The 228,414-nt window shown below is 70.6% G+C and carries 202 protein-coding genes, 2 tRNA genes, 5 pseudogenes and 1 riboswitch (2 of these 210 cut by a window edge); of the genes and pseudogenes, 129 read left to right on the top strand and 80 right to left on the bottom strand.

The window, feature by feature from the left end:
- A protein-coding gene (locus ACF08M_RS11695; protein WP_392185048.1) for a catalase family protein crosses the window boundary here: on the top strand, nt 1-1,047 show its 3' portion. The gene continues 99 nt to the left of window position 1, outside the view; the window shows 1,047 of its 1,146 coding nt (coding positions 100-1,146); its start codon lies beyond the left edge, outside the window; the stop codon is at nt 1,045-1,047.
- 104 nt (nt 1,048-1,151) lie between these two features.
- Here ACF08M_RS11695 and ACF08M_RS11690 read toward each other — a convergent pair whose 3' ends face one another.
- Nucleotides 1,152-1,724: a hypothetical protein gene (locus tag ACF08M_RS11690; protein WP_392185047.1), complete on the bottom strand. Its 573-nt coding sequence runs from the start codon at nt 1,722-1,724 to the stop codon at nt 1,152-1,154.
- 87 nt (nt 1,725-1,811) lie between these two features.
- On the opposite strand from ACF08M_RS11690, the gene ppk2 reads away from it, so the two are divergent.
- On the top strand, nt 1,812-2,633 hold the full coding sequence (ppk2, locus tag ACF08M_RS11685; RefSeq protein ID WP_392185046.1) for a polyphosphate kinase 2: 822 nt from the start codon (nt 1,812-1,814) through the stop codon (nt 2,631-2,633).
- A gap of 20 nt (nt 2,634-2,653) precedes the next feature.
- Here the strand turns inward: ppk2 and ACF08M_RS11680 are convergent, their stop codons facing one another.
- Nucleotides 2,654-3,529 (bottom strand): universal stress protein, encoded by an 876-nt coding sequence (locus ACF08M_RS11680; protein ID WP_392185045.1) that lies wholly within the window; start codon nt 3,527-3,529, stop codon nt 2,654-2,656.
- 299 nt (nt 3,530-3,828) lie between these two features.
- Here ACF08M_RS11680 and ACF08M_RS11675 point away from each other — a divergent pair, with 299 nt between their 5' ends.
- The 5 genes and pseudogenes from ACF08M_RS11675 to ACF08M_RS11655 all read left to right on the top strand — a co-directional run.
- Nucleotides 3,829-5,175: a nicotinate phosphoribosyltransferase gene (locus tag ACF08M_RS11675; protein WP_392185044.1), complete on the top strand. Its 1,347-nt coding sequence runs from the start codon at nt 3,829-3,831 to the stop codon at nt 5,173-5,175.
- 180 nt (nt 5,176-5,355) lie between these two features.
- A complete protein-coding gene (locus ACF08M_RS11670) occupies nt 5,356-5,817 on the top strand; it encodes a cyclic nucleotide-binding domain-containing protein (RefSeq protein ID WP_392185043.1) in 462 nt (153 codons plus the stop codon).
- A gap of 81 nt (nt 5,818-5,898) precedes the next feature.
- Nucleotides 5,899-6,477 carry a CBS domain-containing protein gene (locus ACF08M_RS11665; protein WP_392185042.1) on the top strand — a complete coding sequence of 193 codons (579 nt, stop codon included), beginning with the start codon at nt 5,899-5,901 and terminating at the stop codon, nt 6,475-6,477.
- A 103-nt stretch (nt 6,478-6,580) separates the two neighbouring features.
- Entirely contained in the window at nt 6,581-7,633 is a 1,053-nt protein-coding gene (locus ACF08M_RS11660; protein WP_392185041.1) for a hypothetical protein, read from the top strand.
- Nucleotides 7,634-8,022: 389 nt separating this feature from the next.
- Nucleotides 8,023-8,241 (top strand): annotated as a pseudogene (locus ACF08M_RS11655) (helix-turn-helix domain-containing protein); the annotation flags it as partial.
- A gap of 57 nt (nt 8,242-8,298) precedes the next feature.
- On the opposite strand, the gene ACF08M_RS11650 reads toward ACF08M_RS11655, so the two are convergent.
- Complete coding sequence (locus tag ACF08M_RS11650) at nt 8,299-9,576, bottom strand: M6 family metalloprotease domain-containing protein (protein ID WP_392185040.1); 1,278 nt, start codon at nt 9,574-9,576, stop codon at nt 8,299-8,301.
- Between the two features lie 311 nt (nt 9,577-9,887).
- Between ACF08M_RS11650 and ACF08M_RS11645 the strand changes: the two genes are divergently transcribed.
- Both ACF08M_RS11645 and ACF08M_RS11640 read left to right on the top strand, forming a co-directional pair.
- Nucleotides 9,888-10,550 (top strand): TetR/AcrR family transcriptional regulator, encoded by a 663-nt coding sequence (locus tag ACF08M_RS11645; RefSeq protein ID WP_392185071.1) that lies wholly within the window; start codon nt 9,888-9,890, stop codon nt 10,548-10,550.
- 208 nt (nt 10,551-10,758) lie between these two features.
- Nucleotides 10,759-12,291, top strand: coding sequence for an MFS transporter (locus tag ACF08M_RS11640; protein WP_392185039.1), 1,533 nt, complete (start codon nt 10,759-10,761; stop codon nt 12,289-12,291).
- A gap of 142 nt (nt 12,292-12,433) precedes the next feature.
- Here ACF08M_RS11640 and ACF08M_RS11635 read toward each other — a convergent pair whose 3' ends face one another.
- On the bottom strand, nt 12,434-12,946 hold the full coding sequence (locus tag ACF08M_RS11635; protein ID WP_392185038.1) for a MarR family winged helix-turn-helix transcriptional regulator: 513 nt from the start codon (nt 12,944-12,946) through the stop codon (nt 12,434-12,436).
- 136 nt (nt 12,947-13,082) lie between these two features.
- Here ACF08M_RS11635 and ACF08M_RS11630 point away from each other — a divergent pair, with 136 nt between their 5' ends.
- The gene (locus ACF08M_RS11630) at nt 13,083-13,868 is read left to right on the top strand and encodes a dioxygenase (protein WP_392185037.1); all 786 of its coding nucleotides are present in this window, start codon (nt 13,083-13,085) and stop codon (nt 13,866-13,868) included.
- Nucleotides 13,869-14,029: 161 nt separating this feature from the next.
- On the opposite strand, the gene ACF08M_RS11625 is transcribed toward ACF08M_RS11630, so the two are convergent.
- Nucleotides 14,030-15,097: a questin oxidase family protein gene (locus ACF08M_RS11625; protein WP_392185070.1), complete on the bottom strand. Its 1,068-nt coding sequence runs from the start codon at nt 15,095-15,097 to the stop codon at nt 14,030-14,032.
- A gap of 654 nt (nt 15,098-15,751) precedes the next feature.
- Here ACF08M_RS11625 and ACF08M_RS11620 point away from each other — a divergent pair.
- Nucleotides 15,752-16,750 (top strand): RNA polymerase sigma factor RpoD/SigA, encoded by a 999-nt coding sequence (locus ACF08M_RS11620; protein ID WP_093895672.1) that lies wholly within the window; start codon nt 15,752-15,754, stop codon nt 16,748-16,750.
- A gap of 158 nt (nt 16,751-16,908) precedes the next feature.
- On the opposite strand, the gene ACF08M_RS11615 is transcribed toward ACF08M_RS11620, so the two are convergent.
- Nucleotides 16,909-17,871, bottom strand: coding sequence for a helix-turn-helix transcriptional regulator (locus ACF08M_RS11615; RefSeq protein ID WP_392185036.1), 963 nt, complete (start codon nt 17,869-17,871; stop codon nt 16,909-16,911).
- Nucleotides 17,872-17,982: 111 nt separating this feature from the next.
- Here ACF08M_RS11615 and ACF08M_RS11610 point away from each other — a divergent pair, with 111 nt between their 5' ends.
- Nucleotides 17,983-19,587 (top strand): MFS transporter, encoded by a 1,605-nt coding sequence (locus ACF08M_RS11610; RefSeq protein WP_392185035.1) that lies wholly within the window; start codon nt 17,983-17,985, stop codon nt 19,585-19,587.
- A 231-nt stretch (nt 19,588-19,818) separates the two neighbouring features.
- Here ACF08M_RS11610 and ACF08M_RS11605 read toward each other — a convergent pair whose 3' ends face one another.
- From ACF08M_RS11605 to ACF08M_RS11595, 3 genes are all read right to left on the bottom strand, one after another.
- Nucleotides 19,819-20,589 carry a DUF6227 family protein gene (locus ACF08M_RS11605; protein ID WP_392185034.1) on the bottom strand — a complete coding sequence of 257 codons (771 nt, stop codon included), beginning with the start codon at nt 20,587-20,589 and terminating at the stop codon, nt 19,819-19,821.
- Nucleotides 20,590-20,723: 134 nt separating this feature from the next.
- Nucleotides 20,724-21,857, bottom strand: a complete 1,134-nt coding sequence (locus ACF08M_RS11600; protein WP_392185069.1) for a P1 family peptidase — start codon at nt 21,855-21,857, stop codon at nt 20,724-20,726.
- A 169-nt stretch (nt 21,858-22,026) separates the two neighbouring features.
- The gene (locus ACF08M_RS11595) at nt 22,027-23,184 is read right to left on the bottom strand and encodes a low temperature requirement protein A (protein WP_392185033.1); all 1,158 of its coding nucleotides are present in this window, start codon (nt 23,182-23,184) and stop codon (nt 22,027-22,029) included.
- 215 nt (nt 23,185-23,399) lie between these two features.
- On the opposite strand from ACF08M_RS11595, the gene ACF08M_RS11590 reads away from it, so the two are divergent.
- From ACF08M_RS11590 to ACF08M_RS11565, 6 genes are all read left to right on the top strand, one after another.
- A complete protein-coding gene (locus ACF08M_RS11590) occupies nt 23,400-24,551 on the top strand; it encodes an MFS transporter (RefSeq protein ID WP_392185032.1) in 1,152 nt (383 codons plus the stop codon).
- A complete protein-coding gene (locus ACF08M_RS11585; RefSeq protein WP_392185031.1) occupies nt 24,548-26,872 on the top strand; it encodes a molybdopterin oxidoreductase family protein in 2,325 nt (774 codons plus the stop codon). The genes ACF08M_RS11590 and ACF08M_RS11585 overlap by 4 nt, the downstream gene beginning before the upstream one ends.
- Nucleotides 26,873-26,877: 5 nt before the next feature.
- Nucleotides 26,878-27,480, top strand: coding sequence for a 4Fe-4S dicluster domain-containing protein (locus tag ACF08M_RS11580; protein ID WP_392185030.1), 603 nt, complete (start codon nt 26,878-26,880; stop codon nt 27,478-27,480).
- Nucleotides 27,477-28,268 carry a Rieske (2Fe-2S) protein gene (locus ACF08M_RS11575; protein WP_392185029.1) on the top strand — a complete coding sequence of 264 codons (792 nt, stop codon included), beginning with the start codon at nt 27,477-27,479 and terminating at the stop codon, nt 28,266-28,268. Before ACF08M_RS11580 ends, ACF08M_RS11575 begins: the two co-directional genes overlap by 4 nt.
- Entirely contained in the window at nt 28,265-28,663 is a 399-nt protein-coding gene (locus ACF08M_RS11570; protein WP_392185028.1) for a hypothetical protein, read from the top strand. The genes ACF08M_RS11575 and ACF08M_RS11570 overlap by 4 nt, the downstream gene beginning before the upstream one ends.
- A gap of 75 nt (nt 28,664-28,738) precedes the next feature.
- The gene (locus tag ACF08M_RS11565) at nt 28,739-28,948 is read left to right on the top strand and encodes a hypothetical protein (RefSeq protein WP_392185027.1); all 210 of its coding nucleotides are present in this window, start codon (nt 28,739-28,741) and stop codon (nt 28,946-28,948) included.
- 221 nt (nt 28,949-29,169) lie between these two features.
- On the opposite strand, the gene ACF08M_RS11560 is transcribed toward ACF08M_RS11565, so the two are convergent.
- The 5 genes from ACF08M_RS11560 to ACF08M_RS11540 form a co-directional block, all read right to left on the bottom strand.
- Nucleotides 29,170-29,619, bottom strand: a complete 450-nt coding sequence (locus ACF08M_RS11560) for a hypothetical protein (protein WP_392185026.1) — start codon at nt 29,617-29,619, stop codon at nt 29,170-29,172.
- Nucleotides 29,620-30,035: 416 nt separating this feature from the next.
- Nucleotides 30,036-30,869 (bottom strand): S-methyl-5'-thioadenosine phosphorylase, encoded by an 834-nt coding sequence (locus tag ACF08M_RS11555; protein WP_392185025.1) that lies wholly within the window; start codon nt 30,867-30,869, stop codon nt 30,036-30,038.
- Nucleotides 30,870-30,950: 81 nt separating this feature from the next.
- Nucleotides 30,951-31,313 carry an FmdB family zinc ribbon protein gene (locus ACF08M_RS11550; RefSeq protein WP_392185024.1) on the bottom strand — a complete coding sequence of 121 codons (363 nt, stop codon included), beginning with the start codon at nt 31,311-31,313 and terminating at the stop codon, nt 30,951-30,953.
- Between the two features lie 66 nt (nt 31,314-31,379).
- A complete protein-coding gene (locus tag ACF08M_RS11545; protein ID WP_392185023.1) occupies nt 31,380-32,663 on the bottom strand; it encodes an MFS transporter in 1,284 nt (427 codons plus the stop codon).
- A 417-nt stretch (nt 32,664-33,080) separates the two neighbouring features.
- Nucleotides 33,081-34,619 (bottom strand): potassium/proton antiporter, encoded by a 1,539-nt coding sequence (locus ACF08M_RS11540; protein ID WP_392185022.1) that lies wholly within the window; start codon nt 34,617-34,619, stop codon nt 33,081-33,083.
- Between the two features lie 289 nt (nt 34,620-34,908).
- On the opposite strand from ACF08M_RS11540, the gene ACF08M_RS11535 reads away from it, so the two are divergent.
- Nucleotides 34,909-37,662, top strand: a complete 2,754-nt coding sequence (locus ACF08M_RS11535) for a penicillin acylase family protein (RefSeq protein ID WP_392185021.1) — start codon at nt 34,909-34,911, stop codon at nt 37,660-37,662.
- On the opposite strand, the gene ACF08M_RS11530 is transcribed toward ACF08M_RS11535, so the two are convergent.
- Nucleotides 37,652-38,239 (bottom strand): 5-formyltetrahydrofolate cyclo-ligase, encoded by a 588-nt coding sequence (locus ACF08M_RS11530; RefSeq protein WP_392185020.1) that lies wholly within the window; start codon nt 38,237-38,239, stop codon nt 37,652-37,654. The two genes, ACF08M_RS11535 and ACF08M_RS11530, sit on opposite strands and share 11 nt — an antisense overlap.
- A gap of 104 nt (nt 38,240-38,343) precedes the next feature.
- Between ACF08M_RS11530 and galU the strand changes: the two genes are divergently transcribed.
- The 7 genes from galU to ACF08M_RS11495 all read left to right on the top strand — a co-directional run bounded on the left by galU (nt 38,344) and on the right by ACF08M_RS11495 (nt 43,803).
- Nucleotides 38,344-39,246, top strand: coding sequence for a UTP--glucose-1-phosphate uridylyltransferase GalU (gene galU / locus ACF08M_RS11525; protein WP_392185019.1), 903 nt, complete (start codon nt 38,344-38,346; stop codon nt 39,244-39,246).
- 4 nt (nt 39,247-39,250) lie between these two features.
- Nucleotides 39,251-40,561 (top strand): gephyrin-like molybdotransferase Glp, encoded by a 1,311-nt coding sequence (glp, locus tag ACF08M_RS11520; RefSeq protein ID WP_392185018.1) that lies wholly within the window; start codon nt 39,251-39,253, stop codon nt 40,559-40,561.
- 123 nt (nt 40,562-40,684) lie between these two features.
- Complete coding sequence (moaC, locus tag ACF08M_RS11515) at nt 40,685-41,185, top strand: cyclic pyranopterin monophosphate synthase MoaC (RefSeq protein ID WP_392185017.1); 501 nt, start codon at nt 40,685-40,687, stop codon at nt 41,183-41,185.
- Entirely contained in the window at nt 41,182-41,724 is a 543-nt protein-coding gene (locus tag ACF08M_RS11510) for a molybdenum cofactor biosynthesis protein B (RefSeq protein ID WP_392185016.1), read from the top strand. The genes moaC and ACF08M_RS11510 overlap by 4 nt, the downstream gene beginning before the upstream one ends.
- A 17-nt stretch (nt 41,725-41,741) precedes the next feature.
- A complete protein-coding gene (locus tag ACF08M_RS11505) occupies nt 41,742-42,353 on the top strand; it encodes a GNAT family N-acetyltransferase (protein WP_392185015.1) in 612 nt (203 codons plus the stop codon).
- A 158-nt stretch (nt 42,354-42,511) separates the two neighbouring features.
- Nucleotides 42,512-43,642: a gephyrin-like molybdotransferase receptor GlpR gene (gene glpR / locus ACF08M_RS11500; RefSeq protein WP_392185014.1), complete on the top strand. Its 1,131-nt coding sequence runs from the start codon at nt 42,512-42,514 to the stop codon at nt 43,640-43,642.
- Between the two features lie 87 nt (nt 43,643-43,729).
- A tRNA-Ala gene (locus ACF08M_RS11495) sits at nt 43,730-43,803 on the top strand.
- Nucleotides 43,804-43,906: 103 nt separating this feature from the next.
- Here the strand turns inward: ACF08M_RS11495 and ACF08M_RS11490 are convergent.
- On the bottom strand, nt 43,907-44,179 hold the full coding sequence (locus ACF08M_RS11490) for a hypothetical protein (RefSeq protein WP_392185013.1): 273 nt from the start codon (nt 44,177-44,179) through the stop codon (nt 43,907-43,909).
- Nucleotides 44,180-44,354: 175 nt separating this feature from the next.
- Here ACF08M_RS11490 and ACF08M_RS11485 point away from each other — a divergent pair, with 175 nt between their 5' ends.
- Entirely contained in the window at nt 44,355-44,984 is a 630-nt protein-coding gene (locus ACF08M_RS11485; RefSeq protein ID WP_392185012.1) for a helix-turn-helix domain-containing protein, read from the top strand.
- A 258-nt stretch (nt 44,985-45,242) separates the two neighbouring features.
- On the opposite strand, the gene ACF08M_RS11480 is transcribed toward ACF08M_RS11485, so the two are convergent.
- Nucleotides 45,243-45,725 carry a GNAT family N-acetyltransferase gene (locus ACF08M_RS11480; RefSeq protein ID WP_392185011.1) on the bottom strand — a complete coding sequence of 161 codons (483 nt, stop codon included), beginning with the start codon at nt 45,723-45,725 and terminating at the stop codon, nt 45,243-45,245.
- Between the two features lie 50 nt (nt 45,726-45,775).
- Between ACF08M_RS11480 and ACF08M_RS11475 the strand changes: the two genes are divergently transcribed.
- Nucleotides 45,776-46,591: an exodeoxyribonuclease III gene (locus tag ACF08M_RS11475; RefSeq protein WP_392185010.1), complete on the top strand. Its 816-nt coding sequence runs from the start codon at nt 45,776-45,778 to the stop codon at nt 46,589-46,591.
- 34 nt (nt 46,592-46,625) lie between these two features.
- Here the strand turns inward: ACF08M_RS11475 and ACF08M_RS11470 are convergent, their stop codons facing one another.
- On the bottom strand, nt 46,626-47,294 hold the full coding sequence (locus tag ACF08M_RS11470; protein ID WP_392185068.1) for a MerR family transcriptional regulator: 669 nt from the start codon (nt 47,292-47,294) through the stop codon (nt 46,626-46,628).
- 168 nt (nt 47,295-47,462) lie between these two features.
- On the opposite strand from ACF08M_RS11470, the gene ACF08M_RS11465 reads away from it, so the two are divergent.
- The 4 genes from ACF08M_RS11465 to ACF08M_RS11450 all read left to right on the top strand — a co-directional run bounded on the left by ACF08M_RS11465 (nt 47,463) and on the right by ACF08M_RS11450 (nt 51,162).
- Nucleotides 47,463-49,001 (top strand): flavin-containing monooxygenase, encoded by a 1,539-nt coding sequence (locus ACF08M_RS11465; protein WP_392185009.1) that lies wholly within the window; start codon nt 47,463-47,465, stop codon nt 48,999-49,001.
- Nucleotides 48,998-49,972, top strand: a complete 975-nt coding sequence (locus ACF08M_RS11460) for an alpha/beta fold hydrolase (RefSeq protein WP_392185008.1) — start codon at nt 48,998-49,000, stop codon at nt 49,970-49,972. Before ACF08M_RS11465 ends, ACF08M_RS11460 begins: the two co-directional genes overlap by 4 nt.
- Entirely contained in the window at nt 49,969-50,862 is an 894-nt protein-coding gene (locus ACF08M_RS11455; protein WP_392185007.1) for an SDR family oxidoreductase, read from the top strand. The genes ACF08M_RS11460 and ACF08M_RS11455 overlap by 4 nt, the downstream gene beginning before the upstream one ends.
- 84 nt (nt 50,863-50,946) lie before the next feature.
- Entirely contained in the window at nt 50,947-51,162 is a 216-nt protein-coding gene (locus tag ACF08M_RS11450; protein ID WP_392185006.1) for a hypothetical protein, read from the top strand.
- Nucleotides 51,163-51,344: 182 nt separating this feature from the next.
- On the opposite strand, the gene ACF08M_RS11445 is transcribed toward ACF08M_RS11450, so the two are convergent.
- On the bottom strand, nt 51,345-52,376 hold the full coding sequence (locus ACF08M_RS11445) for a threonine/serine dehydratase (RefSeq protein ID WP_392185005.1): 1,032 nt from the start codon (nt 52,374-52,376) through the stop codon (nt 51,345-51,347).
- A 440-nt stretch (nt 52,377-52,816) separates the two neighbouring features.
- Between ACF08M_RS11445 and ACF08M_RS11440 the strand changes: the two genes are divergently transcribed.
- Nucleotides 52,817-53,263 (top strand): peptidoglycan-binding domain-containing protein, encoded by a 447-nt coding sequence (locus ACF08M_RS11440; protein WP_392185004.1) that lies wholly within the window; start codon nt 52,817-52,819, stop codon nt 53,261-53,263.
- Between the two features lie 243 nt (nt 53,264-53,506).
- Here ACF08M_RS11440 and ACF08M_RS11435 read toward each other — a convergent pair whose 3' ends face one another.
- The 3 genes from ACF08M_RS11435 to ACF08M_RS11425 form a co-directional block, all read right to left on the bottom strand.
- Complete coding sequence (locus ACF08M_RS11435) at nt 53,507-54,301, bottom strand: helix-turn-helix domain-containing protein (protein WP_392185003.1); 795 nt, start codon at nt 54,299-54,301, stop codon at nt 53,507-53,509.
- Complete coding sequence (locus tag ACF08M_RS11430) at nt 54,298-55,125, bottom strand: helix-turn-helix domain-containing protein (RefSeq protein WP_392185002.1); 828 nt, start codon at nt 55,123-55,125, stop codon at nt 54,298-54,300. Before ACF08M_RS11430 ends, ACF08M_RS11435 begins: the two co-directional genes overlap by 4 nt.
- Before the next feature lie 296 nt (nt 55,126-55,421).
- Complete coding sequence (locus ACF08M_RS11425) at nt 55,422-56,615, bottom strand: helix-turn-helix domain-containing protein (RefSeq protein ID WP_392185001.1); 1,194 nt, start codon at nt 56,613-56,615, stop codon at nt 55,422-55,424.
- Between the two features lie 124 nt (nt 56,616-56,739).
- Here ACF08M_RS11425 and ACF08M_RS11420 point away from each other — a divergent pair, with 124 nt between their 5' ends.
- The 5 genes from ACF08M_RS11420 (at nt 56,740) to ACF08M_RS11400 (ending at nt 65,000) form a co-directional block, all read left to right on the top strand.
- The gene (locus ACF08M_RS11420; RefSeq protein WP_392185000.1) at nt 56,740-57,348 is read left to right on the top strand and encodes a toll/interleukin-1 receptor domain-containing protein; all 609 of its coding nucleotides are present in this window, start codon (nt 56,740-56,742) and stop codon (nt 57,346-57,348) included.
- A 10-nt stretch (nt 57,349-57,358) separates the two neighbouring features.
- Complete coding sequence (locus tag ACF08M_RS11415) at nt 57,359-59,584, top strand: PQQ-binding-like beta-propeller repeat protein (RefSeq protein ID WP_392184999.1); 2,226 nt, start codon at nt 57,359-57,361, stop codon at nt 59,582-59,584.
- A 16-nt stretch (nt 59,585-59,600) separates the two neighbouring features.
- Nucleotides 59,601-60,032: a hypothetical protein gene (locus ACF08M_RS11410; protein ID WP_392184998.1), complete on the top strand. Its 432-nt coding sequence runs from the start codon at nt 59,601-59,603 to the stop codon at nt 60,030-60,032.
- On the top strand, nt 60,029-63,922 hold the full coding sequence (locus ACF08M_RS11405; RefSeq protein ID WP_392184997.1) for an AAA family ATPase: 3,894 nt from the start codon (nt 60,029-60,031) through the stop codon (nt 63,920-63,922). Before ACF08M_RS11410 ends, ACF08M_RS11405 begins: the two co-directional genes overlap by 4 nt.
- A 355-nt stretch (nt 63,923-64,277) precedes the next feature.
- Nucleotides 64,278-65,000, top strand: coding sequence for an alpha/beta hydrolase (locus ACF08M_RS11400; protein WP_392184996.1), 723 nt, complete (start codon nt 64,278-64,280; stop codon nt 64,998-65,000).
- Nucleotides 65,001-65,010: 10 nt separating this feature from the next.
- On the opposite strand, the gene ACF08M_RS11395 is transcribed toward ACF08M_RS11400, so the two are convergent.
- Entirely contained in the window at nt 65,011-65,259 is a 249-nt protein-coding gene (locus ACF08M_RS11395; protein WP_392184995.1) for a hypothetical protein, read from the bottom strand.
- A 326-nt stretch (nt 65,260-65,585) separates the two neighbouring features.
- Here ACF08M_RS11395 and ACF08M_RS11390 point away from each other — a divergent pair, with 326 nt between their 5' ends.
- On the top strand, nt 65,586-66,386 hold the full coding sequence (locus ACF08M_RS11390; protein ID WP_392184994.1) for a hypothetical protein: 801 nt from the start codon (nt 65,586-65,588) through the stop codon (nt 66,384-66,386).
- Nucleotides 66,387-66,507: 121 nt separating this feature from the next.
- Here the strand turns inward: ACF08M_RS11390 and ACF08M_RS11385 are convergent, their stop codons facing one another.
- From ACF08M_RS11385 to ACF08M_RS11370, 4 genes are all read right to left on the bottom strand, one after another.
- Entirely contained in the window at nt 66,508-67,155 is a 648-nt protein-coding gene (locus tag ACF08M_RS11385) for a hypothetical protein (protein WP_392184993.1), read from the bottom strand.
- Nucleotides 67,156-67,294: 139 nt separating this feature from the next.
- On the bottom strand, nt 67,295-67,840 hold the full coding sequence (locus ACF08M_RS11380; RefSeq protein WP_392184992.1) for an MOSC domain-containing protein: 546 nt from the start codon (nt 67,838-67,840) through the stop codon (nt 67,295-67,297).
- Nucleotides 67,841-67,900: 60 nt separating this feature from the next.
- Complete coding sequence (locus tag ACF08M_RS11375) at nt 67,901-68,173, bottom strand: DUF397 domain-containing protein (protein WP_392184991.1); 273 nt, start codon at nt 68,171-68,173, stop codon at nt 67,901-67,903.
- Complete coding sequence (locus tag ACF08M_RS11370; RefSeq protein ID WP_392184990.1) at nt 68,154-69,005, bottom strand: helix-turn-helix domain-containing protein; 852 nt, start codon at nt 69,003-69,005, stop codon at nt 68,154-68,156. Before ACF08M_RS11370 ends, ACF08M_RS11375 begins: the two co-directional genes overlap by 20 nt.
- Nucleotides 69,006-69,122: 117 nt before the next feature.
- Here ACF08M_RS11370 and ACF08M_RS11365 point away from each other — a divergent pair, with 117 nt between their 5' ends.
- A complete protein-coding gene (locus ACF08M_RS11365; protein ID WP_392184989.1) occupies nt 69,123-69,347 on the top strand; it encodes a hypothetical protein in 225 nt (74 codons plus the stop codon).
- Nucleotides 69,344-69,772: an ATP-binding protein gene (locus ACF08M_RS11360; RefSeq protein ID WP_392184988.1), complete on the top strand. Its 429-nt coding sequence runs from the start codon at nt 69,344-69,346 to the stop codon at nt 69,770-69,772. The genes ACF08M_RS11365 and ACF08M_RS11360 overlap by 4 nt, the downstream gene beginning before the upstream one ends.
- Before the next feature lie 118 nt (nt 69,773-69,890).
- On the opposite strand, the gene ACF08M_RS11355 is transcribed toward ACF08M_RS11360, so the two are convergent.
- The 4 genes from ACF08M_RS11355 to ACF08M_RS11340 form a co-directional block, all read right to left on the bottom strand.
- A complete protein-coding gene (locus tag ACF08M_RS11355) occupies nt 69,891-70,487 on the bottom strand; it encodes a TlpA family protein disulfide reductase (RefSeq protein WP_392184987.1) in 597 nt (198 codons plus the stop codon).
- Nucleotides 70,488-71,390: 903 nt separating this feature from the next.
- Complete coding sequence (locus ACF08M_RS11350; protein WP_392184986.1) at nt 71,391-72,320, bottom strand: RNA polymerase sigma-70 factor; 930 nt, start codon at nt 72,318-72,320, stop codon at nt 71,391-71,393.
- Nucleotides 72,321-72,363: 43 nt separating this feature from the next.
- Nucleotides 72,364-73,521 carry an NAD(P)/FAD-dependent oxidoreductase gene (locus tag ACF08M_RS11345; RefSeq protein WP_392184985.1) on the bottom strand — a complete coding sequence of 386 codons (1,158 nt, stop codon included), beginning with the start codon at nt 73,519-73,521 and terminating at the stop codon, nt 72,364-72,366.
- A gap of 168 nt (nt 73,522-73,689) precedes the next feature.
- Complete coding sequence (locus tag ACF08M_RS11340) at nt 73,690-77,031, bottom strand: S41 family peptidase (protein ID WP_392184984.1); 3,342 nt, start codon at nt 77,029-77,031, stop codon at nt 73,690-73,692.
- Nucleotides 77,032-77,239: 208 nt separating this feature from the next.
- Here ACF08M_RS11340 and ACF08M_RS11335 point away from each other — a divergent pair, with 208 nt between their 5' ends.
- Both ACF08M_RS11335 and ACF08M_RS11330 read left to right on the top strand, forming a co-directional pair.
- Nucleotides 77,240-77,812, top strand: a complete 573-nt coding sequence (locus ACF08M_RS11335; protein ID WP_392184983.1) for a TetR/AcrR family transcriptional regulator — start codon at nt 77,240-77,242, stop codon at nt 77,810-77,812.
- 121 nt (nt 77,813-77,933) lie between these two features.
- Nucleotides 77,934-80,177 (top strand): MMPL family transporter, encoded by a 2,244-nt coding sequence (locus ACF08M_RS11330; protein ID WP_392184982.1) that lies wholly within the window; start codon nt 77,934-77,936, stop codon nt 80,175-80,177.
- Nucleotides 80,178-80,452: 275 nt separating this feature from the next.
- On the opposite strand, the gene ACF08M_RS11325 is transcribed toward ACF08M_RS11330, so the two are convergent.
- Complete coding sequence (locus tag ACF08M_RS11325) at nt 80,453-80,818, bottom strand: SsgA family sporulation/cell division regulator (RefSeq protein WP_392184981.1); 366 nt, start codon at nt 80,816-80,818, stop codon at nt 80,453-80,455.
- Nucleotides 80,819-81,000: 182 nt separating this feature from the next.
- Between ACF08M_RS11325 and ACF08M_RS11320 the strand changes: the two genes are divergently transcribed.
- The 5 genes from ACF08M_RS11320 (at nt 81,001) to ACF08M_RS11300 (ending at nt 85,730) form a co-directional block, all read left to right on the top strand.
- On the top strand, nt 81,001-82,059 hold the full coding sequence (locus tag ACF08M_RS11320; protein WP_392184980.1) for an energy-coupling factor ABC transporter permease: 1,059 nt from the start codon (nt 81,001-81,003) through the stop codon (nt 82,057-82,059).
- Nucleotide 82,060: 1 nt separating this feature from the next.
- Nucleotides 82,061-82,822: a cobalt ECF transporter T component CbiQ gene (cbiQ, locus tag ACF08M_RS11315; RefSeq protein WP_392184979.1), complete on the top strand. Its 762-nt coding sequence runs from the start codon at nt 82,061-82,063 to the stop codon at nt 82,820-82,822.
- A complete protein-coding gene (locus ACF08M_RS11310; RefSeq protein ID WP_392184978.1) occupies nt 82,819-83,589 on the top strand; it encodes an energy-coupling factor ABC transporter ATP-binding protein in 771 nt (256 codons plus the stop codon). The genes cbiQ and ACF08M_RS11310 overlap by 4 nt, the downstream gene beginning before the upstream one ends.
- Nucleotides 83,590-83,757: 168 nt before the next feature.
- Nucleotides 83,758-84,921 (top strand): serine hydrolase domain-containing protein, encoded by a 1,164-nt coding sequence (locus ACF08M_RS11305; protein WP_392185067.1) that lies wholly within the window; start codon nt 83,758-83,760, stop codon nt 84,919-84,921.
- The gene (locus ACF08M_RS11300; protein WP_392184977.1) at nt 84,918-85,730 is read left to right on the top strand and encodes an SDR family NAD(P)-dependent oxidoreductase; all 813 of its coding nucleotides are present in this window, start codon (nt 84,918-84,920) and stop codon (nt 85,728-85,730) included. Before ACF08M_RS11305 ends, ACF08M_RS11300 begins: the two co-directional genes overlap by 4 nt.
- Before the next feature lie 32 nt (nt 85,731-85,762).
- Here ACF08M_RS11300 and ACF08M_RS11295 read toward each other — a convergent pair whose 3' ends face one another.
- Nucleotides 85,763-86,755, bottom strand: coding sequence for an Lrp/AsnC family transcriptional regulator (locus tag ACF08M_RS11295; protein WP_392184976.1), 993 nt, complete (start codon nt 86,753-86,755; stop codon nt 85,763-85,765).
- Nucleotides 86,756-87,045: 290 nt separating this feature from the next.
- Here ACF08M_RS11295 and ACF08M_RS11290 point away from each other — a divergent pair, with 290 nt between their 5' ends.
- Entirely contained in the window at nt 87,046-88,602 is a 1,557-nt protein-coding gene (locus tag ACF08M_RS11290; protein ID WP_392185066.1) for an MFS transporter, read from the top strand.
- Between the two features lie 89 nt (nt 88,603-88,691).
- Here ACF08M_RS11290 and ACF08M_RS11285 read toward each other — a convergent pair whose 3' ends face one another.
- Together ACF08M_RS11285 and ACF08M_RS11280 are read right to left on the bottom strand one after the other, a co-directional pair.
- Nucleotides 88,692-88,898 carry a DUF397 domain-containing protein gene (locus tag ACF08M_RS11285; protein WP_392184975.1) on the bottom strand — a complete coding sequence of 69 codons (207 nt, stop codon included), beginning with the start codon at nt 88,896-88,898 and terminating at the stop codon, nt 88,692-88,694.
- 12 nt (nt 88,899-88,910) lie between these two features.
- The gene (locus ACF08M_RS11280; RefSeq protein ID WP_392184974.1) at nt 88,911-89,756 is read right to left on the bottom strand and encodes a Scr1 family TA system antitoxin-like transcriptional regulator; all 846 of its coding nucleotides are present in this window, start codon (nt 89,754-89,756) and stop codon (nt 88,911-88,913) included.
- Nucleotides 89,757-89,827: 71 nt separating this feature from the next.
- Between ACF08M_RS11280 and ACF08M_RS11275 the strand changes: the two genes are divergently transcribed.
- The 4 genes from ACF08M_RS11275 to ACF08M_RS11260 all read left to right on the top strand — a co-directional run bounded on the left by ACF08M_RS11275 (nt 89,828) and on the right by ACF08M_RS11260 (nt 91,484).
- Nucleotides 89,828-90,091: a hypothetical protein gene (locus tag ACF08M_RS11275; RefSeq protein ID WP_392184973.1), complete on the top strand. Its 264-nt coding sequence runs from the start codon at nt 89,828-89,830 to the stop codon at nt 90,089-90,091.
- Between the two features lie 83 nt (nt 90,092-90,174).
- A complete protein-coding gene (locus ACF08M_RS11270; protein ID WP_392184972.1) occupies nt 90,175-90,612 on the top strand; it encodes a hypothetical protein in 438 nt (145 codons plus the stop codon).
- A 150-nt stretch (nt 90,613-90,762) separates the two neighbouring features.
- Nucleotides 90,763-91,077, top strand: coding sequence for an ArsR/SmtB family transcription factor (locus ACF08M_RS11265; RefSeq protein ID WP_392184971.1), 315 nt, complete (start codon nt 90,763-90,765; stop codon nt 91,075-91,077).
- Nucleotides 91,074-91,484, top strand: a complete 411-nt coding sequence (locus tag ACF08M_RS11260; RefSeq protein ID WP_392184970.1) for an SRPBCC domain-containing protein — start codon at nt 91,074-91,076, stop codon at nt 91,482-91,484. The genes ACF08M_RS11265 and ACF08M_RS11260 overlap by 4 nt, the downstream gene beginning before the upstream one ends.
- 197 nt (nt 91,485-91,681) lie before the next feature.
- Here the strand turns inward: ACF08M_RS11260 and ACF08M_RS11255 are convergent, their stop codons facing one another.
- The 3 genes from ACF08M_RS11255 to ACF08M_RS11245 all read right to left on the bottom strand — a co-directional run bounded on the left by ACF08M_RS11255 (nt 91,682) and on the right by ACF08M_RS11245 (nt 94,771).
- Nucleotides 91,682-92,533, bottom strand: coding sequence for an EamA family transporter (locus tag ACF08M_RS11255; RefSeq protein WP_392184969.1), 852 nt, complete (start codon nt 92,531-92,533; stop codon nt 91,682-91,684).
- The gene (locus ACF08M_RS11250; protein ID WP_392184968.1) at nt 92,530-93,027 is read right to left on the bottom strand and encodes a YbaK/EbsC family protein; all 498 of its coding nucleotides are present in this window, start codon (nt 93,025-93,027) and stop codon (nt 92,530-92,532) included. Before ACF08M_RS11250 ends, ACF08M_RS11255 begins: the two co-directional genes overlap by 4 nt.
- A 106-nt stretch (nt 93,028-93,133) precedes the next feature.
- The gene (locus ACF08M_RS11245) at nt 93,134-94,771 is read right to left on the bottom strand and encodes a penicillin-binding transpeptidase domain-containing protein (protein WP_392185065.1); all 1,638 of its coding nucleotides are present in this window, start codon (nt 94,769-94,771) and stop codon (nt 93,134-93,136) included.
- A gap of 577 nt (nt 94,772-95,348) precedes the next feature.
- Here ACF08M_RS11245 and ACF08M_RS11240 point away from each other — a divergent pair.
- The gene (locus ACF08M_RS11240) at nt 95,349-96,836 is read left to right on the top strand and encodes an alpha/beta hydrolase (protein ID WP_392184967.1); all 1,488 of its coding nucleotides are present in this window, start codon (nt 95,349-95,351) and stop codon (nt 96,834-96,836) included.
- A 187-nt stretch (nt 96,837-97,023) separates the two neighbouring features.
- Here the strand turns inward: ACF08M_RS11240 and ACF08M_RS11235 are convergent, their stop codons facing one another.
- Entirely contained in the window at nt 97,024-98,790 is a 1,767-nt protein-coding gene (locus tag ACF08M_RS11235) for a dolichyl-phosphate-mannose--protein mannosyltransferase (RefSeq protein ID WP_392184966.1), read from the bottom strand.
- Between the two features lie 53 nt (nt 98,791-98,843).
- Here ACF08M_RS11235 and rsmI point away from each other — a divergent pair, with 53 nt between their 5' ends.
- The 14 genes from rsmI to ACF08M_RS11165 all read left to right on the top strand — a co-directional run bounded on the left by rsmI (nt 98,844) and on the right by ACF08M_RS11165 (nt 117,628).
- Nucleotides 98,844-99,740 (top strand): 16S rRNA (cytidine(1402)-2'-O)-methyltransferase, encoded by an 897-nt coding sequence (rsmI, locus tag ACF08M_RS11230; RefSeq protein WP_392184965.1) that lies wholly within the window; start codon nt 98,844-98,846, stop codon nt 99,738-99,740.
- 159 nt (nt 99,741-99,899) lie between these two features.
- The gene (locus ACF08M_RS11225; RefSeq protein WP_392184964.1) at nt 99,900-100,283 is read left to right on the top strand and encodes a hypothetical protein; all 384 of its coding nucleotides are present in this window, start codon (nt 99,900-99,902) and stop codon (nt 100,281-100,283) included.
- 136 nt (nt 100,284-100,419) lie between these two features.
- Nucleotides 100,420-101,304: a TatD family hydrolase gene (locus ACF08M_RS11220; protein ID WP_392184963.1), complete on the top strand. Its 885-nt coding sequence runs from the start codon at nt 100,420-100,422 to the stop codon at nt 101,302-101,304.
- 304 nt (nt 101,305-101,608) lie between these two features.
- Nucleotides 101,609-102,544 carry a 16S rRNA (adenine(1518)-N(6)/adenine(1519)-N(6))-dimethyltransferase RsmA gene (gene rsmA / locus ACF08M_RS11215; RefSeq protein ID WP_392184962.1) on the top strand — a complete coding sequence of 312 codons (936 nt, stop codon included), beginning with the start codon at nt 101,609-101,611 and terminating at the stop codon, nt 102,542-102,544.
- A complete protein-coding gene (locus ACF08M_RS11210; protein WP_392184961.1) occupies nt 102,541-103,434 on the top strand; it encodes a 4-(cytidine 5'-diphospho)-2-C-methyl-D-erythritol kinase in 894 nt (297 codons plus the stop codon). The genes rsmA and ACF08M_RS11210 overlap by 4 nt, the downstream gene beginning before the upstream one ends.
- 198 nt (nt 103,435-103,632) lie before the next feature.
- Nucleotides 103,633-105,450, top strand: a complete 1,818-nt coding sequence (locus tag ACF08M_RS11205; RefSeq protein ID WP_392184960.1) for an ABC-F family ATP-binding cassette domain-containing protein — start codon at nt 103,633-103,635, stop codon at nt 105,448-105,450.
- Between the two features lie 403 nt (nt 105,451-105,853).
- Nucleotides 105,854-107,488 carry a PQQ-binding-like beta-propeller repeat protein gene (locus tag ACF08M_RS11200; RefSeq protein WP_392184959.1) on the top strand — a complete coding sequence of 545 codons (1,635 nt, stop codon included), beginning with the start codon at nt 105,854-105,856 and terminating at the stop codon, nt 107,486-107,488.
- Nucleotides 107,489-107,888: 400 nt separating this feature from the next.
- Nucleotides 107,889-109,787 (top strand): PQQ-binding-like beta-propeller repeat protein, encoded by a 1,899-nt coding sequence (locus tag ACF08M_RS11195; protein ID WP_392184958.1) that lies wholly within the window; start codon nt 107,889-107,891, stop codon nt 109,785-109,787.
- A 130-nt stretch (nt 109,788-109,917) separates the two neighbouring features.
- Nucleotides 109,918-111,918 (top strand): PQQ-binding-like beta-propeller repeat protein, encoded by a 2,001-nt coding sequence (locus ACF08M_RS11190; RefSeq protein ID WP_392184957.1) that lies wholly within the window; start codon nt 109,918-109,920, stop codon nt 111,916-111,918.
- Between the two features lie 215 nt (nt 111,919-112,133).
- On the top strand, nt 112,134-112,853 hold the full coding sequence (locus ACF08M_RS11185) for a LuxR C-terminal-related transcriptional regulator (protein WP_392184956.1): 720 nt from the start codon (nt 112,134-112,136) through the stop codon (nt 112,851-112,853).
- A 494-nt stretch (nt 112,854-113,347) separates the two neighbouring features.
- Nucleotides 113,348-114,391 (top strand): galactose-1-phosphate uridylyltransferase, encoded by a 1,044-nt coding sequence (gene galT / locus ACF08M_RS11180; protein WP_392184955.1) that lies wholly within the window; start codon nt 113,348-113,350, stop codon nt 114,389-114,391.
- On the top strand, nt 114,388-115,368 hold the full coding sequence (gene galE / locus ACF08M_RS11175) for a UDP-glucose 4-epimerase GalE (protein WP_392184954.1): 981 nt from the start codon (nt 114,388-114,390) through the stop codon (nt 115,366-115,368). Before galT ends, galE begins: the two co-directional genes overlap by 4 nt.
- Nucleotides 115,365-116,531, top strand: coding sequence for a galactokinase (gene galK / locus ACF08M_RS11170; RefSeq protein ID WP_392184953.1), 1,167 nt, complete (start codon nt 115,365-115,367; stop codon nt 116,529-116,531). The genes galE and galK overlap by 4 nt, the downstream gene beginning before the upstream one ends.
- A gap of 314 nt (nt 116,532-116,845) precedes the next feature.
- On the top strand, nt 116,846-117,628 hold the full coding sequence (locus ACF08M_RS11165; RefSeq protein ID WP_392184952.1) for a LuxR C-terminal-related transcriptional regulator: 783 nt from the start codon (nt 116,846-116,848) through the stop codon (nt 117,626-117,628).
- 256 nt (nt 117,629-117,884) lie between these two features.
- On the opposite strand, the gene ACF08M_RS11160 is transcribed toward ACF08M_RS11165, so the two are convergent.
- Nucleotides 117,885-118,418, bottom strand: coding sequence for a helix-turn-helix domain-containing protein (locus tag ACF08M_RS11160; RefSeq protein WP_392185064.1), 534 nt, complete (start codon nt 118,416-118,418; stop codon nt 117,885-117,887).
- A 189-nt stretch (nt 118,419-118,607) separates the two neighbouring features.
- Here ACF08M_RS11160 and ACF08M_RS11155 point away from each other — a divergent pair, with 189 nt between their 5' ends.
- The 5 genes from ACF08M_RS11155 to ACF08M_RS11135 are packed head-to-tail and all read left to right on the top strand — an operon-like array spanning nt 118,608 to nt 124,024.
- On the top strand, nt 118,608-120,065 hold the full coding sequence (locus ACF08M_RS11155; protein ID WP_392184951.1) for a Na+/H+ antiporter NhaC family protein: 1,458 nt from the start codon (nt 118,608-118,610) through the stop codon (nt 120,063-120,065).
- A gap of 48 nt (nt 120,066-120,113) precedes the next feature.
- Nucleotides 120,114-121,052: a dihydrodipicolinate synthase family protein gene (locus ACF08M_RS11150; protein WP_392184950.1), complete on the top strand. Its 939-nt coding sequence runs from the start codon at nt 120,114-120,116 to the stop codon at nt 121,050-121,052.
- Nucleotides 121,045-122,247, top strand: coding sequence for an NAD(P)/FAD-dependent oxidoreductase (locus ACF08M_RS11145; RefSeq protein ID WP_392184949.1), 1,203 nt, complete (start codon nt 121,045-121,047; stop codon nt 122,245-122,247). The genes ACF08M_RS11150 and ACF08M_RS11145 overlap by 8 nt, the downstream gene beginning before the upstream one ends.
- Nucleotides 122,244-122,534 carry a 2Fe-2S iron-sulfur cluster-binding protein gene (locus ACF08M_RS11140; protein ID WP_392184948.1) on the top strand — a complete coding sequence of 97 codons (291 nt, stop codon included), beginning with the start codon at nt 122,244-122,246 and terminating at the stop codon, nt 122,532-122,534. The genes ACF08M_RS11145 and ACF08M_RS11140 overlap by 4 nt, the downstream gene beginning before the upstream one ends.
- Nucleotides 122,534-124,024 carry an FAD-dependent oxidoreductase gene (locus ACF08M_RS11135; RefSeq protein WP_392184947.1) on the top strand — a complete coding sequence of 497 codons (1,491 nt, stop codon included), beginning with the start codon at nt 122,534-122,536 and terminating at the stop codon, nt 124,022-124,024. The genes ACF08M_RS11140 and ACF08M_RS11135 overlap by 1 nt, the downstream gene beginning before the upstream one ends.
- Here the strand turns inward: ACF08M_RS11135 and ACF08M_RS11130 are convergent.
- Nucleotides 123,986-124,480 carry a MarR family winged helix-turn-helix transcriptional regulator gene (locus tag ACF08M_RS11130; RefSeq protein WP_392184946.1) on the bottom strand — a complete coding sequence of 165 codons (495 nt, stop codon included), beginning with the start codon at nt 124,478-124,480 and terminating at the stop codon, nt 123,986-123,988. The two genes, ACF08M_RS11135 and ACF08M_RS11130, sit on opposite strands and share 39 nt — an antisense overlap.
- A gap of 87 nt (nt 124,481-124,567) precedes the next feature.
- Here ACF08M_RS11130 and ACF08M_RS11125 point away from each other — a divergent pair, with 87 nt between their 5' ends.
- The gene (locus ACF08M_RS11125) at nt 124,568-125,368 is read left to right on the top strand and encodes a trans-aconitate 2-methyltransferase (RefSeq protein ID WP_392184945.1); all 801 of its coding nucleotides are present in this window, start codon (nt 124,568-124,570) and stop codon (nt 125,366-125,368) included.
- 12 nt (nt 125,369-125,380) lie between these two features.
- Here ACF08M_RS11125 and ACF08M_RS11120 read toward each other — a convergent pair whose 3' ends face one another.
- The 3 genes from ACF08M_RS11120 to ACF08M_RS11110 form a co-directional block, all read right to left on the bottom strand.
- Nucleotides 125,381-125,983, bottom strand: coding sequence for a Uma2 family endonuclease (locus tag ACF08M_RS11120; protein WP_392185063.1), 603 nt, complete (start codon nt 125,981-125,983; stop codon nt 125,381-125,383).
- A 91-nt stretch (nt 125,984-126,074) separates the two neighbouring features.
- Nucleotides 126,075-126,761 (bottom strand): TetR/AcrR family transcriptional regulator, encoded by a 687-nt coding sequence (locus ACF08M_RS11115; protein ID WP_392184944.1) that lies wholly within the window; start codon nt 126,759-126,761, stop codon nt 126,075-126,077.
- Complete coding sequence (locus ACF08M_RS11110; RefSeq protein WP_392184943.1) at nt 126,758-127,759, bottom strand: acyl-CoA desaturase; 1,002 nt, start codon at nt 127,757-127,759, stop codon at nt 126,758-126,760. The genes ACF08M_RS11115 and ACF08M_RS11110 overlap by 4 nt, the downstream gene beginning before the upstream one ends.
- A 337-nt stretch (nt 127,760-128,096) precedes the next feature.
- Between ACF08M_RS11110 and ppc the strand changes: the two genes are divergently transcribed.
- Nucleotides 128,097-130,826, top strand: a complete 2,730-nt coding sequence (ppc, locus tag ACF08M_RS11105; RefSeq protein ID WP_392184942.1) for a phosphoenolpyruvate carboxylase — start codon at nt 128,097-128,099, stop codon at nt 130,824-130,826.
- Between the two features lie 27 nt (nt 130,827-130,853).
- On the opposite strand, the gene ACF08M_RS11100 is transcribed toward ppc, so the two are convergent.
- The 6 genes and pseudogenes from ACF08M_RS11100 to ACF08M_RS11075 all read right to left on the bottom strand — a co-directional run bounded on the left by ACF08M_RS11100 (nt 130,854) and on the right by ACF08M_RS11075 (nt 136,460).
- Nucleotides 130,854-131,324, bottom strand: a complete 471-nt coding sequence (locus ACF08M_RS11100) for a hypothetical protein (protein ID WP_392184941.1) — start codon at nt 131,322-131,324, stop codon at nt 130,854-130,856.
- 123 nt (nt 131,325-131,447) lie between these two features.
- On the bottom strand, nt 131,448-132,041 hold the full coding sequence (gene pth / locus ACF08M_RS11095) for an aminoacyl-tRNA hydrolase (protein ID WP_392184940.1): 594 nt from the start codon (nt 132,039-132,041) through the stop codon (nt 131,448-131,450).
- Nucleotides 132,042-132,165: 124 nt separating this feature from the next.
- Nucleotides 132,166-132,747 (bottom strand): 50S ribosomal protein L25/general stress protein Ctc, encoded by a 582-nt coding sequence (locus ACF08M_RS11090; RefSeq protein ID WP_392184939.1) that lies wholly within the window; start codon nt 132,745-132,747, stop codon nt 132,166-132,168.
- A 182-nt stretch (nt 132,748-132,929) separates the two neighbouring features.
- Nucleotides 132,930-133,904, bottom strand: a complete 975-nt coding sequence (locus ACF08M_RS11085) for a ribose-phosphate diphosphokinase (protein ID WP_383858069.1) — start codon at nt 133,902-133,904, stop codon at nt 132,930-132,932.
- Nucleotides 133,905-134,024: 120 nt separating this feature from the next.
- Nucleotides 134,025-135,473, bottom strand: a complete 1,449-nt coding sequence (glmU, locus tag ACF08M_RS11080) for a bifunctional UDP-N-acetylglucosamine diphosphorylase/glucosamine-1-phosphate N-acetyltransferase GlmU (RefSeq protein WP_392184938.1) — start codon at nt 135,471-135,473, stop codon at nt 134,025-134,027.
- A gap of 215 nt (nt 135,474-135,688) precedes the next feature.
- A pseudogene (locus ACF08M_RS11075) lies at nt 135,689-136,460 on the bottom strand (hypothetical protein).
- Between the two features lie 155 nt (nt 136,461-136,615).
- Between ACF08M_RS11075 and ACF08M_RS11070 the strand changes: the two are divergent.
- Nucleotides 136,616-137,929 carry a sensor histidine kinase gene (locus ACF08M_RS11070; protein ID WP_392184937.1) on the top strand — a complete coding sequence of 438 codons (1,314 nt, stop codon included), beginning with the start codon at nt 136,616-136,618 and terminating at the stop codon, nt 137,927-137,929.
- 102 nt (nt 137,930-138,031) lie between these two features.
- On the opposite strand, the gene ACF08M_RS11065 is transcribed toward ACF08M_RS11070, so the two are convergent.
- Entirely contained in the window at nt 138,032-138,565 is a 534-nt protein-coding gene (locus tag ACF08M_RS11065) for an SUKH-3 domain-containing protein (protein WP_392184936.1), read from the bottom strand.
- 10 nt (nt 138,566-138,575) lie between these two features.
- Nucleotides 138,576-139,100 carry a YwqJ-related putative deaminase gene (locus ACF08M_RS11060; protein ID WP_392184935.1) on the bottom strand — a complete coding sequence of 175 codons (525 nt, stop codon included), beginning with the start codon at nt 139,098-139,100 and terminating at the stop codon, nt 138,576-138,578.
- Nucleotides 139,101-139,401: 301 nt separating this feature from the next.
- Between ACF08M_RS11060 and ACF08M_RS11055 the strand changes: the two genes are divergently transcribed.
- The 4 genes from ACF08M_RS11055 (at nt 139,402) to cutA (ending at nt 144,662) form a co-directional block, all read left to right on the top strand.
- Complete coding sequence (locus tag ACF08M_RS11055; RefSeq protein WP_392184934.1) at nt 139,402-140,379, top strand: SMI1/KNR4 family protein; 978 nt, start codon at nt 139,402-139,404, stop codon at nt 140,377-140,379.
- Between the two features lie 5 nt (nt 140,380-140,384).
- Nucleotides 140,385-143,090: an SUKH-4 family immunity protein gene (locus tag ACF08M_RS11050; protein ID WP_392184933.1), complete on the top strand. Its 2,706-nt coding sequence runs from the start codon at nt 140,385-140,387 to the stop codon at nt 143,088-143,090.
- Between the two features lie 181 nt (nt 143,091-143,271).
- The gene (locus tag ACF08M_RS11045; protein WP_392184932.1) at nt 143,272-144,171 is read left to right on the top strand and encodes a cellulose-binding protein; all 900 of its coding nucleotides are present in this window, start codon (nt 143,272-143,274) and stop codon (nt 144,169-144,171) included.
- 167 nt (nt 144,172-144,338) lie between these two features.
- Nucleotides 144,339-144,662: a divalent-cation tolerance protein CutA gene (gene cutA, locus ACF08M_RS11040; RefSeq protein WP_392184931.1), complete on the top strand. Its 324-nt coding sequence runs from the start codon at nt 144,339-144,341 to the stop codon at nt 144,660-144,662.
- A gap of 70 nt (nt 144,663-144,732) precedes the next feature.
- Here the strand turns inward: cutA and ACF08M_RS11035 are convergent, their stop codons facing one another.
- Nucleotides 144,733-145,974 (bottom strand): helix-turn-helix transcriptional regulator, encoded by a 1,242-nt coding sequence (locus ACF08M_RS11035; RefSeq protein WP_392184930.1) that lies wholly within the window; start codon nt 145,972-145,974, stop codon nt 144,733-144,735.
- A 504-nt stretch (nt 145,975-146,478) separates the two neighbouring features.
- Here ACF08M_RS11035 and fxlA point away from each other — a divergent pair.
- From fxlA to fxlM, 4 genes are all read left to right on the top strand, one after another.
- Nucleotides 146,479-146,652 carry an FxLD family lanthipeptide gene (fxlA, locus tag ACF08M_RS11030; RefSeq protein ID WP_392184929.1) on the top strand — a complete coding sequence of 58 codons (174 nt, stop codon included), beginning with the start codon at nt 146,479-146,481 and terminating at the stop codon, nt 146,650-146,652.
- 73 nt (nt 146,653-146,725) lie between these two features.
- Nucleotides 146,726-149,737: a lantibiotic dehydratase gene (locus ACF08M_RS11025; protein ID WP_392184928.1), complete on the top strand. Its 3,012-nt coding sequence runs from the start codon at nt 146,726-146,728 to the stop codon at nt 149,735-149,737.
- Nucleotides 149,734-150,885 carry a lanthionine synthetase C family protein gene (locus ACF08M_RS11020; RefSeq protein ID WP_392184927.1) on the top strand — a complete coding sequence of 384 codons (1,152 nt, stop codon included), beginning with the start codon at nt 149,734-149,736 and terminating at the stop codon, nt 150,883-150,885. Before ACF08M_RS11025 ends, ACF08M_RS11020 begins: the two co-directional genes overlap by 4 nt.
- Before the next feature lie 14 nt (nt 150,886-150,899).
- A complete protein-coding gene (gene fxlM, locus ACF08M_RS11015; RefSeq protein WP_392184926.1) occupies nt 150,900-152,102 on the top strand; it encodes a methyltransferase, FxLD system in 1,203 nt (400 codons plus the stop codon).
- Between the two features lie 94 nt (nt 152,103-152,196).
- Here the strand turns inward: fxlM and ACF08M_RS11010 are convergent, their stop codons facing one another.
- Entirely contained in the window at nt 152,197-152,337 is a 141-nt protein-coding gene (locus ACF08M_RS11010) for a DUF397 domain-containing protein (RefSeq protein ID WP_392184925.1), read from the bottom strand.
- Here ACF08M_RS11010 and ACF08M_RS11005 point away from each other — a divergent pair.
- The gene (locus ACF08M_RS11005; RefSeq protein WP_392184924.1) at nt 152,274-152,552 is read left to right on the top strand and encodes a type I restriction enzyme endonuclease domain-containing protein; all 279 of its coding nucleotides are present in this window, start codon (nt 152,274-152,276) and stop codon (nt 152,550-152,552) included. The genes ACF08M_RS11010 and ACF08M_RS11005 overlap by 64 nt on opposite strands.
- Before the next feature lie 64 nt (nt 152,553-152,616).
- On the opposite strand, the gene ACF08M_RS11000 is transcribed toward ACF08M_RS11005, so the two are convergent.
- Nucleotides 152,617-152,838, bottom strand: a complete 222-nt coding sequence (locus ACF08M_RS11000; RefSeq protein ID WP_392184923.1) for a hypothetical protein — start codon at nt 152,836-152,838, stop codon at nt 152,617-152,619.
- 37 nt (nt 152,839-152,875) lie between these two features.
- Here ACF08M_RS11000 and ACF08M_RS10995 point away from each other — a divergent pair.
- The 7 genes and pseudogenes from ACF08M_RS10995 to ACF08M_RS10965 all read left to right on the top strand — a co-directional run.
- Nucleotides 152,876-153,010 (top strand): annotated as a pseudogene (locus ACF08M_RS10995) (SUKH-4 family immunity protein); the annotation flags it as partial.
- A 119-nt stretch (nt 153,011-153,129) separates the two neighbouring features.
- A pseudogene (locus ACF08M_RS10990) lies at nt 153,130-153,593 on the top strand (cellulose-binding protein); the annotation flags it as partial.
- 293 nt (nt 153,594-153,886) lie between these two features.
- Nucleotides 153,887-155,335: a serine/threonine-protein kinase gene (locus ACF08M_RS10985; protein WP_392184922.1), complete on the top strand. Its 1,449-nt coding sequence runs from the start codon at nt 153,887-153,889 to the stop codon at nt 155,333-155,335.
- A complete protein-coding gene (locus ACF08M_RS10980) occupies nt 155,299-155,661 on the top strand; it encodes an RICIN domain-containing protein (protein WP_392185062.1) in 363 nt (120 codons plus the stop codon). Before ACF08M_RS10985 ends, ACF08M_RS10980 begins: the two co-directional genes overlap by 37 nt.
- A gap of 502 nt (nt 155,662-156,163) precedes the next feature.
- Nucleotides 156,164-157,144, top strand: a pseudogene (locus ACF08M_RS10975) (MarR family transcriptional regulator).
- A gap of 386 nt (nt 157,145-157,530) precedes the next feature.
- Nucleotides 157,531-158,367 carry a helix-turn-helix domain-containing protein gene (locus ACF08M_RS10970; protein WP_392184921.1) on the top strand — a complete coding sequence of 279 codons (837 nt, stop codon included), beginning with the start codon at nt 157,531-157,533 and terminating at the stop codon, nt 158,365-158,367.
- Nucleotides 158,364-158,573 (top strand): DUF397 domain-containing protein, encoded by a 210-nt coding sequence (locus tag ACF08M_RS10965; protein WP_383719203.1) that lies wholly within the window; start codon nt 158,364-158,366, stop codon nt 158,571-158,573. Before ACF08M_RS10970 ends, ACF08M_RS10965 begins: the two co-directional genes overlap by 4 nt.
- A 150-nt stretch (nt 158,574-158,723) precedes the next feature.
- Here ACF08M_RS10965 and ACF08M_RS10960 read toward each other — a convergent pair whose 3' ends face one another.
- The 3 genes from ACF08M_RS10960 to ACF08M_RS10950 form a co-directional block, all read right to left on the bottom strand.
- The gene (locus ACF08M_RS10960; protein ID WP_392184920.1) at nt 158,724-160,340 is read right to left on the bottom strand and encodes a cation acetate symporter; all 1,617 of its coding nucleotides are present in this window, start codon (nt 160,338-160,340) and stop codon (nt 158,724-158,726) included.
- A complete protein-coding gene (locus ACF08M_RS10955) occupies nt 160,337-160,801 on the bottom strand; it encodes a DUF485 domain-containing protein (protein WP_392184919.1) in 465 nt (154 codons plus the stop codon). The genes ACF08M_RS10960 and ACF08M_RS10955 overlap by 4 nt, the downstream gene beginning before the upstream one ends.
- 358 nt (nt 160,802-161,159) lie before the next feature.
- Nucleotides 161,160-162,785, bottom strand: coding sequence for an MFS transporter (locus tag ACF08M_RS10950; protein WP_392184918.1), 1,626 nt, complete (start codon nt 162,783-162,785; stop codon nt 161,160-161,162).
- A 26-nt stretch (nt 162,786-162,811) separates the two neighbouring features.
- Here ACF08M_RS10950 and ACF08M_RS10945 point away from each other — a divergent pair, with 26 nt between their 5' ends.
- Both ACF08M_RS10945 and mfd read left to right on the top strand, forming a co-directional pair.
- Entirely contained in the window at nt 162,812-163,354 is a 543-nt protein-coding gene (locus ACF08M_RS10945; protein ID WP_392184917.1) for a hypothetical protein, read from the top strand.
- Nucleotides 163,351-166,881 (top strand): transcription-repair coupling factor, encoded by a 3,531-nt coding sequence (mfd, locus tag ACF08M_RS10940; RefSeq protein ID WP_392184916.1) that lies wholly within the window; start codon nt 163,351-163,353, stop codon nt 166,879-166,881. The genes ACF08M_RS10945 and mfd overlap by 4 nt, the downstream gene beginning before the upstream one ends.
- A 55-nt stretch (nt 166,882-166,936) precedes the next feature.
- Here the strand turns inward: mfd and ACF08M_RS10935 are convergent, their stop codons facing one another.
- A complete protein-coding gene (locus ACF08M_RS10935) occupies nt 166,937-167,338 on the bottom strand; it encodes an ATP-binding protein (protein ID WP_392184915.1) in 402 nt (133 codons plus the stop codon).
- Nucleotides 167,339-167,491: 153 nt separating this feature from the next.
- Between ACF08M_RS10935 and ACF08M_RS10930 the strand changes: the two genes are divergently transcribed.
- Both ACF08M_RS10930 and ACF08M_RS10925 read left to right on the top strand, forming a co-directional pair.
- The gene (locus ACF08M_RS10930) at nt 167,492-168,034 is read left to right on the top strand and encodes a GntR family transcriptional regulator (protein ID WP_392184914.1); all 543 of its coding nucleotides are present in this window, start codon (nt 167,492-167,494) and stop codon (nt 168,032-168,034) included.
- Nucleotides 168,031-168,810 (top strand): GntR family transcriptional regulator, encoded by a 780-nt coding sequence (locus tag ACF08M_RS10925; RefSeq protein WP_392184913.1) that lies wholly within the window; start codon nt 168,031-168,033, stop codon nt 168,808-168,810. Before ACF08M_RS10930 ends, ACF08M_RS10925 begins: the two co-directional genes overlap by 4 nt.
- 46 nt (nt 168,811-168,856) lie before the next feature.
- Here the strand turns inward: ACF08M_RS10925 and ACF08M_RS10920 are convergent, their stop codons facing one another.
- The 3 genes from ACF08M_RS10920 to ACF08M_RS10910 form a co-directional block, all read right to left on the bottom strand.
- Nucleotides 168,857-169,453 carry a DinB family protein gene (locus ACF08M_RS10920; protein WP_392184912.1) on the bottom strand — a complete coding sequence of 199 codons (597 nt, stop codon included), beginning with the start codon at nt 169,451-169,453 and terminating at the stop codon, nt 168,857-168,859.
- A gap of 84 nt (nt 169,454-169,537) precedes the next feature.
- On the bottom strand, nt 169,538-169,999 hold the full coding sequence (locus ACF08M_RS10915; protein ID WP_392184911.1) for an NUDIX hydrolase: 462 nt from the start codon (nt 169,997-169,999) through the stop codon (nt 169,538-169,540).
- A 256-nt stretch (nt 170,000-170,255) separates the two neighbouring features.
- Nucleotides 170,256-171,914 (bottom strand): alpha/beta hydrolase, encoded by a 1,659-nt coding sequence (locus ACF08M_RS10910; protein WP_392184910.1) that lies wholly within the window; start codon nt 171,912-171,914, stop codon nt 170,256-170,258.
- A 323-nt stretch (nt 171,915-172,237) separates the two neighbouring features.
- Here ACF08M_RS10910 and ACF08M_RS10905 point away from each other — a divergent pair, with 323 nt between their 5' ends.
- Nucleotides 172,238-173,020 carry an HNH endonuclease family protein gene (locus ACF08M_RS10905; RefSeq protein ID WP_392184909.1) on the top strand — a complete coding sequence of 261 codons (783 nt, stop codon included), beginning with the start codon at nt 172,238-172,240 and terminating at the stop codon, nt 173,018-173,020.
- A 153-nt stretch (nt 173,021-173,173) separates the two neighbouring features.
- Here ACF08M_RS10905 and ACF08M_RS10900 read toward each other — a convergent pair whose 3' ends face one another.
- Entirely contained in the window at nt 173,174-173,917 is a 744-nt protein-coding gene (locus ACF08M_RS10900; protein WP_392184908.1) for a hypothetical protein, read from the bottom strand.
- An 84-nt stretch (nt 173,918-174,001) separates the two neighbouring features.
- Nucleotides 174,002-174,154, bottom strand: a complete 153-nt coding sequence (locus tag ACF08M_RS10895; protein WP_392184907.1) for a hypothetical protein — start codon at nt 174,152-174,154, stop codon at nt 174,002-174,004.
- A gap of 260 nt (nt 174,155-174,414) precedes the next feature.
- On the opposite strand from ACF08M_RS10895, the gene ACF08M_RS10890 reads away from it, so the two are divergent.
- The 3 genes from ACF08M_RS10890 to ACF08M_RS10880 all read left to right on the top strand — a co-directional run bounded on the left by ACF08M_RS10890 (nt 174,415) and on the right by ACF08M_RS10880 (nt 178,916).
- Nucleotides 174,415-176,583, top strand: coding sequence for an N-6 DNA methylase (locus tag ACF08M_RS10890; RefSeq protein ID WP_392184906.1), 2,169 nt, complete (start codon nt 174,415-174,417; stop codon nt 176,581-176,583).
- A gap of 120 nt (nt 176,584-176,703) precedes the next feature.
- Nucleotides 176,704-177,354 (top strand): hypothetical protein, encoded by a 651-nt coding sequence (locus ACF08M_RS10885; protein WP_392184905.1) that lies wholly within the window; start codon nt 176,704-176,706, stop codon nt 177,352-177,354.
- A complete protein-coding gene (locus ACF08M_RS10880; RefSeq protein WP_392184904.1) occupies nt 177,351-178,916 on the top strand; it encodes a protein kinase in 1,566 nt (521 codons plus the stop codon). Before ACF08M_RS10885 ends, ACF08M_RS10880 begins: the two co-directional genes overlap by 4 nt.
- Before the next feature lie 244 nt (nt 178,917-179,160).
- On the opposite strand, the gene ACF08M_RS10875 is transcribed toward ACF08M_RS10880, so the two are convergent.
- Nucleotides 179,161-181,671, bottom strand: coding sequence for a YfhO family protein (locus ACF08M_RS10875; RefSeq protein ID WP_392184903.1), 2,511 nt, complete (start codon nt 181,669-181,671; stop codon nt 179,161-179,163).
- Nucleotides 181,672-181,794: 123 nt separating this feature from the next.
- Here ACF08M_RS10875 and ACF08M_RS10870 point away from each other — a divergent pair, with 123 nt between their 5' ends.
- The 11 genes from ACF08M_RS10870 (at nt 181,795) to ACF08M_RS10820 (ending at nt 192,653) form a co-directional block, all read left to right on the top strand.
- Nucleotides 181,795-182,760, top strand: a complete 966-nt coding sequence (locus ACF08M_RS10870) for a glycosyltransferase family 2 protein (protein ID WP_392184902.1) — start codon at nt 181,795-181,797, stop codon at nt 182,758-182,760.
- Nucleotides 182,757-183,158, top strand: a complete 402-nt coding sequence (locus tag ACF08M_RS10865; protein WP_392184901.1) for a GtrA family protein — start codon at nt 182,757-182,759, stop codon at nt 183,156-183,158. Before ACF08M_RS10870 ends, ACF08M_RS10865 begins: the two co-directional genes overlap by 4 nt.
- A 202-nt stretch (nt 183,159-183,360) precedes the next feature.
- Nucleotides 183,361-184,017 carry a SurA N-terminal domain-containing protein gene (locus tag ACF08M_RS10860; protein ID WP_392184900.1) on the top strand — a complete coding sequence of 219 codons (657 nt, stop codon included), beginning with the start codon at nt 183,361-183,363 and terminating at the stop codon, nt 184,015-184,017.
- A 75-nt stretch (nt 184,018-184,092) separates the two neighbouring features.
- The gene (locus tag ACF08M_RS10855; protein WP_392184899.1) at nt 184,093-185,067 is read left to right on the top strand and encodes a nucleoside triphosphate pyrophosphohydrolase; all 975 of its coding nucleotides are present in this window, start codon (nt 184,093-184,095) and stop codon (nt 185,065-185,067) included.
- A gap of 9 nt (nt 185,068-185,076) precedes the next feature.
- Complete coding sequence (locus ACF08M_RS10850) at nt 185,077-186,471, top strand: cytochrome P450 (protein ID WP_392184898.1); 1,395 nt, start codon at nt 185,077-185,079, stop codon at nt 186,469-186,471.
- A 105-nt stretch (nt 186,472-186,576) separates the two neighbouring features.
- Nucleotides 186,577-187,563 carry a transglycosylase family protein gene (locus tag ACF08M_RS10845; RefSeq protein WP_392184897.1) on the top strand — a complete coding sequence of 329 codons (987 nt, stop codon included), beginning with the start codon at nt 186,577-186,579 and terminating at the stop codon, nt 187,561-187,563.
- 301 nt (nt 187,564-187,864) lie between these two features.
- Nucleotides 187,865-188,036: riboswitch (cyclic di-AMP (ydaO/yuaA leader) on the top strand.
- A 3-nt stretch (nt 188,037-188,039) separates the two neighbouring features.
- A complete protein-coding gene (locus tag ACF08M_RS10840; protein ID WP_392184896.1) occupies nt 188,040-188,792 on the top strand; it encodes a transglycosylase family protein in 753 nt (250 codons plus the stop codon).
- Between the two features lie 275 nt (nt 188,793-189,067).
- Nucleotides 189,068-190,414: a phosphopyruvate hydratase gene (gene eno / locus ACF08M_RS10835; protein ID WP_392184895.1), complete on the top strand. Its 1,347-nt coding sequence runs from the start codon at nt 189,068-189,070 to the stop codon at nt 190,412-190,414.
- A 121-nt stretch (nt 190,415-190,535) separates the two neighbouring features.
- A complete protein-coding gene (locus ACF08M_RS10830; RefSeq protein ID WP_392184894.1) occupies nt 190,536-191,006 on the top strand; it encodes a septum formation initiator family protein in 471 nt (156 codons plus the stop codon).
- A 59-nt stretch (nt 191,007-191,065) separates the two neighbouring features.
- The gene (locus tag ACF08M_RS10825; protein ID WP_392184893.1) at nt 191,066-191,608 is read left to right on the top strand and encodes a DUF501 domain-containing protein; all 543 of its coding nucleotides are present in this window, start codon (nt 191,066-191,068) and stop codon (nt 191,606-191,608) included.
- A gap of 91 nt (nt 191,609-191,699) precedes the next feature.
- Nucleotides 191,700-192,653: an exopolyphosphatase gene (locus ACF08M_RS10820; protein WP_392184892.1), complete on the top strand. Its 954-nt coding sequence runs from the start codon at nt 191,700-191,702 to the stop codon at nt 192,651-192,653.
- A gap of 91 nt (nt 192,654-192,744) precedes the next feature.
- Here the strand turns inward: ACF08M_RS10820 and ACF08M_RS10815 are convergent, their stop codons facing one another.
- A complete protein-coding gene (locus ACF08M_RS10815) occupies nt 192,745-193,014 on the bottom strand; it encodes a type II toxin-antitoxin system RelE/ParE family toxin (protein WP_392184891.1) in 270 nt (89 codons plus the stop codon).
- Nucleotides 193,011-193,283: a type II toxin-antitoxin system Phd/YefM family antitoxin gene (locus ACF08M_RS10810; RefSeq protein WP_392184890.1), complete on the bottom strand. Its 273-nt coding sequence runs from the start codon at nt 193,281-193,283 to the stop codon at nt 193,011-193,013. Before ACF08M_RS10810 ends, ACF08M_RS10815 begins: the two co-directional genes overlap by 4 nt.
- A 593-nt stretch (nt 193,284-193,876) precedes the next feature.
- On the opposite strand from ACF08M_RS10810, the gene ACF08M_RS10805 reads away from it, so the two are divergent.
- Nucleotides 193,877-195,259: an NAD(P)/FAD-dependent oxidoreductase gene (locus ACF08M_RS10805; RefSeq protein WP_392184889.1), complete on the top strand. Its 1,383-nt coding sequence runs from the start codon at nt 193,877-193,879 to the stop codon at nt 195,257-195,259.
- Between the two features lie 326 nt (nt 195,260-195,585).
- Nucleotides 195,586-196,890: a class I SAM-dependent methyltransferase gene (locus ACF08M_RS10800; protein ID WP_392184888.1), complete on the top strand. Its 1,305-nt coding sequence runs from the start codon at nt 195,586-195,588 to the stop codon at nt 196,888-196,890.
- Between the two features lie 102 nt (nt 196,891-196,992).
- Here ACF08M_RS10800 and ACF08M_RS10795 read toward each other — a convergent pair whose 3' ends face one another.
- Together ACF08M_RS10795 and ACF08M_RS10790 are read right to left on the bottom strand one after the other, a co-directional pair.
- Nucleotides 196,993-199,518, bottom strand: coding sequence for an ABC transporter permease (locus ACF08M_RS10795; RefSeq protein WP_392184887.1), 2,526 nt, complete (start codon nt 199,516-199,518; stop codon nt 196,993-196,995).
- 55 nt (nt 199,519-199,573) lie between these two features.
- The gene (locus ACF08M_RS10790) at nt 199,574-200,344 is read right to left on the bottom strand and encodes an ABC transporter ATP-binding protein (protein ID WP_392184886.1); all 771 of its coding nucleotides are present in this window, start codon (nt 200,342-200,344) and stop codon (nt 199,574-199,576) included.
- Between the two features lie 620 nt (nt 200,345-200,964).
- Here ACF08M_RS10790 and ACF08M_RS10785 point away from each other — a divergent pair.
- The 3 genes from ACF08M_RS10785 (at nt 200,965) to ACF08M_RS10775 (ending at nt 202,714) form a co-directional block, all read left to right on the top strand.
- Nucleotides 200,965-201,050: transfer RNA gene (locus ACF08M_RS10785), tRNA-Leu, on the top strand.
- A 205-nt stretch (nt 201,051-201,255) separates the two neighbouring features.
- Nucleotides 201,256-202,143 carry a Bax inhibitor-1/YccA family protein gene (locus tag ACF08M_RS10780; RefSeq protein WP_392184885.1) on the top strand — a complete coding sequence of 296 codons (888 nt, stop codon included), beginning with the start codon at nt 201,256-201,258 and terminating at the stop codon, nt 202,141-202,143.
- 253 nt (nt 202,144-202,396) lie between these two features.
- On the top strand, nt 202,397-202,714 hold the full coding sequence (locus ACF08M_RS10775) for a hypothetical protein (protein ID WP_392184884.1): 318 nt from the start codon (nt 202,397-202,399) through the stop codon (nt 202,712-202,714).
- 73 nt (nt 202,715-202,787) lie between these two features.
- Here ACF08M_RS10775 and ACF08M_RS10770 read toward each other — a convergent pair whose 3' ends face one another.
- The 3 genes from ACF08M_RS10770 to ACF08M_RS10760 all read right to left on the bottom strand — a co-directional run bounded on the left by ACF08M_RS10770 (nt 202,788) and on the right by ACF08M_RS10760 (nt 206,588).
- Nucleotides 202,788-203,618, bottom strand: coding sequence for a hypothetical protein (locus ACF08M_RS10770; RefSeq protein ID WP_392185061.1), 831 nt, complete (start codon nt 203,616-203,618; stop codon nt 202,788-202,790).
- Nucleotides 203,619-204,067: 449 nt separating this feature from the next.
- Nucleotides 204,068-205,288 (bottom strand): acetyl-CoA C-acetyltransferase, encoded by a 1,221-nt coding sequence (locus ACF08M_RS10765; RefSeq protein WP_392184883.1) that lies wholly within the window; start codon nt 205,286-205,288, stop codon nt 204,068-204,070.
- 130 nt (nt 205,289-205,418) lie between these two features.
- Nucleotides 205,419-206,588, bottom strand: a complete 1,170-nt coding sequence (locus tag ACF08M_RS10760; protein ID WP_392185060.1) for an SGNH/GDSL hydrolase family protein — start codon at nt 206,586-206,588, stop codon at nt 205,419-205,421.
- Between the two features lie 155 nt (nt 206,589-206,743).
- Between ACF08M_RS10760 and ACF08M_RS10755 the strand changes: the two genes are divergently transcribed.
- Nucleotides 206,744-208,150, top strand: coding sequence for a cystathionine beta-synthase (locus ACF08M_RS10755; RefSeq protein WP_392184882.1), 1,407 nt, complete (start codon nt 206,744-206,746; stop codon nt 208,148-208,150).
- Nucleotides 208,151-208,622: 472 nt separating this feature from the next.
- Here ACF08M_RS10755 and ACF08M_RS10750 read toward each other — a convergent pair whose 3' ends face one another.
- Both ACF08M_RS10750 and ACF08M_RS10745 read right to left on the bottom strand, forming a co-directional pair.
- Nucleotides 208,623-209,042: a hypothetical protein gene (locus ACF08M_RS10750; protein ID WP_392184881.1), complete on the bottom strand. Its 420-nt coding sequence runs from the start codon at nt 209,040-209,042 to the stop codon at nt 208,623-208,625.
- 87 nt (nt 209,043-209,129) lie between these two features.
- Nucleotides 209,130-210,575 carry a purine-cytosine permease family protein gene (locus ACF08M_RS10745; RefSeq protein WP_392184880.1) on the bottom strand — a complete coding sequence of 482 codons (1,446 nt, stop codon included), beginning with the start codon at nt 210,573-210,575 and terminating at the stop codon, nt 209,130-209,132.
- A gap of 424 nt (nt 210,576-210,999) precedes the next feature.
- On the opposite strand from ACF08M_RS10745, the gene ACF08M_RS10740 reads away from it, so the two are divergent.
- Together ACF08M_RS10740 and ACF08M_RS10735 are read left to right on the top strand one after the other, a co-directional pair.
- Nucleotides 211,000-211,851, top strand: a complete 852-nt coding sequence (locus tag ACF08M_RS10740) for a MurR/RpiR family transcriptional regulator (RefSeq protein WP_392184879.1) — start codon at nt 211,000-211,002, stop codon at nt 211,849-211,851.
- A gap of 170 nt (nt 211,852-212,021) precedes the next feature.
- The gene (locus ACF08M_RS10735) at nt 212,022-212,558 is read left to right on the top strand and encodes a hypothetical protein (protein WP_392185059.1); all 537 of its coding nucleotides are present in this window, start codon (nt 212,022-212,024) and stop codon (nt 212,556-212,558) included.
- A gap of 10 nt (nt 212,559-212,568) precedes the next feature.
- Here ACF08M_RS10735 and ACF08M_RS10730 read toward each other — a convergent pair whose 3' ends face one another.
- The 4 genes from ACF08M_RS10730 to ACF08M_RS10715 all read right to left on the bottom strand — a co-directional run bounded on the left by ACF08M_RS10730 (nt 212,569) and on the right by ACF08M_RS10715 (nt 214,714).
- Nucleotides 212,569-212,943, bottom strand: a complete 375-nt coding sequence (locus ACF08M_RS10730; protein WP_392184878.1) for a hypothetical protein — start codon at nt 212,941-212,943, stop codon at nt 212,569-212,571.
- A gap of 69 nt (nt 212,944-213,012) precedes the next feature.
- Nucleotides 213,013-213,477, bottom strand: a complete 465-nt coding sequence (locus ACF08M_RS10725) for a roadblock/LC7 domain-containing protein (RefSeq protein ID WP_392184877.1) — start codon at nt 213,475-213,477, stop codon at nt 213,013-213,015.
- 38 nt (nt 213,478-213,515) lie between these two features.
- Nucleotides 213,516-214,295, bottom strand: a complete 780-nt coding sequence (locus ACF08M_RS10720; RefSeq protein ID WP_392184876.1) for a transcriptional regulator — start codon at nt 214,293-214,295, stop codon at nt 213,516-213,518.
- The gene (locus ACF08M_RS10715) at nt 214,292-214,714 is read right to left on the bottom strand and encodes a hypothetical protein (protein ID WP_392184875.1); all 423 of its coding nucleotides are present in this window, start codon (nt 214,712-214,714) and stop codon (nt 214,292-214,294) included. The genes ACF08M_RS10720 and ACF08M_RS10715 overlap by 4 nt, the downstream gene beginning before the upstream one ends.
- A gap of 260 nt (nt 214,715-214,974) precedes the next feature.
- Between ACF08M_RS10715 and hutU the strand changes: the two genes are divergently transcribed.
- The 4 genes from hutU (at nt 214,975) to hutI (ending at nt 220,570) form a co-directional block, all read left to right on the top strand.
- Nucleotides 214,975-216,636, top strand: coding sequence for a urocanate hydratase (gene hutU / locus ACF08M_RS10710; protein WP_392184874.1), 1,662 nt, complete (start codon nt 214,975-214,977; stop codon nt 216,634-216,636).
- Between the two features lie 35 nt (nt 216,637-216,671).
- On the top strand, nt 216,672-217,880 hold the full coding sequence (locus ACF08M_RS10705; RefSeq protein ID WP_392185058.1) for an allantoate amidohydrolase: 1,209 nt from the start codon (nt 216,672-216,674) through the stop codon (nt 217,878-217,880).
- On the top strand, nt 217,871-219,256 hold the full coding sequence (locus tag ACF08M_RS10700) for a formimidoylglutamate deiminase (protein ID WP_392184873.1): 1,386 nt from the start codon (nt 217,871-217,873) through the stop codon (nt 219,254-219,256). Before ACF08M_RS10705 ends, ACF08M_RS10700 begins: the two co-directional genes overlap by 10 nt.
- Before the next feature lie 141 nt (nt 219,257-219,397).
- Nucleotides 219,398-220,570, top strand: a complete 1,173-nt coding sequence (gene hutI / locus ACF08M_RS10695) for an imidazolonepropionase (RefSeq protein ID WP_392184872.1) — start codon at nt 219,398-219,400, stop codon at nt 220,568-220,570.
- 144 nt (nt 220,571-220,714) lie between these two features.
- Here hutI and ACF08M_RS10690 read toward each other — a convergent pair whose 3' ends face one another.
- Nucleotides 220,715-221,737 carry an RNA polymerase sigma factor SigF gene (locus tag ACF08M_RS10690; RefSeq protein WP_392185057.1) on the bottom strand — a complete coding sequence of 341 codons (1,023 nt, stop codon included), beginning with the start codon at nt 221,735-221,737 and terminating at the stop codon, nt 220,715-220,717.
- Between the two features lie 294 nt (nt 221,738-222,031).
- Here ACF08M_RS10690 and ACF08M_RS10685 point away from each other — a divergent pair, with 294 nt between their 5' ends.
- The 6 genes from ACF08M_RS10685 to ACF08M_RS10660 all read left to right on the top strand — a co-directional run bounded on the left by ACF08M_RS10685 (nt 222,032) and on the right by ACF08M_RS10660 (nt 227,668).
- Entirely contained in the window at nt 222,032-222,400 is a 369-nt protein-coding gene (locus ACF08M_RS10685) for an STAS domain-containing protein (protein ID WP_362207226.1), read from the top strand.
- A gap of 210 nt (nt 222,401-222,610) precedes the next feature.
- Nucleotides 222,611-223,126 (top strand): ATP-binding protein, encoded by a 516-nt coding sequence (locus ACF08M_RS10680; RefSeq protein WP_392184871.1) that lies wholly within the window; start codon nt 222,611-222,613, stop codon nt 223,124-223,126.
- 203 nt (nt 223,127-223,329) lie between these two features.
- On the top strand, nt 223,330-223,998 hold the full coding sequence (locus ACF08M_RS10675; RefSeq protein WP_392184870.1) for a peptidase: 669 nt from the start codon (nt 223,330-223,332) through the stop codon (nt 223,996-223,998).
- Nucleotides 223,999-224,094: 96 nt separating this feature from the next.
- Nucleotides 224,095-225,108, top strand: coding sequence for a hypothetical protein (locus tag ACF08M_RS10670; protein ID WP_392184869.1), 1,014 nt, complete (start codon nt 224,095-224,097; stop codon nt 225,106-225,108).
- Nucleotides 225,105-226,280 carry a hypothetical protein gene (locus ACF08M_RS10665; RefSeq protein WP_392184868.1) on the top strand — a complete coding sequence of 392 codons (1,176 nt, stop codon included), beginning with the start codon at nt 225,105-225,107 and terminating at the stop codon, nt 226,278-226,280. The genes ACF08M_RS10670 and ACF08M_RS10665 overlap by 4 nt, the downstream gene beginning before the upstream one ends.
- A gap of 35 nt (nt 226,281-226,315) precedes the next feature.
- Nucleotides 226,316-227,668 (top strand): hypothetical protein, encoded by a 1,353-nt coding sequence (locus ACF08M_RS10660; protein WP_392185056.1) that lies wholly within the window; start codon nt 226,316-226,318, stop codon nt 227,666-227,668.
- A gap of 88 nt (nt 227,669-227,756) precedes the next feature.
- Here ACF08M_RS10660 and ACF08M_RS10655 read toward each other — a convergent pair whose 3' ends face one another.
- A protein-coding gene (locus ACF08M_RS10655) for an oligopeptide:H+ symporter (protein WP_392184867.1) crosses the window boundary here: on the bottom strand, nt 227,757-228,414 show its 3' end. It continues 833 nt past the right edge of the window; the window shows 658 of its 1,491 coding nt (coding positions 834-1,491); the start codon falls outside the window, past its right edge — the gene reads right to left on this strand; the stop codon is at nt 227,757-227,759.

The raw sequence follows: 228,414 nt of genomic DNA, 5'->3' as shown, positions 1-228,414 counted from the left end.
ATCGCCGACTCCGTCGAAGCCGGTGGCACCGGCCGGGCCCTGCGCGACGCCCATGCCAAGGGCTACGGGCTGGTCCGAGGGGAAGTGGAGATCCTGGACGGGCTACCCCCCGAGTACGCCCAGGGCATCTACGCGACCCCGGGAACCCACGATGCGCTCATCCGCTTCTCCAACGGCTCGCCTCACGCTGGAGCAGACGCACGACTGGGCGCCGCTACCGGACTGGCATTGAAGATGTTCGACATCCCCGGCCCGACCCTGTTGGAAGACGAACCGGACACGGGCACGTTCGACTACGCCAACATCAACGGACCGGTCTTCTTCTGCAACACAGTCGAGCACTACCTGTTCATCCAGGAATTGTTCCTGAACGCGTCGGCCTACTTCTCCCAAGGCCGCCCCGGAGCCCGTCGTTTCTTCACCGACTTCGTGACCGGAAAGGGAACCCTGGACCAGGACAACTGGGCGTGGGACGAGTTCCTGGCCCTCCTACGCCTGTCAAAGATCTCCCCGAAAAACGTACTGCTGTCGAGCTACTGGACGATGGGCGCGGTCCGGCACGGGGACTACATCGCCAAGGTACGCATCACCCCCGACCCTGACTTCGCCGCCGCGGTGGTCCGGCGCGACATCGATCCGACCTCGGCGGCGGAAGTCTTCCGGCCGGCCCTGCAAGCCGAGCTGCAGGAGCGGCCCTACACCTACGACATCCAGGTCCAGCTCTCTACCGACCTGGAGCGCATGCCGGTGGAGGACACGACCGTGGAATGGCCCGAGCAGCTCTCGCCGGCCGTCACCGTGGCGAAGCTGCGGCTGCCGCAGCAGGACATCTCCGGCCCGGAAAACCTGGAGAAGATGGACGCACTGTCCTTCACACCCTGGCGGGTCACCACCGAGCACACACCCCTGGGCAACATCATGCGGGCCCGCAAGGAGGTCTACCGGCGGTCCTCCATCGCGCGTCACAAGCTCAACCAACAGCCCCGCACAGAGCCCCGCAGTGCCGACGAAGTACTCGGCCCGGCCCGACGAAACCGACCGACATGACCCTCTCGATCGCTCCGAGCCGAGGTACAACTGCTCGCAGTGCAGAGACCACCTGGCAGAAGCCTGTCTGGCTGCTGGCCACACTGTGGTGGTGCCCCAGCGTTTCACTGCGTCGGATCCGATCGTGGAGGCCTTGGCCGATCTGACCGCTTCTCGTTTGGCTGCCCGGCTGCCGGCCGACGTCTCCGACCCCGAGACGCCGCCGGGCGCCGCCCAAGTCGCTGGCTGTGGTGCCGGGGGTCGAGTTGGGGCAAGGCGAGCAGCGCGTGCTCGGCGTCGTCGGCAACCAGGCTGCCGATGACGGGGAGGCCCGGGTGGCGTGCCTGGAGCTCTGCCTGCGTGTTGTGCACGATCCGCCTCGCCCAGTAGTTCTGGTCCATCCCGGCGGGAATGCGGGTCGGTTCCGGGCCGTTGCTGGCCTCGGCCAGCGACTCGATCAGCTGGGCCCGGCCGTCCACGTCGGCCTGCCAGGGCCCGAAGCGCGTCGCAACGGTCCGCAGAACCGACCGGAGCCATGCCCTCATCGTGAGGCATCCGGCCGAGGTCGCAATCCTGACCTGAGCGTTCACATACGCGAGCGCGGCAGTGGCAGCGGGGCGATCCGCGTGTGGCCGTAACGTGTGGCCGGGATTGGCCGGCGAGATGGCGAATCCGATCCGCTCGCCGACCTGCCCCATCGATCGTGTCGTTCCGGATCCGCGCAACGAGGCCCGTCCGGCCCTGACGCTTGACTTCGGGCATGGTCTTCTCCGTAACGTCATCCCATGCCAGAGGAGAAAGGTTCGGGCGGGCCCGGAAGGCTGCCACGCTCGCTGTACGAGCCCGAGCTGTACCGGCTCCAGACCGAGCTCGTGAAGCTCCAGGAGTGGGTGCGGGCCGAGGGCGCACGGCTTGTTGTGGTGTTCGAGGGACGTGACGCGGCGGGCAAGGGCAGCACGATCAAGCGCGTCACCGAGCTCCTCAATCCCCGGGTAGCACGTATCGTCGCACTGCCGCGGCCCACTGAGCGCGAGCGTGGTCAGTGGTATTTCCAGCGCTACGCCGAGCATCTGCCTGCCGCAGGTGAAGTGGTCCTGCTCGACCGGAGCTGGTACAACCGCGCGGGTGTCGAGCGCGTCATGGGTTTTTGCACCATGGAGGAGCACCAACGGTTTCTTCGACAGTGCCCGATCTTCGAGCGGATGCTGGTGGAGGACGGCATCCTGTTGCGCAAGTACTGGTTCTCGGTGAGTGACGCGGTGCAGGAGCAGCGATTCCGGCGCCGGCTGCAGGATCCAACCCGCCGATGGAAGCTCTCGCCGCTGGACCTGGAATCGATCAGCCGGTGGGAGGCCTATTCGCGGGCGAAGGACGAGATGTTTGTCCATACGGACATCTCGGAAGCTCCCTGGTACGTGGTCGAGAGCGACGACAAGCGCCGGGCACGGCTGAACATGATCGCCCATCTGCTGTCGACCGTGCCGTACGAGGAGGTCGCTCCGCCCGTGATCGAACTGCCTCCGCGCCCGCCGGCCACCGGATACCAACGTCCGCCCAGGGACCTTCAGACGTACGTCCCCGACCATGCGTCAGCACTGAGCGGGTGAGGCAGGCACATCGCGTACGGTCACGTCGCCAGAGGTATGACAGCCACCGGACAGTCGGCGTGGTGAAGCAGGGTGCGAGCGACCCGGCCGAGGTGGGGGCCGAGGTGACCGCGGCGCCGGTGCGCTCCGACGATGATCAGATCCGCAGCGGCCGATCGCAGGGCCAGCACCTTTGCGGCCGTTCCCTCGACTGCCGCCGAGTGCAGCCGGACCGTCGGGTGAGCGCGTACGGAGTCAGCCACCGCGTGGTCGATCACAGTGGCCGCACGTTCCTTCCAGTAGAGGTGCGGCTCACCGGCAGTGCGGGGGTGATCGGTGTGATTGCGCGGCGGGCTGCGCCAGGCATGTACGGCGTCCAGGACACAGTCCCTTGCTTCGGCCTCACGGAAGGCGAACCGGATCACCACTGATTCTCCCTCCGGTTCCTCGACACCGACGAGGATGCGCCCGTGCGTGCCTTCGATACCGGCCCTGTCGCCGCGCACGACGATGACGGGGCAAGGGTGCGACGCGGCCACGGCGAGGCTGACGGAGCCGAGCAGAAGTCCGGTGACCCCTCCGCGGCCTCGTTCCCCGGTGATCAGCGCCCCTGCATTGTGCCCCTCGCGCAGGAGGGCGGTCACCGCGTCTCCGGGCAGTACCTGGGCCGTGACGTCGACGGCCGGATGACGGCGGCGGGCGCGCTCAGCGGCAGTTTCGACGATGCTTTCGGCGAGCGCCCGCTCTGAAGGGCGACCGAGACTGAGCGCCGGGGCAGCACCCACGCGGAGATCCCCCTCGGACGCGTACACCACTCGTAGCGGCAGCCCGTGCAGGGCTGCCTCGTCGACGGCCCAGTCGACCGCCCGCAGGTTTGCCTGCGATCCGTCCACACCCAAGACCAGGGGGAGTCTCATCGTCCCCACCGCCTTCCACTGGGCCAGGTAAGAGGCCCCTCTTCTCACAGTTGCACCGGAGCAGGCCATTCGTCAGGACCGGTTCGGTCCTGACGCGGAACGGTCGGCCCCCTCCGTGGCCTGGCCGGCCCCGCACGCACGACGTGTTCTTCAGCCGCGACAGGAAGCGGCTCGGCGTTGGGCTGGCCCACGTCGAGAGGAAGGCCGATAGTGGAGGAGCAGCGTGGTGAGGCGGGACCGCGCGGGGCCGGGAGGCAACGCCGGCAGGAGTGACTGCGGCGGGGAGGAAGGTGCCGTCGATGTCTGACGCCACGAGTACCGACCTCTACGAGGTCACGATGGCTCAGTCGTATCTGCGCGAGGGTATGACCGGTTCGGCGACGTTCAGTCTGTTCGTACGCGATCTGCCACCGGACCGGGGCTTTCTTGTCTGTGCCGGGCTGGAGCCGGTCCTCGACTTCCTCTCCTCCTATCGTGTGGACGCAGATGACGTGGACGTCTTCGCCACTGTCATGGGACGACGGCCCGAGGATCTGGCCCCACTGCTCGGCCTGGAATTCAGCGGCGAGGTGCGGGCAGTGCCCGAAGGACGCATCGTGCTGGCCGGAGAACCTCTGCTGGAAATCACCGCGCCTCTCCCGCAGGCCCAGCTCGTCGAAACCTATGTACTCAACCAGCTCAGCCACCAGACCGCCGTCGCCTCCAAATGTGCCCGGTGTGTGCTGGCCGCCGACGGCCACTCCGTCGTGGACTTCTCCCTGCGCCGCACTCATGGCATCGAAGCCGGACACCAGGCCGCCCGGCTGGGTGCCATGGTCGGCTTCGCCGGAACCAGCAATGTGGCGGCCGCCTACTCCGAGAGCCTGCCCGCAGTAGGCACGATGGCCCATTCGTACATCGAGGCGTTCGGCGCCGAGGAAGACGCGTTCCGGGCCTTCGCCCGGTCCCATCCGGGCCCGGTGACATTCCTCGTGGACACTTACGACACCGTGGCAGGCGTGGCTACGGCAGCGCGCGTACTGCGCGATCTGGGACTCGGCCCGGGGTGCGCCGTCCGGCTGGACAGCGGTGATCTGGGAGCCCTGGCCGTACAGGCGCGGACCGTCCTCGATGCCGCGGGCCTTCAGGAGACACAGATTGTGGTGAGCGGTGGTCTCGACGAGTTCGCAGTGGACGGTCTGGTCCGTTCCAAAGCGCCCATTGACACGTACGCGGTCGGCACCAGAATCGGCGTCTGCGCGGATGCCCCCTACCTGGATTCCGCGTACAAGCTGGTCGAGTACGACGGCCGGGCCGTGATGAAACTGTCATCGGCCAAGGTGACCGCACCGGGACGCAAGCAGGTGTTCCGAAGGCCGGAACACGCGGATCTCATAGCTCTCGTCGACGAACCCCCGCCCTCGGACGGCACCCCGCTGCTGGAGTCGGTCATGCGGGAAGGGCGACGTGTTTCGGAACGCACGAAGCTGGACATGGCCCGGCAGCGGTTTGTCACCGACCTTGCGGCGCTGCCGGCCGGGGCCCGCGCCATACGCGCGCCCACCGCGCCAAGGGCGGAACCCTCGGAATGCCTCACTTCACTCGCCGCAGATGTCCGCCGGCGCATCGAGCAGAATCTGCTGGGGCACACACGCGGGGCTCTCTGATCCGATCTCGCAACAGGACGCAGGAGAAGCCTCTGCCGACGGAACCGGCACGTGCTGTGAGATCTCAGAATTTTCTCCGGCCCAGGGCCGGACGGGACCGCGACAGGGGCCGGTAGACCCATGTCCGTGAGCCGGCTGTCCGGCGATGCTGAGATCGGAGGCTACCGAGGAGGTCCACCGATGAGCGCTTCTCCCACTCGTATCACCACAGCCCTGCCTGCCCCATACCGCGCCCGTCTGATGCAGATCGGGAAGGAGGTCAATTTCGACGAGGGAACCCGTCTCTTCCACGAAGGAGACCGTGCGGACCGCTTCTGGATCCTGCGCTCGGGCACCGTCACCCTGGATGTCCCCGTACCGGGAAGCTCACCGGCCGCGATCGAGAACCTCGGGTCCGGTGAACTGGTGGGCTGGTCCTGGCTGTTCGAGCCCTACGTCTGGCACCTCGGAGCCGAGGCGATGACGCCTGTCCGTACCCATGAGTTCGACGCAGCGACGGTACGGATGATGATGGACGCGGATCCCGCCTTCGGCTCGGCCGTCGGGCACTGGGTCGGGCAGGTGCTCGCCCGCCGGTTGCAGGCCGCCCGGATCCGTCTGCTCGATCTCTACGCCCCTCACGGCAGTGGCGGCTTCGTGTGACGTATGCCGCCATGCCGCCATCCGAGAGCCACGCCCGAGGAGCACGCCACGGTTGCATCCCGGTACATCGTCAGCGACGTCATGACCCACACGGCCGTCGCCATCGGCCGCGAGGCCTCGTACAAGGAGATCGTCGAGCTGATGCACCAGTGGAAGGTCAGCGCGGTGCCGGTGCTCGAAGGCGAGGGCCGTGTTGTCGGGGTGGTCTCCGAGGCGGACCTGCTGCCGAAGGAGGAATTCCGGCAGGGCGCCCCGACACTGCCCGGCCAGCTCGAGGAGGGGGCCAAAGCCGACGCGGTGCTGGCCGAGGAGCTGATGTCGAGCCCGGCCAGCACCGTTCATCCCGATGCCACGCTCGCCGAGGCCGCCCGCATCATGGCACGCAAGCGAGTGAAACGACTGCCCGTGGTGAACGGCCTCGGCATGCTGGAGGGTGTTGTGAGCCGCAGCGACCTGCTGAAGGTGTTCCTGCGCCCCGACGCCAGCGCAGCCAGTGGGAGAAAAAGGTTCTGCCGAGTCAGCGGACGGGTTCGCAATCCCATCACGACGCCGAGCTGTGCCCCAAGCCAGTGGGCGCAGGCCCTCCTTCGCAAAGCTGACGGCGAGGATCTGTGCCAGTGCGCCGCTGGCGCACCGGGCAGGCGGTCACCCGCCCGCTGACCGGCCGGCGGCCCCGATCGGTGTGCGAGGACCAGCGCGCGCCGGTGGAGTGCCGCGCGCGCGGGGTGTACGGCACCAACGACGTCCGCAGATACTGCTGGCCATGAACAGGCCCAAAACTGCGCGGTTCCTCGCTGCACTCGCCGTTTGTGCGGCCAGCGCCTCCCTGCCGGCGGGCGTCCAGGCCACTCCCGCGTCCGCAGAAACCTTCTGCGGCTCCAACTACTCGGTCGATGGCGCCATCTGGACCGAGTACACCCAGACGCCCGGTGTGCGGGAGGCCCTCGGCTGCCCCACAAGCGATGAACTCGGCCTTCCCGACGGGGTCGGCCGCCGTCAGGTCTTCGACAACGGCTCGATCTACTGGAGCCCAAAAACCGGGGCGCACGCCGTGTGGGGTCTCATCCTCCAGAAGTGGGGTCAGCACGGCTGGGAAGGCGGCTACATGGGGTACCCGCTCACCGACGAGCTGAAGAACCCCGATGGGATCGGCGTCCGCCAGGAGTTCCAGAACGCTACGGTCTACTGGTCCCCCAACACCGGAGCGCACGCGGTACACGGCAACATTGGAGCGTGGTGGGGAATGTACGGGTCCGAAAAGGGGGCGTACGGCTACCCCACGAGCGACGAGTACGACACCGCACACGTCGGCGGCAACGTCGATAACAACGAAGGCAAGCGCCAGGACTTCCAGTCCGGCAAGTACATCTTGTGGAGCGATGGTCAGACCAACGCCTTCGAGACCTGCCAGACTGCGTGCATCGGCTACGGCGGCATCACCAACACCAAGTGGGTGAAGAAGACCGAGGTCTACGTGAATTGGACCGACAGCCGCTTGACGTCCGTCCACGTCACCCCGACGGCCGCCGCGTTCAAGACCATCACAGGGAACGATGACGCCGCCAGTGACGTGAATGACGACTGGAGGCAGGTGTGGTCCAACACGCCCATGTTCCCCGACGCCACGAAGACTAAGAAGAACTCGACCTTCCAGCAGCTGCAGTGCCACGCATTGTTCTCCTACGGGCTCGGCGGTAAGCACGGCGGTGGTTCGACGTGGGATCTCGAAACCTGGCAACCTGAACTCACCGGGGACGCCAAGACGAAGGTCGAGAAGATGTTCCGCTCCGGGTGCAACTGGAAGACGGACTCGTAGCACCTGCCCGGTCTCGTGGGGGAGGTGGAGGGCGGTGTAGGGGTCGGGATCGTTTGCGCCCGGCGCCGGGTAAGCGCGCGTCGGTGGACGGGCGCCGGGGCGGACGCCCGGCCCACTCGGCCAGGGCCATGAGGTAGCTCATGGCCCACATCGCCGTGACCGTCCCGAGGCCGAGCAGCCAGACCGTCACTACCAGCCCGGTGGCGGGGTAGGGCCCCAGCTGAGCCGTCCACGGGTGTTGCAGGCAAGTTGGGCACGTCCGAGATGACTAGGTGTTCTGTCCACGGAGGTTGGTGACAGGGTTCACGGCTGATTGATCTTGAAATGGGTGAGGGCCTTCTGGCCTGGTGTGGATTGCGACATCTGCACCGGCGACCAGAAAGGCCCTCGTGCCCCACCGTAATGCACCCCTGACCGAGACCGGACGGCTGCGTCTGGCCCGCTGCGTGGCCGAGGACGGCTGGCCCCTGTGCAGGGCCGCCGAACGCTTCCAGGTCTCCCCGACCACGGCCGAGCGGTGGGCCGACCGCTACCGCGAACTGGGCGAGGCGGGCATGAGTGACCGCTCCAGCCGCCCGCACCACAGCCCACGCCGGACCCCGACCCGCATGTGCGGCGAGCGGCCGGGGACGCAGCCGGGGGCAGGGGCGAGTGATCCGGACGGGTCAGGGGCGAGTGACCCGGACGCGGTAGTTGCCCTTGTCGTCCTTGCCGACCACGGCTATGCGTATTTTGTCGACCCGGTCGGTGAAGGTCTGGCCGGGCCGGAAGGCGGCGTCGGAGAGCTCGGCGTGCACATTGGGCTGTCGGGTGCAGCCGCTGCTGTTCTTGGTGCTGTCCGCGACGGACACCGGCCCCTGGCCGGTGTCGACGTTCGAGCTCACCTTGTAGATCAGCACGCCGGGCCGGCAGACCGCGTGGTCGTTGCCGGCCTGTGTCCGTACCTCGACCGCGTAGCCGGACTCGTCGCTCAGCGGTACGAACGCCAGCTTCGTCCCGCCCCGGGTGGCCAGCGGTTCGAGGACGTGGTCGCTGCTGCCGGGCTTGGCGGCGCAGCTGATCTGCTTGTTGTCCAGCCAGCCGAGCTTCCACTTGTGCCAGCCCAGCAGGTCGTTGTCGGCCCCCCAGTCCTCGGACATGATGTCCCAGTGCCCGACCGCGCCGCCGCCCTCCATGGTGTAGAGGTCGGGAAGGCCGAAGACATGGCCGTTCTCGTGCGGCAGGACGCGGTATCCGGTCTGTTTGAACGATCCCGAGCCGTCGTCCTGGTGGCTGTAGATGAAGGACGTGTTGGCGAGCGGCACGCCGTCCGCGTGCAGCGCGTCGGCGTTGCCGGAGAAGGTAACGGACAGGACGGTGTCCAGGGCGGAGGGGCCGGCGTTCGGTGTGACCAGGATGTTGATCAGGTCGTACTTCCTGAAATCCACTTTCGGGTCGGCGGCCGCGACGATGTCCTGGGCGAGGTGGCGGTAGCCCGGTTCGTACATCGATCCGCGTTCGATCCCGTACTCCGAGAACGGCAGCGGCATCCGCAGCCAGGTTTTCACGGGGGTGTCGGGGACGTACGTGAGCCGTCCGTACGAGGCGGTCCGGAACCATGTGGTGGTCTGCGGGAAGAATTCGTCGAACCGGTCCATCGCCGGTTCGGTGCCCGGTGCGTCCGGGAAGTCGATCATCAGGTTGAGCGCGTGGATCCTGCCGGTGGAGCGGGCGTAGCCCTTTGGGGTCGGCATGCCTTCCGACATCTGTACGCCCATGGCCGTGGGTATCCGGCACGGGGCCGTTCCCGCCGGCCGGATGGCGGGAACCGGGCCGGCCGAGGCCCGGCTGGCTATCGGAAGGGTGCTGCTGGCCGAGGCCATGGAGGCGATGACCAGGACCGTTGCCGAAGTGAGCGCGATCGGGTGGCGATGCCTGCGTATCCGGTGGCGGGGCTTCTGCATATAGGCGCCTCGGGGTCCGCGGCAGTCGGCCGGCCCTGACTGCGCTCTGCGGATCAGCCTGTGACGGGTGGTGCGGTACCGCTCGTTGGGTGCGCCGTTCGGCTGGTTTTCCCGCTCCCGAGATGTGGGTCAGGTCACATTGTGGTGGGGAAATATCCGGGGATCCTTTCCCCGTTTGAACCTGTGTCCCCGCGAACCGGGGAGGTGGTCCCCGGTTACGGAAGGGGGTCGCCGTGGAGAACGAAGAGGGCCGCAGCGACGAAGAGCGCTGCGGGGAGGGCCGGAAGGTCCGGAAGGCAGGAACAGCCGTCGTGGATACCGTCACCCGCACCGCCACCGGAGCGGCGCAGCCCCGGACGACCCGTCCGCGGGCCGACGCGCTGCGCAACCGGGAGCGGATCGTGACGGCCGCGCGCGAGATGTTCGTCGAGTTCGGGCCGGCTGTGCCGCTCGACGAGGTCGCCCGCCGCGCCGGCGTCGGCAACGCCACGCTCTACCGGAACTTTCCCGACCGGGCCGCGCTGACGCACGAGGTCGTGCTCGCGGTCACCTCTCGCACCACCGACCGTGCGGAGGAGGCGGCGGCCGAGGAGGCCGATCCCTTCGCCGCGCTCAGCCGCTTCGTGCACGCGGCGGCCGACGAACGGGTCGGTGCGCTGTGCCCGATGCTGTCCGGCGGCTTCGACAAGGACCACCCCGAACTGCTCGCCGAGCGTCGACGCCTCGAAGAGGCTGTCGAAGGGCTTGTGTCGCGCGCCATGTCCGCGGGGCGCCTGCGCACCGACATCGCCGTCGGTGACGTACTGGTCGCCCTCTCCCAGCTCACCCGACCGCTGCCCGGTACCGGATGTCCGGACATCGACCGGTTCACTCATCGCCACCTACAGCTGTTCCTGGACGGACTGGAGGCTCCGGCCCGGTCCCGACTGCCCGGAACGGCGGCGACCTTGGAGGATCTGCGGCGCCGGCCATGACGCCCGCACCGGGCCCCTGATCCGGGGCCCGGTGGCGCGCCTGCCCCGCCCCGACCACGTCTTCTCCCTCACCACGCGCCCTTTCGCCGATTTCCCGCCCGTTCCCCGACGGCTGCCTTCCTCGGCCGTCCCTGCCCCACTGCCCGTTCGCCGACCTCTCGGTTCATGACGTTCGCGCGCCCGTGCGCGCCCTTAGGTGGATACCTCCATGTCAAAAACAGCTGACATCCGACTCCCGGACCCCAGCCGCTGGAAAGCGCTGGCGTTCATCGCCCTCGCGCAGCTGATGGTCGTGCTCGACGCCACGATCGTGAACATCGCGCTGCCGCACGCCCAGACGGCCCTGGGGATCTCCGACGCCAACAAGCAGTGGGTCATCACGGCCTACGCCCTCGCCTTCGGCGGGCTGCTGCTCTTCGGCGGCCGGATCGCCGACCTCTGGGGCCGCAAGCGGACCTTCGTCGTCGGCCTGATCGGCTTCGCGCTGGCCTCCGCGCTCGGGGGTGCGGCGCAGAACCAGGGCATGCTGTTCGGCTCCCGTGCGCTCCAGGGCGTCTTCGGCGCGCTGCTCGCCCCGGCGGCCCTGTCGCTGCTCGCCGTGATGTTCACCGACGCCAAGGAGCGCGCCAAGGCGTTCGGCATCTACGGTGCGATCGCCGGTGGCGGTGGCGCCGTCGGCCTGATCCTCGGCGGCTTCCTGACCCAGGTGCTGAACTGGCGCTGGACCTTCTTCGTCAACATCCCGTTCGCGGTCGTCGCGGCCCTGGGCGCGTACTTCGTGATCCGCGAGCCGGCCGGCAGCCGCAACCGCTCGCCGCTCGACATCCCGGGCGTCGTCCTGTCGGCACTGGGTCTGGTCTCGCTGGTGTACGGATTCACCCGTGCCGAGTCCGCCGGCTGGTCGGACGCGCTGACCATCGGCATGTTCGTCGCGGCCGGTGTGCTGCTCCTGTCGTTCGTCCTGACCGAGTCGCGGGTCAAGTCGCCGCTGCTGCCGCTGCGCGTGGTGCTGGACCGCAACCGCGGCGGCGTCTACCTCTCGCTGGGTCTGGCCGTCATCGCGATGTTCGGGCTGTTCCTCTTCCTGACGTACTACCTGCAGGTCGTGAAGGGCTACTCGCCGATCAGGACGGGCTTCGCCTTCCTCCCGATGATCGCGGGCATGATCACCGGGTCGACGCAGATCGGTGCCCGGCTGATGACCCGCGTCCCGGCGCGCAAGCTCATGGGCCCCGGCTTCCTGGTCGCCGCCGTCGGCATGCTGCTGCTGACGCAGCTGGAGATCGGTTCCTCCTACACCACGCTCATCCTGCCCGCACAGCTCCTGCTGGGGCTGGGCATGGGCTCGGCGTTCATGCCGGCCATGTCGCTGGCCACGCACGGTGTCGAGCCGAGGGACTCGGGCGTCGCGTCCGCGATGGTCAACACCTCGCAGCAGGTGGGCGGCGCGATCGGTACGGCGCTGCTGAACACCATCGCCGCCTCGGCCGCGACGGCGTACGCCACCTCGCACGCCGCACTCGGCGCCACCGATCCCGAGCTGCTGAAGCTCCAGTCGATGGTGCACGGCTTCACCGGTGCCATCTGGTGGGCCGTCGGCATCCTGGTCGTGGCCTCCGCGATCGCGGTGACCTTCATCAACGCCGGGCGCCCCTCGGCGGCCGCGGTGTCCGGAGCCTCCGGTTCGGGTGACGCCGACGGTGTCGAGGACGAGTTCAAGATCCCGGTCGTCGCCCACTGACGTCGTCGTGCGACGTGAGGTGTGAATGAAACGTGGCTCTGCCCCGGTTCCGCTCGGTGGAACCGGGGCAGAGCCATGTCCGGTGCGGCAGAGCCCGTCCGGTGCGTGCCCGGTACGCGCCGGAGGGGACCTTGTCGTGCGGTCAGCGCAGCCAGGGCAGATCCGCGTCCGTGCCCTCCGGCTGGAGTCCGGTGGCGACGACCTGCATGATCTCGCCCAGTGAGCGCACCTGCTCGGGCGTGAGCCGGTCGAACATCGCCTGGCGTACGGCGCTGACATGGCCCGGTGCGGACCGGCGCAGCATCTCGTAGCCCTCGTCGGTGAGGACCGCGTTCTGGCCGCGCTTGTCGGACGGGCAGTCCTCGCGGCGCACCCAGCCGCTCTTCTCCAGCCGCGCGACGGCGTGCGAGAGCCGGGACCGGGTGATCTTGGCGTCCTTGGCCAGCTCGGTCATCCGCTTTTGGCGGCGGGGTGCCTGGGAGAGCTGGACGAGCAGTCCGTAATAGATGTGCGGCATGCCGGCATCGCGCTGCAGCTGACGGTCGAGATGGTCCTCCATGAGCGTGGTGGCGTGGAGGTACGCACGCCAGACGCTCTGCTCTTCGTCGGAGAGCCAGCGCGGCTCGCCGGGGGATGCCGTGGTCATGTACTCCACTGTACGACCTTTTCTTGAAAGTTTAACTAGATAGAGCTAAGGTCTCCGGAGATGGGAACTTGAAGATTAAAGAACCCTTCCTTCTCAAAGACACCACTAGAAGACTTACCTCGATCGGCAGCGGATGGGGAGTGCCATGACTGTCACCGCGGAGCGCATGCCCGCCCTCTACCTCTCCCACGGCGCACCACCGCTGGCCGACGACCCGGTCTGGCCCGGCGAACTGGCCGCCTGGTCCGCCCGGCTGCCCCGCCCCCGGGCGATCCTGATGGTCTCCGCGCACTGGGAGGAGGCCCCGCTCGCCCTCGGCGCCACGGAGACCGTTCCGCTCGTCTACGACTTCTGGGGTTTCCCCGAGCACTACTACCAGGTGCGGTACGCGGCCCCGGGCGCCCCGGCGCTGGCGGACGACGTGCGCAAGCTGCTGCGCGGTGCCGGTACCCCGGTCCAGGACATCCCGGACCGGGGGCTCGACCACGGGGCGTACGTCCCTCTGGTGGAGATGTTTCCGGACGCCGGCATCCCCGTACTCCAGATCTCCCTGCCGACGCTGGACCCGCGGCGGCTGATGGACATCGGGCGCAAGCTCGCGCCGCTGCGCGACGAGGGCGTCCTGATCGTCGGCAGCGGCTTCTTCACCCACAACCTGGCCGCCCTGCGGCACCCGGGCGGCGGCACCCCCGGCTGGTCGGCGGAGTTCGACGACTGGGGGAACCGGGCGCTCCAGGCGCAGGACATCGACGCGCTGCTGGACTTCGAGCACAAGTCCCCGGCCGGCCGGCTGGCCCACCCGCGCACCGAGCACTTCGCGCCGCTCTTCGTGACCCTCGGCGCCTCGGAGAACGAGCTGGACCGGGGCCGCAGCGTCATCGACGGGTTCTGGATGGGGCTGGCGAAGCGGTCGGTGCAGTTCGGCGGATGACAGTGAGGGGGGCGGAAGGTCAGGCGGAAGGCCGGCGGGGCCGCCACCGGCGAGCGGGCGGGGCGTCGTCGGGCCGACGGGTTCGTCAGCGGGCCGACGGGTCCGCGGGAGGGCGGCGGAGCCGTCGGGGGGCCGATGGGGCCGACGGGACCGGCGGGCTGTCACAAGGTCGGTGGGTTCAGCTCGATCGAGCGGAGCGCGGCGGCGAGAGCCGTGGCGTCGCCGACGTCCAGCGCGGTGTCGGTGAACTTGATCGTGTGATCGTCACCGTGCGCCGCCGCGCGTGCGAAGAGCTCCTCGGCGGATGCGCTCGCCGGTGTGTACGGGGCCGGCTCGGCCGGGCCGTATGCGGCGGTGACCGCGGCACTCGCCGCCCAGGCGGCCCCCAGGCTCGGTACCCACAGCGCGCGGGGGAGCGCGGGCAGCGTGCGCAGCACGGCATTGGGTGCGGTCGCGGCGTGCACCAGCATGATCGGTTCGCCATGCCCGTGCGTGGCGTAGCGGTGGGTCGCGGCGCGCACCAGTTCCTCCAGCCGGGCCCGCGCCTCGTCCGGGTCGTCGGTGAACCGCTGCGGCCACACCGGAAACGCGCTGAGCTGCGCCAGCCGGTCCCGGATGCCGCCGCTCTGCCCGGGTACCGGCGGGACGGCGTCCAGCGCGGCCGCGGCGCTCGGTGCGGGGGGCAGCGGAGCCAGTGCGGGCAGCGGCTGGTGGCGGGCGGCCCAGTAGCCGAGGCCGTGGGCGAGCTCGGTGATCCGGGGCGCGCTCGCCTCGCCGCCGCCGAGCAGGGTGCGTACGGAGTGGCCGACCCGGATCACGGGGTGGGTGGCGCCCGCCGCGATGCCGGGCAGCAGCCGCGGCCACCACTCGGTCAGGACGTCCCGCCAGGGGCGCTCGGTCGTCTCCCGCTCGAAGTACAGCGTCCAGTCGGCGATCCGGCGCGGGTCGCCCAGGGCCTCTCGCCAGTTCTCCGCCGTCACCCGGGACGCGGTCTCCGGCATGTCCTCCAGCTTGTGGCTGTAGTGGTCGAGCCATCGGTGAACGGCCGGTGCCTGACCGTGCCGGACCAGCGCCTCGACGGCCATCGGGCCGTGATTGCTCAGCCAGCCGTTTCGTTCGGGGCCCGCCGTGTGGAGACGCTCCAGCGCCTCGTCGAGCGTGCCCGTGGTGTCGTCGCCGGTCCTGTTGCCGGGGTCCGTCGCGTCGGCACTGCTTGCTGCGTCGTCCATGCGGTCGTTCGTGCGCTCGCTCATACCGGGCACGCTAGGCGCGGCGTCCCCGGTGCGTAACGGGCCGCGGACCTAGGCCGGGTTCCCTCCGAGCCCTAGGCCGGGTTCCCTCCGGGCCCTAGGGCTGCGGTCCCAGCGGTTTCTCGTACCGGGCCACGTCCCAGTACGTGCCGAGCTTCCGCCCCGCCTCGGCGTACGTACCGACATGGCGGAGACGTACGTATCGACACGGCGGAGACGTACGTACCGACACGGCGGAAATTGAAGCGCTCGTGCAGCCGGGGCGAGGCGGGGCCGACAATGCGGACATCCTGAGCAACCAGAAGGCGGTGCGAGCCGTCTTCAGGGTGGGAACGAAGCCACGGCAGACGCTGTTCAGGTGTAAGGGGGACCGCATCGAATGTGAGCGCGGTCTCATGAACGTCATGGTGGTAGATGTCCGCGAGGGCCATCAAATCATCTTCGATGCCCGGTCTGACCTGCGCTTCTGTCTGGATGCCCGGCATGCACACCCCCCTTGCGGTGGCACAGGGTACTGCATGATCGAGAAAATGAATGCCAGGCATGGGAATTCTGTCCGGATTCCAGTCGTTGTTTCCATCGGATGCAGGGCACCTGAGAGGGTGTCGCGACCTACTCAGCAAGGGAGCACGCATGGCAACCCGTGCCGTCGCCCGTCGTTCGTCCGCCACCGGTGGGACCAGCCGGGCAAGCAGTGTTCGCGCCTCGGGCGGAGAGATCGCCGATCGCGACCTGGTCGGCATGTACCTGGACGAGATCGCGCGTACGCCGCTGCTCGACGCCGCGAAGGAGGTCGAGCTGTCGCAAACCGTCGAGGCGGGTGTGTATGCGCGCCAGATACTCGACGGCGCGGTGGAGAGCGAAGCCGGTGGAGCGACGCGCGAGGAGCTGGAGGCGCTGGTCGCCGAGGGCGAGCGCGCCAAGGACATATTCATCCGTTCCAACCTCCGGCTCGTCGTTGCCGTCGCACGCCGCTACCCGAGGGCCGGTCTGCCCCTGCTCGACCTGATCCAGGAGGGCAACGCGGGCCTGGTGCGCGCGGTCGAGAAGTTCGACTACGCCAAGGGCTTCAAGTTCTCCACGTATGCGACATGGTGGATCCGTCAGGCCATCACCCGTTCCATCGCCGACCAGTCCCGTACGATCCGGCTCCCCGTCCACCTGGTGGAGGAGCTCGGCCGGATCCGCCGGGTGCAGCGCGAATTCAACCGTGAGCACGGCCGCGAGCCGGAGCACACGGAGATAGCCGCCGAGCTGGACTCCACGCCGGAGCGCGTGGGTGACGTGCTGGACTGGGCCCGTGACCCGGTCAGCCTCAACATGTCCGTCGACGACGAGGGCGAGACACAGTTCGGCGATCTGCTGGAGGACACCTCCGCGGTGTCGCCCGAGCAGTCGGTGATGACGCTGCTGCGCAGCGAGGAGCTCGAGGACCTGATCGGCAAGCTCGACAACCGCACCGCTTCGATCATCCGGATGCGGTACGGCATCGAGGACGGCCGCGAGCGGACCCTCACCGAGGTGGGCAAGCAGCACGGCCTGACCCGTGAGCGGATCCGCCAGATCGAGAAGCACGCGCTGCTCGAACTGAAGCGAATGGCCCACGACACGGGTTTTGACGCCGCGGCGTGAGCCCTGGTCCAGTAACCTCCGAAATGGGTCGCTTCGTGTGACCCCCTGAGCTGAGTCCCGGCGCCCACCCCCCCCCTGGCGCCGGGGCTCATTCTTTTGCGGCCCGCACCGGGGTGGCGCGGTGGCCGCCGACCGGCCCCGGTGCGGGCGGCAGTGTGTCAGCGTGCGGTCGCGCGCGTCAGCCGGGCGCCCAGATCGCTCAGGTACTGCGCCAGCTGCGGCGGCTCGTGCACGGTGAACTCGCAGTCCACCAGCGCCAGTCGGAGCGCCACCCACTCCAGCGAGTCCGACAGCACCGCCCGCAGCCGGCAACTGTTCTCGCCGGTCCGTTCCGGCGGGCCGAACGCGGCCGGCAGCCGCGCGGACACGAACTCCGCCGGGGCGGCGAAGCTCACCTCCACCGCCAGTTCCGGCTGCCGGCGGGCGATGGAGCCGGCGAGGAACTCCACCGCGTCCCCCGTGGGCAGTTCGCGCGGCGTGAACCGGGCCCCGGTCGCGAACGGTTCGCTGACCCGGTCGACCCGGAACGTACGCCAGTCCTCGCGCCCCAGGTCGTAGGCGACGAGATACCAGCGCCACCCCGTGCTCACCAGCCGGTACGGCTCGGCCTCCCGCCTCGTCTCGGCGCCGTCGCCCGCACGGTAGGCGAACCGCAGCCGCTCGCGGCCGGTGACCGCCGACGCCATCACCGTCAGGGTGTGCGGATCGATCGTCGAGCCGTCGCCGCGGGTCAGCGGTACGGTCGCGGTCTGCAGGGTCGAGACCCGGTGCCGCAACCGCGAGGGCAGCACCTGCTCCAACTTCGCCAGAGCCCGTACGGACGCCTCGTCGACCCCCTCGATGGCATGCCCGGCGCCCGCCCGCAGGCCGACCGCGATGGCCACCGCCTCCTCGTCGTCGAGGAGCAGCGGCGGCATGGCGGTGCCGGCGACGAGGCGATAGCCGCCCACCGAACCGCGCGAGGCCCCGACCGGATAGCCGAGCTCGCGGAGCCGGTCGATGTCGCGACGGATGGTGCGCGGGCTGACATCGAGCCGTTCGGCGAGTTCGCTGCCCGGCCACTCGCGGGGCGTCTGGAGGAGCGACAGCAGATTCAGCAGGCGTGCCGGGGTGTCCGTCATGGGCTCATCCTCGTGTCCGGGTGTTGCTGTGTTGTCCGGGTGTCGGTCGTCTCACCAGGGTGCCCACCCATTGGGTCATGATCTGACCTATTGGCTGTCTAGCTTCTCCGTATGACTTCTTCCGCATCTCTGCCGTCCACGGCATCCGGGCCCACGGTGTCCTCGGACCCGTCGGACCGGCGACGCTGGTTCGCGCTCGCCATCGTGATGACCGCGGCCTTCATGGACCTGGTCGACGTCACGATCGTCAACATCGCCGTCCCGAGCATCCAGCAGGACACCGGCGCCTCGTTCAGCTCCATCCAGTGGATCACCGCCGGATACGCCCTGGCCTTCGCGGCCGGGCTGATCACCGGCGGCCGGCTGGGCGACATCTACGGCCGCAAGCGACTGTTCCTCATCGGTATCGGCGGCTTCACGCTGGCCTCCGCGCTCTGCGGCTTCGCCGTCGACCCGGAGATGCTGGTCGCCTCCCGCATCCTCCAGGGCGGCACCGCCGCGCTGATGGTCCCGCAGGTGCTGTCGATCGTGCACGCCACCTTCCCGGCCCACGAGCGCGGCAAGGTCTTCGGTCTCTTCGGCGCGATCGTCGGCCTCGGCGCCGTTCTGGGACCGCTGCTGGGCGCGCTGCTCACCGAGTGGAACATCGCCGGTCTCGAATGGCGGCCCATCTTTCTGATCAACCTTCCGGTCGGCATAGCGGGTCTGATCCTGGGACGGAAGTTCATCACCGAGTCCAAGGCCCCGAAGGCGCTCCGGCTGGACCTGATCGGTGTCGCCCTGGTGACGCTGGGACTGCTGATGCTGATCTACCCGCTCACCCGTGGGCGGGAGCTGGGCTGGCCGCTGTGGGGTCATGTGTCGATGGCCGGCAGCCTTCTGGTGTTCCTGGTCCTGGTGGTGTTCGAGCGGGGGAAGGCGCGCAAGGACGGTTCGCCGCTGGTCGAGCTGTCGCTGTTCCGGGTCAAGAGTTTCGCGGCGGGCATCGCCGTGCAGCTGACCTTCGGTCTCGGCCTCGGCATCTTCTTCCTGGTCTGGACGCTCTACATGCAGATGGGGCTCGGCTGGAGCGCGCTGAAGGCCGGTACAACGGGTATCCCGTTCTCGATCGCCGTCTCGTTCGCTGCCGGGATCTCCGTACAGAAGCTGGTGCCCCGCTTCGGCCGCAAGGTCCTTCAGACGGGCGCGCTGCTGATGATCGTCGGCCTGCTGCTCTACATCTGGGAGTCCGACCGGTACGGCATGGGCATCACGTCCTGGCAGATGGCGCTGCCGCTGGTCGTCATGGGCCTGGGCATGGGCCTGATCGTGGCCCCGCTGACGGACATGGTGCTGTCCGAGGTGCCGAAGGAGCACTCCGGTTCGGCCTCCGGACTGATCAACACCATGCAGCAGATGGGCAATGCGATCGGGCTCGGACTGGTCTCGGTCGTCTTCTTCGGCTCGATCGGGGACCGGCTGGCGCCGCAGCAGGTGGGCCCGGCGTTCGCGGAGGCGTTCCAGCACTCGCTGTGGTGGGTGGCCGGGGTGCTCGCGGTGATCTTCCTGGTGATGTTCGCGCTGCCCGCACGGCCGCGGCAGCACGTGGAGGCCGGCGGAGCGGGCGCGGACACCACGGCCGGGGCGGCAGGCGACGGGTCGCCGGCCGCCGTGGACAGGTCCGCGTACGCCGTGGACGAGCCCGAACCCGGCAAGGAACTCGCCCTCACTCCCTGACGCGTCCTGCTTCGATGCGGAGAACGAAGAGAACGAAGAGAACAGAGAACGGCGAACAGAGAACGGCGAACGGAGAACGGCGAACGGCGAACGACGACGGTGCCCGCCCCTCGGGGGTGCGGGCACCGTCGTCGTTCTCGTCTTGGGGGGGCGGGTTCTCTTCCTGCCCCGGGGCGTCCGGGGCAGGAACGGGCCGACTCGGGCCGCCTCCGGCCGTCCCGGGGCAGCAGGTCAGCAGATGCGCGTGCGGCTCTCCATGGCCCCGCGCGCGGAGTCCTCGTCGCCGTACACCTCGCACATGTGGCGACCGTCCGGCGTGGCCGTGTGCTCGACTTCCCACAGGCTCATCTCGCTGCCGTCGAGGAGCAGGAAAGCGTGCTCGTACAGCGTGAATCCGGCGTCCCGCCCGTCCACCCGGCACTGCCGGCCGAAGACCTGGGTGATGTGGTGGGCGAAGGCGGCGCGCAGCAGCCGGGCGGTCTTCTCGCCGGGGCCGTCGCTGTTCTCGGCGCGGCGCAGGACGCGGCGGGCATGGTCGGCGGAGTTGTCCGGGGCGTACATCCGGGGCATCGGGGCCGGGGGAGCCGTCATCAGAACGGTGAGGGTCTCCAGGTCGGCCTGGGGTCCCTCGTCCCCGAACACCGGGACCTCGCCGAAACCGCCGGTCAGCCGGGCGGCGGCGATATGGACATCGGCTTCGTCGTCGTACAGCTCGTGGTGCCGGAGGTCGGGCTCCGTCCGGGAGAACGGGTGCGTCGCGCTCCGCGGACCGCCGTGCACCAGCTCCCACAGGGTGAGCGGGGTGCCGTCGGACAGCAGATACGTGTGCCGGTAGGTCTCCCGGTGTAGTGCGGAACTGTGGTGCGAGGAGTGCAGGGAACTGCTGTGGGCGAGCGCGGTACCGAGTCTCTCGACCGTATTGTCGGGCAGGTCGAAAGAGTTGAGTGCCCGTCGCAGGAGTCGCTCGAGGTGCTGCTCGGTTGTCTCGTACGGATCGCTCAAGGTGCTGTCTCCAGGCCGTCGCCGCGTGTTACTTGATGCGTGCTTAACGTAGTCCCTGGGTCCGACATCATGACCGGGGTTCAGGAAAACGCATGACGCACGCATATGGTTCCTGGCGGTTCGTCCGAACTTCCTCACCCGGGAGGCGAGTCGGGGTCCGCACGGCTGTACGTCGACGGCCGCGACGGGGACCGGCTCGCGCCATAGAGATCGCTGTACGCGAGGTAGCTGCCCCCGCCGTGGCGGCCGTTGACGCTCTGAGCTGCCCGGACGGCCTTCACGATGGCACGGGTCAGCGCGTCCGCGCCGGCCGCCAGCAGGTCGTTGAGCGCGGCCGGGTTCTGCGGATCCAGTGGCCGGGTGTTGGTGGCCAGCGCGAAAACGGTGTCCCCGTCGGTCAGCAGGTGTACGGGGCGGACGCCGCGCGCAAGTCCGTCGTGCGCTGTACCCGCAAGCTTCTGCGCCTGGGCCCGGGTGAGTTCGGCGTCCGTGGCGACGACCGCGAGCGTGGTGTTGAGCGGGGGGCGTACGTTTTCCCCCTGGGTCTCCGCCAGGCGCTGCCGCGCCGCGCGGTGGACCTCGGGTGCGGGGTGCACCGGCGGTTCGGTGGCGCCGTACTCCCCGTACAGCACCCCGGTACGCGGGTCGATCACCGAACCTGCCGCGTTCACCACGACGAGCACGCCCACCGTGATCCCGGACGCCAGCCGCACGCTCGCCGTGCCCACTCCGCCCTTGAGCTGCCCGGCGACCGCACCCGTACCAGCGCCGGCATTTCCCTCGACGACCGGCGCCCCCGGCTCCGTGGCCGCCGCGTCCTCCACCGCGGCGCGGCCGGTCGAGGCGTCCGGGCGGGCCCGCCAGTCACCGCCCCGCCCCAGGTCGAAGATGCACGCGGCCGGGACGACCGGCACCACCTGTGCCGGATCGGGACCGACCCGCACCCCCCGTCCCTGTTCCTCCAGCCAGGCCATCACACCGGACGCCGCGTCCAGGCCATACGCGCTGCCGCCCGTCAGGACGACGGCATCGATGCGCTGCACCAGATTGCGTGGATCGAGCGCGTCCGTCTCCCGGGTGCCGGGGCCGCCGCCACGGACGTCGACGGCCGCGATCGCACCGCCCTCGGGGGCGAGGACGACAGTGGTGCCGCTCAGCGCACCCGCACCCGCCACCCGCGCATGGCCGACGCGCAGCCCGGCGACGTCGGTCAGCGCGTCGAGCGGCCCGGTGGCGTCGGTCGGAGCGTCGAGCGGCCCGGACGACAGGGGGGATGCGTGCCGCGCGACGGACGGAGACGATGCGTGCCGCGCGACAGACGGATCTGCCGGCTTCTGCGGTTCTTCCGTCACCACGTGCTCCTCACAGGACTCACCACTCGCACCTCACGACTCTTCGTCTCTCCGTTCACGTAGGCACCGCACCACGCCCCTGTGCTCACTCCGCCACGGCGGGCCGCCGGGACAGTGCCACCCCCACGGCCACGTTCGCCGCCGCCACCAGGCCGGCGGCGAGCACCGCCCACTCCCCGGCGAACGTACAGGCCAGGATCGCCAGCGCGGCCGCGGGGAGGGGAAGTTGCTCCGCGAGATCGCGCTTGAAGTGGCGGGCGTGCAGGACCCATACCGTCAGCAGGAAGAGCGCCGAGGGCACGGTCACCGCGGCGGCGGCCGCCGTAGCCGAGATGTGGGCCTTGCCCACGGCCTCCTCCACCGCGACCTCAAGGCCCGAGCCGATCGCGGCCGCGGAGCCGAAGACCAGGAAATGTCCGTATCCCCAGATGAACGCTTCCCTGCTGCCGCGCAGGTAGTCATGGATCGGTACGGCGAAATAGATCCACCAGGCGGAGAAGACGATCAGCAGCCCGCCCGCGGCGATCGGCAGCAACTCACCGAACGCTTTGTGCTCGTCCACCGCCTCCTGGACCGCGACCGTGGCCGCCGCGATCGTCTCGCCCAGCACGATGATCGTGAACAGGCCGTACCGCTCACCGATGTGATGCGGATGCCAGCTCGTCTGGCGGTCGCGCTCGGCGACCGCCGGAACGGACAGTTCCGCGAGCACGAGCACGACGAAGACGGCGGCCCGCGTTCCGCCCGTGTTGTCGGTCAGCAGCAGCATGCCGATCCAGCCGAATTGCACCACGACGATCCCGACGGCATACCGTAGGGCCACCCGCCGCTCGGCACCCTGGGTGCAGTACGCGGCGCGCAGCCACTGGCTGGTCAGGGCGAGCCGCATCACGACATAGCCGGCGACGCCGACCGTCCAGTCACCCGCGTCGAACGCGCGCGGCACCCCGGCGGCGAGGATGAGCACACCGGTGATCTGGACCAGCGTGACCACGCGGTACAGCGGGTCGTCGGTGTCGTAAGCCGATGCGAACCAGCTGAAATTGGCCCAGGCCCACCAAATCGCGAAGAAGACAGCGGCGTAGCTGGCGATGCCGGTGGCGGCGTGGCCCTCGGCGACGGCATGCAGCAGTCGTTGCCCCGCCTGCGCCACGGCGACGACGAAGCAGAGATCGAAGAAGAGTTCCAGAGAGGTCGCCACGCGATGTTTCTCGATACGGCTGCGGGCGGTCATTCCGGGCATGACATCAGCACACCAGACAGGGTCGGTGACGCTCGGGGACGTACCCCGGGCGCCGGTCGGCAAGATCTGTGGATGGACGGTACGTAGTTCTCGGAGAAAGCGCAGGTCGGCACGGGATACCGGGAGCCCGTACCCCCGAGCCGGTCGGGCGAACGGGCTCACCCCACTGAGTCGCAAAACGGGACGAGCGCCCCATATGACCCTACGGTGACGGGGTGACCGAGCCGCCAGAAGCCTCCGCCGCAGCCGCGCAGCCCGCCTCAGGTGCGGGGCGCACCGGCTTCTCCGGAGCGCCCGGTACCGCGCGGCCCGCCGGGGGCGCCGGCCCCCGGGCCGCCGCGCCCCGGTCCGCCACCACCCGCGCAACCGCGGCCGGTGTCACCGTCTCCGTGCTGCTGATCCTCGCGATCGTGTTCGGCAGCCGGCTTCTGGAGAACTTCGACTCCGCCCTTCTCCCGTATGCCGTCGCCTCCGTCTTCCTCGCCTTCGGCGTCGCCTACCGCTACACCGTCTGGGTCTCCGCGCCCGGTGCACGGCGCCTGTTCAAGCAGGGGTGGCGGAGCTTCTTCTCCGTGGCCAACTTCCGCAAGGCCCCCACCGCCCTGCCCCGGATGACCGCCACCTACCTGGGCTTCCAGAAATTCCTCGGTGCCCGCTCCCACGCCCGCTGGGCCGCCCACCAACTGATCTTCTGGGGCTGCGTCCTCGCCTCCCTGATCACCTTTCCGCTCACCTGGGGCTGGTTCACCTTCACCTCCGGTTCCGGCTCGGGCCCCGGCTACGAGATGCGCATCTGGGGCTTCAAGATCATCGGCTTCGACTCCCTGGACATCCTGGGTTGGCTGATGTTCCACGGCCTGGACATCGCCGCCGTGCTCGTCATCCCCGGCGCCTCGTACTTCCTCTGGCGGCGGATGCGGGACCGCGGCGCCATCACCGGCCAGCGCTTCGCCTACGACCTGGTGCCGCTGATCGCCCTGATCGTCATCTCCGTGACCGGGCTGCTGCTCACCTTCTCGTCGATCTTCCTGCATGGCGGCGGCTACGAATTCCTGGCGATCCTCCACATGGTGTCGGTGGTCTTCACCCTCATCTACATCCCGTTCGGGAAGTTCTTCCACATCGTGCAGCGCCCGGCGGCGGTCGGCATGCAGCTGTTCAAATACACCGCCCAACAGGACCAGGAGGTCTTCGGCTGCCGCCGCTGCGAGGAACCCGTCGACGCCGCGCCGTACGTCGAGAACCTCCGCGGCACCATGCGCGACCTCGGCCTCGGCTTCGACGAGTGGGCCGAATACTGCCCGCGTTGCAAGCGGGTGCTGCGCGGCAGCGCCTACCTCACCCAGGTCAAGAAGGGCTTCCAGTGACCCCGGATCCGCGAGCCGCCGACCGCCGCCCGGTCGTCCCCCTCGACCCCTCTCTCGCACCGCCCGGCACGCGGGCCTTCCGGGACGCGGGCGGCATCCCCGCCGACCGGTGGCGCGCCGACCAGGAGGGCGAGACGCTCGTCCCCACCCATTGCTGTTTCTGCGGGGTCCAGTGCGGGATGTATCTGCGCGTCGACCGGGGAGGCAAGGTCTTCGGCGTCGAACCCCGCAACCACGACATCAACCGGATGCGGCTGTGTCCCAAGGGCATCAACGCGTATCAGCAGGTCAACCATCCCGACCGGCTGACCGCCCCGCTCATGCGCCGCTCCCGGGACGAGGACCTCCGCGAAGTCTCCTGGGACGAGGCACTCGACTTCACCGTCTCCGAGATCAAGCGCATCCAGCAGAGACACGGGAACGATGCCTTCGGGCTGCTCGGCGGCGCCAGCCTCTTCTCCGAGAAGACCTATCTGGTCGGCAAATTCGCCCGGGTCGCCCTCAAATCCCGGCATGTCGACTACAACGGCAGGCTCTGCATGGTCAGCGCCGCGGGCGCCAACAAACTCGCCTTCGGCATCGACCGGGCCGGCAATCCCTTCTCCGACATCCTGCTCACCGACTGTCTGCTGATCGCGGGCTCCAACGTCGGCGAGTGCTTCCCCGTCATGACCCAGTACGTGTGGGGGGCCCGGGACCGCGGTGCAAGCCTGATCGTCGTCGATCCGCGGGAGACCGCGATCGCCCGCACCGCGGACATCCATGTCGCGCTCAAGCCCGGCACCGACTCGGCCTTCTTCAACTCCGTGCTGAACGTGGTCATCGAGGAGGGCCTGACCGACGAGGCCTATCTCGCCGCCCACGCCACCGGCTGGGAGGAGGTCAGGGCCAAGGCCGGTGAGTACCCGCCGTCCCGGGCCGCCGAGATCTGCGGCGTCCCCGCCCAGCAGATCGTCCAGGTCGCCCGCGCCTTCGCCCGCGCCCCCAAGGCCATGGCCTGGCACGCCCGCGGCATCGAGCACCACTCGCAGGGCGTGGAGAACTGCCTCAGCGTGATCAACCTCTGCACCGCCACCGGCCACATCGGCAAACCCGGCGCCGGATACGGCACCCTCACCGGCCAGGGCAACGGGCAGGGCGGTCGCGAACACGGCCAGAAGGCCGACCTTCTTCCCGGCGGCCGCTCGATCATGAACGAGGAGCACCGCAGACAGATCTGCGAGATCTGGGGCATCGAGGAGTCCGAACTCCCGCCCGCAGGCACCTCGATGATGGAAATGGTCTGGCAGATGCAACGCCGCGAGATCCGCGGACTGATCGGCATCTGCAACAACCCCTTCGTCTCCCTCCCCAACTACGAGGTGGTCAAGGAGGGGTACGACGCCACAGAGTTCCATGCCCAATTCGACTTCTTCCTCTCCGAGACCGCGGCCAACGCGCACGTCGTCTTCCCCGTCACCACCTGGGCCGAGGACGACGGGGTGATGGCCAACGCCGAGGCCCGGGTGGTCAAGCACAACAAGGCCCAGGACCCGCCCCCCGGCGTACGGACCGACACCTGGGTGATGTGCGAGCTCGCCAAGCGCCTCGGCGCGGGCGACAAATTCGCCTTCGCCGACTCCCGCGCGGTCTTCGACGAACTGCGGACCGCCTCCGCCGGCACTGTCAACGACTACTACGGCATCACCTACGAACGGCTGGAGGAGACCGGCGGGATCGCCTGGCCCTGCCCCTCCACCGACCACCCCGGCACCCCCCGGCTCTTCGAGGACGGGAAGACCTACCACCCCGACGGCAAGATCCATCTGCAGGTCGTCGAGTGGCACCCGCCGATGGACCCGTACGACGACGAGCACCCCATGTCGCTCACCACCGGACGCACCGTCGCCCATTTCCTCTCCGGCAACCAGACCCGTCGGCTGGGCGCCCTCGTCGAACAGACCCCGCGCCCCTGGGCCGAGATCCACCCCTCCCATGGCTTCCGCAACGGTGAACCGGTCCGCGTCGTCACCCGGCGCGGCAGCGAGGTCTTCCCCGCCCTGGTCACCGAGGCGATCCGCCCCGACACCGTCTTCATCCCGTACCACTGGCCCGTCCCCACCGCGGCCAACGCCCTGACCATCGACGCCCTCGACCCCCGCTCCAAGATCCCCGAGTACAAGGTGTGCGCCTGCCGTATCGAGCACGCCGACAGGATCGACGAGGTTCCCGCGCCCCCTGTCGCACCCGGCCATGTCGCCTACCCGGAGACCCAGGTCTCCCGTACCGATCCGCTGCCGCCCACGTCTCCCCAGGGCCGTGGCACCTCGGAGAGGGGCTGATCCGCATGATGGGCAGAACGATCTTCATCGATCCGGGACGCTGCATCGGCTGCCAGGCCTGTGTCTCCGCCTGCCGGGAATGCGACTCCCACCGCGGCAAGTCGATGATCCACCTCGATTACACCGACGAGGGCCAGTCCGTTGCCTCCCTTCCCACGGTCTGTATGCACTGCGAGGACCCGGTCGCCCCATGCGCCGAGGTCTGTCCCGCCGACGCGATCCTGGTGACCGCCGACGGTGTGGTGCAGCAGGCCGACACCACCCGTTGCATCGGCTGTGCCAACTGCGTCAACGCCTGCCCCTTCGGAGTCCCGAAGATCGATCTGCGGGCGAAGCTGCAGATGAAGTGCAACCTCTGCTACGACCGCACCGCCTACGGCCTCGCCCCCATGTGCGCGACCGTCTGTCCGACGGGAGCGCTGTTCTACGGGACCGTCGAGGAACTCCAGGCCGAGCGCCCCGGCGTCCAGGTCGCCGACACGTTCGTCTTCGGCCGCAGCGAGGTCCGTACCGGTGTGGCCATGGTCGTTCCCGCCGACAGGGTCCAGTGGCCGGTGCCCGGCGGTCTTCCCGTCGTCGAGATCAATGGGAAGGATGTCCGCCGATGAGTGTCACCGGCCGGCCGGCCTCCGGGGACCCGCGCGAAGCCCTGCACGACCGGATCGCCGCCGACTCCCTCACCACCCGGCGCGACTACCTCCGGATCGTCACGACCGTCTCGGGCGGTCTCGCCGTCGGCGGTCTCGGCGTGGCCGGCGGAATCCTTCCGCGTCACGGCGAACCCGCCGACGGCAAGACCCCCGGTCCGAAGAAGATCGCCGCTCAGCTTCTTCCCGGCGAATCCACCGCCTTCCGCTACCCGGACGAAGAGGACCGGGCGGTCGCCGTCCGGCTCGACGACGGCACCCTCGTCGGATACTCCGCGATCTGTACCCATCTCGCCTGCGCCGTGCTCTGGCGCAAGGACCGCGGCTCGGAGGGCGAGCTGTACTGCCCCTGCCACGAGGGTGTCTTCGACGCCCGCACCGGCGAGGTGACCGCCGGGCCGCCGCCCCGCGCACTGCCCAAGGTGGTGCTCACCGAACAGACAGACGGCAGTATCTGGGCGGTCGGCACGACTCGCTCGGGCGAGAGCATCGAACACGGGCTGTGCCGCCGGCTCGGTGCCGACCGCCCGGACCTCGCGTCCCGCACCGGCTGCCCCGCGGTTAGAGGCGGGGGCGCGGAGGCCCCCCTGTCCGACGCATCGGGGCCGGCCGGGGCAAGCGCCTTGGAGGTGGCCGGTGCGAACGCACCGGGGCGGGCCGGGGTGGACGCGCCCGGTGCCGCCCGCCCGCGAGCCAGGACGTCCGGTCCCCGGTCCGCTGTGACCGGGATCTCCGGGAGGCGGACATGAGCGACGCCCAGCAGCCCCGGCGCCAGGGGCCCTGGGACCCTCCGGCGGAGTACCCGGAGTACCACCCGGGCAGTGCCCGGCCCGAGCTCAACCGCCCCGTCCACGAGCGCTATCCGCAGATCCGCCCCACCAGCGGCTACGGCGACCCGCGGGTCCGCCACACCGGTCCCGGTCCGGGGGCGGGCACCGACCAGGAGCCGGAACGCTCCTCGAAACTGACGGCCCGGCTGGCCCTTGCCATGACCGCCGTCATCGGACAGCTCTGGGGCCTGACCGTCGTCATCGACGCGTGGATGGCGGGCAACACCGGCACGGCCTGGTGGGGTTCCGGCTTCCTCTGTCTGTCGTTCCTCGTCGTCCTCGGGCTGTGGCTGCTCGACCCGAAGGATCGCTGACGGCTGCCGTACCGCTGACCCCCGCCGTATCGCTGACGGCTGCCGTACCGCTGACCACCGCCGTACCCTGGGTGTATGAGCACCGCCCCCACCCCCGGCCCGCGCGATTCGAAGCCGTCCCAGTCGGCACAGCCGAAACCCGCGCCGGCTCTGGTCTTCGACGATCCGCTGGACCAGCAGTCCGCGGACGATACGGACCGAGGGTGGGGCGAGCGGGCCCCGGCCGGCGGCAGCGCCGCCGATCTGGCGCGCTTCCTCGACGAGAAGCCACCCCACCACATCTGAGCCCCCGCTCCGTGGTGGTCCGTCGGTGCTGTGGCCGGTTCTCCCGCCGCGTGTCCCACTACCAGTCGTGACCTCGGCCGGGTTCCTGGCCGGGAGCCCCGCCCGCCGGGCCTCCGCGCTGCGATTCGCGTCTTTGATCTGATTACTTGACCGCTCATCAGTACGAATCAGTACAGGGTCACCGCTCAGTACAGGGTCACCGCTCAGCACAGGGTCACCGCTCAGCACAGGGTCACCGCCAGCCTGGCCGAGATACCCGCACCGGCCAGCGACGCGGCCGTGCTCCGGGGAACGGACAGCACGACCAGCGCACCATCCTCCGCGGAACCTTCGGCAGGGTCCTGCGGTACGTCTGCCACCCGCGCGCCCTTCGCCAGCACTCGGGCATCGGCTCCGGTTCTCCCGGCGGCGATGACATCGACACGGTCACCCGGCCGTAACAGCCGTACCGTCCCCGCATCCGCGATCCTGACCGGCGCGGAGACCAACGGAGCCGGCCCCCGCGCCCGCTCCGGCGCCTCCCCGGCCGTACCCCTGGCAGCCCCCTGCGCGGAGGCGCCGCCCGCACCGCTTCCGCCGCCCCCGGCCAGCCCGGTCGCGGCCAACGAGGCAGCCACCAGGGTCAGTGCCGCCGCCATGGAGCGGCGCTGCCGCCACAGCGCCCTCCGCAACCGATGCCCGCTACCTCCTCGCACCCGCAACGGCTCGAACGCCGGTACACCGCAGGGCGGGGGAGCCGGTGCCGGGGACCCAGGAGTCATGGCCGGAGCGGAACCTTCAAAGGACACAAGAGGAGACGAGGGGGACGACGGGGACAACGGGCGCAACGGGCGCAACGGGGGCAACGGGGACGACGGGGGCAACGGGGACGACGGGGGCAACGGGGACGACGGGGGCAACGGGGACGACGGGGACAACGGAAACATGGCCAACACCACCTACCGTGAGGAGCTTCGGACGAACACCCCTCACGATCCACCGTCCGCGAGTCTGCCGCCGACGCCTGTGGACGGCCCCGGTGTTGTGGATAACCCCGTCACCCGGCTGAGGGCCGGCAGGGAAGCAACACCTTGATCCCTGCACGCCCTCAGGGAAGCTCGATCCCCGTCTCCAGCCCGTCCAGCGCGTGCGAGCACGGGCAGTTGCGGTCCGCCTCCGCCGGCAGGGCGGCCACCACGTCGAAGAGCACCGCCCGCAGCCGGTCCACATTGGCCGCGAACACCTTCAGCACCTCCCCGTGCGAGACGCCCTCCCCGGCCTCGGCCCCCGCGTCCAGGTCCGTCACCAGTGTCATCGTCGTGTAGCAGAGGCTCAGTTCGCGGGCGAGGACCGCCTCCGGGTGCCCGGTCATCCCGACCACCGACCAGCCCATCGCCGCATGCCAGCGCGACTCCGCCCGGGTCGAGAAGCGCGGCCCCTCGACGACCACCAGCGTCCCGCCGTCGACCGGCTCCCAGCGCTTGGCGCGGGCCGCCGCCAGCGCCGCCCTGCGCCCTTCGGGGCAGTACGGATCGGCGAAGCCCAGGTGCAGGACGTTCGACTCCGCGCCGTCGGCCCGGGGCTCCCCGTCGTAGTACGTCTGCGTACGGGCCTTGGTGCGGTCCACCATCTGGTCGGGTACGAGCAGCGTGCCCGGTCCGTACTCCGGACGCAGCCCGCCCACCGCGCACGGGCCGAGCACCTGGCGTACCCCGACGGAGCGCAGCGCCCACATGTTGGCCCGGTAGTTGATGCGGTGCGGCGGCAGATGGTGGCTGCGCCCGTGACGGGGCAGGAAGGCGACCCGGCGCCCGCCGATCTCGCCGAGGAAGAGGGAGTCGCTCGGCTGTCCGTACGGGGTGTCCACGCGGACCTCCGTGACGTCCTCCAGGAAGGAGTACAAGCCCGAGCCGCCGATGACACCGATCTCTGCGTTCACCATGCGATCACAGTAGCGGCGCGGAAAAACGCCGAGGACCCCACCGAGCGGATCGGTGGGGTCCTCGGGGAAGCGCGGTGCGGGTCAGGCGGCCGACGTACCACTCGTGGAGGACGACGAGGACGACGAGGACGACGACGATGACGAGGACGCCGAAGAAGACGCGGCGGCCGGAGCGGCGGCGGACGACTTCGTGTCCGACCCCGTCGACGACGAATCGGAACCGGATGCCTTGGCCGAGGACGACGCCGGCGTGCTGCTCGACGAGGAGCCACGGCTGTCGTTCCGGTAGAAACCGGAACCCTTGAAGACAATGCCGACCGCCGAGAACACCTTCTTCAGGCGTCCTTCGCAGCTCGGGCACACGGTCAGGGCATCATCGGTGAACTTCTGCACCGCCTCGAGGCCCTCGCTGCATTCGGTGCACTGGTACTGATAGGTCGGCACTTGCTCCTCCTGGCACTCTGACTCGATGAGTGCTAACGACGCTCCATAGTGACGTATTCCGCTGGATCAGTCCACCGTGACCGGCTCCCGGTGACCGACACCACGTGCCACGGTCCGCCCCGAGGCCGCGGGGGCGAGCCTCGAACGCAGGGCCAGCAGGGTGGCCAGCGCGAGCGCGGTCCCCACGAGCGGCACGACGAATCCGGTGCTCGCACCGTGGGCGTCGGCGAGCCGCCCGGCGACCGTCACCGCGGCCGCCTGGCCGAGGGCGACCGAGCCCGTCAGCCAGGTGAACGCCTCGGTACGGGCGGATCCCGGAACCAGCGCCTCCACCAGCGTGTAGCCGCTGATCAGCGCCGGGGCGATGGATAGTCCGACCAGCAGGCCGAGCCCGGCCAGCAGTGGCACGGAGTGCACCGCCCACAGTCCGGACGCGGTCAGGGTCAGCGCCGTGTACCCGGCGATCAGCCGCCGCCGCGGCCCGCTCTTCCAGGCGATGGCACCGCAGGCGATCCCGGCCAGCATGTTGCCGGCCGCGAAGACCCCGTACAGCAGGCCGTTCGCCTCCGGTCGGCCGATCTCCTCGGTGAAGGCGGTCAGCGAGACCTGCATGCCGCCGAAGACTGCGCCGATCCCCAGGAAGGCCACGGCGAGTACCCGGACACCGGGTACGGACAGCGCGGACGCATGCCGCTCGGAGGTGCTGGACGCGGTGGCGCGCACCGCGGGCTGGGTGCGGTGCTGTGCGGCGAAGAGCAGTCCGCCGATCAGTGTCAGCCCGGCCTCCGTGATCAGGCCCGCTGCCGGGTGCACCCCCGTGCACAGCGCGGTGGCGAGCACCGGGCCGATGACGAAGGTGAACTCGTCCGTCACCGATTCGAAGGCGGCCGCCGTGGCCAGCAGCGGTGAGGCCTCGCGCCCCGGTGCCGCGCCCAGCAGGGCCGCCCAGCGGGCCCGGACCATCGGCCCGACCTGCGGAATGGACGCACCGGTCGGCACGGCCGCCGCGAACAGGGCCCACAGGGGTGCGTCCGCCAGCGCGAGCGCCGTCAGCGCCGATACGGACGCCGCGTGCACCAGGACGCCGGGCAGCAGCACGGCGCGCTGGCCGAACCGGTCGGCGAGTTTGCCGGTCTGCGGTGCGAACAGGGCCATGGAGACACCGGTCACGGCGGCGACGGAGCCCGCGCTGCCGTACGAACCGGTGGTGTGCTGGACCAGGAGCACGATGCCGATCGTCAGCATCGCGAAGGGCTGCCGTGCGGCGAAGCCCGGCAGGAGAAACGTCCACGCACCCGGGGTGCGCAGCAACTGCCCGTAACCGGGGCGGTCGGAGACCGTGGATGCCACGGTCCTTGCCTTTCTGCCGCCTGGTGGCCGAGCTCCCGGGGCCGGCCCGGCACGGGTGGTGCGGGCTCGTGCGGGTGCTGCCGAGAGCTGTCCTCTTCGCGCGGGACTGCGGTAGATGCCGGGCGCTCAGCAGAGGCGGAGGACGCCACGACCGCCATACGGTCGCGCCAGCTCTGCATCAGGCAGAGTTGGTCGTTCGGTTGGGTCGTTCGGGCCGGCCGGTCCCGTAGCCAGGGCCGATCGGGCTTCCCCGATGATACAGGCGCAGGGCCCGGCACACCTCTGAGTGCGTGCAGGGCCCCTGAGTACGCGCAGGGCCCCCGCCCCCGCCTCGGAGCGGCAGCGGGTGGCGCCTCCACTCCTGGTGATTCCTGGTGATCGCTGGTAACTCCTTGTGACGTCCGGTGGCTCAGGGGCTCAGCGGTGCGCTTTCGGGCCGTCGGTCTTCCCGCGCCTCGTCACGGCCTTCAGCGCGTGCGCCACGTCCTGTGCCACGTGGGGCGCGGCGAGGTTCTCGCCGCCGCTGCCGGTCGTTCCCAGCCAGCCCGCGAGCTTGCCGCCCTCGCCGACCGCGCGGAGCCGTTCCTCCGTCGCGTCGCGCACCGGGTCGGTGGTGATCACGAGCAGTTCGTCACCGCGCCGCAGCACGGTGGACGGCGCCGGGACGAAGCTCTTGCCGTCCCGCACGACCAATGTGACCGCGGCGCCGGCGGGCAGCCGGAGTTCCCCGACCTCCACGCCGTGCATCTTCGATCTCGCGGGGATCGCCACCGACAGCAGATGGCCGCGCAGCCGTTCCAGCGGTGCCGATTCGATGCCCAGGTCGGACGCCTCGGCCGGATCGTCGGCGATCTTCAGGACCTTCGCCATCCAGGGCAGGGTCGGTCCCTGGATGAGGGTGTAGACGATGACGAGAACGAAGACGATGTTGAAGATCCGGGTCGAGCCCTCGACCCCGGACACCATCGGAATGGTCGCCAGGATGATGGGTACGGCGCCCCGCAGTCCCGCCCAGGACATGAACGCCTTCTCCTGCCAGGGCAGCCGGAACGGCGCCAGCGAGATGAAGACCTCCAGCGGCCGTGCCACCACGGTCAGCACCAGTCCCACGACGACCGCGGGCCAGAAGTCGTCGTAGAGATCGTGCGGCGTGACCAGGAGCCCGAGCAGCACGAACATGCCGATCTGGGCCAGCCAGCCGAGCCCGTCGGCGAAGCCGCGGGTGGCGGGCCAGTGCGGCAGCTTGGCGTTGCCGAGGATCATCGCGGCCAGGTAGACGGCGAGGAAGCCGCTGCCGTGGGCCATGGCGCCCGCCGCGTACGCGGACACCGCGATCGCCATCACGGCGATCGGATACAGGCCGGACGCGGGCAGCGCCACATGACGCAGGCCGAACGCGCCGAGCCAGCCGACGGCGAGGCCGACGGCCGCGCCGATCGCGAGCTCCAGGGCTATCTCGCCGACCAGTATGTACCAGCTCTCCACCGGTCCCGCGGTCGAGAAGGCCACCACCAGGATCACCACGGGGGCGTCGTTGAAGCCCGATTCGGCCTCCAGTACACCGGTGACGCGAGCGGGCAGCGGCACCTTGCGCAGCACGGAGAAGACCGCGGCGGCGTCCGTCGACGAGACGACCGCGCCGATGATCAGTGACTGCCGCCAGTCCAGGCCGACCAGGTAGTGGGCCCCGGCCGCGGTGACGCCGACGCTGACCGCGACGCCGACGAGCGAGAGCACCGCGGCGGCGGGCAGTGCGGGCCTGATCTCTTTCCACTTCGTGCCCAGGCCGCCTTCGGCGAGGATCACGACCAGAGCGGCGTAACCGATGACCTGGGTCAGCTCGGCGTTGTTGAACCTGACGTCGAAGATGCCGTCCTGCCCTATGGCGATCCCGATCCCGAGGTACAGGAGCAGGCTGGGGAGCCCGCTGCGGGACGAGACGCGCACCGCCGCCACGGCGACGAGCAGGACCAGTGAGCAGGCGAGCAGGAGTTCGTTGAGCGCGTGGACAGTCAGTGGCCGTTCCTTCCCTGCGTACGCCTGCCGAATCGATCCTCGGCATCGGCCGGTCCCGGCCGTTACTTCGTTACCTTACCTAATCTTTAACGCTTTCTTGACGCGTTCGATCGCTCGTACGAGCACGGTGGAATTTCGAACCATCCCGATGCCGCGTCGGAGCCGCCCCGGCGCTGCGCCTATGGTTGCTCCTGCACTCCCAGGACCACCTGCCCCTCGAAGGACAGCGATGCCCGCCAACACAACCGCCCCTTCCGGCACCACCGGTTCCGCCGGTGGGAAGACCGGCAGGAAGAAGGGGCGACGCGCCCGCCTGATCGTGATCGTTCTGGTGCTGGCGCTTGTCGCGGGTATCGGATACGGCGCGTTCTGGTCCGTATCGACCGTGCGGGCCTCGTACCCGCAGACGACCGGGTCGCTGAAGCTCGACGGCCTCGACGGCACCGTCGACGTCAAGCGCGACTCCTATGGAATCCCGCAGCTGTACGCGGACTCCGACGCCGATCTCTTCCGCGCCCAGGGCTTCGTGCAGGCGCAGGACCGCTTCTGGGAGATGGATGTCCGCCGTCACATGACGGCGGGCCGGCTCTCCGAGATGTTCGGGTCCGGGCAGGTCGAGACGGACTCCTTCCTGCGCACGCTCGGCTGGCACAAGGTCGCCCAGGAGGAGTACGACAAGGTCCTGTCCGAGGACACCAAGAAGAACCTCCAGGCGTACGCGGACGGCGTCAACGCCTACCTCAAGGGGCGCGACGGCAAGGACATCTCCGTCGAGTACGCCGCCCTCGGCTTCACCAACGACTACAAGCCGGCCGAATGGACCCCGGTCGACTCGGTCGCCTGGCTCAAGGCCATGGCCTGGGACCTGCGCGGCAACATGCAGGACGAGATCGACCGCTCGCTGATGACCAGCAGGCTCGACGCGAAGCAGATCGAGGACCTGTACCCGCCCTACCCGTACGACAAGCACAAGCCGATCGTCGGCCAGGGCGCGGTCTCTTCGGTCACCGGGAAGTTCGACCCGGCCGCGACGCCGTCGTCGTCCGGCCTCGGCTCGGACACCGCGCAGGGCGCCACCGAGGGCCTGAACACCCAGCTCTCCTCGCTCTCCGACACCCTCGACCAGATCCCGGCGCTCCTCGGCCCGAACGGCAACGGCATCGGCTCCAACTCCTGGGTGGTCTCCGGCGACTACACGACGACCGGCAAGCCGCTGCTCGCCAACGACCCGCACCTGGCGCCGCAGCTTCCCTCGCTCTGGTACCAGATGGGGCTGCACTGCCGCGAGATCTCGGCGAAGTGCCAGTACGACACCGCCGGCTACACCTTCTCCGGCATGCCGGGCGTGATAATCGGTCACAACCAGGACATCGCCTGGGGCTTCACCAACCTGGGCGCGGACGTCACCGACCTCTTCCTGGAGAAGGTCTCCGGCGACGGCTACATGTACGACGGCAAGGTCAAGCCGTTCACCACCCGCGACGAGACCATCAAGGTCGCCGGCGGCAAGAGCCGGACGATCACCGTCCGGGAGACCAACAACGGTCCGCTGGTCTCCGACCGCAGCAGCGAACTGGAGACGGTCGGTCAGAAGGCCCCTGTCGGCAACTCGGCTCCGGACCGGGCCGACGGGTACGCGGTCGCGCTGAAGTGGACCGCGCTGGAACCCGGTAAGTCCATGGACGCCGTCTTCGAGCTGAACCGGGCCAAGGACTTCACGTCCTTCCGAAAGGCGGCCGAGCACTTCGAGGTTCCCTCGCAGAACCTCATCTACGCCGACACCAAGGGCCACATCGGCTACCAGGCCCCCGGCAAGATCCCGGTCCGCCTCAAGGGCAACGGCACGATGCCCAGCCCCGGCTGGTCCTCGGAGTACGGCTGGAAGAAGGACCCGGTCCCGTTCGACGAGCTGCCCTACGAGCTCGACCCGAAGCGCGGCTACATCGTCACCGCCAACCAGGCCGTCATCGACGAGAAGAAGTACCCCCACCTGCTCACCGAGGACTGGGGCTACGGCAGCCGCAGCCAGCGGATCAACGACCTCATCCAGTCGAAGATCAAGGACGGCGGGAAGATCTCGACCGAAGACATGCAGAAGATGCAGATGGACAACACCAGCGATATCGCCGCGCTGCTGGTGCCCGAGCTGATGAAGATCAACATCTCGGAGAAGAGCGTCCGCGAGGCACAGAAGCTTCTGGAGGGCTGGGACTACACCCAGGAACCCGACTCGGCCGCGGCCGCGTACTTCAACGCGGTCTGGCGCAACATCCTCAAGCTGGCCTTCGGCGACAAGCTGCCCAAGGAGCTGCGGGTCGAGGGCGAGTGCCTGTACGTGCCGCGGATCGACGGCTCGGGCCCGGTCGACGAGCAGGGCAAGCTGGTGCGCGAGTGCGGCCGGCGCGCCGCGGACACGGCGCAGCCGGACGGCGGCGACCGCTGGTACCAGGTGGTCGAGAGCCTGATGGACGACCCGAAGAGCGACTGGTGGAAGACGCCGGAGCGCGGCCGGGACGAGGCGACCGAGAACCGCGACCAGCTCTTCGCCCGCGCCATGGCGGACGCCCGCTGGGAGCTGACCGCCAAGCTCGGCAAGGACATCAGCACGTGGAGCTGGGGCCGGCTGCACCAGCTGACCCTGAAGAACCAGACCCTCGGCACCGAGGGCCCCGGTCTGCTCCAGCGGGCCCTCAACCGCGGCCCGTGGAATCTCGGCGGCGGTGAGGCCGCGGTGAACGCCACCGGCTGGAACGCGGCGGGCGGCTACGACGTCGTCTGGGTGCCGTCGATGCGGATGGTGGTCAACTTGGACGACTGGGACAAGTCCCGCTGGATCAACCTCACCGGCGCCTCCGGGCACGCGTTCAGCGCGCACTACACCGACCAGACCGACAAGTGGGTCAAGGGCGATCTGCTCGACTGGTCCTTCGGGACGAACGCCGTCACCAAGTCGACGACCGACACCCTGACCCTCAAACCGTAGGGCCCGTCCGGCGGGTCATGGCCGGAGTCACCACCGCGTCCACGGGGTGGTCGTGCGGTTCCTCAGGGACCCGCGCGACCACCTCGTTCTCGTACAGCAGGACGATCAGCGCCGGGTGCGCCCCCGCCGCGGCGAGCCGGGCCAGCACCCGGTCGTAACTGCCGCCGCCGCGTCCCAGCCGCATCCCGCGCCCGTCCACCGCGAGACCCGGCAGCAGGACCACGTCGGCCTCCAGAACCGCGTCGGGGCCGAGCCGTTCGCCGTCCGGCTCCAGCAGCCCGCGGCCGGCCCGGACCAGACGGCCGGCTCCTTCGTACGGCGCCCAGTCCAGATCGTTGTCCGCGAGAAGCACCGGCAGCAGCACCCGCACGCCCCGCGCGCGCAGCGCGTCCAGCAGGGGGCGGGTGCCCGGTTCGCTCCCCACCGAGACATACGCGGCGACGGTACGGGCTCCGGACAACTCCGGAAGACTCAATGCGCCCCGGGACAGAACCGCCGCGGCACTTTCCACGTCTTCCCTGGTCAGAAGGTGCCGCGCGGCCAGCAGTTCACGCCTGAGAAGCGCCTTTCGGGACATGTTGGTATTCAACGGTCACCTGAATCTCTCGTATGCTCATATAGGCGTACAAAGTTAACCGGAGTCTCATCTTCCACCCATAGGCACCGGTTATGGTTCTGCGCATGACTCAGTCGCACACCAGGATCAGCAAGGCCGTCATCCCGGCCGCAGGGCTCGGTACCCGCTTTCTGCCGGCGACCAAAGCCACTCCCAAGGAGATGCTGCCTGTCGTCGACAAGCCCGCGATCCAGTACGTTGTCGAAGAAGCGGTGGCCGCCGGTCTCTCCGACGTCCTGATGATCACCGGTCGCAACAAGCGCCCCCTTGAGGACCACTTCGACCGTAACTACGAGCTGGAGTCCGCGCTCACCCGCAAGGGAGACGCCGAGCGGCTCCAGAAGGTCCAGGAGTCGAGCGACCTGGCCACCATGCACTACGTCCGGCAGGGCGACCCCCGCGGTCTCGGCCACGCCGTGCTGTGCGCGGCACCGCACGTCGGCGACCAGCCTTTCGCGGTCCTCCTCGGCGATGACCTGATCGACCCGCGCGATCCGCTGCTGGCCCGCATGGTCGAGGTCCAGGAGCGCGAGGGCGGCAGCGTCGTCGCGCTGATGGAGGTCGCGCCGGAGCAGATCCACATGTACGGCTGCGCGGCCGTCGAGCACACCGAGGGGGACGGCGTGGTGCGCGTGACCGGCCTCGTCGAGAAGCCCGACGCGGCCGAGGCGCCCAGCAACCTCGCCATCATCGGCCGCTACGTCCTCGACCCCGCCGTCTTCGACATACTGCGCAGGACCGAGCCGGGGCGCGGCGGTGAGATCCAGCTCACCGACGCCCTGCAACTCCTCGCCGAGGACGAGAAGATCGGCGGCCCCGTGCACGGCGTCGTCTTCAAGGGGCGCCGTTATGACACCGGCGACCGGAGCGACTACCTCCGGGCCATTGTCAGACTCGCGTGCGAACGTGAAGACCTGGGCCCCGACTTCCGGGCCTGGCTCCGCAGTTACGTCACCGAGGAGATGTAGCACCTTGAGCAGCGCGATCTGGTCGGTGGACGAGCACCTGGAAGACATTCTCGGCGCGGTGCGGCCGCTCGAACCCATCGAGCTGCAACTGCACGACGCCCAGGGCTGCGTCCTCGTCGAGGACGTCGTCGTGGAGATCGCCCTGCCGCCCTTCGACAACAGCTCGATGGACGGGTACGCCGTCCGCGTCGCCGATGTCGAGGGTGCCGACGAGGAGTTTCCCGCGGTGCTCACCGTCATCGGTGACGTCGTGGCCGGCAGCGCAGGGCTGCCCGGGGACCGGAGCGTCGGTCCGGGCGAGGCCGCCCGCATCATGACCGGCGCCCCGCTGCCGGCCGGTGCCGAGGCCGTGGTCCCGGTGGAGTGGACCGACGGCGGTACGGGCGGCGGTCCCGCCGACACCATGCGCGCCCACCGCGACGCCCCCGAGGGCGCGAGCGGCGAGGTCCGCGTCCACCGCCCCGTCGAGGCCCGCGCCCATGTCAGGGCCCGCGGCAGCGACGTCGGGCCGGGCGATCTGGCCCTGCGCGCCGGGTCGGTGATCGGCCCGCCGCAGATCGGCCTGCTCGCCGCGATCGGCCGCTCGACGGTGAAGGTGCGGCCCCGGCCGCGCGTCGTCGTCATCTCGACCGGCAGTGAACTGGTGCAGCCCGGCGAGGAGCTGACCGGCGGCCGGATCTACGACTCCAACAGCTTCGCGCTCACGGCCGCGGCCCGGGACGCCGGGGCGATCGCCTACCGGGTCGGCGCCGTCACCGACGACGCCGACGAGCTCCGCGCCACGATCGAGGACCAGCTGATCCGCGCCGACATCGTCGTCACCACCGGTGGTGTCAGCGTCGGCGCGTACGACGTCGTCAAGGAAGCCCTGTCGTCGGTGGGCGACGAGGACGAGCCCGGCAGCGGCATCGACTTCCGCAAGCTCGCCATGCAGCCCGGCAAGCCGCAGGGCTTCGGCTCGATCGGCCCCGACCACACACCGCTGCTGGCGCTCCCCGGCAATCCGGTCTCGTCGTACGTCTCCTTCGAGCTGTTCGTACGGCCCGCGATCCGGGTCCTGATGGGCCTCCAGGACGTGAACCGCCCCACCGTGCGGGCCGCACTGAACACCGACGAGGCGCTGTCCTCCCCGGCCGGCAAGCGTCAGTTCCTGCGCGGTACGTACGACGCGCAGGCCGGCACCGTCACCCCCGTCGGCGGCTCCGGATCGCATCTGATCGCCGCTCTCGCCCAGGCGGACGCGCTGATCGTGCTGCCCGAGGACGTCACCTCCGCCGAGCCCGGCACGGACACCGAAGTGATCCTGCTCCGCTGATCCCCGGGCGGTGGCGGTACGGTATCTGCCGCTGTGCCGTCCCGGGGACACCCCCGGGCCCCCGGCCCGTACCCCGGTGCGCGCCGAGCGGGCAACCGGCGCCCTACCGCGAGGCGGAGTGAGTTGAGTACGCAGAACAGGCTGACGCACATCGACGAGGCGGGTGCGGCCCGCATGGTCGACGTCTCGGAGAAGGACGTCACCGCGCGGGTGGCCCGCGCCGGCGGCCGGGTCCTCGTCTCGCCGCGCGTCGTCGCGCTGCTCCGCGGCGAAGGGGTCCCCAAGGGCGATGCCCTCGCCACCGCCCGGATCGCCGGGATCATGGGTGCCAAGCGCACCCCCGAGCTGATCCCGCTCTGCCACCCGCTCGCCGTCTCCGGCGTCAAGGTGGAGCTGAGCGTCGCCGACGACGCGGTGGAGATCACCGCCACGGTGAGGACCACGGACCGCACCGGCGTCGAGATGGAGGCCCTGACGGCCGTCTCGGTCGCCGCGCTCACCGTGATCGACATGGTCAAGGCGGTCGACAAGGCGGCGGTCATCACGGACGTACGGGTCGAGTCGAAGTCGGGCGGCAAGTCCGGCGAGTACCGGCGCACCGCACCGGACGGGGCGGACGCGTGACCGCGTCCGGTGGAGCGGCCGGAGCACCCGGCGCCGCCGCGCCGCCCGCCCGCCGCGCCCTTGTGGTGACCGCGTCGAACCGCGCCTTTGCCGGGGTCTACGAGGACCGGGGCGGTCCCCTGATCTCCGAGGCGCTCACGCAGCTCGGCTTCGCCGTCGACGGGCCGCGGGTCGTGCCCGACGGCGACCCGGTCGAACAGGCGCTGCGGGCCGGGGTCGCCGCCGGATACGACGTCATCGTCACCACCGGCGGCACGGGCATCTCGCCCACCGACCGCACCCCCGAGGCCACCCGCCGCGTCCTCGACCACGAGATCCCCGGCATCCCCGAGGCGATCCGTGCCGAGGGCCGCGATCAGGTGCCCACCGCCGCGCTCTCCCGCGGCCTGGCGGGCGTCGCCGGCCACACGCTCATCGTGAACCTGCCGGGCTCCACCGGCGGGGTGCGCGACGGCCTCGCCGTCCTCGCACGTCTCCTGGTGCACGCCGTCGACCAGCTTCGCGGCGGCGATCACCCCCGACCCGGGAGCCCGAGCTGAACGTCCCGACCTGGCCGGTGGTCCTCAAGGACGGAGAGGTCACCCTCCGTCCGGTGAAACTGCGCGACCAGCGCATGTGGCGTGAGGTCAACCGGCGCAACCGCGACTGGCTGCGTCCCTGGGAGGCGACCGTGCCGCCGCCCGCCCCGGGCGGCCCGGTGGCCCGGCGTCCCACCTACCGTCAGATGGTCCGCCATCTGCGCTCCGAGGCCCACGCGGGCCGGATGCTGCCCTTCGCCATCGAGTACGAGGGCCGCCTGGTCGGCCAGCTGACGGTCGCCGGGATCACCTGGGGCTCGATGTGCTCGGGCCACGTCGGCTACTGGGTCGACCAGGACGTGGCGGGCCGCGGTGTGATGCCGACCGCGGTCGCCCTCGCGGTCGACCACTGCTTCCAAAGGGTCGGACTGCACCGCATCGAGGTGTGCATCCGGCCGGAGAACGGGCCCAGCAGAAGGGTCGTCGAGAAACTGGGATTCCGCGAGGAGGGCCTGCGCCCGCGCTATCTCCACATCGACGGTGCCTGGCGGGATCATCTGATCTACGCGCTCACCGCGGAGGAAGTGCCCGAGGGGCTGCTCCGGCGCTGGCACCGGGCACACCCCGGAACACCACGGGAAATGAAATAAGTGTTCGATATCGATCGGCAAATGACCGCAAACGGACACGCAAACACACACTGCCGGTCTGAACAATCACAAAAAAAGTCCTTGAGATCAGCCGGATCGTGCGACACACCGGGCCAATTGGCGGATGCCGCCGTGCAAACCCCTCTACGGTGTGAGACGTGAGCAGCAGCGGCCTCATCTACGCAGTCATCGTCGGGGCCTGGGCCGCCTACTTGGTGCCGATGTGGCTCCGCAGGCAGGACGAGCTCAACGAGGCCCGTCCTACGGAACGCTTCAGCACCGCCATCCGGCTGCTGTCCGGACGGGCGGCGATGGAGCGCCGGTACGCCAAGGAGCTGCGGGGACGCACCACCGAGGAGGCGGGGCCCGACGCCGACCCGGACGTCGCCACGGACAGATCGGACTCCGTGGACGTCCGGGCCTTCGCCGCGCCTCCGGCGCATACCGAAGCCCGGATGCACGACCCGGTCCGTACGCCCGAGCACGCGGACCGGGAGCGCCCCGAACCCGCAGCCGGTTCCGCCCGGCGTGCGCGCCCGCGCTCCGGCGGGGCGGACGCCGAGCGCGTGCGGCGCGCCCAGCGCCTGCAGGTCCTGGCGCGCCGTCGGCGCACCACCACCGTCCTCTTCCTCGCCTTCACCCTCGGCGCGGTCGTCGCGGCGGTCGGCGGCCTCGGCTTCCTGTGGGCGCCCGCGGTTCCGGCGGTGCTGCTGAGCGCGTACATCGTGCATCTGCGGTCCCAGGAGCGACGCCGGTTCGCCTTCACCATGGACCGGCGGCGGGCCGAGGTGGCGGCGCAGCATCTGCGCGAGAACCGTCCGCGCAGGCACCAGCCGGCCGCCTCGGCTCCCGCCGAGGCGGACGAGGAGCCCGAAGCGCGCCACCCCGAGCCCGAGCCCGCCCCTGTGGTCTCCCCCCAGGAGGCCGGCCGCCGCGCCCTGGTCGAGCAGACGGACCACGCGGAGTGGGTCGACCAGCAGCGCGAACGCGGCCCGGCCCAGGGCGACAGCTGGGAGCCGGTCCCGGTCCCGCTGCCGACGTACGTCACCGCCCCGGTCGCCCCGCGCGCCACGGGCAGCGTCGAGGTCGGCAACCCGGAGACCTGGAGCGCGGCCCGCTCCAGCACCGCCGAGCCCACCCAGACGGGCACCTCGCACCCCGCGGCACCGCCCGTCGACCCGGCACCGCGCCAGCGCACCAACCAGTCCCGCCGCACCCGCGACCGCGGCCGGACCCCCCTCTTCGACCAGTACGAGGACGGGGAACGCCCCCGTGCCGCCAACGAGTGAGACCCGTCCGGTGCCGCCCTGGCTGACCAGCGGCGGAACGGATTTCCAAGCACCCCCGAAGGGGTGCTAGAGTTTCACTCGTTGCAAGGGCCTGTGGCGCAGTCTGGTAGCGCACCTCGTTCGCATCGAGGGGGTCTGGGGTTCAAATCCCCACAGGTCCACCGCACACATGAGATCCCGTCCGATCGAAAGATCGGGCGGGATCTTGTCGTTGGGGTCCGTTCTCCGTGGCGAGCCTGTACGGGGGAGGCGGCCGATGGGCCGTCAGCGGCGGCGGGCGGCCCGCAGCCAGACGATGTCGACCGCCGCGATCGCCCCCCAGATCCAGCAGACGACGGCAACGCCGGGTGGTGCGAGCGCTGTTGCGAGGGCGCCGAGTGCGACCGTGCCCAGCGCCACCCGGGCGCCGCGCCCCGCGGCCAGGGAGGCGCGCAGGGGGCCCGGCTCGGCCAGGCGGTCGGCGAGGTAGGCGTCGAACGCCTCCGCGACCTGGTCGTCGATCTCGTCCCGCAGCCGGGCGTCCAGCGAGTCAGACATGGGCGGCCGCCCGGGGCGATCCGGTTGTCGTTCGGAAGGCTGTCGCCCCGGCTGTCGGCAGCAGCCTTCTTCCGGTCAGGTCTCTTCGCATCCCGCCCCCGTGATTTCCGGCGCCCGGTGGCGCCACCGGAGACAACCTAATCATTGCAGAGATGTTCTGCAAACATTCTCTGCAATGATTGCAGAGAATCTCGGCACTATGCTGGTCGCCATGGTCGAGCGTCCCGAGAAGAGAGTGCTCACCGGCCCGGACCTCAAGGCCTTCCACAAGGCGCTGTCCAACCCGGTGCGCCGCGACATCCTGAGCTATCTCGGCGAGCACGGCGCGGCGAACTCCACCAGCGTCGCCAAGGCCCTCGGCGAGTCCACCGGCACCACGAGCTATCACCTGCGCAAGCTCGCCGACCTCAATCTGATCGCGGAGATCGAGGAGCGCTCCACCGGGCGGGAGCGCTGGTGGAAGTCGCTCATGACGAACATCTACGCGCCGCCCGGCCTGGAGATGACGCCGGACGAACGCGAGGCCGCCGTGAGGATCGGCGTGCTCAAGATGACGTATGACCTGAGCCTGGTCGCGCGGGCGTACGCCGGGTATGACGCCGGGGAGGGCTGGAACCAGATCTACCGCGCCGGGCTGCGGATGACGAAGGAGCAGGTCGCCGCGTTCACCGAGGAGTACCAGGCGCTGCTGCACAAGTATGTGAGTGAGCCCGGCGAACACCCGCCGGGCTCGCGCCAGATGGCCGTACGCCTGGTGGTGCTGCCCGACGACGGCGGCGCACCGCCGCCCGCCGACGGCCCGTGACGGAAGGGGCTGCCGTGCGGGGCCGCGGGGCGGTCGTCCGCGGTGGCCGGGCGCCCGGCGCGGGGCGGTGTCGGCGGGGCCGACTGCGCTGGTGAGGCCCACCTGATTCCATGGGTCCCCGGGGAGTGTTCCGCTGTCGGGCCGGGTTCTCAGCTGCTCGTGGTTTCCCCGTACGGAGGAGCGTCCTGTGACGGCCGGAGTGCCCAAGCCGCAGATCGACAGGTGGCGGGGGTCGGGGCCCGGGAGCGGCCGGGTCCGCTACCGCAGCGGCTTCGCGAAGCAGAGGCTGCTCTCGTACGTGCGGTAGTGGCCGAACTTCTGGCACGGGGTGTAGCCGCTGGATGTGTACAGCGCGATGGCCTCGGGCTGCTGGTCCCCGGTCTCCAGCACCATCCGGCTGCGGCCCGCCGCCCGCGCGTCGGCCTCCAGGGCGGCCAGGATGCGGCGCGCCAGCCCGTTGCCACGGCCCTCGGGTATCACGAACATCCGCTTGAGCTCGGCGTCGCCGTCGGAGTAGCCCTCGGCGTTCCGCTCCTGGGAGCGCCAGCCTCCGGTGGCCACGGGGTGGCCCTGCGCGTCGTAGGCGAGGAGGTACAGGCCGTTCGGCGGCTCGAACATCGAGGCGTCGAGCGGTGTGACATCGCCCTCGTCGTCGCCGTACCGTGCCGCGTATTCGAGCTGAACCTGGTCGTTGAGTTTGACGGCATCGGGGTGGTCGAAGGGGCGAGGGTGGATATTCATGCGGAGCATGGTACAGGTATGCGGGTGTCAAGTGTCGGTATCGTGCCGGAATGCTCACTGTGACCACCGTCAATGTAAACGGGCTCCGCGCCGCGGCCAAGAAGGGCTTCGTCGAGTGGCTGGCCCGGACCGAAGCCGATGTGATCTGCCTGCAGGAGGTGCGGGCCGAGCCGCAGCAGCTGCCCGACGGGGTGGGCGACCCCGAGGGCTGGCACACCGTGCACGCTCCGGCCGCCGCCAAGGGGCGGGCCGGTGTCTCCCTCTACACCCGGCGTGCGCCGGAGCGCGTGCAGATCGGGTTCGGCGGCTTCGGGGACGCCGGGAGCGAGGAGTTCGACGCGAGCGGCCGCTACGTCGAGGTCGACCTGCCCGGTGTCACGGTCGCGAGCCTGTATCTGCCCTCCGGCGAGGTCGGCACGGAGAAGCAGGAGGAGAAGGAGCGGTTCATGGCCGCGTTCCTCCCGTATCTGAAGGGCCTCAAGGAGCGGGCCGCGGCGGACGGCCGTGAGGTCGTGGTCTGCGGCGACTGGAACATCGCCCACCAGGAGGCCGACCTGAAGAACTGGCGGGGCAACAAGAAGAACTCCGGCTTCCTCCCCGAGGAGCGGGAGTGGCTGACCCGGGTCTTCGACGAGGCCGGGTACGTCGATGTCGTACGCGCGCTGCACCCGGAGGAGGAGGGGCCGTACTCGTGGTGGTCCTACCGCGGGCGGGCCTTCGACAACGACACGGGCTGGCGGATCGACTACCAGGTGGCGACGCCGGGGCTGGCCGCCCGTGCGGTGAAGGGCTGGGTCGAGCGGGCCGCGACGCACGGCGAGCGGTGGAGCGACCACGCGCCGGTGACGGTGGTCTTCGACCTGTAGGCCCTCGGGGGAGCGGGACTCCGGGCCCGCCCCGTCAGGGGGCCGGCTCGTGGGGCGGGCGGGCGGCGCCCTCGCGGCGCAGGCGGCGGTCCAGGGCCATGGAGAGCTCGGCGTCCATCACCGCGCGGGCCAGTGGCCGGAGTTGGGGCGGTTCGGGTGCGTCGCCGCGGGCATCTTCGTCGCTGTGGGCTTCGAGAACACTCACGAAGAGGTCGGCGAGCGCGTCCGCGTGCTCGCGGACGCGGCGGCCGGTCGAGAGCACCGTGGCGAGCGGCACCCCTTCCCGTACCAGCTCCGCCGAGACCTCCAGGAGGCGGCGGCTGATGTGGACGATCTCGTCGCCGTCGGTGGCCAGATAGCCCAGGTCGAGGGCGGCAGCCAGGTTCTCCGGGGTGACCTCGCCCTCGAAGTGGTCGGCGAGCTGTTCGGGAGTGAGGCGGACCGGGGTCTCCTCGGTCGGCCCGCCCAGGCCCAGCACTTCGGCGACATCGCGCCCGCTCTCGAAGGTGCGGGCGAGGTCGGCGATGCCGGTCAGGGTGTGGCCGCGCTCCAGCAGGCCGGCGATGGTGCGCAGCCGGGCCAGGTGGTGGTCGTCGTACCAGGCGATGCGCCCCTCGCGGCGGGGAGGCGAGATCAGGCCGCGCTCCCGGTAGAAGCGCACGGTCCGTACGGGGATGCCGGCCTCCTCGGCCAGCTCCTCCATCCGGTATTCGCGGTGCTCGCGTCCTTCGGCCACACCCGCACCCTATGTCGTACCGCCGGTAACTTTCCCTGGCCGTATCCCTACCCATCGGTACGGAGCTGTTCTACCCTCCCCACAATGCCAGTGGTTGCTGGCAGGGTTGTGTGACGTACAGCGGGAGGCGGCGGCATGGCCCAGCACGAGCACGTACGAGTGGCGGTGATCGGATCCGGATTCGGGGGCCTCGGCGCCGCGGTCCGGCTGCGCCGCGAAGGCATCACGGACTTCGTCGTCCTGGAACGGGCCGGCTCCGTCGGCGGCACCTGGCGCGACAACAGCTATCCGGGCTGCGCCTGCGACGTACCGTCCCACCTCTACTCGTTCTCGTTCGCCCCCAACCCCGAGTGGCCGCGCACCTTCTCCGGGCAGGAGCACATCCGCGCCTACCTGGAGCACGTGGCGGACACCTTCGGGCTGCGCCCACACCTCAGACTCAACCATGAAGTGCTGCTGATGAGCTGGGACCGCGAGGAGCTCCACTGGGTCATCGAGACCGGCAACGGGGCCAGGTTCACCGCCGATGTCGTCGTCTCCGCGACCGGGCCGCTCTCCGACCCGAAGACGCCCGGCATCCCCGGACTCGACGGCTTCCCCGGCAAGGTCTTCCACTCCGCCCGCTGGGACCACGACTACGACCTGACCGGCAAGCGCGTCGCGATGGTGGGCACCGGCGCCTCCGCGATCCAGATCGTGCCCGCGATCCAGCCGAAGGCCGGCAGGCTGACGCTCTTCCAGCGCACCCCGCCCTGGGTCATGCCGCGCATGGACCGGAAGATCAGCGGCGCCGAGCGCTGGCTGCACCGCACGCTCCCGATCACCGGCACCGCCCGCCGCGGACTGCTCTGGGGCATCCGGGAGTTGCAGGTCAGCGCCTTCACCAAGCGCCCGAACGAGCTGGGCCCGGTCGAGAGGATAGCCAGGTCCAACATGGCGCGCTCGATCAAGGATCCGGCCCTGCGGGCCAAGCTGACCCCCTCCTACCGCATCGGCTGCAAGCGCATCCTGCTCTCCAGCACCTACTACCCGGCGCTGGCCCGGCCCAATGTCGATGTGGTCGCCTCCGGCCTGGCCGAGGTGCGCGGCTCCACGGTCATCGCCTCCGACGGTACGGAGGCCGAGGCCGACGCGATCATCTTCGGCACCGGCTTCCATGTGACCGACATGCCGGTCGCCGGGCGGGTGGTGGGTGCGGAGGGCATCACGCTCGCCGATTCCTGGAAGGGCGGCATGCAGGCGCTGCGCGGCGCGAGCGCGTCCGGCTTCCCCAACTGGATGACGATCATCGGGCCCAACACGGGGCTCGGGAACTCCTCGATGATCCTGATGATCGAGTCCCAGCTGAACTACATGGCCGACTATCTGCGCCAGTTGAACGTGCTGGGCGGCCGCGTCGCACTCGATGCGCGCCCCTCGGCGGTCGGCGCCTGGAACCGGCACGTCCAGCGGCGGATGGAGCGCACCGTGTGGAACGTAGGCGGCTGCGACAGCTGGTACCTGGACGCCAACGGGCGCAACACCACGGTCTGGCCGGGCACCACTGCCGAATTCCGCAAGGTGACGCGGTCGGTGGTCCTCGCGGAGTACGAGATCGTCCGGACGCCGAAGCGGTCCGCCGCGTCCGGGAAGCCCGCCACGGCGAAGTCCGTCGCCGAGGAGGTCGTGGGATGAGCCGGCTGCTGCGGCGGGACGGTACCCCGCCCACCCCCGTGCGCGAACTGACCGCCCTCTCCGCCGACGGCGCGCGCGTCCATGTCGAGGTGCACGGGCAGGAGGACGACCCCGCGGTGGTCCTGTCGCACGGCTGGACGTGCAGTACCCACTTCTGGGCCGCGCAGATCCGGGACCTGGCGGTGGACCACCGGGTCGTCGTCTACGACCAGCGGGGCCACGGACGTTCGCCCGCGCCGGGCCGCGAGGGATACAGCACGGACGCCCTCGCCGACGACCTCGAAGCGGTGCTGGCCGCCACGCTCGCACCGGGCGAGAAGGCCGTGCTCGGCGGGCACTCCATGGGCGGCATGACGATGATGGCCGCCTCACAGCGGGCCGGACTGCGCGAACATGCGGCGGCCGTACTGCTGTGCAGCACCGGCAGTTCGCGGCTGACGGCCGAGTCGCGGGTGGTGCCGTTGCGGGCCGGAGCCCTCCGGACCCGGATGAACCGCGCGATCCTCGGGTCGCGGGCCCCGCTCGGTCCGGTCACACCGGTCTCCAGGTGGATACTCAAGTACGGCACGATGGGGGCGGGTTCGGCACCGGAACGGGTCGAGACCTGTGCCCGGATCGTGCACGCGTGCCCGCGGGCGGCCAGGGTCGGCTGGGGGCATGTCCTCGCGGAGCTCGATCTCGACGCAGGCGTACGGGAGTTGCGGGTGCCGACGGCGGTGATCGCGGGGACGCAGGACCGGCTGACGCCACTTGTGCACGCCCGTGCCATCGCGGCGGCGCTGCCCGACTGCCTGGGAGTCACCGAACTGGTGGGCATGGGCCACATGACACCGGTGGAGGCACCGGAGGCGGTCACGGCGAAGATCCGGGAACTCGTCACCGCGTACCTCCCGGCGGGTGCGGTCGGTGTGGACGGTGTGGCCGGTGTGGACGGTGTGGCCGGCAAGGCCGGGAAGGAGGATGTCGCATGAGCGACAGGCGGAGTCTGGAAGGACAGGTCGTCGTCGTCACGGGGGCGGCGCGCGGCGTGGGCGAACTGCTGGCGCGCAAGCTCTCGGCGCGCGGCGCGAAACTCGCGCTGGTCGGCCTGGAGCAGGACGAACTGAAGAAGGTCTCCGAGCGGCTGCACGCGGAGAGCGACCACTGGTACGCGGACGTCACCGACCACGCGGCGATGGCGCGGGTCGCCGAGGAGGTCAAGGAGCGGTTCGGGAAGATCGACGTCGTCGTCGCCAACGCCGGGGTCGCGGCGGGCGGTCCGTTCCTCGACTCGGACCCGGAGGCGTGGCGGCGGGTCATCGAGGTCAACCTGATCGGCGGCGCGGTGACGGGGCGGGCGTTCCTGCCAGTGCTCATGGAGAGCCGCGGCTACTTCCTCCAGATCGCCTCGCTCGCGGCGATGGCACCGGCGCCGATGATGACCGCGTACTGCGCTTCCAAGTCGGGCGTGGAGGCGTTCGCGCACAGCCTGCGGGCCGAGGTCGGCTACCGGGGGGTGAAGGTCGGGGTCGGCTATCTGTCCTGGACCGACACGGACATGGTGCGGGGCGCCGACCGGGACGACGTCATGCGGGAGCTGCGGCAGCGGCTGCCCTGGCCCTCGAACCGTACGTACCCGCTGGGACCGGCGGTCGACCGGATCGTGGCCGGCATCGAACGGCGTTCCGCCCATGTGTACGCGCAGTGGTGGCTGCGCGGGATGCAGTCCGTGCGGGGCTGTCTGCCCGCGGTGGTCGGGGTCGCCGGTCAGCGCGAGATGCGCCGCTTCGGGGCGCGTCTGGAGGGCGTGAGCACGGGGCTCGTGGGTGCCGGGGGCGCCGCCGACCAGGACTCATGGGCGGTGCGTACGCAGCGTAAGTGATCGAAATGCGATGCCTGCCGGGGCGTGTAACTCTGGTCGAGGTCCTCACGGACCGTCCCCCACGCACCACTAGGAGTGAACAGCATGGGTATCGCAGACCAGTTCAAGGACAAGGCGCAGGAGCTCGCCGACCAGGCGAAGCGCAAGGCGAACGAGGGCAAGGACACGGGCCGGGAGCGGACGCAGGGCACGTCCGAGCGGGCCTCGAAGACGTCGCAGCAGGGCCGCGACCGGGCCCAGCAGGGCCGCGAGAGGTCCCAGCAGGCGATGGACGAAGCCGGCGAGCGCTTCGACCACTGACGGGGCTCTTCGTGATCCTGCGCGTTGTCTGGTGAGGGGCGTGCCCGGGTGACCGGGCGCGCCCCTTGCGCATGGCGTGGACCGCCGACGAGCAGACGGCACACCACACTGAGGAGGCGCCGCCCCTTGCGCATGGCGTGGACCAGGGCTTCCGGGGACCGCCGACGGGCGACGGCCGGAGGTCAGGTCCCGGCCGGGTGCACCAGGTCGCCGGGGTCGGTGTTCGCCCCGCACAGCACCACGGCGACCCGCTCGCCCTCCTGCGGCCGGTAGCCGCGGCCCGGCGCCGTCGCCCCGGCCGGAAGGTCCGAGGCGGTGAGCGCGGCCAGCGCGGTCGCGGCGGCGTGCTCGACGGCGACGCGGCGCCGGTCCCACAACTCCTGGCGGGCGCGGACGATTTCGCTGTCCGGTACGAGGACGGAGCGCACGTCGTCGTGGCGGGCGGCGTGCAGGGCCAGCGCGGTGGCGCGGCGGGCGCCGAGAGCGTCGACGGCAACCGAGTCGACGGGGACGTCGACCGGCCGGCCGGCCTCGATGGCGGCGTTCAGCGTCCGGCAGTTCTCCGGTTCGACGGCGACCGTGCGGATTCCGTGCTGCCGGGCGGCGGTGGCGACGCCGGCGAACAGGCCACCGCCGCCGACCGAGACCACCACGGTGTCCAGACCGGGGATCCGGGCGCGGATCTCCTCCAGCAGAGTGCCGGCCCCGGCGGCGATCAGCGGGTGGTCGTAGGCGTGCGCGGCGAGCGCGCCGGAGGAGACGGCGAACTCCTGGCACGCTTCGAGGGCTTCGGCGTACTCGGCGCCGACCACCCGGACGTCCGCCCCGAGTGCACGGAGCCCGGCCACCTTCACCGCCGGGGCGACGGCCGGCAGGAACACCGTGGCCCGTACGCCCTGTTGGCGGGCGGCCCACGCGCAGGCCAGCCCGGCGTTGCCGCCGGAGGCGATGGTCACGCCCGCATCCGGCAGGGTCCCGGCCTCGCGGTGGGCCTGGATGAAGTTCTGCGCGCCGCGTGCCTTGAAGGAGCCGGTGTGCTGCATGAACTCCAGGGCGAACCAGACCTCGCAGGGCATCTCGGCGCGCTCGTCGAGGGGGCCGCGCCGCGTCGTGCGGATGGTTCCCGGGTCGGCGGGGGAGACGGTGACCGGGCGGACATGTCCGGTGATCCGGTCGGTGGCGGCCTTGATGTCGTCGTACGTGAGCTGGTGCACGTCGTTGCTCCTGCCGAAAGTGGATCACGGCCGGACGAGGACCGGCCGGTGGTGGTGCGGTGCGGTTGGGGAAGAACGCGAAGACTACGGGTGGGGGAAGAACGCGAAGACTACGGGTGGGGGATACGGATGGGGGAGGACGCAAAGACTACGGGTGGGGGAAGAACGCGAAGACCATCCGCCGCCCGTTCCGCGTGCCCGCCCGGTATGGCGGCGAACGGCCCGGTGCCCAGGGCGCCTCGGTGGCCGTCCCACCGTCCCACCGTCCCACCGTCCCGCCCCGCCGTCACCACGGGCGACATCTTCGCAGGTCAGCGTGTGGGACGTCCCCTGAGTGCGTCACTTCTCCGGCACTTCTGGCAGCCCTCGCTCCCCGCCCCGCAGTCTTGTTGGCGAACCGGCCGAGGCGGTCGGATCCAACTACGGGGAAGGCAGAGAGAATGCGAACCTTGACGAGGACGTTCGTCGGTGTCACCACTGCGCTTGCGATTGCCGGCGGAGGCGTGGCGGCTGCGGGTACCAGCTTCGCGGCGTCCGAGCAGACCACGAAGCGGGTAGTGAGTTCCGAGGCCGTCACCCCGCTCGCGGTGGTCAACCTCGGCCTCAATACGACGCAGGCCAAGAAGCTCCAGGGCCAGCTGAAGGCCAACTGGGGTTACAAGGGCAAGATCGACGGGCAGCTCGGCACCGACAGCTGGAAGGCGATGCAGCGCTGGCTCGCGAAGTTCTGGGGTTATGACGGCAAGATCGACGGACAGGTCGGGAGCGGCACGGTGAAGGCGCTGCAGCGCTTCCTCAAGAAGTACTGGGGCTACAAGGGCAGCATCGATGGAATCGCCGGAGCGGCGACCAAGGCTGCGTTCGCGCGGTCCTGCAACGCGCTCTGAGCCGAGCCCATCGCGGTGGGCCCGTCGTACGCACCGGAGGGCAGGCTGCGCCGCCTCCGGTGCGTACGGTCCGGGCGGCGTGCGGCGTACGGTCTGGGCGGCGTGCGGCACAGGGCGCCCCGGTCGGTCCGGTGTCTTCCGGACGCCGTCGGTGCCGAGGGCGGCCGGGTCCGGGGTGCGGGGCCCGGCTCCCACCGAAGCGCCGAGCGCCCGCGCGCCGACGCGCCTGCCGGTGGTCCGGGTTCAGCCGGCGAAGCACTCAGGGCGTCTGCCTGGTACGTCCAGGCAGATCCTGGTGCCCGTCCGGCTGTCGCCGGAGGCCATCGGGGTCGCCAGATACCGCCCGGCGTCGAGACTTCCTTCGGCGGTGACCGACTGCGTGCGCCCGGCCGGCAGCGACAGCTCGACCCGGTCGCCCGGCATCAGCCCGGTGGCCCGGACCCACACGGCGTGGCAGAGCTCGGCATGGCGGAGCTCCAGGCGCCGTCCGCCGAAGGCGGTGTGAGTCGCGAGGGTGGTGATCATCCCGGCCCCGCCGCAGCCCATGGCCACGGCGCTCTTGCTCTCGCAGGTGTCGGCCCGGCACCCCGGGTTGCGTACGGGCGGCTCGGTGGCGGTGCGCGCCCGCTCGTCCGGACTCCCGCCGACGAAGGCGACTACGGCCAGGCAGGCCGCCGCCACCCCGGCCAGGGCCGCGGCCACCGCCCCCCGGCGCACACCCGGGCGGGGAGTGGCGGGGGCCGGGCCGGGGGTGGCGCGGTCCGGTGTCTCCGGCACGGGTACGGGCCGGGCCCGGCCGCTCCACTCGGCGTCCGCCAGCTCCCAGAGTGCCAGCAGCCGTCCGGCCGGTGTCCCGGTGAGCGCGCACAGCGCGTCGACCGCTTGGCGTGGTACGGGTTTCTTCCCGTTGAGGTACCGCTCCCAGGACGATTTGCTGTACGGGGTACGGGACGCCAGCGCGGCCAGGCTCAGCCCGGACCGTTCCTTGATCTCCCGGAGTTCTTCCGCCAGTTGACCGCCCACGGTGGTGGCCGTCATCTGCGCAGCTCCCTCCAGGTGTCCGGGCCGATGATGCCGTCGACGACCAGGTGGTGCTTCTGCTGGAATTCCTTGGCGGCCTTCTTGGTCTGCTCGCCGTACAGCCCGTCGAAGCTGCGGGGGCTGAAGCCCTTCTCGCGCAGCAGGCACTGGGCCTCCACGACATCGAAACCGGTGCTGTTGATGTCGAGCAGCATCTCGCGGGTGTCGCTGTGCCCCGCCCGCAGCTCACCGTCCTTGCGCTGCACGTCGCATGTGTAGGTCTGACCGCGCAGGTACCCGGTTCCGGCCGCCACGGCACCGGTCTTCTCCGCCGGGGCCTCGTCGTCCCACCCCCGCGCCGTCAGCAGCCCGGCCCCGAAGGCCACGGCGACGGCCAGGGCCGCCGCGACGAGCATCCGCCCCAGGGGCACCGTGCGGACCGGCCTGCGAGATGCCTGCGCCTGTTCTTGTGTCTGTGTCTGCGTCTGCGGCTGCTCTTGATCCTGCCCTGGTGGGGGCGGCGCGGACTGCGCGGATTTCGGCGGCGACGATGGTTCATCCGGCTGCGCGGGAGCCTTGGCGCGGGCCCGTTCGGCGACTTCGTACAGCACGATCAGCCGCGTCGGTTCCGTGCCGCAGACCTCGGCCAGTTCCTCGACCGCTTGGCGTGGTACGGGTTTCTTCCCGTTCAGGTACCGCTCCCACGAGGAACGGCTGTAACTGGTGCGGCTCGCGAGGGCGGCCAGACTCAGGCCGCTGTGATCCTTCAACCGGCGTAACTGGACGAGCAGTTGGCGTTCACTACTGGATGTCTCTGTGGGTAGCTCTTTCCATCGCGGCATGCGGATTCCCCCCGGTGCTCCGGCAGTTGTCATAAATTGTGCGGCATCGTGGCCGCACAGGAGAAGACGTGGCGTGTCGGCCACGGCCCCGGTCCTGAGGCCGCGCCCCGGGACGATGCGTCCCAGCAGTTCAGGGCGTGCAACGTGTCATACCGGCCCGGATCGGTTACGGCTTTGGCCGTACGGAAGTTGGCGCATCGAAGCCGTTGCCGAACCCGGGGCGATGCGACGAACGGCGCGGCCCAGCCCCGGGGGCGAACGTTGCCTGACGCATCACACTGGATCTGCCCGTACTGTCAGCCGATCGCGAGGGCGACCGATGCGTCGATGAGGGCGAGTTGGCCCGGGCTGGCTCTCCGGGTCCGGGACTGTTCCACGAAACGGCCCAGCTCCGCGCGGACGGTGGCCGAGTCGATGCGCTTGATCACCGGCAGCGCGGTCTCGACGATCTGACAGGCGTCGTCGAGGCGGCCGACACCGGCCAGGGCTGTCGCGTGCCGAACCGCGAAGCGGGCCAGGGAGTTGCTGTCCGCCGGGACGGCCGGCCGGCGCCGGCGCTCGGCGGCGAAAAGGTCGGCGGCCAGCTCGAAGCGACGGAGGCTGAGCATGCAGGACGCCTCGATGAGCCGAGGGTTGCCGTTCTCGATGCGCGGGCCCCAGTGAGGAGTCCGGTCGCCGATGACCTCGGCGGCGTGGCTTCTGAACCGCTCCAGTGCCTCCCGGCAGGCCCCCGCATCGCCACGGCGCGCGTGCCCCTGGGCTGCACGTCGCGCGGCGTGGGCGCGGATCACCGGGTTGGCCGCCGGGTGCCCGGCCGCCTGGTCGGCGAATCCGATCGCCGCACAGGTGTCACCGCGGTGCTGGGCGATGAACGCCTTGCGGACCAGGGCATACGCGGCCACCGTTTCGTCCCCGCCGTGTGCGCCCCAGCGGACAGCGAGATTCGTCCAGCGCAACGCATCCGCGGGATTTCCCGCCTCTTGTGCCATCCACCCCGTGTATTCGGCGAATTTTGAGGCCAGCAGCCAGATCTCGGCACGCTGCTCGCCAACGGCGTGCGGACCGGCATCCGTCAGGATCCGCGTGATCGACTTCATCGAAGCGGTGACGAACCTCGGTCCGGTGGACCTGCCGATGTCCTTCAGCTCCCACAGGACCCGCTCGTATCCGGCGACCACGGGGCCGGCCTCGACGACGCCCTCGGTCCGGGCGCCGCGGCGGTCGGACCCGGCCAGCTCGACGAGTTCCCCGCCGGTGCCGAAGGCCGCGTCGCATGCCGCCGCCACAGCGGGCGTCGGGTTGCGCAACCCGCTCTCCAGATTGCAGATCTGCCCTTCGGACACGTTCGCACGCCGGGCGAACTCGCGCACGCTCCACCCTCGACGTGCCCGGAGTGTGGCCAGGACGACGCCGAAGTCGCCCGGCGGCAGACGCGTGCCGGCCGATCTCCCTGCCGGGACCGTCCCTGCCGCGCTGTCCGCCGGATCCATACCCGCCAGCGTACGGAGCCTCGCGGCCGCTATTCAATCCCCGGCGAATAGCCACCGGGCGAGTACTGCGCCCCTAGTGTGAGCACGATTCCTGACGTCAAGGCTTGCCAGAGAGGGGGCAATTGTGCCGCGCATCTTCCTCAGCTTTCGCAAACCGGACTCCCGGTGGATGCGAAATCGCGTCTACCGCGCGCTGTCCGACCGTTTGGGTGCCGACGAGATCTTCAAGTCGGGCCAGTCGATTCCGCCCGGGGCCGATTTCGCCGAGATCCTGCGGCGGCAGGCCGCCGAGTGCGACCTCATGTGCGTACTGATCGGGCCAGGGTGGCTCGACGCGCGGAGTGAGGACGGGGTGCGGCTCCTGGACCGGGCTCACGACTGGGTCCGGCTGGAGATCGCGACAGCGCTGCGGGCGGGAAACCGCGTCGTCCCGGTCCTTCTGGGGGACGCGACGATGCTGCCCGACGCCTCGGCGCTGCCGGCCGAGATCGCGGAGCTGGCACGCCTGCAGTTCCTCCGCGTACCGGAGACCCATCTGCCGGACGGGCTGGCGCGCTTGGGCGACACGGTGACCGCTCTCCTGTCCGATACCGATACCGATCCCGCTGTCGAACCCGGGCACGGCACGGCGCCGGCCGCCGATCCGGAGCCGTCGATGACCATGACGGCCCATGTGTCCGGCGGCGGCAGTGCCTACCAGGCGGCCCGTGATCAGACGATCAGGCTGGCGTGAGGGGCTGACGATGGATCAACCCGGAGCAGACGGTGCTCGTCGGATCGGGCCGTATGCGCTGCTCGGAAGAGAGAGCACGGTCGGCGGGAGCGAAGTCTTCGCGGCCCGCACGGACGAGGGGCTCCTCGTCAGGGTCACGGTCGTGGGGCCCGAACTCGCCGCGGACCCGGGGTTCCGGGACCGGTTCCGAGCCGCCGTCGAGGCGGCACGGACGCTGTCCGGGGCCTTCCTCGTACCGGTGGTGGATGCCGATGCCGACGCGCCGGTTCCTTGGCTGGCGACCCCGTTCACCGCCGGACTGCCGCTCCGGCAGGCGGTGGACCGGCACGGCCCGCTGTCCGAACCGGCTCTGCGGGTGCTCGCCGACGGCCTCGCCCGGGCGCTGGCCGCACTCCACGCGGCCGGGACGGTCCACGGCGAGGTGAACCCGGACTCGGTGCTGCTGACCATGGACGGGCCCCGCATCACCGCAATGGGGATGGTGGGAGCCACCGGCAGTCCGGCACCCTCACCGACGGACGACATGTTCGGCCTCGGGTCGACCGTGCTGTTCGCGGCTCCCAGAGGCGAGCCGGGCACGGACGCACTCCCGGTGTCGCTGCGCGACGTGATCGGCGGCTGCCTGTACCCGGAACCGCCGGACCGTCCCACCGCGGAGCAACTCGTCGCCTACCTGAGGCATCAGAACCTGCCTGCCCTGGCAGGCAGTTGGCTGCCGCCGACGGTGACCGCCGACATGGCCGCCGCGACCGCAGCGGTGGGATCGGTGCCCGCCGGGGGTGGTGGCCAGGGCCCGATTCCTCCGCCGCCGGAGATCGCTGCCGGCACGGGTGTCAGCCGCCGGAAGCTGATCATCGGCCTGGCCGGGGGAGTGGCCGTACTCGGCGGAGCCGCGGCGGCACTCGCCTTCTCCGGCGACTCGTCACCGGCACCCGCGGGCCGGGCCGGCGGGTCCGGGCCCACCGCGCGGCCGGCCTCTCCGTCAGGCGGGCGATCCACGTCCGCCCCCTCCGCGTCGCCGTCCTCGACGGACGGACCGGAACCGATCGTTCTGGCCGGACCCGATGCCGTCAAGGCTTGGTCGGAAGCCGGAAAGAACGCCCCCACCTGCCTGGAAGCGTCCGACAAGGTGGTCATGGTGGTCACGGACACGGCCACGTCCTTCCTGGACGCCACGACCGGAAAATCCGTGTTCCACCCGCTGAACACGACCAACAAGTTCCGCGCGAGCAGCTTCGAGCACCCAACGGCGTACGCGGACGGAGTGTTCTACCTGCTCTGCGACACACCGAGTCAGCCAGGCGTGCTGGCAGCGTTCGACGCCGCCAGCGGGAAGGTGAAGTGGGCGACCAAGCCTGCCGACGTCGATCCCGGCGGCGGCACGCATGCGGCGAGGTACCTGAGCAACTATGTGGCAGTCGCGGGGAACACGGTGTACGTATGCGGGCAATTGCTTCAGACGTCCGGGTCGTTCTCGGCCAGGTCTCCGACCACCGGCTACATCCGTGCGTTCAACGCCGCGACCGGCAAGGGACTGTGGCGGGTCAAGGGCACGGACATCAACAACGTGCTCGTGCCGCCCTCCGGTTCTCATCTGCTGGCCACCTCGGCCGTTCCGGGCAAGAAACCCGGCCGCGTCCAGATGATCGACGCCGGCAGGAAGGGTGCCCGCGGCTGGAAGGTATCCGTCCCGCACGCCGCGTACTACTTCACCACCGGCTGGCCGCTGACGTGCTACGCCGCCGGGCTGTTCCTGTTCGCCGGCGGCAACGGCGACACGCTGTTCGCCGTCGACGCGGCCACGGGCAACGAGAAGTGGCATCAGCGCTTCGATGCGAAGAATGGGGACCAGGTCCGGATCGGCGCCCCGTTCTCCAGCCTGGACGGCGCGACCGTCTACGTACCGGTCGGCAGCGACCTGGCCGCCCTGGCCGTGGCCGACGGCACGCTCCGGTGGGTCGCGGTGCTTGATGGCGCCAACGACATGGGCGGTTCCAACCTGTTCAACGCCTCCCTCAGGCTTTCCGGCAAGAGCGCGCAGTGTTCGGCCGACACCGTCTTCGCCACCGACAGCGCCAAGACGCTGTGGGCCATCGACGCGGCCACCGGCAGGGCCCGGTGGAAATACAGGGACCCCGGGCAGCCGGACGTGGGGTTCATGTGGACGGTGGGCGGTGACCGCGTGTTCATCGCCTCCCACCTGACCATGACCGCGATCGCGGCCCACGGGCGGTAAAGGACAAGGAGAAGACATGGAGACGAGTGTGGAACTCGCCGGCCTGGCATCGGCAGCCGCGGCGCGCCTGATCGATCTGCTGGCGACGGATGGCTGGAGCGCGGTCAAGTCCTCGGTCCTGGCGCTGTGGCGCTCCGCGCACCCGGAGCGCGTCGAGGAGGAACTCACCGATGCACGAGGCGAGTTGCTGCGGGCACAGCAGACGGGCGACGACGGGGAGCTCCAGGGGCTGCTGGTCGCCGAGTGGCAGGCCCGCATCATCCGGCTCATGGCCACGCGGCCGGACGCCGTCGACGAGCTGCGCGCGCTGCTCGGCGGGGAACTGCGCGCTGCCGGAACCCCGGAACAGCAGATCACGGGCTCGATGACGCTGGAGGCACACGTCTCCGGCGGCGACGCGTTCCTGGCCGGCCGGGACATGAACGTCACCAGGGGCGGACAGGCGTGACGGAACGCAGCACCGATGCCTCGCCCCCCGACGGGCCGCCCCCCTGGCAGCCGAGACGGCAGGAGGCGAGCGCGACCGGCGGCGGCAGTGTCTTCCAGGCCGGCCGCGACCTCCACGTTCGCCTCCGCGACGAGGGGCGCAGAACCGTGCCCGGCCCCGGCGCCGACCAAGTGCTGTGCCCGTACCCGGGCTTGGTCCCGTTCGACGCGCAGCACAAGCAGTGGTTCTACGGCCGTGAGCGCATGGTTCACCTCGTGTGCGAGCGGATGGACGCCCGGATGCGTGAGGGTGGCCCACTGGTGCTGATCGGCCCCTCGGGGGCCGGGAAGTCGTCCCTGCTCGCGGCCGGGGTACTGCCGGCCCTGGACGACGGCCGGCTTCCGGTGGCGGGATCGAGCACCTGGCCGCGGCTGCTGCTGACCCCGACGGCAGCCCCGGCCCTGGCACTGGCGGCCGCCGCCGGGCTCGACGACGAGACCGCCCGGCGCACTGCACCGGCGTGGCGGGCCGATCCCGCACGGTGCCTCGCCGAGCTGCGCGAGATCACCGGAGCCGCCGATCCGGCGCCCACCGGGGAGCCCCCCTCCGCGGGCCTGGTCGTCGTGGTCGACCAGTTCGAGGAGATCTTCACGGCCTGCGGCGACGAGACCGAACGGCAGTGGCTCATCGACGTGCTCGACCGTCTGGCCCGGCCCACGGGCGGTGCGGTCGTGATGCTGGGAGTACGCGCGGACTTCTATGCCGCGTGCACGGCCCATCCGCAACTCCGGGCGGCGCTCCGGGCCGGACCGGTCCTGCTGGAGCCGATGACGGAGGACGAACTCAAGGACGCGATCCGCCGCCCGGCCGACAACGTGGGACTCGACGTCGAAGACGGCCTGGTCGAGGTGCTGCTGGCGGATCTGGGGGCGGCCGGCGGACCGGTCGGTACGAGCACCACGGGTCGGCTGCCGCTGCTCGCACACGCGCTGCGGGCCACCTGGCAGCAGCGCCACGGCCACACGCTCACCGTGGACGGATACCGCGTCACCGGCGGCATCCAGGGCGCCATCGCCACCACGGCGAACAGGCTCTACGACACCCTGCCGCCGCCCTGCCACGAGGCCGCACGGTGGGTGTTCCTGCGGCTCGTCATCGTGGGACGCGACGCCGACGACAGCCGCCGGCGCGTCCGGTACGACGAGCTGCTGCGTCACGCGCCGGACCGGGAAGCGGCCGCCAGAGTCCTGGACGACTTCACCCGTGGCCGGCTGCTGACCCGGGACCAGGACACGGTGGTGATGACACATGAGGTGCTCATCCGCGCCTGGCCCCGGCTGCGGGACTGGATCGAGCACGACCGCAACGGGAACCTCGTACGACAGGATCTGGAAGAGGCGGCCGCGCTCTGGGAACAGGCCGGCCGGGAGGCAGCCGCGCTGTACCGCGGCAACCGCCTGGAGGCCGCCCTCGCCTGGGCCGAAACGCACGGGCCGGAACTCAGCGGCGCCGCCCGGGCATTTCTGGCAGCCGCCCGCCACCACCAGCGGCGCGGGCAACGGCTCCGGCGCGCCGCGGTCGCCACCATCACCGCCCTGGCCGTGGTCGCCTCGCTGGCCGCTGTGTTCGCCTTCCGGCAGGAGTCCAACGCCCGGGACGCCGCCACCCGCGCCCTGCACTCCCGCGACCAGGCCATCAACGCCGCCGTCACCTCCGCGTCCGTGCAACTGGCGCCGACCGATCCCTCGCTGTCCGCCCAACTCGCGCTGACCGCTTACCGTATGGACCCGACCCCGGAGGCGGCGTCCCGGCTCATCACGACCCAGAACACACCGCTGGACACACGGCTTCCCGGCCCGCGCGGCGCGGTGTACACCGTGGCCTACAGCCCCGATGGGCACATGCTGGCGGCCGGGAACGTCAACCAGAACCTCGTCCGGCTGTGGGACGTCTCCGATCCCGGCCGTCCGGTGGCGCTGGGCCAACCCGTACCCGTGGACCGTTCCGTCAATTCGATCCTGTCGCTTGAGTTCAGCCCGGACGGCCAGGTGCTGGCCGTCGGCGGCCACACCAGCCACAACGGCGACGCCGGTTCCGGCGGATTCGTCGACCTGTGGAGCCTGACCAGCCCCAGCCACCCCGTCCTGCTCGGCCGGCTGAGGAGTCCCGCCATTCAGGGCTGGGACGCCTTGAGCAGCGTCGAATCGCTGGCGTTCAGTCCCGACGGCCGTACCCTGGCCGCCGGATGGCACGCCGGACTCGTCAGCCTGTGGAACGTCACCCGCCCCGACGACGTCAAGCCCGCGAAAGCGCCCCTGAACCTCGACTGCCCCGATGTCTTCTCCCATCGTGTCGCGTTCAGCCCCGACGGGCACACCCTGGCCGCCGCATGCAAGGACGACGCGGGCACCATCAGCCTGTGGAACACCACCGACCCGGCCCACCCCGGCCGCGGCCGTTCCCTGAAGGCCGGGCATCGCGTCAACTCGCTGGCGTTCAGCCCCGATGGCCGCACCCTGGCTGCCGGATCCAGCGACAGCAAGGTCCACCTGTGGAAGGTCGCCGACCCCGGCCACCCCGCCCCCCTGGGCAAGCCGCTGACGGGTCCCGCCCAGCCCGTCATGTCGGTGGCGTTCAGCCCCGACGGCCACACCCTGGCGGCCGGCAGCGCCGACCACACCATCCATCTGTGGAACGTCACCCACCCCGGGGCCATCGGTCCTCTGGGCCGGCCGCTGACCGGTCCCGGCGACGCGGTCACCGACGTGGTGTTCAGCCCCGACAGCCGCACCCTCGCCGCCGGGAACAGCGACGGCAACGTCGATCTGTGGAATCTGCCGCCGACCCGGATCATCGGCGCCGGCGGCAATGTGGCATCCGTGGTGTTCAGCCCCGACGGGCGCACCTTGGCCGCCGGAAACCAGAACAAGACCGTCTCACTGTGGAACACCGCCGACCCCAACAACCCCGCTCCCCGCGGTGATCCGCTCACCGGCCCCGAGGACCCGGTCGACGCCGTGGCGTTCAGCCCGGACGGGCGCACCCTGGCCGCGGGCGACAGCGCCGGCAAGGTCCACCTGTGGAACACCGCCGACCCCAGCCATCCCGTTCCCCTCCCTGAGACCCTCACCGGGGCGAACGGGCTCATCTTCTCCCTGGCGTTCAGCCCCGACGGCCACACCCTGGCCGCGGCCGGCGACGACAAGTTCGGCCGCATCGCCCTGTGGGACGTCAGCGACCCCGCACACCCCGACGCCCAGCCCAGCATCTCCAATTCCGACACGTCGTTCGTCAAATCCCTGGCGTTCAGCCGCGACGGCACGATGCTGGCGGCCGGCGGCGACGGCAGCAACGGCACCGTCGGACTGTGGAGTGCGACGGACCCCGGGGTCCGCATCGGAGAACAGATCGACCAGCCGACCGCCACCGGCACCTGGGTGGCGTTCAGCCCGGACGGCCGCACGCTCGCCACCGGGAACAGCCGCGGCACCGTCACCCTGTGGAATGCCACCGACCCCAACCACCTCACGCGCAGGGGCAGCCCCCTGACTGTCCCCGGCGGCAGCCTGTGGTCGGTGGCATTCAGCCCGGACGGGCACACCCTCGCAGCGGCCGGCCACACCGACAACGGCACCATCAACCTGTGGAACGTCACCGATCCCGACCACCCCACCGCCATCGGCCGCCCGCTGACCGTGGATACCGGATTCGTCGCCGTTCTGGCGTTCAGCCCGGACGGTCACACCCTGGCTGCCACCACCGACGACGGCGTGGCCACGCTCTGGGACCTGAAGGTCGAGACCGCCATCAGCCGTATCTGCGCCGGGAGCTCCGGCGCCCTGAGCCGGCAGCAATGGAGCCGATACCTTTTCCAACTGCCCTACGACCCACCCTGTGTGACCACCCAGTAGGGCCTGGTCAGGTTGATATCGGACGCCCAACCCCGACGCCGGGTCGTCGAACGCCCCCTTGGCCGGCTCACGCACCACCGCCGACCGGCCCGCGACTGCGAAACACTCCGGCACCGATGAGCCGCGTGATCCACATGGCCGCCCTTGCGTGACCGCCTTCGCGGCGGGCCCCGGAGCCTCCGCAATAACCGCTTGGCAGACCATGGCGACCACTGCTACTTTTCCGGAGTCCGTGCGAGACAACAAGGAGGTGGTACCCGTGAACGTATTGACATGGGTGCTCCCCTCCGGGGTCACGGTCGGGCGATAGGTCGTCCGGGAGCGCCGTTCAAGAGCACTCCCGAAAGGCACGACCATGCGATTCACTTCTGAACAGCGCCTCGACGACGGCGTCCTCGAACGCGAATTCACCCTCGGCGAGATCCCCGGCATCCTGTGGACGCTGCCTGGATCCGCACCGGCCCCGCTGATCCTGATCGGCCACAACGGCGGCTTGCACAAGCGGGAGCCGCGGCTGGTGGCCCGGGCCCGGCACGCTGCGGCGTACGGCTACGCGGTGGCCGCCATCGACCATCCCGGGCACGGTGACCGGCCCCGTTCCGCCGTCGATGAGCAGGCTCGCGCCGCCCTTCGCCGGGCGATGGCGGCCGGCGAGCCGGTCGACGAGATCTTCGAGTCCTTCGTCGGCCCGCTGGTCAAGAAGGCGGTCCCGGAATGGCGGACCACTCTGGACGCCCTCCTCTCGCTGCCCGAGATCGGCGGCCCGGTCGGGTATTCGGGGATGACCGCCATCGGCATTCGGCTGGCGGTGGCCGAACCGCGCATCGCGGCCGCCGGTTTCTTCGCCGGGGGTTACGTGCCCCGCGCCCAGCGCGAGGAGGCTCGGCAGGTCACCATCCCGCTGCTGTTCCTGCTGCAGTGGGACGACGAAGGGAACCCCCGGCAGCGGGCCCTGGACCTGTTCGACGCCTTCGGCACCAAGGAGAAGACGCTGCACGCCAATATGGGCGGGCACGCCGGCACCCCGTGGTTCGAGGTGGACGACGGGGACCGGTTCTTCGGCCGGCACCTGAAGTGAGGCCGGGCCGTCAGGCCGGCAGCAGACGGTAGGCGACTCCGCAGCAGCGTTGTGCCTGCGGCAGACGGTAGGCGGCTCCGTGGCAGCGTTGTCCGGGGCCGCCCCGGCACACCTCATGGACTGCACCACGCGGTCTCATGGTGTCGCTCGTGGCGGTGAGGCCGGCGTCAGTCGGGCGGGGCACCTTGTGCTCGACGATGCCGACCAGGACGTAGACGTGCCGGTCATCGGCCGCCATCGGGCGACGGTTGCCGGACATGAAATCCCCTTGGTGATCAGTGGTTGAGGCCGAAGCGGTCTCGGCTTCTCGGTGCTCGCTCGACCACTACGAGGGGCTGTGGGCCGAAGGGGTCCGGTGTCTTCGTCCCAGGACAGCGCTGTTGCCGGCCGGTGACGTGATCACGAAGCCAGGACTGAGGCCGTGGGCCGGACGGGGCCGTCGCCCACGGATGGGACGAGGCTGTCGGGCCAGTGGTTCGAGCCCGGCCCTCTCGAACCGGCCACTGTCCGACGGCTGTTAATCTGCGGCGATTCATTCTTCCCATACCGGACTCATACCAGTCCCTCACCAACAAGAGGTTGCGCATGCGCGCAGGCAGATCCGGCTTCGCGGTCGTGGTCGCGGGAACGCTCGCCCTGGGGGCATTCACCGCGCCGCCCGCGCAGGCGGCGGACACCGGCGTCAAGGTGTCGAACCTGGTCCTGAACAAGGGCAAGTCCATCATCGTGGGCACGTCCGCAGAGGTCAGGCCCACCTTCACGTACCACGTGTCGTGGCCGTCCGGCCTCAAGCAGTCCGACGTGAACACCTCCCTGTTCCTGTACCACGACACCACCCCCGCCAAGGCTTCGGAGCGCGGGGCCATCTACATGGGGCTCACCGCCTGCGGGACCGGCTCCGTGGCCGCCGACTGCGAGGGCTCGCTGTACATCGACCCGCGTTACACCCTCGACTCGAACAACGACGCCACGACCTGGAAGAGCGCCGTCTGGGTACGCATCTGGAACGCGAAGGGCGGGCTCAAGAGCGAGGAGTATCTGCCCCTCTCGCCCACCGTGCGGGTCAAGCGTGCGGCGAAGGTCACCGTCGACGCCTCGCCCGAGCCCGTCGCCAAGGGCGGCAAGCTCACCGTCACCGGCAAGATCACCCGCGCGGACTGGGTGAAGCACAAGTACACCGCCTTCGGTGGCAAGGCGGCCAAGCTTCAGTTCCGCAAGGCCGGTACCAGCACGTACAACACGGTCAAGATCGTGACGGCGAACTCGACCGGCGTCCTGAAGACCACGGTCACCGCCTCCGCCGACGGCTACTGGCGCTGGACCTTCGGTGAGACGAACACAACCGGCGGCGCGACCGCGGCCGGCGACTACGTCGACGTCAAGTGACGCTCTCCTCTCCCCGGAACAAGCCGACCCGGTAACCCCGGGAGCAGCGGGCATCGCCGGTGCCACCCTCGTTCTCGACCACATCTCGAACTCGACCACAATGGTCAACGCCGAGAAGACGTCAGTGGAACACGATGGCGTGGCCGCCGGTGATGCTCGCCCGGCATGCCTGGTAGAGCGCATGCCAGGCGAAACGCTCCGTCTCGAACGGCCCGTCGGTTGCAGGACCCACGGCCGGCCCGGTCTCCTCCGGATCGGAGGGAACGCCCTTGTCGTCGAGGCCGATGCCGATCGACGGTGCGATGCCCGAGAGTTCAGCCAGCAGGCGCTGACTGGAGCCGACCATTCCAGCACCCTCGACCTTCGCCTCGGCAGGGAGGAAGAGCGGATCGGCGAAGTCGACCGGCACGTAGTAGCCGGCACTGTCGGAGTGGCAGAGCAGATGGGAGGCGAACATCGACGTCTCGTCCTGGATCTTCTCGCAGTCGTGGTCGTACTGGTGCTGGCTGACCGCCAGGGCCGGCGTGACAGGTTCGCCGAGGTTCGCGAGCACCAGGATGCGGCGCAGCTGGGTCAGGTACCCGTAGGGGAAGCCGCCGGAGAAGGTATGGGCACGAGGCGGGTCGGTGACCTCCGACTCGTGCCAGCTGATTCCCTCCGCCATGAGGGCCTGGCTGAGCCGGGCGAAGGCACGGCGGTGGTAGTCGAGGCCCTCGGCGTCATTGCGGGCCTGGTCGTAGAGGAGCCCGACCGATATCGAAAGTCCCATGGGCCGACAGTGTAGGGACGACCTCTGACAGCGGCGGACCGGCCGCGGCGAAGATGAGGGCCGGTCCATCGTCTACCAGGCCGCACTCCACCTCGCCGCCATACTCATCCGGGCACGCCGATGACCACGGAACAAGAACCTAGACTCGTTCCAGCGAGCGGTGGGGAACGGGCGGGGTTTCGACCTGGATGGAATCGTCGGGGCGGACGATCCCTCCACGGCGGACCACAGCCATCACGCCACACTTGAATGTGAACTCGCCGGACACGGGGTCCATGGTGAAGACCTCACCGAGCAGCCCCTTGCGGAAGTCGTTGATCTTCGAGCACGGGTTACGCAGTCCCGTCACCTCAAGCACCGCCTGCTCTCCGAGATGGAGCAGAGCCCCGGTGGGCAGGCCCAACAGGTCCACCCCGCGCGTGGTGATGTTCTCGCCGAGCTCCCCCGCAGAGACCTTGAAGCCCTTGAGTGCGAGCTCGTCGAAGAGTTCCTCGTGCATCAGGTGGACCTGGCGCAGGTTTGGCAGGTCCGGCTCGTAGGTCATGCGGAACTGGTGGCGGATCGTCTCACCTGCGTGAACGTCTCCTTCCACTCCGAGCCCCGTGAGCAGCGTGATGGAATCGCGATTGGGCTTGCTGAACGAGTACACCTCGTTACGGCTCACTGCGGCGACCTGACAAGTCATCACGCCCTCCCACCTGTTGTCGTTCTGCGGCCAGTCGATTTTAAAAGAGCCGCACTGCGGTCAGACCGCCTTGACGGCCTCGACGAACGGAGTCCAGGCGGATGCGGCGATGACGAGGGCCGGTCCTTCGGGGCGCTTGGAGTCGCGGACGGGGACGATGCCGGGGTGTCCGTCCGCGACTTCGAGGCAGTTGCCGCCGCTACCGTTGCTATAGCTGCTCTTGCGCCAGATGGCGAACCTCTCGGCGACTTCGAGGCAGTCACCACCGCTGCCGTTGCTGTAGTTGCTCTTGCGCCAGGTTGCGATGCTGAGGTCAAGGTCGATGCTGGCCATGCCGGTACTCCTCAGCCGCCTTCTCGATCAGGGCGAGGGACACCTCTGGCGGCAAGGCGGCGGCCCTCAGCCGATCGTATGCCTTGCGGTACTGCGTCAGGAGGGACGGATCATCGATTGTCTGACCGTGGTAGGGACCTTCGGTGTAGAGCAGCGGCGGCTCGTTGTCGAAGTCCATGAAGAAGAGCGGCAGCTCTGTGAGGGGGCGGGTCGGGCCATTCCACGGAAGGATCTGTGCAACGATGCGGCTGCGCCGGACCAGGGCGGCAATGTGGTCCAGCTGCTCGGCCATTTTCGCAGGTGGGAGGATGGGATGGCGTACCAGGGACTCGTGCAGAACCACCCAGTATTCGGGCTTTTTCGGGTTGTCGAAGAGCTGCGATCGCTGCATCCGGACGTCGATCTTGGCCTTGATCTCCTCTGGCGTGTCCAGGGAGTGCGTGGAGCGGATAACAGCGCAGGCGTACGAACTGGTCTGTAGCAGCCCTGGGATCAGGGTGCCGGACCACTCGCCGATGGTTCGGGCTCGCGTCTCCGCCTCCGCAACCGCAGCGAAGAAGGCGGCATGGGCGCCCTGCCGGGCCTTCCGCACGTCCTCGCACCGCCGTTGGAAGAACCCGTCCGTCCCCAGCACCCGGTCCACATGCTGTGCCAGATCCGCTGGCATGCGGCGATGGCCGTGCTCGATCTCGCTCAGGTACGTGATGCCGTAGAAGCTGTTGTCCACCAGCTTCTCCAGGGTCAGGCCCGCCTCCTCCCGTTTGAAGCGGAGTTCCTTGCCGTAGAACTGCGGGACGCCCGCCGAGCCGTCGACCTCCTTGCGCGTAGCCACTCTTGACCACCTTTCGCGCTGTGCGTTGTGGAGCGGGAAACTCTTTCAAGGTAGAGGCCGGTGCGGCAGCGTGTGAGGGGTTCGTCACACTACGCAACGAAAGGTGTGCGGCCCCTTATGAACGACCCGACTCACGACGCACCCGGCTACGACATCAGCACGGATATCGACGCGCTCCGCGCCGCGTTCGCGGCGCACGGCATCGCTCTGCCCTCGCTGGGTGTCGACCCGTTGACGCTCGCCTGGTGGGCGCCCCGGCCGCCGCTGGTCGCGCTCGGGAACTGCAATGCGGTCACCGCGCGTCGGCTGGCCGAGGTGCTGCGTACGGCGGCCGGAGGATGAGCCCGCTGCCGATCGCGGTGGATCTGCTCGCCGTGCCGAAGGCCGTACCGGAGGTGCGGCGCACCCTGCGGGAGCGGTGTGGGGGTGCGGATTCGTCTGATCTGCTGCTCTGCGTCAGCGAGTTGCTGACCAATGTGATCGTGCATCTCGGCGAGGGAACACCGGTCACGCTCCGGGTCAGCGGCACGTGCACCGGTCGTCTCCGCGTCGAGCTGAGCGATCCCGAGCCGTGTGCCTGGCCGGCGATGCGGAGCGCGGCGGGCGGTGACGAGTCGGGGCGGGGGCTGGTGCTCGTGGACGCGTTGTCGCTGCGGTGGGGGGTGGATCAGGGCGTGCGCGGCAAGACGGTGTGGTGCGAGTTGCCGGCGCCCACCGGTTCCATCGCGGCATGCGGATCCCCCGATGCTTTCCGGCAGGTGCCATAAATTGTGCCGAGCTGTGCCGGTCGATGTCGAGGGCGAAATCCTCGTACCTGGGTTGGAGTGCCGCGTCGATGCCCCTGGGCGCTTGGTGCGCCTCGGTGGCCAGTGCTGGCCAGTTGGTTTAGTTCTCCCTCACGAGAGGGTCGATCATCTTATGTAGTTTGTTGTCATCGATTGAGCCGAGTGCCCTGGCTGCTATCTTTCCATTTTTGTCCAGAATTACAGTGGATGGAATGGACTGAAGGCTCACTGTGCCCTTGGGGAATCCTGACAGGAGCAGCTTTCCAGTCGGGTCGTACAGGCTCGGGTATGCCATATCGAAGTCGTCTTCAAATGTCTTGGATAGACTTTTGTTGCCGTCGCGGGCGTTGATGCCAACGAATTCGACATCCTTGGTCTTCATTTCCTTGGCGACCTTGTTGAAGTATGGGGCTTCGGCCCGGCAGGGTGGGCACCAGGAACCCCAGGCATTGATCACGACGACCTTGCCTTGGAAGTCGGCGACGTCGAGGTGCTTGCCTTGGATGGTCTCGCCCCTGATCGGGCCGACAGGCTTCCGCTCTCCCTTGGCAACCGTTGAGATGCCGTCCGTGCTCGATACGTAGTTCGTCTGACCGCCGCCTCCGGACTTGCCGCTGCCACAGGCGGACAGAGAGAGCGAGCCAAGAGTGGCGATCACGGTCAGTGCGATGACACGGGAGACGGGCCTGGGGGTCATGTGACGAGTCTCCCATGGGCCAGTGAAGAGGAAGTCGCCCCCTCGGGGCGGGGCGAATCGGCGCACCTACGCCGGATAGCAAGCTGCGGCAAAGCCGGCGCAGCGATGGGGCTTCCACCGACGTCTGCGCTACGCGTACGCCGCTGGTTCTGGGCCGGGCGCACGCACGGGAGAAAGGGCCCACCCGTGGCCAGGAAGTCATTCACGCTCAACACCGAACCTCACATCGCCGAGCTCAGAGAAATCGAGATTGCGTTCGTCCCCGAGGTCATGGGGGACGAAATCCTTGACGGCTACGCGCGCATCATTGAGCAACAACAGAAGCTCGGGGCGGGCTCTGGTGACCTCGCATGGCTCGATGTTGTCCAGCTCCGGAGCATCTGTGTAGGTGCCGATGACCTCGTCGGCCCTGATGACGACGTACCGGGAGAACTCCGCACGGGACTTAGGGTGTCATCAGCGCGGCGAGGAACGCGCGGAGTTCGACGACGACCGCGCGGGGGCGGACGGGGTCGCCGTAAATTTCAAGGGCGCCGGGGTCGAGGACGAGTTGATGCAGCTCCCGACCCGCGTCCTGATGGAACTCCTGGAGTGGTGCGCCGAGATCTACGGAGGGGGCCGCCCTCCTACATCGTCGAACGGCTCTGTGCCTCAATTGCCGCCCCGTGGGAGTCGTGGGACGGGCAACTCGCCCTCCAGGGCGTCGACCCCCACACGTGGACGCTGAGCCGGACCCTCGCCTCGGTCCTCCAACAAGCCCATGATGCGGCGGATACCACGGCCCAAGCGCTCACCACGAGCCGCGCCACCGGCGCCGACGTGCTGATGGGCGTGGTGTGGCAGCACACCGGAGCCGTCGGTCCGCTCCTCGGTCGTGCGGGGGTGAGCGGCGGCGAAGGGCGTTCACCGCAGGGTGAGCGGGGTCTCGGATTCGATGCGGGTCAGCTTCTCCGGGTTGCGTACGTAGTAGAGGCCGGTGATACGGGTGTCCTCGACCCGGGGTGCCAGGATGCCGTCGATCTCGCCGTCCAGGCGCAGCACGAGTGCCGGGTTGCCGTTGACCAGGGTGGGGCCGACGCTGACTACGCCGGTGGTCTTTCCCGAGGTGCCGACGATGAAGCGGGCCACCTTGTCGGCGCCGATGACCGGCCGCCGCGCCGCCTGCTTGACGCCGCCGCCGTCGCTGACGAGGACGACGTCGGGGGCGAGCACGTCGAGGAGGCCCTGGAGGTCCCCGGTTTCGAGTGCGCGCCGGAACGACTCCAGTGCCGCCCGGGTCTCGCTCGCCGAGACCGCCGCGCGGGGGCGGCGGGCATCGACGTGACGGCGGGCGCGGTGTGCGATCTGGCGGACGGCCGCGGGGCTCTTGTCGACGGCGGCGGCGATCTCGTCGTAGCCGACGTCGAAGACCTCGCGCAGCACGAAGACGGCGCGCTCCGTCGGCGACAGGGTTTCGAGGACGAGCATCAGGGCCATCGACACGCTCTCGGCGAGCTCGACGTCCTCGGCCACGTCCGGCGCGGTGAGCACCGGTTCGGGAAGCCAGGGGCCGACGTACGCCTCCTTGCGGCGTGACAGCGTGCGCAGCCGGTTGAGCGACTGCCGGGTGGTGATCCGGACCAGGTAGGCGCGCTGGTCGCGGACCTGCCCCGGGTCGACCTCGATCCACCGCAGCCAGGTCTCCTGGAGGACGTCCTCCGCGTCGGCCGCCGATCCGAGCATCTCGTAGGCGACGGTGAAGAGCAGGTTGCGGTGGGCGACGAAAGCCTCGGTCGCCGGGTCGGTGGTGGCGCGGTCGTCGTGGCCGTCGTGGTCGTCGTGGTCGTCGTTCACTCTCGCCTCTCTTCGGCTCTCTCTCGGCTCTCGGGCCCGGCCCTCAGGCCACCCGCTCGGCGGTGGCCGGTGCCTTGCCGCGTCCGGGCCGCGGACCGCTCTTGCGTGCCTCGTTCGCCAGCTGCTTGACGGTGAACTTGCAGACGAACTCCTTCAGCTTCGCACCGGGGCGGCCGCCCAGGTAGAACGGGTTCGCGCGGTCGTCCAGGTAAGCGAACTGAAAGATCCCGGTGCGACGGCCCAGGCTGATGCACTGTCCGGCGAACCGCAGGGTGAGGGGTGCGGGTTGCTCGCCCGCGATCCGGCTGAGCACCGTGCGGGCGGCGCGCGAGCCCAGCTGGCCCGCGGCCTGGCAACTCATCCGGAACGGTGCGTCCGCCGGTGCCGCCGCGTCCCCGGCCGCGACGATGCGCGCGTCGTCCACGCTCGTCAGCGTCTCGTCCGTGCGCAGGCGGCCCACGGCGTCGGTGCTCAGCCCGCTGCGGGCGGCCAGGTCCGGCACGCCGAATCCGGTGGCCCAGACGGTGACCCGGCTGGGGAGTTCGCGGCCGTCGTCGAGCCGTACGGCATCGCGGGTCACGGCCGCCACTCTCGCGCCGGGGCCTTCGAGCACGGTCACACCGAGTCCGGCGAGGGTCCGGGCGACCGAGCGCCGGCCCCGGGGGTGCAGATACGGGCCGAGCACCTGGCCGCAGACCAGGGTCACGGCGCGGCCCTCCTCCGCCAGTTCGGCGGCGGTCTCGATGCCGGTCGGACCCGATCCGACCACGGTCACCGGGGCCGCCGCGGGCGCGGCATCGACGACCGGCCGCAGTTGCCGGGCCTCTTCCAGGGTGGCGATCGGGTGGGCGAACTCCGCCGCGCCGGGCACGTCCGGTTCGGCGCTGCCGCTGCCCACCGCGTAGATCAGGTAGTCGTAGCCGACCGTTCCGCCGCACGTCAGTGCCACGCCGCGCCCGGCCGCGTCGATCGCCGCCACGCTGTCGACCACCAGCCGGATGCTCCCGGCCAGGACTTTCCCGTAGTCGACGACCGCGTCATGGCTGCCGCCGACCAGTTGGTGCAGGCGGATGCGTTCGACGAAGTCGGGGCGCGGGTTGATCAGCGTCACGGACACGTCGTCGCGGCGTGCCAGGCGGTTGGCCGCGGTGACGCCCGCGTAACCTCCGCCGATCACGACCACGTCGGTGTTCTTGTTCATGGTGTCTCCGTCCGTTGCCCGTTTTCGGCATGAAGACACCGGGTGACGTATCGCTGTGACAGGGCGTGAGGCAGATCACTTGTGCGGGAACGGGGTCGGGTGCGGGGTCGGGAACGGGATCGGGTGCGGGGCGGCCGCTTCGTCCCGTCCCGCCGCGGAGCGGTCCCTCTACCGCGGCGGCAGGGGCGGACGCCGCCGGTCCGGGACGTTGTCGTACGTCGGCGGGGTCGCGGCCGGGTGTTCGGCCAGCAGGTCCAGCGCCATCCGTACCCCGTCGTCCAGTACCGCGTACCGGCCCTCGGCCCAGTCGAGCGGGGTGCGCAGGGCCTCCAGGTCCGGTTCGACGCCGTAGTTCTCCACCGACCAGCCGTAGGTGTCGAACCAGGCCGCGTTCATCGGCACCGTGATCACCGTGCCGTCGCCCAGCCGGTGCCGTCCGGTCATGCCGACCACGCCGCCCCACGTCCGCTGGCCCACCACCGGGCCGAGCTTCAGCAGCCGGAACACGGCGGTGATCATGTCGCCGTCGGAGGACGTCGCCTCGTCGGCCAGGGCGACCACCGGCCCGCGCGGGGCGTTGGAGGCGTACGAGACGGGCTGGGCGTTGCGGGTCAGGTCCCAGCCGAGGATCGTGCGGGTGAGCTTCTCCACCACCAACTCGCTGATGTGGCCGCCCGCGTTGCCGCGCACGTCGACGATCAGGGCCGGGCGTGAGACCTCCATGCGCAGGTCCCGGTTGAACTGGGCCCAGCCCGAGCCGCCCATGTCGGGGATGTGCAGGTACCCGCACTTGCCGCCGCTCAGCTCCCGTACCACCTCACGGCGCTTGGCCACCCAGTCCTGGTACCGCAGGGGGCGTTCGTCGACCAGCGGGACGATGGCGACGCGGCGGGACGGGCCCTCGGCGTCGGGAATCAAAGGGATGGAAGGGCCTTCGTCGGAAGGGTGGTGGTGGGAGACGGGCGGGCGGAAGGTGAGTTCGACCGTGGTGCCGCCCGCCGCGGAGAGCAGTGGGTACGGGCCGGCCACCGGGTCGACCGGGCGGCCGTCGACATGGGTGAGGACCGCGCCCTCCCGGATGCCCGTACCGGCCAGCGGGGAACGGGCCTTGGAGTCGGAGGAGTCGCCGGGCAGGATGCGCCGGATCGTCCAGTCGCCGTCCCGGCACACCAGGTTCGCGCCGAGCAGCCCGATCGCCCGCTGGTAGTGCGGCGGGCCCTCGTTGCGGCGGGCCGGTGAGACGTACGCGTGCGAGGTGCCGAGTTCGCCCAGGACCTCGCGCATCAGATCGGCGAACTCGTCGGGGGAGGCGACCCGTTCGACCAGCGGGCGGTACTGGTCGAGCACCCCGTCCCAGTCGATGCCGCACATGTCCGGTTCCCAGAAGTACGCGCGGATGATGCGGCCGGCCTCCGCGTAGGCCTGCCGCCACTCCGCCGCCGGGTCGACGTCGTGCAGGATGCGGCGCAGGTCGAGGTAGACCGTCGAGTCGCTGTCGGCGATCTCGGTGGCGGGGACGGCGCGCAGCTCGCCCTCGTCCATCACGACCAGCCGGGTCGCGTCGCCGCTGACCGCGAACGAGTCCAGATGGCCGACGAGTTCGGTCTTCCTGGCCTTGGAGATGTTGAAGTGTTCGAGCGTGGGACGGCCCGACATGTCCGCCGGGTTGGCGAACGTCTCGCCGAGCGCGCCCGAGATCGGCCAGCGCAGCCAGACGAGTCCGCCGCCGCTCACCGGATGCAGGGCCGAGTACTTCGACGCGGAGACCGGGAACGGCGTCACACGGCTCTCCAGCCCCTCGAACTCCACCGTGACCGTGGACGTCCCCTCGCCCGCACCGGTGTCCGGAACGTCGTCGGCAGGGTCGAGCCCGCCCGCCGCCGGACGTCCCTCCGGGGACAGGGCGAACGGGGAGGGGGTCGCCGAGGAGAGCGGCACCAGGTACGGGCGGCAGCCCAGCGGGAAGGAGAGGTCCCCGGTGTGCACGTCGTACACCGGGTCGAAACCCCGCCAGGAGAGGAAGGCGAGGTAGCGGCCGTCGCCGGTGAAGACGGGATTCTCGTCCTCGAAGCGGCCGTTGGTGACGTCGACGATCACCGGTGATCCCGTCCCCAGGATGCGGGCCAGTTTGATCTGGCGCAGCGAACGGCCGATCCCGGGGTGCGACCAGGCCAGCCAGGCGCCGTCCGGGGAGAACGCCATGTCGCGGACGGGGCCGTTGATGGAGCGGATCAGTTCCACGGGCTCGCCCGTGGATGTCTCCTCGTCGGTGTCCAGGAGCAGCAGCCGTCCGTCGTTCGTCGCGATAGCCAGGCGTTCGCCGTCCGGGTCGGAGATCAGTTCCTGGACTCTGCCGACCTGTCCGGAGGCCAGCCGGCGCGGTGCGCGGTCGCCGCTGGCGCGCGGCAGGTATGCGATCTCGATCGCGTCCTCGCCCTCCGCGTCCGTGACGTAGGCGACCAGGCCGCCGCTGCCGAGCATCCCGGGCAGCCGGACCCGGACCCCCGGGGTGTCGGCGATCGTCCGGGCGGGGCCGTCGCGGTGGGTGAGCCAGTACAGGCTGCCGCGTACGCAGACGGCGCTGGCCCGGCCCGTCTCGTCGACGGACAGCGAGTCGACGTTGGTGGCGGCCGGCACCTGGTGCGTACGCCGTCCGACGCGCGGTCCGCCGAGCCGTACCTCCAGCTTCCGCGGCACCGCGTCCGGCGACGCCAGGTCGTCCACCAGCCACACGTCGCCCGCGCACTGGTAGACGACCCGGCGCCCGTCGCTGGACGCGTGCCGGGCGTAGAAGGCGTCGTGGTCCGTGTGGCGGCGCAGATCGCTGCCGTCGGGCCGGCAGGAGTACAGGTTGCCGACCCCCTCGTGGTCGGAGAGGAACGCGATCCGGCCGCCGACGAACAGGGGCGAGTCGAGGTGGCCGCCGATGTCCGGGAGCAGCCGCTTGCCGTGCAGCCACAGCCGTCCCATGGCACCGCCCCGGTACCGCTTCCAGGAGGCCGGTTCGTGCGGTGGTTTGCCGGTCAGCAGCAGGGTGCGCCGCTCGCCGTCGATGTCGGCGACGGCGATGTCGGAGACGGGCCCCCAGGGCAGCTTGCCGCCGGGGCTGCCGTCGGTGGGGAGGGTGTAGGCCCAGGAGACGTGCGAGAACGGCTGGTTGTGCGAGGACACGGCGAGGATCTGCGAGGCGTCCCCCGGGTCGGGGGTCCAGCCGCAGACCCGGGCGTCCGTGGACCCCCAGTAGGTGAGCCGGCGTGCCGGGCCGCCCTCGACCGGCGCGAGATGGATCTCGGGGTCGAGGCTGCGCCAGGTCGTGTAGGCGATACGGGTTCCGTCGGGCGAGAACCGCGGGTGGCCGACCCTGGTCCGGTCGACGGTCAGCCGCCACGCGCGGCCGGGCCGCTGCCCCTCCGGGGCGAGGGGGGCGACCCAGAGGTCGTCCTCGGCCGCGAAGCAGAGCAGATCGTCGTGGAGGTGCGGGAAACGGAGATACGCGACGTCGTCACTCACCCTTCAATGCTTTCCGCGCGCATGGGCCTCGGCAACTTGTGGTGCGGAACACAAACGAAACGCTTTCGTTTCGCTCGGCGGGCGGGTTATCGTCGATGTGTACGAAACAGTTTCGTTCGATTGACTGATGTGTGATTCACTCGCACCCCCAGGACACTCGTACGGGGGACACCCGTACCGCGGGACAACGGAGACAGGAGGTCGACCCATGGCGCGCAGCCGGCTCACACCCGAGCGTGAGAGCGAGCTGTACGCGGCGGTGCTCGACCTGCTCCGCGAGGTCGGCTACGACGCCCTGACCATGGACGCCGTCGCCGCCCGTACCCGTTCCAGCAAGGCCACCCTCTACCGCCAGTGGGGGAGCAAGCCCGAGCTGGTCGTCAAGGCCCTGCGGCACAACAAGCCGGTGTCCCTCGCGGAGATCGACACCGGATCGCTGCGCGGCGACTTCCACGCCGCGCTGGGCCGCAGTGACGACTGCCAGATGGAGAAGAACTCCGCGCTGATGCGGGGCCTGAGCCATGCCGTCCACGACAATCCCGATCTGCTCCAGGCCCTGCGCGACCTGCTGATCGAGCCGGAAGTGACCGGCCTCGAAACGCTGCTGCGCCGGGCCGTGGACCGGGGTGAAGTGCGTCCGGACAACCCGGCGCTGAAATACGTACCGCACATGCTGATCGGCGCCCTCGCCGCCCGGCAGCTGGTCGAGGACTGCCCCGTCGACCAGGCGTTCCTCACCGACTACGTCGACTCCGTGATGCTCCCCGCTCTCGGACTCTGACCCCTCCCGTCCCCTTCCGCACGGCCCTCTCCCCAAGCCCCACCTGACACGCCGCTCTCGTCGTCGGGCTGGTTCCACACGCCCTTTTTCACTCACACGACCTGACCGGGAGTACGCCTCCGTGGCCACATTCCTCTACAAGCTCGGACGGTTCGCCTTCCGGCGCCGCCGCTACGTCGCCCTGGTCTGGGTGGCGCTGCTGGCGCTCGCCGGATTCGGTGCCGCCTCCGCCTCCACCGCCGCCTCCAGTTCCTTCTCGATCCCCGGTACGGAGGCGCAGCGCGCCTTCGACCTGCTGGAACAGCGCTTCCCCGGTGTCAGCGCCGACGGCGCGACGGCCCGGGTCGTCTTCAAGGTGCCGGACGGCCAGAAGATGACGGACCCGGCGAACAAGTCCGAGGTGAACAAGGTCATCCGCGAGCTGAAGTCCGGTTCGGACCAGGTTGCCGCGGTCGTCGACCCGTACACCGCCGGTGCCGTCAGCAAGGACGGTTCCACTGCGTACGTCTCGGTCTCGTACAAGGTCACCTCGTTGGAGCTGACCGACGCGACCCGGGACGCTCTCCAGGACGCGGGCCACGCGGCGCAGAAGAGCGGGATGACCGTGGAGATCGGCGGTGACGCGCTCCTGACGATGCCGGAGACCGGCGCCACCGAGATCATCGGTGTCGTGATCGCCGCGGTGGTGCTGGTCATCACCTTCGGCTCGCTGGTCGCCGCCGGGCTGCCGCTGCTCACCGCCCTGATCGGGGTCGGTATCGGCGTCGCGACGATCACGGCGCTGGCGAACCCGCTCGGCCTCGACTCCACCACCTCCATCCTGGCGATGATGATCGGCCTCGCGGTCGGCATCGACTACGCCCTGTTCATCGTCTCCCGCTACCGCGCCGAACTGGCCGAGGGCCGGGAGCACGAGGAAGCGGCCGGGCGGGCCGTCGGTACGGCCGGTTCCGCGGTGGTCTTCGCCGGTCTCACCGTCGTCATCGCGCTGGTCGGCCTCGCGGTCGTGAACATCCCGATTCTGACGAAGATGGGCGTCGCCGCGGCCGGCACGGTCGTGATCGCGGTCCTCGTCGCGCTCACCCTGGTCCCGGCGGTGATGGGCTTCGCGGGAAAGCGGGTCATGGGACGCAAGGCGCGCAAGGCCGCCGCGGCACCCGCCCCGGCCGAGGAGAAGCCGAACATGGGCACCCGCTGGGCCCGGTTCGTGCTGCGCAGGCCGGTCTGGGTGCTGCTGGCCGGTGTCATCGGCCTCGGTGTCGTCGCCGTACCGGCCGCCTCCCTGGAGATGGGGCTGCCCGACGACGGCTCCCAGCCCACCAGCACCACCCAGCGGCGCGCCTACGACCTGCTCTCCGACGGTTTCGGCCCCGGCTTCAACGGGCCGCTGATGGTCGTCGTCGACACCGCGAACAGCTCCGACGGCAAGACCGCGGCCAAGCGGGTCTCCGACGAGATCGCGGGCATCCCGGGCGTCGTCGCCGTCACCCCGGCCCAGTTCAACAAGGCCGGTGACACCGCGATGATCACCGTCATCCCGAAGGACCGGCCGAGCTCCACCGCGACGGAGGACGTGGTCCACGCGATCCGCGACTCCGGCAAGGACATCAAGTCCAGCACCGGCGCCGAGGTCCTGGTCACCGGCTCCACGGCGATGAACATCGACTTCTCGCAGAAGATGAACGACGCGCTGGTGCCGTACCTGGCGCTCGTGGTCGGCCTGGCCTTCCTGCTCCTGATGCTGGTGTTCCGGTCGGTGCTGGTGCCGCTGAAGGCGGCGCTCGGCTTCCTGCTCTCGGTGGTCGCGGCCCTGGGCGCGGTCGTCGCGGTCTTCCAGTGGGGCTGGCTCGGCTCGCTCTTCGGTGTGGAACAGACCGGCCCGATCATGTCGATGATGCCGATCTTCATGGTGGGTGTGGTCTTCGGTCTCGCCATGGACTACGAGGTCTTCCTCGTGACCCGGATGCGGGAGGCGTACGTGCACGGCGAGAAGCCCGGCCAGGCGATCGTCACCGGTTTCCGGCACGGCGCCCGGGTCGTCACGGCCGCGGCCGTGATCATGATCGCGGTCTTCGCGGGCTTCATCGGGTCCAGCGAGCAGATGGTCAAGATGATCGGCTTCGGGCTCGCCATCGCCGTCCTCTTCGACGCGTTCGTGGTCCGCATGGCGATCGTGCCCGCGGTCCTCGCCCTGCTCGGCAAGCGTGCCTGGTGGCTGCCGCGCCGGCTGGACCGGCTCCTGCCGAACGTGGACGTGGAGGGCGAGAGGCTGCGCGAGCAGCTCGGCGAGACGTCCGAGGGCGGCACCGGCCGGGACGGGCGCGGCGGTGACGCCGGGGGCGAGCGCGAGCTGACCCGCGTCTGAGCCGTGGAGAGTCTCCGGGGCCGCGTCCGAGCGGAGCGCGGCCCCGGATGCGCCGGTACCTGGGGGGATGGGGGCCGGGGCCATGACGGAAGCCCCCGTGCGAGCGGCACGGGGGCTTCCGTCATGCGGTGCGCCCTCGCGTGGGTGTCACGCGGTGCGCTGTCGGATGGGTGTCACGCGGTGCGCTATCGGATGGGTGTCATGCGGTGGGTCACCACACGGGTTTCATGCGGTGGGTCATGGTGTGAGTGCCACGCGGTGTGTGTGCGTGGGCGTCATGCGTCCGTATGGGGCATGTGTGCGGGTCCGGCGGCGCTCTCACCGTGGGTGCGGTGCAGAAAGCGGATCAGCGGCGCGTTGTCGAACTGCACCACCTCCACGCCCTCCTTCGAGCGGATCTCCACGACCAGCTGCGTCCGGCCGCACGGCCACACCCGGATGCCGCCGCGTTCGGCGGGGGAGCGCAGCCCGCGCTCCAGCAGATCGCGGCTGAAGGCCCAGTCGGTGCCGCCCGGGAAGGCGACATGGACGGTGCGCGGGTCGTCGTCGGCGTCGTACAGCAGGTCGACCGGGACCGCCGGGAGGTCGGGGGTGTCATTGACGAGCCAGGCCTCGGCCTGTTCATGGATCACGGGGGGCATGGGCCGACTCCTCCTGTCTGTCCTCTTTGTCATCTAATGTCCCACATTTCCCGCAGGGGGAGCGGGGAGCCGCCAACTGTGACGTATCCACTCTTGCGAAGCGTTTGCAACAAGGACCTATCATTGAGCGGTTCACGACATCGTCCGCGGCAACGCAGGATCGCAGGAAGCGGAGCCTCCCCATGCATGTACCCGACGGATTCATCGACGCCCCCGTCTCCGCCGCCGCCGGAGTCGTCGCCGCGGGCGCCGTCGCCGTCAGTCTGCGGGGCGCCCGCCGTGAACTGGATGAACGCACCGCGCCGCTCGCTGGTCTCGTCGCCGCGTTCATCTTCGCCGTGCAGATGCTGAACTTCCCGGTCGCCGCCGGCACCAGCGGGCATCTGCTGGGCGGGGCGCTCGCCGCGATCCTGGTCGGACCGTACACCGGCGTGCTCTGCGTCACCGTCGTCCTGCTCATGCAGGGCATCCTCTTCGCCGACGGCGGCCTCACCGCGCTCGGCGTGAACGTGCTCGACATGGGCATCACGACCACCGTCGTCGCGTACGCCCTCTTCCGCGGGCTGCTCCGAGTGCTGCCGCGGACCCGCCGCTCCGTGACCGCCGCGTCCTTCGTCGCCGCCCTGGTCTCCGTACCGGCCGCGGCCGGTGCCTTCACGCTGATCTACTGGATCGGCGGCACCACCGACATCCCGATCGGCAAGGTCTTCACCGCGATGGTCGGGGTCCATGTCCTGATCGGCATCGGCGAGGCCGTGATCACCGCGCTGACCGTCGGCGCCGTCCTCGCCGTACGCCCCGACCTGGTCCACGGCGCCCGCGGACTCACCAACCCGCTCAAGCTCCGGGTCGACGGCGAGCTCGTCGACGCCCCCGCTCAGCAGCCCGTCGCCCCGGTCGCCGCCCGCTCCCACCGGGGGATCTGGGCCACCGGCCTGGTCACCGCCCTCGTCCTGGCGGGCTTCGTCTCCTTCTACGCCTCGGCGAACCCCGACGGCCTGGAGAAGGTCGCCGCCGACCAGGGCATCGACAAGAAGACCGAGGAGCACGCGGCCAAGGACTCCCCGCTCGCCGACTACGGCGTCAAGGACGTGTCCGATGCCCGCATCTCCGGCGGCCTCGCCGGGGTGATCGGCGTCGGTGCCACGATCGTGGTCGGCAGCGGGGTCTTCTACGTGGTCCGCCGCCGCCGTACGCCCGACGCGCCCGTCGGCACCTCGCACGGCCGGGAGACCGTCTGACATGGGCGCGGGCCATGCGCACAAGCTCTACCGGCACGGTCACTCCCCCGTCCACGGCCTGCCGCCGCACTGCAAGCTCGCGGCCGCCTTCTGCTTCGTCGTGGTCGTCGTCTCGACGCCGCGCGAGGCGGTGTGGGCGTTCGCGCTGTACGCGGTACTGATCGGCGCCGTCACCGCTGTGGCCCGCATCCCGGCGGGCCTCCTGCTCAAGCGGCTGCTCATCGAGGTGCCGTTCGTCGCGTTCGCCCTGCTCATGCCGTTCGTGGTGCCCGGCGAGCAGACCCATGTCCTCGGCCTCTCCGTCAGCGTCCCCGGCCTCTGGGGCGCCTGGAACGTCCTGGCCAAGGGCACCCTCGGGGTGGCCGCCTCCGTACTCCTCGCCTCCACCACCGAACTGCGCTCCCTGCTGCTCGGCCTCCAGCGGCTCGGACTGCCGCCGCTGCTCGTGCAGATCGCCTCGTTCATGATCCGGTACGGCGATGTGATCACCGACGAGATGCGGCGGATGTCGATCGCCCGCCGCTCCCGGGGCTTCGAGGCGCGCGGAATACGGCAGTGGGGCGTCCTGGCCAAATCCGCGGGCGCACTCTTCATCAGGTCCTACGAGCGCGGCGAACGCGTCCACCTGGCGATGGTCAGCCGCGGCTACACCGGTTCCATGCCGGTCATCGACGAGGTGACGGCCTCCCGAACCCAGTGGGCGTACGCCTCGACGGTCCCCGTCCTCGCCCTCGTCATCTGTCTGCTGGGATGGACCCTATGAGCCTGCCCACCGCCCCCGCGCCGTCCCTGGAGGTCAGCGGCCTCGCCTACGCCTACCCCGACGGCCACCAGGCGCTCTTCGGAGTGAACCTGACAGTCGCCCGAGGCGAACGCGTCGCCCTGCTCGGCCCCAACGGAGCCGGCAAGACCACCCTCGTCCTCCACCTCAACGGCATCCTCGACGCCGGCGCGGGCACCGTCCGGGTCGCCGGTCTCCCGGTCGAGAAGCGCAACCTGGCCGAGATCCGCCGCCGCGTCGGCATCGTCTTCCAGGACCCCGACGACCAGCTCTTCATGCCCACCGTCCGTGAGGACGTCGCCTTCGGCCCCGCCGCGTCCGGGCTGCGCGGCGCCGAACTGGAGGAACGCGTCACCGAGGCGCTGACGCAGGTCGGCATGGCCGAGTACGCGGACCGGCCGCCGCACCACCTCTCCTTCGGCCAGCGCCGCCGCGTCGCCGTCGCCACCGTCCTCGCCATGCGGCCGGAGATCCTCGTCCTGGACGAGCCGTCCTCCAACCTGGATCCGGCCTCCCGGCGCGAGCTCGCCGACATCCTGCGCTCCCTGGACGTCACCGTGCTCATGGTCACGCACGACCTGCCGTACGCCCTGGAGCTCTGCCCGCGCGCGGTCGTGCTGAGCGAGGGCGTCATCGCCGCCGACGACCGTACCCAGGATCTGCTCTGCGACGAGGAGCTGATGCACAGTCACCGTCTGGAGCTGCCCTTCGGATTCGATCCGCGTTCCGTGACGGTGAACCTTCCATGACGGTGAACCTTCCGGGACGGTGAAGCTTCCGGGACGGTGAAGCTTCCGGGACGGTGAAGCTTCCGGGACGGTGAAGCTTCCGTGACCGTGAATACGAGGTGACCCGCCACCCGTCCGGCCTGCGAGGCGATGCACCATGGGGGGATGAGCGGGAGCGCAGGAGCAGACGTGGACGTACGGGGCACGGTGGCGGCCGGATTCGAACCGGTCAGGGATGCTTTCGTCCGTAACTTCGAGCAGCGCGGCGAACGCGGCGCCGCGGTCACGGTCTACCGGGACGGGCACAAGGTCGTCGACCTCTGGGCCGGTACGAGAGACGTCGACGGCGTCGAGCCATGGGCCGTGGACACCGTGCAGATCGTCCGCTCGGCGGGCAAGGGCATAGCCGCCGCCGTACCGCTGATGCTGCATCAGCGCGGCCAGGTCGACCTCGACGCCCCGGTCGGCACGTACTGGCCGGAATTCAAGGCGGCCGGCAAGGAACGCGTGCTCGTCCGCGACCTCCTCGCTCACCGGGCCGGGATACCCGCCCTCGACCGCCCGCTGACCCCCTCCGAGGCGGCCGACGGGATCTCCGGCCCGCAGGCCGTCGCGGCCCAGCGCCCCCAGTGGGAACCCGGCACGGACCACGGCTACCACGCCCAGACCTACAGCTGGCTCATCGGCGAACTGGTGCGCCGGGTCACCGGCCGCACCGTCGGCCGCTGGATCGCCGAGGAGATCGCCCGCCCGCTCGGCCTGGACTTCTGGTTCGGCCTCCCGGCCGACGAGGCGCACCGGGTGGGCCGCATCGGCCCCGTCGAACCGCCGGCCGCCGCGGGCAACGGCGGCGCCCTGCGGGTGCGCCCCAAGCGGTCCGTCGTCGAGGCGTACCGCGACCCGGAGTCGCTCACCCGCCGCGCCTTCGGTGCCATCGACCCGCTCCCCGACGAGAACGACCCCGGCTACCGAGTGGCCGAACTCCCCGCCTCCAACGGCATCGCCACCGCCCGCGCGCTGGCCCGCTGCTACGCCGCGATGACCGGCCCGGTCGACGGCCACCGCCTGTTCGCCCCGGCCACGCTCACCCTCGCCCGCACCGAGGAGTCGGCGGGCCCGGACCGGGTCCTGGTCGTCAACACCCGCTACGGCCTCGGCTACATGCTGCACGGCCCGGCGGCCCCGCTGCTCGCCCCCGGCTCGTTCGGCCACCCCGGCCGCGGCGGCTCCCTCGGCTTCGCCGACCCCGAATCCGGCGTCGCGTTCGGCTATGTGACGAATGGTCTGCAGAAGGGAGTCACCGCCGATCCCCGCGCCCAGGCCCTGGTCAGGGCAGTACGGTCGGCGCTATGATTTCTTCCTCCGCGATACCTTCCCCCGCCGGTTCACGGTTCGACGGATACGGCGTGCTCATCACCGGGGCGGGCCAGGGCATCGGCGCGGCCACGGCCCGCCGGCTGGCCTCGGAGGGCGCACGCGTCCTGGTCACCGACCTGGACGGGGCCCGCGCCGAGCAGGCCGCCGCGGCGATACGCGAGACGGGCGGGGCCGCCGAGGCGCTGCCCTGCGACGTGGCCGACCGGTCGGCCGTCGAGGCGGCGGTGGCCCACGCGGTCGCCGCCTTCGGCTCCCTGGACGTGCTGGTCAACAACGCGTACTCCTGCACCAGGGACGTCCCGCTCTTCGAGGACGAGCCCGACGAGGCCTGGCAGCGCGACCTGGACGTCACCCTCAGCGGCCCCTACCGCTGCGCCCGTGCCGCCCTCCCGCACCTGGTGGCCTCCGGGCGGGGCGCGATCGTCAACATCGGCTCGGTCAACGGCGAACAGGACTTCGGCAACCACGGCTACAGCGCCGCCAAGGCGGGCCTGGCCAGCCTCACCCGTACCCTCGCGGGCCACGCGGGGCCGCGCGGCGTACGCGTCAACCTCGTCGCGCCCGGCACGATTCGCACGGACGCCTGGGCGGGCCGGGACGCGGCACTCTCCCGGGTGAGCGGCCTTTTCCCGCTCGGCCGGGTCGGCGAGCCGGAGGACATCGCCTCCGCCGCCGCCTTCCTCGCCTCCCGCGACGCGGCGTGGATCACCGGGACGACGCTGCGCGTGGACGGCGGGCTGACGGCGGCCAACTACGGCTTCCGGCAGACGGTTTCGGATACCTGACCGACGCGGGCCCGGTCCGCCCCGCGCCCGTGTCAGGCGAGCGCGGGGTGGATGAGCCGCCCGTTGAGGATGAGGGAGGCGGCCTGCTTGAGACGGCGCACCCGCACACTGATCTCGTAACCCCTGATGCCTTCGGTACGGGCGAGGCGGCCGCTGAGGTAGCGGTAGAAGTCCGGGGTGTCCTTGCAGATGACCACGGCCATGATGTTGTGCTTGCCGCTGATGGCCGCGGCGAAGGCGCATTCGTCGTGCCTGCTGAGCTCCTCGCCGATCTCCTGGAGCCGGGGCAGGTCGACCCGGAGCCAGAGGGTGGCGTTGAGCTCGTAGCCGAGGCGTTCGGGCACGGCGTCGATGTCGTAGACCAGCGAGCCGCTGCCCTCCAGGGCCTCCAGCCGGCGGGCCACGCGCGGCTTGGACCAGCCGGTGACTTCCGCGAGGCGGGTGTGGGAGGTGCGGCCGTCCTCCGCCAGTGCTTCGAGGAGTGGGCGGTCCTCCTCGGTCGGGGCGAGCGGGGGCCCGGTGGGGGTGGGGAGCTCCGTGGTCAGCAGCCGCACCTGCTCGTCGGTGAGCGAGCCCTCCCGCCCGGTCCAGCCGGCCGTGTCCGGGGAGCCGAAGGCGTGCACGAGCAGGTCGACGTTCAGGTCCAGGACCGAGGCGGCCCGGGGAAGCTGCCGCAGCAGCATGTCGTCGCGGGCGGTCCCGGCGGGCGAACGGATGACGCAGATGATCTCCGAACCGCCGGACGCGATGCTGGTGTACGCGACCTCCGGCCTGCGGGCCAGGGAATCCGCGAGGGGCCCCACGGCGTCCGGGCGGCAGCGCAGCCGAGCGATCCACTCGGACCGGCCGTGGGCGGCCGGGCTGCTCAGCCCGACGACGCGGACCACGCCACCGCGGCGCAGGGCGTCGTAGCGGCGGGCCACGGTCTGCTCGGACACCCCGACGACCTGGCTGAGGCGGCGGAAGGAGACCCGCGGCGAGCAGTTCAGTCCATGGATGATTTTGCGGTCCAGGTCGTCAGGCATGGATGAATGGTCACATGAGCAGCCCAGCGATCGGAGGTTCTGTGACGTTCGCCGGGATCGCTTGGGGATTGATCGACAGTCGGGGCGAAGCTGGTCGACGGCTCTGCGGGTGACCGGCGGACCGCGCGGAACGCGGTGGTACGCCGGTGCTCCCGTGAGCGGGCGCCCGCCGGACGGCGGTGCCCACATCGCAGCCGGTGCCCGCGTGGCATCCACCCCGCAGCAGAAAGAACCTCTTCGTGAATTCCGCAACGACACAGGACAGATCAGGGCGCGGCGTCACGCTCGTCATGGCCTGCCTCGGCGTCTTCGTCGCCTACCTCCCCGTGACCACCGTGTCGGTGAGCCTGCCGGCCGTCCAGCGGGCTCTGGGCGCCTCCACGTCCCAGCTGTCCTGGGTCTCGGACGCCTTCGTGCTGCCGATGGCCGCGCTGATCCTGACCACCGGGGTGTGGGGCGACGTCCACGGCCGCAAGCGGGTCTTCCAGGCGGGCATGGCCCTCTGCGCGCTGGGCGCGGCGATCTCGCTGTTCTCGGACTCGGTGCAGGCCCTGTGGGCCGGGCAGGCCGCCTCCGGGCTGGGGGCGGCGGCGCTGCTGCCCACGACGCTGGCCCTGATCAGCCACGCGGTCCCCGACCACCGGGAGCGCGGCAGGTTCATCGGCCTGTGGGCGATGTCCCTGATGGCCTCGCTCGCCGTGGGCCCGCTGATAGCGGGTGTGCTGCTGGAGCACGTCGCGTGGCGCTGGATCTTCCTCCTGCCCGTGCCGGTCTCGCTGATCGTGCTGGTCGTCGCGGCGTTCCTGCTGCCCGATTCGCGCGCCCCGCACGGCCGCCGGCTCGACTGGCCCGGACAGATCAGCGCGGCCGTCGCGGTCACCGCGGTCGTCTACGGCGTCATCGAGGGCGGCGCGGACGGCTTCGGCGAGCCCGCCGTGGTGACGGCCCTGGTGCTCGGCGCGGTCGCCGCCGTGGTGTTCGTCGTCGTGGAGCGCCGCAGCGCGAGCCCGATGCTCGACCCGGCGCTGTTCCGCAGCCCGGCCTTCACCGCCACCGCCCTGGTCGCCATGATCAGCTTCCTCGGGCTGATCGGCTTCTTCTTCGTGCTGAGCCTCTACTTCGGCATGGTTCAGCACCTGACCACGATGGAGGCGGCGCTGCGGATGGTGACGGTGTCCGGGGTGGCCCTCGTCGTCGGCGCGCCCATCGGGCGGCTGATGCACCGGATCTCCGCCCGGGTCCTGATCACCACGGGCCTGGTCGTCGCGGCGGGCGCGATGCTCTCGCTGACCGGCGTCGACGCCCACACCTCCTACGGCTCGATCGTCTGGCGGCTGGCCCTGCTGGGCCTCGGCATGGGCACCGTACTCACCCCGATGACCGCCTCCGCGGTGTCCTCCGTCCCGTACCACCTGGCCGGGATGGCCGCCGCCGCGAACAACGCCTTCCGCCAGGTCGGTGGCGCCCTCGGCCCCGCCGTGCTCGGCGCCCTGCTGACCACCCGGGCCCTGGACGCGCTGCCCGGCCGCCTCGCCGACGCGGGGGTGCCCGCCGAGGCCGGTGCCCGCGTCCTCGACACCGCCCGCGAGCAGGGACTCGGCGCCGTGGCCGGGCTCGACCTGGACGCCGCCACCGGACCCGCCCTGACGGCCCTGGGTGACTCCTTCCTCGACGGCATGCGGCTGTGCCTCACCGTCTCGGCCTCACTCGCCCTGCTGGCCGCCCTCGCCTGCGCCGTGCTCCTGCGCCCGGCTGCCGGGCCGGCGGCCCCGGAGGCCCCGGCCACCGACGAAACGCCGGCCCGCCCGGTCCCGGTTCCGGCCTCGGCCTCGGCCTCGGCGAGCTGAGCGCGGCCGGCCCCGGGACGGTCAGGCTTCCGGACGCCCGACCGCCCCGCCATGCGTGGCATGGCGGGGCGGTGTGAGGTCGGTCCGGGTCAGACGGCGCCGAACTCCCCGGCCTTGACGCCCGCCACGAAGGCGGCGAAGGAGGCAGGGGAGGTGTGCAGCACGGGGCCGCCGGGGTTCTTGGAGTCGCGGACGGGGACCACGCCGTTCGAGGCAGCGAGGTTGGCGGCGGCCTCCACGCAGTCGCCGCCGTTGGAACTGTACGAAGACTTGAACCAGCGGGGCTCGTTAGTCACGGATCTTCCCTTTCATGCCTGCTTGATCATCGCCACGGATGCCGCTTGGGAAAGCGCTTCGGCCTGCAGTTGATGGTAGGCCGTCAACAGAGGCAGAACAGAAGAGCTTTCGCGGTCCACGTTGCCCTGCGAGTGGGATTCGGCGTACGAGACCATGGACCGGTCCGGCAGGGTGAGCAAGTTGACCGGCAGGTTGAAGGGGCGACGCTCTCCTATGCCGAAAGGTGCTACCTGGAGGGCCGTGTTGGGCAGAGCGGCGAAATCGGCCAGCTTCTGGATCTGCGACTCCATGACCTCGGGACCGCCGATCGGGCGGCGGATGCAGCTTTCGTCCATCACCACGATGAGCATGGGGGGCCGCGCCCTCGCCAGGGCGTTCTGCCGCTGAGCCAGGAACGAGACGCGCTCCTCCGCCTGTTCAGGTGTGATGGAGCCACGCCACACATCGCCGTTCGCCAGTGCTCTCGCGTACTCCGGGGTCTGTAGCAGCCCAGGGACGATCCCGATCTGGAACAGTCGGATCTCCGTTGCCCGGCCCTCGTATCCCACGTACTCCGGGAAGCCCTCCAGCAGATTGCCGTGCTTGATCTCGCGCCATTCGCGCTCGAACGAATCGGCGGTGTTGGTTGCGTCCATTGCGACGTCAACGCGGCGCGAGAACGGCAGAGTCGGTGATTTACGACCAGTTTCGATTGCCGAGATATGTCTGCCTGTGCAACCGACCAGCGCACCGACGCGATCCTGGGTCCAGCCGCGCTCCTCGCGCAGCCTGCGTAAACGTGCGCCGAAAGCTGCCTGAGGGCTTGCTTCCGGGTTCAACTCCTTGCGGTTTACCAATGTGTCCTCCCCATCGGCCATGTTGATGACACTCCGACTCTAGGTCACGCTGAAGCCTCCTGGTAGTGGGATGACTACGGAGCGGAGTTGACGTGCCTGAAGGCGACGGCGGTGCCCTGACTCATCACGACCCCCCTCAAGTCCCTGCGCCCGGAACGCTCTTCCGGGATGCCGGCCATGGCGACCGGGTGGGGGAGTTCCGTGGGGTCGCCGGTCCGTACTGGTCGTTGCGGCCGGTCGGTGGCGGTGTGGAGTGGGAGGCGGAGCCCGAGTGGGTCCGGGCGCTTACCCCGGCCGAGCGGTTGAGCGTGGAGAACGCGTTGCGGAATCTGCGGAGCAGCCGGGGTGGGCTGTGAACGGGGCGGCGGCGCCGGGGAGTTACCGATGCGAGGCGCTGGCGGTGGAGTTCTTCGGAGATGCGGGGGAGGTGGAGAGGCACGTGCTGGGCACGTTCCGGACCATTTGCCCGGTGCTGGCGCTGCGTTGGCTGGGCGGTCAGGCGTTGTGGATCGCGGACCGGATCGACGCCGATCTCGACGCCAATCTCGACACCGACCCCGACGCCGATCCCCACTCCGATCCCGACTCCGGCTTCGGCCCGCGATCGGACCTGGAGCGTTCGGCGTGGGTGCAGTCCCTGGGGCGGCTGCCGGTCGGTTCCGCACCCGACCACCCCGCCGAGCTCCGTGCCTGGTACGAGGACCGGCAGGGCCAGCGCGAGGCCCAGGCGCACATCAAGAAGGGCAACCCGTTCCTCGTTGTCGTCCCCGACACCGACTGCACGTACACCCTCTCCGTACACCCGGATCAAGAGCGCCCAGCAGCGCTGCGAACTGGTCCAGATGTGACGGCCCTAGGGGGGCGTATCGAGTCGTGATCAATCTGCGGGAATCGCCGTCGTGACGGCCACGAAGTTATCCGGCGGTTGATCTGCGGCTGGGACCGGAGATGGGAGTCGGAAACCTCCACTCGAGGATGCGTCGGAAATTCTTGACGCGTCGGATTTCTCTGACGCATGATGGGCGTCATGCTTACCGACGTGTTCGGCGTGCTGGCCAACCCAGTACGCCGCAGACTGCTCGACAGCCTGAGAGAAGGCCCTCGCTCCACAGGGGAGCTGGCAGGGATGTTCGAGCTAGGGAGGCCCGCGGTCTCCGAGCACCTGGCGGTGCTCCGTACCGCCGGACTGGTGCGCGAGGAGCCACGCGGCCGCTACCGCTTCTACCACCTCGAACCGGCACGGTTGGCCGAGGTGAGCGAGTGGCTGCATCCATTCGAGCACTACTGGAAGCAGCGCCTGGATGCGCTGTCCGATCTTCTGGACAAGGAAAACGAGACATGACCGAGAACAACACGATCACCTGCGAGAAGTTCCTGCCCCACCCGCCAGCGGCGGTCTGGAAGGCTCTGACCGACCCCGACCTCCACGCCCGCTGGTGGGCCGCTGGCGACATCAAGCCCGTCGTCGGGCACCACTTCGCCCTCGACATGGGAAACTTCGGCAGCCAGCCCTGCGAGGTGACCCAGGTGGACGACCAGCGGCTGCTGGCCTATCGATTCGCCGAGGGCTCGCTCGACACCACCATCACCTGGACACTGCACCCGGAGGGTCAGGGCACCCGCCTCGTCCTCAATCACGCGGGGTTCAACCTCGACTCCCCGATGGGCCGACAGGCGTACGACGGCATGGGCAAGGGCTGGCCCCACGTCCTGAACCGTCTCGACTCCGTCCTGGGCGAGGCCGCCTAGGTCTGCGTCATGTCGTGATCAACCGTTGCCCCGCGTGAGGTCTTTGATCCCGGTGAATGTCGAAGTGTTCGGCGAACGCGGCCGTGTACCCATTCAGGGACGGGTGTTCCACGAAGCCGGCGAGGGGATTCGACCGGTACGGGATGCCTTCCGCAAGAGGCGCAGAGGCGGAGAGGCGCAGATGCGGGGCGTCGGGCTCACCCCGTGTGCAGCATCAGCCCGATGCCGATGACCATCAGCCCCGCCGCCGCGATGCGCGGTGCGCCGAAGCGTTCCTTGAAGAGGACCGTTCCGATGGCCGCGCCGACGATGATCGACGACTCGCGCAGGGCCGCGATCGGGGCCAGTGCCGCCCGCGTCTGGGCCCACAGGACGAGGCCGTACGCCGTCACCGACAGGGCCGCGCCCAGCAGCCCGCGTACGGCGAACGGGCGGAGAGCGGGCAGGAGTTCGGCGCGGCGGCGGTACAGCGCGTAGGCCGGGATGGCCAGGCCCTCCAGGATCATCAGCCAGGCGATGTAGCCGAGCGGGGTGCCGGAGGCGCGTACTCCGACACCGTCCACCGTCGTGTACCCGGCGATGGCCAGACCCGTCGCGAGGGCGGCCAGCAGCGCCGGCCAGTCGGGGCGCCTGCCGGAGCCCCGGATGCCCCAGAGGGCGAGCCCGACGAGCCCCGCCGAGGCCACCGCGACCCCGGCGGTGGCCCAGCCGTCCGGGTGCTCACCGACGAAGACCGCGGCGAGGACCGTCACCACCAGCGGGGCCGTACCCCGGGCGATCGGGTACATCTGCCCGAAGTCGCCCAGGGTGAACGAACGCATCAGCAGCAGCATGTACGCCACGTGGAGCGCGGCCGAGACCAGCAGATACGGCCAGGCCCCGGCGGCCGGGAGCGGTACGAAGAGGGCGGCGGCCGCGCCGATCAGCAGGCCGCCGCCGGAGATCAGGGTGAAGGAGAGGAGCTGGTCCTTGATCGCGTGCGCGATCGCGTTCCAACTGGCGTGTGTGACGGCCGCGATCAGGACCGCGAACGCGACCAGCGGCGTCACTTGGACTGCTCGCGCACATCCACCACGCTGCCGCCGGCGTGCCCGATCAACGACTCGGGGTCGAGCGGGAAGACGGTGTGCGGGGTGCCCGCCGCCGCCCACACCACGTCGTGGTCGAGCAGCCCGCGGTCGGCCAGCACCCGGGTGCTCGTGCGGTGCCCGAAGGGCGGTACGCCGCCGATCGCGTACCCGGTCGTCTCCCGGACCAGCTCGGCCCCGGCCCGCTTGACCTTTCCGGCGCCCAGCTCCGCGCGTACCCGCTCCACGTCGACGCGCGAGGAGCCGTCCATCAGGACCAGCACGGGGACCCCGTCGGCCTCGAAGATCAGCGACTTGACGATCTCGCTCAGCTCGCAGCCGATCGCGGCAGCGGCCTCGGCGGCGGTACGGGTGGCCTCGGGAAACCGGCGGACCTCGACATCGAGCCCCAGCTCCCGAAGGGCTTCGGCGAATCGGGGGTGGGCTTCGGCGGCGGTGGCATCGGAAGCGCTCATGCCCCGCACGGTAGCCAATCCCGCGCGGGGCATGCGACGGAGTTCCACGCGGGCGGCGCTCACGACCCCGCCGTGCCAGGGCCTCACGACCCCGCCGCGCAAGGCCTCACGACCCCGCGCGGAGCACCGCCGCGACCACCGGCCCCGCCGCGTCGCCGCCGTGGCCGCCGGACTGGACGACCGCCGCGGCGGCCAGGTCGTTGCTGAAGCCGGTGAACCAGCTGTTGGACGTGGCCTGGCCGTCCACCTCCGCCGAGCCCGTCTTGGCGCCCTTGTCGCCGTCGACCGAGGCCATCGCGGCCTTGCCGGTACCCCAACTCGCGGTCTGACGCATCATGTTGGTGAGCTGCTGGGACACGGACGGGGACAGTGACCGGGAGGCGGTGGCGATCGGCCGGCCGTCGAGGTCCCGGTCCACGAGGACCGGCTGGCGGAAGGTGCCGCTCTTCGCGGTGGCGGTGATGGACGCCATGGTGAGGGCGTTCATCTGGACGGTGCCCTGGCCGATGTACTGGGCCGCCGCCTCGCCCCCGGTGGCCTCGGGCACACTGCCGTCGAAGGACACGACGCCGGTCTGCCAGTTCAGGCCGATGCCGAAGACGTCACGGGCCTCCTTGGCGAGCGCCGCGTCGTCGTTCGCCTCGTCGATCAGCTTGATGAAGGCGGTGTTGCAGGAGCGGGCGAAGCTGGTCGTCAGGGTGCCGTCGGGAATGGAGAACCCGTCCAGGTTCTTGAAGGTGCGGCCGTAGTACGTCGCGGTCGGCGGGCACTCGATCTTCTGGCCGGCCGAAGTGAGGCCCTTCTCGATCAGCATGGCCGCGGTGACGATCTTCATCGTCGATCCGGGTGCCTGCTTGCCCTGCATCGCCGCGTTGAAGCCGGTGGCCGGGTTGTTGGCGATGGCGCGGATCGCGCCCGTGGACGGTCTGACCGCCACCACCGACGCCTGGCTGAACTTCTTCACGGCCGCCTCGGCCGCCGCCTGGGCGTTCGCGTCCAGTGTGGTGCGGAGCTTGCCCGGCCTGCCCTCGGACAGGGTCAGCAGGGTCTTGTTCGGGCCCTCCGCCTCCGCGCTCTCGATCCAGGTCTCGATGCCGGCCGTGCCGCCGGCCTTCGCCCCGTACTTCTCACGCAGCGCGTCCAGGATCGACCCGAGGGAGGGGTACTTCTCCTTGCTGAGCACCTTGCCGTTGTGGTCGACGGCCTCGATCGACGGTGTCGACGCCGCTCCGGTCTTCAGCGACGCACCGGCCGTCAGCTGCGGATGGATCACGGAGGGGGTCCAGTCGATCAGCGGCCTGCCGGTGGTGAGGCCGCGCACCACGGTCAGTTCGGAGGAGTACGACCAGGGCTTGGTCTTCCCCTCGAACGACACGGTCGCCTTCACCGTGTAGGGCACCTTGGTGCCGACCGCCGGGCCCGCAGCGATCACCGCCTCGGTGACATGGGCGCTCTCGCGGTACCCGGTCAGAACCGGTTCGGCCTCGGTCGCGTTGTTGGTGAGCTGGGACGCGACGGCCGCGTCACCGCTCGCCCAGGCCTTGAGGAACTTCTTCGACGTGTCGTCGATCTCCGCCTTGGTGACCGGCCCCGTCTTCACCTCGGCGGCGGCGGACCTGCTGTCCGTACCGTCGTCGCCCCCGCCGCCCGGCCAGCCCAGGACGTTGTAGGCCCCGTAGCCCACCCCGCCGACCACGACCGCGAACACTCCGCCGACTATCGCGACCTTCGCTCCACTGCGCATCGCCGCAGTCCCCCTCCCCAGGAGTTCCCCCTTGAACGTGTTCAAGGGGATGCTGCTGGGCACCCTACGGGACCGTACCGAGGGCCGGGACAGTTGTTATCGGAACGCGATATGTGTGGCGTGAGCACGTCGATCCGGACACACCCGGACGACGTGCTCCCGTCGGATCCAGATGCCCGGACACATCCGGGCGCGCCACGAATATCCCTTGCCTAACCCCTAGGGGTGGGGGATCCGCGCGCCGATCCGACAAGCCGGGAAGGCAGGGAGGCCGGTGCGCCGGGCTGGCGCGCCATCGCCGCTCCCGAGGAGCTCGCCGCCGACAAGAACCTGTACGGCCGGGTGGCGGCCGATCGGCCCGCTACCCGGAGCGATGAACAAGAAGGGGCAGGACTTCAGCAGGAGGCCGATGCGTCGCCGTACACCACGAGTCGGATCACGGGCCCATCCCTGCGCCGGACAAGGCACGAGCGGGGCGGAACAGAGACTGGAGGCGATCCGAGACGCTGATTCTGCACAGAGGACTGGCATGGCTCTACGAGGTGGACGAACGATTTCCGCGCTGACGGTCGGCGCCGTGACGGCCGTGACGGCGGCGCTCACCCCCGTGACGGCGTTCGCGGCGGCCGATCCGCTCCAGCAGTACACGCAGCAGCAACTCCGTTGGGAGCGCTGTGATATGGGCCAGCCGGCGGCCCTGGAGTGCGCGAAGGTCAAGGTGCCGCTGGACTACAGCGCCCCCGGGGGCCGGAAGATCGACCTCGCGATATCGCGGATCAAGGCGGGCAGCGCGAAGGAGCGGCACGGCGTGCTGCTGATGAACCCCGGGGGCCCGGGCGTTCAGGGGTTGACCATGCCCGCGGAGATGGAGCCGCTGCTGTCGGCGGAGGTACGAGAGCGGTTCGACCTGGTCGGCTTCGACCCGCGCGGGGTCGGGCAGAGCTCGCCGATCGGCTGCGACCTTACGGGCGACGAACAGTCCTTCCAGCACCCCTACACCGCAAGGACGTTCGCGAAGGACGTGGCCCGGGCCCGGACGGTGGCCGAAAAATGCCAGGCCAAGGCGGGGGACGTGCTGCCGCACATCACCACCCGCAACACGGCACGGGACATGGACGTCGTCCGGGCGGCACTGGGGGAGAAGAAGATCTCCTACTTCGGGTACTCGTACGGCACGTACCTGGGCGCCGTCTACACGCAGATGTTCCCCCGGCACTCGGACCGGTTCGTGCTCGACAGCGCGCTCGATCCGGCGCTCGCGTGGCGAGGGATGTTCCGGGGGTGGTCGGCGGGGGCCGAACTCGCCTTCACCCGGTGGACCGAGTGGGCCGCCGCGCGCAACGCCACGTACGGGCTGGGCGCGACTCCGGCGGCGGTCCGGAAGACGTACGGGGAGCTCATCGCCCGCGCCGACCGCACGCCCGTCCCGACGACGGGCGGGGCGCTCAGCGGCGGCGCCATCCGTTCCGAGTACGGTGCGTTCGTCCACGTCGCGACCGTCACCCCGTGGATCGTCGCGTTGAAGGCCGCGGCCGCGGGCGGACCGCCCGCGCCGGCCACGCCGACCGCGTCGGCGGTGCCCGAATCCGCCCCGGTCCGGTCCGCCGAAGCAGGGGCGGGGGCGTTCGGTGCGGACGTTCCGGCGGACAACCAGACCGCCGGAACGTGGGCCGTCTTCTGCGGCGACACCCGCAGCTGGCCGCGCGACCCCGGGCAGTACCGCCGGGACGCGATCCGAGACCGCGCCAAGTACCCGCTGGCCGGCGACCTGGGCGCCAACATTCAGCCGTGCGCGTTCTGGAAGTCGGCGGGAAGCGAGCCGGCCACCGTGGTGAGCAACGACGTCAACGCGCTGATCGTGCAGAACCAGTGGGACCCGCAGGCGACGCTGGCCATGGCGCAGGGCATGCGGCGGGCGCTGCACGGTGCGCGGATGGTCACGGTGGCCGGCGGCGAGGGCCACGGCGTGGTGGTGGCCGGCCCGTCCTGTGCGGACGCCGATGTCACGCGGTACCTGACCACGGGCCGACTGCCCGCGAAGGACCTGACCTGCGGCGTCCGGTGACCGCATTGACAGCCGGGTTGGCCGGTCTGCGACCGTGAAGACCTTGTCGCCCCTGGGGGCGGACAGGCCGTCCAGGACGCCATGCCGCCGTCAGGGCCGCGTCCGGGGGCCGCCAATGGGCACCGACGATGACCGACAACCACCGAGGGGCCGCAGTCGACTGCGGCCCCTCGGTGCATCTGCCCGGCTAGATCCAGGTGTCCAGCCACATCCGGTCGCGCCACGACCCGTCGGGGATCGGCGTCCCCGTGAAGATCGGCCAGAAGTAGATGAAGTTCCAGATGATCAGCAGGACCAGGACGCCCGCCGCGATCGCGCCCAGCGTCCGCCGGCGCTCCCCCGAGGGGTCGCCGCTCACCAGCCCCAACTCCTGTTCCGCCCCGGCCCCGGCCGCCGGACCCAGCATCGCGCCGATCATCATCGTCACCGCCAGGCACAGGAACGGCACGAACACGACCGCGTAGAACAGGAAGATCGTCCGCTCCTGGTAGAAGAACCAGGGCAGCCAGCCCGCCGCCACACCGCAGGCGATCGCCCCTGCCCGCCAGTCGCGCCGGAAGAACCACCGCCACAGCACGTACACCAGGGCGAAGCACGCCGCCCACCACAGCAGCGGCGTCCCGATGGCCAGCACCTCGCGCGCGCACTTGCCGGTCTCCGACGCCTTGCAGCCCGGCTCCTCCTCCCAGAAGTAGGAGACGGGCCGGCCGAGCACGATCCAGCTCCAGGGATTGGACTGGTAGGTGTGGCCGGACGTCAGGTTCACATGGAATTCGTAGACCTGGTACTCGTAGTGCCACAGGCTGCGCAGCCAGTCCGGCAGCCAGGTCCAGTTGCCGCCTGCGCCGTCGGTCTGCGCCCAGTTGCGGTAGTAGCCCTTGTCGGTGACGATCCAGCCGGTCCAGGAGACCAGGTACGTGAGGATCGCGACCGGGACTGTCGAGACGAACGCCGGCAGCAGATCCCGCTTCAGCACCGCGGTGTACGGCCGTACCGCACCCGCGGTGCGCCGCGCGCCCACATCCCACAACACCGTCATCAGCCCGAACGCGGCCAGGATGTACAGCCCGTTCCACTTGGTGGCGAAGGCCAGCCCCAGCATCACACCGGCGGTGAGCCGCCAGGGACGCCAGCCGAGCCGCAGGGTCTCCGCGACCTCGGCATCGGGGCGCAGCACCCCCTCCTCGTCGACCGGCAGCGCGGCGGCGAGTCTGCGCCGCGCCCAGTCGCGGTCGATCAGCAGCGCGCCGAACGCCGCCAGCACGAAGAACATCAGCACCAGGTCGAGCAGCGCGGCCCGGCTCATCACGAAATGCAGGCCGTCGACGGCGAGCAGGGTGCCCGCCAGGCACCCCAGGAACGTCGAGCGGAACAGCCGCCGCCCGATCCGGCACAGCATCAGCACCGACAGCGTGCCGAGCACCGCCACCATGAAGCGCCAGCCGAACGGCGTGAAGCCGAAGATCTGCTCACCGAGCCCGATGATCCACTTGCCGACCGGCGGATGCACCACATAGCCCGGATCCACCGGGATGTGCACCGTCGACGGATCTTCGAGGATCAGCTTGTCGATGTCCTTGGGCCAGTTGCCCTCGTACCCCTGGTTGATCAGCGCCCAGGCATCCTTGGCGTAATACGTCTCGTCGAATATCAGCGCGTGCGGGCTGCCCAGGTTCCAGAACCGCAGCACCCCCGCGACCAGCGCCACCAGCAGCGGACCGCCCCAGGCGGACCAGCGCACCAGGCGCGCGGCCAGCGGCGGGGAGATCCCGAGCACCGCCCATAGCTGGGCGCCGGGCCGGGTGTACGGCGGCACCAGCCGTTCACGCAGCCCGATCCCGGGCCGGGGCGAATGGCCGAAGCGGCGCAGCCGCTGCTGCCAGGAGGCGGGTTCTTCGCCGTGCGGTTCCCCGGCGTCTTGGCCCTGCCGGGCCTCGGGCGCAGTACTCGTCACCGCGCCATCGTAGGGAACGCACCTGTGCGGGCGCTGTCGCCCTTGCTGGGAGGATGACTCATGTGACTGGAACGACTGGAACGCTGGTACTCGCAGGAACCCCCATCGGCGATGTGGCGGACGCCCCGCCGCGCCTCGCCGCCGAACTGGAGACGGCCGATGTCGTCGCCGCCGAGGACACCCGGAGGCTGCGCCGCCTCACCCAGGCGCTCGGCATCCACACCACGGGCCGGGTCGTCTCCTACTTCGAGGGCAACGAGTCGGCCCGTACGCCCGAACTCGTCGAGGCGCTGACCGGCGGGGCCCGCGTCCTGCTGGTCACGGACGCCGGGATGCCGTCCGTCTCCGACCCCGGCTACCGGCTCGTGGCCGCGGCCGTGGAGAAGGACATCAAGGTCACCGCGGTCCCCGGCCCGTCCGCGGTGCTCACCGCGCTCGCCCTGTCCGCGCTGCCCGTCGACCGGTTCTGCTTCGAGGGTTTCCTGCCGCGCAAGGCGGGCGAACGGCTCGGCAGACTGCGCGAGGTCGCCGACGAGCGCCGCACCATGGTCTTCTTCGAGGCCCCGCACCGGCTCGACGACACCCTCGCGGCGATGGCCGAGGTCTTCGGCGCCGACCGCCGGGCGGCCGTGTGCCGGGAGCTGACCAAGACGTACGAGGAAGTGAAGCGCGGTCCCCTGGGCGAGCTGGCGGCCTGGGCGGCCGAAGGGGTACGCGGCGAGATCACCGTCGTCGTCGAGGGAGCGGCCGACTCCGGCCCCGGGGAACTGGACGCGGCCGAGCTGGTGCGCAGGGTGCGGGTGCGCGAGGAGGCGGGGGAGCGACGCAAGGAAGCCATTGCCGCCGTCGCCGCGGACGCGGGGCTGCCCAAGCGCGAGGTCTTCGACGCGGTCGTCGCGGCAAAGAATGCGGAGCGAACCGGCCCTGCACAGGTCAACGAACCGATGTGATGAGCAAAGCCGGAATCATGCACCGGGCCTTTCTGCCACGAAAAGGCCAAAAGCGCTCCAACACTCGACACGGTCCGATGTGTTCCCGCCGGTAAAGGCGTCCACTGGTTCGGGGACGCATTCTCCGGAATGTTCGTCCGGCGGACCAAAGGAGCAGGCATGAGCGAGATCACACCCACCACCGTCCATGAGGCGTATGCCTTCGCCTGCATGCGGTGTGGCCACGGCTGGGAACAGGCCTACGAGATAGAGCATCACGTCGACGGCTCGAACAACGACTTCGTCATATACAAGGCGGACGGGGAACGGGTTCCCTCGCCGCTTTCCAGGCCCACCTGCGTGAACTGCGACGGACATCTGGTCCGGATCATGCGGGCCGGCCGGGTCTCGACCGTCCAGAAGCTGCTCCACCACCCCCAGCCGGCACGGCCGCCGGCCGAGGACACCGGCGCCCGGGAGGCCGCGGCCGCCACCGCCGCACGCGCGGGCACGCAGCACCACTGGCACCTGTCCGACCTGCTGCACCCGTTCCACCGCAAGTAGAGCGCCCGGCTTCCACCGGCGGCGAGGTGCCGCAGCTTTCACCGTCGGCGAGGTGCCAGGGCTTTCCCCCGCGGCGAGGTGCCACGGCCTTCACCGTCGGCGAGGTGCCCGGCGCGGTCCTCGTACGATCGTCGTCATGAGCCGTACCGAAGCCCCGCCGCTGCCCGAACCCCTCCGGGTGCCGGTCGCCGATTCGCACACCCACCTGGACATGCAGGACGCGACCGTCGAGGAGGGCCTGGCCAGGGCCGCGGCGGTCAACGTGACCACCGTGATCCAGGTGGGCTGCGACGTGGCCGGTTCGCGCTGGGCCGCCGAGACCGCCGCCGCGCACGCGAACGTGCACGCGGCGGTCGCCCTCCACCCCAACGAGGCGCCGCGCATCGTGCACGGCGACCAGGTGCCCCCTGGGGCTGGGGGAGGGCGGTCGCGGCAGGGGGCTCGTGAAGGGGGCGGGACGGCGGCGCTGCACGAGGCACTCGCGGAGATCGACGCCCTGGCCGCGCTCGACCACGTACGCGGTGTCGGCGAGACCGGGCTCGATTATTTCCGTACCGGTCCCGAGGGCATGGCCGCGCAGGAGGAGTCCTTCCGCGCCCACATCGAGATCGCCAAGCGGCACGGCAAGGCGCTGGTCATCCACGATCGCGAGGCGCACGCGGATGTGCTGCGCGTCCTCGCCGACGCGGGCGCCCCCGAGCGGACCGTCTTCCACTGCTACTCCGGCGACGCCGACATGGCCCGGATCTGCGCGGACGCCGGGTACTTCATGTCCTTCGCGGGCAACGTCACCTTCAAGAACGCCCAGCCGCTGCGCGACGCGCTGGCCGTCGCGCCGATGGAGCTGGTCCTGGTCGAGACGGACGCACCGTTCCTGACCCCCGCGCCGTACCGCGGGCGGCCCAACGCGCCGTATCTCATCCCGGTCACGCTGCGTGCCATGGCAGAGGTCAAGGGCGTGGACGAGGACACGCTGGCATCGGCCGTCGCGGACAACACCGCTCGCGCATTCGACTACTGACGGTGCGCGCTCGCAACCGGCCGGTGCCGGTGCGCGCTCGCAACCGGCCGGTGCCGGTACGCGCCCGCAACCGGCCGGTGCCGGTGCGCGGTCGAACGGTCCCGGCAGGCCATCGATGCTCCGCTGCCGTCCCGGGCGCCATCCGGCGAGCCGGCCGACCGGGCCTTCCGGAGCGTCGTGACCGACGCGAAGCGGCCCGGGCGGTCCGGTGGGCCGCGCGCGTGGCGCCCGCGCCCGGCGGGCGGGAACCCCTGCGCGCGCCGGGCGCGAGCCCCCGGCCGCGCCGCGGCCGTACGCTTACCGGGTGAGCACCACTGAGCCCGACGCCCTCCTGGGCCCCGCAGACATCCGCGAGCTGGCCGCCGAGCTGGGCGTACGCCCGACCAAACAGCGCGGTCAGAACTTCGTCATCGACGCCAACACGGTCCGCAGGATCGTGCGGACGGCGGAGGTCCGCCCGGACGACGTCGTCGTCGAAGTCGGCCCGGGGCTCGGCTCGTTGACCCTGGCGCTGCTGGAGGCGGCGGACCGGGTCGTCGCCGTCGAGATCGACGACGTGCTGGCGGGCGCCCTGCCGGCCACGGTCGCCGCCCGGATGCCGGGACGCGCGGACCGGTTCGCGCTGGTGCACTCCGACGCGATGCTGGTCCGGGAGCTGCCGGGGCCGGCACCGACCGCGCTGGTCGCGAACCTGCCGTACAACGTCGCCGTGCCGGTCCTGCTGACGATGCTGGAGCGGTTCCCGTCCATCGAGCGGACCCTCGTCATGGTGCAGGCCGAGGTCGCCGACCGGCTGGCCGCCAGGCCGGGCAACAAGGTCTACGGCGTGCCGTCGGTGAAGGCCAACTGGTACGCGGACGTGAAGCGGGCCGGGTCCATCGGCCGCAACGTCTTCTGGCCCGCACCGAACGTCGATTCCGGTCTGGTGTCACTGGTCCGGCGCACCGAGCCGATCACGACGAGCGCGAGCAGGACCGAGGTCTTCGCGGTCGTCGACGCGGCCTTCGCCCAGCGCCGCAAGACGCTGCGGGCGGCCCTGGCCGGCTGGGCGGGTTCCGCGCCCGCGGCCGAAGCGGCCCTGGTCGCGGCGGGGATCTCGCCGCAGGCCCGTGGTGAGGCGCTGACGGTCGAGGAATTCGCCGCCATCGCCGAGAACAAACCCGCCGGGAACGAGCCCGCCGGAAACAAACCCTCCGGGAACGAGCCTTCCGGGAACGAGCCCTCCGGGAGGGGCGAGTGAGCGTCACCGTCCGCGTACCCGCCAAGGTCAACGTCCAGCTCGCGGTCGGCGCCCCGCGCCCCGACGGCTTCCACGACCTGGCCAATGTCTTCCTCGCCGTCGGCCTGTACGACGAGGTCACCGTCAGCCCCGCCGACGAGCTGCGCGTCACCTGCTCGGGCCCGGACGCCGCGAAGGTCCCGCTGGACGCGACGAACCTCGCCGCCCGCGCCGCGATCGCCCTGGCCGAGCGGCACGGCATCGCACCCGACGTGCATCTCCACATCACCAAGGACATCCCCGTCGCGGGCGGCATGGCGGGCGGCAGCGCCGACGGTGCGGCCGCCCTGCTGGCCTGCGACACCCTCTGGTCCACCGGTGCCACGCGGCAGGAGCTGCTCGACATCTGCGCGGAGCTGGGCAGCGACGTCCCGTTCAGCCTGGTCGGCGGCGCGGCCCTCGGGGTCGGGCGCGGTGAGCAGCTGACCCCGATCGATGTCGGCGGCAGCTTCCACTGGGTCTTCGCGGTCGCCGACGGCGGGCTCTCCACCCCCGCTGTCTACGGCGAGTTCGACCAGCTCACGGCCGGTACGGACGTCCCGGACCCCGCCGCGTCCGGCGCGCTCCTGGACGCGCTGCGGGCCGGCGACACCGCCGCCCTCGCCGGTGCGCTGAGCAACGACCTCCAGCCCGCCGCGCTCTCGCTGCGCCCCTCGCTGGCCGACACCCTGGCCGCGGGCACCGCGGCCGGGGCCCTGGCCGCCCTGGTCTCGGGCTCCGGGCCGACCACCGCGTTCCTGGTGGCGGACGAGGAGTCGGCGCGGAAGGTCGCCGAGGCCCTGATCACCTCGGGGACGTGCCGGAACGCCCGGACCGCGGTGTCCCCGGCGCCGGGTGCCACGGTCGTGTGACAAGACAACGCCTGCCGCTACCGGCCGTAGCGGCAGGCGGCGATGCGGACCTCTTCGTCCACGACTGCGCAGATGAGCCGGTGCGCATCGGTGTTCCGGCGGGACCGGAGGAAGAAGGGCGGCAAGGGCGAGCGGACGTCCCGTCCCTGTCGCCCCGTACCCTGGGAAGCCGATCGATCCCCCGGGAGCAGGAGCGAAATGGCCGTCAATCTGATCAATGTCGAGCAGGTCAGCAAGGTGTACGGCACCCGTGCCCTGCTCGACGGTGTGTCCCTCGGAGTGTCCGAGGGGGACCGGATCGGTGTCGTGGGCCGCAACGGCGACGGCAAGACGACCCTCATCCGGATGCTCGCCAGGCTGGAGGAGGCGGACAGCGGCCGGGTCACCCACAGCGGCGGGCTGCGCCTCGGTGTGCTCACCCAGCACGACTCGCTGGACCCGGAGGCGACCATCCGCCACGAGGTGATCGGGGACCTCGCCGACCACGAGTGGGCGGGCAGCGCCAAGATCCGCGACGTGCTCACCGGGCTCTTCGGCGGGCTCGCCCTGCCGGGCTTCGAGCACGGCCTGGACACCGTCATCGCGCCGCTCTCCGGCGGCGAGCGGCGCCGTATCGCGCTGGCCAAGCTGCTCATCGCCGAGCAGGACCTGATCGTCCTCGACGAGCCGACCAACCACCTCGACGTCGAGGGCATCTCCTGGCTGGCCGGACATCTGCGGGCACGCCGTTCGGCCCTGGTCTGCGTCACCCACGACCGCTGGTTCCTCGACCAGGTCTGCACGCGCATGTGGGACGTCCAGCGCGGCACGGTCCACGAGTACGAGGGCGGCTACAGCGACTACGTCTTCGCCCGCGCCGAACGGGAGCGGATCGCCGCGACCGAGGAGTCCAAGCGGCAGAACCTCATGCGCAAGGAGCTGGCCTGGCTGCGCCGCGGCGCCCCCGCCCGTACCTCCAAGCCGCGCTACCGCATCGAGGCGGCCAACGAACTGATCGCCGACGTGCCGCCGCCGCGCGACACCAGCGAGCTGATGAAGTTCGCCAACGCGCGCCTCGGCAAGACCGTCTTCGACCTGGAGGACGTGACCGTCCAGGCGGGTCCCAAGACGCTGCTCGCCCATCTCACCTGGCAGCTCGGTCCCGGTGACCGGATCGGCCTGGTCGGGGTCAACGGCGCGGGCAAGACCTCGCTTCTGCGGGCGCTCACCGAGGCGGCCCGCACCCAGGGCGACACCCAGCCCGCCGCCGGGCGGATCGTCGTCGGCAAGACCGTCAAGCTGGCCTACCTCTCCCAGGAGGTCCACGAGCTCGACCCGAACCTGCGGGTGCTGGAAGCGGTGCAGCAGGTACGGGACCGGGTCGACCTGGGCAAGGGCCGGGAGATGACCGCCGGCCAGCTCTGCGAGCAGTTCGGCTTCTCGAAGGAGAAGCAGTGGACCCCGGTGGGCGACCTCTCGGGCGGTGAGCGGCGCCGGCTCCAGATCCTGCGGCTGCTGATGGACGAGCCGAACGTCCTCTTCCTCGACGAGCCCACCAACGACCTCGACATCGAGACCCTGACCCAGCTGGAGGACCTCCTCGACGGCTGGCCCGGATCGATGATCGTGATCTCCCACGACCGGTTCTTCGTCGAGCGGACCACGGACCGGGTGATGGCGCTGCTCGGCGACCGCGCGCTGCGGATGCTGCCGCGCGGGATCGACGAGTACCTGGAGCGCAGGCAGCGGATGGAGGAGGCGGCCACGCCCTCCGCCGCGCCCGTGGCGGCCAAGGAGAAGACGGCGCCGGCGGCGACCGTCTCCCCGCAGGCCGCACGTGCGGCGAAGAAGGAACTGCAGAAGGTGGAGCGTCAGCTCGACAAGATCTCGACGCGTGAGACCGCGCTGCACGCCCAGATCGCGGACAACGCCACGGACTTCGAGAAGGTGGCGAAGCTGGACGCGGAGCTGCGTGAACTGGTCGCGGAACGCGACGAGTTGGAGATGCGCTGGCTGGAACTGGCCGAGGACGCCTGATCGCTGAGGCGCATGCGGTGCGCACCGGTCACGGTGGTGCGATCGGTGCGACTGGTGTGGCCGGTGCGACTGGTGTGACCGGTGCGAATTGGTGCGAACTGGTGTGACCAGTGGGGTCTGTGGGGCGGGTGGTAGAAAGAAGGCTTGCCCGGCGACAGGTGCAGACGCCGGTTCGGTCCGCACGAAGGGGGACGTGCTGATGACCCAGCCGCCCGGCCAGCAACCGCCGCAGGAAGGCTTCGGAGCTCCGTACGATCCGGCGCCGGGCCCGGCCCAGCCACCGCCGCCCCCGCCGCCCGGTCCCGGACCGGGGTACGGCCCCGTGCAGCCGGGCCCGTACAACCCGCCCGCGCAGCCCGGTCCTTACGGAACTCCCGCGCGGCCTGGCCCCTACAACCCGCCCGTGCAGCCGGGCCCGTACAACCCGCCCGCGCAGCCCGGCCCGTACAACCCGCCCGTGCAGCCGGGGCCGTACGGGGTCCAGCAGCCCGGCCCGTACCAGGTCCCCGCACAGCCCGCCCATGGTTATCCGCAGCAACCGCGGACGCCCGTTCCGGGCGGTCCCTCCCGCGGCCCGTTCCGGGGCAGGCCCGCAGTGATCATCGGGGCGGCCCTCGCCGCGCTCCTGGTCGTCGGCGGCGGTGTCTACCTCGGCACGGGCGGGGGCGGGAAGGGCAAACCCCTTGCCGAGGCGAGCGCGGAGAGCACCGATGACGGGCAGCCGAGCGCGCCGCCGTCGGCCAAGGGGCCGGACGAAGCGGAACGCACCAAGGAACGTGCCGAGGCCGACGCCCGGGAGACCTTGGACCTCAACGCCGGGCGCAAGCCGGGCGAAGCGCGGGTGGACTGGCTCCAGACCAACGCCGTCGACCTGCCGCGCTCCGGCGGCGACGCGTTCGGCCCCTGGGTGTTCGGCGACACGGTCGTCAGGGGCATGTACCGCACGCTCTCGGGCTATTCCGTGGCCGACGGTGAACAGCGGTGGTCCCTGAAGTTCGGCACGAACATCTGCGCGGCGCCCACCGGGGCGTCGACCGACGGCAAGCTCGTCGTCGGTCTCATGAACGGCACGTCGGGCAAGGCCGACTGCGCGGACCTCCAGATGGTCGACCTGAGGACCGGCGAGGCGGGCTGGAAGAAGTCCGTCGACCGGAAAGGTGTGCTGGACCTGCTGTCGGACCTCGCCATGGGGATCAGCGGCGATGTCGTCACCTTCGGCCGCACCAGCGCGAGCAACGCCTACCGGGTCGCGGACGGCACGGAACTGAACATCAAACAGCCGGGCAACTGCCAGCCCTTCGCCTTCGCGAGCGGCCCTCGGATGATCGCCGCCACGAGCTGCCCGACGGCCGACGCCGATGTGCGCAACGACCAGGTGCAGGAGTTCGATCCGGCCACCGGCAAGCCGAAGTGGACGTACAAGGTCAAGACCGGTTGGCAGGTGGACCACTTCTACTCGGTCAGCCCGCTCGTGGTGTCGCTCAAGAAGCACGGTCAGTGGGGCATCGTCGCCCTGAACGAGAACGGCACCTACCGGTCCCAGATGGCGGGCAAGGGCGACTACGCGGTGAGGTGCTCGGAGGAGTACGCGTCGACCATCAGGAAGAACATCGACGGATGCATCGGTGCGGCGGCCGACGCGAACACGTTCTATCTGGCGACCAAGCAGGTGCAGAGCAACACCGCACCCAACAACGCGGTCGTCGCCTTCGACCTGGCCTCCGGCAAGGAGAAATGGAGTGTGAAGTCCCCGGTCGGCCAGACCGTCCAGCCGCTGCGGATGGCGGGCTCCGATCTGTTGGTCCAGATCGAGGCCACCTACCGCAGGAGCGGCGGCCTCGCCACCATCGCGCCCTCCGGCGGCGCTCTGCGGACGCTGCTGCGGTACCCGGCCTCGACGTCCCGGGTCGAGAGCAGCCTCTTCCTCCCCGTGGTCGTCTACGCGGGCGGCCGTTCCTTCGTCATGAACTCGGCGGTGAGGGAGCAGAACGACAAGGAGGAGCTGAAGGCGAAGACCCTGATCGTCTTCGGTGAGTGAGTGAGTGAGTGAGTGAGTGAGTGAGCGAGCGAGGGAGGGGCCGGAGGGGGCCGGACGGGCCCCGGAGCGCCGGTAAGGGGTTCGTTCGTGCGAACCGGCGGACGTGCGTGATGAGTTGACGAACGATCACCGTGAGTGCCGTCCAGAACCGTCCCCCAGCCGCGTAACGGCGGCATCACGAGGCGGTTCACCCTTGGGAACAGGGGGCGGACCGGCCCGGTGCCCGGGGTGTTGCGGGTGGTACAAAGAAGCCCCGCTCGACTGTTTTGACGCCGCGGAACTCATGCCCGATTCGCTCCTTTCCCAGCGGAATTCGGGGGTCTTGCCGGACCCCGTGAGCCCTGTGGAATCGCGGGGGAGACCGGAACGGGCACCGGACCGCACGAAGGGGGACGTGCTGATGACCCAGCCGCCCAGCCAGCAACCGCCGCAGGGAGGCTTCGGCGCACCGCAGGAGCCGCCGCAGGGAAGTCCTCAGCCGCCGCTGCCCCAGGGACCGCCGCCTGCCCAGGCGCCGCAGACGCCGCCCGCCCAGCCGCCCACGGTGCCGGCCGCTCCGCAGACCCCGCCGCCCGCCCAGCCCGGTTACGGCCACCCGCAGGCGCCCGGCCAGTCCCCGGGGTACGGCCATCCCCAGCAGCCGGGCCCGTACAACCAGCCGCCGCCCGGTCCGTACAACCAGCAGCCGGGCCCCTACGCCCAGCAGCCCGGCCCGTACAACCAGCAGCAGCCCGGCCCGTACGGTCAGCAGCAGCCGGGCCCGTACAGCCAGCAGCCCGGTCCGTACGGTCAGCCGGCGCAGCCCGGTTTCGGCTACCCGCAGCAGCAGTACCCCGGCGCACCGGCCTCCGGCCCCGGCGGCTCCTCCAAGCGCAAGCCCGCGCTGATCATCGGTGCCGCGGTCGTCGCACTCCTGGTGACAGGCGGCGGCATCTTCATGGCCGTGAGCGGGGGCGGCGACGACAAGAAGCCCGTGGCGGAGAAGAACGGCGATGTCGAGCCGAGCGGCTCGCCCTCGGTCGACCAGGGCAACGGCAACGGCGACGGCCGCGAGGACGACGAGGACCTCAACGCCGGTCGCAAGGAGGGCGAGGCGAAGGTCCTCTGGCTGCAGAAGAACGACATCGATCTGCCGCGCAACGGCTCGGACGTGTACGGCCCCTGGGTCGTCGGTGACACCGTCGTCAAGGGCATGTACCGCACCGTCTCCGGCTACTCCGTGGCCGACGGCAAGCAGAAGTGGACGCTGAAGCTGCCCGCCGACGTGTGCGCGGCGCCCTCGCAGCCCACCACCGACGGCAAGATCGTCATCGGGGTCAAGAACGGCACCACCGACAAGGCGAACTGCGCGGACCTCCAGATGATCGACCTCAACACCGGCAAGGCCGGCTGGAAGAAGTCGGTCAAGCAGAACGGCGTCTGGGACCTGATGACGGACATCTCGCTCGCCATCAGCGGAGACACCGTGACGGCCGGGCGCACCGGCAACTCCAACGCCTTCCGGGTCAGCGACGGCAAGGAGCTGTTCGGCAAGCAGCCGGGCAGCTGCCAGCCGTTCGCCTTCGCGAGCGGGCCCAAGCTGATCGCCGCCTCCAACTGCCGCACCGACGACGTCAACAACCCGCAGCACCAGATCCAGGAGCTCGACCCGGTCACCGGGAAGCCCAGGTGGACGTACCGGCCCAAGCGCGGCTGGGAGATCGACCGGGTCTACTCGGTGAGCCCGCTGGTGATCTCCCTGAAGAAGGACAAGCAGTGGAGCATCCTCGCGCTCAAGGAGAACGGCTCACTCCGCTCCGGACTCGTCAGTGACAAGGGCGACACGTTCGCGCCGGACTGCGGCAGCACCTTCTCCATCTTCGGCAAGTCCCTGGACGGTTGCACCGGCGTCGCCGCCGACGCCAACACGTTCTACATATCGACCTCGCCGGACTCCAGCAGCCTCGCCCGTACGAACAAGGTCGTGGCGTTCGACCTGAACACCGGCAAGCCCAAGTGGAAGGCCGCCGCCCCGGCCGAGCGCATGGTGAAGCCGCTGCGCATGGAGGGCGGCAACGTGCTGCTCTACGTGGAGGCCGGATACAACAAGGGCGGCGGGATCGCCACCCTCGCGCCGGCCGGCGGCACGGTGCAGATGGTGCTGAAGCACCCCGTGTCGGCGTCCACGACCGAGAGGTCCTTCTACAACTCGAAGATCGTCTACGCGGGCGGCCGTTCCTTCATCGTGAGCGGACGGGTCAGTGCGCGGAACGACCAGGAAGAGCTGGAGACGAAGACCATGATGGCCTTCGGCAACTGACGGTTCACCACGGCTCTCGACGGCACCGGGCCGTCGGCGCCCGACGGCTCACGACCGGCAGCGGCCGAAGCACCCCCGACCGCTGTCGGTCCCGACCCACCGACTCCCTTTCCCCAGAGGTACGTACGCCATGACGCAGCCGCCCCAGCCGCCCCAGCCGCCCAACGAACCGCCCCAGGGCGGGTTCGGTGCCCCGCAGGACCCCCCGCCGGATGGATTCGGCGCACCGCAGGACCCCCCGCCGGATGGATTCGGCGCACCGACCCCGCCGCTCACCGGCCCGTTCGGCAAGCAGCCGGACACCCCGCCCGCGGGCGGGTTCGGTGCCCCGCAGCCCCCGCCGCAGGCCGGCAACCCGCAGACCCCGCCGCCCGCGGGCGTACCACAGCAGCCGGTCCCCGGGTACGGCTATCCGCAGGCCGGGCCCCCGCAGCCGGGCTACGGCTATCCGCAGGCCGGCCCCCCGCAGCCGGGCTACGGCTACCCGCAGGCCGGGCCCCCGCAGCCCGGCTACGGCTACCCGCAGGCGCCGGTCCCCGGCCAGCCGCAGCAGGGCTACGGCTTCCCGCAGGGGCTGCCGCCCGGTCAGCCGCCCCTGCAGGGGTACGGCTACCCGACCACCCCGATGCAGCAGCAGTACCCGCCGCAGCAGAACGGGGGCGGGAACGGCGGCAAGAAGTTCTCCACCCAGATGCAGATCATCGTCGCCGCGTCGGTCGCCGTCGTGCTGATCGTCGCCGGGGGCGTCTGGTTCGCCTCCAGCGGCGGTGACGACGGCAAGAAGGAAGAGGCGTCCCGGTCCAGCGGCGGCACCGCCGAGGGCAAGGACGGCGGCACGGGAGGCGCGGTCGGCGGCGGGAAGGAGAAGGCACCGGCGGACCCCAAGTCCAAGGTCGCCTTCCAGCTGCCGGAGCCCAAGGTGACCGAGGTCACCAAGGTCAACGGTTCCTGGCTGACCGACAAGGCGTACGTGAAGAGCGGGCTGAACGAGATCGTCGGCTACGACCTGGCCAAGGGCACCAAGCTGTGGTCCATACCGCTGGCCGGTCAGCTCTGCGCCGCCTCCCGGCACATGTCCGAGGACTTCAAGACGGCCATCGCCTTCGAGGCGGGCAAGCCGACCAAGGCCAAGAAGTACCAGCCGTGCAACCAGGTCGGCGCGCTCGACCTGAACACCGGCAAGCTGATGTGGAGCAAGTCGGTGACCGCCGCCACCAGCGGTGACGAGCCGGTCAGGTACAGCGAGGTCACGCTCAGCGGCACCACGGTCGCCGCGGCCGGCACCGAGGGCGGCGCCGCGTTCGACCTCAACACCGGCGCCGAGCGCTGGAAGCCCAAGGTCTCCACGGACGGCTGCTACGACGCCGGTTACGCCGGCGGCGAGGCCCTCGCCGTCGTCCGCAAGTGCGGTACGTACGACGACCCGCAGCTCGTCGTCCAGGCGCTGAACCCGGCCACCGGCGCCCCGCTCTCCTCGTACAAGATGCCGCCCGGCGTCGACTTCGCGAGCATCGTCTCCACCAAGCCGCTGGTCGTCGCGGCCGACGTCGGCGACACCGCCGGTGACGGCAGCGGCATCTCGGACTTCTTCTCGATCGACGCCTCCACCGGCAAGCTGCTCACCCGGATCGCGGCGGACGGCGAGAAGTACGCGGCGCGCTGCGCCTCCACCCAGGTCGAGAGCTGCCAGAAGCTGGCCGTCGGCAACAACCGCATCTACGTGCCGACCGAGGACCACGAGGGCACCGGCGAGTACGGCGACACCAACGAGATCGTCTCCTTCGACCTCACCACGGGCAAGCCGACCAGTGACCGGGCCGACGCGGGCGACCGCTACACGATGTACCCGCTCCGCATGGACGGCGGCAACATCATCGCGTACAAGAGGCCCCCCTACGACAAGGGCGGCCAGATCGTCTCCATCGACGGTTCCACCTTCAAGCAGACCGTGCTGATGGAGAACCCGGGCGAGGAGTCCGTCCGCGACGCCGAGAACAGCTTCTCCGGGGACTACGCCGAGATGATCTACTCCGCCGGCCATCTGTTCATCTCGCAGACGATGCTCAGCAAGCCGAGCGGGAGCTCGCTGGACGACAAGGAGTACCTCGCCGTCTCCTTCGCCACCGGCTGATCCCTGCGCGGTACCGGTGACCCGGCCCTGCCGGTCGATCATTCGACCGGCAGGGCCGATCGGTTTCCGCCTGCCGGGCAGCCCTGGATGGCACATAATCCGACACTCCCGGGGCCTTCTGCCGGGTAAGGGGTCCGCGGCGTCGAACAAGCGTGTAGCTTGCCGGGGCAGGGCGGGCCGGGGGGCCTGGCGCCGGTGCTACGGGGGTGTGCTGGATGAGCGTGCGGCTCATGGTGGTCGATGATCACCGACTGCTCGCCGAGGCGCTCGCCTCGGCGCTGAAACTGCGCGGCCACCGGGTGCTCGCGGCTGCCGCCCCGACCACGGGGGCGGCGGAGCTGGTGGTCAGCAGGGCGCCGGAGGTCTGCCTCTTCGGCACCGCGGCCCCGGCCGAACCGGGGGCCTTCGACCCGATCGTACGGATCCGGCGGGAGCGCCCGCAGGTGGCCGTGGTGGTGCTCGGTCCGGTGCCCAGCCCGCGCGGGATCGCTGCGGCCTTCGCCGCGGGCGCCGCGGGATACGTCCGCCACGACGAGCGCATGGAGGGCGTCGAACGGGCGGTGGCCAGGGCGCGTGCGGGAGAGGCCGCGGTGGCGCCGCAACTGCTCCAGGGCGCCTTCGCCGAGCTGCTCAATCCGGCCGCGGCGCCGGACGACGAGGGACAGCGGCTGCTGGAGCTGCTGACCCCGCGCGAGGTCGAGGTCCTGGTACGGGTCGCCGAGGGCGAGGACACCCGGCTGATCGCGGCCGGAATGCGCATCGCGTCGAGCACCGCGCGCACGCATGTGCAGCGGGTGCTGATGAAGCTGGGCGTCGGCTCCCGGCTGGAGGCCGCGGCGCTCGCGGCCCGCACGGGACTGCTGGACCGGGCGGCGCCGCTGGGCCGGCCGCTCGACGAGCCCCTCGGCGAGAAGGGGGCCGACGGCATCGGGTGACGCCGCCGGCCCCGCCGAAGACCGCGCGTCGGCCGTGGGTCGTGGGCCGCGGGGCATGGGCCGTCGGCCGGGCCAGGGCCTCGGGGCTCCGGGGCTCCGGGGCTCCGAAGAGCGTGACGGCGACCAAGGCCAGCGCACCGGCGACGGAGCCGACGCCCCAGTGGACGGGGGTGCCATGACCCCCTGCCCGTAGATCACGAAGTGATCGGCCGTCGCGGCGATGGCACCCGCGACCGGAACTCGGACCCGGGACCCCGGACACAGCTTCCGGGCGCAGCCCCCAGGCGCAGCCCCCGGACCTGGGGCCCGCCCTCGTCCCCGAACCCCGGCCTCCGGTCCCCGGCCTCCGGTCCCCGGCCTCCGGCCTCCGGACGCAGGCGCGGGGAGGCCCTGATCACCGGTGCTCCGCGTCCACCGCTCACGCCGTCGGCAGTCTCATTGACGCGTCTGTTGATTTGTGGTTCATTGTGTTTGTTTATGTTTGGAGGAACCTGGTGAAGAAGACGGTTACGACGCTCGCCGACGGCCGGGAGCTGCTCTACTACGACAGCCGTGACGATGTCGTGCGCGACGCCGTCGACCGGCGGCCCCTCGACCCCGTTTCGACCTCATCCGAGATCCGTCGTGACCCGTTCCTCGGCGACAGCGTCGCCATCGCCTCGCACCGTCAGGGCCGCATCTACCACCCGCCGGCCGACGAGTGCCCGCTCTGCCCCTCGCGGGACGGCCGGCTGAGCGAGATCCCCGAGGCGGACTACGACGTAGCCGTCTTCGAGAACCGCTTCCCCTCGCTCGCCGGCGACTCCGGCCGCTGCGAGGTCGTCTGCTTCACCTCCGACCACGACGCGTCGTTCGCCGACCTCACCGAGGACCGGGCCGCCCTGGTCCTGGATGCCTGGACCGACCGCACCGCCGAACTCGCCGAACTCCCGCAGGTCGAGCAGGTCTTCTGTTTCGAGAACCGGGGCGCCGAGATAGGTGTCACGCTCGGCCACCCGCACGGGCAGATCTACGCGTACCCCTTCGTCACCCCGCGCACCGAGCTGATGTTCCGCTCCATGGCGGCCCATCGCGCCGAGACCGGCGGCAATCTCTTCGACGACGTGGTGGCCCGCGAGGAGGCGGACGGTTCCCGGATCGTCATCGCCGGCGAGCACTGGGTCGCCTTCGTGCCGTACGCGGCGCACTGGCCGTACGAGGTGCACCTCCACCCCCGCCGCCGCGTTCCCGACCTGCGGGGGCTGGGCGAGGCCGCGCGCACGGAGTTCCCACAGATCTATCTGGAACTCTTGAGGCGATTCGACCGGATCTTCGGCCCCGGCGAGCCGCCGACCCCGTACATCTCGGCCTGGCACCAGGCCCCGTTCCGGGCCCCCGGCCGGGAGGACTTCGGGCTCCATCTGGAGCTTTTCACCATCCGACGCACCTCCGGCAAACTGAAGTTCCTCGCGGGTTCCGAATCCGGCATGAACGTGTTCATCAACGATGTGCCGCCGGAAGCCGCGGCCCAGCGACTGCGAGAGGTAGCGAGCGAGTGAGCAAGCCCCAGAAGAAGTACCTGGTCACGGGCGGCGCGGGATATGTCGGCAGCGTGGTCGCCCAGCACCTGCTGGAGGCCGGTCACGCGGTCACCGTCCTCGATGACCTCTCGACCGGGTTCCGGGAGGGCGTCCCGGCCGGGGCCGAGTTCATCGAGGGCCGCGTCCAGGACGCGGCGAAGTGGCTGGACGCCTCCTACGACGGGGTGCTGCACTTCGCCGCGTACTCCCAGGTCGGCGAGTCCGTCACGGACCCGGAGAAGTACTGGGTGAACAACGTCGGCGGGTCCGTCGCGCTGCTCGCCGCGATGCGGGACGCGGGGGTCCGGACCCTGGTCTTCTCCTCCACCGCCGCCACCTACGGCGAACCGGTCACCACCCCCATCACCGAATCCGACGCGACCGCGCCCACCAACCCCTACGGTGCCACCAAGCTCGCCGCCGACCACATGATCACCGGCGAGGCGGCCGCCCACGGACTGGCGGCGGTCTCGCTGCGCTACTTCAACGTGGCCGGGGCGTACGGAAGTTACGGGGAGCGGCACAGCCCCGAATCACACCTCATCCCGCTGGTCCTCCAGGTCGCGCTCGGGCAGCGCGAGTCGGTCTCCGTGTACGGCGACGACTATCCGACCCCCGACGGCACCTGCGTCCGCGACTACATCCATGTCGCCGACCTCGCCGAGGCCCACCTGCTGGCCCTGGGCGCGGCCACCGCGGGGGAGCACCTGATCTGCAACCTCGGCAACGGCAGCGGCTTCTCGGTGCGCGAGGTCATCGAGACCGTCCGCGAGGTCACCGGCCATCCCGTCCCGGAGACCGCGGCCCCCCGCCGCGCCGGCGACCCCGCCGTGCTGGTCGCCTCCGCCGCCACCGCGAGGGAGCGGCTCGGCTGGACGCCCTCGCGGGCCGACCTGACCGGAATCGTCTCCGACGCCTGGGCGTTCGCCCGCCGAGAGGAACCCACCGCCCCATGACCGAGAACAGCGAGTTGACCGCCGGCTTCACCGAGCTCTACGGGAACGCCCCCGAAGGGATCTGGGCGGCCCCCGGCCGGGTCAACCTGATCGGTGAATACACCGACTTCAATGACGGCTTCGTGATGCCGCTCGCCCTGCCGCACACCGCGCGCGCCGCCGTCGCCCGCCGCACCGACGGCGAACTGCGGCTCCACTCGACCGATGTGCCGGGCGGCGTCGTCCGGCTCCGGGCCGACGAACTGGCCCCGCACCAGGGGCACGGCTGGGCGGCTTATCCGGCCGGCGTCGTCTGGGCGCTGCGCGAGGCCGGTCACCCGGTCACCGGGGCGGACATCCGGCTGACCTCCACCGTCCCCACCGGCGCCGGGCTCTCCTCCTCCGCGGCCCTCGAAGTCGTCACCGCGTTCGCTCTCAACGACCTCTTCGAACTGGGGCTCTCCGCACAGGAGTTGGCGGTCATCGGCCAGCGCGCCGAGAATGTGTTCGTCGGTGTGCCGTGCGGGGTCATGGACCAGATGGCCTCCGCCTGCTGCACCGAGGGCCACGCCCTGTACCTCGACACCCGCGATCTCACCCAGCGCCAGGTCCCCTTCGACCTGGCCGCCGCCGGACTGCGGCTGCTCGTGGTCGACACCCAGGTCAAGCACGCCCTCGGCGACGGCGCGTACGCGGAGCGGCGGGCCGGCTGCGAGGCGGGCGCGGCGGCGCTCGGCATACGTACCCTGCGCGAAGTGCCGTACGACGGCCTCGGCGCGGCCCTGGACACCCTGGCCGCGGCCGGGGTCGACGAGTCCGTGGTGCGCTGCGTGCGCCATGTGGTCGGCGACAACGAGCGGGTGGAACAGGTCATCGCGCTGCTCGACGCGGGCGACGTGCGGGCCGCGGGCCCGGTGCTCAACGCCGGGCACGCCTCGCTCCGCGACGATCTGAGGGTTTCCTGCCCGGAGTTGGACCTGGTGGTGGCTGCGGCGAACGAGGCCGGGGCGCTCGGCGCGCGGATGACCGGTGGCGGCTTCGGCGGCTCGGCGATCGTCCTGGTGGAGGAGGAGCGGGCGGACGCGGTCGCCAAGTCCGTGCCGGCGGCGTTCGCTGCGGCGGGGTACGCGGCACCGCGGATCTTCCCCGCGGTTCCTTCGGCGGGTGCCCGGCGCCTCCACTGAGGTTCTCCGCTCCGGGGCGGAATACGGGCCACGTCCCGGGTGCGGCCGGCACCGGTCAACTGTGGTCAGGTGTATGCCAGTTCTGCCAATTGCCTTCCACAACGGCCGCGCGGCCGTACGCTGATGGACGGTACCGGTGGGGGCCGGTGCCGATTCAGGGGTACGGGACAGTCGGGTACGGCGCCCGGGGGCGGGTGGCGGTCGGCACACGGCGGCGGCCGTGGGGCTGCGGTCCATCTCCCCGATCCGGGCGGCCGTACCCGCGCTGTTGCGGCCCTTCGTCGGGCCGGGGGTGGCCCAGCAACAGAGGCGGCATGGGGGTGCCTGTGGTTCGTATCCGGGTTCTCGTGGTGGACGACCACCGTATTTTCGCCGAGTCGCTCGCGGCGGCGCTCGCGGTCGAGCCGGACGTCGAAGTGGCGGCGGCGGGCAGTGGCCCCGCTGCCCTGCGCTGTCTGGAGCGGGCCGCCGCCGAGGGGCGCGGTTACGACGTGATGCTGGTCGATGCCGAGCTGGGCATCCGGTCCGGGGCGGGGGGCCGCCGGGCACCCGTCCCGGTGCCCCGGGGCGGAGAGGACGCCCCGGTGGACGGCATCTCGCTGGTCGCCGGGGTCCGTTCGGGCGGGCCTTCCGTGCACACGGTGGTGCTCGCGGAGAAGGACGACCCGGTGCGGGCCGCGCTGGCGCTGCAGGCCGGGGCCTCGGGCTGGGTGGCCAAGGACTGCTCGCTGCAACGGCTGCTCACGGTCGTCCGGGGGGTGCTGCGCGGCGAGACGCATCTGCCCCCCGCCCTGCTCACGGGCGTGCTGCGGGAGTTGACGGCGGCGCGCAAGCACCGCACCGAGAGCGAGCGGCTGGTCGAGTCGCTGACCCCGCGCGAGCGCGAGGTGCTGCGCTGCATGGTGGCGGGCCTGGGGCGCAAGGCGGTGGCGGAGCGGCTCTATCTCTCCCCGCACACGGTGCGTACCCATATGCAGAACGTGCTGGGGAAGCTGGGCGTGCACTCGACGCTGGCGGCGGTCGCACTGGCCCGGCGGGCGGGTGTCGGGCCGGTCGATCTGGAACCGGCCGGCGCCCTGGTCCGGCTGGAGCGTTAGGGCCTTTCGTTTGGATCATGCCGGGCTCGCGGGGCCTGGCACGCACTCCCCCAAGGCCTTAAGGGCCAGGGGGGACCCCCCTCCGCGTTGTCGTCACTCGCCAGGGCTCCTTCCCCAAGCTCTCGGCTCCGCTCGAGCAGGGGAGACCCCATCCGACTCCCTCCTCCGCCTTGCGATCGCACGCACCAGGTCCCGCTCCCTGATCCGGCCTGATCCAAACGAAAGGCTCTAGCTGATCAGTTCGTGATCAATGCAGTCAGGGCGTGGGCGGTGTCACCGACGCCAGGTAGGTCGCCGGCTCGTTCGTGTTGTTGGTGTAGCGGTGGGGTTGTGTGGCGTCGAAGGTCAGCGCCTCACCCGCTTGTACGTCGTAACGCTGATCGGCGACGTGCACGGTGACCGTGCCGGTGATGACGTAGGCGCACTCGACCGCGGTATGCCCCCACTCCTCGTCGCTGGACGCCTGGCCCGGTTCGAGGGTGCCGAGGAGGACTTCGAGCTGGCCGTTGCCCGGAGTCAGGCGTTCGTACTGCACGAGGCCCTTCGGCATGAGCAGGCGGGAGCGTTCGTGGGGGCGGCTGTGGTGGGCCGTGAGTGGGGCCTGGCCGTGGAACAGCGAGGCGGTCGACGGGCCGAAGGCGGTGCTCAGGGCACGGAGGGTTTTGAGGCTCGGCTCGCGGATGCCCCGCTCGACCTGGCTGAGCAGGGTCGCGGACAGGCCGGTCTGCGCTGCGAGATCGCGCAGGCTGAGTCCCGCTTCCGTCCGTAGGTTGCGTAGCTGGTCTCCCATCACGGTGGTCAGCCTAGCGGAGCTGTGCGCACTCTTGTGTACGCGAGTCACGGGATGCCTTGGGCGTTGCAGCACGTTTTTGCTGGAGAGTCAACGGTTGACAGGCGAGACGCCGTGCATTTCTGTGTACCAGTGTAAATAAGTGCACGCCCGGGTTGTCCTCGGCGTTGTGGAGAGAGGTGCACCACCATGAGCGCCGACCAGCAACTGGTCTTCCGTGGAGGAAGGGCACTGGCGTTCTTGCCGGTCGTCGTGTTCCTCGCGTTCTGTGTCGTCTTCTTCGTCGTGTTCAAGACGTTCGACATGACCGCGCTCGCCGCGGGTGGTGTCGTCGCGCTGCTCGTCGGCGCGTTGTTCGCCAAGCCGTATGCGGCGTACTGGTCCGCCGTGACGAGGGGGATCGGATCGTCCACCGCGGTGACGATCGTGATGATGCTGTTCTGTGTGGGGCTGATGTCCGCCCTGATCAAGGAGACCAACGTCTCCGGCGGGTTCGTGTGGCTGGCTGAACTCCTCGGCGTCAGTGGTGGCACCTTCACTCTGTTCGCGTTCGTCGCGGTGTGCATCATCTCGATGGCGACGGCGTCGTCCATCGGGACGATGTTCACGGCGTTTCCGATCTTCTATCCGGCCGGCGTGCTCCTCGGCGCCGAACCGGCGTTCCTCGCCGCCGCGATCATCTCCGGCGCGATCTTCGGAGACAACGTCGCCCCGATCTCCGACACGACCGTCATCTCGTCGTCGACGCAGACGTTCCGCCGGAAGTCCGGCACCGCGGATATCGCCGGAGTCGTACGCAGCCGCGCCCGCTTCGCCTTCACGGCGGCAACCGTCGCGGCTGCCGGCTTCTTCATGCTGGGGTCGTCGGGCCGCTCGAGCGACTCGGCGCACTCGCAGGAGCTGCTGGAGAAGGCCGCCGACCCGCTCGCGCTGGTGATGCTCATCCCCGTCGCGCTCATGCTCACCGTGGCGCTGCTGACCCGCGACATCTTCAAGGCGGTCACGGTCGGGCTGGTGACCGGGATCGTCACCGGCCTCGCCTCGGGCCTGCTCACCCTTGAGGGCATCATCGGCGTCACCGAGGGGGCGCCCACCGGATTCCTGATCTCAGGCGTCAGCGGCATGCTCAGCGTGATCGCTCTGGTGGTGACCGTGTTCGGCATCATGGGCGTACTCACCGCCGCGGGCATCCTCGACTGGCTGGTGAGCGCCCTCACCCGAAGCCGCCTGTCCCGCACCCCGCGTGGTGCCGAGTTCGCGATCGGCATCGGCATCTCGGGCACCACGCTCCTGTTCGGCGGCGTGAACTCGGCCGCGATGCTCACGTTCGGCCCGGTTGCCGATGAGATCGGCGCCCGCGTCGGCCTGCACCCCTACCGCCGGGCGGTCGTCATGGACTGCTTCGCGATGGGGATCGCCGCCATCGTCCCCGTCCTGAGCGCCTATCTGTTCATCGGCGCGCAGCTCACGACCGGGATCAAGGGCGTTCCTGCCCTGGCCACAACGGAGATCTTCGTCGCGATGCTCTACCCGCTCGTCCTCACCGTCGTCATGGTCGTGGCGGCCGCAACCGGCTGGGGCCGCCGTTTCGAGGGCGCGGACGGTGCCGAACTGAAGCGGCCCGAGAGCACGCCGGCCCTGGTCTGAGCAGCACACCCAGCAAACACCGCAGGACGAACGGTCATTGGAGCACCCATGGATCGCAACACAGTCAACTGGCGCGGCTACATCCCCGCCATCACCACACCGTTCACCCGCGACGGCGCGCTCGACACCGACGCGTTGCATGTGCAGGTGGCTTGGCTCGCCGACGAGGGCATCCAGGGCGCGATCCTGGCCGGCACCAGCGGCGAGTGGTTCTCCCTGTCCGAGAAGGAACGCGCGGAACTGTTCGCGGCGGGCGCCGAGCACCGCAGCGGCGCCTTCCCCGTCCTCGGCGCCTGCAACGCGTTCACCCCGCGCGAGGCGATCGCCCACGCCCGCGCCGCTCAGGCGGCGGGCCTGGACGGCATCCTCCTCACCCCTCCGCCCTACATCGTGCCCAACCGGAAGGAGATCGTCGCGTTCTACCGGGCGGTGAGCGATGCCACCGACATCCCGATGACCGTGTACAACTGGCCGCGCGGCTGCGTCGTGGACATGGACGTGGACCTGCTGGCCGAGCTCACGCAGATCGAGAACGTCGTCGCGATCAAGAACTCGACGGGAGACTTCGCGAGCTTCCTCGCCGGGATGTATGCGCTGGAGGGCGAGGTGCGCTACTTCGGTCTGCCCACCAACGCGCTCGGCGCCGACCTCGCGATGCTCGGCCACGGTGACGGCCTGATGGGAACGGGCGGCATCCTCGGCCGCGACCAGGCCGACTTCTGGAACGCCGTCGACGCCGGGGACCGGGAGCGCGCGGTCCGCCTGGGCCACAAGGACCGCGTCTACATGGACGCGTGGTTCCGTCCCGACTACGGCGTGCAGTTCGGCAACCAGCAGGCGATCATCAAGACCGCGCTGCGGCTGCGCGGCATCCCCGCGGGGTTTGTGCGGGCGCCGCTGCTCGAGCTCACGCCGGGCGAAGTCGCCCGCGTCGAGGCGACCTTGCACGAGCTCGGCATCGAGACAGTGTCCCTCGCCGATGACTGAGCGCTACGACGTCGTCGTCGTCGGCGGCGGCCTGCTCGGCTGCCTCACCGCGTGGATGGCCGCCCGCGATGGTGCGCAGGTGCTCCTGGCCGACAAGGACCAGGTGAACCAGCACGCCTCGGGACAGAACGCCGGGAGCCTGCACTTCCAGCTCGAATACCGGATGGTCGAGGCGGGCGAGGAGGCCGCGCGCGTCGCGGCGGAGGCGATGCCGCTGCATCTGGACGCCGCCGCGATGTGGTCGCGCCTGGAGGACGAGATCAAAGAGCCGCTCGGCGTGCGCCAGACGGGCGGGCTCATGGTCGCCGAGAACGCCGACCAGGTCGGGATGCTTGAGTTCAAGGCGGAGCTGGAACGCTCCTGGGGCCTGGACGTGCGCACGCTCGACCGCGCCGAACTCGACGCCGCCGCACCGTACCTGTCACGGGACATCGTCGCGGCCAATTACAGCCCGCTGGAAGGAAAAGCGGACGCCCGCATCGCCGCTCCCGCGGTCGGCCGCGCCGCCATCGCGGCCGGGGCGACGGTGCGCGCCCGCTCCCGTCTGGTCGGCGCGCACCGCGTCCCGGCCGGCTGGGACGTCACCCTCCAGGAGACCGGCCGCGAGGGAGACGAACGGGCCCGCACCGTGCGGGCCGCCGCGGTCGTGCTCGCCGCCGGCGTGTGGACGACCGAGCTCGGCAGGGTCTTCGACGCCGACCTGCCCACCGTCCCCCTCGCCCTCACGATGACCGTCACCTCGAAGATCCCCCCGTTCATCCCCCACCTCGTCCAGCACGCCGGCGCGCGCCTGTCGCTCAAGCAGTCACTCGACCACACGGTCCTCATCGGCGGTGGATGGCCGGCCCGGCTGATGAGGGACGCGCACGGCGCCCCGGCGTTCGACCGCAAGCACCAGCTCATCCCGCAGTCGATCGCCGGCAACGCGCGCGCGGCCGTGAACACCGTTCCCGCACTGGAGCGGGTCCCCGCCGTGCGCAGCTGGGTCGGCGCGACCACGGTCGCACCCGACCAGCTCCCGCTCGTCGGCGCGGTCAAGGGCGCGCCGGGCGTGTTCGTCGCCACCGGCGGATCGGCGTTCACTCTCGGGCCGAGCTTCGCCCGGGTGCTGACCGGCCTCATCGCCGGGCGCTCACCCGACATCGACCTCGCACCCTACGACCCGGCCCGCTTCGCGGAAGGGAGCACCTCATGATTACGGGCGATGCCTGGCGCCGCACCGCACACGAGCGCGGCGACACCGTGACGATCACCGTCGACGGCGAACCGGTCCGCGCCTGTACGGGCGAGACGGTAGCCGCGGCCATGCTCACCGCAGGGGCCGCGTTCGAACAAGACCGCAACCGGGCACCTCGGGCGCCGCTGTGCAACATGGGCACGTGCTTCGAGTGCGCCGCCACCGTCGATGGCCGGCCACTGACCCGCACCTGCCTCGTCCCGGCGCGCGCGGGCATGGTCATCGACACACCAGGGAGGCTGTGATGTTCGATCTCGCGATCATCGGCGCGGGACCGGCGGGCATGTCGGCGGCGCTCACCGCAGCCGATCACGGTCTGACGGTCGTCGTCATCGACGAGCAGCAGCAAGCGGGCGGGCAGATCTTCCGCCAGCCGCCCAAGACCTTCCCGGGAAGTGTCCTGCACCCCACCGCCGGCTACGGCTGGGCCACCGACCTCATCCGGCGCTTCGAGACGGACCCGCGCCTGACGACGGAGTTCGGCTGGTCGGCAATCGGTGTCCTGCACGACGACGCAGCCCCGGATGCTCTGCGCGTGGCGGTCAACCACCCGGAACACGGCACTCGCGTAATCGGCGCGCGCCGACTGCTGATTGCCACCGGCGCCTACGACCTTCCCATTGCCTTCCCCGGCTGGACGCTGCCCGGCGTCATGACCGCCGGCGCCGCCCAGACCCTCGTCAAGGCACAGAAGATCGCGCCCGTCGGCGATGTCGTGCTGGCCGGCGCGCATCCGCTGCTGCTGCTTGTGGCCGACCTGCTCGTCCGCGACGGCGTCCCGGTGCGCGAGGTCGCCTTCGCGCAGAGCATCCCGACACCGGCGGACCTGCGCCACGCCCTGGGCGCCGTACCCGGTCATCTGCGGATGCTCGCAGAGACGGGCGCGATCGTGGCGCGACTGGTGCGCAAGGGCGTCCGCGTCTCGCCCCGGACCATCGTGACGGCCGCCCACGGCACGGAACACGTTTCCCGGGTCGAACTCGCCCGGGTCGACCGGCGATGGAAGGTGACGGGCGTACGCCGTGAGGTCGCCGCATCGCATCTCGTGCTCGGGTACGGCTTCTCCGCGTCGACGGAACTCGCCCGCCAGATCGGATGCGACCTCGTCTTCGACTCGCCACGGGGCGGCTGGGTGGTCGCACACGACGAACGACTGGAGACATCCGTTCCCGGAGTGTTCGTCGCCGGTGAGCCCACCGGCGTCGCCGGCGCCGACCAGTCCCGCGCCGAGGGCGTGCTCGCGGGCCTCGGGATCGCCGCCGGCCTCGGGCGCACCGTGCCCCCAGCGGCGTTCGTTGAAGCGGAACGCGGTATCCGCACCGCGTCACGATTCTCCACCGTGGTGCAACGCATGTTCGAACCGGTCCGCGAGGCACTCGGCGACCTCGCGACACCGGAAACCACTGTCTGCCGATGCGAGTTGGTCACGCGTGGCGCCCTCGACGACTTCCTCGCGTCGTCACCGTTCGTCAGCAGCGTCAACGCCGTCAAGCTCTCCTGCCGCACGGGCATGGGCCCCTGTCAGGGGCGCTACTGCGAAAGCAGCGTCGGCACGATCCTTGCCTCGGCACGCGAGCAGCCGATCGGCCTCGGCGGACGCTTCTCCGCCCACCTGCCGGTCAAACCCGTGCCCGTCGGAGACCTCCGAGCCCTTGATGCGGTCCCCGAGCGGCCCGCTCCGGACGGACCGGACGTCCTAGGGGATGTTGTCGAACGGGGCGGTCAACTGGCGTAGCAGTCCGGCCAGTTCGCCTCGCTGCTGAGTGGAGAGCTCGCTCAGGATGGCGCGCTCCTGGGCGAGCAGCCCGGCCAGTGACTGGTCGGCCTTGTCGCGCCCTTCGGCGGTGAGCCGGACCAGCACGCCGCGGCGGTCGCTGGGGTCGGGGAGCCGCTCGACGAGGTTCTTCTTGGCCAGCCGGTCGATGCGGTTGGTCATCGTGCCCGAGGTGACCAGGGTCTGGGTGAGCAGTTGGCCGGGGGAGAGCTGGTAAGGGGCACCGGCGCGGCGCAGTGACGTCAGTACGTCGAACTCCCACGGCTCCAGGTGGTGTTCAAAGAAGGCGATCCGGCGGGCCCGGTCCAGGTGGCGGGCCAGGCGGGAGACCCGGCTGAGCACCTCGAGTGGTTCCACGTCGAGGTCGGGGCGCTCGCGGCGCCATGCAGCGACCAGTCGGTCGACCTCGTCCTCCATGTGGATCAGTGTAGAGGGTCTGTCGACATGAAGTCTCTTGAATTCAAGTGTCTTGACATCAAGATAACTTCTGGCGATCCTGTCCGCATGACCGCACCCACCTGGGATCCGCAGCAGTATCTGCGCCACGCGGACCATCGCACCCGCCCCTTCCACGACCTCCTGGCCCGCGTCACCGAGCCTCCGGCCGCCCCCGCACCCCGTATCGCCGACCTCGGCTGCGGCGCGGGAAACGTCACCGTCCTGCTCGCCGACCGCTGGCCGGAGGCCCGGATCACCGGCTACGACAACTCCCCGCAGATGCTGGAGCGGGCGCGGGCCCACGCCGGCCCCCTCCTGGACTTCGCCGAGGCCGACGCCGCGACCTGGACCCCTCGGGAGCCGTACGACCTGATCGTCTCCAACGCCCTGCTCCAGTGGGTCCCGGACCACACCGCCCGCTTCCCGGTCTGGCTGGACGCGATCACCCCCGGCGGGACGTTCGCCTTCCAGGTCCCCGGCAACTTCCACCAGCCCAGCCACGTCCTGATGCGGGAACTCGCCGAGTCCCCGCGCTGGCGCGACCGCCTGCGCGGCGAACTGCGCCACGCCGACGCCGTGCTCGGCCCGGCCGCCTACCTCGACGCGCTGACGGCCCCCGGCATCACGGCGGACGTCTGGGAGACGACGTATCTGCATCTGCTGCACGGCGCGGACCCGGTGCTCGACTGGGTGAAGGGCACCGGCCTGCGCCCCGTCCTGACCGCCCTGGCCGACGACCCAGAGGCCCGCGAGGCGTTCCTCGCCGACTACCGCGACCTGCTGCGCACCGCCTACCCCGCGGGCCCGCACGGCACGGTCTTCCCGTTCCGCCGCATCTTTGCCGTCGCTCGCAAGGAGACGCGGTGATCACCGCCGTCGTCAGAGCCGGTCGAGCGCGTCCGGCGTGATGTCGATGTCGATTGCGAACGGAACACCGGTCTTCAGCCGGTCGTGGTGGATCCCGGTCAGCGCGTACGCCTTGGACAGCGGGTCCAGCTCGTAGACCCGCACCACCGGGTGCTGGTCGCTGCCGGCCGTCTCGACCAGCCAGAAGTTCGGGATACCGGCCGCCGCGTACTTCTGCGGCTTGGCGTGGCGGTCGCGGGCCTCGGAGTCGGGGGAGACGAACCCGACGGCGAGGAGGACGTCGGCGGCCTGGAAGCGGGTCTGCTCAAGGTCGGTGACGGCGTCGGCGCGGACGACGGAGATGTCCGGCTCGGGGCCGTTGCGCCGGTCCAGTACAACGGTCATCTCGCGCTCGGCCTTCAGATCCTGCGGGACGGTGGCGCGCAGGCCATTCATCAGAAGGTCGATCATCTTGGCGTGGAAACGCCGCTGTGGACTCACAAAAACCAGGCTCCCGTCGAGCAGTTCGGTGTGCGGCGGGAGATCGGTCAAGGTGAACAGATCGTCCACCGTGTATCCGTCCTGCGGCGGCACCGGCCAGCGGGAGCTGTGCGCGGCGATCGGCTCGGCGGTCATGGTTCCTCCCATGGACGGGATTCTTGGCCCTACCGACCACAGTAGAGGCCGTTTTCCCGCGACGTCATCACAATGAGTGACGGGCCCCCGTTCAGCTCCTCCGGTGCCCGATCAGCCGCGGCTTCGCCTCCAGGTTCTCCAGGCCGTGCCAGGCCAGGTTCACCAGATGGGCCGCGACCTCCGACTTCTTCGGCCTGCGGGCGTTGACCCACCACTGGCCGGTCAGGGCGACCATGCCGACCAGGGCCTGGGCGTACAGCGGGGCCAGCTTCGGGTCGAAACCGCGGGCCTTGAACTCCAGGCCCAGGATGTCCTCCACCTGGGTGGCGATGTCGCTGATCAGGGAGGCGAAGGTGCCGGTCGACTGGGCGACGGGGGAGTCGCGGACCAGGATGCGGAAGCCGTCCGTGTACGTCTCGATGTAGTCGAGCAGGGCGAACGCGGCCTGCTCCAGGAGCTCGCGGGGATGGCCCGCGGTCAGGGCGCCGGTGACCATGTCGAGGAGCTGGCGCATCTCGCGGTCGACCACGACGGCGTACAGGCCCTCCTTGCCGCCGAAGTGCTCGTAGACGACCGGCTTGGAAACACCCGCGCGGGACGCGATCTCCTCGACCGAGGTGCCCTCGAAACCCTTGTCGGCGAAGAGGGTGCGGCCGATGTCCAGCAGTTGCTCGCGGCGTTCCTTGCCGGTCATCCGCACCCGGCGGGTGCGCCGGGTGGAGGAGGGACGGGTTTTCTCGCTGCTGGTGCTGGAGTCGGTCGCCACGTCGTCAATCATGCCGCGTCGGCGCGGGGACGGTCGCGCCGGGCGTCGATACGGCGGGACGCGACGCGGGCGGAGTCCGGCCAGCGCACGTCGGACGCCCAGCCCAGCTTCTCGAACCAGCGGATCAGCCGGGCGCTCGAATCGACCTGCCCCCTCACCACCCCGTGCCGCGCGCTCGTCGGGTCCGCGTGGTGCAGGTTGTGCCAGGACTCGCCGCAGGACAGCACCGCGAGCCACCACACGTTCCCGGACCGGTCACGGGACTTGAAGGGACGTTTGCCGGCCGCGTGGCAGATGGAGTTGATCGACCAGGTGACGTGGTGCAGCAGCGCCACCCGGACGAGAGAGCCCCAGAAGAAGGCGGTCGCCGCGCCCCACCACGACATCGTCACCAGACCGCCCACCAGCGGCGGAAGCAGCAGCGAGGCGGTGGTGAAGGCGAGGAAGTGGCGGGAGATCCCGCGGATCGCCGGGTCCTTGATCAGGTCGGGGGCGTACTTCTGCTGCGGGGTCTGCTCCTCGTCGAACATCCAGCCGATGTGCGCCCACCACAGGCCCTTCAGCAGGGCGGGGAGGCTCTCGCCGAACCGCCACGGCGAGTGCGGGTCGCCCTCCGCGTCGGAGAACCGGTGGTGCCTGCGGTGGTCGGCCACCCAGCGCACCACCGGGCCCTCCACGGCCAGCGAACCCGCGACGGCCAGGGCGATGCGGAGCGGGCGCTTCGCCTTGAAGGAGCCGTGGGTGAAGTAGCGGTGGAAGCCGACCGTGATGCCGTGGCAGCCGATGAAGTACATCGCCACGAGCAGGCCCACATCGAGCCCGCTCACGCCCCGGCCCCAGGCCAGCGGAACCGCGGCGACCAGTGCCACGAACGGCACCACGATGAACAGCAGGAGGGCGATCTGCTCGACCGGCCGTTTCCTGTCCCCGCCGAGCGTGGCGGAGGGAAGGGGCTGACCGTCGGCCGCCGACGGCCGGGCGTCGCCGATCACGGAGGGGCTGGTGTTCATGGGGAGTCCCCCGGGGATGAGGAGTACGAAGGATGGCTGCGGCTACGCATCCGTAACCTACGGTTACGTAAGTATGACAGCGGGGAGGTCCGTGGCACGAGAGCGCGACGGGCCGCCCCCCGAAGGGAGACCCGAACGGGGCGCGAGCGTCGCCGACGGCGCGGACACCTATCCTGGTGGGGTCGGACAGCGCGGTCCGCACTCTGCTTTCCCGGGGTGGCGTCAGCACCGCTGCCGACCGCGGCCTCGGAGACACCCTGCCCGCCCGTCTCCCACCACCCTTGTCGGGAGTCGCTTCGCGACACACCTCCTCATCCACTGCAAGGAGCCGCACACTGTGAGCAGTGCCGACCAGACCCCTGCCGCCAGCCCCGAGCTGCGCGCCGACATCCGCCGCCTCGGCGACCTGCTGGGCGAGACCCTCGTACGCCAGGAGGGCCAGGAACTCCTTGACCTCGTCGAGCGGGTCCGCGCCCTGACCCGCACCGACGGCGAGGCCGCGGCCGAACTCCTCGGCGACACGGACCTGGAGACCGCCGCGCAGCTCGTGCGCGCCTTCTCCACCTACTTCCACCTCGCCAACGTCACCGAACAGGTCCACCGCGCCCACGAGATGCGGGACCGCCGCGCCGCCGAGGGCGGGCTCCTCGCCCGTACCGCCGACCGGCTGAAGGACGCGGACCCGGAGCACCTGCGCGAGACCGTCAGGAACCTCAACGTACGGCCCGTCTTCACCGCGCACCCGACCGAGGCCGCGCGGCGCTCCGTGCTGAACAAGCTCCGCCGCATCGCCGAGCTGCTGGAGACACCCGTCATCGACGCCGACCGGCGCCGCCAGGACCTGCGGCTCGCCGAGAACATCGACCTCATCTGGCAGACCGACGAACTGCGCGTGGTCCGGCCCGAACCGGCCGACGAGGCCCGCAACGCCATCTACTACCTCGACGAGCTGCACGCCAATGCCGTCGGGGACGTACTGGAGGACCTGGCGGCCGAGCTGGAGCGGGTCGGCGTCGACCTGCCCGCGGGCACCCGCCCCCTCACCTTCGGCACGTGGATCGGCGGTGACCGCGACGGCAACCCCAACGTGACGCCCGCCGTCACCCGGGAAGTGCTGATCCTCCAGCACGAGCACGGCATCACCGACGCGCTGGAGCTCGTCGACCACCTGCGCGGGCAGCTCTCCAACTCCATCCGCTACACCGGCGCCACCGACGAGCTGCTGACCTCGCTCCAGGCCGACCTGGAGCGGCTCCCCGAGATCAGCCCGCGCTACAAGCGGCTGAATGCCGAGGAGCCGTACCGCCTCAAGGCCACCTGCATCCGGCAGAAGCTCGTCAACACCCGCGAGCGCCTCGCCGGCGGCACCCCGCACCGCCCCGGCTGCGACTACCTCGGCACCGCCGAACTCCTCGCCGACCTGGCGCTCATCCAGACCTCCCTGCGCGAGCACCGCGGCGGCCTGTTCGCCGACGGCCGGATGGACCGCACCATCCGTACGCTCGCCGCGTTCGGCCTCCAGCTCGCCACCATGGACGTACGCGAGCACGCGGACGCCCACCACCACGCCCTCGGCCAGCTCTTCGACCGGCTCGGCGAGGAGTCCTGGCGCTACGCCGACATGCCGCGCGACTACCGGCAGAAGCTGCTCGCCAAGGAGCTGCGCTCGCGCCGCCCGCTCGCCCCGACCCCGGCCCCGCTGGACGCCGCGGGCGAGAAGACCCTCGGCGTCTTCCACACCATCAAGGAAGCCTTCGAGCGGTTCGGCCCCGAGGTCATCGAGTCCTACATCATCTCCATGTGCCAGGGCGCCGACGACGTCTTCGCAGCCGCCGTCCTGGCCCGCGAGGCGGGCCTGATCGATCTGCACGCCGGCTGGGCCAAGATCGGGATCGTCCCGCTCCTGGAGACCACCGACGAACTGCGCGCCGCCGACGTCATCCTCGACGAGATGCTCGCCGACCCCTCGTACCGCCGGCTCGTCTCGCTCCGCGGCGACGTGCAGGAGGTCATGCTCGGATACTCCGACTCCTCCAAGTTCGGCGGCATCACCACCTCGCAGTGGGAGATCCACCGGGCCCAGCGCCGGCTGCGCGACGTCGCGCACCGCTACGGCGTACGGCTGCGGCTCTTCCACGGCCGCGGCGGCACCGTCGGCCGCGGCGGCGGCCCCTCGCACGACGCGATCCTCGCGCAGCCGTGGGGCACCCTCGAAGGCGAGATCAAGGTGACCGAGCAGGGCGAGGTCATCTCCGACAAGTACCTCATCCCCGCGCTCGCCCGGGAGAACCTGGAGCTGACCGTCGCGGCCACCCTCCAGGCCTCCGCGCTGCACACCGCGCCCCGCCAGTCCGACGAGGCCCTCGCCCGCTGGGACGCGGCGATGGACACCGTCTCGGACGCCGCGCACGCCGCGTACCGCAGGCTGGTCGAGGACCCGGACCTGCCCGCGTACTTCTTCGCCGCCACCCCGGTCGACCAGCTCGCCGAGCTGCACCTCGGCTCGCGCCCGTCGCGGCGCCCGGACTCCGGGGCGGGCCTGGACGGGCTGCGGGCCATCCCGTGGGTCTTCGGCTGGACCCAGTCCCGGCAGATCGTGCCCGGCTGGTACGGCGTCGGCTCCGGCCTCAAGGCACTGCGCGAGGCCGGTCTCGACACCGTTCTGGACGAGATGCACGAGCACTGGCACTTCTTCCGGAACTTCATCTCGAACGTGGAGATGACGCTCGCCAAGACCGATCTGCGGATCGCCCGCCACTACGTCGACACGCTCGTCCCCGACGAGCTGAAGCACGTCTTCGCCGACATCGAGGCCGAGCACGCGCTCACGGTCCAGGAGGTCCTCAGGGTCACCGGCGAGTCCGAACTGCTCGGCACCAGCCCGGTGCTCCAGCAGACCTTCGCCATCCGGGACGCCTACCTGGACCCGATCTCCTACCTCCAGGTCTCGCTGCTGGCCCGCCAGCGCGAGGCGGCGGAACGCGGTGAGGCGGCGGACCCGCTGCTCGCCCGGGCCCTGCTGCTCACCGTGAACGGTGTCGCCGCGGGGCTGCGCAACACCGGCTGAGCTTCCGGAGCGCGGGCGCGGTCCCGCTCACAGGGCGATGAACGTCGCCCCCAGCAGGACCCCGCCCGCGATCCCGGTGCCCCAGGCGATCCGGGGCAGCCGCAGACCGCCGCCGATGACCAGGGCGGCCAGCACCAGCGCCCCGCCCAGCGGCACCCACGCATGCAGGAAGCCGGGGGCCCCGGTGCGTACGACATCGTCCGTACCGGGCTTCACGACGACGGGGAAGCGGTCGCCCCGCCGCACCGCCACGGACTTCTTGATCGTCACCCGGGAGCGCGCGGCGGCCTGCCCGGACGGCGCGAACGGACCGGTGCAGACATCGGCGCCGCAGCCCGTGACGGTCATCGTGCCGTGCTCGCGGCCCTTGGCCAGAATGATGTGGTGCGCCGTACTCCAGGAGGAGAACACACCCGCGACGAGCAGCAGCAGGACGACACCGCCCATGGCGGCGTTGCGGATGTGTATCAGGGCGCGGTGGGAGGAGCTCCGCTTCATGGGGAGCGATCCTTGGGCAGAGCGGCGCGCGCGGTCAACTTATGGCCGAAAATCGCCGGGGTACCGGCGGGAATGTCAGCAGCCCGGCGAGCCGCGCCCCGCCGGGCCCACGCGCTCGGGACGTCAGGAGTTGTACGCGCTCTGCGCGCGCTCCAGGCCCTCCGCGAGCAGGCACTCCACCGAGTCGGCGGCCCGGTCCACCAGGTATCCGAGCTCCTTGCGCTCGGTGGCGGAGAAGTCCTTCAGCACGAAGTCCGCGACCTGCATCCGGCCCGGCGGGCGGCCGATCCCGAACCGGATCCGGTGGTAGTCGGCACCCATCGACCTGGTCATCGACTTGAGCCCGTTGTGCCCGTTGTCGCCGCCGCCGAGCTTCAGCCGGAGCGTCCCGTAGTCGATGTCCAGCTCGTCGTGGATCGCCACGATGTGGTCGGTCGGCACCTTGTAGAAGTCGCGCAGCGCGGTGACGGGGCCGCCGGAGAGGTTCATGTACGACATCGGCTTGGCCAGGATCACCCGGCGGTTCTCCGGTCCGGGCGGGCCCATACGGCCCTCGACGACCTGCGCCTGGGCCTTCTGCGCCCGCTTGAACTTCCCGCCGATCCGCTCGGCGAGGAGATCGACGACCATGAAGCCGGCATTGTGCCGGTTCGCCGCGTATTCGGGACCGGGGTTGCCGAGGCCCACGATGAGCCAGGGTTCGGTGGCATCGGACATCTGCGCTCGGTCTCCTTCGCGTACGGGTTTCCGGATGGCCGGGTTACCGGGAAACAGGGGAACGGGGCGGCGGGCCCCCGAACAAGGAACCGCCGCCCCGTCAGTGAAGCAGGGAAGGCGAGGCTCAGGCCTCGGCGCCCTCTCCCTCCTCGGCGGCCGGCTCCTCGGCCTGCGCAGCGACGACCTGCAGGACGATGGCCTCCTCGTCACCGGCCAGCACGGCGCCCTTGGGCAGCGGGATGTCCTTGGCGAGGACGGACGCACCGGCGTCCAGGCCCGCGACGGAGACCGTGACGGACTCGGGGAGGTGGGTGGCCTCGGCCTCGATGAGCAGGGTGTTCTGCACGTACTCCAGGAGGTTGCCGCCCGGGGCCAGGTCGCCCTCGACGTGCACGGCGATCTCGACGCTGACCTTCTCGCCGCGCTTGACGGTCAGCAGGTCGACGTGCTCGATGTCGCCCTTGAGCGGGTTGCGCTGCACGGCCTTGGGGATGACCAGAGCGTCCTTGCCCTCGATCTCCAGACCGATCAGGACGTTGGCGGTCTTGAGCGCCATCATCAGCTCGTGGCCCGGCAGGGTGATGTGAACCGGCTCGGCACCGTGGCCGTAGACGACCGCGGGAACCAGGTTGGCGCGGCGGGTGCGACGGGCGGCGCCCTTGCCGAACTCGGTACGGACCTGGGCGTCGAGCTTGACCTCAGCCATGACTGCACTCCTCGTAGGGTGACGAAACTTGGACGGTCACCCGGCCCACGACAGGCCTGCTACGAAGAGCGCGTCGATAACGGACCGCCGTACACATGAGTACGGCCTCCCTCGCCGAGCAACTCGCTGAGTCTACCCGGCGGGGAGGCCGCACCCAAAGTGGATCTTCCGAGCCCCGCTGCCTACTGCTCTTCGAAGAGGCTGGTGACCGAGCCGTCCTCGAAGACCTCGCGCACCGCGCGGGCGATCGTCGGGGCGATCGAGAGCACCGTGATCTTGTCGAGCTCCTGCTCGCCCGGGGTCGGCAGGGTGTCGGTGAAGACGAACTCGCTGACCTTGGAGTTCTTCAGACGGTCCGCGGCCGGACCGGAGAGCACACCGTGGGTGGCCGTCACTATGACGTCCTCGGCGCCGTGCGCGAACAGGGCGTCGGCGGCGGCACAGATGGTGCCACCGGTGTCGATCATGTCGTCGACCAGGACGCAGACCCGGCCCTTGACGTTGCCGACGACCTCGTGGACGGTCACCTGGTTGGCGACGTCCTTGTCGCGGCGCTTGTGGACGATCGCCAGCGGGGCGTCCAGGCGGTCGCACCAGCGGTCGGCGACGCGCACCCGGCCGGCGTCCGGGGAGACGATCGTCAGCTTCGTGCGGTCGACCTTGGCACCGACGTAGTCGGCGAGGATCGGCAGCGCGAAGAGGTGGTCGACCGGGCCGTCGAAGAAGCCCTGGATCTGGTCGGTGTGCAGGTCGACGGTGAGGATGCGGTCGGCACCCGCCGTCTTCATCAGGTCGGCGACCAGACGGGCCGAGATCGGCTCACGGCCGCGGTGCTTCTTGTCCTGGCGGGCGTAGCCGTAGAACGGCACGATCACCGTGATGGAGCGGGCCGAGGCGCGCTTCAGCGCGTCCAGCATGATGAGCTGCTCCATGATCCACTTGTTGATCGGAGCGGTGTGGCTCTGGATCAGGAAGCAGTCGGCGCCGCGGGCGGACTCCTGGAAGCGGACGTAGATCTCACCGTTGGCGAAATCGAAGGCCTTCGTCGGCACGAGGCCGACACCCAGTTGGTGTGCGACCTCCTCGGCCAGCTCGGGGTGGGCGCGGCCGGAGAAGAGCATCAGTTTCTTCTCGCCGGTCGTCTTGATCCCGGTCACAGCACAGTCTCCTCAGACGTGTTCCTGGCGCTGCACGCATGTGTCCCGATGTGCAACGAGCCAGCCGAAATGGGATGAGCATCTATCACGGTACGCCGTGGGTGACGTACCTGTTTCCGGTCAGCTTTCGTCTTCGGGCTCCGCCGCGGCGGTCTGAGCCGCCTGCGCGGCGGCGCTTCCCGGGCGCTTGCGGGCCACCCAACCCTCGATATTCCTTTGCTGACCGCGGGCGACGGCCAGTGAACCGGGCGGTACGTCCTTGGTGATGACCGAGCCGGCCGCGGTGTAGACGCCGTCCCCGACCGTGACAGGCGCCACAAACATATTGTCCGCCCCGGTGCGGCAGTGGGAGCCGATCGTGGTGTGGTGCTTGGCCTCGCCGTCGTAGTTCACGAAGACGCTGGCGGCACCGATGTTGGTGTGATCGCCGATCGTCGCGTCGCCGACATAGCTCAGGTGCGGGACCTTGGTGCCCTCGCCGATCGTGGCGTTCTTCAGCTCCACGTACGTACCGGCCTTGGCCTTCGTGCCGAGCCTCGCGCCCGGCCGCAGGTAGGCGTACGGGCCGGCCGTCGCGCCCTCGCCGATCTCGGCCCGGTCCGCGACCGTGTTGTCCACGCGCGCGCCCGCGCCCACGACGGTGTCCGTGAGGCGGGAGTTGGGGCCGACCTCGGCGTCCTCGGCGAGATGCGTGGTGCCGAGCAGCTGGGTGCCGGGGTGCACGATCGCGTCCCGCTCGTAGGTGACGGTGGCGTCGATCAGCGTGGACGCCGGGTCGACGACGGTCACGCCGGCCAGCATGGCGCGTTCCAGCAGCCGCTGGTTCAGCAGCCGCCGGGCCTCGGCCAGCTGGACCCGGTTGTTGATGCCGAGGATTTCGCGGTGGTCGCCGGCGACCGAGGCGCCGACCCGGTGTCCGGCCTCGCGCAGGATGGAGAGCACATCGGTGAGGTACTCCTCGCCCTGGCTGTTGTCGGTGCGGACCTTGCCGAGGGCGTCCGAGAGCAGTCGGCCGTCGAAGGCGAAGACCCCGGAGTTGATCTCCCGGATCGCGCGCTGGGCCTCGGTGGCGTCCTTGTGCTCGACGATCTCGGTGACCGTGCCGGTGGCCGGGTCGCGGACGATCCGGCCGTAGCCGGTGGAGTCCGGGACCTCGGCGGTCAGCACGGTGACGGCGTTGGAGTCGGCCGTGTGGGTGGCGGCGAGCGCGGCGAGGGTCTCGCCGGAGAGCAGCGGGGTGTCGCCGCAGACGACGATCACGGTGCCCTCGACGGTTCCGCCGAGCTCGTCGAGGCCGACGCGCACGGCGTTGCCGGTGCCCAGCTGCTGGGCCTGGTAGGCGGTCCGCAGCCGGTCGTCGGCGGCGGTGAGATGCGCGGTGACCCGCTCGCTCTCGTGGCCGACGATCACGATGAGGTGCTCGGGATCCAGTTCGCGGGAGGCGGCGACGACATGTCCGACGAGCGAGCGCCCGGAGATTTCGTGCAGGACCTTGGGGGTCTTCGACTTCATGCGGGTGCCCTCACCCGCTGCGAGGACGACGACGGCTGCCGGGCGTTCGGAGCTCACGGAAATGCCCTTCGGCTTCGGGTGGTGGACACCCGAAGGATACCGGGGGGCCTGTGGGGGCTCGGTGGGTGGACGGGCGGGGGGTACGCGTGCGGACATGCGTACGGGCCCCGACCTTGGCGGTCGGGGCCCGAGAGTGAGGCTCCCCCATCAGGATTTGAACCTGAACAGACGGTACCAAAAACCGTAGTGCTGCCTGATTACACCATGGGGGATTATTCCCGACTGAACCGGACATCTCGCTGGTCTGCCGGGCTGGCACCCAACACTATGCCGTACCAAGTGCCTTCTACGCGACGATAGAGTTCGGCGCTCTTGGTCACGTAGACGATCAAGCAGCCGCAGTATGCGTCGCCGGTGTTCTTGCGGACCGTCCTGGGGTCGTGCTTCTTCAGAGTTGCCTTCTGGAAGGAGGAGGCGGGAACGCCTGTGAGATCGGCCCAGAAACGCTCGGCTGCGGCGACGTCCGCCGACTCGTGGATGCTGACTCGGAAGTGCATGCGCTCGCGTGAGACCCCGAGCAGTTCGAGCCACCGCAGGTACAGCGTGATCACGTCCGGGTCGCTGTTGATGAACTGAAGGCTTTCTCGGCGGCTGTACGGCTTGTCCTTGGCTCCTTCGGCCCAGTAGAGCGTGACGCCTGCGAGAAAGAGTTCCCGGTCCGACAGCTCGCCGACATCGGCGCGTGCCTGAGCTTTGACTCTCCGGCGCTCCTCGTCCTGACTGGCGTGCAGGCGTGACAAGCCGGCGTTCATGAGTGCCCGGCGTTCCTCGTCGGTATATCGCGGCTCCGGCTTCGGCAGATCCCGTACCCACAGCGAGATCGAGCTCTTCGAGCAGCCCAGCTCCACCTGGATCTGGTCGTACGTCAGTCCTTGCTGCCGCAGTTCGCGGGCCTTCTGGCGCAGGTCGTCCTTGGCGGCGGAGGGCCACGGCCTGGGCGCGCAGACCTTCGAAGTCGGCGTACTTGCTCGTGATTTCCGTCATGCGCCGAGCGTCGTCCGGAATGCGGACGTCCGGTGCGAAAGCCTGCTCGATTCACCATTTCAAGCGATAAGTGGTTGTTCCGTCTCTGTTCGACGGACGTACGTGCTGTCCGGGTCACCCGAAAATGGGATGTGCCCGCCCGTAGGCTGGACGGCATGACCACAACGGGGGCATACCGGGAAGCCGCGGGTGCGACCACCCGCGGCCATGGGTGGTGGGAACGGCGGCGCGGTGTCGTTCTGGACGTGGGGCTCGCGCTCCTGTCGGCGCTGGAATGCGCACTGGAAGGGGTGCAATTCGCCGGGGACACCGGGCTGCCGGTGCCGGTCGGCGTGGTGTTCGGGCTGCTCGCGGGGGCCGTGCTGGTAGTGCGGCGGCGCTGGCCGATCGCCGTGGTGCTGGTGGCGATCGCGACGACGCCCGCCCAGATGGGCTTCCTGATGGGCCTGATCGGCCTGTACACGCTGGCCGCCTCCGAGGTGCCGCGGAGAATCACCGCGGTGCTAATGGGGATGTCCTTCACGGGGACGTTCATCGTCACGTACGTGCGGCTGCGGCAGAGCGTGGCCGAGCAGGCCGATTTCGGGCGCGACGACTGGTTCGTACCGCTGATGTCGCTGTTCATGTCGCTCGGGCTCACCGCGCCGCCCGTGCTGTTCGGCCTCTACATAGGGGCCCGGCGACGGCTGATGGAGAGCCTGCGCGAGCGGGCGGACTCGCTGGAACGGGAGCTGTCGCTGCTCGCCGACCGGGCCGAGGAGCGGGCCGAGTGGGCGCGTACGGAGGAGCGCACCAGGATCGCCCGTGAGATGCACGACGTGGTCGCCCACCGGGTCAGCCTGATGGTCGTGCACGCCGCCGCTCTCCAGGCCGTCGCGCCGAAGGACCCGGCGAAGGCGGTGCGGAACGCCGCGCTGGTCGGCGACATGGGCCGGCAGGCGCTGACCGAGCTCCGCGAGATGCTCGGGGTGCTGCGCAGCGGGGAGCCCGTGGCGGCCGGGGCCGCGCAGGTGCCGCTCGCCTCGGTCGGCCGGTCGGCCGCGGCCGTGGCCGCCGCCGCGGCGGCGGACGGGCCCCGGCTGCACGAGGTGGAGACCCTGGTCGGGGAGTCCAGGGCGGCCGGGATGACCGTCGAGCTCTCGGTGGACGGCGAGGCCCGCCCGTACGCCCCCGAGGTGGAGCAGACCGCGTACCGGGTGGTGCAGGAGGCCCTGACGAACGTGCACAAGCACGCGGCCGGCGCGAAGACGTGGGTGCGGCTCGCGCACCGGGACGCGGAGGTCGCGATGCAGGTGGAGAACGGCCCGTCGGACGCCGCCACCGCGGACGCGGGGCTGCCGAGCGGGGGCAACGGGCTCGTCGGTATGCGGGAGCGGGTGCTGGGGCTCGGCGGCGTCTTCGTCTCCGGCCCGACGGACGCGGGCGGTTTCCGGGTATCTGCAGTCCTGCCGGACCGCGGGGCGGCCTGACGGCGCGTGGGCGGCCCGGGGGCCGTCCGGGCCCGGCTTCCCCGTACCCGCCCGCCCGTCCGGCGAGGACGAGCGGACGCCGGACGGCCGGTGCTCAGCCGCTCAGCCGGGGATCAGGCGTTCCGGCTGGATGCCGCCGATGAGGGTCGCCAGCGCCTGGTCGATGTCCGGGCCGAGGTACCAGTCCCCGGTGTGGTCGATGCTGTACACGCGCCCCTCCGTGTCGATCGCGAGGACCGCCTGCCCGTCCCCCTCCTCGCCCAGCGGGCTGACCTCGGTCTCCAGCGCCCGGCCGAGGTCGCCGAGCGTACGGGCGAGATGCAGGCCGCTCATCGGGTCGATCCGCACCGGGGCCGGTGCGATCTGCCGGCCCGGCGCGGAGGCCGTGATGTGCAGCCCGCCGAACTCCGCCCACGCCTCCACGGCCGCCGGGAAGACCGCGTGCTGATGACCGGCGGGCGACGCGTGCGAGCGCAGCGCGTCGGCCCACTCCTCGGCCTGCCGGATGTCCCAGCGGCCGGGCTGCCAGCCCGCGGCCCGCAGGGCGGCGTCGACGGCGACGGGGAAGCGGGTCGAGGCATGGCGGTCCCGGCCCCCGGGGCCCGCCTGTTCGGGTAGGTCGGTTCGGTCGTGCATCGGCGCCCGGTCAGCCCTTCTCGGCGGTGGTCGCCGTCCCGGTGGTCGTGAGGTCGACGGGACGTACGCCGAAATGGGCGAGCATCGCCGTACAGGAGCGGCACGGCGGTGCGTAGGTGTCGTGCATCGGGTCGCCGTCCTCGCGGATGCGCCGTGCGGTGAGCCGTGAGTGCTTGAGGGCGCGGCGGGCCTCGCCGTTGGTCAGCGGCTTGCGCCGGGCCCGCTTGGAGCGGCCGGCTTCCGCCGCCGTGAGCTGCCGGGAGAGCAGTATCGCCTCGGGGCAGCGGCCGGTGAAGCGTTCGCGCTGGCCGCTGGTGAGGGTGTCGAGGAAGTCCTGGACCAGGGCATGCAGGACGGGCGGCTGGTCGCCCTTGCCCGCCGTGCAGGTGAGCGTCTCGCCGCGTACGGACAGCGCGGCCGCCACCGCGGGCAGGATGCCGTCGCGGCGGTGCCGCAGCTGGGGCGCCCGGCTGGTCCCGGTGCTGCTCCAGCTGACGCGCGGGTCCCCGGATGTGACTGATTGTGCAGTGTGCATGGTGCTTTCCCTCCCGTGCCCGCAGCGGTAGCTGCGCGATCTGCACGCCCCCGAGTTGCGGTGACAGCCTGCCAAATGTCCCGGCTGGTCGGGAAGCTGGGGCGGGGAAAGGCGTGTCCGTGTCGCCCGGTCGTGGCACAGGCGTCGCTCGTCCGTCACGCCGTTGTGACGGTTCGTGACGGTAGGGGGAGAGGGGCGGCACAGGGCGGGACCCGCTCTTGCGCCACCGCATAGGCTGTGCCCGGACCGCCCCCTTGGAAGGTCGGTCCTCACCAGTCAGACGCAGCAGGGGGCAACCGCCATGACGACAGGTCGGCTCGGGCAGCAAGCCGCGCCACCGAACGCGGCCTACGCCGGGCAGCTCGTGCATTTCCCGGACCCGGTCCGGGCGTCCCGCCACCCCAGAGGTGTGCGTATGGACGAGAACGGCAGCCCGGACTTCGCGCCGTACGCGCGCGCCGCCGCCGAGATCGCCGAGCCCCCGCAGGGCTTCGGCGTCGACGAGCTGCGGCTCACCGACTACGTCTCGGCCAACGCGGCGCTGGCGGCGAGCGGCCACGAACTGTGGGACACGATCCCCGCGGTCGCCACGCCGCACGGCTGGACCTGGCACCACGTCCCCGGCGGCCGGCGCATGGAGCTGATCCCGGTCGAGGTCAAGGCGCTGCTCAGACACCACGGCGGCCTGGCCGCCACCGCGGTCGACCAGAACAAGCGCGGCACCCGCCCGTTGCAGGAGACCCGGCCCGCACATTTCCGGCTGCCCAAGGGGGCGGTCGCGGTGAGCGAGCAGCAGATCCTGGGCGTCGAGGAGGACCTCGGCTACCGCCTGCCCGGTGCGTACCGCTCCTTCCTGAAGGCGGCGGGCGGTTCGGCCCCGGTCGGCGCGGCGCTCGACGCGGAGCTCGGTCTCCTGGTCGACCAGCCGTTCTTCACGGTGCGCGAGGAGGCCGCCGTGAACGACCTCGTGTACGTCAACAAATGCCTGCGGGACCACCTCACCAAGGACTACCTGGGCGTCGCCTTCGTCCAGGGCGGCATCCTCGCGGTGAAGGTGAAGGGCGATGCCCCCGGCTCGGTCTGGTTCTGTGTGTACGACGACGCCCGGGACCAGGACGGCTGGAACGTACAGGAGCGGGTGGACCGGCTGCTGCTGCCGTGCGGCAGCGACTTCGACGCCTTCCTGCAGCGGCTGGCGGGCAATCCGCCCGAGCTGGAGACCGTGGCGAACCTGATGGTGGACGGCGGCTTCGCGCGGGCCGTCCCGGTGGAGGGGTGAGCGCGATGGTGACCTTTGCGCAGGCGCAGGAACGCGCGGACGAGTGGATCAACGGCGATATGCCCGCGTACCAGCACCGCGAGGTGCGGGTACGGGAGTTCGAGCTGGGCTTCGTGGTGTGGGGCGAGGACCGTGCCGGGGGCCCGGTCTCGGACGGCGGCCGGCAGCGGCTGGTGATCGCGCGGGACAGCGGTGAGGCCACCCTGTGGCCGGGACTGCCGGTGGGCGAGGTGATCCGGCGGTACGAGGAGGAGTACGGCGCGCACGGTGCGGCACCGGCCGCTCCGGAGCCGCCGCAGCGCATCGATCTGAATCAGACGTCGTTCCTGCTGAGCCCCCCGGAGTGGCTCCAGGAAGCGGCCAACAAACTGGGCATCCCGGACCACCGGGCGAGCCGGGACGGGGCCGCGCCCCCTCCGGCCCCCTCGGCTCCTTCAGCCCCCTCGACTCCTTCAGCTCCCTCAGCCCCTTCGGATACTCCGCCTCCCGTCGCCCCTGCCGCGCCCGCGCCCGTGCCCGCGGCCGTGCAGGGTTCGCGGGGCGGGCAGGTCGGGTACGAGCCGACCGCCAACGACGGCGTTCCGGCGTCCTCCGTCCCGGTATCCCCGCCGAATGTCCCCGTCGGGTCCACCCCCTGGGCCGGGACCGACACCAACGCAGGTACCGACGACGGTGCGGTCCCCCTGCCGGCCACGGTGTTCGCACCGCCGCTCTCGGGCGCCGACGACGAAGGCACTCCGCCGCCGGTCGTACCGGCCGATGCGCCGACCGCTCTGATGTCCGGCGGCAGCCAACTGCCCCCGACGGCGGTCGTCCCCGGCCTGGAGCCGCGGGGAAGCGGTGCGCCCGCGTCCGGTGCGCCTGCTCCGGGAGCGCAGGGAGCCCCGGGTGCTCCGGATGCTTCCGGCCCCGGTGCCGGTGGCATCGCGGACGCGGCCACCAGCAAGGCCGTCGTGCCCCCGCGCGGTGCCCGCGCGGGTGGTTCGACGACTCCGCCGCCGCCCGGTGTCCCCGGCGCCCCGGGCGCCCGCCCGGGTGCGCCCCTGCCGCCGTCCTCGGGCCCGGGTGCGCCCGGCGCTCCGGCGGGCGGGTACCTGCCGGCGCAGCACGCCTCCCCGCAGGGCCCGCCGCCCGGTCCTCCCGGTCCTCCGGGCCCTCCTGGAGTTCCGGGTGCGCCGCAGCCGCCTGGTTCGCCTGGTCCGCCCGGAGCCGCAGGTGCGCCGCAGCCGCCTGGTCCTCCCGGTCCGCCGGGTCCGCCTGGTGTTCCCGGTGCTCCTGTTCCTCCGGGTGCGACGCCTCCGCCGCCGGGTGGTGGGGTGCATCATGCGGCGACGATGCTTGCCGACCCGAGCATGGGTGGCCCGGGTGCGCCGCAGCCTCCTGGTCCGCCTGGTCCTCTCGGGCCTCCTGGCCCGCCCGGAGCCGCTGGTGCGCCGCAGCCTCCCGTTCCGCCCGGTCCGCCCGGTCCGCCGGGTCCGCCCGGTGTTCCCGGTGTTCCCGGTGCTCCTGTTCCTCCGGGTGCGACGCCTCCGCCGTCGGGTGGTGGGGTGCATCATGCGGCGACGATGCTTGCCGACCCGAGCATGGGCGGCTCGGGTGCGCCGCAGCCGCCTGGCCCGCCTGGCCCTCCTGGCCCGCCCGGTCCGCCCGGCCCTCCCGGAATACCGCAGGGCAGCGCCCCCACGCCGCCCCCGGCGTACGGGTATCCGCAGGCGCCGGGTGGTCAGCCGACCGTCGGCCCCGGCTACCAAGCGGTGCTGCGCTACCGCGCGCCCGACGGCAGCGAGCAGCAGCTGATCCGCCGTTCGGCGCCCGGCACCCCGCACCCCGAGTGGCAGATGCTGCATGAGCTGCGGGCCATGAACGTGCCGCCGCAGCAGGTCATCGAACTGCACACCGAGCTGGAGTCGTGCGAGCTGCCCGGTGGGTACTGCGCGCGGATGATCCGTGAGACCTGGCCGCAGGTACGGATCACCAGCGTCGCCCCGTACGGCACCGATCACGCCAGCCGTCAGCAGGGCATGCAGCATCTGCTCACCCATCAGGGCGAGCTGCACCAGGTGGCGGACGGGCCGGCGCGTCCGGCGCCGGTGCGGGCACCGCTGCCGCAGATGCCGCCCGCGGCCCCGGTGCCGCCGGAGGCCATCGCCCAGGAACTGCTGCAGGCCTTCGGGCCGCAGGGCATCCTCCGCTTCGACCAGCGCGCGGTGTCCCGTCAGGGTGTGCCCGAGACCGTGGCGCAGACGCTGGTGTGGGCCGGGCTGCCCGCCGACTTCGGGCCGTTCTTCTGGGCGCAGCCCGGCCTGCCGGTGGTGCCGACGCTGGGTGAGCTGGCCGCGCAGCGGCAGGTGCAGGCCGCCCCCGACGCCGGGTCGTACCTCGTCATGGGGTCCGACTTCGGGCGGGCGATCTGTGTCCAGTACGGCACCGCGAACATCGTGGCCGTGCCGGTCGAGGCGGGTTCCCCCGCGGGCGGGCACAGCCAGTCGGTGGCGCCGCAGTTCGTGAACACCGGGCTGCCGGAGTTCCAGCGCTCGATGGCGCTGCTCGGCCGGATGTGGCGGCTGCGTTTCGGGCTCAACCCGGAGCAGGCGGGCCGTTGGACGGTCGACTTCCAGGCCCAGCTGGTGGCGCTGGACGCGGCGGCGCTGGCGTCGCCGGAGAGCTGGTGGTCCGTACTCCTTGAGCAGATGTGGGACGGGCTGATCTGACCCGGAAGGCCCCGCGGACGGTGCCCGGCTCCCCGAGAAGGGGGCCGGGCACCGTGCCGTGTGGGGCCTGTGATGCCTGTCGCTTCCGTCCGGAAAGCCGCTGATCGATTCCGACTTCTGTGTCAATTGCCGCATCCTTGACGTACCGCAGGTGGTCGAAGAGTCGAAAGAGGCTTCAGGGATGAGTTCTGCACCGGTGTCCGCTCATGGCTTTGTCGGCGTACGGGGACGTGGCTACCGTCCGGAGCAGGTGGACCGCACGGTGGCGGTGTTGTCGGCGGAGCGGGACGAGGCGCGGGAGCAGGTGGCCCGGCTGACCGCGCTGGTCGAGGAGATGTCGGCCGAGTCGGTCCGGCTGAACGAGGCCGTCGCCCGGCTCGCCCCGCAGGACTACGCGTCGCTCGGTGAGCGCGCCCAGCGGATTCTGGCACTCGCCGAGAGCGAGGCCGAGGTTCTCCGGGGTGCCGCCCAGGAGGAGGGGCAGGCGCTGCGGGACGCGGCGGACGAGGCGGGCCGGGGGCTCCGCGAGTCGGCGCGGGCGGATGCCGGGGTGATGCGGGCGGCGGCCGAGAAGCACGCCGACGAGACGCTGTCCACGGCCCGGGGCACCGCCGAGACGACCGTCGCCGAGGCCCGCGAGGAGGCCGCGGAGGTGCGGGAGCGGGCGGAGTCCGCGATGGCCGAGACGCGTCGGCGCACCGCGAGCGTCCTCGCGCACCAGGAGCAGGAGCACACCGAGCGGTGGAAGACGGCCGAGCGTGAGGTGGCGGAGGCGGAGGCCGCGCAGGCGGCGCGCCACGACGAGCTGACCGAGCAGGCGGAGGCCCGTCTGGCCGAGGCGCGGCGGGCGCTGGCGGAGACCGAGGAGGCCGCACGGCACGGCCAGGAGGACGCCGAGGCACAGGGGGCGGAGCTGATCGCGGCGGCCAGGGCCCGTGAGGAGCGGGTGGACAGGGAGACGGAGCGGATTCTGCGGGAGCACGAGGAGAGCCGCGAGGAGATGCATGCGCACATGACGCATGTGCGCAACACGCTGGCGGCGCTCACCGGCCGGGTGGTCCCGGACTCGGCGGAGGACTGATCAGCGCACTGTCATGGGTGTTCGGGCAGGTGGAACGGGGGCTCACACGGCAGTTGATCCGGGCAGCCTGCTTGAGTCCCACCCGCCTCTCCTGGTAGCGGCGAGCTTTCGGTGTGCCCCAGGCGGCTGGGTAGGGTCGGGGCACACCGGGCTGGAGAGGTAGCTGCATGACCGACATCGTGATTGCGCAGACGACCATCGACAACGAGGACCAGGCGAAGGGGCTGGCGCGAGGCGCGGTCGAGAGGAAGCTCGCAGCGTGCGCGCACATCGACGCGCCGTTCACCGCCTACTACTGGTGGAAGAACGAGATCGAGACCGCGCAGGAGTGGCGGATCTCGTACAAGACGACCAAGGACCGTCTCCCGGACCTGGAGGCTTGGGTGGCTGAGAAGCACCCATATGACGTTCCTGAGTTCATCACTCTCCCCGTGACCGGCGGGTCCGACGCGTACCTGTCCTGGGTCGTCGAGGAGACAACCGATTCCTGACGACGAGGCGGAATCGCGGGTCGGCGTTCGGGCCCTGAGCCTCGTCTCCCGCTTTGAGCGGGGCGCGATCTCAAGACGCGAACTGTCGTAGGTGGTGGGCGAGTTCCTGCTCATTGTCCGGAAGGCAGGCGGCGATCGTTCGGGCCCGTTCTCTGCCCATCGTGTTGGGCTTGGCCTGTGTCGCAGCCGCGAACTGACGCGACACGTAGACACCCTGGTCGATGTCACCACCGCGCAGCAGCGCCGATGCCAGGTCGCCCAGCACGACAACGCCGCCATCGGGTAGGGCGGTTCCGAGGCGTTCGACCATGTTGTCTGCCGTAGCCGTCAGCTCCTGACGTCCCAACTGCCCGTACACCGACAGTGCAAGGGAGTCCATGCGATGCGGAGTCATGAACCGGACCCACGCCTGCTCGCCAGTGTGATCCGCGAAGTCGTAGGCGAAGCGTGCGCGATCGAGTGCACGTAACGCGTCCGCGTCGTACCCGGCCTGTGCGGCCTCTTCCGCGTGCCTGCCGTGGACCCAGGCGGCAGCGGTGGCGTTTCCGCGGCCACGCACATCCTGGGCAGCCTGCGACAGGAACTTCATTCTCTCCTGCGGTGTCCCGGCACAGTAGCTGGCATAGGTCAGAGCCAAAGCCCGTAGCGGTGGATGCCCGGCGGTGTCTGCGCAATCTGAGGTGACCTTGTAGTAGGCGTGAGCCTTGTCGTGGTCGCCCAGGTCCCAGGCCATCCATCCGGCTAGGGCGGCGGTCTCCCCGGCGGCGATGGTAAGGGCGCGCTCGTGCCCGCCGGCACGAGGGAGAGCAGTGGTGATCGCGTCGAGGTGCGACGCGACTGCGTTCTGCAGGCGGTGGGCGCTGAGGTTGAGTTCCTTTACATGCAGTTCAGCAGCTCGATCAATGAGCGCGACCGCAGAGGCGCCATCGATTTTGGATCCCTTGTTGAGGGCAAAGGCGAGCCGTCCCCAGGGTTCGGCAACGGCGGTGACACCCATGACGGCGCCCCCGAGCACCGTGCGGCGCTTCACGTTGTCCAGGTCCTCCTCTTCACGGATGTATCCCTTTCTGCGCCTGGTGCGGGCGGCTTTGGCCTCCTGTTGTAGCTCTTCGAAGTGGACGCCGCAGGCCGCCGCGATGTGCGCGAGCGTGTGGTTCGTAGGGACGTTCTCAAATTTTTCGTAGCGGCTGACCTCACGGCGGGTCATGGTGTCCCGGCCGGAGACTGCGTTGATCGCGGCTGCTTGCTCCTCCTGGGTCCGGTTCGCTTCCTTCCGAAGCCTGAGAAGCAGTTCGGCGAACGGATCTGGCATGAGTGTGGCCTCTGTCGGTGGGGTCGGATCCAATCATGGCTTCAAATCCATCCCGCTGATTTCCCCCTTGACAGATTTTTCCCCCTCTTGGTTCCCCTGGCAGGCGGCGTCACCGTGCGGTGCGATTGGTGCATGACCAGGCTCCAGAAGGCGACCGCACCAAGCGGGGGTACTGGCGACTTCGCGGCCAGGTTCCTCGTCGATGCATTCGCGCACCGCTGGGGAAGCACCGGTGAGGAGAAATGAGTTCGGCTGCCCAACGGATGGCAGCGGGGAGGACGTGGAATGAGCGTCGCTCCGGCCATGCTGCCGATGGAGAAGTTCACTCCGGGCGCACGCCCTCGACCACCAGCGTCTGCTGTCTCGCAGCGAATCGGTCCCGGAGTAAGAGCGACCGCGGTGTCCGCGCATTCAGCTGCACCACTACGGCAGCCGAATGCGGGGGTCCCGCGCCCCTCCGCCCGCGCAACGCACGGACGGTTCCCAACACCTGGAGGTACTGGCATGGCCACCCCGACGACCGAGACGAAGCCGCGCAGCGGCGCCAGCACTCAGCCGCTCATCGGTGAGGAGTGGGAACTCGACATCGCCATCACCGACGCGCCGCGGCCGATCGTCAGCGACTGCGGCACCGGCGACGGATGCGCGTCGACCTGCGCTTCCTCCTGCGCGAGCTGACATCAAGTCGAACGCCGTGCGGGCGGAGGATTCACCCCCGGCCCGCACGGTCCCGGCAGAACGGGGAACAACGATGACGCGGAACCGACTTCTTCAGCGCGGTGACGTGCTCCTCCTGCGGGCCGCTGCGCTCCCTCTCCACGCTCAGCGAACCCGTTGGCCATCAATAGACGAGCCGGAGGAATGCCGACGGTGGCTGACAGACGTCTGGGCCGAGCCCACGTTCGCTGCTGCGGTGCGCGCTGCTTCTCCCCTGCTTGCAGAGGCCGTCGACCAGATCCTCGATGAAGACGGCATGCCACCCAAGAAGGTACGCAAGGCAGTGGTCTCGGTAGCCCGCTACCTGTTGCGGGCGACTGGGCGGCCGACGCCTTTCGGTCTCTTCGCAGGTGTGGCCACTGCTCGGTGTGGCCCTGCGCTCGCCCAGATCGGAGCCGATCACCGCCCAGTCGCACGACCGGACACCCTCTGGCTCGACCACGTTCGCCGCGACCTCCAGAGCCGTCCGGATGTTCTGCCCCACCTGACCGTTCAGTTCAACGACCTCGCGGTGCGGCACGGCGACGTTCTGGACGTTCCCCTGTCCGGTGGCCGCACGGCGAGCGTTCGCTTCACCAGACCCCTCGCCGTCGCCCTTGAGGCAGCGACCGCGCCTGTGCTCTGCCGGGAGATCACCGACCGGCTCGTGACGATGGGCGGCACAGCGGAGCAGGCTTCGCGTCTCGTCGCAGAGGCGTTGAAGGCGAACATCCTCATCAGCGGCCTGTCGGCGCCCATGACCGAACACGATCCGCTCGGGCACATCCTTCGCGCACTGACGCCATTGACCGCCCAGCTCGATGCAGATACCGCAGACCGTCTGCGTGAACTCGGCGGCGTGCACCAGTTGCTGGCCGAGCACGACACGACAGGGGACGTCACCGTCGCGCAAGGCCTGCGGCACTCGGCCGAGAAGCGGATGAGCGCCGTGAGCAACGAAGGTCGAGCACGTCTGAGCCTGGACCTGCGTCTCGACGCCTCCGTGCGGATTCCCGACCTCGTCCTGGACGAGGCGGAGTACGCCGCCGACGCGTTGCTTCGCCTGACCCGAAACCAGGGCGAACAACCTCTGTGGGCGGAGTACCACGGCGTGTTCTGGGAGCGGTATGGAGCGGGAAGCCTGGTGCCTGTCCGGGAGGCCGCGGATCTGGCCGCCGGCGCGGGCCTTCCCGCCGACTTCCCGGCGTCGCTGTGGACGGAGCCGCCCGTCACGGCTCTGCCGCGCGACAAGCTGCTGATGGCCAAGGCGTGGCAGGCCGCCGTCACGGGCGCCGAGGAGGTCCGCCTCACCGAAGCGGACCTCGACCGGCTGAGCGCCGATGCGGCCGCCCGGGACCCTGCGGTCAATCCCCACGTCGAGATGGGGGTGAGGGTGTATGCCGCAGACTGGCAGGCCGTCGATCGAGGCGATTTCACCGTCGCTGTCCGCCCAGCCTGGAGTACCGGCAACCTCACGGGCCGGTTCGCCGCCACCCTGGAGAACAGCGGACTGCGCGAGATGTACAAGAAGCTGCCGACCCTGGTCGGCGGGGCTCTGCTCGCACAGCTCTCCTTCGCCCCCGTCCATCCGCATGCCGAGAACGTCGCTCGGACCCCGGCACTCCTTCCGTACGTCATCCCTGTCGGCGAGCACCGGGCCCCGGCCGGCAACGTGATCCCGCTCGATGACCTCGCAGTGCTGTCCACCAGCAGGCGGCTGCATCTGGTCAGCCTCTCCCGGCGACGCGTGGTGGAACCGGTGGTGCTGCACCCGCTTGCGCTGGAGAAGCAGGCCCCGCCGATCGCGAGGTTCCTGGCCCTCCTGGGGCGCGGCTTCGCCACCGCGTGGACGCGCTTTGACTGGGGGCCGCTCGCCGCCGGGGTCCCGTACCTGCCGCGGATCCGCTACCGCAAGGCCATCCTGTTCCCGGCCCGCTGGCGCCTCGTGGCCTCCGATCTGCCGTCCGGGTCGTTCCAGACTTCGTGGCAGGAGGCTCTTACCGAGTGGACGCGGACCTGGAAGTGCCCACAGGTGATGGAACTGCGCGACGACGACCGCACCCTGCGCCTGGACCTGAGCGAACCGCTGCACGCACGGATTCTTCACAGCCACCTCCAACGCCACGGGGAGGCCGACCTGACCGAGGCGCCGAGCGAACACGACCTCGGCTGGATCGGGCACGCGCACGAGATCGTGCTGCCTCTGATCTCTACCCGACCGTCGCTGCCCCACCCCGACGTGGAGACCGCGCCGGTGTTCACCAACCGGATGCTGCCCAACCCCGGCGACAACCAACAGCGCTGGGTTCAGGCCAAGTTGTTCACGCATCCCAGCGTCATGGACCAGATCATCTCCCGCCGGATGCCACACCTTCTTGATGAACTGGGCTTCCCGGGCTACTGGTTCGTCCGCTACCGCACGCCCCAGGAGGAAGACCACCTTCGCGTGCGGATCGCTGCCTTCGGCCCGCACCGGCACTCGCAGGTACTGCACGCCATCGCACGATGGGCGGCGCAGATGCAGGCTGATGCCCTCGTCTCACGGCTCGTCTTCGACGGCTACCGGCCCGAGGTCGGCCGCTACGGCAGCGGTGCGGTCCTGGCAGCCGCCGAGGACGTCTTCGTGGCCGACAGTGACACCGCCCGGTACGTGCTGGCTGACCTCACCGGCCTGGACCGGAAGGCAGTGTGCGCTTTCGGCATGATCGACGTCGCCTGTGGCCTTCTCGGTGACGACGAAGGTACGCGCTGGATGTCCACCACACCCGCTCACGGTACGGGCGCACCCGACGTGACGCGACAGGTCCTCCACCACATCCGTGCGGGTGGGCTTCAGGAGCAGGCGGGCTGGACTTCCCGGTTGGACGCCGCGCATCAGCGGCGGCGTGAGGCTCTGGTCCGCTATGCGGCTCACCTCCGTGACGGCCAGCTCGAAGTGGTGCTGGAGTCGCTGCTGCACATGCACCACAACCGGCTGATGGGTCCCGACCGGGAGGCGGAGGCTGCCTGCCGTCACGCTGCCCGCCAGGCGTGCCGTTCGGTCAGGGAACGGCGGGTGGGCGAGTGAATGATCTCGTGCACGACCTGGGGCGCGGTGTCGCCGGAACCGTCGTCTACCAAAGTGTCCTGGCACAGGACAGCGGCGCGTGGACGGCGGCGCACACCGCCGCGCGGACGTTGGCAGGGCAAGCGGCAACCGTTGATCCGCCGAGTGCGAGCCTGTACCGCGGGGCGCCCGCCGTTGCGTATGCCCTGCACACGGCTGGCCACCGTGCCTACCGTTCCGCCCTGGCCGAACTGGACCGCAAGATCGGTCCGCTCGTCGCCTCGCGACTGTCGGCGGCACGCCGCCGCATGGACTCAGGCCATCCACCGCGCATGCGGGAGTACGACCTGATCAGGGGCCTGACCGGACTCGGCGCGTATCTGCTGTCTCGTGGAACAGGCCCTGACCTGCTCGACGGCGTTCTGCGCTACCTGGTACAGCTCCTCCAGCAACCCGTCACCGTCGAAGGGAACAGCCTGCCCGGCTGGTGGACGCTCGACAGCCCAAGCGGTGAACCGGACGCCAGATGGCCTCTGGGGCACGGGAACTTCGGCGTGGCCCACGGCGTGGCCGGCCCCGTCGCGCTCCTCGCCCTGTGCTCCAGAGCCGGACGCACCGTACCTGGACAGCACGAGGCCCTGATAGCGGCGTGCCGCCTGCTGGAAGAGTGGCTACGGCCCCTTCCAGACGGTGGTGATGCCTGGCCGGAGACCATCACGGCCGACGGCTGGCGGGGCGGCCCGCCCTCCCGCGCACACCTGGGCAGACCCTCGTGGTGCTACGGCACACCCGGTATCGCCAGGAGCCTGCAACTTGCCGCGCTCGCCTGCGGCCGTACGGACACGCAGCACTGCGCCGAGGAGGCACTGCTGGCCTGCATTTCCCATGCCTGCCAACTCGACCGCCTACAGGACGCGACGGTCTGCCACGGCTGGGCTGGGGTGTGCCTCACGGCGGACAGAGCCGCTGCGGACGCAGCCTCCGGCAGTGCGCTTCCCGACCGCCTCTCAGCCCTGTGCTCCGCCTTCACCACCCATGTTGCAGAGCATCCTCTGCCCCGAGACGCCGGACTCCTCACCGGATCAGACGGCATCCTGCTCACCATCCACACCCTCAACCCCAACCATCGCGTTGCATCAGGGTGGGAGACCTGCCTCCTCCTCAATTGAAAGAGATCTCTTCCGTGAACAACGCCCCCGCACTTGACGACCTCCGCAACCAGCTCGTCGCTGAGATCAAGTCCAAGGTGTCGCTGACCGAACCCGTCGAGCAGGCTCTGCGCACCGTCCACCGTGAAGTTCACCTCCCGGGAGCCAGTCTTGCCGATGCGTACAGCGACCAAGCCGTCAGCATCAAGGACAACCCCAACGGTCCCCTTCCCCTCTCTCTGGCCTCCGTGCCGTCGACCGTCGCGATGATGCTGGTCCAGCTCGACGTGCAGCCCGGCGACCGCATCCTGGAGATCGGCGCGGGAACCGGATACAACGCCGCGCTCCTGTCCGAACTCGTCGGCCCCGACGGCGAAGTCACCACCATCGATATCGACCCGGGCGTCACGCTGCACGCCCGCAACGCCCTGAACGAGGCGGGCTACGAACAGGTGAGGGTGATGGAACGGGACGGGCTGAAGGGAGCTCCCGAGCACGGCCCGTACACGAAGATGATCGGCACGGTCGGGTTCTGGGACGTACCCGGCACTCTGCACGACCAGCTGGTCGAAGGCGGCCGTTTCGTGGTGCCCCTGCGGTGGCGAGGTCAGACCCGCTCCGTCATCCTCACCCGCCGCGGGGACAGCCTCGTTTCCGAGGGCATGGAGCTGTGCGGGTTCGTGCCCATCATCGGCCAGGACGGCGAGCGGACCACCACGTTGCCCGGCGACAAGATCCGCCTCCACCACGACCAGGACCTGCGGTTCGACGCCGAGCGCCTGAACGATGCATTCGCCACGCCCGTCACGGAGATTTGGTCCGACACCCGGATCGGACGGGAGGAGTCATTCGACGGGGTCTGGCTCCGCGCCACGGTCTTCGAAGATGCCGTCTGCCGGATCGAGGTCACCGAGCAGGCGCTTAAGGGCGGTGTGCGGCGTCCGGCGAAGCCCTTCCGCAGTGTCGCGCTCGTCGGCGGGGATTCTCTCGCCTACCTGATTCTCTCGATCGATGAAGAGGCCGACCCTGCGCGTCAGGTCCATCTCGGGGCCGCCGGTTATGGGCCGGATGGTGCCGCCCTGGCAAAGAAGCTGGCCGCCCACATCACGGCCTGGGGAGCCGACCGGGGTGCGGTGCCGCGCCTGACCGTCCACCCGGTGGAGGCCGCCGACCAGGACCTTCCCGAGGGGCATGTCATTGTCAAGGAGGATAGTCGCATCGTCCTCTCCTACGCGTAGCAGCACACCCCGTGCCGGCCGCAGAGGGAGCCGAACGCCGCCCAGGCATCGCCCCCGGGTGCGGCGCTGTCTCGAACGGTCTGGGGCGCGTCGGTCACCGGCCGGGGTGGAAGCGGCGGTCCTTCTTCAACTCGTCTATGAACGAGGTCCAGGAATTCGCGGGGAGGGTGAGTGCCGGGCCGTCGGCCGTCTTGCTGTCACGGACGGGGACGGTTCCGGGGAATCCGTCCGCCACCTCGACGCAGTCGCCTCCCTCCTGATTGCTGTAGCTGCCTCTCCGTCGACTGGCTCTCCCGCGAGCCCGTCCGCGCCAAGCTCCGCGCCCGCATCCGCCGGGTCCTGGCGAAGTTCGACTACCCGCCGGAGGAGGAGCGCGAGGCCGTAGATCTGGTGCTCAAGCAGATGGAGACCGTGGCCGCGTTGTGGGCCCCTGGGGCGAAGCAGCAGTGAGGCGCGAGGGCGGGCTGCCACCCGGCAGCCCGCCCTCACACTCGGTGCCACGGGAGCCGAGCCGTCACGGCCAGGTGTTCTCGATGCAGTCGTGCCTGATCGCATAGGCGGCCGGACCGCCCTTCTCGACCGCCCGGTAGACAGCGGAGCGATGGGTATCGAGGCGCTGCACCATCTCGATACTCCTCAGCTGCTGGTCGTCGAGATAGAAGAGCACAGCCGACCGGTCGTCCAGGACGGGCCGGATTTCCCGGTCGCGTGTCTTGATGCGGCCGTCCTTGGTCAAAGGGACCCACGAACGGTCGAGGCCGTGGGTGATCCACCTCAACCCGGAGCAGGCGGGCCGTTGGACGGTCGACTTCCAGGCCCAGCCGGTGGCGCTGGACGCGGCGGCGCTGGCGTCGCCGGAGAGCTGGTGGTCCGTACTCCTTGAGCAGATGTGGGACGGGCTGATCTGACCCGGCAGGCCCCGCGGACGGTGCCCGGCTCCCTGAGAAGGGGGCCGGGCACCGTGCCGTGTGGGGTCTGTGATGCCCGTCGCTTCCGTCCGGAAAGCCGCTGATCGGCCCGGGGCACCGCCGAGACGACCGTTGCCGAGGCCCGCGAGGAGGCCGCGGAGGTGCGGGAGCGGGCGGAGTCCGCGATGGCCGAGACGCGTCGGCGCACCGCGAGCGTCCTCGCGCACCAGGAGCAGGAGCACACCGAGCGGTGGAAGACGGCCGAGCGTGAGGTGGCGGAGGCGGAGGCCGCGCAGGCGGCGCGCCACGACGAGCTGACCGAGCAGGCGGAGGCCGTCTGGCCGAGGCGCGGCGGGCGCTGGCGGAGACCGAGGAGGCCGCACGGCACGGCCAGGAGGACGCCGAGGCGCGGGCCGCGGAGCTGATCGCGGAGGCCAGAGTCCGTGAGGAGCGGGTGGTCCGGGAGACGGAGCGGATCGTGCGGGAGCACGAGGAGGTCCGCGAGGAGATGCAGGCGCACATGGCGCACGTACGAAATTCGCTCGCGGCGCTCACCGGGCGGGTGACACCGGCGGACGACTGATCCGGCCGTCTTCCGTCCCGGCACCGGCGGAGGACTGATCCGGCCGTCTTCCGTCCCGGCCGCATACATGGCCGACGAACTGTCGTGCGCCCGTTCGGCCCTGGGCTAACCTGGCGCCATGCGCGGGGGAGCTGAAGAAGAGTAACCTTTACTGGGCAGTGGGGCCAGGCCGACGGAGCCGGACGACCCCCGGCGGATCGGCGCCTTCAGACTGCTCGGCATTCTCGGCACCGGCGGGATGGGGCGGGTCTATCTCGGCGGGGCGGTACGCGGCGGTCAAGCAGGTGCTGCCGGTGCTGGCCGCGGACAAGGACTTCCTGTCCCACTTCGGGCACGAGCTCGACAACCTCGCCAAGCTGCCGGCTGGGGTCAGCGCCCGGCTGCTGGCCAGTGACCGTACGGCGCAGCCGCCGTGGTTCGCCACGGAGTACATCCCCGGCATCACCCTGAGCGACGCGCTGCGGCTGAACGAGGGCCCGCTGCCCGTGGACAGTCTGTGGCGGCTGCTGCGCGACGGGGCGAGCGGTCTGCGTGCGGTGCACGCGGCCGGGATGGTGCACCGGGACCTGAAGCCCTCCAACGTCATGCTGACGCTCGACGGTGTGACCCTGATCGACTTCGGGGTGGCCCGTGCGGCCGACCAGGGCCGGGTGACCCGGACCGGGATGGTCATCGGGACACCTGCCTACATGGCCCCCGAGCAGGCCATGGCCGAGCGCGATCTGACCGGTGCGGCGGATGTGTTCGCGCTGGCCGGTCTGCTGCTGTTCGCGGCGAACTGCCGTCCGCCGTTCGGTGACGGGTCGGGGCCGGGCCTGTTCTACCGCATCGTGCACACCGAACCCGACCTCGGCCGGCTGCCGGACCTCGATCCGGCGCTGGCCGCCGTGGTCGAGTCCTGTCTCGCCAAGGACGCCGCGGACCGCCCGACGGCCGCCGAGCTCTTCGAGATCGCCGACGAACGGGTGCCCGCCGCGGTCTTTGAGCCGTGGCCGCCGGTCGTCACGAACCGGATCACCGAGCGGGCGGCGTTCGCGGCGAACCCGCCGCCTCCGGAGGAGCCCGAACCGGAACCGGAGCAGGAGCCCGTCCCCGCCGTGGTGCCCGCCCTGCCGGACGTCGTGACGACCGGCGCCGTCCCCGAGAAGCCGCGCAGGCTCCGTCCTCGGGTGCTGGTCATCGCGATTCCCGTCGTGGTGGCTGTGGGTACGACGCTGACCCTGGCGCTCGGGCCGTTCCAGATCGGCCGTTCCGGTGCGGACTCCGATGCCGCGGCGCCCTCGTTCACGGTCGGGCCGTCCGGGTCGGCGGCGGGCGGTGGTTCCTCGGATCCCGCGAAGTCGCCTTCCCGCTCGCCGAGTTCCAAGCCCGGATCGGGCTCCGCCTCGCCGGGCAAGTCCAAGGGTGGGAAGGACGGGAAGGGCGGATCCGACGGGGGCGGGGGTTCCGGTTCCGGTGGTTCGGACGGCGCGGGTGGCGGGGGCGGTGCCGGGGGTGACGGTGGGTCGGCCCCTCGGGCGGCGGCTCCGGTTCCGGCTCCGGCTCCGGCTCAGGTTCTGGCTCCGGCTCAGGTTCTGGCTCAGGTTCCGGATCCGGCGGTTCCCAGTCCTCGGGCGGCTCCGGTTCGAGCTCGGGCTCGGGCGGAGGGCAGGTCCCGGCGCCCTCGGGGCAGTACTACCTCAAGAACGCGTCCAACAGGCGGTGCCTGGGCGAGTCCGCCTCCACGTACGGCGGCTCCATGATCACGAACTCGGTGTGCGGCGAGCCGGCGCACAACGGGGCCACGCTCTACTACAAGTGGACGTACAAACCCACCTCCGGCGGCAGGTTCAAGCTCGTCGGCCAGGGCACCGGCAACTGCCTCAGGCTGAACGCCGCCGCAGGGGTGTCGGCCGAGACCTGCAGCTCCTCCGAGTCCCAGGTCTGGCGGATCGGGACCAAGACATCGAGCGGTCACACCCTGGTGAACGTCGCCGGGGGCGTCTGCCTCCAGATGTTCAGCAGCGTCGGCTTCCAGGCGGTGGCGTGCAACCCCTCGGAGCCGGCGCAGCTGTGGCGCAACTCCTGACCGGTGTGGAGGGGCTCACCCCCTGCGCACCGCGGTGACCGCGCCGAACCGATACGACTACGCGGGCCTCTCCGCAGCCGCACGGAACCGCCCGAGGAGTTCCTGGGCGGGCGCGCGGTCCGCGTCGAAACTGTGGAGCCCCTCCTGCCCGTCCGGGACCTCCAGATCTGAGCTTCGAGCTTCGAGCTTCGGGTGGGGCTTGTGCACTCTTTCGGGTTAGGGGGCGGAGGTCCGGGTCCGGGTCTTGAGCTTCGGGCTTCGGGGGCCGGGAGCCGGACGTCGGGATTCGAGCGGTGTCTTACAACCGGTAGGGAAAAGAAGGGGGTTGGGAAAACCTCCCCGCCCTCCCGGACCCGTCACGGCCAGCAAGTATGACTAGTTGTGACCGACTTGCGGCGCGGAGTGGCGACTGCTTACGGTGCCAATACAACGACCCCGACGCGGTGTATCCAGCACCGGCCGGGGTCTGACCCCAAGATCGAAACCCAAAGAAAGCGATCCCGTGGCTGTTTCAGACCTTAGCTCTGCCCCGCGCGCGTCTGCATCCTCGCGCGCCCATCCGAAGGCCAGGCCCGGCTACGGAAAGCGTTCCGTCCCGGCTCAACACCCGCCCCGCTAGGGCGATTTCGCGCTGCTGCCCGAGCGTGAGCGGCACATCGCCGGTTATGTCGACGCGCTGCCCGACGGTGCGGCGATGGACATCAAGTCGCTGGCCCGGAGCCAGCCGCTGTACGGGCAGATGGCCGTCGGCAGCGCCTTACGGGCCCTGGGCGTGGCCGGTCATCTGCGGCATGTCCGGTGCCTGAGCGGCGAGAACGGCGGCCAGGTCCGCTGGGTCACCCGCACCTTCTGGTCCCGCACCGCCCGCGACAACGAGTGGTGGAACAACTTCCTGACCGCCGAGGAGCGCCATCCCGAACCGCAGGAGGCCGCAGAGGTCGCTGCGGCCATCGCGCCCCCGCCGTGGGTTCCCACCCGACCCGCCGCCCTCGCCACGCCCGAAGCACCCGCATCCGTGCCCGTACCGGCACAGCCGCCCGTCAGGACAGTGCCGCAGCAACGCACCGCAGAGCCGGTGCTGGTGCCGGTGCCGGTGCCGCAGGCGACCGGGGGCCGTCCTTCTCCCGCCTTCCTCGCCCTGGCCCGGCTCGGCCGTACCGATGCCCGCCTGTCCCTCTCGGCGGCGGACTGCGCGGCACTGGAACAGATGGCCGCCGAGTGGTTCGCGCGTGGCGTGGACGCCGACTGCCTGACGCACGCGCTCACCGCCGGGCTCCCCGCGTCCGTCGACGCTCCCTTCGGTTTCGTCCGCCGCCGCCTCCGCGACAAGCTCCCGCCCCGCCTGCCCGCCGTATCCCCGGCCGCACCTGGAGCGCCCGTACGCCGCCTGATGGTCGAGTGCACGGAGTGCGGCGCGCCGGGCAGGACCGAAGCGTTCCGTGACGGCCTCTGCCGCCCCTGCCGCGAGCCCGACCCGGCCTGAGCAGTTGCTGCGGCACCTCCCATCGCACCGCCGAGGTGGGCGCATTCGTCCGGGCATCACCCGCGTGCACGTCGATCACGAGCTGTGCCCGGCAGGTTGGGCGCCGCGTTCACAGCCCGCCCCGACTGCTCCTGAGGTTCCGCAACGCGTTCTCGACGCCCAGCCGCTCGGTGGGCGTGAGCGCGCGAACCCACTCCGGCTCGGCCTCCCTCGTGAGTGTTCCGGGGGATGGGACGTGAGAGGGCTCATGGCGATCCACAGCAACGTTCTCTTCGGACACATCAACTCCGCTCCGTAGCGATCCCACTACCATGGGGATTAAGGGTGGCCTGGAGTCGGAACCCGATCAACGTGGCGGGCCTGGACGAAAGATTGGTGACAACCCTTTGAACCGCAAGGAGTTGAACCCGGACAGTTCCCCGGAAGCGGCCTTCGGCGCACGCCTGCGCAGCTTGCGCGAGGAACGCGGCTGGAAGCAGGAGGACCTGTCCGATCGCATGGGGTACTCCAGCACCCATATCTCGGCGGTCGAAACCAGCCGGAAAGTTCCAACCTTGCGTTTCTCGCGCAGTGCGGACCGCGCCTTCGGCACTGGCGACACAGCCGACACGTTCGAGCGCCAATGGCGCGAGATCCGGCATGGCTCGCTGCTGGAGGGCTTCCCGGAGTACGTGGGGCAGGAGAGCCGTGCCGTGGAGATCCGGCTGTACGAAGTGGGTGTCATGCCCGGCCTGCTCCAGACGCCCGAGTGCGCGACCGTGCTCGCGGAGAGCGCAGTCAAGCGCGGAGCGATCACCAACGACCAGGCGAAGGAGCGGATCTCGCTCGTCGCCGAGCGGCAGGCCGCACTCGCCCGCACGCATCCGCCGTTGTTCCTGGTCGTGCTGGACGAAAGCTGCCTCCGCCGACCCGTGGGCGGCCACGCCGTCATGGACGCACAGCTGGCGCGGCTGATCGAGTTCGCCGAGCTGCCGAACACCGTGCTCCAGGTCGCTCCGTTCGACATGGCGGAGCTCCGTCCCTTCGACCTGCCGCTGTACATACTGACGCTGCCGGACCGCCAGCTCATGTCCTATGCCGAGTCCTCCCACCTGGGTACTCTCAACCGGGAAAGCGCTTCGGTTGTCCCCCTGTTGACGGCTTACCATCAGCTGCAGGCCGGGGCTCTGTCCCAAGCGGCCTCCGTGGCCATGATCGACCAGTTACGAAAGGGTTCTCCGTGACGACCGAATCCCCCCGCTGGTTCAAGTCCTCCTACAGCAACAATGGCGGCGCCTGCGTAGAGGTCGCCGCCAATCTCGTCGGCTCGCTCGGCGTCGTCCCCGTCCGTGACTCGAAGAGCCCGAGCGGCCCCGTGCTGAATACCTCCCCCACCGCATTCGCCACGTTCGTGGCAGGCGTCAAGGGCGGAGAGTTCGGCGCGGCTTGACCACACCCCGCTGCGGCGACGACAGCCCCGCACAACTGAAGGCAGCCCCGTACAACGACGACAGCCCCGCGCACCCTCGATTCCCGAGTGTGCGGGGCTGTCGTCGTGCTGCCTGCCGACACGGTGCCGTGGAGCGTGCGAGGGCCGGGCTCAACGGCGTGCCGGCTGCACGCCCGCCAGGATCCGGGGCTCCTCGCTCTGGTAGAGCCGTCGTGCCTCGGGTGCCGTGTGACGGGGGAGGACCGTGCCCAGCCAGCCCGCCAGGAATCCGGCCGGGATGGAGACGAGCCCGGTCGTGGTGAACGGGAACCAGTTGAAGTCGTGGCCCGGGAAGACCGAGGTGGGCGAGCCCGAGACCAGATTGGTGCCGGTGATCAGCACCAGGACGGAGAGGGTGCCGACTGTCAGGGTGCAGAGCAGTCCGGTACGGGTGAAGCGTCGCCAGAACATGCTGTAGACGAGCGCCGGGGCCAGGGCGGACGCGCCGACGCAGAACGCGAGCGTCGCCAGTGCCTGTACGTTCCAGTGCCGGGCGACGACGGCGAGCGTGGTGGCGAGCAGCCCGACGACGACCGCCGAGGCCTGTGCCGTACGCATTTCGGACAGACCCGGCAGCGGCTTCCTGTCGTGGTCGCGCACCCCGCGCAGGCCGTGGGCGAAGAGATCGTGCGCGAGGGAGTTCGCGCAGGCCAGGATCATTCCGGCGACCGAGGCGAGCAGGGTCAGGAAGATCGCCGTCGTCATCGTCGTGACCACCAGCGCGCCCAGTTGGCCGCCGCCCGCGACCTCGCCGCTGACCTGCAGGATCGCACTGTTCCCGGATGCCCCGGCGGCGGTGATGCGGTCATGGCCGACGAGCGCCCCCGCACCGAAGCCGATCACGACGACGAGGAGGCAGATCGTGGCGACCACCGCGACCGCCCAGGACATCGAGCGGCGGACGGCCTGGGTGGAGCGACTGCTCGTCATGCGCATGGCCACGTGCGGCAGGCAGGCGGCACCGAGTACCACGGTCAGTTCGGAGCTGACCATGTCGAGTCCGCTGCCCTCGAACTGGAGCCCCGAGCGCAGATACTCGGCCCCCGCGCCGCTGCTGTACCGGGCGGCCGAGAGCAGGGTGTTGGTGTTCCAGTCGAAGCGGTTCATGATCAGTACGGAGATGGTGAACGAGGCGACCAGGAGGACCAGGATCTTCACGATCTGGATCAGCGACGTGCCCTTCATGCCGCCGATCGCCGCGTAACCGATCATCAGGATGCCGAGTCCGATGATGGCGCCGGTACGGAATCCCGAACTGTCGAAGCCCAGGATGAAGGAGAGCAGGTCGCCGCTGCTGGCGAGCTGGACGACCATCATCGGAACGAGTGCGGCGAGGGTCGTCGCGCAGGCGGTGATGCGGACCGCGCGGCCGGGGGCGCGGCGCACGAGCAGGTCGCCCACGGTGAACCCGCCCGCGTTGCGCAGGGGTTCGGCCAGCAGGAACATCAGCAGCACGAGCGAGAGGGTGATGCTCAGGGCGAGGATCATCCCGTCGTAGCCGGTGAGGGCGATGATGCCGGTGGTGCCGAGTACCGTGGCGGCGGAGAGATAGTCGCCCGCGAGGGCGAGGCCGTTGTGCAGGGGTGAGAGCGTGCGGGAGCCGGTGTAGAACTCGGCGAGGTCGTCACGGCTCGGACCGGTCATCACGCAGAGGAGCAGGGCGACGGTGGCCACGGCGAGAAAGGCCACCAGGGACATCGACTGCGCGGAGTTGTCGAATCCGTTCACCGGGCCGCTCCCGCTCTTCGGATCCGGGCGGCGAGCGGGTCGACCGTGCGGCGGGCGGTCCGTTCGTACAGGACGACGGCGAACAGCGTCACCGGGAGCTGGCAGAGCCCCAGCGCCAGGCCGAGGGTGAGACCGCCGAACAGGGTGCGGTCCATCAGGTCCTTGGCGAATCCGGAGAGCAGCAGGAAGACGACGAAATAGCCGAGTGCGGTGAGCGTCGTGATGCGCCGCAGGAGCCGGTACGCGGTGCGCAGCCGGCGCAGATCGCCGTGGCGGGCGGGGGCGGCGACGGGTGTGGCGGGCGAGTCCGTCCGTTCCGGGAGCGGGGAGAGGGACGAACTCTGCCAGGGCAGCAGGTATTCGGGGTGCTGCGGAGGAGGGGGCTGATGCTGCCGGGACGGCTTCGGCGGCCGTTCGGGCCAGGAGGAGTACGGGGACGAGGGCGGGCTTCCGTACGACATCGGGGTGCTGCTCCTTGCATGGCTCGGGTCCTGGGCTGGACGGCAAGGCAGGAGTGCGGTGGTGCGGTTGGAAGCGCGAACATTACTCGTCGGTATGGGGAGTTGGGGAGACATTGGCTGGAACTCCTCATGGCAATGGCTCAGTTGCATGAGGTATCGGCCGGCAGAAGCCCGGCAGAAGCCCGGTGGAAGTCCGGCGGAAGTCCGGCGGAAAGGTAGTCGACGGCACCCGTTCACCCGTGGGGCCGGTGGGGCACCCGCTGTCCGCCGTCCGCTCCGGGCCGGCCCCGGGGCGCGGTGCGGGCGTCCGTGGTCCACGGCCCCGGGGCGCGGTGCGGGAAGGGCGGGCGTCCGTGGTCTACCGTGCCGGGGCGTCGTCGCCGGGCTCCTCGGGGAGGACCGGGAAGCGGCGCGGGGCCACGAAGACCAGCACCAGGAGGGCGAGCGCGGCAGCCCCGGCGGCGCCCAGGTAGACGTGGTCGACGGCGGCGTCGACGGCCCGCCGCAGATAGTCCGTCGCCGCGTCCGAAAGCCCGCCCGGGTCGTCCAGGGCGTGCGATATCGCGTCCAGGTCGTGCGGCAGCCCGGGTACCGGGGCGGCGGCCAGCCGGGACGCCAGGATTCCGTTGGCGACGGCGCCGAAGAGCGCGGCTCCGACGCTCTGGCCGACCTGGCGGCAGAAGAGCACGGAGGCGGTCGTCGTACCGCGCTCGGCCCAGCCGACCGTCGACTGGACCCCGACGATCAGCGGCAGCTGGAACAGCCCGAGCGCCGCGCCCAGCAGCAGCATGATCAGGGCGGGCTGCCAGGGCTCGCCCGGATACGGCAGCAACGGGAAGGCGAGCAGTATCAGCAGGGCACAGCTCATACCGGTGATCGCGGTGCGGCGGAAGCCGATGCGGTTGTAGACGCGGTTGGCGAACGCCGCCGACACCGGCCAGCTCAGGGTCATCACGGACAGGACGAATCCGGCGGCGATCGGGCCGAGACCCAGCACCGACTGGGCGTACGTCGGCAGGAAGACCGTGGGGGCGACCATCAGCAGCCCCATCGCCCCCAGCGCCAGATTGACCGATGCGATGGTCCGCCGCCGCCAGACCCAGCCGGGAATGATCGGCTCGGCGGCGCGCCGTTCGACGACGACGGTCAGCGCGCCGAGCACGACGCTGCCGGCCAGCAGCCCGAGGGACGGGGCGGAGAACCAGGGCCAGGCGACCCCGCCCTGGACGAGCGCGGTCAGCAGCAGGGTGCCGGTGGCGAATACGGCGAGGGCGCCCGCCCAGTCGACGCGGGGGCGGGGCGCGCCGGCCGGCCGGCGGCTGCGGGACGGCTCGTGGAGGTGGCGTACGACGAGCCAGAGCGCGAGCGCCCCGATCGGCAGATTGATCAGGAAGATCCAGCGCCAGTCCGCGTACACCGCGAAGAGCCCGCCGATCACCGGACCGGCGACCGCCGACGTGGCCCATACGGTCGACAGCCTGGCCTGGATCTTCGGGCGCTCCTTGAGCGGATAGAGGTCGGCGGCGATCGTCTGCACGGTTCCCTGGAGCGCGCCGCCGCCCAGGCCCTGGACGACCCGGAAGGCGATCAGCGCGGCCATGTTCCAGGCGGCGGCGCAGAGCACCGAACCGAACAGGAAGAGGGCTATGCCGACGATCAGGACCGGCTTGCGGCCGAAGGTGTCGGAGAGCTTTCCGTACACCGGCAGCGAGACCGTCACGGCCAGCAGATAGCCGGAGAACAGCCACGAGAAGACGGAGAAGCCGCCGAGATCGCCGACGATCTGCGGAACGGCGGTGGAGACGATGGTGCCGTCGATGGCCGCCAGGGCCATCCCGAGCATCAGGGCAGCGACCACCGGGCCGCGCCCGCGTGGTGTCGAGGGGGAGGGGGAGGCCGGGCCCGCCCCGGAGCCGGACACCGCTTCGGTACTGCCGCCCGTATTGCCGCCCGCGCCGCCCACCAAAATTCCTTCCCCCTGCATGTATTTCTCGGGACACTGTCTCACCCGTGGGCCGCGGCGGGGAGGGGGCCGCTGCTGGGCGACGGCTCCGGCGAGCGCCGCGGACCCCGGCACCCGCACCCCGGAAGCAGCCCCTGACACGGTTCTCCACGAGGGGCCATGGCCCCCTAGGGGGCGCTCCCCACAAGGTCGTCGGTGCCTCGCTCACCGCCCCCGACGGCACCTCCGAGGACAAGGTCCTGGCCGCCGTCGACCCCACGTACAAGGACGACGTCCGCCGTGAGACGGTCTCCGGGAAGCTGGCCGACGCGTACGGCAAGGACGCCATGTCGGTCGGCGAGACGTACGCCACCAAGCACCACATCGAGGTCGGTGACCGGATCACCGTCGCGTTCAAGGGCGGCGGGTCCGCCCGCCGGAATCGGGCCGCACGCCCTCCGCGGGCGGGGCGATTGCGCACGCGGCTGTCACAGGGGAGCCGTAGGCTTGAACCCCCGGCCCGTGAGACGTGTCGGGTCCTTCGCGTTGCCCCCTGGCAGCAGCCGGCTGTCAGACCTCGCCCTCGTTACCCGGACGGAAGCCCTTCATGAGCCTGCACGGTCTGCTGGATGTCGTCGTACGTGACCCGGCACTTTCCGAAGCGGTGAAGGCCGCCACCGACGGCCACCGGATGCATGTCGACCTCGTCGGTCCGCCCGCCGCCCGCCCCTTCGCCGTGGCCGCGCTGGCCCGTGAGGCCGGGCGGACGGTGCTCGCGGTCACCGCGACCGGCCGGGAGGCCGAGGATCTGGCGGCCGCGCTGCGGACCCTCCTGCCACCGGACACGATCGCGGAGTTCCCGTCCTGGGAGACCCTGCCGCACGAGCGGCTCTCGCCCCGCTCCGACACCGTGGGGCGCCGCCTCGCCGTGCTGCGGCGTCTGGCGCACCCGCGGACGGACGATCCGGAGACCGGCCCGGTCAAGGTTGTCGTCGCACCGATCCGCTCCGTGCTCCAGCCGCAGGTCAAGGGGCTCGGCGACCTGGAGCCCGTGGCGCTGCGCATCGGACAGAGCGCCGACCTCGGCACGACGGTCGACGCGCTCGCGGCAGCCGCGTACTCCCGGGTCGAACTAGTCGAAAAGCGTGGCGAATTCGCCGTGCGCGGCGGCATCCTGGACGTCTTCCCGCCGACCGAGGAGCACCCCCTTCGAGTGGAATTCTGGGGCGACGACGTCGAGGAGATCCGCTACTTCAAGATCGCCGACCAGCGGTCGCTGGAGATCGCCGAGCACGGGCTGTGGGCGCCGCCCTGCCGTGAGCTGCTGCTCACCGACGAGGTGCGCGAGCGGGCCGCCGCCCTCGCCGAACAGCACCCCGAGCTGGGCGAGCTGCTCGGCAAGATCGCCGAGGGGATCGCGGTGGAGGGCATGGAGTCCCTCGCCCCGGTCCTCGTCGACGACATGGAACTGCTGCTCGACGTGTTGCCGAAGGGCTCGATGACGCTGGTCTGCGACCCGGAGCGGGTCCGTACCAGGGCGGCCGACCTGGTCGCCACCAGCCAGGAGTTCCTCCAGGCGTCCTGGGCGGCGACGGCCGGTGGCGGCGAGGCGCCGATCGATGTCGACGCGGCCTCCCTGTGGGGCATCGCGGACGTCCGCGACCGGGCCCGCGAGCTGGAGATGATGTGGTGGTCGGTCTCCCCGTTCGCCGCGGACGACGAACTCGACGAGGACACCCTCAAGCTCACGATGCACGCCCCGGAGTCGTACCGGGGCGACACCGCCCGCGCGCTCGCCGACACCAAGGGCTGGGTCGCCGGCGGCTGGCGCACGGTCTACGTCACCGAGGGGCAGGGGCTCGCCTCCCGTACCGTCGAGGTGCTGAGCGGCGAGGGCATCGCGGCCCGACTGGACCCCGACCTGGCGGATATCTCCCCGTCGCTGGTCCACGTCTCCTGCGGCGCGATCGACCAGGGCTTCGTCGACCCGGAGCTCAGGCTCGCCGTCCTCACCGAGACGGACCTGACCGGCCAGCGCACCGCCACCAAGGACCTGGGCCGGATGCCGGCCCGCCGGCGCAAGACGATCGACCCGCTGACGCTGGAGACCGGCGACTACATCGTCCACGAGCAGCACGGGGTGGGCCGCTACATCGAGATGGTGCAGCGCACCGTGCAGGGTGCCACCCGCGAGTACCTCCTCGTCGAGTACGCCCCCGCCAAGCGCGGCCAGCCCGGCGACCGCCTGTACATCCCGACCGACCAGCTGGAACAGGTCACCAAGTACGTCGGCGGCGAGGCGCCCACCCTGCACCGGCTCGGCGGCGCCGACTGGACGAAGACCAAGGCGCGCGCCAAGAAGGCCGTCAAGGAGATCGCCGCCGACCTGATCAAGCTCTACTCGGCCCGGATGGCGGCGCCCGGCCATGTCTTCGGCCCCGACACCCCCTGGCAGCGCGAGCTGGAGGACGCCTTCCCGTACGCGGAGACGCCCGACCAGCTCTCCACCATCGCCGAGGTCAAGGAGGACATGGAGAAGTCCGTCCCGATGGACCGGCTGATCTGCGGCGACGTCGGCTACGGCAAGACGGAGATCGCGGTGCGGGCGGCGTTCAAGGCAGTCCAGGACGGCAAGCAGGTCGCCGTGCTCGTCCCGACCACCCTCCTGGTCCAGCAGCATCACGGCACCTTCACCGAGCGCTACTCCCAGTTCCCGGTCAACGTACGGGCGCTGAGCCGATTCCAGTCGGAGTCCGAGTCCAAGTCGACCCTGGAAGGGCTCCGAGAGGGCTCCGTCGACCTGGTCATCGGCACCCACCGCCTCTTCTCCTCCGAGACGAGGTTCAAGGACCTCGGCCTGGTCATCGTCGACGAGGAACAGCGCTTCGGCGTCGAGCACAAGGAGCAGCTGAAGAAGCTCCGCGCCAATGTGGACGTCCTCACCATGTCCGCGACGCCCATTCCCCGTACGCTCGAAATGGCCGTGACGGGCATCCGCGAGATGTCCACGATCACCACGCCGCCCGAGGAGCGTCACCCGGTCCTCACCTTCGTCGGTCCCTACGAGGAGAAGCAGATCGGCGCGGCCATCCGCCGTGAACTGCTCCGCGAGGGCCAGGCGTTCTACATCCACAACCGCGTCGAGTCGATCGACCGGGCCGCCGCCCGGCTGCGCGAGATCGTCCCCGAGGCCAGGATCGCCACCGCCCACGGCCAGATGTCCGAACAAGCCCTGGAACAAGTGGTGGTGGACTTCTGGGAGAAGAAGTTCGACGTCCTGGTCTCCACGACGATCGTCGAGTCCGGCATCGACATCTCCAACGCCAACACCCTGATCGTGGAGCGCGGCGACAACTTCGGCCTCTCCCAGCTCCACCAGCTGCGCGGCCGGGTGGGCCGTGGCCGCGAGCGCGGTTACGCGTACTTCCTCTACCCCCCGGAGAAGCCCCTCACCGAGACGGCCCACGAGCGCCTCGCCACGATCGCCCAGCACACCGAGATGGGCGCGGGCATGTACGTGGCGATGAAGGACCTGGAGATCCGCGGCGCCGGAAACCTCCTGGGCGGCGAACAGTCCGGCCACATCGCGGGGGTCGGCTTCGACCTCTACGTACGCATGGTCGGCGAGGCGGTCGCCGACTACCGGGCCTCCCTCGAAGGCGGTGTGGAGGAGGAACCGCCCCTGGAGGTCAAGATCGAACTCCCGGTCGACGCCCACGTCCCCCACGACTACGCGCCCGGTGAGCGGCTGCGCCTCCAGGCGTACCGCGCCATCGCCTCGGCCGGCACCGAGGACGACATCAGGGCGGTCCGCGAGGAACTCACCGACCGCTACGGCAAGCTGCCCGAACCGGTCGAGAATCTGCTCCTGGTCGCGGGCCTGCGCATGCTGGCCCGCGCCTGCGGCGTCGGCGAGATCGTGCTCCAGGGCTCGAACATCCGGTTCGCCCCGGTCGAGCTGCGCGAATCGCAGGAACTCCGGCTGAAGCGTCTCCACCCGAAGACGGTCATCAAGCCCGCCGTCCACCAGATCCTGGTCCCCCGCCCCACCACCGGCAGGATCGGCGGCAAGCCGGTGGTCGGCCGCGAACTGCTGGCGTGGACGGGGGAGTTCCTCACGACGATCCTGGGGTCGTAGCTCCTGGAACGTTGCGCGGAGCGGCCCCGTCGGATGTCTGATGGGGCCGGGCCCTTTACGGGGTGAGCGGAGAGACGGGCGTCTTGAACACGAGCCATACGGTCTTGCCGACGACGTGATCATCGACTCCGCAGTCGTCGGCGAGCTCGTTCACGATGTGTAACCCGCGCCCCGAGCACGCGTCGTGGTCGGGGCGCCGGAACACCGGCTGTCCGGGCCCGCTGTCGCGGACCTCCAGCTGCACCAGTTCCCCGCCCCGGTGGAGATCGACGCAGAACTCGCGTCCCGGCGGTGCGCCGTGCAGCAATGCGTTGGTGGCGAGCTCCGAGACGCACAGCGCTATGTCTTCGATCAGAGGGTGGAGCTCCCACTCGATGAGTACGCCGGTGACGAAGTCGCGTGAGGCACCAACGGAGGTGCGCCTGCGGGGGAATCGTCGTCGCTGCGACAGGGACACGGTGGTTCACCGCCTTGCTCGCGGGCCGTAACGTCGCGATGGCTGTACTGCTATTCACGAAAAGCAGCAAGGTTTACTCTGGGGGGTACGGCTCGGTCGCCTGCCGTGTGATGCGGCAGGCTGGTACAGGTATCGGCTGCGGAGGAGAACGACATGGGCGGCAGTGACTGGGTCAGCACCTCGGTGCCGTATCTCGCCGCGCCTTCCGGGGCCCGGGGTGACGCGTGGGCGGCGGAGGCTGCCGCAGAGGGGCGCCGGGGCACTCAACGCATCGTCCGGGCGGGTGAGGTGGCCGCGCCGGAAGCGGTCGCGGAACTGCTGGGGGCGCCCGTCGGGCAACACGTCGTCGCTCGTCGCAGGATCATGTATCTCGACGGCGAGCCGTGCGAGTTGACGGACACGTACTACCCCGTGGACATCGCGGGCGGCACCGCCCTGGCGGGGACCGCCAAGATCCGGGGCGGGGCGATCAGGCTCCTGGCAGACCTGGGCCACGTCGGTGTGCGCGTGCGCGAGGACGTGACCGCGAGGCCGGCGACCGACCACGAGCGGGAGCAGTTGCGGCTGACAGCCGGGGAACCCGTACTGCAACTGATCCGGCTCACGCTGGACAGCTCGGACCGGCCCATTCAGGTCGACATCATGGCCATGCCGCCGCGGCGCCAGAAGTTGCGGTACGAGATCAGGATCGGATGACTGTGCCCAGACCCGAAGCGGATGCCGTCGACCGCCGTTCGCTGCACGAGCGGATCGCGGCCGACCTCAGGGACCAGATCATGGGAGGCGACCTCGCTCCCGGTGCCAGTCTGCCCTCCACCACGCACCTCAAGGAACGATTCAACGCCTCGAACGCGACGGTGCAGAAGGCGCTGCAACTGCTCAAGGACGAACAGTTGGTGATCGGCAGGGCAGGCGCCGCCGTGACCGTCCGCGAACATCGGCAGCGAACCGTCCGCCCTGCCTCGTACATGGCCCCGGCGGGTTCCGGTGATCCGTACCGCTGGCTGACCGAAGTGGCCAGGAGCGGCTCCCGCGCCCACAGCACACTGCTTGAGGTCGCCGAGACCGAACCACCCGCAGACGTGGCCGAAGCGCTCCGGCTCCCGAAGTCCGGCACCGCACTCCTGCGGCGCCAGCTTCTTGTGATGGACGACGAACCGGCCGAACTGGTCGCGTCCTACTACCCGGTGGACATCGCCCGGGGCACAGCGATGACGGAGCGCCGGAAGATCCCCGGAGGCACGCCCACCCTGCTCGCGGAACTGGGCTATCCGCCGCGACTCAGCGTGGACCGGGTCTCCGCCCGGGTGCCCACCCAGGACCAGTACCAGGCGCTCCGGCTGCCCGGCGGGCTGCCGGTGCTCCGCACCCTGCGCGTCGTCTACAGCGACGACGAGCGGCCCATCGAAGCGACCGTCATGGTCAAGGCGGGGCATCTGTACGAGGTGCAGTACGAGTTTGTTTCCGAGTGAGCGCCGCAGCGAAGAGAGAAGGAGCACCGGCCGCAGCGCGGGACGATCAGCTGTCGGCCTCACGTGCCACCCGCTCCAGTCGGGTGCGGTGGTTCTCCCACCAGTCCGGGTCGCCGGGGGGCATGCTGCCCTTGCCCTGCGTGTAGCCGACGGCTCCGTCGATGAGTTCCCGCAGGATGTCGGCGTGGCCGGCATGGCGCTGGGTGTCGGAGATCACCCGGGCCAGGATGTGGTGCAACGTCACCTCCCGGCGCTCCTCGGGCCACCACGGGACGTGGCCGATCGCGTCGAGGCCGAGTGTCTCGATCGTGCTGTCGGAGTGTGCCCACGCCTGCCGGTACAGCCCGATGATGTCCTCGCGGGACTCGTCCGCGGTGGCCCACATTTCCGCGTTGGGTTCCGCCTCCTCCGTGTACCACCAGGACGGCGGCTTCCCGGTGAAGAACGGCCGCCCGAACGCGTCGCCGAAGTAGCCCAGTTCCACACCGGCGAGGTGCTTGAGCAGTCCGAGCAGGTTGGTGCCCGTGGGGGTCAGCGGGCGGCGGATGTCGTACTCGGAGAGTCCGTCGAGTTTCCACAGGAGGGCGTCACGCCCTTGTTGCAGGTACTGGAGAAGGTCCGCTTTCGGGTTCGGCTCGATCATGCCGGGCAGTCTCCCACCCGGCACTGACAGCGGGGCAGGGCAGCGGCGGCCGTTGCCGGGCGTCACGCGCGCCGGTGGGTGACCTCAGTGCTGGATCAGGCCACCGACCGGGACGGGAGCGACGTGGCCGGTCGCCGGAGCGGTCTGCGCCAGGGCGAGGCCGATGTCGACCAGCGATGACCGGCGCAGGCCGGCGACGTCGGGGACCGGGGTCCAGACCGATTCGACGGTTTCGCCGTTCGGCTCGGGACGGAGCCGGCCGCCGGTGATACGGACCCGGTAGAAGATGCCGATGTTCTGGTGCGCGGGGCCGCCGGGGACGGTCCTTTCGGCGGCGGGGATCACCCTTGAGTCCACGCCCAGCAGCCGCTCGACCACCGCGTCGCAACCGGTCTCCTCGGCGACCTCCCGGACCACCGCGTCGAACGGGTCCTCGCCGTGCTCGACCCTGCCGCCCGGAAGGGTCCAGTTCTCCGAGACGTGATGGGCGAGCAGCACCCGCCCGTCCTCGATGCACACGGCGTACGCCGCCAGCCGGAAACTCATCCCCTGTACCTCCCCTCCCCGGACCTTATCCCGGCACGGGCCGGGGCCGACGGGCATCACGCGTCCCGATCGCCGCCCCGCACGGCCTTCGCGACCGGTTCGCGTGCCGGGCCGGGTTTGCCGCTCGCGCGCACCTGCTGCGGCACTCGGCGGCCAGGAGCTCAGCCGGTCGCATCAGCTAGGAGGGGGCGGGACCCCGCCGGGAGTCCCGCCCCATCTTCAACGGGTCATGCGGTCATGGGCCGTGCGACCGGGCTCAGAAACGGTCCGGGGCACGCTCCGGGAGCGGAGACCCGGGGAGTACGTCCCGCTTCTGGTTCTTCCGCGCCTCGGCGTTCGAGTCGGCCGTCGCCTTGCAGGTCACGTCCTTCGCCGGGAGCTTGCCGGTGAGCAGGTAGTCGTTGACCGTGCCGTCCGTGCACGGGTTGCCGTTCGGGTAGACGCCATGGCCCTCGCCGCCGAGGACGGTGACCATTTTGGAGCCCTTCAGGTCGGCGTGCAGGGCCTGACCGCTGGGCAGCGGGGTCTGCGAGTCCCACTCGTTCTGGACGACCAGGGAGCCGACCTTGTTGTTCACCTCGGTCGCGGGTTCCACCGACTTGTCCCAGAAAGCACAGGGCTTGATGCTGGACGCGAAGTCACCGTAGAGCGGGTAACGGCCCTTGTCCTTGATGGCGTCCTGCCGGTAGCTCTCGGGATCGCGCGACCACGCGGCCGAGTTGTCGCCGCACACCACGGCCCAGAAGCTCGCCGTGGAGTTGTCTGACGGTATCTCGGCGGCACCGGAGGCGGCACCGGAGGCGGCGCCTGCCGTCCCGGTCCCCTCGGATCCGGCGAACGCCGCGAGCTTCTTCGCGGAGGCGGGTAGGCCGGCCGCGGCCTTCTTCAGCTCCACGAACGCCTCGGTGGCTTCCTTCGGGGTGAAGACCGCCCCGCGCATACCGCTGCGGATGTCATCACCGGTGACCGGCTGCCCCTCTACCTCGATGGGCTTCTCGTCGGCCTGCGCGACCAGGTCCCAGAAGGTCCGGTCGACCTGCTTCGGGGTGTCACCGAGGCCGTACTTCTTTGAACGCTCGGCGGCCCACTCGGTCCACCGGTCGAACGCGGGCTCGGCGCCCTCCGCCCACCACTGGATCATCCCTCGCCAGGCGCGCGCCGGATCGACCGCGCTGTCCAGCACGAACCGGTCGGCCCGGCCGGGGAAGAGCTGGGTGTAGACGGCGCCCAGGTAGGTGCCGTACGAGTAACCCACGTACGAGATCTTCTTCTCACCGAGGACCGCCCGGAGCAGATCCATGTCGCGCACGGTGTTGCGCGTGGTGATGTGCGGGAGCGTGTCGCCCGCCTTCTCCTTGCACTTGTTCGCGACGCCGCGTGCCCAGGCGACGTCCTTGTCGAACGTCTCCTCCTTGTACGGCCGCAGCATGTTCTCCTCCTCCGGCTCCAGACCGCAGGAGACCGGGCTGCTCCGCCCCACACCGCGCGGGTCGAAGCCGATGAGGTCGTACTTCTGCTGTGCGGACTTGGGCAGGCTCTCCTGCATCGACAGGGGCATGTAGAGCCCCTCTCCCCCCGGGCCGCCGGGGTTGGAGAACAGGACACCGCGCCGCTTGTCGGGCGCGGTGCTCCTGATCCGGGATATGGCCAAGTCGATCTGCTTGCCCCCGGGAACCCGGTAGTCCAGTGGAACCTTGATCGTGGCGCACTCGAACTCCGCCGGAGCGGCGGCTTCGCACCGCTTCCACTGCGGCTTCTGCTTCACATACCGGTTCAGCGCGCCCGTGGCGGCGGCCGAGGAGGTGGTCGACGGGGTGGCGGCCGGAGCGGCGGTGGCCGTCGAGGTGGCGAGCGCGGGAGCCAGCGTTGCCGTGATACTCACGGCCAACAGGGGCGCGAGACGTCGTCTGCGCACGATATTTTCCTTCCGGTCGCATGTTCGGACAGGAAAGATCTTTCCGGAATCGGCCATGCATGCGAATCACTCGCCGGGCTGCACCTGTCCTCCGCCCTGGGAATGACACAACAGCCGTGGTTGGTACCTGAGTTGTATAGGGGACGGGCCGTCTTCAATGGCGGGCGGTACCCGCCTTGGCGACGGGAAGAAGCCGCTCGGCGGGGCGGGGCGGTGTGATTCCGGCCGCATCCGGTTGGGCGCGCGCTCATGAATGCCCGTCAGCGGCGAGGACATCCGTACGATTCTCTGGTTCGGCTTTCTCCCCGTCAGGACGGCTTCGAGTGATATCCCCCCGTGCGTACCGAGTGATGCTGCCCGCCCTCAGCGTGGCGGCTGTGCTGGCCCTGGCCGGCTGCGACCCCGAGCAGACGTCCTCCGGGGCCGGGCGGCAGGGAGGCGGGTCCGAAGGCGGCGGACAGGCCGTCACCGGATTCGGGGCGAGCCCGCTCGACAACGCCGACGGTACGAAGCCGGGGCTCGCGCCGCTCACCTCCGAGGCGGACCGGGCGGCCGGCCGGAAGATCATCGAGAAGGTGGCGACGAAGGGGCGGGGTCCGAAGACCGGGTACGCGCGCGACAAGTTCGGCTACGCCTGGAAGGACTCGATCGACGGGATACCGCTCGCGCGGAACGGCTGCGACACCCGCAACGACCTCCTCGCCAGGGACGGCAAGGACGTGAAGTTCCGCTCCGGTTCGGACTGCGTGGTCGTGTCGATGACCCTCAAGGACCCGTACACCGGCTCGACCATCGACTGGCGCAAGCAACAGGCCACCAAGGTCCAGATCGACCACGTCATGCCGCTGTCGTACGACTGGCAGATGGGCGCCGCGCACTGGAACGACACCAAGCGGCAGCAGATTGCCAACGACCCGCTCAACCTCATTCCGGTGGACGGCCCGGCCAACAACGCCAAGCGTGACTCGGGGCCGGCGTCCTGGCTGCCGCCGTACAAGCCGGTGCGCTGCTCGTACGCGGTGCGGTTTGCGCAGGTGTCCCTGAAGTACGAACTGCCCGTCACCACCGCCGACAAGAAGGCGATGCTGGAGCAGTGCGGGGGATGACGGGCGGGCGCCCCGCTTACGCGGTGTACGTGGAGCCCAACGTATGGGTGCGGCACCGCGTGTAGACACCCGTCGTGGTCCCGGGTACGGGCGCCGGGAGGCAGCCGCCCGCGAGGGCGCAGCCCCCCGGGCGTCCGGGCGTGCGTGTGAGTGTCAGCCGGCCATCTCGTCCAGGTCGACGATGTCCTTGGCGGCCGGCTCCTTCACCACGACGGGCTCGTCGAACTCGGAGAGCCTCATCGTCATCGGCTCCTTGCCGCCCTTCGCGTCGACCTTGAGCACGTACGGGGCGCCTTCGGTGGCCACCAGCATCGTGTAAGTGCCCTCGCTGTCCTTCTCGGTGAGGCGCAGCGCCCGCTGGCCGTCGATGGTGGTCTCACCGCTCTTGCGGGCCGCGTTGTCGTTCGTCTCGAAGTCCTTCAGCAGCGTGTCCAGGTCGCAGAATTCCAGCATGTCCTTGTTGTCGGCGTCCGAGGCCTTCGACTTCATCCAGTGGCCGGCGAGCAGGTCGACCGCGGCGTCGACGTCCGCGGCGGGCTCGCCCTTGGACTGTTCGCGCAGCATCGCCGCGTCGAGCTTCGTGTAGAGCGTGTCGCCGGTCCGGCGGATCTCCATGCTGCCCGCCGAGCCCATGGACATCCTTCCGGTGCAGGCGCCGGAGGTGCTCATGGCGAAGTGGGCGGAGACCGGTCCGTCGGTCGTCTTCATGTCGACGGCGATCTTCATGGACTTCGCCTTCTTCGTGGTCTTGAGCGCCTTGTTGGCGACTTCGGGGCCCGACATGTCCGCGAAGGGGCCGGTCGCCTCGGCAGGCGAGGCATCGGTGCCGCAGGCGGCCAGGCCGAGGAGGGTAAGGGCGCAGAGGGTGTTGACGGTGGTGCGGGCGAGAAGGCGCATGGCGGAGGTCTCCGTGAGGTGAGGAGGGTGGGGAGGGGGGAGGGGACGGGGCGGGGAACGCGGTGGGCGGGCTTCGCGGGCGTGTCAGCGGAGGGCCGGGCGCGGATCGGCGGAGAGGCGAGGGGCGGTGGCGGGCGCCGGCATGGTGTCGGCGGCGGCTTTGGTCACGAGCACCGCACCGATGCCCGAGAGGGCCCCGTTGCACGCCGGATGCTCGCCCGGTGCGCGAGTGGGCATGGACGCCCGCTGCCGCGGTGGCGGTTCGGGGTACCCGGACATGGCTGGGCCCTTCGGTGAATTTCGACGAATTTCGACAAGGGGGCGTGAACTGTCCCCTGAATCCCTGGGGATGTGGTGACGCGTCAATAACAGCAGAGCCTGTGAACCGAGTCAACATCGCTCACGCGTGACGTTCTTTTATGTGCTGTGAACCGATGCGATCGGCCGGAGGTCGCTATGCTCACCCACACAGCGCCGACGGATCAGGGAGACAGTCAGTGCCGGAGAACTCGACCGAGGTGACCGCGGCCGGCATCGCCCGGCTCGCGGGCGTGGGACGCGCCGCCGTCAGCAACTGGCGCCGCCGGCACGCCGACTTCCCCAAGCCCGTCGGCGGCACCGAGACGAGCCCGTCCTTCGCGCTGCACGAGGTCGAGCAGTGGCTGCGCGACCAGGGCAAACTCGCGGAGATCCCGCTCCGCGAACGGGTCTGGCAGCAGCTCGCGGGGCATCCGGCCGGCCCGGTCCCCGCCCTGGTCCACACGGGCTGCGCCCTGCTGCTCCTGCGGGACGGCCCCACCGCCTGGCGGGAGATCGTCGCCGTGTCGGACGAGGCGATGGCCGGTGTGCTGTCCCTCGCCCTCGATGATCTGCTCGCCGCCCGCTTCGGACCGGCCGCGGAACCCGGACGGGCTGTTCGCGCCCCCGGCCGCGCGGAACTGCTCCCGTCCGTGCCGCTGCTCCGGGGCGCCGCGGAGCTCGCCGCGCAGAACGGTGTCCAGGACACCTTCGAGTTCCTGCTCGGCCGCCAACTGGACGCCAACCCGCGCCAGTACACACTCACCCCGCCCGGACTCGCCGCACTCATGGCCGCCCTGGCGGAGACCGGGAAGCAGCCGGCCCGCACGGTCCTCGATCCCGCGGCGGGCACCGGCGCCCTGCTGCGCGCCGTCGGCCGCCCGACCGCCCTGTACGCACAGGAGACCGACCCCGACCTCGCCGCACTCACCGCGCTGCGGCTCGCCCTGCACACCGGCTCCGCCAACGGCTGCACCCTCGCCTTGCGCACCGGTGACACCCTGCGCGCCGACGCCTTCCCGCAGCTCGCCGCCGACGCCGTGCTCTGCCACCCGCCGTTCAACGAACGCAACTGGGGCCACGACGAACTCGCCTACGACCCCCGCTGGGAGTACGGCTTCCCGGCCCGCACGGAGTCCGAACTGGCCTGGGTCCAGCACGCGCTGGCCCGTCTGCGCGAGGGCGGCACCGCTGTACTGCTGATGCCCCCGGCCGCCGCCTCGCGCCGTTCCGGCCGCCGGATCCGCGCCGATCTGCTGCGCCGCGGGGCCCTGCGCGCCGTCATCGCGCTCCCGGCCGGCGCCGCGCCCCCGTACGGCATTCCGCTCCACCTCTGGGTGCTGCGCAAGCCGGTCGGCGGCCTGCGTCCCGCGCCGGAACTGCTATTCGTGGACACGGCCACGGCCACGGCCACGGCCGAACCCGCCGAATCCCCGGCCGCTGGCCCCGGCGTCACCGCCCCGTCCGGCGGGCGCGACCGGCTCGACTGGCAGGCGGTACACAGCGCCGTGCTCGCCGCCTGGCGGTCGTTCGAGGGCGAGGCCGAAAGTGAGGGCGTGGGCGCAGGCGCGGGAACAGGCGAGGACAGGACCGGCCGGGCGGCCGGGACCCGCCCGAGGGCCGGCCGCACCGTCCCGGTCATCGAACTCCTCGACGACGACGTGGACCTGGCCCCCGCCCGCCATCTGCCACCCCCGGCCGCCGTGGGCGGACCGGCCGAACTGATCCGGGTACGGGAGCGGCTGACCGAGACCCTCGGCCTCACCGGCACCCTCACTCCGCCGGCCGTGACCCCTTCCGGCCCGGCCCACTGGCCGCTCACCACCGTCGGCGAACTCGCCCGCGCCGGTGCCCTCCAGCTCCGCACCGGCGGCTCCGGCACCGGCCCGGCCCCCGTCCTCACCGAACACGACGTCCTGGGTTCCACCGCCCCTTCGGGCAGCCTCCCCGTCGACGGGCCCCCCGAGGAGCCGGTCCTCGTCGAGACGGGCGATGTCGTCCTCCCCGTGCTCGGTGGCGGCGCCGTCGCCCGCGTCATCGACGCCGCCACCGCGGGTGCCGCGCTGGGCCGCAACCTCCAGCTGCTGCGTCCCGACCCGGCCGCCCTCGACCCCTGGTTCCTCGCCGGTTTCCTGCGCGGCACCGCCAACCACCGCCAGGCCAGCAGCTACGCCTCCACCGCCACCCGGCTGGACGCCCGCCGTCTCCAACTGCCCCGGCTGCCACTCGCGGAACAGCGGAGATACGGGGAACGGTTCCGCGCCCTGGCCGCGTTCGAGGACGCGCTCCGGCTGGCCGGCCGGCTCGGCGGACAACTGGTCCAGGGGATGTACGACGGGCTGGCCGACGGCACGGTCCCGCCGAAATGACCTGAGGCGCAACGGTTCGGTACACCCCGGGGCCCGTCGCCGGTGTCGCCCTCTACGCTCGGAGCTGCGTACACCGAGCGTGTGCGCGGACGTTCCCCGACGAGGTTTCCAGGAGCAGCCATGTACGCCCCCGGCCATCCGCCGACGCCGCCGCGCCGGGTTCCCGGCCGGGCCCGGACCGTCGCGACGCGCGTGCTGTTCGTCGTGCTCCCGGTGTGCTCGTTCGGCATGCTGCTGTGGAGTCCGCTGCTCCGTCTCGCGATCGTGCGCCGCCGGGCGTCCGACTGGTGGCTGACCGGGGCCGGTTTCGTGTTCGTCCTCGTGTCCCTGATGATCCTCGGCAGGGACGGCAGCGACGAGCCCGCCGGCATCGACGACGTGCTCATACCGCTGCTGTTGCTGGTGACGGTGGCCGCTGTCGTGTACTACCTGGTCGGGGACATCCGGCACCACGAACAGCTGACGGAGCGCGACCTCATGGGCGGGTACGCGCCCCCGGCACCGGGATACGCGTACGCGCCCACGACGCCGATGCCCGCGCCCGCCCCCGCCCCTTTCCCTACGCCCGCCCCCGCCCCTTTCCCTACCCCCGCGCCCGCCCCCGCGCCTTTCCCCACGCCCGCGCCCGCCCCCGCCCCCGCTCCCACGGACGCGCCCGCACAGTGGCCCCCGGCCTCGGACCGCGCGCCCCGTCGGCACGAGCGGATCGACCAGGTCCGGGCCGAGCTGGACGAGTTGAGCGACTACCTCCGCAAGGAGGAGGGCCGGTGAGCGGACGCCTCATCGGCGGGCGGTACCAGCTGGCGACCATCCTCGGTCAGGGCGGCATGGGCCAGGTCTGGACGGCATACGACCAGCGCCTCGACCGCCGGGTCGCGGTGAAGCTGCTCCGCCCCGACCGGGTCACCGGTCCCATCGGCAGCGAGGCGGCGGGCGAGCTGCGCCGCCGCTTCGTCCGCGAGTGCCGGGTCACCGCCCAGGTCGACCACCCGGGCCTGGTCACCGTCCACGACGCGGGCAGCGACGGCGACGATCTGTACCTCGTCATGCAGTACGTCGAGGGCGCCGACCTCGCCGACCACCTCGCCGAGCACGACCCGTACCCCTGGCAGTGGTCCGTCGCGGTCGCCGCCCAGCTCTGCGCCGTCCTCGCCGCCGTGCACGCGGTGCCGATCGTCCACCGCGACCTCAAGCCCCGCAACGTGATGGTGCGTCCGGACGGCACCGTCACCGTCCTCGACCTCGGCGTGGCCTCCGTCCTGGACACCGACACCACCCGCCTCACCCACACCGGTTCACCGATCGGCTCCCCGGCCTACATGGCGCCCGAGCAGGCGATGGGCGGAGCCGTCGGCCCGTACACCGATCTGTACGCACTCGGTGTGCTCCTCCATGAACTCCTCAGCGGCGACGTGCCGTTCGCGGGATCGACCGCCCTCGGCGTGCTCCACCGCCACCTCTACGAGCCACCGCTCCCGGTCCGCCGGATCCGGCCCGACATCCCCGAGCCGCTCGAAGCGCTGGTGCTGCGACTGCTGGCCAAGGACCCGCAGCACCGCCCGGCCGGCGCCCAGGAGGTGTACGAACACCTCGCCCCGCTGCTCCCCTCCCGGGGCACCGGGCTGCCCACCGGGCCGCTCGACCCCACCCGCCCCTTCCTGCGCCCGCACGCCCCATGGCCCGACCGCGCCACCACACCGCCCCCTCCGCAGGCCCCGCCCGCCGCCCGGCCCGATGTCGCCGCCGCCGTCGACGACGTCAAGAAGCTGCTCGGGGAGGGCCGCATCACCCAGGCCGTGGACATCCTCGGCTCGATCCTCCCGGTCGCGGCCGAACAGCACGGCGAGGACTCCGCCGTGGTCCGCATCCTGCGCAAGCAGTACGCGGCGACGCTGATGGACGACGGCCAGTACCGCCGCGCCCTGCCCGAACTGCGCCGCCTCGCCGACGACCGCGCGGCGGAGGCCGGCCCGGCCGACGCCCGGACACTCCAGTTCCGTTACGACGCGGCCCAGTGCCTGGAACAGCTCGGTGAACCGGCCGCCGCGCTCGCCGAGTACCGCGCGGTCCTCCCGTACTACGAGAACCACCCGTACTACGAGAACCACCCGTACTACGAGAACCACCACGCCACGGGCAACGACCCGGCCCGCTCCTTCGAGATCCGCAACCGCATCGGGCACCTGCTGCTCGCGGTCGGCGACCACGTGGCGGCGCGTGTACAGCTCCAGGGGCTGCTGTACGACACGGAGCGGGCGTACGGACCGCACCACCCGCTGCCGGTGGAGCTGCGCCGCCGGCTCGACCGCCAGGTGGAGGTGCGCGGCGGCTGACCGTGCGGCGTGCCCGGCGACGGTCACGACGGGGCGAACCGTCACGCACGAATGGGCTGCCAAGTAATGGACACGCCAAGCTTCTGCAATGGATTGCCTCGGGGACGGCTGCCGGGGCCGAAGGCCGCTCCCGGCATGAGATCGTGATCTGCCGCCGGGGCGGCTGACGACCCGCCTGCCCCGTCGGCCTCACACTTCTTTCGAGCACTGCCGAGGTCTCTGTGCCTTACCGGCGGAGACGGGCTCAGGCCGGGTTCGCCCGTTCCCGGTCCCCCCGCCGCCGGTACGCGAGCGCCGCCCCGCCGAGCACGAGCACGGTGAGCGCGGCCCCGCCGATCACCTCGCCCGCCCGCAGACCGGGGGGCCGGAACGAACACTCGACGGACGCGCCGCGGGCGGGGACCGGTACGGAGAGCAGGCCCAGGTAGCTGTCGGCGGGGCGGCCCCGGCAGGTCCAGCCCGCGATGCGGGGCGCGGCGATCACGACCGTCCCGGTGCTGCCGGGCGGCAGTTCGGCCCGTATGCCGTGGGTGGTGACATGGACGGCGGTCGCACCGGTGCGCTGCAGACCGGCGACCGCCGAGGCCAGCCGGGTCCGGTCCAGGCAGCCGATCGCCTCGTGCGGCACGGTCCCGGTGCGTGCGGCAGTCAAGGTGACCGTCACCGGTGTGCTCCCGCCCGCCGCGCCCAGGCGCTGCATCGGGGCACGCCGTTGCGGCAGCTGCCCCCGGAACGGGATCTCCGGGCCGTCGTCGAGCCGCGCCGAGCCGAACAGGTCGGGCGCCCACAGATACGCCTCGGTGGCCGCCGGGCACCGGGCGGTCAGTGTGTACGTGCCACGCCCCACCCGGTAGTCGTACGCCCCCCGGTCCGCGGCCGGGCCGCCCCCCGCCGGGCCGCCCCCCGCCGCGCGCAGCACGGTCGGCGGCACCGCGTAGACCGCCGTACCGAGCAGTTGCTCCTGGTTCCGGAAGGGCGAACGGCCGTACGGCACCGGCGCGTCCGGTCCGCGCACCGTCACCAGCGGCGGCGCCTCCTCGCGGCTCACCGTCACCGGCCGGCCGTCGGGGGCGTTCCACCCCTGATGGGGATCGCGCGGCATGCGCACCCGCGCGCCGACCGAGAAGACCGCGTCCGTGACGGGGTTGTCGAGACTCTGCAAGGCCCGGCCGTTCGATGTCCATCCGCCGCCCAGCGCACGCAGGGTGCGGGTCAGCACGTCGGGGGTGAGGCTGCTGTAGTACGCGGCGCCCTGCCCGCCCACCAGCAGCGGATCGTTCGCCGTGGTCTGTTCGCGGCCGGGGTCCGTGCGATAGCGCGGCCAGCCGTCGGCGCCCGCGACCGCCGCGGCCTGGGTCCGCTGCCGCTCGCCCCAGGGCGCGTAGTCGTCCAGCCGGTTCAGCCGCTGCCGGTCGGCGAAGGCGGTGGTCGCGGCGGCCTGCCCGGCCTGCGCGCCGACCAGCAGCACGGCGGCGACGACCGCGGATCTCCGGCCGCGGCCGACCAGCAGCAGCGCCCCGACCGCCGCCACCAGACCTGCCGCGAACAGCGGATACGTCCACGGTGTGACCAGGTCGCTGAAGCCGGCCCCGGCCCCGATCAGCACCAGCACCGCGACCCCGCCGACCAGCGCCCGCCACCCCGGCCAGTCGTACGAGACGGAGATCCAGGCGGCGATCACCACCAGCCCGGCCAGTACGAACGTCTGCCGGTACGGACTGCCGTTGGGCGTGGCGAACGCGTGCCAGAGCAGATGTGCCGGCCCCCATTGCAGCGACAGCGCGACCCCGGCCACCAGCCCCGCCCACGCGCACCGCTCGCGCCGCGGTACGGACCGCTGGAAGGCCAGCGCACAGGCCAGGAGCAGGGTGCCCGTGCCGAGGAAGAGCGCCGGGGTGAAGAAGCTGTACGTGGCGGGCAGCAGCCGGGCGAACACATCGGGCCAGTGGGCGGGCGCGAACGTCCGGTTCCAGCCCGGGTAGGCGTGCTTCGTCCCCAGGTAGACGGGGAGCAGGACGGGCGCCGAGAGACCGATGCCCACCCCGGCCGTGGTGACCGCCCGGACCAGCCCCCGGACCACCGCCCGCCGGTCCTCCCGTTCCGTACAGAGCCGTACCGCGAGCACCAGAGCGGCGCCGAGCGTCGCCATGTAGGCCGTGTAGAAGTTGGCCGCCCACATCAACGCGACGAGCAACGGCGCGGCGATCCGGTGCCGACCCGTCCGGGCCCACTCCCCGGCCAGGCAGAGCAGAGGCAGCGCGATCAGACCGTCCAGCCACATCGGGTTGTACGACGCCTCGACGACCGACCAGCCGCACAGCGCGTACGAAGCACCGAGCACCCCCGCCGCCCACCAGCGCCCGCCGCGCAGCGTCAGCAGCAGCAGGGCCATCAGCGCCGCGGCCGACGCCATCTTCAGGACCGTCACCACATAGACCGCGAGGTCCATCCGGTCGCGCGGGAAGACCCCGACGAGCAGGGCGAACGGACTGGTCAGGTAGGTGCCCAGATCCGGCAGGAAGCTGGTCCCGTACCCGGACGACCAGTTGAGCAGCACCCCGCCGTCGGCGTTCCCGTGCAACAGGTCCCACAGCCGGGCGTGGAACGGTACGAACTGATTGCCCAGGTCGTTGACGCTGCGCGTGTGCGGCCCGAACGGAAAGCTGCGCGCCACGGCGTCACCCGCGCAGACGGCGGTCACGGTGAGCAGCGCGGCGAGCGAGCCCGCCCACAGGCGGGGACGGAAGATCGGCATACGCAGGAATATGCCAGCCCAGATCGTGTAACTCCGCGCTGAAATGGGCCAGTTCATGTGATGGACGCTCATCGGCCATATGGAGCGCCGGGTTCCGACATGTGGGCGGGTTGATGTACATGCGTGCTGATCTCGTTAGTGGTGCCTTGTTTCAACGAGGAAGAGATCCTCGAACGTTTCCATGAACGCGTCACGGACGAAATGACGCGCCTCGGCCATGAATTCCAGCTGGTGTACGTCGACGACGGCAGCGCGGACCGGACGCTGGTCGTCCTCCAGGAACTGGCCGCGGCCGACCCGCGGGCCCGCTATGTCTCCTTCAGCCGCAACTTCGGCAAGGAGGCCGCCATGCTGGCCGGCCTCCGCCACGCCGAGGGCGACGCGGTCGTCATCATGGACGCCGACCTCCAGCACCCGCCGGAGCTCGTGGGACGCATGCTCGAAGAGCACGCGGACGGCTACGACCAGGTGATCGCGCGCCGCACGCGCAAGGGCGACCGGGTCACCCGTACCGTCAGCGCCCGCGCCTACTACTGGCTGATCAACCGCCTGGTGGACGTGGAACTGGTCGACGGCGTCGGCGATTTCAGGCTGTTGTCCCGCCGCACCGTCGACGCCGTACTGGCACTCACCGAATACAACAGGTTCTCCAAGGGCCTTTTCGCCTGGGTGGGATTCCGCACCGCGACGTTCAGCTACGAGAATGCCGTCCGTGAACAGGGCCGTTCCGCCTGGACCTTCGGAAAGCTCCTGAACTACGGCCTCGACGGGCTTCTCTCCTTCAACAACAAACCGCTGCGCGCGGCGCTGTATCTGGGCATGCTGCTGCTGTCCGTCGCCCTCGCCTATGCCGCGTGGATCGTCGGCGTCGCGCTGGTGCGGGGGGTCGACACCCCCGGCTATGTCACTCTCCTCGTCGTGGTCACGGCACTTGCCGGGGTCCAGATGGTGATGATCGGGGTGGTCGGCGAGTACGTGGGCCGTATCTACTACGAGGTGAAGCGCCGCCCGCACTTCCTGGTGAAGGCCACGAACACCGCGCCGGCACCGGGGCGGACACGGGAGCCCCGGGAGTTCGTGAGCCGATGACGGTCACCGCGCAGATGGCCCGGTTCGCCCTGGTCGGAGTCGTGAACACCGGCACGTACTACGGCTGCTACCTCGTCCTGCTGACCTGGCTGCCGTACCTCGCCGCCCATGTCCTCGCCTTCGGGCTGAGCATGGTCGGCTCCTTCTTCCTGAACTCCCGCTTCACCTACCGGACCCGGCCCACCTGGCGGAAGTTCCTGCTCTTTCCGCTCACCAACGCCGCCAACTTCGTCATCACGACCGGCGGTGTCTATCTGCTGGTCGACCTCGCCGGGTTCAGCAGCCGGTACGCGCCGCTGGTCGCGGCCGCGGCGGCCATTCCGATCACCTTCGTCGTCTCGCGCGCGATCATGCTGCGTCCGGACAACGGGGTCCCGGCGGCCGAACACGTCTCCTGACCCGCGAGGCGTCTCGACGGGCCGTCCCGGGCGCCGCTGTGAGATGCCGCCGCGGGGAGGGCCGGGCGCCCCGAGGGGGCCCACATCCCCAACTCCTTCCGAATCGTTGGTCGAACCAGTGGCCCGAACCACATCCACTGCCTAACATCGATCACCGCAAGGTCTTGTGCACTGATGCACAAACTCTCCCCGGGAGGTTCCTTTGCACCGCCGCCGTCGCACCGCGCTCACCGTCTCCGCCGCCCTGCTGGCCGGGGCCCCACTTCTGACCGCCTGCGGCGGGCAGGCCCACCCGGGCGCCGCGGCCCTCGTCGGCGAGGACCGGATCGAGGTGTCCACGCTGCAGGGCCAGGTGGCGGCGGTGCGGGACGCCCAGCGCGATTCGAAGGACGCCTCGCAGCTCATCGACAAGTCCGGGCAGCTCAGCCGGGCGAAGCTGCACGGCATGATCTTCGACCGGGTCCTGGACCGGGCCGCGCGGGACGCGGGTGTGACCGTCAGCCGCAACGAGATCCAGCAGATGCGGAGGGCGGCGGCCGCCCAGTCCGGGGGAGAGGCACAGCTGCGGATGGCGATGCTCCAGCAGAGCTGGGTCGCCCCCGGCCAGATCGATGCCGTGCTGCGCGAGCAGGTCCAGCTGACGAAGCTGGCCCAGGCCCTCGGCGCCGACCTGCAGCAGCCCGAGGGGCAGAAGGCCGTCGGCGACGCCCTCGCCAAGGCGTCGAAGGAACTGAAGGTCGACGTCAATCCGCGCTACGGCACCTGGGACGACAAGCAGACCCAGCTGGCCAACTACAAGGCCCCCTGGATCAACCAGGTCACCAGGCCCGCGACGGCGGGCGCCGAGCCCGACGCCTAGCAGTACCAGGGCCTCTCGGGCCATGCACCCGGGCCGCGGAGACGGCGGCCGGACCGACCGGAGTAGATTCGAACGGTGAACGCTGAAGATCCCGGCCGTATCGTCCTGCTCACCGCCAGCCACCGCGTCGCGCCCGGACTCCTGTCCTGGCCCGCCTGGCAGGCGCTGCACGCCGCCGACCGGGTGCTCTGCGCGGAGCAGGACAATCCGCAGCTGCCGTACCTGCGCGAGGCGGGCGTCGCCGTCGAGCCCTCCGCACCCACCGCGCGGGAGCTCGTCGACGCCTGTGCGGGCGGCCGGAGCGTCGTCGTCCTCACCGGCGGCGAGGGCGATCAGCCGCTGACCGACGGGCTCGCACGGCTCGCCGGTTCCGGGCGGGTGCGGATGCCCGACCTGGAGCTGCTGCCGGGTTCGTACGATCTGCCGGGCGCCCGTCTCCTCGATCTGGTCCAGGTCATGGACCGGATCCGGATCGAATGCCCCTGGACCTCGCAGAAGACCCACGAGGGCCTCGCCAAGTACGCCATCGAGGAGGCGTACGAACTCGTCGAGGCGATCGAGGACGGCGACCGCGACGAGCTGCGCGAGGAACTCGGGGACGTACTCCTCCAGGTCGTCTTCCACGCCCGGATCGCCGAGGAAGGCCGCCCCGAGGACGGGGCGGAGCCCTTCTCCGTCGACGACGTGGCCGGGACCCTCGTCGAGAAGCTGATCCACCGCCACCCGCACGTCTTCGGGGACGAGACCGCCGAGACCCCGGAGGACGTGCACGCGCACTGGCTGCGGACCAAGGCCGTCGAGAAGCAGCGCGACTCGGTCACCGACGGAGTGCCGCTCGGCCAGCCCGGTCTCGCCCTGGCGGCGAAACTGGCCGGCCGGGTCCGTACCGCGGGGCTCGATGTGGCGCTCCCCACGGGCGACGGCATCGGCTACGAGCTCCTCGGCCTCGCCGTACGCGCCGAGCAGGACGGCATCGACCCCGAGGCCGCACTACGGGCCGCCGGCCGTGCCTACCGGGACGCCATCCGGGCGGCGGAGGGCAACGGATAACGTCGGGGGGTGAACCGCAGCCCCGCCGACCAGCCCACCGGTCGACCCACGCCCGGCCCGGCCGACCACCCCGCCGGCCAGCCCGCGCACGGCCCCGCCGACCAGCCTGCCGACGGCCCCGCCGACCGCCCCGCCTGCCCCGTCGGCGGGCCCGAACTCTTCACCTGGGAGTTCGCCACCGACCCCTACCCGGCCTACGCCTGGCTGCGCGAGCACAGCCCCGTGCACCGTACCGCACTGCCCAGCGGTGTCGAGGCCTGGCTGGTGACCCGGTACGCGGACGCCCGGCAGGCGCTCGCCGACACCCGGCTCTCCAAGAACCCGGCGCACCACGCCGAGCCGGCGCACGCCAGGGGGAAGACGGGTATCCCGGGCGAGCGCAAGGCGGAGCTGATGACGCATCTGCTCAACATCGACCCGCCCGACCACACCCGGCTGCGCCGCCTCGTCTCCAAGGCGTTCACCCCGCGCAGGGTCGCCGAGTTCGCGCCGCGCGTACAGGAACTGACGGATCACCTCATCGACCGCTTCATCGCGGAGGGAAGGGCGGACCTCATCCACGACTTCGCGTTCCCGCTCCCCATCTACGCGATCTGCGATCTGCTCGGCGTGCCGCGCGAGGACCAGGACGACTTCCGGGACTGGGCGGGCATGATGATCCGGCACGGCGGCGGTCCGCGCGGCGGGGTGGCCAGGTCGGTGAAGAAGATGCGCGGCTATCTCGCCGAACTGATCCACCGCAAGAGGGAGAACCCGGGGGACGACCTGATCTCGGGGCTGATCCGGGCCAGCGACCACGGCGAGCACCTCACCGAGAACGAGGCCGCGGCCATGGCCTTCATCCTCCTCTTCGCCGGATTCGAGACGACGGTCAATCTCATCGGCAACGGGGTGTACGCCCTGCTGCGCAACCCCGCGGAGCGCGAGCGGCTGCAAGGCTCCCTCGACGCGGGGGAGAGCGGGCTGCTGGAGACCGGGATCGAGGAACTGCTGCGGTACGACGGTCCGGTGGAGCTGGCGACCTGGCGGTTCGCCACCGAGCCGCTGACGCTCGGCGGACAGGACATCGCGGCCGGCGACCCCGTACTCGTCGTGCTCGCCGCCGCGGACCGCGACCTGGAGCGCTTCGGGGACCCCGACACGCTCGACCTCGCACGGCGTGACAATCAGCACCTCGGGTACGGGCACGGCATCCACTACTGCCTGGGAGCACCGCTCGCCCGGCTGGAGGGACAGACGGCGCTCGCCACGCTTCTGCGGCGACTTCCCGACCTGCGACTTGCGGTAGAACCTACCGATTTGCGGTGGCGTGGCGGGCTCATCATGCGCGGACTGCGCACGCTGCCGGTGGAGTTCGCGCCGAGGCCCGCCCCGACGCGATATGACGCTCAGTCAACTCTGTGACTTCCGCGTGATCTGTGCTGCATCGACTTGTGACACGCGTTCGGGTCCCGCTAGGTTCACCGTTCGACTCATTTGTCACTCGTCAGTCACACGGAAGGCAACCCCATGGGCTCCGCGAACGGCAGACACCGTCGCCCTCGTCAGGCACCCGCCATCGTCGTCGCCGCAGGCGTGACCGGTTCGGCCATCGCCATCCCGCTGCTCGGCGCGGCAGGCGCGCACGCGGCCGACGCCACGACCTGGGACCGGGTGGCCGAGTGCGAGAGCGGCGGCATGTGGAGCGCCGACCTCGGCAACGGCTTCTACGGCGGCCTGCAGTTCTCGCAGGAGACCTGGAAGGCGTACGGCGGCGAGTCGTATGCCGAGCGCGCCGACCTGGCCAGCCGCTCGCAGCAGATAGATGTGGCCGAGAAGGTCCTGGAGGACCGGGGCCCGAAGGCGTGGCCCAGTTGTGCGGTCATCTCCGGCCTCACGGAGGACGGGACGCTGCCGGGCGTCGATCCCGGGGTCACGCCGCCCGCCGAGCCGAAGCGGAGCACGGAGCCGGCTGACGGCGCGTCGACGGCCCCGTCCGAGGGCGCCACACCGTCGCACGCCGCCCCGGACGCCGACTCGGGCGGCAAGGGCGGCAAGGACGGCTCGGAGCGCTCGGGCGCCGACGACGGACCGGCGGACCGGACCAAGCCGTCCAAGAAGCCTTCCGCCACCCCGTCGAAGCCTTCTGCCACCCCGTCCTCCGGAGCGTCCGACGCGTCGGACGCGACCGGCCCGTCCGACGCGGCCGACGGTACGGGGGGCAAGCACCGCGGCGCACCGGCCCCCGAGGGGGGCCGGGACACGAACGGCGGCGTCGACCGCGAGTCGGGCCGGCACGCCTCCCGCGGTGACGGCGATGCGCGCGACGCGGGCACGCCGGCCGCCGACGGCACGTACACCGTCCGCCCCGGCGACAACCTCTGGGCGATTGCTGACGCACAGAAGGTTCCCGGCGGCTGGTCCGCGCTGTACGAGGCCAACGAGGAGGCCGTCGGATCCGACCCGGACCTCATTCTCCCTGGCCAGAGCCTCGATCTCGATGTGAAGACCAAATGAGAGCGGTCTGATAATCGACTGAAAGAGCCTCAAAAACTGGGGTAGTTCAGAGACCTATGTCCACTTATGCGTAAGTGAGACATGGGTCTCTTTGCGTCAACTGGCGTGTCGCGCCTGAGGGGTCCTCCTGTACCGCCTCCCACCTGCGAAAACGACGGTTCCTCAGATGCAAGTAAGGGGTGATTGTCCGATGTGTCCATCTTTGAATGTAGGGGTTGCGTGTGTTTACGGTCGGAACCGCTCGCACCGCGGGCCCCGTCGACCGTCACGCCGAAATCCTGCCGTCGGTCGAAGGGAACAGACGCGTAAAGCGCCGTAGGCAGGAGCGGGGGACCCAGGTAGGCGCCGGCCCCGATCGTCGAAAGACGCATCAGGACCGGCTTGGGGTGAAGTCGCGTGCTAGGACGTGCGACCGGGCAACTCACTTGGCCCGAACCCGACAGCTCACCTCGTAGGCGTCGGTGAGGAGACGTTCCATGCTGTTTTCTGGCAAGGGCAAGCACCGCCGCCCGTCCAAGGCCGTCCGTGTCGCCACGCTCGCCGGTGTCGCCGGTACCGCCGTCGCCGTTCCGCTGATGGGTGCGACCGGTGCCTCCGCCGCCTCCGTCGCCACGTGGGACGCCGTCGCTCAGTGCGAGTCCGGTGGCAACTGGTCCATCAACACCGGCAACGGCTACTACGGCGGTCTGCAGTTCTCGCAGTCCAGCTGGGCCGCCGCCGGCGGTACGCAGTACGCCCCCCGTGCCGACCTGGCCACCAAGGCCCAGCAGATCGCCACCGCCGAGCGGCTCCTCGACATGCAGGGCCCGGGTGCCTGGGGCTGTGCCGGCGCCGGCAACCTGCGCAACGACGGCGTCAACCCGGGTGTCGACACCGGCTCCTCCTCGAAGTCCGGCTCCGGCGCCACGCAGAAGCAGAGCGCCCCGGCCGCGCCGAAGCAGCAGGCCCAGCCGAAGAAGGCCGAGCGCACCGAGGCCCCCGCCACCAACCGCTCGGACCGCTCCGCCGCCCCGCAGGCCGAGTCGAAGAAGACCGTCACCACCCCGACCGGCGAGAAGGTCAAGAAGGGCGACGGCGAGTACAAGGTCGTCTCCGGCGACTCCCTGAGCAAGATCGCCGCCGACCGCAAGGTCGAGGGCGGCTGGCAGCAGCTGTTCGAGCTGAACAAGGACATCGTCACGGACGCCGACCTGATCTACCCGGGTCAGCAGCTGCACCTGACCAAGTAGTCCAGGTTCTCTCCTCCCGGAGCACCCCGGCCCGGCGCGCGTTCCCCCGTACGCGCCGGGCCGGGGTTTCCTGTGTCATGTGCCGCCGCCGCGAGGTGTCACCTCCGTCACATGCCGCCTCCGGGAAGTGCGCCGCCTCTGCGGGTTCGTTCAACTGTTGTCGTTACTGACCAGTAAAATTCTGACTGTTTGTCCGGTGATGCTCACCCTTGGGCCCTTTTTCGTCCCAGGGGACGGGCGATCGTCCGGCTGAGCGGGCCGGGCCGGTTAGGCTCATGTCGCAAGGCCGAAGTGACCCTGCACAACCAGCGTCATATCCCAGAAGGAGATGCCTCGTGCCGTCCATCGACGTCGTCGTAGCCCGGGAAATCCTCGACTCCCGGGGGAACCCCACGGTCGAGGTCGAGGTTGGCCTCGACGACGGCAGCACGGGCCGTGCTGCCGTGCCGTCCGGCGCCTCCACCGGTGCGTTCGAGGCCATTGAGCTTCGCGACGGCGACCCCAACCGCTACCAGGGCAAGGGCGTCGAGAAGGCCGTCCTCGCCGTGATCGAGCAGATCGGCCCGGAGCTCGTCGGCTACGACGCGACCGAGCAGCGGCTGATCGACCAGGCGATGTTCGACCTGGACGCCACCGAGAACAAGGGCTCGCTCGGCGCCAACGCCATCCTCGGTGTCTCGCTGGCCGTCGCCCACGCCGCCTCCGAGGCCTCGGACCTGCCGCTCTTCCGCTACCTCGGCGGCCCGAACGCGCACCTGCTGCCCGTTCCGATGATGAACATCCTCAACGGTGGGTCGCACGCCGACTCCAACGTGGACATCCAGGAGTTCATGATCGCCCCGATCGGCGCGGAGTCCTTCTCCGAGGCCCTGCGCTGGGGTGCCGAGGTCTACCACACGCTGAAGAAGGTCCTGAAGACCAAGGGACTTTCGACCGGTCTCGGCGACGAGGGCGGCTTCGCGCCGAACCTGGAGTCGAACCGCGCCGCCCTCGACCTCATCGTCGAGGCCATCAAGGAAGCCGGCTACGTCCCGGGCAAGGACATCGCGCTCGCGCTCGACGTCGCCGCGTCCGAGTTCTACAAGGACGGCGCGTACGAGTTCGAGGGCAAGTCCCGCTCGGCCGCCGAGATGACCGAGTACTACGAGGAGCTCGTCTCCGCGTACCCGCTGGTCTCCATCGAGGACCCGCTGTACGAGGACGACTGGGCCGGCTGGAAGGTCATCACCGACAAGCTCGGCACCAAGGTGCAGATCGTGGGCGACGACCTGTTCGTCACCAACCCGGAGCGCCTGGCCCGCGGCATCGAGGAGGGCTCCGCCAACGCCCTGCTCGTCAAGGTCAACCAGATCGGTTCGCTGACCGAGACCCTGGACGCCGTCGAGCTCGCCCAGCGCAACGGCTTCAAGTGCATGATGTCCCACCGCTCCGGCGAGACCGAGGACGTCACCATCGCCGACCTCGCCGTCGCGGTGAACTGCGGCCAGATCAAGACCGGCGCCCCGGCCCGCTCGGACCGTGTCGCCAAGTACAACCAGCTGCTGCGCATCGAGGAGATCCTCGACGACGCCGCGGTGTACGCGGGCCGCTCCGCGTTCCCCCGGTTCCGTCCCGCCGGCTGACCGGCGCAGCGAGGGCCGGGCACCGGCCCGGCAGGGGCCAAAGGCACCGGCCTCCGTCCGTCCCCGCACTCGGTCCCGTACCGTGTGCGGGGACGGACGTGCGTAATGGGGAGGCGGAGACATGGCCGCGAAGGACCGGGACCGGTTCTCCACCGCGACCCGGCTGCGGCTGCTCGGTGAGCAGACCGCCGCCCGCGTCTACCGCTCGCAGACCCGCCGTCAGGCCCGCCGCCCCCGGCTCACCGGACGGGCGGCCTTTCTCGCCCTCGTCGTCTGCTCCCTGGTGGTCGCGCTCGCGTACCCGATGCGGCAGTACGTCTCGCAGCGGGACGAGATCGCCGACCAGGAGCGGCTGGCGCGGGAGGCCCGGGCCCGTACCGAGGAGCTGCGCGACGAGAAGGCGCGCCTCCAGGACAACGCCTACATCAGGCAGCTGGCCCGCAAGCACCTGCACTACCTTCTTCCCGGGGAGACCGGTTACACGGTGATCGACCCCGACGCGGTCAAGGAGCGCAACGGCGAAACGGACGGGTCCGGCCGGCCGTGGCACTCCAACCTCTGGGACGGTGTCGACAGCGCCGACCGCGACTGACTCTCTTCATCACTCTGCAGAACCGCAGTTCGAGCAGCCCGATCAGAACCTAGGCAGGCATGGAAACCCCCCCTCCGCAGACCGAGTCCACCGCACCCACCGAGGCGGACATCGCCGCGTTCCAGCAGCAGCTGGGCCGCCCGCCGCGCGGACTGCGCGCGATCGCGCACCGCTGCCCGTGCGGCAACCCGGACGTGGTCGAGACCCAGCCCCGGCTGGAGGACGGTACGCCGTTCCCGACGACGTACTACCTGACGTGCCCGCGTGCCGCGTCCGCGATCGGCACGCTGGAGGCGAACGGTGTCATGAAGGAGATGACCGAGCGCCTCGGCACGGACCCGGAGCTGGCCGCCGCGTACCGGGCCGCGCACGAGGACTACATCGCCCGGCGCGACGCCATCGAGGTACTGGAGGGCTTCCCGAGCGCGGGAGGCATGCCGGACCGGGTGAAGTGCCTGCACGTGCTGGTCGGGCACTCGCTGGCCGCGGGGCCCGGGGTGAACCCGCTGGGCGACGAGGCGATCGCGATGCTGCCGGAGTGGTGGCGCAAGGGGCCGTGCGTGACGCCCTGCCGGTCCGAGGACGCGCCGGACGAGGACTGACCGCCCCCGGGGCCACCGCCCCCGGATGCCCGCTCCCCGATCGCCGGAGGGGCTTGATTGTGGGGGCCGCGCCCCCGGACCAGGAGCACCCATGACCCGCGTGGCCGCCATCGACTGCGGTACCAACTCCATCCGTCTGCTCGTCGCCGACGCGGACCCGTCCACGGGTGAGTTCGCCGAGCTCGACCGGCGGATGGAGATCGTCCGCCTCGGCCAGGGCGTCGACCGCACCGGCCGGCTCGCGCCCGAGGCGCTGGAGCGGACGTTCGCCGCCTGCCGCCGGTACGCGGAGGTGATCGAGGAGTACGGGGCGCGGAAGATCCGCTTCGTCGCCACCTCCGCCTCCCGGGACGCGGAGAACAGGGACGAGTTCGTCCGCGGGGTGAAGGACATCCTGGGAGTCGAGCCCGAGGTGATCAGCGGCGACCAGGAGGCGGAGTTCTCCTTCACCGGAGCCACCAAGGAGCTCGCGGGCCGCGATCACCTCGCGAAGCCGTATCTCGTCGTGGACATCGGCGGCGGCTCCACCGAGTTCGTCATCGGCGACGACCACGTGCGGGCCGCGCGCTCCGTGGACATGGGGTGCGTCCGGATGACGGAGCGGCACCTGGTGCGCGACGGCGTCGTGAGCGATCCGCCGGCCCCCGGTCAGATCGCCGCGATCCGCGCCGACATCGACGCGGCCCTCGACCTCGCCGAGGAGAGCGTCCCGCTCACCGGCGCCGCCACCCTCGTCGGCCTCGCCGGGACGGTCACCACGGTCGCCGCCATCGCCCTGGGGCTCGACGCGTACGACTCCGCGGCGATCCACCACTCCCGGATCTCCCTCGACCAGGTGCGGGAGATCACCGGACGGCTCCTCGCCTCCACCCACGCCGAGCGTGCCGCGATCGGCGCGATGCATCCGGGGCGGGTCGATGTGATCACCTCCGGGGCGCTGATCCTGCTCGCCGTGATGGAGCGGACCGGGGCCCGGGAGGTCGTCGTCAGCGAACACGACATCCTCGACGGCATTGCTTGGCACGCCGCACTCGACGACGAGTGACCGTTTGGATCACGCGGGGTCCGGCCTGATCCAAACGAAAGACCCCAGCTGTGAGGCGACCCGGAGTCTCAGGGCTCCGGGCTGACTGCTCTCAGATGTTGCGGTAGATGTCGCGCCGGTCGCCGATCTTGACGACGAGGATGATGAGCTCGCCGTCTTCGACCTGATAGGCGACCCGGTAGCTGCCGACCCGGAGCCGATAAAGGCCAGACGGGCCGGTGAGTTTCTTGATGTCGGCGTCCTCACGGTACGGATCGTCGCCGAGCGCGGTCAGCGCGGCCAGGATGCGCATGGCGGCAGGCCGGTCGATGGCTCGAAGTTGCCGCTGTGCCGCCGCAGTGAACCGGAACGCGTACTTCACGCCGCGTCGTCAGTGCGATCGGCGAACAGGTCTGCCAGCAGCTCAGCCATGGACACCGTCGGGCCGTCCTGGGCCAGGATCGCTTCCGCCTCCCGGGCCAGCAACACGTCGGCTGCTTCCTCCAGCGCGTTGAAGTCCGCGATCGGCACCACGGCCGCGACGGGCTCGCCGTTGCGGGTGATCACCGTAGGTGTGCCCTCCTCGGCACGATTGATGTGGTCCGCCAGGTGTGCGCGGGCTTCCCGTACAGTCACAGTGCTCTCGGCCATGAAGAAAGTGTACGCACGATTGTGTACACATGCACGGGCTCGGGAGTGAGTGACGCTTTGGAGGCGATGCCCGACGGAATCGGCTGGCCGGTCGCGTAGGTCCGCTTCCGCGGCGGTGGGGAGCGGTGGCGGGGAGCGGTGGCGCCCGACGGTGCGCGCCGGTCCTCCCGAGGGGTGCGAGAACGGTGCTCATACGCATTTTGGCCTGTACTTTTGAGCTGACGTGGACCACCCGGGGGGCTCTTTGCGGGACACGTCGCGACGAAGTTCGTGAACTTCTTCACAAGGAATTCGGCCCCGTGGAGGGCGGTTCTGGTCCGTATGGGCACCCGGGGCCCCTCTCGGGGGTGTTCCGTGTCGATACGGGACCGTTCCGGGCGTGTTGCCCGCGTGTGAACCGGAGCGGTGGTTCACCCGGTCCGGAGGCTCAAGGGCCAGCTCACAGGTGGTGAGCAACGTTTGCCGCCGTGCCGTGGTTCCCCTCCGGCGTCATGACCTCGGTCACGCGGGCGGCGCAGTGTAGCAGAGGGTGGGTGGTAGCTTGTGAAGGGGCTCACGAGGCCGCCCGGCGAGGGGGGTGGATACTCGATGGCATGAGCACCACGGAGCGTCCCAGGATCCTCGTAGTAGGCGGTGGGTACGTAGGCCTGTACGCAGCTCGACGCATTCTGAAGAAGATGCGCTACGGAGAGGCGACCGTCACGGTTGTCGACCCGCGCTCGTACATGACGTACCAGCCCTTCCTCCCCGAAGCTGCTGCCGGCAGCATCTCGCCTCGGCATGTCGTCGTCCCGCTGCGACGCGTCCTGCCGAAGGCCGAGGTCCTCACCGGCCGCGTCACGACCATCGATCAGGACCGCAAGGTCGCCACGGTCGCGCCGCTCGTCGGCGAGGCCTACGAGCTTCCCTTCGACTACCTGGTCATCGCGATGGGCGCGGTCTCCCGCACCTTCCCGATCCCCGGCCTCGCCGAGCAGGGCATCGGCATGAAGGGCATCGAGGAGGCCATCGGCCTGCGCAACCACGTCCTGGAGCAGCTGGACAAGGCCGACTCGACGACCGATGAGGACGTCCGCCGCAGGGCGTTGACGTTCGTCTTCGTGGGCGGCGGGTTCGCCGGCGCGGAGACCATCGGCGAGGTCGAGGACATGGCCCGCGACGCGGCGAAGTACTACATGAACGTGAAGCGCGAGGACATGCGCTTCATCCTCGTCGACGCCGCCGACAAGATCCTTCCCGAGGTCGGTCCGAAGCTCGGCACCTGGGGCCGGGAGCACCTGGAGTCCCGTGGTGTCGAGGTCTTCCTCTCGACCTCCATGGACTCCTGCGTCGACGGTCACGTCGTGCTGAAGAACGGCCTGGAGGTCGACTCCAACACCATCGTGTGGACGGCCGGCGTGAAGCCGAACCCGGCGCTGGCCCGCTTCGGCCTGCCGCTCGGTCCGCGCGGTCACGTGGACACCTCCGAGAAGCTCCAGGTGCAGGGCACCGACTACATCTGGGCCGCGGGCGACAACGCCCAGGTCCCGGACATGGTCGGGCGCAGGGCCGGCAACCCGAACGCGTGGTGCCCGCCGAACGCCCAGCACGCGCTGCGTCAGGCCAAGGTCCTCGGCGACAACGTCATCTCCGGGATGCGCGGCTTCCCGCAGAAGGAATACAGCCACGCCAACAAGGGTGCGGTCGCCGGTCTGGGGCTGCACAAGGGCGTCGCGATGATCGTCATGGGCAAGATGAAGATCAAGCTCAAGGGACGTCTCGCCTGGTACATGCACCGTGGCTACCACGGCATGGCGATGCCGACCTGGAACCGTAAGATCCGGATCTTCGCCGACTGGACCCTTGCGATGTTCCTCAAGCGCGAGGTCGTCTCGCTCGGCGCCATGGAGACGCCGCGCGAGGAGTTCTACGAGGCCGCCAAGCCGGCCCCGGCACCGGCCGCCGCCAAGACCGAGGGCGAGAAGGCCAAGGCCTAGTGCCCCTCCCGCACTAGTCCGCTCGCGGGCCCATTGGCCCGCGCCGTACGTGCACAACGCCCGAAGGGGCCGTCCGCCATCCGTGGTGCGGACGGCCCCTTCGGCGTACTCGCCCCCGCGGCCCGCCACCCGGGCGCCGCACGCCAGAAGGTAAGTGTGCCGTACAGGTATTTTGCCGTTCCATTGCGTTGTGGCGGGATGGAGTGCGCTCCGCAGACTGTTGACGGGTAGGTACCTCGCCGTGGCGTCGTGGTGCCCCGGCGTGGTTACCGGCATGTTCGAGCATGTTTGGGCACATTGGGAACACCATCACGGAGGTGTGCGCCATGGCAGACGCCGCATTGCGGCTGACCGCTCTCGCCGAGGAGTTGCTGGGAGAAAAGCTGCCGGTCCGTATCCGGGCCTGGGACGGCAGCGAATCAGGACCGCCCGGTGCCCCCGTCCTCATCATCCGGAACCGCCGCGCGCTGCGCAGGCTGCTCTGGAAGCCGGGCGAACTGGGCCTGGCCCGCGCCTGGGTGGCGGGCGAACTCGATATCGAAGGCGATCTGTACGAGGCCCTGGACCTGATGGCCTCGCTGATCTGGGACCGCGGCCCGGAGGCCGAGGACAGTGTCCACCCGGTCCGCGACCCGAAGGTGCGGGCCTTCGCCAGAGGGCTGCTGCAACTCGCCGGCCCCTGGCTCCCGCCGCCCCCGCCGCCCGAGGAGGTACGCCGCCGTACCGGCACCCTCCACACGAAGCGCCGGGACAAGGAAGCCATCAGCCACCACTACGACGTGGGCAACGACTTCTACGGACTGGTCCTCGGACCGTCCATGGTCTACTCCTGCGCCTACTGGGAGGACGACGGAAACCTTGAGGACGCCCAGCGCGACAAGCTCGACCTGGTCTGCCGCAAGCTCGCGCTGAAGGAGGGCGACCGCCTCCTCGACGTCGGCTGCGGCTGGGGCTCCATGGCCCTCCACGCGGCCCGCGAGTACGGCGCCCGGGTCACCGGAGTGACCCTCTCCGTCGAACAGGCCGCCTACGCCAGGAAGCGCATCGCGGACGAGGGCCTGACCGACCGGATCGAGATCCGGGTCCAGGACTACCGGGACGTCAGGGACGGCCCGTACGACGCCATCTCGTCCATCGGCATGGCGGAACACGTCGGCTCGGTCCGCTTCCGTGAGTACGCCGACGACCTCTACGCACTCCTCAGGCCCGGTGGCCGGCTGCTCAACCACCAGATCGCCCGCCGCCCCGAGAAGGACGAGTCCGCCTACCAGGTGGACGAGTTCATCGACGCCTATGTCTTCCCGGACGGCGAACTGGCCCCGGTGGGGCGGACCGTGACCACCCTCGAAGAAGCCGGCTTCGAGACCCGCGACGTCGAGTCGATCCGCGAACACTACGCACGGACCCTGCGCAGCTGGGTCGCCAACCTGGAGAAGCACTGGGACCGCGCGGTCCGGATGACCTCGCCCGGACGGGCCAGGGTCTGGCGCCTCTACATGGCCGCCTCCGCCCTGTCCTTCGAGCACAACAAGATCGGCGTCAACCAGATCCTCGTGGTGCGCCCGGCGGAGGGCGGCGCCTCCCGCATGCCGCTGCGGGCCCGCGTCTGGCCCGCGCCGACGACCGGCTGACACCCGGGACGGACCGAGGGCCGGTACCCGCAGTTCCAGACTGCGGGTACCGGCCCTCGGGCGTCTTCCTGACCTGCCACCGATGTGACCTGCCACCGACCGCTATTCGGTCTTGATCGCCGTCAGCATGTTCAGCTTCGCGGCGCTGCGAGCCGGCCAGAGCGCGGCCAGCACGCCCACCAGTCCGGCCAGCACCAGGAAGACTGCGATCCGGTCCCACGGAATGACCAGGGCGTAGTCCGGGATGTCGGACTTCAGGGACTCGCCGATCGCCCAGCCGAGGAACGTGCCGAGTACGACGCCGACCACCGCGCCGAAGAGCGAGATGACCACGGCCTCCAGCCGGATCATGCGCTTGACCCTGCGCCGGTCCAGGCCGATCGCCCGCAGCATGCCGATCTCCTGCTGGCGCTCGAAGACCGACATGGCCAGGGTGTTGACGACCCCGAGCACCGCGATGATCAGGGCCATCGCCAGCAGTCCGTACATGATGTTCAGGGCCTGGTTGATGAAGCCGCCGAACGTGTCCCTGATGTCCTGCCGGTCCATGACGGACATCGCCGGGTTGTCGCCCAGGGCGTCGATCAGGGCCTGCTCATGGGCCTTCGAGACGCCGCCGTCCATCTTCAGCCAGACCTCGCGGATCTCCGGGCGGCTCTGGTGCGCGTCCACGATGCTCCTGGGCATCAGGACCGACGCGAGGAGGTCGTTCGCCTGGTAGATCGCGCCGATCTTCAGGGTGCCCTTCTTGTCGTCCTCGAACGTCACCGGCAGGGTGTCGCCGGTCTTCCAGCCGTTCGACTTCGCCGTCTTGTCGTTGACGGCGATCTCGCCCTTGCTCAGCGAGTCCAGCGAACCGGAGACCGTGTTCAGGGCGAAGATTTTCTCGACATCGCCCGGCGTGACCCCGGAGGCCGACTGGTAGTCCTCCTTGACCTGGAAGGAGGCGGCCTGCTGGGGCGAGACCGCGGTGACACCGGGGGCCTTCTCCAGGGCGGTGAGTGCCGACTCGTCGAGCGGGTTGCCGCTCGCCATCGAGACCATGTAGTCGGCCTTGATGTTGTCCGTCGTCGCCCGGTCGATCGCCTGGCCGAGGGTGACGCCCAGCACCGAGATGCCGGTGACCAGGGTGAGACCGATCGCCAGCGCCGAGGCGGTGGCTCCGGTGCGCCGCGGGTTACGGACCGCGTTCTGCGCGGCCAGCTTGCCGGAGACCCCGAACAGACGCTTCAGCAACGGGCGGACCAGCGCGATCACCGGCCGCGACAGCAGCGGAATGAGCACGATCACACCGATCAGCGCGAGGAACGCGCCGACCCCGATGAGGGTCCGGCCGCTCGAACCCTTCGCCGCACCCGCCACGATGCCCACGGCGCCGAGCAGGGCAAGGACCCCGCCGATCGAGTTGCGCAGCACCAGGGACTTGACGGTCGCCACCGCGTGGACGCTGCTCATCGCGGCGACCGGCGGGATCTTCGCGGCCCGGCGGGCGGGCAGCCAGGCGGCCAGCACGGTGATCAGCACGCCGACGGCGAACGCGGCGGCGACCGCGGTGGGCGAGACGATCAGCGGACCGGCCGGGATCTTCCCGCCCATCAGGCCCATCGCGGAGCGCAGTCCGGTGGCGAGGCCGAGGCCGAGCAGGAAGCCGACGACCGACGCGATCACGCCGACCACCGCCGCCTCCAGGAGCACGGAGCGCTTGACCTGGCGGCGGGAGGCGCCGACGGCGCGCATCAGTGCCAGTTCCTTGGTGCGCTGGGCGACCAGCATGGTGAAGGTGTTGGCGATCAGGAACACGCCGACGAAGAGGGCGATCGCTGCGAAGACGAGCAGCATCGTGTTGAGGCTCTTCAGACCCTTCTCGATCTGCTCGGCCTGCTCATCGGCGAGAGCCGTGCCGGTCCTGGCGTCGGCGTCCTTGGGCAGCAGCGGCTTCACCTCGGTGAGCAGCTTCTCCTCCGAGACGCCGGCCGCGGCGGAGATGGTGGCGTCGCGGAACTCGCCGGCCCTGAGGTACAGCTTCTGGGCGACCGGGGCGTCGAAGAGGACCAGGCTGCCGCCCGCGTTGACCGCGCCGTCCTCGGTGGTGAAGACACCGGAGAGGGTGTACTCCTTCACCGGCCCGTTGGTGGCGACCCGCACCTTGTCACCGACGTGGTACTTGCCCCTCGTCGCGGTCTCCTGGTCGAGCGCGATCCGGTCGGCCGCGTCCGGTCCCTTGCCGTCGGTGAAGGTGTACGCGGGGTCCTTGCCGTCCTTGCCGGGGGAGTAGTTCCCGCCGGCGTTGGACCAGCCGTTGCCGATCAGCTTGCCGTCGGGGTCGGCGACCCCGGCGAAGCCGGAGACCCGGCCGGTGACGGTGCCCACGCCGTCCAGGCCCTGGAGCTTTTTCAGGGTGGCGGCGTCGATGCCGGGCGTCTTGTCGTCGCGCTGGTCGGCGTAGGTGGTGACGGCGACGGCGACGTCGTCGTAGCTCTTGGCTGACTGCTTGCGGAAGGCGTTGCCGAGGGTGTCGGTGAAGACCAGGGTGCCGGAGACGAAGGCCACGCCGAGTACGACGGCGAGGACGGTCATCAGGAGTCTGGCCTTGTGCGCGAGCACATTGCGCAGGGCGGTACGGAACATGTCTGTCAGTCCTGGGATGGGTTCCGGAAGCGGGAGCGGGGGTGGCCGGACGGGCTCAGCTGGTACGGCCCTTGGCGTCGAACGCCTTCATCCGGTCGAGGACCCCGTCCGCGGTGGGGTGCATCATCTGGTCGACGATCCGGCCGTCCGCGAGGAAGATCACCCGGTCCGCGTAGGAGGCGGCCGCCGGGTCGTGGGTCACCATCACCACCGTCTGCCCCAGCTCGCGCACCGAGTTGCGCAGGAAGCCGAGGACCTCGGCGCCGGAGCGGGAGTCCAGGTTCCCGGTCGGCTCGTCACCGAAGATGATCTCCGGCTGCGAGGCCAGGGCGCGGGCCACCGCGACGCGCTGCTGCTGGCCGCCGGAGAGCTCGGTCGGCCGGTGCGACAGCCGGTCCGAGAGGCCCACCATGTCGATGACCCGGCGCACCCATTCGGCGTCGGGCTTGCGGCCCGCGATGTCCATGGGGAGCGTGATGTTCTCCAGCGCCGTCAGGGTCGGCAGCAGGTTGAACGCCTGGAAGATGAAGCCGATCTTGTCCCGGCGGAGCTGGGTGAGCTGCTTGTCCTTGAGGGAGCCCAGCTCCGTCTCACCGATCCGCACCGAGCCGCTGCTGAAGCTGTCGAGGCCGGCCACGCAGTGCATCAGCGTGGACTTGCCGGAGCCGGAGGGGCCCATGATCGCGGTGAACTCGCCCTGCGGGAAGTCCACGGAGACCTGGTCCAGGGCCGTGACCATGGTCTCGCCCTGTCCGTAGACCTTCGACAGATCCGTGGCGCGGGCAGCCACCGTGGTGACGCGGTGTGCGGTGGAGGTGGTGGTCACGGGGATCTCCTGATTCGGGGCTCCGGCCGAGAGCTTCGTCCGGGTGTGTTTCGGTCCCGTTCGGTTGTTCGGGAACCATTCCATCCTCACCGTCGTATCGCCGCAGAACGTCAGTCCCGGTGCCCGTTCCCGGGGCCCTCTTGAGTCGCACCGAGGGGTCCCTGTGTCCTCCTCCGGTATGACACCGCCCCTGAGGGCATTCGCCCGTCCGGGTGGCACGGTCGTCAACCCGCTGCTGGGAGAACACCGTGTTCCGCATCACACGAGTGGAGTCCTCGGCCCTGAGAGGCTTCTGAGGATGTGAGAGGGCTCCGAGGAGGCCCGGTGACGGATCCGTGCCCGGACGGCGCCGACGGCACCGCTGGCCGGCGGGGTGGCGCGCCCATGGCGATCACTGGCGCGCGCCTGGCGAATGCGCCGTCCGAGTGCGGCGACTTTACGTCAATCCGGATGGCCGGCCGCGGCGCCCGCTATCCCGCCCGGGCATGTGACGATGACCCCTCACGGGTGCTGACGACCCCTCAAACGGTCAATAAAATAAGACAAGATCGCGCCATCCGTCCGCTGATCGGAGGAAGCCCCCGGATAGGGTCATGTGCCAACGCGGAGCCGCGCGCCAGGCCCGGATGGTGGAATGCAGACACGGCGAGCTTAAACCTCGCTGCCCCTCGGGGGCGTACCGGTTCGAGTCCGGTTCCGGGCACCACCGCGCGCAGGGGGTGAGCGGGGGCGCGGTGCGCGCAGCACATGATCCTTCCGGTGCCCGGTCACCCCGGCTGTCGACCGGGCTCACCGGAACCCGACGTATGCCGTCGGTTCCACTAAAGATCCTCCCCAAGCACTAGTCTGATTCTTTTGCCTACCCATTACTCTTGTGGGAAGGCCACGCAGGGTGGCCATGGAGGAGTGAGATGAGGAGCAGCAACCCGGTCTTCTCGCGACGGGGCTTCAGCCGCGACAACGGATATGCGGGCTTCAACGCGGCGCCGCAGGCCGGGGCCCCCGCCGCGGGTGCGAACCCGTACGCGCAGGGCACCGCCGCGAACCCGTACGCCACCAACCCCTACGCCCAGCAGGACACCCAGTACGGCGTTCCGCAGGCACCGGCGCGCTCGGGCGCGATGACGATCGACGACGTCGTCACGCGCACGGCGATCACACTGGGCACCGTGGTGCTCGGCGCCGCGTTCGCCTGGGCAGCGCTGCCGGTCGACGAGGCCAACCTCGGCAAGTCCTACGGCATTGCGATCGGCGCCGCCCTCGTGGCGTTCGTGCTGTCGCTCGTCCAGTCCTTCAAGCGCAGGCCGTCCCCGGCGCTGATCGTCTCGTACGCCGCCTTCGAGGGTGTCTTCCTCGGAGTGATCTCCAGCGCGGTCAGTACGTACATCGGGCCGGGCGTCGTGATGCAGGCGGTGATGGGCACCATGTGTGTCTTCGCCGGTGTGCTGCTCGCGTACAAGATGCGCTGGATCCGCGTCACCCGCCGCTTCTACGGCTTCGTGATGGCCGCCGCCATGGGCTTCATGCTCCTGATGGTGGTCAACCTGCTGTTCTCCGTGTTCGGCGGCGGTGACGGCCTGGGCTTCCGCAGCGGCGGCCTCGGCATTCTCTTCGGCGTCATCGGGATCATCCTCGGCGCGTGCTTCCTGGCCCTGGACTTCAAGCAGGTTGAGGACGGAATCGCCTACGGCGCCCCCCGCGAGGAGTCCTGGCTGGCGGCCTTCGGCCTCACCATGACCCTGGTCTGGATCTACCTGGAGATGCTGCGTCTGCTCTCCATCCTCAGCGGCGACGACTGACGCACGGCCCCGCGCCGGGAACGAAGGAAATCGGCCCCGCGCCGGGAACGAAGGAAAACGGAACGGCCCACAGGCTCAGCCTGTGGGCCGTTCCGTTTTCCTTCGGGGAAGAATCGGGCCGTTCCGCTTTCCTTCGGAGAGGACTCGGGGCATCGGTGCCTCCGACGCACTGCGCGTTGCTGATCCTTCTCTGCACCGTGCCGGAGCGTCGGCCTGCTGGCAACCGTCCCGGAGGGGCGCGTAGGGTCGCGGAGTGCTCGATACAACCCCGCTGATCACCGCCGTGGACCGATTCGCCGACCGGCTGCGCGCCGCCCCGCAGAGCCGTCTGCAGCGCGGAGCGGCTGCCGAAGGACTGGCCACGGCCAGGGAATTGGCGCTGCGTGCCCAGCGCATCGAGGCACCGGACCGGGAGCCGCGGATCATGCCGGACGCCGGGATCTTCGCGATCGGTGACCAACTCGCCGTGGCGGGAAGCGACCTGGCGCTGGCACTGGAAACGGCCCCGTCGGCGGAGCTGGACGAGGCCGTGCAATTCGTGGAGGAGGCGGCTGCGCGGGCGTTCGCGTAGCGGCGGCGGGCGGGCCGCCTGGCGGCCCGGAGGGCGGCTGCCGACGAGAGCCGCTCCGCCCGGATGCCCGGGACTAGAACGAGGCGATGACGCGGTCGGCGAGGATGTAGATGTTCTCCTCGCCGCAGGAGAAGGTGAGGGCGTACGCGCCGGAGACACCGGAGCCGCCCAGCAGTATCGGGTGCTCACCCGCGAGCAGCGACTCGGCCAGACGCTCGGCCGTCTCGCGGTGACCGGGGGTCATACAGAGCGTGGTGCCGTCGGCGAAGACATACACATCGAGGGTGCCGAGCGGGCCGGGGCGTACGTCGGCGAGTTCCGTACGGCTGTCGGCGAGCTCTTCCAGGCGGTTCACGGTGCGCTCGTGGTCGGTGACGACCGGGGTCTGTACGGGGACGAAGTCGGGGTGCGAGGGGTGCCGGCGACGGGCCGCGGCCAGCTCGGGGGAGTCCTCGGCGAACTCCGCCGTCTCCGGCAGCTCGGTTATGTCCGCCAGCTCGGTGAGCTCCGTCAGCTCTTCGAGCGCCTCGGTGGCGTCGAAGTCCATCGCCTCCAGACCGGCGAAGTCGGCCTGGCGCGGCATGAAGAACGGCGCCTCCTCGCCGACCCCGGTCAGACCGCCCAACAGGGACGGGGTGTCGGCGGCGTCGCGGGCTTCCTGGGTGGCCCAGAAGGCACGGGCCTCGGCGAGTTCGCGCTCCCGTTCCTCGGCGAGTGCTTCGGCGACGGCCGCGCGTATCTCGGCGGCCGGGGTGGCTTCGTTGCGGCTCTGCGTGGGCACGGCGGCGCCGTGGACGCGGGTCGCGGTCAGCTCCGCACGAAGGGCCGTGATCTGCTTGCGCAGCCCGTGAGCAGCGTGCAGAGCAGCGGCGCCCACGGCCGTGGCAGCGGCGGTGGTCAGCAACAAGGCAAGAGACATGGCGCTCACTGACATACTCCCGGTTTCAATCGATCCTCCGACTTCCTACCTCAGCTTGTCCCCTACCTCCGCCCGCTGTCAGTGCAATACGTCACGAAATGGACAGGTCATGGGCCTGGTGTTTAACCCTGGGGTGAGTGTGACCTGCGAAAATGACTCTCCCCCAGGAGATAGATCACATCCTGGGGGAGATTCGGTCACGGTCGGGGCTCGGAACCTGTCGGTTGGTCGTGTTCGCTTCGCTTCCGCTGGTGTTTGTGGTCGCGTTCGCTTCGCTTCCGCTGCGGGCAGGTGCCGCCTTCGTTCCTCAGGCGACCTCCACCCTCCGCTACAGCTCAGCTCAGCCGCTGGTGTTTGTGGTCGCGTTCGCTTCGCTTCCGCTGCGGGCAGGTGCCGCCTTCGTTCCTCAGCCGACCCCTACCCTCCGCTGCAGCTCAGCTCAGCCGCTCGATGACCATCGCCATGCCCTGGCCGCCGCCCACGCACATGGTCTCCAGGCCGAACTGCTTGTCGTGGAACTGCAGGCTGTTGATCAGCGTGCCGGTGATCCGGGCGCCGGTCATGCCGAACGGGTGGCCGACGGCGATGGCGCCACCGTTGACGTTGACCTTCTCCAGGGGCAGGCCGAGGTCGCGGTAGGAGGGGATCACCTGGGCGGCGAACGCCTCGTTGATCTCGGCCAGGTCGATGTCGTCGATGGTCAGCCCGGCCCGCTTCAGCGCCTGCTTGCTGGCCTCCACCGGTCCGTACCCCATGATCTCGGGGGAGAGCCCGGAGACACCGGTCGAGACGATCCGGGCCAGCGGGGTCAGGCCCAGCTCGCGCGCCTTGGTGTCCGACATGATCACAAGTGCGGCGGCGCCGTCGTTGAGCGGGCAGCAGTTGCCCGCGGTGACCAGGCCGTCCGGGCGGAAGACCGGCTTCAGGCCCTGCACGCCCTCCATGGTGACGCCCGCGCGCGGGCCGTCGTCCTTCGCGACGACCGTGCCGTCCGGGGTGGTGACCGGGGTGATCTCGCGCTCCCAGAAGCCGTTCTTGAGGGCTTCCTCGGCGAGGTTCTGCGAGCGGACACCGAACTCGTCCATGTCCTGGCGGGTGACGCCCTTGAGGCGGGCCAGGTTCTCCGCGGTCTGCCCCATCGCGATGTAGGCGTCCGGGATCAGGCCGTCCTCGCGCGGGTCGTGCCAGTCGTCGCCGCCCTGCTCGGCGCGGGCCGCGGTGCGGGCCTCGGCGTCGGCGAACAGCGGGTTGTGCGTGTCCGGCAGGCTGTCGGAGTTGCCCTTCGTGAAGCGGGACACCATCTCGACACCGGCCGAGATGAAGACGTCGCCCTCGCCGGCCTTGATGGCGTGCAGCGCCATCCGGCTGGTCTGGAGGGAGGACGAGCAGTAGCGGGTGACCGTACAGCCGGGAAGGTGGTCCATGCCCATCGCCACGGCGATGATGCGGCCCAGGTTGTTGCCCTGCTCGCCGCCGGGAAGGCCGCAGCCGAGCATCAGGTCGTCGATGTCCTTGGGGTCCAGCTCGGGCACCTTGGCCAGCGCGGTCTGGATGATCGTGGCGGTCAGGTCGTCCGCACGCAGGTCCTTCAGCGAACCCTTGAAGGCCCGGCCGATGGGGGAACGGGCAGCAGAGACGATCACGGCTTCGGGCATCACGCGGCTCCATGAGGGCTGGAAGGCGGGTTCTGGCAGGTGCTGACTTGGAAGTTACCTGTACGTAGATGCTGGGTCACCGGGCAGCTCATGTGACGCCGACCTCTTTTCTAAGCGACCGCTCAGCCGGTCAGTTGGCGGGGAGGTTGCGCGGCTTCCCGTGCGACTCCCCGTACGGGTTCTCGCGCGGTTCCGAGCGGGCCTCGTCGTACGGGTTCTCGCGCGGCTCCGAGGGGACCTCGTCGCGCGGCTCCCCGTGCGGCCCGGGGGGCGTCCCCGGCCCGGCGCCCGGCGGTTCGGTCCCCGGCTCTGTTTCCGGCTCCGTCGCCGGGTGCGGATGGGGCTCCGTGGTGGCGGGCAGACGCCGCCGCCTGCGGTGCTTGAGGAGTGCCCAGGGCGCCCGGGCCCCCGTGACCTCCGTACCGGCCTCCCTGGCCGCCTGGGAGGCCGCCTCGGCCACCGGCAGCATGTCCTCGCGCCGGGCCCCGTCCAGCCGGTCGGACTCCGGCCACAGCCCCAGGACCGCGCAGAGCGTGGGCAGGACCGCCATCGCCGCGGTGGCGTACCCCTCCGCCGACGGGTGGTAGTTGTCCGGCCCGAACAGCTCCCGCGGATTCGCCTCGAACTCCGGCCCCAGCAGGTCGCCCAGCGACACCGTACGCCCGCCCTGCTCCACCGAGCCGATCGTCTGGGCCGCAGCCAGCTGCCTGCTCACCCGTCGGGCCAGCCAGCGAAGCGGCTGGTAGACCGGCTCGATCGTGCCGAGGTCCGGGCATGTGCCGACCACCACCTCCGCGCCCGCCGTGCGCAGCCTGCGCACCGCGGTGGTCAGACAGCGCACCGACTGGGTGGCGGGCATCCGGTGCGTCACATCGTTCGCCCCGATCATGATCACGCAGACGTCGGGCGCATGGGACGGATCGGCGAGCAGCAGCGAGACCTGCCGCTCCAGATCGTCCGACCGGGCACCCGGCTGCGCCACATTGCGCAGATCCACCGGTCGCTCGGACACCGCCGCCAGCCCCGAGGCGAGCAGCGCCCCCGGCGTCTGCCCGGCCCTGCGCACCCCCTGTCCGGCCGCCGTCGAGTCACCCAGCAACCCCAGCCGCAGTGCGTCGGCGGGGCCTGTGAAGGCCACCCCGTACCGCCCGTCCGCGCTCGGCGGAACCGGCGCGATACCGCCGCCCACGTGCCGCTTCGCCAACTGGACCTCCGCCAGCAGTACGCCCACCGCCGCCGCGCCGAGCAGCCCGATGCTGCCGCCGCCGTAGGCCGCGCCCGCCGCGATCCGCCGTGCCACCCTTGCTCTCGACACAGTCCGGTCCACCTCCTCGTTGCCGTACCGCCGTACATACAGCTAACTGCCCCGCGGCGACCGTCGCTCAATCGCTTCGCCCAATCCCGTGCCCGTACGCATACCCTTGCCGCACCATCTCGGAGACCCCGGAGTACACGGTGCAAATCCACGATTCGATGATCAGTCTCGTAGGCAATACCCCGCTGGTGAGGCTGCGCAGTGTGACGGCCGGCATCCAGGCGACGGTCCTGGCCAAGGTCGAGTACTTCAACCCCGGCGGTTCGGTCAAGGACCGCATCGCCCTGCGCATGATCGAGGCGGCCGAGCAGAGCGGCGAACTGCAGCCCGGTGGCACGATCGTCGAGCCGACCAGCGGCAACACGGGCGTCGGCCTGGCGATCGTCGCCCAGCAGAAGGGGTACAAGTGCATCTTCGTCTGCCCGGACAAGGTGTCCACGGACAAGATCAATGTGCTGCGCGCCTACGGTGCCGAGGTGGTCGTCTGCCCGACGGCCGTTGACCCCGAGCACCCCGACTCGTACTACAACGTCTCGGACCGGCTGGTCCGGGAGACCCCGGGAGCCTGGAAGCCCGACCAGTACTCCAACCCGAACAACCCGCGCTCCCACTACGAGACCACCGGTCCGGAGCTGTGGGAGCAGACGGACGGGAAGATCACCCATTTCGTCGCGGGCGTCGGCACGGGCGGCACGATCAGCGGCACCGGCCGCTATCTGAAGGAGGCCAGCGGCGGCTCGGTGAAGGTGGTCGGAGCCGACCCGGAGGGGTCGGTCTACTCCGGCGGCTCCGGGCGTCCCTACCTCGTCGAGGGCGTGGGCGAGGACTTCTGGCCGAGCGCCTACGACCGTACGGTCACCGACGAGATCGTCGCCGTGTCCGACAAGGACTCCTTCCAGATGACCCGCCGCCTCGCCAAGGAGGAGGGCCTGCTGGTCGGCGGCTCCTGCGGCATGGCGGTCGTCGCCGCCCTGGAGGTCGCGAAGCGCCTGGGCCCGGACGACATCGTCGTCGTCCTGCTGCCCGACAGCGGCCGCGGCTACCTGAGCAAGATCTTCAACGACGAGTGGATGGCCGACTACGGCTTCCTGGAGGACACCGGCCCGTCCGCGCGCGTCGCCGACGTGCTCGACTACAAGGACGGCCCGATCCCGACGCTCGTCCATATGCACCCCGAGGAGACCGTCGGCGAGGCGATCGACGTTCTGCGCGAGTACGGCGTCTCGCAGATGCCGATCGTGAAGCCGGGCGCGGGTCACCCGGATGTGATGGCCGCCGAGGTCATCGGTTCGGTGGTGGAGCGGGAGCTGCTGAACGCGCTGTTCGCCCAGCGTGCCTCGCTCTCCGACCCGCTGGAGAAGCACATGTCGCCGCCGCTGCCGCAGGTCGGCTCCGGCGAACCGGTCGAGGACCTGATGGCGGTGCTCGGTGGCACGGACGCGGCGGACGCGGCGATCGTGCTCGTGGAGGGCAAGCCGAAGGGTGTGGTCAGCAGGCAGGACCTGCTGGCGTTCCTCGCCAAGGACGCGGCGGCCGGAAAGCCGTGACGGCCGGAAAGCCGTGACGCCGGAAAGTCGTGACGGCCGGAAAGTCGTGACAGCCGGGAAGTCGTGACGGCCGGAAAGCCGTGGTGGCCGGCGAGGCACAGCGGTTCCGCGAGGCCGGGCTTCGCGAAAACGGTACGAGCGCGACACGTGCGCGCAGCACCGGCTTAACACGGGTCCGGCACATTGATGGGCGTCGGCAGGGAGACTCGCCGGCACCTGATACGGCGACACGGACTACGGAGCGGCTCCCGGACCTCCACCGTCGCCCGGACGCGGTGACCGGCTCTGACCCGGACCGTGTCCCTCGCGGGGACCGCCGTCGTCCCGCCCCCGGGAAACCGGGGGTTCGGCGGTTCCCGCGATACACCCGTACGCCCCGTACGCCCCCGGGCGCCCCCGGGCGCGGACCGGCGGCGCCTCATCCGGGCCCGCACGGCCGATGTGGTGGCCGCCGACGGCCGTACTACGGCCCTCAGTCCTCCCAGTCGGACTCCGTGCGCCGGGGACGGCGCTGGAACCAGGGCCAGCTCCGGGCCGCGTGCACGGCGTTGACGGCGATGATTCCGACCCAGGTGACGACCAGGCCCGTTGTATGGGCGGCCGCGGAGCCGATCGCCGACAGCGGGATGGCCAGGATCAGCGAGATGATCCCGAAGCCGTAGCGCTCGCCGAAGTTCCCCATGGGCTGCGGTGTGTGCGTACCTCTGGCGACACTCACCTGCTGCTCGGCGAGATGACGCCGCACGCGACGGTCGAGCGTGGTGTCGAGGCGCTGCTCGACCTTCTCCAGGAAGGACTCGACGAGCGCGGACTCGTAATCCGAACCCAGCTCACTACGGGCATGCAGGGTGGCATCGAGCTCGCTCTTGAGCTCAGGGTCACGGGTTTCCATGTCCTTCACGGTACGAATCGGGGGTGCCGGGGGCAGTGGGGCTAACCCCCCTCTTTCCCCTCTTTCCCGGCCGCGTGTCTCTTCCGGCTACGAGCGGGCGGCTGCCGTACCCGTGGTCCCGGCCCCGCTGTCCTCGCCCGCGGCCGCCTGGGCGGGGAGGATCGTGTGCTCGGGAATGTGTGTGGTGTCGCGGCGGGCGAGCAGCCAGTACAGCAGTGCCGGTACGACCAGGCCGACCACCCACGAGATGTCCGCGCCGCCCAGCGGCCCGACCAGCGGTCCGGTGTAGAAGTGCGTCGCCAGGAACGGCAGCTGGGCGACCAGCCCGATCCCGTACACCGCCAGCGCGTCCCAGCGCCATGCGCCGTACCGGCCGTGCGGATCGGCGAGGGCAGGGATGTCGTACCGCTCCCGTGAGATCAGGTAGTAGTCGACCAGGTTGATCGCCGACCACGGGGTGAAGAAGGTCAGCAGAAAGAGCAGGAAGTCCTTGAAGGAGGCGAGGAAGCTGTCCTTGCCGAGCAGGGCGACGAACGTGCCGACAAGCATGATGCCCGTGATGTAGAGAGCCCGGCCGCGTGGGGAGAGGGTCTTCTGGCCGCGGAAACCGCTGATGCTGGTCACCAGCGACATGAAGCCGCCGTAGGTGTTGAGGACATTGATGGTCAGCTTGCCGAGCGCGATCACGAAGTACAGGAACGAGGCGATCAGGCCGGTCCCGCCCAGGGCGACGACATAGCCGACCTGGCCCGCCAGGAAGGCGTCCCCGGCGGTGGCCGCGACCAGCACGCCGAAGACCATGGACCACTGGGAGCCGAGCGCCGAACCGGAGAGCGTCCACCAGAAGGTGGCGCGGGCACTGGTCGTACGCGGCAGATAGCGGGAGTAGTCGGCGACGTACGGGCCGAACGCCAACTGCCAGGACGCGGCGAGCGAGACCGCGAGCAGGAACATCGGCAGATCGAAGGCGCGGTCGGCGAGGACGGCTCCGAGATCGATGCGGTCGAGCAGCCGTATGCCGAGATAGACGAAGGCGACCGCGCAGATCACCCCGGCGACCCGGCCGAGCATGTGGATGACGCGGTAGCCGATCGCTGCCATCAGGGCGGTGATCAGCGCGAAGATGACGATGCCGGGTGTCTCGCCGAGGTGGGTGAGCTCCCCCACCGCCTGACCGGCCAGCACGCTTCCGCTGGCGAAGAAGCCGACGTACATCACGATCACCAGGGCCAGCGGAATCACCGCGCCCTTGACCCCGAACTGCGCGCGGGACTGGATCATCTGCGGCAGCCCCAGGCGCGGGCCCTGCGCGGAGTGCAGGGCCATCACGGCTCCGCCGAGCAGATTGCCCAGCGCCAGGCCGATGACCGACCAGAAGGCGCCGCCGCCGAAGACGACCGCGAGCGCGCCGGTGACGACGGCGGTGATCTGGAGATTGGCGCCGAGCCAGAGCGTGAACTGGCTGAACGCGGTGCCGTGACGTTCGTCGTCCGGCACGACATCGATGGAGCGCTGTTCGAGCAGGCCTGCCATGGGTCGGGCTCCCTTCTTGAGGCTGAAGCTGAGGCTGAGGCCGAAGTCGTGAACTGCCGTGGTGCCGTTCGGGAAGCGCTCGTCCACCGCGCCGAACCGATCGGGGGTCGTCCGCTGCCCCGGCTGCATATAGTCATGCAGAGTTCTTCCTTCCTGAATAGATTGTCAATACTTTGGAGTAAAACACTGGTTGCAGACGCCCGAGGAGTGAGATGAAGCGCCCGGATGGGAGGGGTTTGCGCATGATGTCGTCCCATGTGACGGACTTCGGGGACTCCGGGGACCCTGCGTCCGGGATCGCAGGCCCTTTCCGGGCTTCCGGCTCCGGCGGCCCCGTGGGCCGGGACCGGCCGCTCACCGATGATGGAGAGGTCGCGGCCGGGGAGCTGCTCGACCAGTACACGGGATTTTGGAGGGGCACGGTATGAGCGAGAGCAGCCCTGCCGCACGACTGCAGCAGCTCTTCGAGGGGCGCCGGCTGACACCGACACAACGGCGCATCGCGCACTCGATGGTGCGCAGGGCCGGGGACGCGCCGTTTCTGTCGAGCGTGGAGCTGGCCGAACTCGCCGGGGTCAGCCAGCCGTCCGTCACCCGGTTCGCCGTGGCACTCGGGTTCGACGGCTATCCGGCGCTCCGCAAGCACCTGCGGGAGGTTGCCCCCGCGGAGTCCGTACCGGGGGGCGGTGGCGAAGAAGACGCGTACAACGAGTACCAGCAGGCCGTCCTCGGCGAGATCGAGAATCTGCGGCATCTGGCCGAGCTGCTCGCCGACCCCGGGCCGGTCGAACGCGCGGGCAGGCTGCTGGCGGCCTCCCGGCCGCTGCCGGTGCTCGGGCTGCGGGCCGCTTCCTCGCAGGCGCGCGGGTTCGGGTACTTCGCGGCCAAGGTCCACCCCGATGTCCGGGTGCTCGACGAGGGCGGCAGCATGCTGCACGATCGGATCGACGCCGCGCGGCGGGCGGGTGCCACCGCGCTGATCTGCTTCGCGCTGCCCCGGCACCCGAAGGAGGTCGTGGACGCTCTCGCGTACGCCCGGGAACAGGGCCTGGCCGTGGTGGCGGTCGCCGATTCGGCGTTCGCTCCGGTGGCCGCGCACAGCGACCTGCTGATCCCGGCCGCCGTCGGCACCGGGCTCGCCTTCGACACCGCGTGTGCGCCGATGCTGCTGGGGCGGGTGCTGCTGGAGGCGATGTGCGACGACCTGCCCGACGCGCAGGCGCGGCTGGAGGAGTTCGACGCGAGGGCCGCGGCGCGAGGGCTGTTCGTCGAGTGACGGCGGTGGCGACGGCCCGATGGGGATCGGGCGCTGAGGACAGCCCCACCAACCTCGACGATTCTCAGACACCACTCATTTACGGCTATTAATCTCCCGGCCCAGAAGGATCAGAAGGGGCTGTGGAGAGGGGTACGGACGTGGGGCGCGGAGCGCAGTCGTTGGCGAGAGTGGCCGTGATCGTACGGGCCGGAGCCGCACCGCTGTGGTGGCCGGGGCTGCTCGCGGCGGCGATCGGCGCACTGGTGCCGGGGCTCACCGGACGCCGGATCGGGCTGCTGGCCGGGGCGGCGCTGTTCCTGATCACCGCGGCGGTGGTGGCGCTGGTACGCGACCGGCGGTACGCGGAGCTGGCCGGGGGCGCCACCCGGGCCGGGCGGTCCGACTTCCTCCAGGACCGGGCCGTGACCGTACGCAACTGGCGGCGCGGACACCGGTGGTGGCTGTTCGGGGCGTTCCTGGCGGCGGTGGCGAGCGCGTTCCTGCTGTCCGGGGCCGGTGGGCTGGTGCTGGCCGGGGCCGGGGCCGGGCTGTGGCTCAAGGCCGTCCGGATCGGGCAGCGAGAGCGCCGGGACGACGCCCTGTACTGGGTGCGGACCGACTGGGCGGGGCGTGGACGGCCCGCGGGCAAGCAGGTGAAGGGGTACCGGACGACCGGCCCGATGGCGGGCGACGCCGCGCCCGGCGGGGCGCGGCGCCGACGCTGAGGCCGCCGGATCAGACCTCCAGCTCGGCCTCGATCCGCTTCAGCTGGTGGCGGGCCATCGCCAGGTTGGCGCGGCCCGAGTCCAGCACCAGGTAGAGGAACAGGCCGTTGTTGCCACGGGTCCTGAGCAGCCGGATCAGGTGGTACTGGGTGCCGAGGGTGATCAGGATGTCCTCGATCTCGTCCTGGAGGCCGAGGTGTTCCATGGTGCGGAGCTTGGCGCGTACGACATCGGTGTTGCCCGCGGCCGCGACCTCCAGGTTGAAGTCCTTGCCGCCGCCGAGGGTGCCCAGCGCCATTCCGCTGGTGTAGTCGACGAGGGCGACACCGAGGGTGCCCTCGATGGACGTCATCGCTTCCTTCAGTGACGCTTCGGTGTTCGCCATGCGTGCTCGTTTCCTTTCCTGGCCGGCCTGGTCGGCCGGATCCTTGGGCTGTCTTCGGGGCATGCGGTGTTACGTGCGGTGGGGCAGTGGGCCGGGCTGCGGGGTGTGCCGGTCGGGGATGCGGGCAGGGGGTGCGGGGTGTGCGGCGCGGTCGAGTGCGGTGTCGACGAGTTCGCCGATCCGGATGCCCGACCGCCGGCCCTCCAGATGGAGCCTGCCGACGTTGATCCGGTCCTCGGCCAGCAGCGTGAGGACGGCCGAGGAGCCCGCGGCGTACGTGGCGATGTAGCCGGACTCGCCGCGGACCAGAAGTTCACGGAAGCCGCCCCGGCCGGTCGCCTCCGCCAGCCGGACCGCGACCCCGAGCGCGGCGGCGGTCAGTGCGGCGACACCCTCCGCCTCCACCCCCGGGGTGTCATGGGCCAGGACGAGGCCGTCGGTGCTGGCCGCCAGGGCGCCGGAGAGGAGCGGGACCCGGGCCCGCAACCGCTGGAGCTCGGCCAGGACATTCTGGGCTTCGGCCTCGGGCACCATCAGCTGTCTCCTCCCGGCACGCTGCCTGAGCGCGCGTATCACAGGGCCTCCAATGCGTCTCGGAGCCGGCGCAGCAGGGCGACGTCGGGGTCGGTCGTGACCTCGGGAAGCGCGATCGGGCCGGGGGCGACCGGGGGCGGTGGCTCCCGTACCGCTTCGACCAGTCCGGCCGCGGCCAGGCGTCGCAGACCGACCAGGACGTGGAACGCCGACGTGCCCAGCTCCTGGGCGATGCCCGATGCGGTACGCATCCCGTCCACGAGATCGAGCACGCGGCGCCTGCCGGGCGGCACGGGTGCGTCGACGGGCCGGTCGGTCCGGGCGAGCGGGGCGCTGTCGGTCACCGCGTCGGGCCAGATCCGCTCCAGCAGTTCCCGGCGCCGGAGCGTCTCGCGCTGCACGGCATCGACGGGGACGGGGCGGACGGGGCCGATCCAGTGGGAGACCCCGTAGCGGAAGCGGGCCGGGGCCCGGGTGGGGGCCAGCGCGAAGAACGCCGCGTCGTACAGCGCGCCCAAGTGGCACAGTTCCAGCGCCCCGCCCGGCACCCGCCCGCTGTCCACCAGGTAGCGGCCGACCCGTTGCCCGGCGCCCGCCCTGGCGACCGCCTCCCACCAGCCGTCGCGGTGCAGGGTGCCGCCCGTGGTGAGCAGGACGTCGATCCCGGGTGTCGCCGGGCTCTCGGCGTGCACCACCTGGCCCTTGTCGAGGTACAGGGTGCCGCGGTCGCGGATCAGGGCTCCGGTGGCGTGCTCGTCGGCGAGGCGCTGAAGCATGGGGGAGAGGGTCGTGACCGGGGCGGGGGCGGTCGTCCTCATGCCAGGACCAGCCGCTCGGCCATCTCGCCCAGCCGTATTCGGGCGAGGGCCAGATTGCCCTCCGCGCGGTCGAGCCAGAGATGGACGAAGACGCTGCTGTCGAAGGACGTCTCGACGAAACGGAGGATGTGGTACCCGGCGCGGGTGGTGACGATGACGTCCTCGACCGGGGGCGGCGCTCCGGCGGCCGCCTCGTCCGGTGCCGCGGCCGACGGTCCGGTGGGCTCCGGCGCGAAGGCGGGCTGTTCGGCCGCCATCCTCGCGACCTCGGCCGTCTCCGCGGCGGTGGCCTCGTGGTCGCCGTGGGGCGATTCGCCGATGGTGCCGAGGGCGAGGCCGCTCGTCCAGTCGACCACTGCGGCGCCCCGGGCGCCGGGCAGCCTCATGACTTCGAGCAGGCACTCGTCGATTCCGGGCACGCGCGCTCCCCTCCCGACGTGGCGTACGGCTGTGACCCAGAGGCTACGCAACGTGCTCGCCCCAGGTGGGGGTTCTGGCATTTTCCATCGGTACATGCGAAAGGGATCTTCGAATCGCGTGCCGGAGGTGCGCCGGGGCGCTCTGCGCGCGGGGCGGCCGGGTGTTGTCCGTCCGGTCATCGGCACGGAGCTGTTGACTACGACTATTCAGGCCATCAGGATATGAATAGAAGATTTACAAGCTGCGAGGAGGCATCGCCATGTCAGGACCCCGCCCCGTACGGGCACCGCGCGGTACGGAACTGAGCGCCCTGGGATGGCAGCAGGAGGCCGCCCTGCGCATGCTCCAGAACAACCTCGATCCCGAGGTCGCCGAACACCCCGACAAGCTCGTCGTCTACGGCGGCACCGGCAAGGCGGCCCGCGACTGGCGCTCGTTCGACGCCATGGTGCGTACGCTGCGGACGCTCAAGCAGGACGAGACGATGCTCGTCCAGTCCGGGCGTCCGGTCGGCGTCATGCAGACGCACGAGTGGGCGCCGCGGGTCCTGATCGCCAACTCCAACCTGGTGGGCGACTGGGCGAACTGGGAGGAGTTCCGCCGCCTGGAGGCGCTCGGGCTCACCATGTACGGCCAGATGACCGCCGGATCGTGGATCTACATCGGTACGCAGGGCATCCTGCAGGGCACGTACGAGACGTTCGCCGCCGTCGCGGCGAAGAAGTTCGGCGGGACGCTGGCCGGCACGATCACCCTGACCGCCGGACTCGGCGGCATGGGCGGCGCCCAGCCGCTCGCCGTGACCATGAACGACGGCGTCGCGATCTGTATCGACTGCGACCCGCGCGCCATCGAGCGCCGGATCGAGCACCGCTACCTGGATGTGCGGGCCGACTCCCTGGAGCACGCGCTCCAGCTCGCCACCGAGGCCCGGGACGCCCGCCGGCCGCTCTCCATCGGCCTGCTGGGCAACGCGGCGGAACTGCTGCCGCGGATGCTCGCCGAGGGCGCGCCGATCGACATCGTCACCGACCAGACGAGCGCGCACGACCCGCTCTCGTACCTCCCGCTCGGTGTCGACTTCGACGACATGGCCTCGTTCGCCGCCGAGAAGCCCGCCGACTTCACCCGGCGCGCACGGGAGTCGATGGCCCGGCACGTCGAGGCGATGGTCGGCTTCATGGACGCCGGGGCCGAGGTGTTCGACTACGGCAACTCCATCCGCGGAGAGGCCCAACTCGTCGGCTATGACCGGGCGTTCGACTTCCCCGGGTTCGTGCCCGCCTATATCCGGCCGCTCTTCTGCGAGGGCAAGGGCCCGTTCCGCTGGGCGGCGCTCTCCGGCGAGGCATCCGACATCCACAAGACGGACAAGGCGATGCTCGAACTCTTCCCGGAGAACGAGTCGCTGCACCGCTGGATCAAGATGGCCGGTGAACGCGTCCACTTCCAGGGCCTGCCCGCCCGGATCTGCTGGCTCGGCTACGGGGAGCGCGACCGGGCCGGCGAGCGGTTCAACGACATGGTGGCCTCCGGCGAGCTGGCCGCTCCGCTGGCCATCGGCCGCGACCACCTGGACTGCGGCTCCGTGGCCTCCCCGTACCGGGAGACCGAGGCCATGCTCGACGGGTCGGACGCGATCGCCGACTGGCCGCTGCTGAACGCCATGGTCAACGTCGCGTCCGGAGCCTCCTGGGTCTCCATCCACCACGGCGGCGGCGTCGGCATGGGGCGCTCCCTCCACGCCGGGCAGGTGACCGTCGCCGACGGTACGAAGCTCGCGGGCGAGAAGATCCGCCGGGTGCTCACCAACGACCCGGGCATGGGCGTCATCCGGCACGTCGACGCCGGGTACGACATCGCGGAGGCGGTCGCCGCGGACAAGGGCGTCCGGGTGCCGATGACGGAGGACGAACAGTGAGCGAGCCGTCCGGGGCCGGAACCTCGTTCCGCGACATGTGGCGGGAGCTCGCGCCCATCGGCCGGCACGGGGGCAGCGGCGGATACCGCCGCTACGCCTGGACCGGGGCCGACACCGACTGCCGTGCCTGGTTCCGGGCACAGGCCGAGGCGCGCGGACTCGGCTACGAGGTCGACCGGAACGGCAACCAGTGGGCCTGGCTCGGCGACCCCCTCGCGGGGAACGCCGTCGTCACCGGCTCGCACCTCGACTCCGTACCGGACGGCGGCGCCTTCGACGGGCCGCTCGGCGTGGTCTCCTCCTTCGCCGCGCTCGATGAACTCCGCAGCAGAGGAGTGGAGTTCGCCCGGCCGCTGGCCATCAGCAACTTCGGCGACGAGGAGGGGGCCCGCTTCGGGCTCGCCTGCGTGGGCTCCCGGCTCGCCGCCGGGCAGCTGACCGTCGAAGCGGCGCACCGGCTCCGCGACGGCGACGGCATCACGCTGCCGCAGGCCATGGAGGCGGCCGGGTACGACCCCGGCGCCATCGGCCCCGACCCCGAACGGCTCGCCCGTATCGGCGCGTTCGTCGAGCTCCACGTCGAGCAGGGCCGTGCCCTCGACCTCACCGGCGACCCGGTCGGCATCGCCTCCGCGATCTGGCCGCACGGGCGCTGGCGGTTCGACTTCCGGGGCGAGGCCAACCACGCGGGCACCACCCGGCTGGCCGACCGGCGCGACCCGATGCTCACGTACGCCGAGACCGTGCTGGCTGCCCGCCGCGAGGCGGAGCTCGCCGGGGCCCTCGCCACCTTCGGCAAGATCGCCGTCGAGCCGAACGGGGTCAACGCCATCCCCTCCCTCGTCCGCGGCTGGCTCGACTCCCGCGCCGCCGACCAGGACCGCCTCGACGCCGTGGTCACCGGCATCGAACGGGCCGCCCGGGAACACGCCGAGCGGGCCGGGATCGACCTCGATGTCGTACGGGAGTCCTTCACGCCCGTCGTGGAGTTCGAGCACGCCCTGCGCGACGAACTCGGCAAGATCCTGTCGGGCCGGAGCGACGGTGACCGCGCCGTGCCCGTCCTCGGCACCGGCGCCGGACACGATGCGGGTATTTTGTCCGCTTCGGTCCCGACCGCCATGCTGTTCGTACGGAACCCCACCGGGATCTCGCACTCGCCGGCCGAACAGGCCGCCGAGGACGACTGTGTGGCCGGGGTGATCGCACTCGCCGACGTACTGGAAGGTCTCGCGTGCAGCTGACAACGGAACCGACGGGCCGGCCCGTCACCGAGACGTACTGGTTGTCCCACGCCTGGCTCGGCACCCATGTCGAGCCGGGCGTCGCCCTGGACGTGTCCGGCGGCATCATCGCGGGCGTCCGCACTGGTGTCGCCACCCCGCCGCCGGGCGCCACCGTGCTGCGCGGGCTCACCCTTCCCGGGCTCGCCAACACCCACTCGCACGCCTTCCACCGAGCCCTGCGCTCCACCGTCCAGGTCGGCTCCGGCACCTTCTGGACCTGGCGCGAGACCATGTACCAGGTCGCCTCCCGGCTCACCCCCGACTCGTACTACGACCTCGCCCGTGCGGTGTACGCCGAGATGGCCCTGGCCGGCATCACCGCGGTCGGCGAATTCCACTATCTGCACCACGCGCCCGGCGGCACCCCGTACGACAACCCCAACGCGATGGGGGAGGCGCTGATCGCGGCGGCGGGCGAGGCCGGCATCCGGATCACGCTGCTGGACACCGCCTACCTCTCCGCCGGATTCGGCCGGCGCCCCACCCAGTACCAGCAGCCGGACCAGTACCAGCTGCGGTTCTCCGACACCACCGCGGACGCCTGGGCCGAACGCGCCTCCCTCCTCAAGGGCGGCGATCACGCCCTGATCGGCGCGGCCGTCCACTCCGTGCGCGCCGTCCCCGCCGCGCAGCTCGCCACCGTGGCCGCCTGGGCCCAGGAGCGGCAGGCCCCGCTCCACGTCCACCTCTCCGAGCAGACCGCCGAGAACGACGCCTGCCTCGCCGTCCACGGCTGCACCCCCACCCGGCTCCTCGCCGACCACGGGGTCCTGGGCCCGCGCACCACCGGCATCCACAACACGCACCTCACCGACGAGGACATCACGCTCCTCGGCTCCTCGGCGACCGGCACCTGCATGTGCCCCACCACGGAACGCGATCTCGCCGACGGGATCGGTCCCGCCGTCGCCCTCCAGCGCGCCGGGTCGCCGCTCTCCCTCGGCAGCGACAGCCACGCCGTGATCGACCTCTTCGAAGAGGCCCGGGCGATGGAGCTCGACGAACGCCTGCGCACCCGGGCACGCGGTCACTGGACGGCGGCCGCCCTGCTGCGCGCCGCGACGGCCGACGGCCATGCCGCGCTCGGCCGGCCCGGGGCGGGCATCCTCGAACCCGGCGCGCCCGCCGATCTGGCGACCGTCGCCCTGGACTCGGTCAGAACCGCGGGACCGGTGCCGCGGCTCGCCGCCGAAGCAGCCGTGTTCGCCGCCACCGCGGCCGATGTGCGGCACACGGTCGTGGCAGGCCGGCACATCGTCCGCGACGGGCGGCACACCCTGGTCGAGGACGTCCCCGCAGCGCTCGCCTCGGCCATCGCCGCACTCCACCGCTGAACCCCGGCGTCCCGGCGCCGGCCGGTCCGGAGGCCGCCGCACGGGATGCCCCGCAGCCCCACGGGCGGACCACCGGCCCCGAGACGGCCCGCCGCCGGGCCACCGCCCCGCAAGCCGATACCCAAGGAGAGCAGTCTCCCGATGACGACGACCGCCATCACCCACATCGCCGCCCTGGTCACCAACGACCCCTCCCTCCACGCGGATTCCCCCCTGGGCCTGATCCGGGACGCGGCCGTCGTCATCGAGGACGACCGGATCGTCTGGACCGGTGAGTCGAGCAGAGCGCCCGCCGCCGACAACGCCGTCGACGCGGGCGGCCGGGCGGCGATTCCCGGCTTCGTCGACTCCCACTCCCATCTCGTGTTCGCGGGCGACCGCACCGAGGAGTTCAACGCCCGGATGTCCGGCCGCGCCTACAGCGCGGGCGGCATCAGGACCACGGTCGCCGCCACCCGTGCCGCCACCGACGAGGAGCTCTCCGCCAACGTCGCCCGCTACCTCGCCGAGGGGCTGCGCCAGGGCACCACCACCTTCGAGACCAAGTCCGGCTACGGCCTCACCGTCCAGGACGAGGCCCGTGCCCTGCGGATCGCCGCCCGGCACACCGAAGAGGTCACCTACCTCGGCGCCCACATCGTCTCCCCCGACTACGCCGACGATCCCGCCGGATACGTCGCCCTGGTCACCGGGGAGATGCTCGACGCCTGTGCCCCGTACGCCCGTTGGATCGACGTCTTCTGCGAGAAGGGCGCCTTCGACGGAGACCAGGCCCGTGCCGTCCTCACCGCCGGCCGCGCCAAGGGCCTGCACCCCCGCGTCCACGCCAACCAGCTCGGCCACGGCCCCGGCGTCCAGCTCGCCGTCGAACTCGACGCCGCGTCCGCCGACCACTGCACCCACCTGACCGACGCGGACGTCGACGCCCTGGCCCAGGGCAACACCGTCGCCACCCTGCTCCCCGGCGCCGAGTTCTCCACCCGCGCCAGCTGGCCGGACGCCCGCCGCATCCTCGACGCGGGGGCCACCGTCGCGCTCTCCACCGACTGCAATCCGGGCTCGTCGTTCACGTCCTCCATGCCCTTCTGCATCGCCCTCGCCGTACGGGACATGGGCATGACCCCGGACGAAGCCCTCTGGTCCGCCACCGCGGGCGGCGCCGCGGCGCTGCGCCGTACGGACATCGGCCGCATCGCTCCGGGTGCCCGCGCCGACCTGGTGCTCCTCGACGCACCCAGCCATGTCCACCTCGCCTACCGGCCGGGCGTTCCGCTGGTCCACGCGGTCTGGCGGCGCGGCGAGCGCGTCGTCTGAACCCCTCCTGCCGCCGCGTGCGCTCTGCCGCTCCTGCCGACCGCCGGTGACATGGCGTCAGACATGCGGAAGGACCCGCCGGTTGTCCGGGCGGGTCCTTCCGCAAGGGGCGCGTGGAGTGCCGCGCATGGGCGAGATGCCCGCTCACTCCTCCAGCGTCAGGCCCTTCCGGAGCTTGACGAGCGTGCGGGAGAGCAGCCGCGATACGTGCATCTGGGAGATGCCCAGTTCCTCACCGATCTCCGACTGCGTCATGTTGGCGACGAACCGGAGCGAGAGGATCGTGCGGTCCCGGCCCGGCAGCGAGGCGATCAGCGGCTTCAGGGACTCGACGTACTCGATGCCTTCGAGCCCGTGGTCCTCGTAGCCGATGCGGTCCGCCAGGGCGCCTTCCTGCTCGTTCTCCTCGGGCTTGGCGTCCAGCGAGCTGGCGGTGTACGCGTTGCTCGCGGCCATGCCCTCGACGACCTCGTCGTCGGTGATGCCGAGGCGGTCGGCGAGCTCGCCCACGGTGGGTGAACGATCCAGCTGCTGGGCGAGCTCGTCGCCCGCCTTGGCCAGGTCGAGCCGCAGCTCCTGAAGCCGGCGCGGGACGCGAACGGACCAACTGGTGTCGCGGAAGAAGCGCTTGATCTCACCGACGATGGTCGGCATCGCGAACGTCGGGAACTCCACGCCCCGGCTCAGCTCGAAACGGTCGATCGCCTTGATCAGGCCGATGGTGCCGACCTGGATGATGTCCTCCATCGGTTCGCTGCGGGAGCGGAACCGGGAGGCGGCGAACTTGACCAGGGCCAGGTTCAGTTCGACGAGCGTGTTGCGGACGTACGCGTAGTCGTGCGTGCCCTCTTCGAGGGATTCGAGCCGCTCGAAGAGCGTCTTCGACAGGGCCCGGGCGTCCAGCGCCCCCACTTCGTCGTAGGGCGGGATCTCGGGAAGTCCTTCGAGGCCGCCGATGTCGCCGTCGCCGATGCCGTGGTCGTCGGCGTGGTCGTCGGTGGTGGTGACGGCGGTGGTGGTGCGGGTGCTGCTGGTGGTGCCGGCGCTGGTGGTGCCGGCGCGCGTGCCGTTTCCGGCGTTCGCGGCAGGGGAGTCTGAGGGGGTCCGTCCCTGAGGACATGCTGACGTCGCGTCGTGGGTACGCGGTCCGTCGAGCCGGGGTGACATGGTCTCCTCCATCGTTCTCGGCATATGGCTGCCGATGCCCATACGTGTTCCTGCGGTGAAGCGGCGCCTCCGAAGCCGGCCGTGGTTTGGGTGTCCCTCTACCCTTACCCGGTCCGGACGGGCAGTTACAAGCGCTAAATGTCGCTATATGTCCGGTTTGTTGAGGTCTTCGGGTACCACGTGGCGTACGGAACGCGTACTGTTTCAAGAACGTCAGCGACGGCTACATCGAATCCGCACACGCGGAGGCGCAGGCAGTGACGACGGCAGTGACGACGGCGAAGAGGGACGGGCATGGACCGCGGGACGGTCGGCAGTGCGAACCGGGGTCGGCTTCAGGTCGAGTCCCGAACCGAGGGACGCAGCGAGGTCGTGACGCCGGTCGGTGAGCTGGATCACCACACGGCGGATCTGCTGCGAGAACCCCTGGAGAGCGCGGTCGAGCAGGGGCGGGTGCGCCTGGTGGTCGACTGCTCGCGACTCGAATTCTGTGATTCCACCGGGCTGAACGTGCTGCTCGGTGCCCGCCTCAAGGCGGAGGCGGCAGGGGGAGGGGTCCATCTGGCCGGAATGCTGCCGGTGGTGGCGCGGGTCTTCGAGATCACCGGGGCCGAGGCGGTCTTCACCGTCCACGACTCCCTCGAAGCAGCCCTGGATACGTGAGCCCGGCGCGTTTCGCGGCCCTGGGTGCCCCAGGTGTTGCCTGTGTCACGCGATCCGCGTAGACGAAGTGGGTGTTGTCACGATTCGGCCGGGCAGGAGACACCGGGCGGAACTGTGGGCGGCCCACCCACCCCGTATCCGTACGTGTATCTGTACCTGTACTTGTAACTGTTCAATGGCGACATGGTGAATCGGTGAGGTGAAGCGCTGATGAGCACCACCCGGCAGCATCCGCCGGGCGACCTCGGCCGCGAGCCGGAGGGCGCCGGCACGGGCGCGGACGCGGGCGTCGGTGCGGCCTCCTCCGGGCCGGTCGAGCGGCAGTGGCGCACGTTGTCGCTGCGGGGGATCGGCGGCATCGTGCCGACGGCCCGTGACTTCGCCCGCCAGGCACTTCACGACTGGGACTGGCTCCCCGCGACGAGCGCCGACGGACGGGCCGCCGCCGAGGACGTCCTGCTGGTCGTCTCCGAACTGGTCACCAACGCCTGTCTGCACGCGGACGGCCCCGAGGAGATGCGCATCGGCTGCACGGCGAAGGTGCTGCGGGTGGAGGTCGTCGACGCGGGCGCGGGACAACCCGCGCCGCGCACCCCGCACCGGGGCGGCAGGCCCGGCGGGCACGGCATGTTCATCGTGCAGCGGCTCTGCCTGGACTGGGGTGTCCAGCGGGTGGCGGGCCGGGCCGGCAAGACCGTCTGGGCGGAGCTGGCAGCCCCCGCGTAGTTCCGCCTCCGGGCTTTGCGCGGCCCCTCGTCCGCGCCCCGGGCCGTTGCGGGACCGGGTTCCCGGGCCGTACGCCCTCGCGACCGCATCACTCAGGAGCGCGCCGGATCGGCGCGCTCTTTGTCTTCCCTCCACAAGGCCCCGGGCGTACCTTGAGCGCCCGATCTGATGTGTCGTCAGTCATGTGGTGAGGGGAACTCAAGGTGTCCTACCAGAAGCGAACAGCTCTTGCGCTGGCGTCCGCGCTGGCGGGCACGGTGGTGCTGATGGCCGCGCCCGCCGCCCACGCCGCGGTCGTGGACGTCGACTACCAGTGCAAGACCCCGATCGGCGACAAGAGCGCCGTGTCTCCCATCGACATCAAGAGCGTCAGGAGCGGCAGCGGCTACCGGCTCACGATGTCCTTCCAGAAAGGGGTCTCGTCCAGCCCCGTCGAACTGGGCAAGGGCGCGATGAGCCCCAGCGCGGTCATCAAGGTGGGTGGTGCCGACCAGGGCCAGGTCCAGGTCTCCGGCGCGTCGAACTCCACGGCCATACCCGCCAACACCCCGATCAAGATCAGTGACCTGTCGGGTACGTACACCCCGAAGAAGAGCGGCAAGGTCGCCTTCACCGCCGGTGTGCTCACCATCAAGGCGCTCGGCACGACCACGACCTGTACTCCCTCCAACAACCCGGGCCCGTCGCTCCAGCTCGATGTGACGGCCTCGGGCGGCGGCCCGAGCGCCCCGGACAGCGGCGGGCAGCTGCCGAAGACCGGTCCGCTCGACTCGGCGGTGGCGCTCGGCACGCTCGGCGGCACGGTGCTGCTGACCGGCGCGGCCGGAGTGCTCTGGCTGACCAGGCGCGGGCGGCGGGCCGTGGGCCGGTAGGGCGTTCGGGCGTTTGGGCGTTTCCTCCGGACCGGGCCGGATCCGGAGACGCCCCAGCCCACGAGCCGGCCGCCGTCACGCACCAGGGAGCCGCCCATGCCGTCGCCGACCGGCCACGCCGCCCGACTCGCCGTCGCCGTCCTGCTGTTCACCTTCGCCATGACTCCGGTGGCCGGTGCCGCGGACCGGACACCGGCGCCCAGGAGCGCCGCGTCATGGACGGCGCGGCCCGCGACGAGCGGTTCCGGAACGGGCGGCGGCAGACCGTACTTCTATCTGGAGGGCCCGCCCGGCACCGTCCTCCAGGACCGGCTCTCCGTCACCAACCCCGGTACGGCCCCGGTCACCGTGCGGCTGCGCGGCGCCGACGCGTACCACGCCGAGGGCGCCGGTCTCACGGCGCGCGGCGGCAAGGGGGCCGCCGGGGCCGGTGCCTGGCTGCGGACCGCCGCCGCCGAGGTGACCGTGCCGGCCCGGACCCGTGCCGATGTGCCGTTCTCCGTCACCGTGCCGACGGGCGCGACGCCCGGGGACCATCCCGGCGCGATCGTCGTGGAGAGCGGCGGCCGCTCGGTGGGCGTACGGGTCCGGCTGCGGGTCGGCGGGCCGGCGCTGGGCGCGCTCACCGTCGAGGACATCACCGTGTCCGGGCGGACCGTTCACTACACGCTGGTCAACCGCGGCAACACGGTCCTGGCCCCGCGGATCGCCGTCGACGCCGACGGCGTGTTCGGGAGGCTGCTGCGGCGTGAGGCCCGCACGCTTCCGGTGGAGCTGCTGCCCGGACAGCGCGTCAGGCTCGCCGAACCGTGGCGGGAGGCCCCGGCCCTCGACTCGGTGACGGTACGGCTGCGGGCCACGGCGGCGGGCGGCGCGCACAGCGAGGCCGCGGTCCGGGCGGTCTTCGTCCCGTGGGTGCCGGTGGCCGGCAGCGTGCTGCTGTTCCTGGCCACCGCCGCCGCGGGCGCGTACGCGTACCGGCTCCGGCACGCACGCGGCCGGCCACCGGAGGACGGCGACGGCGACGGCGGTGGCCGGTCCGAGCGGTCCCCGGGAGATCAACAGCACTCCGAGAGCAGGCATGTGGCGAAGGCGGGAGCGGAATCGTGACTGGACAGGCCGGACCGGCATCACTTCGCGACGGCAGCCACCGGCGGGGCGCCGCGCCGCGCGGCGCGCTGCTGCTCGCCGCGTTGCTCGGTGCACTGCTGCCCGCTCTGCTGATGCTCCCGGCGACCGGTGCGGACGCGGCGGGTGCGGCGGGTGCGGCGGGTGCGAGAGCCGCGGCGGCGAAGCCCGCGGTGACCCTCTCGAAACAGCAGGCGGGCAAGGGCGGCGAGATCACCGTCAAGGGCAGCGGCTGGCGTCCCGGCACGCTGCTGATGATGCTGATCTGCGGACGGTCCACCCCGGACCGCGGGGTGATCGGCGGCACCAACTCCTGTGCCAATGCCGAGGGCCGTGCCGTCACCACCGATGCCAGGGGCGGCTTCAACAAGAAGATGCCGGTCGCCGAGCCGCCGGTGCCCTGCCCCTGCGTGGTGCATGTCGCCACCGTCACCGGGGAACAGGCCGCCGCCGACGCCGTGTTCGTCGTCGCGGGCCATCCGGTCGCCGCACTGCCGAAGGAGAGCGGGGGCGGCCGGCTCGCGGTGCTGGCCGCCACCCGGCTGGAGGGCGACAGCGGAATCCTCACCTGGTTCGGTGCCCCGCCCGCCCGGCAACTCGTCTTCACCGTCGGCAACCTGGGCTCCGCTCCGGTCAAGGACCCGGTCTTCCGGGTCGGCACCGCGCACGGCGTCTTCGCCCCGCAGTGGGAGGAGCGGCAGTGGCGCGGCACCATCGAGTCCGGCCGCAAGGCGCAGATCAAGCTGCCGGTCGAGCTGGCGGCGGGCGCCCACGGCGACTACCAGGTCTCGCTGAAGTACGGCGGCAAGGTACTGGCCGAGCAGCCGTGGGGGGTCGGCCGCCCCTGGGGCGTCACCCTCTTCTGGATCCTGCTGTGCGTCGTCGTACCGGCCGCCGTGTTCCGGATCGGCATGGCGATCGTCGACAGGGTACGGCCCCGCACCTCGCGCACCCCGGCCCGCAGCAGACGCCGGCGCCGGGTCCGTCCGCGACCGGCCGGGTCCGCCGCCGGACCCCCGGAGCCGCGCCGCGCACCGGGGTCCGCCGGGAGCCCCGGTGCCGCACCCCCGCCCAGCACCACGGCCGCGCTGCCGTGGTTCACACCGGATTCCGCACCGTCAGAGAACAGACCGACGACGAAGGGACATTCGTGAGGACGCAACGGAGGACGGTCGCGGCGGGAGTCGCGATGATGCTCGGCGGCGCGGGCATGCTGCTGGTCGCGAGTCCGGCCCAGGCCGCCGGCACCTCGTACAAGACGGAGTGCCTGCCCCCGCCCATCTCCGGGCTGCCGCCCGTGCAGGGCACCACCGTGGTGCAGTTGACCGCGCCCGCCGAGGCCAAGGTCGGAGACACCGTCGAGGTGGTGTGGAAGACGGTCGAGGCCGCTTCCAAGAACCCCGACATACTCGATCTGGACAAGGACACGGTCAAGCCGACCGGCACCATCAAGGTGGGCGGCGCGGCCACCGGCACCCTGAAGATGGAGGGGCCGCGGCAGAATCCGCCGATCCCGAAGAACAGCGCCATGGTGCTGTCCGACATGAAGGGCACCCTGAAGCTGGAGAAGGCCGGTGAGATCACGCTGACGCCGGACGCGTACGACATCAATGTCTCCAAGCCCCTCTCCACAGACACCAAGTGCAGCCCGAAGGAGGCGGTGGCGCCGGGCGCGACCATCAAGGTCACGGACGGCGGCGGGGGCACGGCCGCGGGCGGCACGACGAGCGGTTCCACGGGGGGCTCCACCACCGCCGGTGGTACGACGAGCGGTTCCACCACCGCGGGCGGTACGACGAGCGGTTCGACCACCGCCGGGGGCACGAGCTCCGGTTCCACGGCCGCGGGCGGTACCACCTCCGGCTCCGGCGGCAGCGGTGGCCGGACCGACTTCCCGGGCAAGGAGGTCTCCGTCCACTTCGCGTGTACGTCCCCCGGACCGGCCGACATCGCCACCAAGGTGACGATCGACGCCAAGAAGAGCGGCGGGAGTTACGCGCTCACGGTCAAGACGGCCAAGGGTGTGATGAACAGCCCGGCCGCGCTGCCGGCGGGCGCGCTCAAGCCGTCCATGGACATCGTCGTCGGCGGCGCCGACAAGGGTTCGGTGAAGGTCACCGGACCCGCCAACACCGAACCGCTGGAGCAGGGCAAGCCCGTCGACCTCTCCGACATGACCGGCACCTACAAGCCGGGCGCGTCCGGGAAGTCCACGCTCAGCCCCGGCACCCTGGCGATCGATGTCACCCTGGGCTCCTCGAAGATCAACATCCCGTGCAAGGTCAAGGGCTCGGTGACCCCGTCGCTGGAGCTCGACACCACGGCCCAGCAGGGCGGTGCCTCCGGCTCCGCCAGTTCCGGCGCCTCCGGCACCTCCGGTTCCACGGCCGGCTCGACGACCTCCGGCGGCGGACTGGCCGACACCGGGGCCGAGGACAACGGCACCCTGCGCGCACTCGGCCTGGTCGCGGGGACGGCGATCCTGCTGGGCGGCGCCGTGTTCACCTTCACGCCGTGGCGCAGGCTGCGCGGCACCAGGTGAGCTGAGCCCGTGGGCACACGTACCAAGGGCCGCCGCACACCGAGGCGTCGGTGTGCGGCGGCCCTTCGCGCAAGCCGGGTCCGGTGCGTCAGCGCACGCTGCCCATGAGCTGCTTGACCTTGCCGCGGTACATGAAGACCGCGATACCCGCGGCGACGGCGAGGACGGCCTCCAGGGTGACCACGCCGGTGCCGTTGAGCTCCACGCCCGCGGTGGAGAGCAGACCCGTGACGCAGTCACCGGCGGTGACGGCCAGGAACCAGACACCCATCATCTGGCTGGCGTACTTGGCCGGAGCCATCTTCGTGGTGACGGAGAGGCCCACCGGGGACAGCGTCAGCTCGGCGACCGTCTGGACGAAGTAGATCGCGACCAGCCACATCGCGGCGGCCTTGTGGCCGTCGGTCGCGATCGTCAGCGGCACCAGGAAGAGGAAGAACGACGCACCGACCAGCACCAGACCGGAGCTGAACTTCACGATGGTGCTGGGCTCCTTGCCGCGGCGGTTCAGCGCCAGCCAGAAGGCGGCGAAGAGCGGGGCCAGCGCCATGATCAGGACCGGGTTGACCGACTGGTACCAGGAGACCGGGAAGGTCCAGCCGAAGACACTGTTGTCGGCCGAGGTGTCGGCGAATATGGCGACCGTCGAGCCGCCCTGGTCGTAGATCATCCAGAAGATGGCGGCAGCGACGAAGAACCAGATGTACCCCGACATCTTCGACTGCTCGGTGGCGCTGAGCTCCTTG

This window comes from Streptomyces sp. NPDC015032 (assembly GCF_043080425.1).
GTDB lineage: Bacteria > Actinomycetota > Actinomycetes > Streptomycetales > Streptomycetaceae > Streptomyces.
This window is presented reverse-complemented; position numbering and strand designations above follow the sequence as displayed.

Excerpts from the sequence above, each read along its gene's own strand:
- ACF08M_RS11465 (WP_392185009.1), top strand. The coding sequence starts at position 47,463 with ATGGCCCAGCACGAGCACGTACGAGTGGCGGTGATCGGATCCGGATTC.
- ACF08M_RS11035 (WP_392184930.1), bottom strand. The coding sequence starts at position 145,974 with ATGCCAGATCCGTTCGCCGAACTGCTTCTCAGGCTTCGGAAGGAAGCG.
- pth (WP_392184940.1), bottom strand. The coding sequence starts at position 132,041 with ATGTCCGATGCCACCGAACCCTGGCTCATCGTGGGCCTCGGCAACCCC.
- ACF08M_RS11570 (WP_392185028.1), top strand. The coding sequence starts at position 28,265 with ATGAGCGACGCCCAGCAGCCCCGGCGCCAGGGGCCCTGGGACCCTCCG.
- ACF08M_RS10845 (WP_392184897.1), top strand. The coding sequence starts at position 186,577 with ATGGGCTCCGCGAACGGCAGACACCGTCGCCCTCGTCAGGCACCCGCC.
- ACF08M_RS10685 (WP_362207226.1), top strand. The coding sequence starts at position 222,032 with ATGGACCGCGGGACGGTCGGCAGTGCGAACCGGGGTCGGCTTCAGGTC.
- ACF08M_RS11365 (WP_392184989.1), top strand. The coding sequence starts at position 69,123 with ATGAACGACCCGACTCACGACGCACCCGGCTACGACATCAGCACGGAT.
- ACF08M_RS11155 (WP_392184951.1), top strand. The coding sequence starts at position 118,608 with ATGAGCGCCGACCAGCAACTGGTCTTCCGTGGAGGAAGGGCACTGGCG.
- ACF08M_RS11110 (WP_392184943.1), bottom strand. The coding sequence starts at position 127,759 with ATGAACACCAGCCCCTCCGTGATCGGCGACGCCCGGCCGTCGGCGGCC.
- ACF08M_RS11310 (WP_392184978.1), top strand. The coding sequence starts at position 82,819 with ATGAGCCTGCCCACCGCCCCCGCGCCGTCCCTGGAGGTCAGCGGCCTC.
- ACF08M_RS11245 (WP_392185065.1), bottom strand. The coding sequence starts at position 94,771 with ATGCGCAGTGGAGCGAAGGTCGCGATAGTCGGCGGAGTGTTCGCGGTC.
- ACF08M_RS11280 (WP_392184974.1), bottom strand. The coding sequence starts at position 89,756 with ATGGCCGATGGGGAGGACACATTGGTAAACCGCAAGGAGTTGAACCCG.
- ACF08M_RS11615 (WP_392185036.1), bottom strand. The coding sequence starts at position 17,871 with ATGACGGACACCCCGGCACGCCTGCTGAATCTGCTGTCGCTCCTCCAG.
- ACF08M_RS11150 (WP_392184950.1), top strand. The coding sequence starts at position 120,114 with ATGGATCGCAACACAGTCAACTGGCGCGGCTACATCCCCGCCATCACC.
- ACF08M_RS10720 (WP_392184876.1), bottom strand. The coding sequence starts at position 214,295 with ATGAGGACGACCGCCCCCGCCCCGGTCACGACCCTCTCCCCCATGCTT.
- ACF08M_RS10820 (WP_392184892.1), top strand. The coding sequence starts at position 191,700 with ATGACCCGCGTGGCCGCCATCGACTGCGGTACCAACTCCATCCGTCTG.
- ACF08M_RS11620 (WP_093895672.1), top strand. The coding sequence starts at position 15,752 with ATGGCAACCCGTGCCGTCGCCCGTCGTTCGTCCGCCACCGGTGGGACC.
- ACF08M_RS11185 (WP_392184956.1), top strand. The coding sequence starts at position 112,134 with ATGAGCGTGCGGCTCATGGTGGTCGATGATCACCGACTGCTCGCCGAG.
- ACF08M_RS11045 (WP_392184932.1), top strand. The coding sequence starts at position 143,272 with ATGAGTTCTGCACCGGTGTCCGCTCATGGCTTTGTCGGCGTACGGGGA.
- ACF08M_RS10680 (WP_392184871.1), top strand. The coding sequence starts at position 222,611 with ATGAGCACCACCCGGCAGCATCCGCCGGGCGACCTCGGCCGCGAGCCG.
- ACF08M_RS11395 (WP_392184995.1), bottom strand. The coding sequence starts at position 65,259 with ATGTCCGGCAACCGTCGCCCGATGGCGGCCGATGACCGGCACGTCTAC.
- hutU (WP_392184874.1), top strand. The coding sequence starts at position 214,975 with ATGTCAGGACCCCGCCCCGTACGGGCACCGCGCGGTACGGAACTGAGC.
- ACF08M_RS11650 (WP_392185040.1), bottom strand. The coding sequence starts at position 9,576 with ATGCAGAAGCCCCGCCACCGGATACGCAGGCATCGCCACCCGATCGCG.
- ACF08M_RS11295 (WP_392184976.1), bottom strand. The coding sequence starts at position 86,755 with ATGCCTGACGACCTGGACCGCAAAATCATCCATGGACTGAACTGCTCG.
- ACF08M_RS11360 (WP_392184988.1), top strand. The coding sequence starts at position 69,344 with ATGAGCCCGCTGCCGATCGCGGTGGATCTGCTCGCCGTGCCGAAGGCC.
- cbiQ (WP_392184979.1), top strand. The coding sequence starts at position 82,061 with ATGGGCGCGGGCCATGCGCACAAGCTCTACCGGCACGGTCACTCCCCC.
- ACF08M_RS11190 (WP_392184957.1), top strand. The coding sequence starts at position 109,918 with ATGACGCAGCCGCCCCAGCCGCCCCAGCCGCCCAACGAACCGCCCCAG.
- ACF08M_RS11100 (WP_392184941.1), bottom strand. The coding sequence starts at position 131,324 with ATGAAGCGGAGCTCCTCCCACCGCGCCCTGATACACATCCGCAACGCC.
- ACF08M_RS10750 (WP_392184881.1), bottom strand. The coding sequence starts at position 209,042 with ATGGAAACCCGTGACCCTGAGCTCAAGAGCGAGCTCGATGCCACCCTG.
- ACF08M_RS10915 (WP_392184911.1), bottom strand. The coding sequence starts at position 169,999 with ATGAGTTTCCGGCTGGCGGCGTACGCCGTGTGCATCGAGGACGGGCGG.
- ACF08M_RS11225 (WP_392184964.1), top strand. The coding sequence starts at position 99,900 with ATGAGCGAGATCACACCCACCACCGTCCATGAGGCGTATGCCTTCGCC.
- ACF08M_RS11400 (WP_392184996.1), top strand. The coding sequence starts at position 64,278 with ATGCGATTCACTTCTGAACAGCGCCTCGACGACGGCGTCCTCGAACGC.
- ACF08M_RS11625 (WP_392185070.1), bottom strand. The coding sequence starts at position 15,097 with ATGGACGACGCAGCAAGCAGTGCCGACGCGACGGACCCCGGCAACAGG.
- mfd (WP_392184916.1), top strand. The coding sequence starts at position 163,351 with ATGAGCCTGCACGGTCTGCTGGATGTCGTCGTACGTGACCCGGCACTT.
- ACF08M_RS11375 (WP_392184991.1), bottom strand. The coding sequence starts at position 68,173 with ATGGCCAGCATCGACCTTGACCTCAGCATCGCAACCTGGCGCAAGAGC.
- ACF08M_RS11195 (WP_392184958.1), top strand. The coding sequence starts at position 107,889 with ATGACCCAGCCGCCCAGCCAGCAACCGCCGCAGGGAGGCTTCGGCGCA.
- ACF08M_RS11055 (WP_392184934.1), top strand. The coding sequence starts at position 139,402 with ATGACGACAGGTCGGCTCGGGCAGCAAGCCGCGCCACCGAACGCGGCC.
- ACF08M_RS11065 (WP_392184936.1), bottom strand. The coding sequence starts at position 138,565 with ATGCACGACCGAACCGACCTACCCGAACAGGCGGGCCCCGGGGGCCGG.
- ACF08M_RS11555 (WP_392185025.1), bottom strand. The coding sequence starts at position 30,869 with ATGGTGAACGCAGAGATCGGTGTCATCGGCGGCTCGGGCTTGTACTCC.
- ACF08M_RS11670 (WP_392185043.1), top strand. The coding sequence starts at position 5,356 with ATGAGCGCTTCTCCCACTCGTATCACCACAGCCCTGCCTGCCCCATAC.
- ACF08M_RS10725 (WP_392184877.1), bottom strand. The coding sequence starts at position 213,477 with ATGGTGCCCGAGGCCGAAGCCCAGAATGTCCTGGCCGAGCTCCAGCGG.
- ACF08M_RS11575 (WP_392185029.1), top strand. The coding sequence starts at position 27,477 with ATGAGTGTCACCGGCCGGCCGGCCTCCGGGGACCCGCGCGAAGCCCTG.
- ACF08M_RS10895 (WP_392184907.1), bottom strand. The coding sequence starts at position 174,154 with ATGCCCACTCGCGCACCGGGCGAGCATCCGGCGTGCAACGGGGCCCTC.
- ACF08M_RS10805 (WP_392184889.1), top strand. The coding sequence starts at position 193,877 with ATGAGCACCACGGAGCGTCCCAGGATCCTCGTAGTAGGCGGTGGGTAC.
- ACF08M_RS10900 (WP_392184908.1), bottom strand. The coding sequence starts at position 173,917 with ATGCGCCTTCTCGCCCGCACCACCGTCAACACCCTCTGCGCCCTTACC.
- ACF08M_RS11665 (WP_392185042.1), top strand. The coding sequence starts at position 5,899 with ATGACCCACACGGCCGTCGCCATCGGCCGCGAGGCCTCGTACAAGGAG.
- rsmI (WP_392184965.1), top strand. The coding sequence starts at position 98,844 with ATGACTCATGTGACTGGAACGACTGGAACGCTGGTACTCGCAGGAACC.
- ACF08M_RS11430 (WP_392185002.1), bottom strand. The coding sequence starts at position 55,125 with ATGCCGCGATGGAAAGAGCTACCCACAGAGACATCCAGTAGTGAACGC.
- eno (WP_392184895.1), top strand. The coding sequence starts at position 189,068 with ATGTCGCAAGGCCGAAGTGACCCTGCACAACCAGCGTCATATCCCAGA.
- ACF08M_RS10825 (WP_392184893.1), top strand. The coding sequence starts at position 191,066 with ATGGAAACCCCCCCTCCGCAGACCGAGTCCACCGCACCCACCGAGGCG.
- ACF08M_RS11160 (WP_392185064.1), bottom strand. The coding sequence starts at position 118,418 with ATGGGAGACCAGCTACGCAACCTACGGACGGAAGCGGGACTCAGCCTG.
- ACF08M_RS10705 (WP_392185058.1), top strand. The coding sequence starts at position 216,672 with ATGTGGCGGGAGCTCGCGCCCATCGGCCGGCACGGGGGCAGCGGCGGA.
- ACF08M_RS11060 (WP_392184935.1), bottom strand. The coding sequence starts at position 139,100 with ATGCACACTGCACAATCAGTCACATCCGGGGACCCGCGCGTCAGCTGG.
- ACF08M_RS10795 (WP_392184887.1), bottom strand. The coding sequence starts at position 199,518 with ATGTTCCGTACCGCCCTGCGCAATGTGCTCGCGCACAAGGCCAGACTC.
- ACF08M_RS11090 (WP_392184939.1), bottom strand. The coding sequence starts at position 132,747 with ATGGCTGAGGTCAAGCTCGACGCCCAGGTCCGTACCGAGTTCGGCAAG.
- ACF08M_RS10745 (WP_392184880.1), bottom strand. The coding sequence starts at position 210,575 with ATGGCAGGCCTGCTCGAACAGCGCTCCATCGATGTCGTGCCGGACGAC.
- ACF08M_RS11265 (WP_392184971.1), top strand. The coding sequence starts at position 90,763 with ATGCTTACCGACGTGTTCGGCGTGCTGGCCAACCCAGTACGCCGCAGA.
- ACF08M_RS10875 (WP_392184903.1), bottom strand. The coding sequence starts at position 181,671 with ATGCCGATCTTCCGTCCCCGCCTGTGGGCGGGCTCGCTCGCCGCGCTG.
- ACF08M_RS11460 (WP_392185008.1), top strand. The coding sequence starts at position 48,998 with ATGAGCCGGCTGCTGCGGCGGGACGGTACCCCGCCCACCCCCGTGCGC.
- ACF08M_RS11070 (WP_392184937.1), top strand. The coding sequence starts at position 136,616 with ATGACCACAACGGGGGCATACCGGGAAGCCGCGGGTGCGACCACCCGC.
- ACF08M_RS10830 (WP_392184894.1), top strand. The coding sequence starts at position 190,536 with ATGGCCGCGAAGGACCGGGACCGGTTCTCCACCGCGACCCGGCTGCGG.
- ACF08M_RS11140 (WP_392184948.1), top strand. The coding sequence starts at position 122,244 with ATGATTACGGGCGATGCCTGGCGCCGCACCGCACACGAGCGCGGCGAC.
- ACF08M_RS11320 (WP_392184980.1), top strand. The coding sequence starts at position 81,001 with ATGCATGTACCCGACGGATTCATCGACGCCCCCGTCTCCGCCGCCGCC.
- ACF08M_RS11535 (WP_392185021.1), top strand. The coding sequence starts at position 34,909 with ATGCCCGCCAACACAACCGCCCCTTCCGGCACCACCGGTTCCGCCGGT.
- ACF08M_RS11455 (WP_392185007.1), top strand. The coding sequence starts at position 49,969 with ATGAGCGACAGGCGGAGTCTGGAAGGACAGGTCGTCGTCGTCACGGGG.
- ACF08M_RS10920 (WP_392184912.1), bottom strand. The coding sequence starts at position 169,453 with ATGATCGAGCCGAACCCGAAAGCGGACCTTCTCCAGTACCTGCAACAA.
- galK (WP_392184953.1), top strand. The coding sequence starts at position 115,365 with ATGACCGAGAACAGCGAGTTGACCGCCGGCTTCACCGAGCTCTACGGG.
- ACF08M_RS11680 (WP_392185045.1), bottom strand. The coding sequence starts at position 3,529 with ATGAGACTCCCCCTGGTCTTGGGTGTGGACGGATCGCAGGCAAACCTG.
- ACF08M_RS10930 (WP_392184914.1), top strand. The coding sequence starts at position 167,492 with ATGGGCGGCAGTGACTGGGTCAGCACCTCGGTGCCGTATCTCGCCGCG.
- ACF08M_RS11630 (WP_392185037.1), top strand. The coding sequence starts at position 13,083 with ATGACTGTCACCGCGGAGCGCATGCCCGCCCTCTACCTCTCCCACGGC.
- ACF08M_RS11595 (WP_392185033.1), bottom strand. The coding sequence starts at position 23,184 with ATGCCCGGAATGACCGCCCGCAGCCGTATCGAGAAACATCGCGTGGCG.
- ACF08M_RS11675 (WP_392185044.1), top strand. The coding sequence starts at position 3,829 with ATGTCTGACGCCACGAGTACCGACCTCTACGAGGTCACGATGGCTCAG.
- ACF08M_RS11610 (WP_392185035.1), top strand. The coding sequence starts at position 17,983 with ATGACTTCTTCCGCATCTCTGCCGTCCACGGCATCCGGGCCCACGGTG.
- ACF08M_RS11660 (WP_392185041.1), top strand. The coding sequence starts at position 6,581 with ATGAACAGGCCCAAAACTGCGCGGTTCCTCGCTGCACTCGCCGTTTGT.
- ACF08M_RS10865 (WP_392184901.1), top strand. The coding sequence starts at position 182,757 with ATGACGGTCACCGCGCAGATGGCCCGGTTCGCCCTGGTCGGAGTCGTG.
- ACF08M_RS11530 (WP_392185020.1), bottom strand. The coding sequence starts at position 38,239 with ATGTCCCGAAAGGCGCTTCTCAGGCGTGAACTGCTGGCCGCGCGGCAC.
- ACF08M_RS10690 (WP_392185057.1), bottom strand. The coding sequence starts at position 221,737 with ATGTCACCCCGGCTCGACGGACCGCGTACCCACGACGCGACGTCAGCA.
- ACF08M_RS10670 (WP_392184869.1), top strand. The coding sequence starts at position 224,095 with ATGCCGTCGCCGACCGGCCACGCCGCCCGACTCGCCGTCGCCGTCCTG.
- ACF08M_RS11335 (WP_392184983.1), top strand. The coding sequence starts at position 77,240 with ATGGCGCGCAGCCGGCTCACACCCGAGCGTGAGAGCGAGCTGTACGCG.
- ACF08M_RS10780 (WP_392184885.1), top strand. The coding sequence starts at position 201,256 with ATGAGGAGCAGCAACCCGGTCTTCTCGCGACGGGGCTTCAGCCGCGAC.
- ACF08M_RS11475 (WP_392185010.1), top strand. The coding sequence starts at position 45,776 with ATGCTCACTGTGACCACCGTCAATGTAAACGGGCTCCGCGCCGCGGCC.
- ACF08M_RS11290 (WP_392185066.1), top strand. The coding sequence starts at position 87,046 with ATGGCCTGCCTCGGCGTCTTCGTCGCCTACCTCCCCGTGACCACCGTG.
- ACF08M_RS10800 (WP_392184888.1), top strand. The coding sequence starts at position 195,586 with ATGGCAGACGCCGCATTGCGGCTGACCGCTCTCGCCGAGGAGTTGCTG.
- ACF08M_RS11130 (WP_392184946.1), bottom strand. The coding sequence starts at position 124,480 with ATGGAGGACGAGGTCGACCGACTGGTCGCTGCATGGCGCCGCGAGCGC.
- ACF08M_RS11435 (WP_392185003.1), bottom strand. The coding sequence starts at position 54,301 with ATGACGGCCACCACCGTGGGCGGTCAACTGGCGGAAGAACTCCGGGAG.
- ACF08M_RS11120 (WP_392185063.1), bottom strand. The coding sequence starts at position 125,983 with ATGACCGCCGAGCCGATCGCCGCGCACAGCTCCCGCTGGCCGGTGCCG.
- ACF08M_RS11205 (WP_392184960.1), top strand. The coding sequence starts at position 103,633 with ATGGCCGTCAATCTGATCAATGTCGAGCAGGTCAGCAAGGTGTACGGC.
- ACF08M_RS11025 (WP_392184928.1), top strand. The coding sequence starts at position 146,726 with ATGACGCGGAACCGACTTCTTCAGCGCGGTGACGTGCTCCTCCTGCGG.
- ACF08M_RS11220 (WP_392184963.1), top strand. The coding sequence starts at position 100,420 with ATGAGCCGTACCGAAGCCCCGCCGCTGCCCGAACCCCTCCGGGTGCCG.
- ACF08M_RS11410 (WP_392184998.1), top strand. The coding sequence starts at position 59,601 with ATGGAGACGAGTGTGGAACTCGCCGGCCTGGCATCGGCAGCCGCGGCG.
- ACF08M_RS11690 (WP_392185047.1), bottom strand. The coding sequence starts at position 1,724 with ATGGGGCAGGTCGGCGAGCGGATCGGATTCGCCATCTCGCCGGCCAAT.
- fxlA (WP_392184929.1), top strand. The coding sequence starts at position 146,479 with ATGGCCACCCCGACGACCGAGACGAAGCCGCGCAGCGGCGCCAGCACT.
- cutA (WP_392184931.1), top strand. The coding sequence starts at position 144,339 with ATGACCGACATCGTGATTGCGCAGACGACCATCGACAACGAGGACCAG.
- hutI (WP_392184872.1), top strand. The coding sequence starts at position 219,398 with ATGACGACGACCGCCATCACCCACATCGCCGCCCTGGTCACCAACGAC.
- ACF08M_RS11450 (WP_392185006.1), top strand. The coding sequence starts at position 50,947 with ATGGGTATCGCAGACCAGTTCAAGGACAAGGCGCAGGAGCTCGCCGAC.
- ACF08M_RS11485 (WP_392185012.1), top strand. The coding sequence starts at position 44,355 with ATGATTGCAGAGAATCTCGGCACTATGCTGGTCGCCATGGTCGAGCGT.
- ACF08M_RS11480 (WP_392185011.1), bottom strand. The coding sequence starts at position 45,725 with ATGAATATCCACCCTCGCCCCTTCGACCACCCCGATGCCGTCAAACTC.
- ACF08M_RS11355 (WP_392184987.1), bottom strand. The coding sequence starts at position 70,487 with ATGACCCCCAGGCCCGTCTCCCGTGTCATCGCACTGACCGTGATCGCC.
- ACF08M_RS10660 (WP_392185056.1), top strand. The coding sequence starts at position 226,316 with ATGATGCTCGGCGGCGCGGGCATGCTGCTGGTCGCGAGTCCGGCCCAG.
- ACF08M_RS11415 (WP_392184999.1), top strand. The coding sequence starts at position 57,359 with ATGGATCAACCCGGAGCAGACGGTGCTCGTCGGATCGGGCCGTATGCG.
- ACF08M_RS11385 (WP_392184993.1), bottom strand. The coding sequence starts at position 67,155 with ATGGGACTTTCGATATCGGTCGGGCTCCTCTACGACCAGGCCCGCAAT.
- ACF08M_RS10840 (WP_392184896.1), top strand. The coding sequence starts at position 188,040 with ATGCTGTTTTCTGGCAAGGGCAAGCACCGCCGCCCGTCCAAGGCCGTC.
- ACF08M_RS10925 (WP_392184913.1), top strand. The coding sequence starts at position 168,031 with ATGACTGTGCCCAGACCCGAAGCGGATGCCGTCGACCGCCGTTCGCTG.
- ACF08M_RS11115 (WP_392184944.1), bottom strand. The coding sequence starts at position 126,761 with ATGATTGACGACGTGGCGACCGACTCCAGCACCAGCAGCGAGAAAACC.
- ACF08M_RS11565 (WP_392185027.1), top strand. The coding sequence starts at position 28,739 with ATGAGCACCGCCCCCACCCCCGGCCCGCGCGATTCGAAGCCGTCCCAG.
- ACF08M_RS11425 (WP_392185001.1), bottom strand. The coding sequence starts at position 56,615 with ATGGATCCGGCGGACAGCGCGGCAGGGACGGTCCCGGCAGGGAGATCG.
- ACF08M_RS11145 (WP_392184949.1), top strand. The coding sequence starts at position 121,045 with ATGACTGAGCGCTACGACGTCGTCGTCGTCGGCGGCGGCCTGCTCGGC.
- ACF08M_RS11125 (WP_392184945.1), top strand. The coding sequence starts at position 124,568 with ATGACCGCACCCACCTGGGATCCGCAGCAGTATCTGCGCCACGCGGAC.
- ACF08M_RS11490 (WP_392185013.1), bottom strand. The coding sequence starts at position 44,179 with ATGTCTGACTCGCTGGACGCCCGGCTGCGGGACGAGATCGACGACCAG.
- ACF08M_RS10950 (WP_392184918.1), bottom strand. The coding sequence starts at position 162,785 with ATGCAGGGGGAAGGAATTTTGGTGGGCGGCGCGGGCGGCAATACGGGC.
- ACF08M_RS11345 (WP_392184985.1), bottom strand. The coding sequence starts at position 73,521 with ATGAACAAGAACACCGACGTGGTCGTGATCGGCGGAGGTTACGCGGGC.
- ACF08M_RS11300 (WP_392184977.1), top strand. The coding sequence starts at position 84,918 with ATGATTTCTTCCTCCGCGATACCTTCCCCCGCCGGTTCACGGTTCGAC.
- ACF08M_RS11640 (WP_392185039.1), top strand. The coding sequence starts at position 10,759 with ATGTCAAAAACAGCTGACATCCGACTCCCGGACCCCAGCCGCTGGAAA.
- ACF08M_RS11165 (WP_392184952.1), top strand. The coding sequence starts at position 116,846 with ATGGGGGTGCCTGTGGTTCGTATCCGGGTTCTCGTGGTGGACGACCAC.
- ACF08M_RS11440 (WP_392185004.1), top strand. The coding sequence starts at position 52,817 with ATGCGAACCTTGACGAGGACGTTCGTCGGTGTCACCACTGCGCTTGCG.
- ACF08M_RS11260 (WP_392184970.1), top strand. The coding sequence starts at position 91,074 with ATGACCGAGAACAACACGATCACCTGCGAGAAGTTCCTGCCCCACCCG.
- galU (WP_392185019.1), top strand. The coding sequence starts at position 38,344 with ATGACTCAGTCGCACACCAGGATCAGCAAGGCCGTCATCCCGGCCGCA.
- ACF08M_RS10810 (WP_392184890.1), bottom strand. The coding sequence starts at position 193,283 with ATGGCCGAGAGCACTGTGACTGTACGGGAAGCCCGCGCACACCTGGCG.
- ACF08M_RS10955 (WP_392184919.1), bottom strand. The coding sequence starts at position 160,801 with ATGTCGTACGGAAGCCCGCCCTCGTCCCCGTACTCCTCCTGGCCCGAA.
- ACF08M_RS10885 (WP_392184905.1), top strand. The coding sequence starts at position 176,704 with ATGTACGCCCCCGGCCATCCGCCGACGCCGCCGCGCCGGGTTCCCGGC.
- ACF08M_RS11325 (WP_392184981.1), bottom strand. The coding sequence starts at position 80,818 with ATGCCCCCCGTGATCCATGAACAGGCCGAGGCCTGGCTCGTCAATGAC.
- ACF08M_RS11390 (WP_392184994.1), top strand. The coding sequence starts at position 65,586 with ATGCGCGCAGGCAGATCCGGCTTCGCGGTCGTGGTCGCGGGAACGCTC.
- ACF08M_RS11135 (WP_392184947.1), top strand. The coding sequence starts at position 122,534 with ATGTTCGATCTCGCGATCATCGGCGCGGGACCGGCGGGCATGTCGGCG.
- ACF08M_RS10740 (WP_392184879.1), top strand. The coding sequence starts at position 211,000 with ATGAGCGAGAGCAGCCCTGCCGCACGACTGCAGCAGCTCTTCGAGGGG.
- ACF08M_RS11380 (WP_392184992.1), bottom strand. The coding sequence starts at position 67,840 with ATGACTTGTCAGGTCGCCGCAGTGAGCCGTAACGAGGTGTACTCGTTC.
- ACF08M_RS11470 (WP_392185068.1), bottom strand. The coding sequence starts at position 47,294 with ATGGAGGAGCTGGCCGAGGAGGCCGGCATCCCCGTACGGACCGTGCGC.
- ACF08M_RS10765 (WP_392184883.1), bottom strand. The coding sequence starts at position 205,288 with ATGCCCGAAGCCGTGATCGTCTCTGCTGCCCGTTCCCCCATCGGCCGG.
- ACF08M_RS11580 (WP_392185030.1), top strand. The coding sequence starts at position 26,878 with ATGATGGGCAGAACGATCTTCATCGATCCGGGACGCTGCATCGGCTGC.
- ACF08M_RS11050 (WP_392184933.1), top strand. The coding sequence starts at position 140,385 with ATGGTGACCTTTGCGCAGGCGCAGGAACGCGCGGACGAGTGGATCAAC.
- ACF08M_RS11250 (WP_392184968.1), bottom strand. The coding sequence starts at position 93,027 with ATGAGCGCTTCCGATGCCACCGCCGCCGAAGCCCACCCCCGATTCGCC.
- ACF08M_RS10730 (WP_392184878.1), bottom strand. The coding sequence starts at position 212,943 with ATGGCGAACACCGAAGCGTCACTGAAGGAAGCGATGACGTCCATCGAG.
- ppk2 (WP_392185046.1), top strand. The coding sequence starts at position 1,812 with ATGCCAGAGGAGAAAGGTTCGGGCGGGCCCGGAAGGCTGCCACGCTCG.